195 protein-coding genes and 4 tRNA genes (1 of these 199 cut by a window edge) are annotated in these 203,790 nt (G+C 32.1%); 82 read left to right on the top strand and 117 right to left on the bottom strand.

All coding sequences use genetic code 11. The annotated features are described in order from the left end of the window. Positions 1-525: 525 nt before the first annotated feature. From mgtE to Q4Q40_RS16150, 9 genes are all read right to left on the bottom strand, one after another. A complete protein-coding gene (gene mgtE, locus Q4Q40_RS16190; RefSeq protein ID WP_303302965.1) occupies positions 526-1,902 on the bottom strand; it encodes a magnesium transporter in 1,377 nt (458 codons plus the stop codon). A 10-nt stretch (positions 1,903-1,912) separates the two neighbouring features. Further along, entirely contained in the window at positions 1,913-2,707 is a 795-nt protein-coding gene (rsmA, locus tag Q4Q40_RS16185) for a 16S rRNA (adenine(1518)-N(6)/adenine(1519)-N(6))-dimethyltransferase RsmA (protein WP_303302952.1), read from the bottom strand. Between the two features lie 97 nt (positions 2,708-2,804). Further along, positions 2,805-3,128, bottom strand: a complete 324-nt coding sequence (locus Q4Q40_RS16180) for a DUF4286 family protein (RefSeq protein ID WP_303302951.1) — start codon at positions 3,126-3,128, stop codon at positions 2,805-2,807. A gap of 47 nt (positions 3,129-3,175) precedes the next feature. After that, entirely contained in the window at positions 3,176-3,682 is a 507-nt protein-coding gene (locus Q4Q40_RS16175) for a GNAT family N-acetyltransferase (protein ID WP_303302950.1), read from the bottom strand. Positions 3,683-3,689: 7 nt separating this feature from the next. Next, positions 3,690-5,465 carry a tetratricopeptide repeat protein gene (locus tag Q4Q40_RS16170; protein WP_303302949.1) on the bottom strand — a complete coding sequence of 592 codons (1,776 nt, stop codon included), beginning with the start codon at positions 5,463-5,465 and terminating at the stop codon, positions 3,690-3,692. Positions 5,466-5,959: 494 nt separating this feature from the next. Beyond that, positions 5,960-7,231 carry a serine--tRNA ligase gene (gene serS / locus Q4Q40_RS16165; RefSeq protein WP_303302948.1) on the bottom strand — a complete coding sequence of 424 codons (1,272 nt, stop codon included), beginning with the start codon at positions 7,229-7,231 and terminating at the stop codon, positions 5,960-5,962. 44 nt (positions 7,232-7,275) lie between these two features. Next, positions 7,276-8,592 carry an HTTM domain-containing protein gene (locus Q4Q40_RS16160; protein WP_303302947.1) on the bottom strand — a complete coding sequence of 439 codons (1,317 nt, stop codon included), beginning with the start codon at positions 8,590-8,592 and terminating at the stop codon, positions 7,276-7,278. A gap of 157 nt (positions 8,593-8,749) precedes the next feature. Further along, positions 8,750-8,854 carry a hypothetical protein gene (locus Q4Q40_RS16155; RefSeq protein ID WP_303302946.1) on the bottom strand — a complete coding sequence of 35 codons (105 nt, stop codon included), beginning with the start codon at positions 8,852-8,854 and terminating at the stop codon, positions 8,750-8,752. A gap of 65 nt (positions 8,855-8,919) precedes the next feature. After that, on the bottom strand, positions 8,920-9,414 hold the full coding sequence (locus Q4Q40_RS16150; protein ID WP_303302945.1) for a hypothetical protein: 495 nt from the start codon (positions 9,412-9,414) through the stop codon (positions 8,920-8,922). Between the two features lie 126 nt (positions 9,415-9,540). On the opposite strand from Q4Q40_RS16150, the gene Q4Q40_RS16145 reads away from it, so the two are divergent. Beyond that, a complete protein-coding gene (locus Q4Q40_RS16145; protein ID WP_303302944.1) occupies positions 9,541-11,472 on the top strand; it encodes a reprolysin-like metallopeptidase in 1,932 nt (643 codons plus the stop codon). Positions 11,473-11,515: 43 nt separating this feature from the next. Here Q4Q40_RS16145 and Q4Q40_RS16140 read toward each other — a convergent pair whose 3' ends face one another. The 3 genes from Q4Q40_RS16140 to Q4Q40_RS16130 form a co-directional block, all read right to left on the bottom strand. Then, positions 11,516-11,665, bottom strand: coding sequence for a hypothetical protein (locus Q4Q40_RS16140; RefSeq protein WP_303302943.1), 150 nt, complete (start codon positions 11,663-11,665; stop codon positions 11,516-11,518). Between the two features lie 43 nt (positions 11,666-11,708). Continuing rightward, positions 11,709-11,900 (bottom strand): hypothetical protein, encoded by a 192-nt coding sequence (locus Q4Q40_RS16135; RefSeq protein ID WP_303302942.1) that lies wholly within the window; start codon positions 11,898-11,900, stop codon positions 11,709-11,711. 563 nt (positions 11,901-12,463) lie between these two features. Then, positions 12,464-12,661: a hypothetical protein gene (locus Q4Q40_RS16130; protein ID WP_303302941.1), complete on the bottom strand. Its 198-nt coding sequence runs from the start codon at positions 12,659-12,661 to the stop codon at positions 12,464-12,466. A 166-nt stretch (positions 12,662-12,827) separates the two neighbouring features. Between Q4Q40_RS16130 and Q4Q40_RS16125 the strand changes: the two genes are divergently transcribed. The 5 genes from Q4Q40_RS16125 to Q4Q40_RS16105 all read left to right on the top strand — a co-directional run bounded on the left by Q4Q40_RS16125 (position 12,828) and on the right by Q4Q40_RS16105 (position 16,774). Beyond that, on the top strand, positions 12,828-13,754 hold the full coding sequence (locus Q4Q40_RS16125) for a hypothetical protein (RefSeq protein ID WP_303302940.1): 927 nt from the start codon (positions 12,828-12,830) through the stop codon (positions 13,752-13,754). 274 nt (positions 13,755-14,028) lie between these two features. Beyond that, positions 14,029-14,433: an RNA polymerase sigma factor gene (locus Q4Q40_RS16120; protein ID WP_303302939.1), complete on the top strand. Its 405-nt coding sequence runs from the start codon at positions 14,029-14,031 to the stop codon at positions 14,431-14,433. Between the two features lie 256 nt (positions 14,434-14,689). Then, positions 14,690-15,145, top strand: coding sequence for a MauE/DoxX family redox-associated membrane protein (locus Q4Q40_RS16115; RefSeq protein WP_303302938.1), 456 nt, complete (start codon positions 14,690-14,692; stop codon positions 15,143-15,145). 89 nt (positions 15,146-15,234) lie between these two features. Further along, positions 15,235-15,489 (top strand): hypothetical protein, encoded by a 255-nt coding sequence (locus tag Q4Q40_RS16110; RefSeq protein WP_303302937.1) that lies wholly within the window; start codon positions 15,235-15,237, stop codon positions 15,487-15,489. Between the two features lie 160 nt (positions 15,490-15,649). Continuing rightward, entirely contained in the window at positions 15,650-16,774 is a 1,125-nt protein-coding gene (locus tag Q4Q40_RS16105) for a GEVED domain-containing protein (RefSeq protein WP_303302935.1), read from the top strand. Positions 16,775-16,844: 70 nt separating this feature from the next. On the opposite strand, the gene Q4Q40_RS16100 is transcribed toward Q4Q40_RS16105, so the two are convergent. Then, a complete protein-coding gene (locus tag Q4Q40_RS16100) occupies positions 16,845-17,783 on the bottom strand; it encodes a bifunctional riboflavin kinase/FAD synthetase (protein WP_303302934.1) in 939 nt (312 codons plus the stop codon). 81 nt (positions 17,784-17,864) lie between these two features. Here Q4Q40_RS16100 and Q4Q40_RS16095 point away from each other — a divergent pair, with 81 nt between their 5' ends. Next, the gene (locus Q4Q40_RS16095; protein WP_303302933.1) at positions 17,865-21,350 is read left to right on the top strand and encodes a zinc-dependent metalloprotease; all 3,486 of its coding nucleotides are present in this window, start codon (positions 17,865-17,867) and stop codon (positions 21,348-21,350) included. Between the two features lie 146 nt (positions 21,351-21,496). Here Q4Q40_RS16095 and pth read toward each other — a convergent pair whose 3' ends face one another. From pth to Q4Q40_RS16080, 3 genes are all read right to left on the bottom strand, one after another. After that, positions 21,497-22,123, bottom strand: a complete 627-nt coding sequence (pth, locus tag Q4Q40_RS16090; RefSeq protein WP_303302932.1) for an aminoacyl-tRNA hydrolase — start codon at positions 22,121-22,123, stop codon at positions 21,497-21,499. Between the two features lie 77 nt (positions 22,124-22,200). Next, complete coding sequence (locus Q4Q40_RS16085) at positions 22,201-22,839, bottom strand: 50S ribosomal protein L25/general stress protein Ctc (RefSeq protein WP_303302931.1); 639 nt, start codon at positions 22,837-22,839, stop codon at positions 22,201-22,203. 60 nt (positions 22,840-22,899) lie between these two features. Then, the gene (locus Q4Q40_RS16080; protein WP_303302930.1) at positions 22,900-23,841 is read right to left on the bottom strand and encodes a ribose-phosphate pyrophosphokinase; all 942 of its coding nucleotides are present in this window, start codon (positions 23,839-23,841) and stop codon (positions 22,900-22,902) included. A gap of 260 nt (positions 23,842-24,101) precedes the next feature. On the opposite strand from Q4Q40_RS16080, the gene Q4Q40_RS16075 reads away from it, so the two are divergent. Both Q4Q40_RS16075 and Q4Q40_RS16070 read left to right on the top strand, forming a co-directional pair. Beyond that, positions 24,102-24,293, top strand: a complete 192-nt coding sequence (locus Q4Q40_RS16075; RefSeq protein WP_303302929.1) for a GIY-YIG nuclease family protein — start codon at positions 24,102-24,104, stop codon at positions 24,291-24,293. Between the two features lie 27 nt (positions 24,294-24,320). Further along, a tRNA-Leu gene (locus tag Q4Q40_RS16070) sits at positions 24,321-24,405 on the top strand. A 72-nt stretch (positions 24,406-24,477) separates the two neighbouring features. Here the strand turns inward: Q4Q40_RS16070 and Q4Q40_RS16065 are convergent. Continuing rightward, a complete protein-coding gene (locus tag Q4Q40_RS16065) occupies positions 24,478-24,759 on the bottom strand; it encodes a hypothetical protein (RefSeq protein ID WP_303302928.1) in 282 nt (93 codons plus the stop codon). A 4-nt stretch (positions 24,760-24,763) separates the two neighbouring features. Here Q4Q40_RS16065 and Q4Q40_RS16060 point away from each other — a divergent pair, with 4 nt between their 5' ends. After that, positions 24,764-25,573 carry an endonuclease/exonuclease/phosphatase family protein gene (locus Q4Q40_RS16060; protein WP_303302926.1) on the top strand — a complete coding sequence of 270 codons (810 nt, stop codon included), beginning with the start codon at positions 24,764-24,766 and terminating at the stop codon, positions 25,571-25,573. 33 nt (positions 25,574-25,606) lie between these two features. On the opposite strand, the gene Q4Q40_RS16055 is transcribed toward Q4Q40_RS16060, so the two are convergent. The 13 genes from Q4Q40_RS16055 to Q4Q40_RS15995 all read right to left on the bottom strand — a co-directional run bounded on the left by Q4Q40_RS16055 (position 25,607) and on the right by Q4Q40_RS15995 (position 34,022). Further along, positions 25,607-26,122 (bottom strand): DUF4236 domain-containing protein, encoded by a 516-nt coding sequence (locus Q4Q40_RS16055; protein ID WP_303302925.1) that lies wholly within the window; start codon positions 26,120-26,122, stop codon positions 25,607-25,609. A gap of 2 nt (positions 26,123-26,124) precedes the next feature. Continuing rightward, positions 26,125-27,051, bottom strand: coding sequence for a hypothetical protein (locus Q4Q40_RS16050; RefSeq protein WP_303302924.1), 927 nt, complete (start codon positions 27,049-27,051; stop codon positions 26,125-26,127). Between the two features lies 1 nt (position 27,052). After that, positions 27,053-28,348 carry a coiled-coil domain-containing protein gene (locus Q4Q40_RS16045; protein WP_303302923.1) on the bottom strand — a complete coding sequence of 432 codons (1,296 nt, stop codon included), beginning with the start codon at positions 28,346-28,348 and terminating at the stop codon, positions 27,053-27,055. Between the two features lie 2 nt (positions 28,349-28,350). Continuing rightward, positions 28,351-28,758, bottom strand: coding sequence for a hypothetical protein (locus Q4Q40_RS16040; RefSeq protein WP_303302922.1), 408 nt, complete (start codon positions 28,756-28,758; stop codon positions 28,351-28,353). Positions 28,759-28,769: 11 nt separating this feature from the next. Next, entirely contained in the window at positions 28,770-29,138 is a 369-nt protein-coding gene (locus Q4Q40_RS16035; protein ID WP_303302921.1) for a DUF6804 family protein, read from the bottom strand. A gap of 9 nt (positions 29,139-29,147) precedes the next feature. Continuing rightward, positions 29,148-29,489, bottom strand: a complete 342-nt coding sequence (locus tag Q4Q40_RS16030) for a YegP family protein (protein ID WP_303302920.1) — start codon at positions 29,487-29,489, stop codon at positions 29,148-29,150. A gap of 133 nt (positions 29,490-29,622) precedes the next feature. Further along, positions 29,623-30,291 (bottom strand): hypothetical protein, encoded by a 669-nt coding sequence (locus tag Q4Q40_RS16025; RefSeq protein ID WP_303302919.1) that lies wholly within the window; start codon positions 30,289-30,291, stop codon positions 29,623-29,625. After that, positions 30,284-30,580, bottom strand: a complete 297-nt coding sequence (gene yidD / locus Q4Q40_RS16020; protein WP_303302918.1) for a membrane protein insertion efficiency factor YidD — start codon at positions 30,578-30,580, stop codon at positions 30,284-30,286. The genes Q4Q40_RS16025 and yidD overlap by 8 nt, the downstream gene beginning before the upstream one ends. A 1-nt stretch (position 30,581) precedes the next feature. After that, positions 30,582-30,812: a hypothetical protein gene (locus Q4Q40_RS16015; protein ID WP_303302917.1), complete on the bottom strand. Its 231-nt coding sequence runs from the start codon at positions 30,810-30,812 to the stop codon at positions 30,582-30,584. Positions 30,813-30,831: 19 nt separating this feature from the next. Continuing rightward, the gene (locus tag Q4Q40_RS16010; protein WP_303302916.1) at positions 30,832-31,059 is read right to left on the bottom strand and encodes a hypothetical protein; all 228 of its coding nucleotides are present in this window, start codon (positions 31,057-31,059) and stop codon (positions 30,832-30,834) included. Positions 31,060-31,173: 114 nt separating this feature from the next. Beyond that, entirely contained in the window at positions 31,174-31,839 is a 666-nt protein-coding gene (locus Q4Q40_RS16005) for a response regulator transcription factor (protein WP_303302915.1), read from the bottom strand. A 12-nt stretch (positions 31,840-31,851) separates the two neighbouring features. Beyond that, a complete protein-coding gene (locus Q4Q40_RS16000; RefSeq protein WP_303302914.1) occupies positions 31,852-33,792 on the bottom strand; it encodes a tetratricopeptide repeat-containing sensor histidine kinase in 1,941 nt (646 codons plus the stop codon). A gap of 74 nt (positions 33,793-33,866) precedes the next feature. Beyond that, positions 33,867-34,022, bottom strand: a complete 156-nt coding sequence (locus Q4Q40_RS15995) for a hypothetical protein (RefSeq protein ID WP_303302913.1) — start codon at positions 34,020-34,022, stop codon at positions 33,867-33,869. Between the two features lie 351 nt (positions 34,023-34,373). Between Q4Q40_RS15995 and Q4Q40_RS15990 the strand changes: the two genes are divergently transcribed. Continuing rightward, entirely contained in the window at positions 34,374-35,306 is a 933-nt protein-coding gene (locus tag Q4Q40_RS15990; RefSeq protein ID WP_303302912.1) for a hypothetical protein, read from the top strand. Between the two features lie 623 nt (positions 35,307-35,929). On the opposite strand, the gene nagB is transcribed toward Q4Q40_RS15990, so the two are convergent. Together nagB and Q4Q40_RS15980 are read right to left on the bottom strand one after the other, a co-directional pair. Beyond that, a complete protein-coding gene (nagB, locus tag Q4Q40_RS15985; protein WP_303301696.1) occupies positions 35,930-37,858 on the bottom strand; it encodes a glucosamine-6-phosphate deaminase in 1,929 nt (642 codons plus the stop codon). Between the two features lie 46 nt (positions 37,859-37,904). Continuing rightward, positions 37,905-39,233 carry a sugar MFS transporter gene (locus Q4Q40_RS15980; protein ID WP_303302911.1) on the bottom strand — a complete coding sequence of 443 codons (1,329 nt, stop codon included), beginning with the start codon at positions 39,231-39,233 and terminating at the stop codon, positions 37,905-37,907. Positions 39,234-40,042: 809 nt separating this feature from the next. On the opposite strand from Q4Q40_RS15980, the gene Q4Q40_RS15975 reads away from it, so the two are divergent. Continuing rightward, positions 40,043-40,210, top strand: a complete 168-nt coding sequence (locus Q4Q40_RS15975; RefSeq protein WP_303302910.1) for a hypothetical protein — start codon at positions 40,043-40,045, stop codon at positions 40,208-40,210. 272 nt (positions 40,211-40,482) lie between these two features. On the opposite strand, the gene Q4Q40_RS15970 is transcribed toward Q4Q40_RS15975, so the two are convergent. Then, complete coding sequence (locus Q4Q40_RS15970) at positions 40,483-41,586, bottom strand: SUMF1/EgtB/PvdO family nonheme iron enzyme (RefSeq protein WP_303302909.1); 1,104 nt, start codon at positions 41,584-41,586, stop codon at positions 40,483-40,485. Positions 41,587-41,741: 155 nt separating this feature from the next. On the opposite strand from Q4Q40_RS15970, the gene Q4Q40_RS15965 reads away from it, so the two are divergent. From Q4Q40_RS15965 to nadD, 3 genes are read left to right on the top strand one after another with little or no spacing between them, the layout of a single operon-like run. Then, positions 41,742-42,599 carry a YicC/YloC family endoribonuclease gene (locus Q4Q40_RS15965; RefSeq protein ID WP_303302908.1) on the top strand — a complete coding sequence of 286 codons (858 nt, stop codon included), beginning with the start codon at positions 41,742-41,744 and terminating at the stop codon, positions 42,597-42,599. Positions 42,600-42,658: 59 nt separating this feature from the next. Then, positions 42,659-43,249 (top strand): guanylate kinase, encoded by a 591-nt coding sequence (gene gmk / locus Q4Q40_RS15960; RefSeq protein WP_303302907.1) that lies wholly within the window; start codon positions 42,659-42,661, stop codon positions 43,247-43,249. A gap of 10 nt (positions 43,250-43,259) precedes the next feature. Beyond that, a complete protein-coding gene (gene nadD, locus Q4Q40_RS15955) occupies positions 43,260-43,838 on the top strand; it encodes a nicotinate (nicotinamide) nucleotide adenylyltransferase (RefSeq protein ID WP_303302906.1) in 579 nt (192 codons plus the stop codon). Between the two features lie 135 nt (positions 43,839-43,973). On the opposite strand, the gene lysM is transcribed toward nadD, so the two are convergent. Together lysM and Q4Q40_RS15945 are read right to left on the bottom strand one after the other, a co-directional pair. Further along, positions 43,974-44,459: a peptidoglycan-binding protein LysM gene (gene lysM / locus Q4Q40_RS15950; RefSeq protein WP_303302905.1), complete on the bottom strand. Its 486-nt coding sequence runs from the start codon at positions 44,457-44,459 to the stop codon at positions 43,974-43,976. A gap of 266 nt (positions 44,460-44,725) precedes the next feature. Continuing rightward, complete coding sequence (locus Q4Q40_RS15945) at positions 44,726-45,664, bottom strand: nicotinic acid mononucleotide adenyltransferase (protein WP_303302904.1); 939 nt, start codon at positions 45,662-45,664, stop codon at positions 44,726-44,728. Between the two features lie 130 nt (positions 45,665-45,794). Here Q4Q40_RS15945 and Q4Q40_RS15940 point away from each other — a divergent pair, with 130 nt between their 5' ends. Continuing rightward, complete coding sequence (locus Q4Q40_RS15940; protein WP_303302903.1) at positions 45,795-46,796, top strand: NAD(P)H-dependent glycerol-3-phosphate dehydrogenase; 1,002 nt, start codon at positions 45,795-45,797, stop codon at positions 46,794-46,796. 238 nt (positions 46,797-47,034) lie between these two features. Here the strand turns inward: Q4Q40_RS15940 and Q4Q40_RS15935 are convergent, their stop codons facing one another. The 3 genes from Q4Q40_RS15935 to Q4Q40_RS15925 form a co-directional block, all read right to left on the bottom strand. After that, positions 47,035-47,430, bottom strand: coding sequence for a hypothetical protein (locus Q4Q40_RS15935; RefSeq protein WP_303302902.1), 396 nt, complete (start codon positions 47,428-47,430; stop codon positions 47,035-47,037). A 2-nt stretch (positions 47,431-47,432) separates the two neighbouring features. Beyond that, positions 47,433-48,452, bottom strand: a complete 1,020-nt coding sequence (pheS, locus tag Q4Q40_RS15930; RefSeq protein WP_303302901.1) for a phenylalanine--tRNA ligase subunit alpha — start codon at positions 48,450-48,452, stop codon at positions 47,433-47,435. A 214-nt stretch (positions 48,453-48,666) separates the two neighbouring features. Further along, positions 48,667-49,023 (bottom strand): hypothetical protein, encoded by a 357-nt coding sequence (locus tag Q4Q40_RS15925; RefSeq protein ID WP_303302900.1) that lies wholly within the window; start codon positions 49,021-49,023, stop codon positions 48,667-48,669. A 74-nt stretch (positions 49,024-49,097) separates the two neighbouring features. Between Q4Q40_RS15925 and Q4Q40_RS15920 the strand changes: the two genes are divergently transcribed. After that, positions 49,098-49,610, top strand: coding sequence for a CvpA family protein (locus Q4Q40_RS15920; protein WP_303302899.1), 513 nt, complete (start codon positions 49,098-49,100; stop codon positions 49,608-49,610). A gap of 41 nt (positions 49,611-49,651) precedes the next feature. On the opposite strand, the gene Q4Q40_RS15915 is transcribed toward Q4Q40_RS15920, so the two are convergent. From Q4Q40_RS15915 to Q4Q40_RS15835, 17 genes are all read right to left on the bottom strand, one after another. Continuing rightward, a complete protein-coding gene (locus tag Q4Q40_RS15915) occupies positions 49,652-51,514 on the bottom strand; it encodes a SulP family inorganic anion transporter (RefSeq protein WP_303302898.1) in 1,863 nt (620 codons plus the stop codon). Between the two features lie 98 nt (positions 51,515-51,612). Next, positions 51,613-52,281, bottom strand: coding sequence for a DUF2490 domain-containing protein (locus tag Q4Q40_RS15910; RefSeq protein ID WP_303302897.1), 669 nt, complete (start codon positions 52,279-52,281; stop codon positions 51,613-51,615). 26 nt (positions 52,282-52,307) lie between these two features. Then, positions 52,308-52,937, bottom strand: coding sequence for a carbonic anhydrase family protein (locus Q4Q40_RS15905; RefSeq protein ID WP_303302896.1), 630 nt, complete (start codon positions 52,935-52,937; stop codon positions 52,308-52,310). A gap of 31 nt (positions 52,938-52,968) precedes the next feature. Then, complete coding sequence (locus tag Q4Q40_RS15900) at positions 52,969-53,796, bottom strand: universal stress protein (RefSeq protein ID WP_303302895.1); 828 nt, start codon at positions 53,794-53,796, stop codon at positions 52,969-52,971. 10 nt (positions 53,797-53,806) lie between these two features. Continuing rightward, a complete protein-coding gene (locus Q4Q40_RS15895) occupies positions 53,807-55,387 on the bottom strand; it encodes a SulP family inorganic anion transporter (protein WP_303302894.1) in 1,581 nt (526 codons plus the stop codon). Between the two features lie 93 nt (positions 55,388-55,480). Beyond that, entirely contained in the window at positions 55,481-55,783 is a 303-nt protein-coding gene (locus Q4Q40_RS15890) for a hypothetical protein (protein WP_303302893.1), read from the bottom strand. Positions 55,784-55,835: 52 nt separating this feature from the next. Beyond that, a complete protein-coding gene (locus tag Q4Q40_RS15885) occupies positions 55,836-56,594 on the bottom strand; it encodes an SH3 domain-containing protein (protein ID WP_303302892.1) in 759 nt (252 codons plus the stop codon). 1 nt (position 56,595) lies between these two features. Continuing rightward, positions 56,596-58,365 (bottom strand): BatD family protein, encoded by a 1,770-nt coding sequence (locus Q4Q40_RS15880; RefSeq protein ID WP_303302891.1) that lies wholly within the window; start codon positions 58,363-58,365, stop codon positions 56,596-56,598. A 19-nt stretch (positions 58,366-58,384) separates the two neighbouring features. Continuing rightward, positions 58,385-58,552, bottom strand: coding sequence for a hypothetical protein (locus Q4Q40_RS15875; RefSeq protein WP_303302890.1), 168 nt, complete (start codon positions 58,550-58,552; stop codon positions 58,385-58,387). Between the two features lie 53 nt (positions 58,553-58,605). After that, positions 58,606-59,454: a tetratricopeptide repeat protein gene (locus Q4Q40_RS15870; protein ID WP_303302889.1), complete on the bottom strand. Its 849-nt coding sequence runs from the start codon at positions 59,452-59,454 to the stop codon at positions 58,606-58,608. Further along, positions 59,451-60,059 carry a peroxiredoxin-like family protein gene (locus tag Q4Q40_RS15865; RefSeq protein ID WP_303302887.1) on the bottom strand — a complete coding sequence of 203 codons (609 nt, stop codon included), beginning with the start codon at positions 60,057-60,059 and terminating at the stop codon, positions 59,451-59,453. The genes Q4Q40_RS15870 and Q4Q40_RS15865 overlap by 4 nt, the downstream gene beginning before the upstream one ends. 105 nt (positions 60,060-60,164) lie before the next feature. Continuing rightward, on the bottom strand, positions 60,165-61,202 hold the full coding sequence (locus tag Q4Q40_RS15860) for a VWA domain-containing protein (protein ID WP_303302886.1): 1,038 nt from the start codon (positions 61,200-61,202) through the stop codon (positions 60,165-60,167). Between the two features lie 51 nt (positions 61,203-61,253). Beyond that, positions 61,254-62,261, bottom strand: coding sequence for a vWA domain-containing protein (locus tag Q4Q40_RS15855; RefSeq protein ID WP_303302885.1), 1,008 nt, complete (start codon positions 62,259-62,261; stop codon positions 61,254-61,256). After that, the gene (locus Q4Q40_RS15850; RefSeq protein WP_303302884.1) at positions 62,261-63,922 is read right to left on the bottom strand and encodes a BatD family protein; all 1,662 of its coding nucleotides are present in this window, start codon (positions 63,920-63,922) and stop codon (positions 62,261-62,263) included. The genes Q4Q40_RS15855 and Q4Q40_RS15850 overlap by 1 nt, the downstream gene beginning before the upstream one ends. A 14-nt stretch (positions 63,923-63,936) precedes the next feature. Next, a complete protein-coding gene (locus Q4Q40_RS15845; protein WP_303302883.1) occupies positions 63,937-64,803 on the bottom strand; it encodes a DUF58 domain-containing protein in 867 nt (288 codons plus the stop codon). 74 nt (positions 64,804-64,877) lie between these two features. Beyond that, entirely contained in the window at positions 64,878-65,879 is a 1,002-nt protein-coding gene (locus tag Q4Q40_RS15840) for an AAA family ATPase (RefSeq protein WP_303302882.1), read from the bottom strand. Positions 65,880-66,110: 231 nt separating this feature from the next. After that, positions 66,111-66,944, bottom strand: a complete 834-nt coding sequence (locus tag Q4Q40_RS15835) for a DUF4382 domain-containing protein (RefSeq protein WP_303302881.1) — start codon at positions 66,942-66,944, stop codon at positions 66,111-66,113. Positions 66,945-67,197: 253 nt separating this feature from the next. On the opposite strand from Q4Q40_RS15835, the gene Q4Q40_RS15830 reads away from it, so the two are divergent. Further along, the gene (locus Q4Q40_RS15830) at positions 67,198-67,950 is read left to right on the top strand and encodes an SDR family NAD(P)-dependent oxidoreductase (protein ID WP_303302964.1); all 753 of its coding nucleotides are present in this window, start codon (positions 67,198-67,200) and stop codon (positions 67,948-67,950) included. Between the two features lie 42 nt (positions 67,951-67,992). After that, a complete protein-coding gene (locus Q4Q40_RS15825) occupies positions 67,993-69,126 on the top strand; it encodes an ATP-binding protein (protein ID WP_303302880.1) in 1,134 nt (377 codons plus the stop codon). A 138-nt stretch (positions 69,127-69,264) separates the two neighbouring features. On the opposite strand, the gene Q4Q40_RS15820 is transcribed toward Q4Q40_RS15825, so the two are convergent. The 3 genes from Q4Q40_RS15820 to amaB all read right to left on the bottom strand — a co-directional run bounded on the left by Q4Q40_RS15820 (position 69,265) and on the right by amaB (position 73,740). Then, the gene (locus Q4Q40_RS15820; RefSeq protein WP_303302879.1) at positions 69,265-70,455 is read right to left on the bottom strand and encodes a DUF1501 domain-containing protein; all 1,191 of its coding nucleotides are present in this window, start codon (positions 70,453-70,455) and stop codon (positions 69,265-69,267) included. 2 nt (positions 70,456-70,457) lie between these two features. Then, positions 70,458-71,831: a DUF1800 domain-containing protein gene (locus Q4Q40_RS15815; RefSeq protein WP_303302878.1), complete on the bottom strand. Its 1,374-nt coding sequence runs from the start codon at positions 71,829-71,831 to the stop codon at positions 70,458-70,460. Positions 71,832-72,186: 355 nt separating this feature from the next. Beyond that, on the bottom strand, positions 72,187-73,740 hold the full coding sequence (gene amaB / locus Q4Q40_RS15810; RefSeq protein ID WP_303302877.1) for an L-piperidine-6-carboxylate dehydrogenase: 1,554 nt from the start codon (positions 73,738-73,740) through the stop codon (positions 72,187-72,189). Between the two features lie 123 nt (positions 73,741-73,863). Here amaB and Q4Q40_RS15805 point away from each other — a divergent pair, with 123 nt between their 5' ends. Further along, positions 73,864-74,976, top strand: a complete 1,113-nt coding sequence (locus tag Q4Q40_RS15805) for an isoaspartyl peptidase/L-asparaginase family protein (protein WP_303302876.1) — start codon at positions 73,864-73,866, stop codon at positions 74,974-74,976. 34 nt (positions 74,977-75,010) lie between these two features. On the opposite strand, the gene Q4Q40_RS15800 is transcribed toward Q4Q40_RS15805, so the two are convergent. Then, positions 75,011-75,484 carry a CAP domain-containing protein gene (locus Q4Q40_RS15800; protein WP_303302875.1) on the bottom strand — a complete coding sequence of 158 codons (474 nt, stop codon included), beginning with the start codon at positions 75,482-75,484 and terminating at the stop codon, positions 75,011-75,013. 192 nt (positions 75,485-75,676) lie between these two features. Between Q4Q40_RS15800 and Q4Q40_RS15795 the strand changes: the two genes are divergently transcribed. The 6 genes from Q4Q40_RS15795 (at position 75,677) to Q4Q40_RS15770 (ending at position 86,593) form a co-directional block, all read left to right on the top strand. Next, positions 75,677-81,229 carry an alpha-2-macroglobulin family protein gene (locus tag Q4Q40_RS15795; RefSeq protein ID WP_303302873.1) on the top strand — a complete coding sequence of 1,851 codons (5,553 nt, stop codon included), beginning with the start codon at positions 75,677-75,679 and terminating at the stop codon, positions 81,227-81,229. 209 nt (positions 81,230-81,438) lie between these two features. Further along, a complete protein-coding gene (locus Q4Q40_RS15790) occupies positions 81,439-82,170 on the top strand; it encodes a YqjF family protein (RefSeq protein WP_303302872.1) in 732 nt (243 codons plus the stop codon). Between the two features lie 212 nt (positions 82,171-82,382). Further along, positions 82,383-84,734 carry a penicillin-binding protein 1C gene (gene pbpC / locus Q4Q40_RS15785; protein ID WP_303302871.1) on the top strand — a complete coding sequence of 784 codons (2,352 nt, stop codon included), beginning with the start codon at positions 82,383-82,385 and terminating at the stop codon, positions 84,732-84,734. A 109-nt stretch (positions 84,735-84,843) separates the two neighbouring features. Then, positions 84,844-85,440: a hypothetical protein gene (locus tag Q4Q40_RS15780; protein ID WP_303302870.1), complete on the top strand. Its 597-nt coding sequence runs from the start codon at positions 84,844-84,846 to the stop codon at positions 85,438-85,440. A gap of 24 nt (positions 85,441-85,464) precedes the next feature. Then, positions 85,465-86,061, top strand: a complete 597-nt coding sequence (locus Q4Q40_RS15775; protein WP_303302868.1) for an RNA polymerase sigma factor — start codon at positions 85,465-85,467, stop codon at positions 86,059-86,061. Positions 86,062-86,065: 4 nt separating this feature from the next. Next, entirely contained in the window at positions 86,066-86,593 is a 528-nt protein-coding gene (locus Q4Q40_RS15770) for a hypothetical protein (RefSeq protein ID WP_303302867.1), read from the top strand. Between the two features lie 31 nt (positions 86,594-86,624). Here Q4Q40_RS15770 and Q4Q40_RS15765 read toward each other — a convergent pair whose 3' ends face one another. The 3 genes from Q4Q40_RS15765 to Q4Q40_RS15755 are packed head-to-tail and all read right to left on the bottom strand — an operon-like array spanning position 86,625 to position 88,530. Beyond that, positions 86,625-87,497 carry an endonuclease/exonuclease/phosphatase family protein gene (locus Q4Q40_RS15765; protein WP_303302866.1) on the bottom strand — a complete coding sequence of 291 codons (873 nt, stop codon included), beginning with the start codon at positions 87,495-87,497 and terminating at the stop codon, positions 86,625-86,627. After that, positions 87,497-88,042, bottom strand: a complete 546-nt coding sequence (locus tag Q4Q40_RS15760) for a YciI family protein (protein WP_303302865.1) — start codon at positions 88,040-88,042, stop codon at positions 87,497-87,499. Before Q4Q40_RS15760 ends, Q4Q40_RS15765 begins: the two co-directional genes overlap by 1 nt. 17 nt (positions 88,043-88,059) lie before the next feature. Further along, positions 88,060-88,530 carry a CYTH domain-containing protein gene (locus tag Q4Q40_RS15755; RefSeq protein ID WP_303302863.1) on the bottom strand — a complete coding sequence of 157 codons (471 nt, stop codon included), beginning with the start codon at positions 88,528-88,530 and terminating at the stop codon, positions 88,060-88,062. 90 nt (positions 88,531-88,620) lie between these two features. On the opposite strand from Q4Q40_RS15755, the gene dinB reads away from it, so the two are divergent. The 6 genes from dinB (at position 88,621) to Q4Q40_RS15725 (ending at position 93,476) form a co-directional block, all read left to right on the top strand. Further along, the gene (gene dinB, locus Q4Q40_RS15750; RefSeq protein WP_303302862.1) at positions 88,621-89,718 is read left to right on the top strand and encodes a DNA polymerase IV; all 1,098 of its coding nucleotides are present in this window, start codon (positions 88,621-88,623) and stop codon (positions 89,716-89,718) included. A 136-nt stretch (positions 89,719-89,854) separates the two neighbouring features. Next, positions 89,855-90,421, top strand: coding sequence for an RNA polymerase sigma factor (locus tag Q4Q40_RS15745; RefSeq protein WP_303302861.1), 567 nt, complete (start codon positions 89,855-89,857; stop codon positions 90,419-90,421). An 8-nt stretch (positions 90,422-90,429) separates the two neighbouring features. Next, complete coding sequence (locus Q4Q40_RS15740) at positions 90,430-90,897, top strand: hypothetical protein (RefSeq protein ID WP_303302860.1); 468 nt, start codon at positions 90,430-90,432, stop codon at positions 90,895-90,897. Between the two features lie 28 nt (positions 90,898-90,925). Next, positions 90,926-91,810 carry a hypothetical protein gene (locus Q4Q40_RS15735; RefSeq protein ID WP_303302859.1) on the top strand — a complete coding sequence of 295 codons (885 nt, stop codon included), beginning with the start codon at positions 90,926-90,928 and terminating at the stop codon, positions 91,808-91,810. Between the two features lie 172 nt (positions 91,811-91,982). Continuing rightward, the gene (locus tag Q4Q40_RS15730; protein ID WP_303302858.1) at positions 91,983-92,438 is read left to right on the top strand and encodes a hypothetical protein; all 456 of its coding nucleotides are present in this window, start codon (positions 91,983-91,985) and stop codon (positions 92,436-92,438) included. Between the two features lie 165 nt (positions 92,439-92,603). Further along, entirely contained in the window at positions 92,604-93,476 is an 873-nt protein-coding gene (locus Q4Q40_RS15725; protein WP_303302857.1) for a hypothetical protein, read from the top strand. Positions 93,477-93,562: 86 nt separating this feature from the next. Here Q4Q40_RS15725 and pyk read toward each other — a convergent pair whose 3' ends face one another. The 5 genes from pyk to Q4Q40_RS15700 all read right to left on the bottom strand — a co-directional run bounded on the left by pyk (position 93,563) and on the right by Q4Q40_RS15700 (position 97,945). After that, positions 93,563-95,005: a pyruvate kinase gene (pyk, locus tag Q4Q40_RS15720; RefSeq protein WP_303302856.1), complete on the bottom strand. Its 1,443-nt coding sequence runs from the start codon at positions 95,003-95,005 to the stop codon at positions 93,563-93,565. Continuing rightward, positions 95,005-95,490, bottom strand: coding sequence for an IPExxxVDY family protein (locus Q4Q40_RS15715; RefSeq protein ID WP_303302855.1), 486 nt, complete (start codon positions 95,488-95,490; stop codon positions 95,005-95,007). Before Q4Q40_RS15715 ends, pyk begins: the two co-directional genes overlap by 1 nt. A 120-nt stretch (positions 95,491-95,610) precedes the next feature. Then, on the bottom strand, positions 95,611-96,351 hold the full coding sequence (gene rnc / locus Q4Q40_RS15710) for a ribonuclease III (protein WP_303302854.1): 741 nt from the start codon (positions 96,349-96,351) through the stop codon (positions 95,611-95,613). Positions 96,352-96,449: 98 nt separating this feature from the next. Continuing rightward, complete coding sequence (gene fabF, locus Q4Q40_RS15705) at positions 96,450-97,700, bottom strand: beta-ketoacyl-ACP synthase II (protein ID WP_303302852.1); 1,251 nt, start codon at positions 97,698-97,700, stop codon at positions 96,450-96,452. Between the two features lie 11 nt (positions 97,701-97,711). Further along, on the bottom strand, positions 97,712-97,945 hold the full coding sequence (locus Q4Q40_RS15700; RefSeq protein WP_008269813.1) for an acyl carrier protein: 234 nt from the start codon (positions 97,943-97,945) through the stop codon (positions 97,712-97,714). A 274-nt stretch (positions 97,946-98,219) separates the two neighbouring features. Between Q4Q40_RS15700 and purN the strand changes: the two genes are divergently transcribed. Both purN and Q4Q40_RS15690 read left to right on the top strand, forming a co-directional pair. Further along, positions 98,220-98,786 (top strand): phosphoribosylglycinamide formyltransferase, encoded by a 567-nt coding sequence (gene purN, locus Q4Q40_RS15695; protein ID WP_303302851.1) that lies wholly within the window; start codon positions 98,220-98,222, stop codon positions 98,784-98,786. After that, positions 98,779-99,417 (top strand): ribonuclease H1 domain-containing protein, encoded by a 639-nt coding sequence (locus Q4Q40_RS15690; protein ID WP_303302850.1) that lies wholly within the window; start codon positions 98,779-98,781, stop codon positions 99,415-99,417. The genes purN and Q4Q40_RS15690 overlap by 8 nt, the downstream gene beginning before the upstream one ends. A gap of 2 nt (positions 99,418-99,419) precedes the next feature. Here Q4Q40_RS15690 and Q4Q40_RS15685 read toward each other — a convergent pair whose 3' ends face one another. Together Q4Q40_RS15685 and Q4Q40_RS15680 are read right to left on the bottom strand one after the other, a co-directional pair. Further along, the gene (locus tag Q4Q40_RS15685; RefSeq protein WP_303302849.1) at positions 99,420-100,169 is read right to left on the bottom strand and encodes a LytR/AlgR family response regulator transcription factor; all 750 of its coding nucleotides are present in this window, start codon (positions 100,167-100,169) and stop codon (positions 99,420-99,422) included. Beyond that, positions 100,169-101,590, bottom strand: coding sequence for a sensor histidine kinase (locus Q4Q40_RS15680; protein WP_303302848.1), 1,422 nt, complete (start codon positions 101,588-101,590; stop codon positions 100,169-100,171). Before Q4Q40_RS15680 ends, Q4Q40_RS15685 begins: the two co-directional genes overlap by 1 nt. 202 nt (positions 101,591-101,792) lie before the next feature. On the opposite strand from Q4Q40_RS15680, the gene Q4Q40_RS15675 reads away from it, so the two are divergent. After that, entirely contained in the window at positions 101,793-102,719 is a 927-nt protein-coding gene (locus tag Q4Q40_RS15675) for a PfkB family carbohydrate kinase (RefSeq protein ID WP_303302847.1), read from the top strand. A gap of 98 nt (positions 102,720-102,817) precedes the next feature. Further along, positions 102,818-104,716, top strand: a complete 1,899-nt coding sequence (locus Q4Q40_RS15670) for an amidophosphoribosyltransferase (RefSeq protein WP_303302846.1) — start codon at positions 102,818-102,820, stop codon at positions 104,714-104,716. 1,076 nt (positions 104,717-105,792) lie between these two features. On the opposite strand, the gene Q4Q40_RS15665 is transcribed toward Q4Q40_RS15670, so the two are convergent. Beyond that, positions 105,793-106,401: a superoxide dismutase gene (locus Q4Q40_RS15665; protein WP_303302845.1), complete on the bottom strand. Its 609-nt coding sequence runs from the start codon at positions 106,399-106,401 to the stop codon at positions 105,793-105,795. Positions 106,402-106,527: 126 nt separating this feature from the next. Here Q4Q40_RS15665 and Q4Q40_RS15660 point away from each other — a divergent pair, with 126 nt between their 5' ends. The 4 genes from Q4Q40_RS15660 to Q4Q40_RS15645 all read left to right on the top strand — a co-directional run bounded on the left by Q4Q40_RS15660 (position 106,528) and on the right by Q4Q40_RS15645 (position 115,281). Beyond that, a complete protein-coding gene (locus Q4Q40_RS15660; RefSeq protein ID WP_303302844.1) occupies positions 106,528-109,659 on the top strand; it encodes a UvrD-helicase domain-containing protein in 3,132 nt (1,043 codons plus the stop codon). A gap of 544 nt (positions 109,660-110,203) precedes the next feature. Further along, positions 110,204-111,580, top strand: coding sequence for an OmpA family protein (locus Q4Q40_RS15655; RefSeq protein WP_303302843.1), 1,377 nt, complete (start codon positions 110,204-110,206; stop codon positions 111,578-111,580). Positions 111,581-111,673: 93 nt separating this feature from the next. After that, positions 111,674-114,433: a PD-(D/E)XK nuclease family protein gene (locus tag Q4Q40_RS15650; RefSeq protein ID WP_303302842.1), complete on the top strand. Its 2,760-nt coding sequence runs from the start codon at positions 111,674-111,676 to the stop codon at positions 114,431-114,433. Between the two features lie 2 nt (positions 114,434-114,435). Continuing rightward, positions 114,436-115,281: an alpha/beta hydrolase family protein gene (locus Q4Q40_RS15645; protein WP_303302841.1), complete on the top strand. Its 846-nt coding sequence runs from the start codon at positions 114,436-114,438 to the stop codon at positions 115,279-115,281. 302 nt (positions 115,282-115,583) lie between these two features. Here the strand turns inward: Q4Q40_RS15645 and Q4Q40_RS15640 are convergent, their stop codons facing one another. The 5 genes from Q4Q40_RS15640 to Q4Q40_RS15620 form a co-directional block, all read right to left on the bottom strand. After that, positions 115,584-116,966 carry a TlpA family protein disulfide reductase gene (locus Q4Q40_RS15640; RefSeq protein ID WP_303302840.1) on the bottom strand — a complete coding sequence of 461 codons (1,383 nt, stop codon included), beginning with the start codon at positions 116,964-116,966 and terminating at the stop codon, positions 115,584-115,586. 285 nt (positions 116,967-117,251) lie between these two features. Beyond that, positions 117,252-118,331, bottom strand: coding sequence for a DUF4465 domain-containing protein (locus Q4Q40_RS15635; RefSeq protein ID WP_303302839.1), 1,080 nt, complete (start codon positions 118,329-118,331; stop codon positions 117,252-117,254). A gap of 15 nt (positions 118,332-118,346) precedes the next feature. Next, positions 118,347-119,849, bottom strand: a complete 1,503-nt coding sequence (locus tag Q4Q40_RS15630) for a RagB/SusD family nutrient uptake outer membrane protein (protein ID WP_303302838.1) — start codon at positions 119,847-119,849, stop codon at positions 118,347-118,349. Between the two features lie 11 nt (positions 119,850-119,860). Then, positions 119,861-123,208: a SusC/RagA family TonB-linked outer membrane protein gene (locus Q4Q40_RS15625; protein WP_303302837.1), complete on the bottom strand. Its 3,348-nt coding sequence runs from the start codon at positions 123,206-123,208 to the stop codon at positions 119,861-119,863. A gap of 263 nt (positions 123,209-123,471) precedes the next feature. Then, positions 123,472-124,623, bottom strand: coding sequence for a FecR family protein (locus tag Q4Q40_RS15620; RefSeq protein WP_303302836.1), 1,152 nt, complete (start codon positions 124,621-124,623; stop codon positions 123,472-123,474). Positions 124,624-124,839: 216 nt separating this feature from the next. On the opposite strand from Q4Q40_RS15620, the gene Q4Q40_RS15615 reads away from it, so the two are divergent. Continuing rightward, a complete protein-coding gene (locus Q4Q40_RS15615; RefSeq protein ID WP_303302835.1) occupies positions 124,840-125,442 on the top strand; it encodes an RNA polymerase sigma factor in 603 nt (200 codons plus the stop codon). A gap of 315 nt (positions 125,443-125,757) precedes the next feature. Here Q4Q40_RS15615 and Q4Q40_RS15610 read toward each other — a convergent pair whose 3' ends face one another. The 10 genes from Q4Q40_RS15610 to Q4Q40_RS15565 form a co-directional block, all read right to left on the bottom strand. Beyond that, positions 125,758-127,152 (bottom strand): TlpA family protein disulfide reductase, encoded by a 1,395-nt coding sequence (locus tag Q4Q40_RS15610; RefSeq protein ID WP_303302833.1) that lies wholly within the window; start codon positions 127,150-127,152, stop codon positions 125,758-125,760. Positions 127,153-127,188: 36 nt separating this feature from the next. Further along, positions 127,189-128,586, bottom strand: a complete 1,398-nt coding sequence (locus Q4Q40_RS15605) for a redoxin family protein (RefSeq protein ID WP_303302831.1) — start codon at positions 128,584-128,586, stop codon at positions 127,189-127,191. 423 nt (positions 128,587-129,009) lie between these two features. Next, a complete protein-coding gene (locus tag Q4Q40_RS15600) occupies positions 129,010-129,963 on the bottom strand; it encodes a DUF4465 domain-containing protein (RefSeq protein ID WP_303302830.1) in 954 nt (317 codons plus the stop codon). Positions 129,964-129,983: 20 nt separating this feature from the next. Beyond that, positions 129,984-131,477, bottom strand: a complete 1,494-nt coding sequence (locus tag Q4Q40_RS15595) for a RagB/SusD family nutrient uptake outer membrane protein (protein WP_303302829.1) — start codon at positions 131,475-131,477, stop codon at positions 129,984-129,986. Positions 131,478-131,495: 18 nt separating this feature from the next. Then, a complete protein-coding gene (locus tag Q4Q40_RS15590) occupies positions 131,496-135,002 on the bottom strand; it encodes a SusC/RagA family TonB-linked outer membrane protein (protein WP_303302828.1) in 3,507 nt (1,168 codons plus the stop codon). A gap of 87 nt (positions 135,003-135,089) precedes the next feature. Continuing rightward, positions 135,090-136,253: a FecR family protein gene (locus Q4Q40_RS15585; protein WP_303302827.1), complete on the bottom strand. Its 1,164-nt coding sequence runs from the start codon at positions 136,251-136,253 to the stop codon at positions 135,090-135,092. 72 nt (positions 136,254-136,325) lie between these two features. Continuing rightward, positions 136,326-136,925, bottom strand: coding sequence for an RNA polymerase sigma-70 factor (locus Q4Q40_RS15580; RefSeq protein WP_303302826.1), 600 nt, complete (start codon positions 136,923-136,925; stop codon positions 136,326-136,328). A gap of 324 nt (positions 136,926-137,249) precedes the next feature. Beyond that, entirely contained in the window at positions 137,250-138,368 is a 1,119-nt protein-coding gene (locus Q4Q40_RS15575) for a Fic family protein (RefSeq protein WP_303302825.1), read from the bottom strand. A 99-nt stretch (positions 138,369-138,467) separates the two neighbouring features. Further along, on the bottom strand, positions 138,468-138,623 hold the full coding sequence (locus tag Q4Q40_RS15570) for a hypothetical protein (RefSeq protein ID WP_303302824.1): 156 nt from the start codon (positions 138,621-138,623) through the stop codon (positions 138,468-138,470). A 3-nt stretch (positions 138,624-138,626) separates the two neighbouring features. Continuing rightward, a complete protein-coding gene (locus tag Q4Q40_RS15565) occupies positions 138,627-138,761 on the bottom strand; it encodes a hypothetical protein (RefSeq protein ID WP_303302823.1) in 135 nt (44 codons plus the stop codon). Between the two features lie 461 nt (positions 138,762-139,222). Here Q4Q40_RS15565 and Q4Q40_RS15560 point away from each other — a divergent pair, with 461 nt between their 5' ends. Beyond that, complete coding sequence (locus Q4Q40_RS15560; RefSeq protein WP_303302822.1) at positions 139,223-140,539, top strand: tyrosine-type recombinase/integrase; 1,317 nt, start codon at positions 139,223-139,225, stop codon at positions 140,537-140,539. Between the two features lie 74 nt (positions 140,540-140,613). Here Q4Q40_RS15560 and Q4Q40_RS15555 read toward each other — a convergent pair whose 3' ends face one another. Then, positions 140,614-142,086 (bottom strand): hypothetical protein, encoded by a 1,473-nt coding sequence (locus Q4Q40_RS15555; RefSeq protein ID WP_303302821.1) that lies wholly within the window; start codon positions 142,084-142,086, stop codon positions 140,614-140,616. 240 nt (positions 142,087-142,326) lie between these two features. On the opposite strand from Q4Q40_RS15555, the gene Q4Q40_RS15550 reads away from it, so the two are divergent. Continuing rightward, positions 142,327-143,214, top strand: a complete 888-nt coding sequence (locus Q4Q40_RS15550) for an ATP-binding protein (protein WP_303302820.1) — start codon at positions 142,327-142,329, stop codon at positions 143,212-143,214. Positions 143,215-143,316: 102 nt separating this feature from the next. Continuing rightward, a complete protein-coding gene (locus Q4Q40_RS15545; RefSeq protein ID WP_303302819.1) occupies positions 143,317-143,601 on the top strand; it encodes an STAS-like domain-containing protein in 285 nt (94 codons plus the stop codon). On the opposite strand, the gene Q4Q40_RS15540 is transcribed toward Q4Q40_RS15545, so the two are convergent. Next, on the bottom strand, positions 143,588-143,854 hold the full coding sequence (locus Q4Q40_RS15540; protein WP_303302818.1) for a helix-turn-helix domain-containing protein: 267 nt from the start codon (positions 143,852-143,854) through the stop codon (positions 143,588-143,590). The genes Q4Q40_RS15545 and Q4Q40_RS15540 overlap by 14 nt on opposite strands. A 195-nt stretch (positions 143,855-144,049) precedes the next feature. On the opposite strand from Q4Q40_RS15540, the gene Q4Q40_RS15535 reads away from it, so the two are divergent. From Q4Q40_RS15535 to Q4Q40_RS15525, 3 genes are all read left to right on the top strand, one after another. Beyond that, complete coding sequence (locus Q4Q40_RS15535) at positions 144,050-144,325, top strand: helix-turn-helix transcriptional regulator (RefSeq protein WP_303302817.1); 276 nt, start codon at positions 144,050-144,052, stop codon at positions 144,323-144,325. 65 nt (positions 144,326-144,390) lie between these two features. After that, positions 144,391-144,642: a hypothetical protein gene (locus tag Q4Q40_RS15530; RefSeq protein ID WP_303302816.1), complete on the top strand. Its 252-nt coding sequence runs from the start codon at positions 144,391-144,393 to the stop codon at positions 144,640-144,642. 279 nt (positions 144,643-144,921) lie between these two features. Then, positions 144,922-146,211 carry a DUF6538 domain-containing protein gene (locus Q4Q40_RS15525; RefSeq protein WP_303302814.1) on the top strand — a complete coding sequence of 430 codons (1,290 nt, stop codon included), beginning with the start codon at positions 144,922-144,924 and terminating at the stop codon, positions 146,209-146,211. A 451-nt stretch (positions 146,212-146,662) separates the two neighbouring features. On the opposite strand, the gene Q4Q40_RS15520 is transcribed toward Q4Q40_RS15525, so the two are convergent. Beyond that, positions 146,663-146,860, bottom strand: coding sequence for a hypothetical protein (locus Q4Q40_RS15520; RefSeq protein ID WP_303302813.1), 198 nt, complete (start codon positions 146,858-146,860; stop codon positions 146,663-146,665). 173 nt (positions 146,861-147,033) lie between these two features. After that, positions 147,034-147,228, bottom strand: a complete 195-nt coding sequence (locus tag Q4Q40_RS15515) for a hypothetical protein (RefSeq protein WP_303302812.1) — start codon at positions 147,226-147,228, stop codon at positions 147,034-147,036. Between the two features lie 162 nt (positions 147,229-147,390). Here Q4Q40_RS15515 and Q4Q40_RS15510 point away from each other — a divergent pair, with 162 nt between their 5' ends. Further along, positions 147,391-148,029: a helix-turn-helix domain-containing protein gene (locus tag Q4Q40_RS15510; protein WP_303302811.1), complete on the top strand. Its 639-nt coding sequence runs from the start codon at positions 147,391-147,393 to the stop codon at positions 148,027-148,029. Positions 148,030-148,031: 2 nt separating this feature from the next. Beyond that, positions 148,032-148,730 carry a hypothetical protein gene (locus tag Q4Q40_RS15505; RefSeq protein WP_303302810.1) on the top strand — a complete coding sequence of 233 codons (699 nt, stop codon included), beginning with the start codon at positions 148,032-148,034 and terminating at the stop codon, positions 148,728-148,730. Positions 148,731-149,670: 940 nt separating this feature from the next. Here the strand turns inward: Q4Q40_RS15505 and Q4Q40_RS15500 are convergent. Together Q4Q40_RS15500 and mobF are read right to left on the bottom strand one after the other, a co-directional pair. Next, positions 149,671-150,090 (bottom strand): hypothetical protein, encoded by a 420-nt coding sequence (locus tag Q4Q40_RS15500; protein WP_303302809.1) that lies wholly within the window; start codon positions 150,088-150,090, stop codon positions 149,671-149,673. A gap of 159 nt (positions 150,091-150,249) precedes the next feature. Further along, on the bottom strand, positions 150,250-152,964 hold the full coding sequence (mobF, locus tag Q4Q40_RS15495; protein WP_303302808.1) for a MobF family relaxase: 2,715 nt from the start codon (positions 152,962-152,964) through the stop codon (positions 150,250-150,252). Positions 152,965-153,064: 100 nt separating this feature from the next. Between mobF and Q4Q40_RS15490 the strand changes: the two genes are divergently transcribed. The 5 genes from Q4Q40_RS15490 to Q4Q40_RS15470 all read left to right on the top strand — a co-directional run bounded on the left by Q4Q40_RS15490 (position 153,065) and on the right by Q4Q40_RS15470 (position 158,055). Then, positions 153,065-153,694, top strand: a complete 630-nt coding sequence (locus Q4Q40_RS15490) for a hypothetical protein (protein ID WP_303302807.1) — start codon at positions 153,065-153,067, stop codon at positions 153,692-153,694. Between the two features lie 160 nt (positions 153,695-153,854). Further along, positions 153,855-154,478 carry an N-6 DNA methylase gene (locus tag Q4Q40_RS15485; protein ID WP_303302806.1) on the top strand — a complete coding sequence of 208 codons (624 nt, stop codon included), beginning with the start codon at positions 153,855-153,857 and terminating at the stop codon, positions 154,476-154,478. Between the two features lie 200 nt (positions 154,479-154,678). Continuing rightward, positions 154,679-155,425, top strand: a complete 747-nt coding sequence (locus Q4Q40_RS15480) for a hypothetical protein (protein ID WP_303302804.1) — start codon at positions 154,679-154,681, stop codon at positions 155,423-155,425. 258 nt (positions 155,426-155,683) lie between these two features. Then, entirely contained in the window at positions 155,684-157,099 is a 1,416-nt protein-coding gene (locus tag Q4Q40_RS15475) for a type IV secretory system conjugative DNA transfer family protein (protein WP_303302803.1), read from the top strand. Continuing rightward, the gene (locus tag Q4Q40_RS15470) at positions 157,096-158,055 is read left to right on the top strand and encodes a hypothetical protein (protein WP_303302802.1); all 960 of its coding nucleotides are present in this window, start codon (positions 157,096-157,098) and stop codon (positions 158,053-158,055) included. The genes Q4Q40_RS15475 and Q4Q40_RS15470 overlap by 4 nt, the downstream gene beginning before the upstream one ends. Here the strand turns inward: Q4Q40_RS15470 and Q4Q40_RS15465 are convergent, their stop codons facing one another. Continuing rightward, a complete protein-coding gene (locus Q4Q40_RS15465; protein ID WP_303302801.1) occupies positions 158,056-158,370 on the bottom strand; it encodes a hypothetical protein in 315 nt (104 codons plus the stop codon). A 47-nt stretch (positions 158,371-158,417) separates the two neighbouring features. Between Q4Q40_RS15465 and Q4Q40_RS15460 the strand changes: the two genes are divergently transcribed. Further along, positions 158,418-159,053 (top strand): hypothetical protein, encoded by a 636-nt coding sequence (locus tag Q4Q40_RS15460; RefSeq protein ID WP_303302800.1) that lies wholly within the window; start codon positions 158,418-158,420, stop codon positions 159,051-159,053. A gap of 96 nt (positions 159,054-159,149) precedes the next feature. Here Q4Q40_RS15460 and Q4Q40_RS15455 read toward each other — a convergent pair whose 3' ends face one another. After that, the gene (locus Q4Q40_RS15455) at positions 159,150-160,232 is read right to left on the bottom strand and encodes a hypothetical protein (RefSeq protein ID WP_303302799.1); all 1,083 of its coding nucleotides are present in this window, start codon (positions 160,230-160,232) and stop codon (positions 159,150-159,152) included. Between the two features lie 118 nt (positions 160,233-160,350). Between Q4Q40_RS15455 and Q4Q40_RS15450 the strand changes: the two genes are divergently transcribed. Further along, positions 160,351-160,590 (top strand): helix-turn-helix domain-containing protein, encoded by a 240-nt coding sequence (locus Q4Q40_RS15450; RefSeq protein WP_303302798.1) that lies wholly within the window; start codon positions 160,351-160,353, stop codon positions 160,588-160,590. Here Q4Q40_RS15450 and Q4Q40_RS15445 read toward each other — a convergent pair. After that, positions 160,587-161,048, bottom strand: a complete 462-nt coding sequence (locus tag Q4Q40_RS15445; RefSeq protein ID WP_303302797.1) for a JAB domain-containing protein — start codon at positions 161,046-161,048, stop codon at positions 160,587-160,589. The two genes, Q4Q40_RS15450 and Q4Q40_RS15445, sit on opposite strands and share 4 nt — an antisense overlap. A gap of 93 nt (positions 161,049-161,141) precedes the next feature. Here Q4Q40_RS15445 and Q4Q40_RS15440 point away from each other — a divergent pair, with 93 nt between their 5' ends. Beyond that, on the top strand, positions 161,142-161,579 hold the full coding sequence (locus Q4Q40_RS15440; protein ID WP_303302796.1) for a hypothetical protein: 438 nt from the start codon (positions 161,142-161,144) through the stop codon (positions 161,577-161,579). On the opposite strand, the gene Q4Q40_RS15435 is transcribed toward Q4Q40_RS15440, so the two are convergent. The 3 genes from Q4Q40_RS15435 to Q4Q40_RS15425 are packed head-to-tail and all read right to left on the bottom strand — an operon-like array spanning position 161,569 to position 162,290. Continuing rightward, entirely contained in the window at positions 161,569-161,700 is a 132-nt protein-coding gene (locus Q4Q40_RS15435) for a hypothetical protein (protein ID WP_303302795.1), read from the bottom strand. The two genes, Q4Q40_RS15440 and Q4Q40_RS15435, sit on opposite strands and share 11 nt — an antisense overlap. Before the next feature lie 12 nt (positions 161,701-161,712). Beyond that, complete coding sequence (locus tag Q4Q40_RS15430; protein ID WP_303302794.1) at positions 161,713-162,018, bottom strand: hypothetical protein; 306 nt, start codon at positions 162,016-162,018, stop codon at positions 161,713-161,715. 2 nt (positions 162,019-162,020) lie between these two features. Continuing rightward, positions 162,021-162,290 carry a helix-turn-helix domain-containing protein gene (locus tag Q4Q40_RS15425; protein WP_303302793.1) on the bottom strand — a complete coding sequence of 90 codons (270 nt, stop codon included), beginning with the start codon at positions 162,288-162,290 and terminating at the stop codon, positions 162,021-162,023. Between the two features lie 209 nt (positions 162,291-162,499). Between Q4Q40_RS15425 and Q4Q40_RS15420 the strand changes: the two genes are divergently transcribed. Next, positions 162,500-163,636, top strand: coding sequence for a DUF3800 domain-containing protein (locus Q4Q40_RS15420; RefSeq protein ID WP_303302792.1), 1,137 nt, complete (start codon positions 162,500-162,502; stop codon positions 163,634-163,636). Between the two features lie 141 nt (positions 163,637-163,777). Here Q4Q40_RS15420 and Q4Q40_RS15415 read toward each other — a convergent pair. Further along, a tRNA-Ala gene (locus Q4Q40_RS15415) sits at positions 163,778-163,851 on the bottom strand. A gap of 245 nt (positions 163,852-164,096) precedes the next feature. Here Q4Q40_RS15415 and Q4Q40_RS15410 point away from each other — a divergent pair. The 4 genes from Q4Q40_RS15410 (at position 164,097) to Q4Q40_RS15395 (ending at position 167,300) form a co-directional block, all read left to right on the top strand. Continuing rightward, the gene (locus Q4Q40_RS15410; protein WP_303302791.1) at positions 164,097-165,005 is read left to right on the top strand and encodes a hypothetical protein; all 909 of its coding nucleotides are present in this window, start codon (positions 164,097-164,099) and stop codon (positions 165,003-165,005) included. A 73-nt stretch (positions 165,006-165,078) separates the two neighbouring features. Beyond that, on the top strand, positions 165,079-165,957 hold the full coding sequence (locus tag Q4Q40_RS15405; protein WP_303302790.1) for a PDDEXK family nuclease: 879 nt from the start codon (positions 165,079-165,081) through the stop codon (positions 165,955-165,957). A gap of 27 nt (positions 165,958-165,984) precedes the next feature. Then, positions 165,985-166,785 carry a hypothetical protein gene (locus Q4Q40_RS15400; RefSeq protein WP_303302789.1) on the top strand — a complete coding sequence of 267 codons (801 nt, stop codon included), beginning with the start codon at positions 165,985-165,987 and terminating at the stop codon, positions 166,783-166,785. After that, a complete protein-coding gene (locus Q4Q40_RS15395) occupies positions 166,782-167,300 on the top strand; it encodes a hypothetical protein (protein ID WP_303302788.1) in 519 nt (172 codons plus the stop codon). Before Q4Q40_RS15400 ends, Q4Q40_RS15395 begins: the two co-directional genes overlap by 4 nt. A 407-nt stretch (positions 167,301-167,707) precedes the next feature. Here Q4Q40_RS15395 and Q4Q40_RS15390 read toward each other — a convergent pair whose 3' ends face one another. Then, a complete protein-coding gene (locus Q4Q40_RS15390; protein ID WP_303302787.1) occupies positions 167,708-168,502 on the bottom strand; it encodes a universal stress protein in 795 nt (264 codons plus the stop codon). A gap of 60 nt (positions 168,503-168,562) precedes the next feature. Between Q4Q40_RS15390 and Q4Q40_RS15385 the strand changes: the two genes are divergently transcribed. The 5 genes from Q4Q40_RS15385 to Q4Q40_RS15365 all read left to right on the top strand — a co-directional run bounded on the left by Q4Q40_RS15385 (position 168,563) and on the right by Q4Q40_RS15365 (position 172,159). Next, positions 168,563-169,063 (top strand): GNAT family N-acetyltransferase, encoded by a 501-nt coding sequence (locus Q4Q40_RS15385; RefSeq protein ID WP_303302786.1) that lies wholly within the window; start codon positions 168,563-168,565, stop codon positions 169,061-169,063. After that, positions 169,060-170,394: an MATE family efflux transporter gene (locus tag Q4Q40_RS15380; protein WP_303302785.1), complete on the top strand. Its 1,335-nt coding sequence runs from the start codon at positions 169,060-169,062 to the stop codon at positions 170,392-170,394. Before Q4Q40_RS15385 ends, Q4Q40_RS15380 begins: the two co-directional genes overlap by 4 nt. Before the next feature lie 2 nt (positions 170,395-170,396). Next, positions 170,397-170,591 carry a hypothetical protein gene (locus tag Q4Q40_RS15375; RefSeq protein WP_303302966.1) on the top strand — a complete coding sequence of 65 codons (195 nt, stop codon included), beginning with the start codon at positions 170,397-170,399 and terminating at the stop codon, positions 170,589-170,591. A 107-nt stretch (positions 170,592-170,698) separates the two neighbouring features. Further along, complete coding sequence (locus tag Q4Q40_RS15370; protein WP_303302784.1) at positions 170,699-171,151, top strand: 6-pyruvoyl trahydropterin synthase family protein; 453 nt, start codon at positions 170,699-170,701, stop codon at positions 171,149-171,151. Between the two features lie 255 nt (positions 171,152-171,406). Continuing rightward, the gene (locus Q4Q40_RS15365) at positions 171,407-172,159 is read left to right on the top strand and encodes a UDP-2,3-diacylglucosamine diphosphatase (RefSeq protein WP_303302962.1); all 753 of its coding nucleotides are present in this window, start codon (positions 171,407-171,409) and stop codon (positions 172,157-172,159) included. Here the strand turns inward: Q4Q40_RS15365 and Q4Q40_RS15360 are convergent. From Q4Q40_RS15360 to Q4Q40_RS15340, 5 genes are all read right to left on the bottom strand, one after another. After that, positions 172,156-172,911, bottom strand: a complete 756-nt coding sequence (locus Q4Q40_RS15360; protein ID WP_303302783.1) for a hypothetical protein — start codon at positions 172,909-172,911, stop codon at positions 172,156-172,158. The genes Q4Q40_RS15365 and Q4Q40_RS15360 overlap by 4 nt on opposite strands. Before the next feature lie 31 nt (positions 172,912-172,942). After that, positions 172,943-174,208 (bottom strand): MFS transporter, encoded by a 1,266-nt coding sequence (locus tag Q4Q40_RS15355; RefSeq protein WP_303302782.1) that lies wholly within the window; start codon positions 174,206-174,208, stop codon positions 172,943-172,945. A 6-nt stretch (positions 174,209-174,214) separates the two neighbouring features. Then, the gene (locus tag Q4Q40_RS15350) at positions 174,215-175,345 is read right to left on the bottom strand and encodes a Fic family protein (protein WP_303302781.1); all 1,131 of its coding nucleotides are present in this window, start codon (positions 175,343-175,345) and stop codon (positions 174,215-174,217) included. A 127-nt stretch (positions 175,346-175,472) separates the two neighbouring features. Continuing rightward, the gene (recJ, locus tag Q4Q40_RS15345) at positions 175,473-177,164 is read right to left on the bottom strand and encodes a single-stranded-DNA-specific exonuclease RecJ (RefSeq protein ID WP_303302780.1); all 1,692 of its coding nucleotides are present in this window, start codon (positions 177,162-177,164) and stop codon (positions 175,473-175,475) included. A gap of 45 nt (positions 177,165-177,209) precedes the next feature. Then, a complete protein-coding gene (locus tag Q4Q40_RS15340; protein ID WP_303302779.1) occupies positions 177,210-177,638 on the bottom strand; it encodes an OsmC family protein in 429 nt (142 codons plus the stop codon). Positions 177,639-177,698: 60 nt separating this feature from the next. Between Q4Q40_RS15340 and Q4Q40_RS15335 the strand changes: the two genes are divergently transcribed. After that, entirely contained in the window at positions 177,699-178,289 is a 591-nt protein-coding gene (locus tag Q4Q40_RS15335; RefSeq protein ID WP_303302778.1) for a carboxymuconolactone decarboxylase family protein, read from the top strand. A 70-nt stretch (positions 178,290-178,359) separates the two neighbouring features. Further along, positions 178,360-179,142 (top strand): toxin-antitoxin system YwqK family antitoxin, encoded by a 783-nt coding sequence (locus tag Q4Q40_RS15330; RefSeq protein ID WP_303302777.1) that lies wholly within the window; start codon positions 178,360-178,362, stop codon positions 179,140-179,142. A gap of 67 nt (positions 179,143-179,209) precedes the next feature. Here Q4Q40_RS15330 and Q4Q40_RS15325 read toward each other — a convergent pair whose 3' ends face one another. Genes Q4Q40_RS15325 through Q4Q40_RS15305 form a run of 5 tightly spaced genes read right to left on the bottom strand, consistent with a single transcriptional unit; the run spans position 179,210 to position 181,933 of the window. Further along, positions 179,210-179,779, bottom strand: coding sequence for a uracil-DNA glycosylase family protein (locus Q4Q40_RS15325; RefSeq protein WP_303302776.1), 570 nt, complete (start codon positions 179,777-179,779; stop codon positions 179,210-179,212). Positions 179,780-179,791: 12 nt separating this feature from the next. Then, positions 179,792-180,136, bottom strand: coding sequence for a HopJ type III effector protein (locus Q4Q40_RS15320; RefSeq protein ID WP_303302775.1), 345 nt, complete (start codon positions 180,134-180,136; stop codon positions 179,792-179,794). 5 nt (positions 180,137-180,141) lie between these two features. Continuing rightward, complete coding sequence (gene rsmI, locus Q4Q40_RS15315) at positions 180,142-180,813, bottom strand: 16S rRNA (cytidine(1402)-2'-O)-methyltransferase (protein WP_303302774.1); 672 nt, start codon at positions 180,811-180,813, stop codon at positions 180,142-180,144. Continuing rightward, complete coding sequence (locus Q4Q40_RS15310) at positions 180,813-181,169, bottom strand: DoxX family protein (protein WP_303302772.1); 357 nt, start codon at positions 181,167-181,169, stop codon at positions 180,813-180,815. The genes rsmI and Q4Q40_RS15310 overlap by 1 nt, the downstream gene beginning before the upstream one ends. A 20-nt stretch (positions 181,170-181,189) precedes the next feature. Next, positions 181,190-181,933 (bottom strand): DUF8457 domain-containing protein, encoded by a 744-nt coding sequence (locus Q4Q40_RS15305; protein ID WP_303302771.1) that lies wholly within the window; start codon positions 181,931-181,933, stop codon positions 181,190-181,192. Positions 181,934-182,036: 103 nt separating this feature from the next. Between Q4Q40_RS15305 and Q4Q40_RS15300 the strand changes: the two genes are divergently transcribed. The 7 genes from Q4Q40_RS15300 (at position 182,037) to Q4Q40_RS15270 (ending at position 189,117) form a co-directional block, all read left to right on the top strand. Further along, positions 182,037-182,690 (top strand): thymidine kinase, encoded by a 654-nt coding sequence (locus Q4Q40_RS15300; RefSeq protein ID WP_303302770.1) that lies wholly within the window; start codon positions 182,037-182,039, stop codon positions 182,688-182,690. Then, positions 182,683-183,792, top strand: a complete 1,110-nt coding sequence (gene alr / locus Q4Q40_RS15295) for an alanine racemase (RefSeq protein WP_303302769.1) — start codon at positions 182,683-182,685, stop codon at positions 183,790-183,792. Before Q4Q40_RS15300 ends, alr begins: the two co-directional genes overlap by 8 nt. A gap of 76 nt (positions 183,793-183,868) precedes the next feature. Then, a complete protein-coding gene (gene mscL, locus Q4Q40_RS15290; RefSeq protein WP_303302768.1) occupies positions 183,869-184,270 on the top strand; it encodes a large-conductance mechanosensitive channel protein MscL in 402 nt (133 codons plus the stop codon). 138 nt (positions 184,271-184,408) lie between these two features. Continuing rightward, the gene (locus Q4Q40_RS15285) at positions 184,409-185,398 is read left to right on the top strand and encodes an aspartate-semialdehyde dehydrogenase (RefSeq protein WP_303302767.1); all 990 of its coding nucleotides are present in this window, start codon (positions 184,409-184,411) and stop codon (positions 185,396-185,398) included. Between the two features lie 85 nt (positions 185,399-185,483). Further along, positions 185,484-187,625, top strand: coding sequence for a prolyl oligopeptidase family serine peptidase (locus Q4Q40_RS15280; protein ID WP_303302961.1), 2,142 nt, complete (start codon positions 185,484-185,486; stop codon positions 187,623-187,625). 180 nt (positions 187,626-187,805) lie between these two features. Further along, positions 187,806-188,717, top strand: coding sequence for an ABC transporter ATP-binding protein (locus Q4Q40_RS15275; RefSeq protein WP_303302766.1), 912 nt, complete (start codon positions 187,806-187,808; stop codon positions 188,715-188,717). Positions 188,718-188,820: 103 nt separating this feature from the next. Next, positions 188,821-189,117, top strand: coding sequence for a S26 family signal peptidase (locus Q4Q40_RS15270; RefSeq protein ID WP_303302765.1), 297 nt, complete (start codon positions 188,821-188,823; stop codon positions 189,115-189,117). 25 nt (positions 189,118-189,142) lie between these two features. Here the strand turns inward: Q4Q40_RS15270 and Q4Q40_RS24095 are convergent, their stop codons facing one another. Then, on the bottom strand, positions 189,143-190,864 hold the full coding sequence (locus tag Q4Q40_RS24095; RefSeq protein WP_345027310.1) for a WYL domain-containing protein: 1,722 nt from the start codon (positions 190,862-190,864) through the stop codon (positions 189,143-189,145). 4 nt (positions 190,865-190,868) lie between these two features. Continuing rightward, positions 190,869-193,172, bottom strand: a complete 2,304-nt coding sequence (locus tag Q4Q40_RS15255) for a CAP domain-containing protein (protein ID WP_303302764.1) — start codon at positions 193,170-193,172, stop codon at positions 190,869-190,871. 84 nt (positions 193,173-193,256) lie between these two features. On the opposite strand from Q4Q40_RS15255, the gene Q4Q40_RS15250 reads away from it, so the two are divergent. The 6 genes from Q4Q40_RS15250 (at position 193,257) to Q4Q40_RS15225 (ending at position 198,379) form a co-directional block, all read left to right on the top strand. Continuing rightward, complete coding sequence (locus Q4Q40_RS15250; protein ID WP_303302763.1) at positions 193,257-193,835, top strand: hypothetical protein; 579 nt, start codon at positions 193,257-193,259, stop codon at positions 193,833-193,835. A 383-nt stretch (positions 193,836-194,218) separates the two neighbouring features. After that, positions 194,219-194,755, top strand: a complete 537-nt coding sequence (locus tag Q4Q40_RS15245) for a tetratricopeptide repeat protein (protein WP_303302762.1) — start codon at positions 194,219-194,221, stop codon at positions 194,753-194,755. A gap of 149 nt (positions 194,756-194,904) precedes the next feature. Further along, positions 194,905-194,987: transfer RNA gene (locus tag Q4Q40_RS15240), tRNA-Tyr, on the top strand. Between the two features lie 162 nt (positions 194,988-195,149). Further along, positions 195,150-195,217: transfer RNA gene (locus Q4Q40_RS15235), tRNA-OTHER, on the top strand. 558 nt (positions 195,218-195,775) lie between these two features. Continuing rightward, a complete protein-coding gene (locus tag Q4Q40_RS15230; protein ID WP_303302761.1) occupies positions 195,776-196,876 on the top strand; it encodes a slipin family protein in 1,101 nt (366 codons plus the stop codon). A gap of 105 nt (positions 196,877-196,981) precedes the next feature. Continuing rightward, positions 196,982-198,379 (top strand): RtcB family protein, encoded by a 1,398-nt coding sequence (locus Q4Q40_RS15225; protein ID WP_303302760.1) that lies wholly within the window; start codon positions 196,982-196,984, stop codon positions 198,377-198,379. 336 nt (positions 198,380-198,715) lie between these two features. On the opposite strand, the gene Q4Q40_RS15220 is transcribed toward Q4Q40_RS15225, so the two are convergent. From Q4Q40_RS15220 to Q4Q40_RS15195, 6 genes are all read right to left on the bottom strand, one after another. Then, the gene (locus Q4Q40_RS15220; protein WP_303302759.1) at positions 198,716-199,177 is read right to left on the bottom strand and encodes a GreA/GreB family elongation factor; all 462 of its coding nucleotides are present in this window, start codon (positions 199,175-199,177) and stop codon (positions 198,716-198,718) included. Further along, positions 199,155-199,865 (bottom strand): monofunctional biosynthetic peptidoglycan transglycosylase, encoded by a 711-nt coding sequence (mtgA, locus tag Q4Q40_RS15215; protein WP_303302758.1) that lies wholly within the window; start codon positions 199,863-199,865, stop codon positions 199,155-199,157. Before mtgA ends, Q4Q40_RS15220 begins: the two co-directional genes overlap by 23 nt. Before the next feature lie 30 nt (positions 199,866-199,895). Further along, positions 199,896-201,011: an NAD(P)/FAD-dependent oxidoreductase gene (locus Q4Q40_RS15210; protein ID WP_303302757.1), complete on the bottom strand. Its 1,116-nt coding sequence runs from the start codon at positions 201,009-201,011 to the stop codon at positions 199,896-199,898. Positions 201,012-201,154: 143 nt separating this feature from the next. Then, positions 201,155-202,507: an acetyl-CoA carboxylase biotin carboxylase subunit gene (gene accC / locus Q4Q40_RS15205; protein ID WP_303302756.1), complete on the bottom strand. Its 1,353-nt coding sequence runs from the start codon at positions 202,505-202,507 to the stop codon at positions 201,155-201,157. A gap of 86 nt (positions 202,508-202,593) precedes the next feature. Continuing rightward, positions 202,594-203,073 (bottom strand): acetyl-CoA carboxylase biotin carboxyl carrier protein, encoded by a 480-nt coding sequence (accB, locus tag Q4Q40_RS15200; protein WP_303302755.1) that lies wholly within the window; start codon positions 203,071-203,073, stop codon positions 202,594-202,596. A 22-nt stretch (positions 203,074-203,095) separates the two neighbouring features. Next, positions 203,096-203,790, bottom strand: partial view of a beta-ketoacyl-ACP synthase III gene (locus tag Q4Q40_RS15195; protein WP_303302754.1) — the 3' portion only. It continues 307 nt past the right edge of the window; 695 of the gene's 1,002 nt are visible here — the last part of the coding sequence; its start codon lies off the right edge, out of view; its stop codon occupies positions 203,096-203,098.

The raw sequence follows: 203,790 nt of genomic DNA, 5'->3' as shown, positions 1-203,790 counted from the left end.
CTTAGAACCAAGAAAAAAGACTCATTTTCAGTTAGCTTAAAGCATAATAATTTATCAAGGATGATTCTAAAAAAACTAATAATGAGATTACTTTGCGTCTTAGCGTCTTTGCGAGACCAATACGTCAAAAAACCCAAGACCGCTTCACTCTTAGAACCAAGAAAAAAGACTCATTTTCAGTTAGCTTAAAGCATAATAATTTATTAAGGACGATTCTAAAAAACTAATAATGAGATTACTTTGCGTCTTAGCGTCTTTGCGAGACCAATACATCAAAAGACTCAGACCACTTAGCAACTAGAACAAAAAAAGAAGTCTTTTTAGTTACCTCAAAGCATAATAACTATTAATTCGCCAAACTAATTCCAAAAAAACTAATCATACTTCTCTGTCTATTATTAAATAAATCAAGTACCAAATAATCCTTAAAATTGAATAGATCACCAGACTTCACAATAATGCAAAAGGCTGAAACGAAAAGCAAACATGACAATCCAGAAACTATTTCACAAACAGCGTATAACTTTAACCAAAAAAGGCTATTATTAATTCGGCTATCCAAAAATAAAGAAGAATTCCTAAAATATCATTGCTGGTAGTTATAAACGGTCCTGTAGCTATGGCGGGGTCTACTCCGCGTTTATTTAAAAACAAAGGAACAAAAGTTCCTATTAAACCTGCAACTATAATCACCATTACTAATGAAACCGATATTGCTATAGCTTTGTCTAGTTCTCCTTTGTAAAACCAAACAAATAAAAATAAAAAAATAGCCAGTATAATACCATTTAATGCTGCTAAAAGCATTTCTTTTATTAGCCTACCGTTAACACTCCCTCTAACATCGTCGTTAGCAAGCCCTTGTACAATAATCGCGCTAGATTGTACACCAACATTACCAGCCATAGCTGCAATTAAAGGTGTAAAAAAGAAAAGGATGGCTTTTTCTTTAAATGAATCCTGAAACCCTTCCATAATTAAAAAGGCACCTACACCACCTACTAGTCCTAAAAATAGCCATGGTAATCGTGCTCTTGTAAGTTCTAAAATACTATCATCGGCTTCTACATCTCCAGTAATACCCGCTGCTAATTGATAATCTTTTTCTGCTTCTTCTTTTAAAACATCTACAATATCATCAATGGTTATTCTCCCTAATAAAATTTGGTTTTCATCAACTACTGGGATGGCTTCTAAATCGTACTTAGCCATCACTTTAGCAACATCTTCAACATCATCATCAACGCCAACAAAATCTACATTAGAGATATAAATATCAGCAATTTTCTGGTCGCTTTTGGCAACAATAAGATCTTTTAAAGATAAGCGTCCAATTAATTTTTCTTGCTTATCCACCACATATATGGAGTGTACTCTAGTAACTTCTTTGGCTTGTCCTCTAATACGTCGTAAACAACCTGCAACTGTCCAGGTTTCATAAACTTTTACAAGCTCTTTTGCCATGAGTCCACCTGCAGTATCCTCGTCATAAGTTATAAGTTCTGTAATTTCCGCCTTGTGTTCCTCATCTTCAATTTTCGAAATAACTTCTTGTTGACGCTCTTCTGGAAGTTCCAATATAATATCTGCAGCATCATCGGTATCTAATTCCTCAACTTCTTCGGCAATCTCTTTGGCTGAAAGATTTTTTAATACCTTTTCTCGATTGTCTTCATCGATTTCCATCAAGACATCTGAAGTTGTCTCAGAATCCAATAATTTAATAACGTAGATAGCCTCTTCTAGACTTATTTCATCTAAAATTTCGGCAATATCTGCGTAATGAAAGTCTTTTAAAAGATTTTGTAATGCCTTATCATCATTTTTTTCGATGAGGCCTTCAACCCGATTAATTAAATCTTCCGTTAATTCAAATTGTATGTTTTCTAATTCTTCAGACAAATGCTTGAATTTATGTGTCCTTTTCAATTAGCTGGGTGAGTTCTATAAACTCCTGAACTGCTAATTGTTCTGGACGTTTGTCAAATATAACATTTGCTTTTAAATTATCTGATAAATCAAATGTTTTTAAACTATTACGAAGTGTTTTTCTGCGTTGTTGAAACGCTGTTTTTACGACTCTAAAGAATAAAGCATCATCACATGGTAATGCATAATTTTTTTTTCTAATGAGTCGCAATACGCCCGATTCTACTTTTGGTGGCGGATTAAAAACATCTGGTGGCACCGTAAATAAATATTCTGCATCATAATACGCTTGGGTTAAAACCGATAAAATTCCATACACTTTACTACCTGCTTTAGAACAAATACGCTGCGCTACTTCTTTTTGAAACATCCCAGAAAATTCAGGAATTTGATCACGCATTTCTAAAGTTTTAAAAACTATTTGGGTAGATATATTGTATGGAAAATTCCCTATAATAGCGAACGGCTCTTGATTAAAAACATCATTTAAATCGTACTTTAAGAAATCTTTTTCTATGATTCTTGGAGCTAAATTTAAGTAGTTTGCCTGTAAATATTCTACCGATTCTGTATCTATTTCTATCACATAGGTTGTGATATCTTTTTTTAATAAATACTTAGTTAACACGCCCATACCTGGACCTATCTCTAAAACATTTTTATAGTCTTTTAAGGCAAGTGTATCGGCTATTTTTTCCGCAACAGTTTCATCATTTAAAAAATGCTGTCCTAAATATTTTTTTGCTTTTACTTGATGTCGGTTGGAGTTATTAGCCACAGGTGGTATCTTTTAAATGCTAAAATAAAGTTTATATATGAATTCTTGCCTTTGCAGGAATGACAAAAGCTATTTAGTTTCTGGTTGGAAACAGACACTATTTAAATTCCACCTTATATTCATCAATGATCTCAAGTTCTGTTCTAAAGGCTAACATCTTATCTGCGAATCTTTTTTGCCCATCATTCCTTAATTTTTCGGCATCTTCTCTATAGTAAGCATCTAAAGCTTCTCGCGAATATGATCTATATTGAATAGAATATGTTAAACCGCCCATGTCTTCTTCTACCAAAACCCTGGTTAATGTTGCTTTTTCAAATTTACCAGTAGCTAATACTTGAGGGATATGTTCTTTTATCCATGTTAACCATTCGTCATGAATACTTTCATCTATGTTTGCTGTTACGTTGTAAATTATCATTTTAGTCTGTTTACGGATTCCTGTCTTCGCAGGAATGATAAATTTATTTATAAACTTTTTGCAAATAACAGAAGTTCTTTTTCATCTTCAAAAGGTTTTACCTTTTTTTCAAAGATTAATCCTAATTTTTCTAATAGTTTAATAGAATTTAAATTTGTTGGAGATGCAATGGCAACAACTTTTTTTAGGTGAAATTGTTCTTTAGCTATTTTTAAAACAGCAATAGAAGACTCATATCCAAATCCTTTACCTTCGTATTCAGGAAGAAAAGCAAAACCTATATCTACATCATCCAATCCTTCTCTTTTTACCAATCCACAAGAACCTATAGGTTTGTTGTTTTCTTCTTTTAGTAGAAGTTTATAAAATCCAAAGCCTAAAGTATCATAACTTTTAAAATGATTGTTTTTTATATAGGCTTCTGCATCGTTGATTGTTTTTACATTTCTATCGCCAATATATTTTAACCAATTTGGGGTATTTACTAGTTCCTTAAAAAAAGAGGCATCTTTTAAAGTGAATTTTTTAACTAAAAGTCTATTTGTTTCAACCATCACGGTTTTAATTTATAGCATCGCCCCGCAAAGATCTATAGCGTTTTCTAGCATTTACAAAATAAATACTATCGGCATGATTAAAGATAATTAGCTCGTATAAAGCTTTTGCTTTTTCTGGCATATTCAATTGTTTTTCATAAATCCCAGCTAAATTAAAATAGGTATCATCTATTAAAATACCATCACTATAATTGGCAATAATAGCATTATAATTAGCTGCTGCTTTTTCATATTGCTTTTTAATTTCAAATAATTGTGCTTGTTTATATAAAGCTTGCGCTACTATTGGTTCGGTTTTATGTTCGTTTAAAACCTTATTTAATAAGGTTATAGATGCTTCATTTTTATTTTGAAAAGCAAGTAAGTCTGCTTTGGCGTAAAGTTTTAAAGCTGTTTGCAGAGAGTCTTCATATTTATTATCAGAAATAAGTAATTTTAAATCAAGAGCATCATTGGCAATAAGTTGAGAGGTTGAAGCTTTTAAAATTTTAAGCTGTGCCTCTGCCCATTTAAAATCGCCCTTATAATAACTTGCTTTTGCTACTTTGTAACGGGCTTCTTGTGAAATAGTACTGTTTTTTAAATTACGCTGAATTTGTGTATAATAAATTAAAGCTTGATTAAACTTTTCTTGTAATACTAGAATATCTCCTAACTCTAATTTCACTTCTGCTTTCTGTAATTGGGAAAGTGGTAATTTTAATGTCTTTTCTAAAAATGTTGTTGCTTTATTGGTTTCATTCATATAAAATGCCAAAAAATGAGCATATGCTATTTGCAGTTTTAAGGTCTGCGAAAAGGATCCAAACTCATTAAATAGCTCTAAATATTTAGTGTTAATAATAGAGTAATCCTCTTTTAAACTTTCTTTTGTCTCTAATCGAAGTAAATTATAATGTGCTTCTAATATGGTTTTTGAGTCTTGTGCGATTTCAATGATGTACGCAAAAATTTCTTTAGCAACTTCATTTTCGTTCTCATTATAAGCTATTAATGCTAACTCCTCTATTTTATTTAAGTTCTCTGGCTTTCTATTAAAAATTGCTTTTTCTTGAATGAATGCTTTTTTAAAATCCTTTTGTTGAATAAACAGCCAACTCAACATGTCATTCCAGAGCAAATTAGGCTCTTGTTGATTTTTTTTGAGTAAAATTTTTCGAAATAATATATTGTTTTCACTGTCGCTATTTTCACTTATAAAATCGTTAATAGCTCGTTTAACATTGCTTAAACTAACAGGATTAAATTCTGCAAAATGAATATAACTAGTAAACATTTTTTCTATGTCTCCCTGCTCTCCATATATTTTAGCTAATTGTAGATTAAAATTAAAATCTGGATTTAGCACCATAGCCTTTTCATAAGATATAGCTGCTTCGTTTAAAAGTGTATGACTTTGAAAACTCCTAGCAACAGAAAACACATTACTAGCCCTAATATCTATACAGGCAATAGCTTTGTTGTAATTAATTGTTGCGTTTTCTAAATCCTTTTTTAGTTGATAGTTATAACCCAATTCTACTAAAAAAGCAGGAGAAGAATTAGCTTTTTCTAGTAATTTTAACAGAAACGTTTCAGCTTCATCATATTGTTCTAATTGTTGATATGTGTTTACAATCAGACTAACATAATTAATACTGGAGGACCTGGCATATAACTTTTTATATTCATGCAGTGCCTTTTGAAAGTCTCCTTTTTTAAAATATTCTTTCGCAAGAATATCGTTTTGAGAAAACACCGTTGTACTTATTAGTATGAATAAAATATGAATAAATCTCATATCGTAAATATAAGAAATGTAACATCTAGATATTATAATATTAACGAATTTTTAAAATTACAAAGCGAAAAAAAATGCCCGAATAAAAATTCGGGCACTAACCAACCAAAATAAATATTTACATTAACAACCGTTAATATTAAAAACGATGTAATATATGATTGGGGACAGCTTTTATAAATGAAACTAAATCTCTATTTATTCACGACTGCGGTAACTTCATTTTCAGGTTTTGAAATCTCGAAATCTGAAAATAAAACTTTGCTTGCGAAAAAGATTAGTGTAATTAAAATTACAATGCGTTTAAGATTTTTCATTGTTAGCGTAGGTTTGGTTAATTTGGTCTAGCTAACATCTAAAATATATACCGTATCTCAAAAATAATTAAAACAAAATCGTTAAACGACATGCGGAATTTGCGTTTAATCGATTAAAAAAGTAAAATCCCACGTAAATGTAGGATTTTACATTCAAAAAATATGGTTTAAGTTTTTCTAATCAATAATATTAAATCCCGTATAAGCTTGAAGTACTTCTGGTATTACAATGCCGTCTTTAGTTTGATAGTTTTCTAAAATTCCAGCAAGCACTCTAGGCAAAGCTAACGAACTACCATTTAATGTATGTGCTAATTCGTTTTTACCATCACTATTTTTAAAACGTAATTTTAATCGGTTGGCCTGAAAGGTCTCAAAATTAGATATCGAAGAGATTTCCAACCATCTATCTTGTGCTGTAGAAAACACTTCAAAATCGTATGTTAATGCCGATGCAAAAGAAGTATCTCCACCACATAAACGTAAAATTCTGTATGGTAATTTTAATTCTTTTAAAATATCTTTTACATGGTTAATCATCCCATCTAAAGCATCGTATGATTTACTTGGATGTTCAACACGAATAATTTCAACTTTATCAAATTGATGCAATCTATTCAAACCTCTTACATGTGCGCCATAACTTCCTGCTTCACGACGAAAACATGGTGTATAACCTGTAATACTAATAGGCAGCTCACTTTCGTTTAAAACTACATCTCTAAAAATATTGGTTCCTGGCACCTCTGCTGTTGGTATTAAATACAAATTGTCTCCAGTAACATGATACATTTGCCCTTCTTTATCTGGCAACTGTCCTGTACCAAAAGCGGAAGCTTCGTTTACTAAATGAGGCAATTGATATTCGGTGTATCCTGCAGCCGTATTTTTATCTAAAAAATAAGCAATTAATGCACGTTGTAGTCTCGCTCCTTTACCTTTATAAACTGGAAACCCAGCTCCTGTAATTTTGTTTCCAAGTTCGAAATCTATAATATCGTACTTCTTTGCAAGTTCCCAATGTGGTAATGCACCTTCATGTAAAACAGGAACGTCTCCTTCTTTAAAAACTTCTTCATTATCCAAATCAGAATTACCACGAGGTACAAGTTCATTTGGTACATTAGGAATTTTATAAAGTAATTCGCTTAACGCATCAGACTTATTATTAAGTGTTTCTGCAAGTTCTTTTGACTTTTCTTTAAGTTGGCTTGTTTTTTCTTTTAAAAGATTTGCTTTTTGAGCTTCTCCAGATTTGAACAGGTTCCCTATTTCTTTAGACAATGCATTAGATTCTGCCAAAGTATTATCTAATTCTGTTTGGATACGCTTTCTATCTTCATCAAAGGAGATAACATCATGAATCATTTGAGTAGCATCTATATTTCTTTTTGCTAATCGTTCAATCACTAATTCTTTGTTTTCTCTAATAAAAGGGACTTGTAACATATCTTGAAAATTTAAGGGACAAATTTAGGAAATTACGAAGATATTCAATCCTCTTTTGAAGGTAAAATCCAATTGTTATGTTTAAATGTATGCCATTCTACATTTGCCAAATCTACATCTGGATTTATTAATGTTTTATATGGTTTTCCATTTACACTTATTTTACAGTCAACATAAACCGCTATGTCTTGACCATTATCTTTAAACTTTTGTTTTAAATATTGTGCAAATTGCCAAATAACATCTGGTTTTGTACTTGCAGAACGTTTCTGCTTCCTGCTCAAATAATCATTTAAATTAACGATACTCTTTTTACCTGAGTCTTTATCTTTAATTCTATAGGTTGTTTTACTACTTTTCGATCTAAGCATCATACGCCACGAAAGTCTATGCCCTTCTTCTGTCCAAAGTACATTATCTTCTATAAAATGATGTCTTAGTGGTAACCCTATTTGAATCAAAAAATAAATAGAAAACAGTATTAATAATGGCGTTTTCAATTTTGGAATTATTACCTCTTCAGCATTATAAAAAGGTTTCTTTTTTAAAAATAACTTTCGAATCTGTTCTGGCTCAAAAAAGAACAATGAGAAGGCTAATGATAAGTAAGGAAAAATACCAATTTGAAATACAATCGAATTAAACAAATGGAAGAAGATAGAGGCCATAAAAGCATATTTTCTAGTTGGTTTGAATAATAATAACGGAACAATTAAACCATCAAACAGTATCCCTCCATAAGCTAATATATAATGCACCCATTTTAGTTGAAGGATACTCCCAATTAAAATGTAGTTTGCCTTTCCTTTCATAAATAGCTCCATAACACTAGCATCTAACCAATCTGGATATAGTTTTGCAATGGATGCATAAGTGTAAACAATAAAAAGGTGTAGTATAATAACCAAACGACACCAATTGGGCATTGAATAACTTTTTAAGTTAGGGTTTAATTTCACATCTACAGAAGCGTATTTGTGCGCTGGAAGAAATACCATAAGACTACTTATAAGCATCAATAAATAATAGTGATTATTATAAGACGATTTCTGCATTAAATAAGTTGCTGTCCACATTAAAGCAAAACTTATTATACTCAACCTATATTTATAGCCAACCATAACGAATAATGCAAATATGCCCATAATGGCGTAGTAGAAATACATAGCATTTCCTGGGAGTGGCTGTAACCATTCAAATCCAATAAACGAAAAAGTAAATTCTGGCGTTACAAAAACACGTTTTACCCAACCTGTAAAAATAGCTCCAACAGATTCTAAAAAACAAAGAAGTCCGAAAATAATTCGAAAAACAATTAATGCTGAATTATCAATATTTTTAAACAGCCATTTATTTAACATAATAAGTTGTGATATAGGTAAGTGTCATTTGTTTATCTTTTTTTAATTGCATTTAGTTTTTCTACTAAAATTTGATATTAGAATCTTTTTGCAATACTATTCGCAGATGCGAAAAAAAGTAAGTATTACAGATTGTGAGCCTTCCTCTTTTTCTCTATTAATTAAGCGTTTTATTATTTTTTTGATGTCCTGTATGAAAACCGTCAAAAGTACCAATGGTAACAACGGTTTGTTTTTCTGGTAAGGTCTTTAAATTACGCATTGTTTTCAAGCTTTAAGTTTTATACAAACTTAGGTATAATGTCACTCAAAACAAACTTAAAACATTTATAGTAAAGTAAAAGTATGGTTTATTTCATTTATAATTTGCGGAACTTCTATGATTTTAAAATTTAAACTAAGTTGAAAATTTTTATCGCCTATCTTAGTTACCGATAGCTTACCATGATTAATCTTATAGTACCCAGTTTGCCCTTTGCAATAACACCATCGTGCAAAAAAGAGTTTTCTACCTTTTAAATCTGTGGTTTCACCTTCAAGATTATTGGTATCTAATTCAATGAAGATTTCTTCTCTATAGCCACTATCTGCATAATTAGTATTTCCTTGCTTTTTGTATTCAAACTTTAATACAAAATGATTGCCATCTACAACTTCTGTATAAACACTTCCTAAATTATCAGTTTTAGTTAATAGCGCTTTGTTTTTAAGAATTTCAAAAGAACAGGTGCCATCTTCTGGACATGCCATATTAATCACTTCCGCTACTGTTGTTGATGCTAATTCACCTTTTGTTTTACATGAAACTAAACAAATTATCAAACAAAACATATACAAATACCCCATAAACAAATATATGTTATTTTAAAATGATAGCTAATTTTTTGCAATTGATACTTTAACAGAGTACTTTTATCAAGCCCATTAAAATCTAACCTTATTATTGTTATGAGACTTCTTTCCACAAAAAACAATTTATGCCTACTTCTGTCTTTACTTATTTTAACAACACTTTCTGCCCAAGAGAACCAAGAAATTTGGTCTAAGGTTTCTAAAAAAGACGCGGTTGTTGGAAAAAAAATGTTAAGAAAAACCGAACCTACAAAATCTGTTTACTATCAATTAGATTTAAATAAATTAAAAAGCACTTTAAATCGTGTTTCAAAGAACGCTACTAATGAAAAAACCTCTATAGAGGTTATCCAATTCCCTAATAGTGAAGGTGGTTTTGATAATTTTAAAATACAAGAATCTTCAATTTTAGAGCCTGATTATCAAGAAAAGCATCCTGAAATACGAACTTACATTGGTCAAAACACTAAAACCCCTTCATCTATAATTAGTTTTAGTATAACCCCACAAGGATTGCATGCCATGACATTGTCTTCAAAAACAGGCACCCAATTTATTGACCCATATTCTCAAAACGATACATACATAGTTTATAACAAAGGAGATCTTCCTGCTTTGAAAAAAGGATTTCAATGCTTTGTGCCAGATGATATCATAGTTGATAGAGAAATAAATAAAAGTTCTAAATCCTTTAAAAATGCTAACGATAGTAAATTAAGAACGTTTAGGCTAGCATTAGCTTCTACCATTGAATATTCTGAATTTCATTGGATGGCAGCAGGCTTAACGGCAGGAGATACTGAAGCCGATAAGAAAACAGCTGTATTAGCTGCTATGGTAGTAACTATAAATCGTGTTAACACCATTTATCAAAGAGATTTAGCCCTTAAATTAATTTTAGTAGATAATACGGATATCATTTTTATTGATTCTGATAACTTTACGAATAATAATGCCAATGACTTAATTGACGAAAGTCAAGTAGAAATAGACAATGCAATTATGACTGCTAATTATGACATCGGTCATACATTTAGTACAGGCGGTGGTGGATTAGCATCATTAAATTCGTCTTGTGTTGCTTCTAGAAAAGCTAAAGGTATTACTGGATTACCATCACCTGTCGGAGATGCTTACGACATTGATTATGTTGCTCATGAGTTAGGACATCAATTTGGCGCACCACATACTTTTAATGGGGATGCTGGTGATTGTGGAGGAAACAGAACTGCAAGTAATGCTTACGAACCTGGTAGTGGAACAACAATAATGGCTTATGCTGGCATTTGTTCACCACAAAATATTCAAAATCAAAGTGATGCTTATTTTCATCAAAAGAGTATTCAAATGATTTGGGATAATATTACTACAGGTTCTAGTACATGCGGAGCAGAATCTACATTAACAAATAATGCTCCAATTGCTATTGCAGGACCTGATTATACTATTCCAATTTCTACGGCATACAAACTTGTAGGAAGTTCAACTGATCCAGACGGTACTTTAGGACACACTTACACATGGGAACAATACGATCTTGGACCAGCTGGTATTCCTAATGAAGCAAATACTTCAGGGCCTTTGGTTCGCTCAATTGAAGGCACAACAAACCCAACTAGAAATATTCCAGAATTTTCAAGTTATGTTGCCGCAGGTGGAGGCTCAACAACTTGGGAAAAAATACCATCAGTTAATAGAACAATGACTTTTGCTTTAACTGTAAGAGATAATGATGTTATTGGGACAAACGGTGGCGGACAAACCGATGTTGACTTTGTAGATATAATTGTAAATAGTACAGATCCCTTTGCTGTTGTAAATCCCCTTTCATGGACTCAAGGTTCTACTCAAAATATTGAATGGGTAGTTGGTCAATCAGCAGATGTTGGTACTATCAATTGTCAAAGTGTAAGTATAAAACTATCAACTGATGGTGGAGTTACATTCCCTACTATAATCACTTCAAACGGTATCTATAAACTTAATGGGCGAAGCCATAAAACCTCAAAAAATAAGGAAAAAATTTGATTTTTGAAAAATAAAGAATTTTATAATTTAGGTGAAAAACGGACTACTTTTTTTTCTTTTTTGTTAATCTTGGGTTTGGGGTATTAACAGCCGCTAACATTGCAGTCATAAAAGGTTTATTTTCTAATATAAAATCGGGTACGGGTTTTTTTGTTTTTGAAGTATCTTTTTTTGGTTTATTTTCTTTTGCCATTTGTTATAATTAAGATATATAACAAAAATACAAAATTTTAATTTTAATGACGTCTTATTCTTTTTCGTCTTGCTTTTTCTTTAACTATTGGTAAAAAATAATATAATTCCGCTTTTAAGCCTAAAGCAATGTTAAACGATTTAATGTTATTGTTTTGTTTAATTTCGATGTTGTTTGCTTTGGCTGTTAGCGATACAAATAAGCAAACGATAAATAAAATATTTGTTTTTTTCATGGCTATATATATTTACACCTCATAAAGATAGTATTTTCTTACAAATGAAATTAAAAAATGTTAATTTTATGAAAGGCGTTAACTTATAAAACAACCTTTGTTTACATACGGGTAGTATAAAAGTTTAGCTTTTCGGTAAAGTGTAAGAAAAATCTATTTTATATAAAAAAAACATGAAATTTTTGCGTATAGTTTATTCTTTTTTATAGATTAGCCAAAACAAAAGTTTATTCTTTCTTTAATGTGAGATATTACTTTAATTTGAAGGTTTGTAATTTGCCATTATTATTGTCAAAATTTGGGGGAAGGGTAACACTTAGTAGGTTAATGGTTATCCTTACTTAGAGCTGATTTTTAGCAAAAATTAACCAACCAAAAAAAGGTGCTTACTATTAAGTGCCTTTTTTTAATTAATAGTGTAAATAAAACAATATATATAGTTATTTGATTTAGTCTCAACAACGTAAATATATTGTATCTCTCATTTAATTATTTAATAAATAATAACCCCGTTCAGTAATTGAACGGGGTTATTTAATTAAGTTAGAGTAGATTTAACCTTTTTATTGGCTAAACATTTTTTTTCGTTTTTTACCTTTGAGGGCTAAATAATTTTTGTTTTTAATAGATTCTAAAATTATGCCCGTTGCTATTAACTTGCAACGCTCCTCATTTTTAATGTACTGATTTGCGTATTCAATTAATTCGTTGTAAAAATCTTTATAATTTTGAGCAAATTTTTTTATTTCTAATCTTATCAAAAAACGTGTTTTTTTAGCAATATATATCAAAATAATATAACTATTTAGTGTAAATATTTATTAATCCGTTTGAGACAATTAAAAATCCTTTTGAGACAATTAGTAAAATAATATAATGCCACCCACTACATTAGTTTTTTTGTTATTACTTTAAACATTATTAAAGATGAAAAAACTAACATTATACTTTACATTATTATTAACTTTTAATTCTTTTGCGCAAATAGAAATAAAAAAACGTATTTATGAGATTAATGGAAGTAATAAGCAATACAGTACAGAAATTTTTACTTTCGATAAAAAAGGTAGGTTAATAATAAAAAATGACTTTTATTTTTACGGTACAAGAATTACGACTTATGAATATAATAAACGTGGTTATATAGTCTCTAAAAAGCGATACAAAACTCAACAAAATTATGAAAAAAAACAAATTTTGTTTCGCTGGGATTATGCATATAATGACAAATCTCAAATTGAAAGTATAAATGGCAGTCTTAGTAAATGTAATTATTTTTATGATGAAAACAATCGACTTTATAAGTATGAACGAATTATGCATAGAGATTCATCAAAAACGATATATAGATTAAAATACAATTCAAAAAATGAACTAATTGAAAAAAGCTATGAAGGCAATTGGAAAAAGATTTTTACCAAAAGGAATGATACACTAATTACACATGATTATTTATTTGATTTTCCTAAAAATAACGATACAACTAAAACTATATTGAAAGAAGTGTTTAAAAATTCTAAAATAGTTTATCGTTATGAATTTGATTTTCCAAAAACAACTATTGAAAATTATAACTATGCCAAAAATGGGCAATTAGTTTCAGAAATTACGACCAGATTAAACAACAAAAAAGAAAATCAATATAAAAGTAAATACACCTACTTTAATAAAAGCGGAATTATAAAGGGTGTTAATGAGTTTGCGTTATTTGAAGATATGCGGGTTTTAGAGTATAAAATAAAATTTGAAATAATAAATGGTAGTAATATAAATATTTTAAGTAAAAAAGTTAAAAACAAAATAAATCAAGAATTAACAGGTGTAAATAGGGCTACGAACGATTTTTTTTATTAAGGACAACTTTTGAAATTAGAGTTAATCCAGAAACTATGCTTGAGTTAAGAAAAAATCAATCAAGAATTAATTAAAAACTGGCTATAAATTACATATAACCAGTTTTTTGCAAAAGCAAACTAAATAAAATGCCTATATATTTAAGAATTTATATTAATTGGGATAACTAATAATAGACATTATACATTTGATATTTTAATTTAATAACAATAAAAATACAAATAGGGTAGGTTATTTTGATGTTTTATTTTATATTGTATTAAAAACATACAATATGTGTAAAAAAGAAGATAAAATTTACAGTTCCCTTACGGATTATGCAAAACTATTTGATAGTTTATATGCTCAATTATGTATCTCGGCTTATAACAAACATATTAACGATTTAGAAGTATGTAAAGAATTAGTGCAAGAAGTATTTATTGAAGCTTATGAAAGTGGTACTAGCTTTGATAGTGAAAACCTAGCCAGTACTTTTTTATATAAAAAGGTTGACGAAAAATGCAAGGTATATTTAAAGGCTAATAATATAGAGGTAAAAGAGGTAATTGTAAAAGACTTAAATCCGAATAATGTTGTAAGTAATGTGCTAAAATCAATGAAAAATAAACAACTAGCAAAGGAGATTGAATTTAGTATTGGCGATTATTCCACGAAAAAGAATGATATAAAGAATTAATCCTTTATAGATAAGTATTTAGCCTTTAAAACTAATTTTTACTTATTATATTTGGTGTATTAAGAAGTATCGATTTTAAAAAATATTTCTTAATGTAGATATTTCAAGATGAGTAGGTGTGTTATTTTATATAGCACACCTTTTTTTATTTAAAATATTGATAATTAATTATTTAATCCCTGTGGGGCAATTAATCATCCTTTTCGGACAACTTTAGTTTGGTAACTTTGGAGTAATCAAAAATTAATGATGTAACATGGAAATTAAAGCAAAAACAAAAAAAATCATTTTAGAAATCATTTGTTTTTTACTCGTTCTATTATTTTTCTACGCAGCTTTAAGCAAACTATTTGCTTTTAGCGATTTTCAAAAACAATTAGCAGGTAGCCCCATTGTTAAAGATTATTCTTATTTAGTGGCTTGGAGCATACCGACGATAGAAATTTTAATTTCTCTTATGATTATAATACCAAAATTTAGGATGCTTGGTTTATTTGCGTTTTTTTCCCTTATGGTTATGTTTACAACCTATTTAATTTTGGTTTTAAACTTCGTAGATAAAAAAGACATACCATGTGCTTGCGGTGGGGTGATAAGTAATTTAGGTTGGCGTAACCATATTTATTTTAACTTATTTTTCATTGGTATTGCTGTTATTGGGATTATCATTTTTAATGCACAAAAAAGAAAACAAATTTTATCAATGGGATAAAATTATACAATATCATTGCGCTATGATTATTATAGGTGGAATCCGAAAAACCTCTAAAGAGTAGGAATAAATATTTAATACTTTATATTATGAAATCTATTTTTTTTAAAACATTGTCCGCATTAGCATTAACTCTTGTTTTAGTTTCTTTTACTTCTATTCCTGATACTATGGGGTGGGTTGTAACACCAACAGGTACAGAACAAGTAACAATTTCTGATGATTGTGATACAACTAAGCCTATCCCTTGTTTATATAATGGACTATATCAATTATTTGAAACTAAAGAACAGGCTGAGGCTATTCCTTTTGGTTCTAAAGGAGGATTTTTAAACAAGGATTAATTTTTTGTAAAAATTCAATCGTAAAGGTGTTCAATTTTGGACACCTTTTTTTATTAGTAAAATCTAATTAAATTTTAATTAATTACTTTTGTCCCACCAACTTTAGAGATACCCTTCAAACACCCCTAACGATGGCTCTTTTTCTTATACCGTCCCTGCAATGGCAGATACAACAGATGCCAGAATATTAATTGAGGCAGTAGATAATATTTTTTATGATGTTTCAGACTTTAATTTTTCTATATCGGCTGATCCAGATTTCTTTATAGTAAATGAGATTTTAACTCCAATCAATTGTGGAGAAACTACTGCTATATATAATTTTGATTATGTAGTAGCTAATGGGTTTTCTGACAATACAATATTTAGTGCTTCAGGGATTCCTGGTAGTGGAACCGTTGCTTTTTCACCAACAAACCTAAGCACATCTGGGCCTGTTACCATGACTATTAGTAATTTAGAAGGAGTTGCTCAAGACAACTATAATATTACCGTAACAGGAACAGTAACATCACCTCCTAAAACTAAAAATAAAATTTTTGATTTCTCTTTCTTTAATGATATATGTACTTCTGTAGCTAATACAGAATTTGAAACCAGTACAACCTTAGTTCAATTTAATACCATTAATCAAGCTTCGGCAAAACCTTCAGGTTATTCAAACTATAGTTCTTCTCCAACTAATGTAAACAGAGATAGTTCTTATGATTTAACAGTAAGAGCAAATACTGATCCTGATGATGGTGCTTATACTACTAACACTATGGTTTGGATAGATTGGAACCAAAATTGCAGTTTTGATACTGGTGAAGACTATGATTTAGGTGACGCCTTTAATGTGGCTGATGGAGAAACAGGAAATTCCCCACTTGCCATCACCATACCAAATAATGCTGTTTTAGGAACTACTGTAATGCGTGTATCCACTAAATATAAAGATGATGGTTTACCAAGCTCTTGCGAAAATAGTTTTGATGGTGAAGTTGAAGATTATTCACTTAACATTATGCCAATACTTTCAGTTGAAGAATTTGGTTTTGAAAATTTTGTAGTTTATCCTAATCCAAATAAAGGGGAGTTTACTATTAAATTAAACACTGCTTTATCAAGTAAAATTAAAGTTGAACTAATTGATTTAAGAGGTCGCGTTATTGATAGCAATATTTATGATGACGGTGGTGACTTTAAAGAAACAATAAGTTTAAAAGAGGTACAATCTGGTATGTACATTTTAAATGTTAGTGATGGTTTGCGACAATCGACTAAAAAAATTATAATAGAATAAATAAAAAAGGAATCCGAAAATAATTCGAAAAACAATTCATGCCGAATTATCAATATTTTTAAACAGCCATCTATTTAGCATAATGAGTTGCGATATAGGTAAGTGCCATTTGTTTATCTTTTTTTAATTGTATTTTTAAAGCCTCGACAGATTCAAATTTTTCTTCATCCCGAATACGATTTAACAATTCTATTTGAATGGTTTTATCATAAATATCGGTATCAAAATTAAAAAAATGAACTTCAATAGTCTCCTTTTTACCATTAACTGTTGGGTTCATACCAATATTCATCATACCAAAAACAGCTATTTTATCTATTAATGATTTAACAATATAGGCTCCTTGCTTGGGTATTAATTTATAATCTTCTTCTATTTGAATGTTAGCTGTTGGAAAATTTAATTGTCTCCCTAAACCTTTCCCTTTTGTAACCATTCCTGATAACATAAAATTATAACCTAAAAAGGAATTTGCTTTAGTTATATCTCCATCAACCAAAGCATGTCTAATCTTTGTGGAGCTAACAGCTACATCATTTATGTCTTGTGCCGAAATTTCTTCAACTTCAAATCCATAAACCTCTCCAAACTTTTTTAAATCGTCGATATTTGCTTTTCTGTTTCTTCCAAATCTATGATCGTAGCCAATAATTACCTTTTTTGCGTTTAGCTTATCAACAAGAATTTCCTTAACAAAATCTTCAGATCTAAGTCTTGAAAATTCTTTTGTAAACTTTTTAATTATTAACAGGTCTAATTCTAAAGAATCTAAAATATGGCGACGTTCATCAATAGTATTTATCAATTTTATACCCGAATCTTTTTGAAGTACCATACGTGGATGAGGAAAAAAAGTAAGAATTACAGATTTTAAATGCTCCCTTTTACCAATATCAACTAAATGTTTTATTATTTTTTTATGACCTATATGCACCCCATCAAAAGTTCCAATTGTAACCACTGTAGGTTCCTCAGATCTATATATATCAATGTTCTTTACCTTGCCCATTTAACGAGTAAAAATTGTTAAATTAATTTAAAAAAGTTAGATTTGTTATATTACGTTTAATGAAAATGCCCTAAATTTTTTATGAAAACAAAACTACATTATGTTTTATCAATAGCAATATTTTTGTTTGCATTTTCGAGTGTTGCGCAAAATTCTTCTTGGAAAAAGGTTGAAATCATTAAAAACTCTGACAAATTATCTAAACTTCATTTAGATAAAAGTAAAGTCAACGTTTTCGAACTTGACCTCTCTTTATTTAAAAACACTACTGTTTCTGCAACATTAAGAGGTCAAAATAAAAAAAGCAATACCATTATTAGTATTCCAGGTCACCAAGGAGAATTAGAATCATTTACCATCTATGAAGCTCCTGTTTTTGCTCCAGAACTTGCAGCTAAATACCCAAATATTAAATCCTATATTGGGGTAAGTCGAGATAATTCAGGCACCCGATTACGAATGAGTGTTTCACCTAAAGGTGTGCAAACCATGATTTCGTATATTGATAAGCCCACAGTTTTCATGCAACCCCTCTCTAAAAACTCTAACCAATATATAGTATATAATAGAGAAGACAAAAACAGTCTTACAAGTAAATTTGAATGTAAAACGATTGATAAATTAAATGAAACATTCAATAAAGACAGTGATAATTCTAAAAGTAAAATTAATGAAGGCGGGGCTAACAATCAAACACTTCAAAAATTTAGAATAGCGATTTCAACGACTTCGGAATATACAGCTTATCATGATAGCGGAGATCCTATTTCTGATGCTTTAGAAGCAATTAATGCATCTTTAACCAGAGTTAATGAGATTTTTGAAACTGATATGGCTATTACTTTTGAGCTTATTGCCAATAATGATTTATTAATTTATAATGATGCAGCTACAGATCCATATTCTAATGCCAATGCTGGTACCGATGAGGGTAATTTCAACAATACCAATGGATGGAGTTTACAACTTCAAAATACGTTAACCAGTGTTATTGGTAATAATGCTTACGATATAGGTCATTTATTCGGAGCTAGCGGCGGCGGCGGAAATGCAGGCTGTATTGGGTGTGTTTGTGAAAACCCTTCTGGCGGATCATCTCATGGTAAAGGAAGCGCCTATACATCTCCTAGCAATAATATACCTGAAGGAGATACTTTTGATATAGATTTTGTCGTTCATGAAATTGGACATCAAATGGGAGCAAATCACACCTGGGCTTTCGATACTGAAGGTACTGGTGTTAACTCAGAACCTGGAAGCGGTACAACAATTATGGCATATGCTGGTATTGAAGGCGCAAATAATGTAGAGTTACATAGTGACGATTACTTTCACTACCATAGTATTAAGCAAGTACTAGACAATCTAAGTACTAAAAGCTGCCAAACAACCGAAGCTATTTCCAACAATCCACCAAGTGCAGATGCTGGAAATAATTATAATATTCCTAAAGGAACCGCTTATGTTTTAAAAGGTTCTGCTACAGATTTGGACGGAGCAGATAATTTAACCTATTGTTGGGAACAAATCGATAGTGGCGTTTCCAGCTATCTTAATTTTGGCCCCACTTTAACTTCTGCTCCCATGAACAGATCCTTACCTCCTTCCAACGATCCAGACAGGTATATACCTAAATTTAGTAGTGTTTTAGCAGGAAATACAACCCAAACCAACCCTACTTTAGGAAGTGATTGGGAAACAGTTTCAACTGTAGCCAGAACTTTAAATTGGGCATTAACTGTTAGAGATAGGTCTATAGCTTCTTCAACAGGCGGACAAAGTAGTTATGACACTATGCAAATCACCGTAGAAGATGTAACACCTTTTACTGTAACCAATCCTACTTCTTGGGTACAAGGTTCTAATCAAACTATTGAATGGGAAGTAGGGCAAACAACTAATGGCACTATAAATTGTCAAAATGTAAATATTCTATTATCTACTGATGGTGGATTAACGTTTCCAATCACAATTGCATCAAACACGCTCAACAATGGTTCTTTTATTTATACAGTTCCTGCAATATCCGATACAGCTAACGCCAGAATATTAGTTGAAGCCGCAGATAATATTTTTTATGATGTTTCTGATTTCAATTTTTCGATTTCTTCCGACCCCGATTTTTTTATAGTTGAAGAGACTTTAGATCCGATTAATTGTCAAGAAACTACTGCTGTATTTCATTTTAACTATGTTGCAGCAAATGGTTTTTCAGAAAACACCGTTTTTAGTGCTTCTGGAAATCCAGGAAGCTCTACAATTGATTTCTCTCCAACAAGTTTAAATACTTCTGGTAGTGTTACCATGACCATTAATAATTTAGATGGTGTTGCCCAAGATAACTATTCTTTAATAATTACAGGAACTTCAACATCCATTACAAAAAACAAGAATGTAACGTTACCTTTTTTCAATAGCATCTGTTCATCTGCTGGAGACACAAAATATCAAACTAGCACCACTCTAGTGCAGTTTAATGCTATTAACAACACCTCTGCAAAACCTTCTGGTTACTCAGATTACACCTCAATCATTACAGATATAAATAGAAACGTCCCTTATGATTTAGTTGTAAATGTTAATACTGATGATAATTATACTACTTTTACTAAAGTTTGGATAGATTGGAATCAAAATTGTAGTTTTGATGATGTTGGAGAAGAATATAATTTAGGTAATGCTACTAATGTTACTAATGGAATAACATCGCTTTCGCCACTCTTAATCACTGTCCCTATTGATGCTGTTTTTGGTAATACTATTATGAGGGTTTCAACCAAATTCGGTACATTCCCAACGTCTTGTGAAAATGGCTTTGATGGTGAAGTTGAAGATTATACACTCAACATATTATCATCAGATTTCGTATATAATACCTCCATAACGCTTGTTCAATTTAATACTATTAATCAAGCTTCTGAAAAACCTTCTGATTATTCCGATTACTCATCTATCTCTACAGAAATTAATAGAGATAACACTTATGATTTAACTGCAAATGTTACTACTAATGGTAATTTCACTACAGCAACAAAAGTATGGATTGATTGGAATCAAAATTCCAGTTTTGACGATATTGGTGAAGCATATGAGTTAGGTAATGCTACCAACGTTACAAATGGAGCAACTAATAATTCACCTCTTTCTATTAGTGTTCCTATAGACGCTGTTTTAGGAAATACTATTATGAGAATCTCTACCAGATATATAGGAAACAGGGGAGAACAAGAGCCCATGTCTTCTCAAAATGGTTTTGATGGAGAAGTAGAAGATTACACGCTTACAATATTACCTACCAATGCTATTGAAGAGTCTGGTTTTAGCAACTTAATAGTATATCCTAACCAAAACAATGGAAAATTTAATGTTAAACTAAACGGTTCTTTATCTAGAGATATTACTACCGAAATTTTTAATACAAGAGGTCAATCTATTTATAAAAACATATTTGAAGGTACTGGTGATTTCAACGAAAGTATAGAATTAAATAATGTGCCATCTGGCATCTATATTTTAAGGGTATCCGATGGTATTCGAAAATCAACAAAAAAGGTAGTTATAGACTAAGTAAGGACTGTCTATTATATTGTTAAGTTTATTTCAAGGTGCTTTCCTAAACGGCAGTCAGGGGTGTCAATCTGTTTAATTTTAGTTTAAGATGATTGGCTTCACTTAGTTCATAATATACTTTTGATTAATCTTTCAAGTCCGTTTTACTTCCCATTAAAAGTATTCATCGTAATATTCATTCCTGCTAAAACAAAAGATTTTATAAGTTCAATCGATTTATCTAAACGCTCTCCAAGCTTGTCTGACTCTTCTTGGCTCCATTCCCCTAAAACATAATCAACCTGCCTACCTTTGCTAAAAGCATCACTAATTCCAAATCTAAAACGATTGTATTTAGTTGTATTTAATTTTTCTTGAGTATCCTTTAATCCATTATGTCCGCCATCACTCCCTTTAGCTTTCAATCGAAGGCTTCCAAAAGGCAGGTTTAAATCATCTGTAATAATTAATAAGTTTTCCAAAGGAATTTTTTCTTTTGTTAACCAATACAATATGGCTTTCCCACTTAAATTCATATAAGTATTTGGCTTTAAAAAAATAAAGGTTCTCCCTTTTAATTTATACGTAGTAATAGCCCCTAGTTTTTGAGTTTCGAACGTTAATGCTTCTTTATTTGCAAAATAGTCTAATATTTTAAATCCTATATTATGGCGTGTATTTGCGTATTTCTCTCCTATATTTCCTAAACCAACTATTAAATATTTTTTCATTACATCTTGTTCTATTATTACTTTTTTTCTCTTAAATAGTTTGAATAAAAACCGATACATACATCTTATCTTTCTGTAAAAATAAAAAAGCATCCTGAATTATTCAGGATGCTTTTAATATTTAGTTAAGAATATGTTTATTCTTGAGCTGCTGGCGCTTCTGCCCCTTCTGCTGCTGGTGCTTCTGCTCCTTCTACTGCTTCTTCATCATCGTCTTCTTCTTCAACCGCTACTCTAGAAGTTCTAACTTGACATACTACTGTATTATCTGTATGCAAGAAAGTATACTTTTCAGTTAATAAATCTGCTACTGTTACTTTATCTCCAATTTTTAAAGGAGTAATGTCTATCTCAATAAAATCTGGCAAGTTTGCTGGAAGTGCTTTAATACGTAATTTTCTGTTGTTTCTTCTTAAAACACCACCGTTTTTAACACCTCTTGAGTTTCCTACAAGTTGAACTGGAATATTTAAAGCAATTTCTTTGTCTTCAAATAACTGATAAAAATCTATGTGTAAAATTTTATCTGTAACTGGGTGAAATTGAATATCCTGAAGTACTGCACCTAAAGTTTCTCCATTATCTAATTTAATCACAACTGTATGCGCATTTGGTGTGTATACAAGTTTAGAGAATGCTAATTCTGCTGCTGCGAAATGAACTGGCTTATCTCCTCCGTATAATACGCAAGGAACCTGACCAGCATTACGTAAGGCTTTTGTCGCTTTTTTGCCTACGCTTTCTCTTTGAGATCCGTTGATTGTAATTGATTTCATTTTCTATTTATATATTAATTAATAATTATTCTTATCTAACACTCCTCTTTTTGGGAGTGATTACATGACAAATTGTGAACTGATAGATTGGTTGTTGTGAACTTTATCCATAACCTCTGCAAATAAATCTGCACAACTTAAAACTTTTATTTTATCACTCTTTTGTGATATAGGGATAGAGTCTGTTACTATTAGTTCTTCTAATTTTGAGCTTTCTAAATTCTTATAAGCTTTTCCTGATAAAATCGGGTGTGTACAAATAGCTCTAACACTTAATGCACCACGTTCCATCATTAAATCTGCTGCTTTTGTTAATGTACCAGCTGTATCAACCATATCATCTACCAATACGACATTTTTTCCAGTAACATCTCCAATCAATTCCATATGCGAAATTATATTCGCCTTAGCACGTTGCTTGTAACAAATAACGACATCGCTCTTTAATGCTTTAGAATAAGCATAAGCTCTTTTAGAACCACCCATATCTGGAGAAGCAATTGTTAAATTGTTTAAATTCAAACTTTTCAAATATGGTAGAAAAATAGTAGATGCAAATAAATGATCTACTGGTTTTTCAAAAAACCCTTGTATTTGATCTGCATGTAAATCCATCGTAATAATACGAGTAGCTCCAGCCGCTTCTAACATTTTAGCAACTAATTTTGCTGCAATTGGTACACGAGGTTTATCTTTTCTATCTTGTCTTGCCCATCCAAAATATGGTAATACCGCAGTAATATGTCTTGCTGAAGCACGCTTTGCTGCGTCTATCATTAATAACATTTCCATCAAATTTTCAGGACCTGGGTTAGTGGAACCAATAATAAAAATTCTAGTTCCACGAATAGACTCTTCATAGGATGGCTGAAACTCTCCATCACTATAGGTAGATGTTATTACTTTACCCAAATCTGCCCCAAACGACTTCGCTATTTTTTCGCCAAGAATCTTACTTTGTGTGCACGCAAAAATTTTAGCTTCGGTATTTATAATTGGCATAGATAACTAGTTGTTTTGCAGCACTAAACTGCACCTTATTTTAAACGAGGTGCAAATTTATACATTTATTTTAACCTAAAGAATATATTGACTGGTATTTTTATGATTAATCCCGAAAAAATATATATTTTTGCTATTCGAAATGCTCAAGTGGCGGAATTGGTAGACCTGTCTGCCGACAGGCAGGCGCGCTTAAATTTTGAAAGATGTATTATGTTTATGCTATTTCAAGCTTGTCAAGGAATTATATTTATGTAGGAATGACAATTAATATTCCTGATAGATTACAAAGACATAATCAAGGTCGTGAGAAAACAACTAGAGCATATCGTCCTTTTAAGCTAGTATATTCTGAAACAATTGATACTAGATTTGAAGCTAGAAAAAGGGAGAAATATTGGAAATCAGGAATTGGAAAAGAAAAGCTCCGTATAATTAGAGATAATTTGTAATTTTGAATTGTCTTTTAGTTTATTAATGCTCAAGTGGCGGAATTGGTAGACGCGCTGGATTCAAAATCCAGTTCTTTCGAGAGTGTGGGTTCGATTCCCACCTTGAGTACCAAAAAAGGCTTCAACAAAAATGTTGAAGCCTTTTGTATTTCACAGGTACAACATAGGTAAAACAAAGTGGTATTTAATTTGTTTGATTATTTCGTATGGTTTCTATGATTTCTGTTTGGTAGCCCATAGCATCTATCGTTATAGTGCAATTATCTATAGAAATACTATTTAGTAATTTTGGGATTGCCTTTATCTCATTCGATTTATCCTCGGTCTTTATTTGACCTAAATACACCCCTTGTTCACTAGCAAGAGCTCTTATTATATGAGGAGAAATAATACAATACTTTTTCGTTTTACGAATTTCTGTAATAAAAGGAGCTTTATTTTTATCTATTTTAGAGCCTAAAACCAAACCGATGCTTAAAAAACTACTCGTAATACCTTTTTTGTTTTTTTCTTTAAATATATTTTCTCAGTCAGAAAGTATTACTTTGATATCATGGAATATACAAGATTTTGGAAAAACTAAAAGTAGTGAGGAATTAGATGAGATTGCAGAAATTGTTAGGTATGTTGATATCATAGCGATACAAGAAGTTGTTGCTGGATATGGTGGAGCTCAAGCTGTTGCTAAACTTACTGATATTTTAAACCGAAAAGGGTATACATGGGATTATGCAATAAGTAACCCAACAAACAGCTCGAAATATGTTACAGAGCGCTACGCCTTTATTTGGAAAAACAAGCATATTAAAATAAAAAACAGAGGCCGGTTAATTACCGAATTGGATGCAGTAATAGACAGGGAACCCTTCCTTTTAGATTTTTATATAAATAAAAAGAAATTCTCCATTGTTAATTTTCATTCTAGGCCTTTTAATAAGAATCCAGAAAGTGAAATTAAAGCTTTAACTACTTTTATAAGTGATTTTATTGGAAGACCATTAATTATAGCTGGAGATTTCAACGTAAATGAAACGAAACCCGTATTTGACGATTTTAAGAATATAGGATTTACTCCTGCTGTTAATAATCAAAAAACAACCTTGAAAAAAGTTTGTAAACAAAATAAATATTTAAATCATTCTATTGATAATATCTTTTCATCCAAAGAAATTGATAAAATAGAAAGTAAGGTTATCGATTTTGTGAAGTTTTGCGAAAACTTAGAAAAAGCGAGAAAATTATCGGATCATTTACCTGTTTTTTTAAAATTTTCTATTTGATAACTTTTTTACTTTTCCATAGAGTTTAATTTCTCATTCGCACTTACACCCTGTTCCAACAATCCATTTACAACAAGGATCTGCCTCACATGGAGATTTGTTTTTTCCCGAGCAACCACAGTTAGATGTCGTAGCGCAATTTTTCACACTATTTCCAGGTTCTTCACAGGCAATACCATCGTTATCCCTGTCTAAATCGTTTCGGCATTCTGGATCTGCTTCATAAGCTGCTTGAGCAGAAGCTTGAGAGGTATAATCTGCACAATTGGTATCTCTACAAGGGCTAGGACTGTTAACATTTTCGCTGGAAGAACAAGAAAATATTAGGACAAGAAGTATCCAAGGAATCAAAGCAAATATGCATCCTGCGTTTTTAGCTTTAGAGAAATTTTTACGATAAGATATACCAGGGATTCCTGTACGAATGGAATAACCTTTTGTGCTTATACTTCCTCGTTTTGTTCTGTAACTTGGAGTAATACTAGATTTACTAATGTTTATACCAAAGTTTTTGCCTAGTTTTACTCTTTTATTGAATCTAAATGACATAGTTATTTGTTTAGAATAAAATTGAAAATGATCTTTTCTATATTAGACGGTAAGTCTGAATTTTTAATTTTTGGTTTTTTTACTCCCATAGATTTAAGCCAATTATACCAATAGGCTTCAATAATATCTTGAGCATAGGGATGTTTTGAATTTTGATTTTCAATACCAATAACGAGTACTTCTAAATCATTTAAACCGTTATTAGCAGGGATAAAACCCATATTACGTTTTTCCATGATTTCTTTCCAATTGGGTGTATTTAGTCCCAGTTTTGACAGGTGTCGAGGAGTTAAGTAGGATGTCTGGTTTTTATCATTTCTTAAGGATTTTTTGTGGTACATATAACCATCGGTAAGGATAACCAATATGTTTCTGCGACAACTTTCTATACAATAATCCTTTACATGGTCTTTAAAAAAACGCCAAGTGTCCGAACCAGGGTAACCTCTTTTTTTAGATGATGATCTTGCTAGGTTATAAATTAAAGATGGATTGTTTTCATAAAGATGAATCGTTTTAGGTATCCATTCTTTTTTAGAAACTCCTTTGACATATGAAATTTTTAACTGATCTGATATTTGATTTATTTTACGGTCTGTAGGGGTTGGTTCAAAAAAAACCTCCATTTTATCATAAAGCAACCCTAGTTTTTTGCTTTTAATATGAATGTTGAATGCTTTTGCTAAAGATAGAATATAAGCTGAATCTTTAACTTGTTGGTTTGGTAAGTCAATTCTATCGGAAAGATCTAAGAGAATACTAATATTTAGGTTTTCTTGCTTTCGCTTCATCAAAAAATCAGAGCAATCATTTTTAGTTTGTGTTTTTTGGTATTTATCAGAGATATGGTCTTTAGACTTTTCTTTTTTATCATGGGCACATGACATAAAGAAAAACAATAAGCAACTAGTAAAGACTACTTTTTTCATTTTACAAGGTTTTTGTGAATACGGTGTTTTGATAGTCTTTTCGAACGCCTACAGCATCAAGATGAAGTTTATTTACATCGATACAAGCTGTAATCAAGTTGTCCTTTTCTGACTTTGCAATTGGTAATTGTTCTCCTATAAAAGTTAACCAGCCCTGTAAATATTCAGAGGCATATAACTTGTATTCTGCAGTTGGAATAATAGTACCGTCTATAATACTTTGTAACTCCTGAATTCTACCATTTGCGGCCGAAATTTTTTCTTTTATAGTTCTAATCAGAGACTTTAATTCATCTATTTTGACTGTATTGTCGTGTATTTGTTCTTGATGAATTTCAATTTGTTCATAACGTTTACGAATCGCATTTTTTACTTTGTCTTTTTCTTTATTCTCTTCCATTACAAAATCGAAAATAAAGCCCCAAATAAGGTAGGCTATAAACCCTAAAAAGATAATTAACCAGAACTCTTGACTCTGCATAGCTTCAGAGAACCCAAATGAGGCATTTTCATCGACCACGTTTAGTTCCCATAGTTTTTTCTCCACAAAAAAGGCAAGTAAAACATCAAAAGCTAAGGTTGCTAAAACGACACCAGCAAGTTTAAAATAGGATATTAGTTTTTTCTTCTGATAAAACATATGGATGAGGTATCCTAGCCCTATAAAAATAAATGGAGCAAATATAACAGTTGCTAAGGCTTGAAATCCATCTTCTGCGGCTAATAAAATGGCATTGGGTACATACCACCGCAGATCGTCATAAGTAAATTGTTTTTCCATGGCAGAATAAACAACAGAAGCGTAAAACATAAATAGATAGACGGTTATGGGGATTAAGACAATGAGGCCAATCCAAAATTTAGCAGAGGCACCTTTTTTTGCAGGAACTCCATATACTTCAGGGTTTAAGGGCAGGTCTGTCATCTCAAACCTTAATTCTTTTATACTGTCTTTTATGTCTTGATTCTTATCTTCTTTTTGTTTAATATTTTCATTTGCATTATCAATGGCTACTTGAAATCCTTTAATTTCTGACTCTTTAGCACGTTGTTCTTGAAAATAAGGTCGTTTTAATTCTTCTTGCTTATGATTCAATTCTTTTTCCTCATTCTCGAATTTAGCATATACAGCATCCAAACAAATACCAAGTGTTTGGGAATTCCCCATGTTTCTGGAACTATGACGAAATCCTGTTTCGTGATATGTTCGTTTTCTTACTTCTTGTGAAACCTCCTCATCGTTTGTTTTTGATAAGGGTTCTTTAGGCTTTAATTGTATTAAGTTTTTGAATCCCATAATTAGTTTTTTAGTTCAATTAAAATGTCTTGCTTGTTTTTATTGGCCTTAACTGCATCTATGAGATGGTTTGCTAATGGTTTTATGTTTTCATCTATAAATCCAAAAAGTTTTATATATTTTTCTAAAGCCATTTGTTCGTCTTCAGTTACAACGCCGTCTGCCCATATCATAATAGCAAAATCACATAAGAATATGAGTTTCTCATTAATATCTTCAGGAATAAGATTATTGGTGTCTAGCGGATGTAATAAGATCTCATCCAAATACTCTTTAGAAACCCCACGTTCTTCTGCAAATTCGTATAACATTTTAATTTCTAAAGTGCTAAATTCACCGTCAGAAAGTGCAATTTGATATAATCTTAAAAAATGACTTTTTAGAACTGCTGATATTTTTGTTTTTTCCATAATAAGTTAATTTAAAGGATTCGATCACGTTGGTATTTTTTCTCCTCTTTTTTTTGAATTATGACCTTTTCTATTTTGGGTTTATTTATAATAATTTCTATAAGAAATAGTAGACCAGTTATTATATCCAGAGGCATCCATAAAACTTTTTTATAGAGGTAAATGGGGAAAATAGGATTGAATAAGATGGCAACAATCAGAAATAACAATACCCAATAGGTAGTTATATTTTTAATAATGACTAAAACAGCACCAATAGAAACGACTGTGCGTAGTAGCCAGTAATATTCTCTTGGTGCTTTTAGTACTGCCATAAAAAGTAGTATTGCACAAATAATAGATGTAATCCGTACTGTATTATGGAAAGTTTTAGTGCTCATTTGAGATTTTTAAGCAATGGTTAAATCATAAGTTTCTGCAATAGGCGCATTTGTCTTTACTGATGCAATGCCATGATCTCTGGCTTGTGTAGAATTATACATTTCGCTTTTACCTATAGTTTCTCCATTTGTGGCTTTTAGAACAAAAAAGCATTTGCCATTTGTAGCAACCTTTCTTTCATAATTACTATCTTCTGGTGCATGCACTTTTACCGAAGTAATACCTGATTTACAACTTTGCTTTGAGGCATACATTTGACTCGTCAAAATAACTTCTCCATTTCCTGCTTTTAGGTTAAAATAGAATTTGTCGTTAGTGCTATTTTCAATTTCGAATTTTGGTTGTCCCATTATTATATGTTTAAATTATTAATACGTCAAATCTAAACCCACTAGAAGACAAATCCTTACAGATATCTGTAAAGCAAAAAAGAATGATATACATCATCCTTTTTTGCTTTCATATTAATTTTTTAAGATTAGGTTAAATACTATCCCATATAAGGGTAATTTCATCACATGCATAATTTATAATTTTCCTTCTTCTTTTAAAAGATTTTGGAGCGTAATAGATGGAACGATTAAATACATCTATACTTAAACAAAAATCAAGATGAGAAACCTCTTTTTTAGAATTTATCACAACTTTTTCTTCAATAGCTTTATGAATTAGAGTAGAAACATTTTTTTGCATTTCTTCAGTTAACTTATTATGCTTAGATATGTGGATTTTTATACCACCAATAACCTTTTTCTTTCTATAAACTCCATCTATAATTAGTTCAGGGTTTACATTTATTTGAAGTTTACTTTCTACTAGGTTAATTTTTTTCTTTGGTTTTGATATCTTAAAATCTAAGAGATGTTCTGGAAATTTTATCTCTAAAAAAGATTCTAAGGCTTCTATCGAAGTTTTTCTATCATTTTTCTCAAAATCTGTAGAGCATGTTTTTCTTCTTAATTTGTCAATTGCGTTATCAATTATATCAACATCATAACCTGATTTAATATAATTTATCATTGCCTCTTTTGCCGCTTTATACCTAGTAATCATAAATTCAACAGGCTCTTTTTGATCTTCGATTATTCTTCTGCGCCTTAATGCATCTGACCCTAAATATTCTGATAATTTATTAACGGATATTTTATTCATTTAAATTTATTTTTATTAATCTTTTCGCAATATCTTTTTCATCAATAATTTGATGATTGGGTAATATCATTTGAAATTTATTATCGATTGGGTTTTTAAAAATCTCAAATCCATGCCTGCAGTTTTCGTATCGAAACCTAAAAGCTTTTAGTCCTCTCCATAAACCGTTTTCTGAAGTTTCTTTAAAAACATAGTTAGAACAGGATTTTCTAAATATGCACTTTTTCCGTTTTGATTTTGGGATTATAAGCCAATAGGCTTTAATTATTATTAAAAGAATAATTTTCATTTTATTTTTGAAAAACGATCATTTGTCTTGTTGTTGTATATCCTGGTTTAGCTCCTAAACCAAAACATCCAGAATCAGGGTTTACAAAAGTTGATACGCTCTCTAAGCGAATATATTTCCAACCTTTACTTATATTGTCATTAATAATTGTCTCTAATTGTTCTGCAACATCACTAGATTTCCCTTTGTTTTGTTCTATTGATGCTATAAAAGGTATTACTTTGTATTCCATAATTATAAAATTTGATGTATTAACTAATCTTTCTTGAATATTTAAATTTTGTGTAAGTATTTATGTAGCCATTTAATCCTTTTCCTTTAATTGCTAAAGATTTCATTGTTTCAATATGATTATTCCCAGCACTTTCATAGGTATATTCATAAATTGAATTTGTAGAAAATGTTATAGTTATTCTATCGCTTCCTATTTCGTAAGAATACACCCCTGATCCTCCGTTTAAATTTCCGTATCTAGACATTATTTTAAGTTTTAAATTAATACTACTACAAAGCTAAGTTCATAAAACAACACCCCCTTACAGATATGTGTAAGGGGGTGAAATTATTAAAATGAAAATGTTTAATTTACATATCTAAATCAATCCATCTCTGGTAAGTATAGCAATAAGCTGTGTAGAATTTTTGGCACCAAAATCATCAAATAATTTACTTACTCTTTTATCGATAGTACTTTCGCTATTTGGTGTGATATTATTTTGTTTAAATTTTTCTGCAATTTCTTTTTTACTTAAACCATTTGCTAATTCTGTTAAAATTGAGATGTCGAACTCATCCAATTCTATGATATGTTGGTTTGAAGCCATATTTATTTGTGGAGATAAGTAGATGTTATTCTGGTAAACCTCAAGTATAGCAGTTGTTAATTCATTTAAACTATGCCGCCCTTTACAAACATAACCATCAATGTGTTGTTCTTTAAAAAGAGACTTTACTTTTGATGGGTTCTCTTCCATAGAATTTACAATAATTTTTATGGACGGCTGTATGGCTTTTACAGCCTTTATAAGGTCTACACCCGAGGTTAGTTTTCGGTCTATATGATTCTCTTTAAATAAAAGGTCAGTAATCAATAATTCAAAAGGCGCTCCATTAGCTTGCGCTACTTTAACTCTGTTAAAGGCTTTGTCACAGTAGAGTTCTTCTTGTAATTCATGGATATTCAGTTTATTTGATAATGCACTCACAATACCAGCATTTGTATCTTGAAAATCTTCTGCAATCAAAACTTTTTTAAACATAATAGAAGCTTTTTAATTTGGGGTTTTAATTTCGGCTTTAAACCCTTTTCCTTTATCAGTTTCAAATATAATTGTTCCTCCAATAGCTTGAATACGCTTTTCTGTATTCCGAAGTCCGTTTTTATTGCGCATGGCCATTTTTGAAGCACCTTTACCGTTATCTGAATAATTAATCTGTAAGCCATCGAATAATGTCTTAAACGCAATTTTGACTGCTGTAGCATTACTGTGTTTTAACATGTTTAGCATTAATTCTCTCAAGACTTTATACAAAACGATTTTAGATAAATCATTTATGGTAGACCAGTCTATAGATTTACTTCCAGTAGTATACAATTTAATCTGTGTTGAAGTATATAGACTAAGCATGTCAAAGAGTTCGTTTTTATAGTTAACGCCAGTTTCAACTTCGTTTATTTCTCTCGAAAAATCGCGACTTTGATGATAAAGTTCATCTAGTGTATCAAGCAATTTAGACTTGTCTGAATCATTTTGAACCAGAAGCATAGAATGGTTTATTTTGGCACCAAAATCGTCATGTAGTTTTCTAGATAATTCAGCTTCTGTACTATATATAGTTTCTAGTTTTTCTAATTCATTTTGTTGTTTTAAAATCTTTGCACGTCTTTTAAAAAAATAAATAGCAAAAGCTATAGTTATACAGGCAAGTATAAAAGCAGACAAATAAATTATTTTGGTCTGACGCTCTTTCGTATATGCCAAATCTTTCTCTGCTTTTTCTTTTTGCAAGCGTAGAATAGATTCTTGTTTTTGCTTGTCATCATATTTATACTTGGCGAACTGCGTTTTTACTTTTAGTTCTTGAGCATAAAGACTGTCTTGTAATATGGTATAACGATCACGTAGCTCTACATTTTTGGGATAGAGTTTTATTAAAAATTTAACGACATCCTTTTCGGCTTTTGGCATTTTTAAATCTTTTGATAAACGAATAACAGAATCAAAATATGCTGAAGCTTTCATTCTATTGTTCTTAGAATAAAATTCTCCTAAATGGGTGTAACTGGCTATTTGTCCGCGCTTATCATTGTTTTTTATTCTTATGTTTAGTGCTTCTAAGAGAGTTTTTTCTGTTTCATTTTGACCAGAAAGCCATTTGACATAAGCTAAATTGTCTATTATTCTTGCGTATTTTTTTTCATTATTTAATACTACCGAATCTTTAACGATACTTTCTAGAATTGAAATAGCGCTTTTATATTGTTTATTATCTGTGTATGTCGCTGCTAAATTGTTTTTATAGGCTAGTTTGTCTTTTTTAGATAATATGATTTTTATAGCTTTTTTATAGAAATTTATGGCATCATTATAATTAAGAAGTTTTCTGTGATTAGTAGCTAAAGTATTATATGATGAAGCTATGTGTTTGATGTCTTTTTTTGGGTGTAAATATTGTAAAGCTTCAGTTATAGTTTCCTTGCTTCCAAAAAAATCGCTTTGGTTTTGTTGTATAAGGCTCATACTTATTAGCCGTTTTCCAACTTGGCTACTATCATTAATATTTAAAAAGTGAGTTTTAGATATGTTATAATGATAAAAGGAACTATCTGAAAGATTAGTTATTTCGTCGTAGTAATACCCTAATAAATAATTTGATTTTCCTAAATAAGATTGATTGTTAATTCTTTTTGCATATTTTCTTAAATTTTTACTGTATAGAAAAAGACTATCATATTCTTTTGAAGATAGGTGTATGACTCCTTTTAAATATAGTATTTTCAGGAATAAGGTATCTCTTCCTCCTTTTTTAACTAAACTAAAAGATTTATTAATAGCTTCATATCTTTCTTGCAGGGAGTTGTTTTTGTTTTTGGCAATTTTATAATAATCATTAATATCTGTATTACCATTATCAATGGTTTTTGAATTTATTTTAGTATTATCACAACATAAAAATAAAAAGACAATAGAAAATATTAAAATTTTACTCATCGTAATAAATTTTCTATAAATCTAATAAAAAAAGACTGTCTTTTTGAGACAGTCTTTTTCATAATTAAAAATTGTTAATCATCTTCAGGAGATGGTTTTACTTGCTCATCATCCCCTTCTGTAGCATGAGTATCATAAAGATCATCCGTTTCAGAAATAGATTCACCTGTGCAAGAAAATAAAGACGTACTTAAAACTAGTGCCATTAAGGCTATGGTTACTTTTTTCATAATTTAAAAATTTTGGAATTAAACAAAGGAGTGGCTGTCTGGGATTTTCCCAGATTTGTTTTTGTTAATCAACCACTCGTGAGTGTTTGGAGTACTCCGTTGTTTTTTTGAGAAGTAAAATTGTAATGCAGTAGTTTGTAACTACTTCTCAATGCGTTAATTACTAACCACATTACAGATTTTCGTAACAACTAGTTTTGTACATTTGTTATGTTAGCAATGCATAACAAGAACCAGCCGATAGGGCAAAATTACTTGAGATTAAAAGCAGTCGCTATAGATGATTCCAGATATTCCAATAGTTCTTAAGAATTCCATGAGAATTCCAATAATTCTAACCAAATCATTGAAATGAAGACATCTGAAACTTATAAAAAGGAGATATTAGAAAAGTACAATAGAGATAAAGGAGGAGAAATGAGTGGTTATTTAGCAGAGCCTACTCGAAAAAAAATTAGAGAAGCATGCTTATGGTTGTTAAATAGAAGAAAAGAAAAAAACGATGAATATATTTTAAATCAGTTTTTTCAATTTAAAGAAGGAGAAAATAAAGAATCCCATATAAAAAAGTTAAAAGGGTATAAAGCAGATAAATTTGTTCCTGTTATACAATACCTAAAAGGAATTACTCGTGATACTAGTTCTGAAAATTTAGAATTGATAAGTTGGCTGATTGATTTTCAGCCTAGACCATTACAGGTATATCGAAAATCTGAAAATTTAATCTCTGAAGAAAAGTCTAATACTAGAAATGGGGAAGAAAGTGTTGATATACTAAGTATAGAAGATCTAAATAAAGAAAACGAAGAGGTAAAATCTGGGAAAGAAGACCTGAATACAAAAGAAAAGAAACGTAAATGGATTATAACTTTTTCAATTAGTATTGCTCTTACAGTAATTCTTATGGTTGCGAAAAGTGGAATGTTTGATGAATCAATAGTACAAACAGAAAATAAATGTATGGTATGGGTGAAAAATCAGTACGAAAAAGTCTCTTGTAACTTAACTTTACATAAAAAATACAGTACAAAAATTGAACCTTACGATTCTAAATTAATTGCAAATTTTAAGAAGGTAGAAGTGACTATGAAGACAGATTTCTTTGCAGAAGGAACCAATAAGCCTTTAATATGGTATACTAAAAATAAAGATGGTAAAATAGAATATTTTACGAGTCCTGGTCTTCACCCTATTACTGGTAAAACACTTGATGAAATAACGCCGTATATCATCCAAAAATATGTGCCTCTACATTCTGGAAATATAAATTCTTTTGCTGATTGAGCTAGTTTTTTAAGATTGTATCTTTGTGTTAAATCTTAACACAAATGAGTGATTAAAATTATTGTAGACACTGTGATTTTTTGAATATATGAGCCTTTTAAAGACATCAACCTTATATAAATATCAATAAGTCTGTTGCCTAATATTTCTTTAGCTTTTCTTTGGTTTTTAACATAGGTGGAGTTGGAACAAAATTGGCAAAAAAAAGGAAAGAATATTTAAATCAAATGCAGTGATTTGCATTTAAATGGAGGTAAATTATGTTAAAATTTTTATGAAAAGAGGCGAATTCTGTGTCAGTGAATTTTTCACCCTCTGAAAACGTCTATAAACCTTCATAATTTCAAATTTCAGCTAGTTTCACCTTGATTACTAAAAAGGCTTCAACAAAAATGTTGAAGCCTTTTTTAGTATCAAATATAATTTTAAGAATCAAGTGATAATTATGCATAAATTAGGATTAAACCTAAATAGGTAAAAATAATATCTCTGACTTCCCTAAACTGGGTTCTCGACTCTTTTTTTAAAATAGATTTTAGTTAGAGGACTACAGTGATGCTAAATAACTACAAAAAACACCACTTAGTAGTCCCAACTAAACAAACTAAACTAAAAACAATTTTTTAATATTCCCACCTCACAAAGGCTTCCATAGCGGCGTAGTGAGACAAGCCTAATTCATGGTATAAATGGGCTGTTTCTCTGTTTCTGTCTTCTGCTCGCTGCCAAAACTCTCTGCTATCTGTTCCCTGGAATACCACACCATCTTTTTGAGATTGATGCTTGAAAATACCTTTTCGTTTTTCTAATACTTGGTCAGGCCCCATAGGAACAGCCATTTCAATCTCATCAATGCCCCATTCTTGCCATGCTCCTCTGTACAACCAAACCCAACAGTCTTTCATAAACTTTTTAGGTTTTAGTTGTTTTACGGCTTCAAAAACGGCATCTAAGCATACTTTGTGTGTCCCATGGGGGTCTGCCAAATCACCAGCTGCATATATTTGATGTGGTTTGATTTGCTCAATAAGATTCATCGTTATTTCGATATCTTCTTCACCTAAAGGCTTTTTCTCTATAGCTCCTGTTTCATAAAATGGCAGTTCCATAAAATGAATCTGGGCATCTGGAATACCAATAAAATAAGAGGTAGATTGGGCTTCTCCTTTTCTAATTAATCCTTTGATATAGCGAACTTCTGGAATATCTATTTCGCTGGCTTTTTTGTTTTTAAGAAATGTTTCTGCTTTTTTGTAGATCGTTTCTGCTTCTGCGCTTTCTATTCCAAATTTGGCATTATAATCGCATACAAAACTAGCGAAACGCAAGGCTTCATCATCTGCTACGGCTATGTTTCCTGAGGTTTGGTATCCTATGTGTACTTCGTGTCCTTGTTCATGTAAGCGTTTAAATGTACCTCCCATACTTATGATATCATCATCTGGGTGCGGACTAAAAATAAGCACGCGTTTTTTTGCGGGTTCGGCACGCTCTGGGCGTTTAGCATCATCGGCATTGGGCTTACCTCCTGGCCATCCTGTTATCGTATTTTGTAGTTTGTTGAATATTTTTATGTTTATATCGTAAGCTGGGCCTGAATCTGCCAATAAATCACTCATACCGTTTTCTATATAATCGGCATCGGTGAGCATTAGAATAGGTTTTTTTAAATGAAGTGCTAAGCCTAATACTGCTTTTCTTATAAGTTTGTCTGTCCAGGTAATTTTTTCGACTAACCAAGGTGTATTTATACGGGTTAGTTTTGAGGATGCTTCTTTGTCTAATACAAAGGTGGCGTTATTATGTTCTTGTAAAAACGAGGCGGGTACCAGGTTGGTTACGGTGCCTTCAACGGATTCTTTTGTTATATGGGATTTGCTTTCGCCCCAAGCCATAAGGATTACTCTTTTGGCTTCCATAATCTTTTTGACTCCCAAAGTAATGGCTGTTCTTGGGGTATTGTTTAAGCCTGAAAAATCACCACTGGCAGCAACTCTGGTTATATGGTCTAACGCTACTAATCGGGTTTTTGAGTTTTGTAAGGAGCCTGATTCGTTAAATCCTATATGACCATTGCCTCCAATACCTAATATTTGTAAATCGATACCGCCGTAAGCTTCTATTTTTGATTCGTATTGGCTGCAATATTCTGAAATAGCATCTTTGGATAAGGTGCCATCTGGAATATGGTAATTCTCTGGTAATATATCTACGTGGTTAAAGAGTAATTCTTTCATAAAACGCACATAACTATTTATAGAATCGGGTTCCATAGGATAGTATTCATCTAGATTGAAGGCTATCACATTTTTAAAACTCAATCCTTCTTCTTTATGTAAGCGTACTAATTCGGCATATAAACCTTTAGGGGAGGAGCCTGTGGCTAAACCTAATATACAGGGTTGTTTTTGGGCTTGTTTTACCTTTATTAAATCTGCTATTTCTTTAGCTACTGCTTTGGAAGCGCTAGTGGAGTTTTCAAAAACAATGGTTCCTACGTTTTCAAACCTTTTTTCAAAATCTGTAGATTTGTCTATACTACTCTGTAACATGGCGTTTTTGTTTATTTCTTAATTATAGATAGTTTCTTTTATTTATTTATTTTCTTGTCCAACTTTTATACTTATGTCCTCGTATTGCAAAAAACAAGATCAATGCATAGCAAGGAATTAATATCCAATAACTATGGGTAGAGGCTGTTGCTAAGGCATCTACTTCGTTGATACCACTAGTTATAAGGGCTTCTTTATTGTCATCTACCATTCTACCATATAATGGTGGGATTATCGCGCCTCCTGAGATAGCCATAATTAATAAGGCGGAGCCTGTTTTTGTGAACTTGCCTAATCCTTTCAGGGTTAATGGCCATACTGCTGGCCAAACCAAAGCATTGGAAATTCCCAGTGCTGCCACAAATAAAATGGAGGTAAACCCTGTGGTACATAGGATGCAAATGCTATAGATGACTCCTAAGGTGGCACTGATTTTAAGTGCGGTGCCTTGCGTTAAGTATTTGGGGATTAAAATAACACCTAGCCCATAGGTGCATACCATGGCTAATAATGTGAGGGTTGTAAAAAACTTAGCATCTGTAGCAGGAAAGCCTAATGAAATACCGTATGCGATAATAGTATCGCCTGCTATAACTTCTGCTCCTACATAAACGAATAGGGTTAGTACGCCCAACCATAAATGGGGGAATTGAAAAATACTGGTTTTTGTAGTCGTGCCATCTTTTGTGTCTTCTACTTCGGCGGCTTCTACATGAGGTAATGGGGCTTTTCTAATTAATACTCCTAATATAAATAAAATGATAGCCATCACTAGATAGGGTGTAAAAACACTATCTGCCATCGTATCTAAAAGATGGCCTTTTTCTTCTATTGAGGCACTACTTAGTTTATCTTTTACTTCGTCTATTCCTGATAATAATAAGGCTCCAAATATTAAAGAGCCTAAAGCTCCTGCTACTTTGTTTGCTATGCCCATAATAGCAATACGTTTGGCGCCACTTTCTATGGGTCCTAAAATGGTTATGTATGGGTTTGCTGCTGTTTGCAATATGGTCATACCGATGCCTTGAATAAAAATACCTGATAAAAATACCCAGTAGGTTCTTGCTTCGGCTGCAGGGATAAAAACTAAAGCTCCAATGCCCATAATTATTAAGCCTAAAGACATGCCTTTTTTATAGCCTATTTTATTTAAAATATAGGAAGCTGGCAGGGCCATCACTACAAATGAGATATAGGAAGCCGAGGCTACCAAATATGATTGGGCATCGGTTAACTCATTAATGGTTTTCATAAAGGGGATTAGTGCTCCATTTATCCAGGTGACAAATCCGAAAATGAAAAATAAGCCTGCTATTATTAGTATGGGTGTTAAATTATTCTTCGGTGATGCTATATTTTGTGATGCTGTCATAAAAGGTTGATTTATAAGATGATTTTTTAAATTAAATAGCGCTTTACCTAGCTTATAGTACTAACTATATTTTAATGATTACCTCTACTTCTCTTTTAAGATTTTATAATAATATTTCATTATGAAATTAAAAGGTCTGTAGTAAAGAATTGTCCAAAAAATCAAACGTTCTGTATAAACTAAATTTGGTTGTCCATCGTTTCATAAACTTGTTAGTTAAATAGTTATTGAATTCGTTTTAACTTTCTGAAATACACTGCAATGTGTAGAGCTAAATAATTCTTTATTTCATGTTTTCATTAGATTTTGGTCGATAAAATTATTATTTCTTTAAGGTTTTAATAAAGAATTTCGACCAACAACTTCGATGCTTCGACTAATAATTCCAATGACTGATTTTTTGATTTTTCAGAAATAAATACGATTAAAAAATATTTATGCCAGATAAACAGCAATATTGGTAAGTAATTATTTATTGAAGGATAACCCGTATTCTTATTTTTTTGGAGTAAGAAATACTTTTTTAAGAATAAGGTCTAACAATTCTTTGGGATGGACTTCCAATGCTTTAACTAGAGTGAGCTGTTTACACCACCTTTTTATTACATTAATGCTTTCTTTAGAAACGCTATATCTTGCGGCTAATGCATCATTTATGGAAATAAAGTATTTATTATTTTAGTCTTATTAATGCGGATATAGACAATTGTCTATACACATTATGTGTTAGTCGTTACACGGGTTACCATTATAACACAAAAGGTTTACCAAACGTAACACCTAAGCTAAACTCGTGGACATTATCAAAAATGGATGATATCAAAGAAAAATCTAAATTTGACAACATGATTTATGTAGTTATTAATAATAAAACGGAATTTTTAGGAGCAGGTACTGCAATTGAAACTTTAAAAATTGTTAAAGGTAGTTTACCTAATAATATAACACCAGCAATAAAAGGAACAACAGAAGGTTGATAACTAACGCCAACGTGTATTATTAAACAAATAAAATGCTTCCCTTTGCTAGCATTGACGTTTTTTATAAACACTTAATTTATAATCGTCTATCATTCAGAGCACAGCAAAGAATCTTTAGAGATTAATTATAAAGATTCTTCAGTCGTACCTCCTTCTGAATGACACCCCAATTACGTCATTTCATCCGCTTGCTAAAATTTTAGCAGATGTCTCTGGATGACAAAGTTTATCGCTTTTTAGACTTTTTAAATTTACTTATAGTTATCTTTCTATTTTTCAAGTAACTTATCTGGGCTTACTACGGTTCGGAAACCAACATGTTCTGCCGAAGAGTCTAAGCTTGTACCCATTCTCGAAGATATTCTATAACTCGCACAATACGAATCACTACATAAAAAAGAACCGCCTTTTATTACTTTTTCTTGTATATAGGGATTATTAGGGTTGTATCCTTTACTAGCTCCTTTTGGATTTATAGTAGGCGTATTTGTCTTTGCAAGCGTTTCATAGTAGTTTATATCATACCAATCGGCTGTAAACTCCCAAACATTACCTGCCATATCATAAAGACCAAAATCGTTTGGGGGATACGATTTTACAATAGCTGTTCTTTCAAAACCGTCTTCTAAAGTATTGTTTACAGGAAATTCCCCTTCCCAGCTGTTAGCTCTTTGCGACAACTGAGACCTATCATCTCCCCATAAATAAGTCACATTATCCCTATTGCCTCTAGCAGCATATTCCCATTCTGCTTCTGTTGGTAAACGCCTACCAACCCATTTGCAATAAGCCAGAGCATCCTCATAACTAACATGCACAACTGGATGATTTTCTTTACCTTCTAAATTACTTTTAGGATCACTAGGGTGTTTCCAATTAACACCAATAGCCCATTGCCACCATTGCGAAAAATCATATAAATTAGGCACCGAAGATTTTGTTTTTTTAAACAATAGAGATCCTGGTTGTAATATACTATCATGAGGTTTTAAGGTGCCTTCGGGAAGTTGTTTTTTCATTTCCTCCCAATCAATTTCTCGTTCTGCAACCGTAATATATTCCGTTTCTTCAACAAACTTTAAAAATTGTGCATTCGTTACTTCTGTTATATCCATAAAGAACCCATCTACAGTTACAGCATGTTGTGGCTTTTCATGATTCATAGCCATTTTGTCTTGTGGAACCGCTCCTTGTAAAAAAGATCCTGAAGGAATCCACACCATACCTTCTGGGGGATTATTAATAATGCTATCATTTACCTGATTTGTAAATGCTTCTTCAGTTTTAGCATCTGTTTCGGTTTTTTGTTTCTTACATCCAAAAAAAACTAAAATACTAATGATTGCAATACATGTAACCGTTCTATTCTTCATCAAAATCATTTTTTAAAAAGTAACTTATTCACACAAAAGTATCTATTAATTATTTGAAAAACCTCATATTAATACAAAGTATTTTTTACACAATTTATTATCAGTTTTCTATCCTTTAGGTTTTAATTACCTTTGCAGAACTTAATACATGCATTATGATATATTCAATGACAGGTTACGGAAAATCTGTATTGCAATTACCCACAAAAAAAATAACCATAGAGCTTAAGTCTCTTAATAGTAAAAATTTAGATTTAAATGCAAGAATGCCTAGTATTTATAGAGAAAAAGAATTGTCTATTCGAAAGATTCTTGCAGCAAAATTAGAACGGGGGAAAGTTGATTTCTCAATTTATGTTGAAACTACCGCAGAAGACACATCTACACAAATAAACACACCTGTTGTAAAACAATATATCGAGCAATTAAAACATGTTGTAGATGGCGATGCTATTGAGCTTCTTAAAATGGCTGTGCGTTTTCCTGATGCTTTAAATACGGTTCGCGAGGAAATTGATGATAATGAATGGAAAATTATTGAAGCACAAATTAATACTGCAGTAGACGACTTAATCTGTCATAGATTAGATGAAGGAAAAGTACTTGAACAGGATTTTAATAATCGGGTAAAAACTATTGAGACTATTCTCGAACAGGTTATTGCTATGGATCCTGAACGTGTTGAAGGCGTTCGTGAACGTTTACTTAAAGGTGTTGAAGAACTAAAAGAGAAATATGATGAAAACCGCTTTGAACAAGAATTGGTCTATTATATTGAAAAGTTTGATATTACCGAAGAAAAAGTACGCTTAAAAAACCATTTAGATTACTTTTCAGAATGTATCAACTCTAAAGACTCTAACGGTAAAAAACTTGGATTTATAGGTCAGGAAATGGGACGAGAAATAAATACCATTGGCTCTAAAAGTAATTATGCACCTATGCAACAATTGGTGGTTCAAATGAAAGACGAACTAGAAAAAATTAAAGAACAATTATTAAACGTACTTTAGTTGGTTTGTGGTATTCAGTAATAATGTGCAGCAAATTTAATAACATATTCAAGTAGTAAGTGACGAAACAAAAGACAAAAAACAAAGGTAAACTCATCGTATTTTCTGCGCCTTCTGGTTCTGGAAAAACAACCATTGTAAAGCACCTGTTAGGTCTTGAAGATCTAAATTTAGAATTTTCAATCTCGGCAACCTCACGAGAAAAGCGAGGTGAAGAAATAGATGCAAAAGATTATTATTTTTTATCTGCTAACGATTTTAAGTCTAAAATTAAAAATGACGCATTTTTAGAATGGGAAGAAGTATATCGCGATAACTTTTATGGTACTTTAAAAACGGAAGTGGAGCGTATTTGGGCCATGGGAAAACATGTTATTTTTGATATTGATGTATCTGGTGGCTTGCGTATAAAACGAAAATTTCCAGAGCAAACACTCGCTATTTTTGTAAAACCACCGAGTATTGACGAGCTAAAAATTAGATTAAAAAAACGTAAAACAGAAAGTGAAGATAAAATAAATATGCGGGTTGCAAAAGCTTCGGCTGAACTAGCAACGGCACCTTTATTTGATGTTATTGTTATAAACGACAATTTAGATAGCGCTCTTAAAAATGCTCATAAATTAGTTAGTGATTTCGTAAACTCTTAAAAATATTAAAATGAAAGTTGGGTTATTTTTTGGTTCTTTTAATCCCATTCATATTGGTCATTTAGTTATTGCCAATCATTTAGCAGAATATAGCGATTTAGACCAAGTTTGGTTTGTAGTAACCCCTCATAATCCATTTAAAAAGAAAAGTAGCTTATTAGATAATTACCAACGTTTAGAAATGGTGTATCGTGCTACTAAAGATTATACAAAACTTAAACCAAGCGATATAGAATTTAACTTACCACAGCCTAACTATACCATTAATACGCTTGTTTATTTACAAGAAAAATACCCAGATCATGCGTTTTCTTTAATTATGGGTGAGGACAACTTAAAGAGTTTTCATAAATGGAAAAACTATGAGTTAATCCTTGAAAATCATCATATTTATGTATACCCTCGCATTTCTAAAAATAAGATAGAAACGCAATTTGATGGTCATAAAAAAATACACTATATCGATGCTCCAATTATGGAACTTTCTTCAACACTAATACGTAACGCTATTAAAACAGGCAAAAACGTAAAGCCGATGCTTCCAGAATTTGTATGGGAGTACTTGGATGAGATGAATTTTTATAAATAGCATTATTAAGTAACATTTGAAACTCTTAAACTCTCTAAAAAACAACCTCATTTTCCTATCGAGCTCAGGTTTAAACAAAAAAAAGCCAGCTTAAAAATAAACTGGCTTTACAAACAATGTGCTAATAAATAAATCCTAGTCTAAGACTGGAATGCGTAATAATTGTCCTGGATAAATTTTATCTGGATGCGTAAGCATTGGTTTATTTGCTTCAAAAATAATGGGATATTTCATAGCATCATTATAAAATCCTTTTGCGATTTCCCCTAAAGTATCACCACTTACTACCGTGTGAAATTGGGCTATAGGTGCTACATGTTCTACTATCATCTGGTCATCAACAATGGCAATCCCGTTAGAGTTCCCAACAATTAAAACTACTTTTTCTTTGGTAGCCTGATCGTAAGCCAATCCAGAAATCATAGCAACGTCGCCATCAATAAAAATATCTAATTTTTCTACTTTTAATTCAAAATCTTTGATTATTTCTTTAAGTCTATTTACCGCTGCCTTTTCTAATCTAAGTTCTTCTGCGGCTACTTCGGCTGCATCGTCTGGATCTGCATTACCAATTCCAAATATCTCAGCCCCAGCCTTTTTAATGAATGAAAATAATCCCATTATATGTCTACGTTTTTTTTAAGGTTATATTTTTTAGACACTAAAAGAATTATATCGTCACATATTTTATGATTTTCTTAAATGAACTCACCTTGCCTTTTTATTTTTAATCGAAGAAGAGTTGAAAATTTGTTCAGATTAAGCGCTTTTAGAAAGGCATAGCATCTGCGCTTAATTAAATAGTATGGAGAATTCTATAAAAAGAAGAAACCGCTCAAAGATTAACTCTTTAAACGGTTTCTAAACTAAATAACCAACCAAAATTTTTATTTAACCCGAGTATTTTCCCTTGGGTTTTCTACTTTATCTTTTCTATACTTACGCTTCTTATCAAGCGAAATGTTTGTTTTTCCTTTTTTTGTATCTGATGTTTTTAGGTATTGTATATACCCCCTGCCTTCAAACTCATAAACTGTTTCAGATGATGGGTGAAACAACTCTATCTTCTCGTCATTTATAACGCTCAATTCGAAGTATTCATTGTTGAAGAAATCATAATCTAATGTTAAAGTTTTCAAGTACATATCTCCGTTAACATCTCCAACACCATATATTCCTGAATAATGCCATGTAAGATTATTTACTGCTGTACCATTGTCATCTTGTGAGCTTTCAAATGTAGAATCATTTCCTCCAGATAAAAATTGTAAATAGTTTTCATTATCAAATTCATTTATAGCTCCAAAAGAACTTGTATACGTCTTTTCCCAAGCTTCATATTCTTGTAAGAAATAATGAATGTTATCATAGAAAACAAAATCATAATCAAAATTGCTACGTTGATAGCCTTCTAGAAAATAAGAAGTGTCATTATTAGGATTGTAAAGCTCTAAAGTATTACTATCTATTTGAAAAACATCAAAAGTTTCGAATCCATCAATATCATGAGTAACATCTAAGATCATATTGTAAGCATCATATGTTCCTACATCGATACCAAAACCGTTACCGCTATCTCCTAATCCAACGATATTGTTATTTGCATATATAACACCATTTCTAAAAGATATCGTAAATGCTATTTGTAAAAAAGGTGTTTCTCCAAATCCTTTTGTTCTATTAATATCAACATACCATAATTCATGCGAGTTTAATAATTCATTTATTGAAATTATTGGTTCGTCATCAATATTTACTTCTGTATAGCATGATGTAAACAATGTTGCTGTTAAAGCAAAGCTAAAAAGTAATTTTACTGTCTTCATAATCAAACATTTTCTAGTTTATATTTTTAGTATTTTCAAAACACGTGCCAAAAAAGAATTTCTTAATCTTTTCTTGACTTAGCAATGATTATTATTTTGTGTATTTTTGAACCATAAATGAATGTTATTTATGGATAAACCTTTAAAATATGCGGTCTTTGGAGCAGGAAGCTGGGCTACTGCTATTGTAAAAATGCTTTGCGAAAATTTAAATGAAGTTGGTTGGTATATGCGAAGTGTTTACACTAAAGAACATTTATTAAAAGAGCAACACAATCCTAATTATTTAAGTTCTGTTGAGTTTCATTTAGAGCAACTAAAAATTAGCAACGATATTAATGAAATAGCTGCTTATGCCGATGTTTTAATTTTTGTAATTCCTTCTGCCTTTATTCATGCAGAGTTAGAAAAACTAAATATTGATATTTCTAATAAAACAATTGTATCTGCTATTAAAGGCATTATGCCCGAAACAGGGCTTTTAGTTGGTGAGCATTTTCATAATGTTTATAATATCCCTTATGATAATATTGCGGTTATAGCTGGTCCTTGTCATGCCGAAGAAGTCGCTTTAGAACGATTGTCTTACCTAACAATTTCATGTTCAGACCTCAAAAAAGCAAAAGTAATAGCTAACAAATTTTCTAGCGATTATATAAAAACTAAAACTAATGATGATATTATAGGCGTAGAATATGCTGTTATGTTAAAAAACATATATGCTATTGCTGCGGGAATTGCACATGGTTTAGGTTATGGTGATAATTTCCAAAGTGTCCTAATGAGTAATGCCATTCGCGAAATGAAACGTTTTATTAAAAAAATGCATAAAATGAAACGTAACATTAATAACTCTGCTTATCTGGGAGATTTATTAGTAACTGGTTATTCGGTCTTTTCTAGAAATCGCATGTTTGGCAATATGATTGGTAAAGGTTATACTGTAAAATCGGCTCAAATGGAAATGAATATGGTAGCCGAAGGCTATTATGCTACAAAAAGCGCCCATTTACTTAATCTTAAAAATGCTAAAAAGACACAACTCCCAATTATTAATGCGGTTTATCAAATTTTATATGAAGGTAAAAACCCTAAAAAAGTATTTAAAAAACTAACCGATAAGTTGAATTGAGGATTCGATTCCAATAAAAAATTCTTGAAACTGACTATCCCTGAGGCAAGCCATAGGGGTATTTCGCCAGTTTCATTTTGCCTTTATAGAGGCAAAAATCGAATTTTGTTATTTTGCCTCACCCAGAACTGCAAAAAAAGGCAGTTCTGACCTCTCCAAAGGAGATGTTAATTGGAAACCCCGACCCAAGGGTCGAAGAATTTTTAGATTAAAAACGGAAAGGTCTAGGATTAAGAATTTATTTCACCAAAACACCCTTTACTTGCATCAAAGGTATAGGCTGTAACGCTTTTAAATTAATCGTATTTTTTCTAAATAAGTATGTTTTATCAAACATCGTATTGCCCTCAAAAAAAGAGACTTTAAAGGTGTTATTGATAGCGAACAATTCCTCTTGCATCAATTCTATTTTTGCGTAGCTTTTTTTTGGAAGCTTATCCAGCTTTTTTCTAAATATAGATGTTTTTTTATCATCAGAATAACCACTGGTAACAATAAGGATCATATCTAGATCCACATCTTTATCGTTTATTATATAGGCATTCCAATCTTGTGTCTTGTAAACATCATTATATTCGTTTACAACAGCCACATAAACATCTCTAACTTCTGGAATTTGAATGTCTTTTTTCAACGTTATAAAGCACTCTTAAATTGTTCTAGAAACCTAACATCATTCTCACTTAATAAACGAATATCGCCTATTTGGTGTAGTAACATTGCAATACGGTCTATACCAACTCCAAAAGCAAACCCTGAATATTCTGTTGGGTCTATTTTACAGTTTTCTAAAACATTAGGATCTACCATGCCACAACCTCCAATTTCTAACCAACCAGTTCCTTTTGTTATTTTATAGTCGGTTTCAGTTTCCAATCCCCAATACACATCTATTTCTGCACTTGGTTCTGTAAATGGGAAGTACGACGGTCTTAAACGTATTTTACTTTTTCCAAACATCTCGGTAGTAAAGTGTTGAAGTGTTTGTTTTAAATCTGCAAAGCTTACATCTTTATCTATATATAAACCTTCTACTTGATGAAAAAAGCAGTGCGAACGTGCCGAAATGGCTTCGTTTCTATAAACTCTACCTGGTGAGATAGTACGAATTGGAGGCGCGTTATTTTCCATATAACGTACTTGTACAGAACTTGTATGTGTACGCAATAAAATGTCTGGATTTGTTTGAATAAAAAACGTATCCTGCATATCACGTGCTGGATGATATTCTGGTAAGTTTAAGGCTGTAAAATTATGCCAATCATCTTCTATTTCTGGACCTTCACTAACATTAAAACCTATACGAGAAAAAATGTCGGTAATTTGATTTTTAACAATCGAAACAGGGTGACGCGCCCCAATTAGGACGGGTTCTCCTGGTCTTGATAAATCACCATAGATGCCTTTTACCTCTTCTTTACTTTCCAGCTCTTCTTTTAAAGCATTTACCTTATCTTCAGCTGTTTTTTTAAGCTTATTAATAGTTTGACCAAATTCTTTTTTCTGATCGTTAGCTACATTTTTAAACTCAGCAAAAAAATCATTTAACAACCCTTTTCTACCTAAATATTTTATACGAAATGTTTCTACTTCTTCTTTAGATTGGGTTTTAAAGGCTTCTGCTTCGGCAATGTGTTCTTTTATCTTATCTATCATGATATTCAACATTGTGCTGAATTTATTTCAGCTTCTAAATGACGGCAAATTTAATCAATTTTGTTAGAATTGTCCTAGTGATGGAGTAATTGTTCAAGCTCTTTATAATTCGAATTCTCTCTTAAAGTCTCTCTTAAGTAAATCTGAATGTTAGGGATTTTAAAAATATAAAAAAGCCTTTTGAGCGCACAAAGTAAAGAGTCATTATCGAAAACTAGCTAATATATTCAGTCTCTATAAAATAATTGACTATGGCTTCTTTCATTAAAATACTTTGTTCACCCGCTTTTAAATGAGGAAGTGCTTCAAGCGTTTTATAATGTGGCCATCCTTCGTTATCTACAAAATCGAGTTCGTAATACCCATAAGGCGTCAATAATTTGCAGATAGCAATGTGCATGAGGTCTAATTTTTGGTCTTTTTTAAAGCTTTTATCTAGTTGCCCGAGTTCTTGCACACCTATTAAATAGATAATAGCATCAAGATCTAAAATGTCTCCATCTGCAAATTGATCGGATAGTTTATTAACTATCAGTTGCCAGCGTTTTTTTAATTGTTCATCTCTAGACATAATAATTTGAAAGTAGCAAAGTTAATAAACCTATGTGGGACTATTATTTTATATTTGTTTAAATTCTAATAATCATGAGTATTATAGACATTGTTTTAGGAGCTTTGATTTTGTTTGGTCTTGTTCGTGGTTTTATGAAAGGACTTTTTGTTGAAATAGCTTCTTTAGTTGCTTTAATTGCTGGTGTTTATGGCGCCATCCATTTCAGCAATTTTGCTGGTGAGTTTTTAGAAAGCAAAGTAGATTGGGATGAGAAAACTATTAACATCGTTGCTTTTGCAATAACCTTTGTTATAATCGTTTTAGCCATTGCATTAGCAGGAAAAGCACTAACCAAATTAGCAAATTTTGCTGCTCTTGGTATTATAAACAAACTTCTTGGGGGTGTTTTTGGAGGGCTTAAAATTGCACTGATTTTAAGTGTAATTTTAATTGTTTTTGATAAAATGAATAATGCGATTCCGTTTGCTGAAGAGAAAAATTTAGAAGCTTCTGTACTTTATAACCCAGTAAAATCTTTAGTGCCAATGATTCTTCCGAGTATCTTAACCGATGAAGAAGAGGATGCTACAGATAATGAAGTATAAAAACCTGAGTTCGACGCAAGAAAAATGAGATTAATACATTTCTAATATTTATTTTTCACATTTGCTTTAATCCAATCCATACAGTGTTCGAAATCCTCGAACAAATGCTCTTTTGGAATTAAATCTGGAATAATATCAATACGTTCCATCATATATTTTGGCTGTTTTAGCAAGCCGACAAACAGTACTTCAATATCTTTTTTGCTTAATTCCTGAAGCATATCTTCCATAGCATATAGTCCAGATTGGTCCATATATTGCATACGTCCTAATCTTAAAACTACCGTTTCAGCAGTATCTGGAATTTGGGCTGTTAATTGCTGAAAATCGCTTGTTGACCCAAAAAACAAAGGCCCCTTAAGATGTTTTATAAATACTTCTTCTTTTAAATTATCAGGAAAACCAATCTCATCTGCCCAGGCTTCTTCTTTAAGAGGTTTCACATCCGAGCGTTCTGCGGTTAGATCTCCTATCTTCTTCATAAACATTAAAGATGCAATAACTAGTCCAATACCCACAGCGTAAATTAAATCCCAAAATGTTGAAAGCAGTAATACAACAATCATTATTAATACTTCTGAACTTAATCTGAGAGGTCCAAATTTAATATCTCTTGGTAAACTTGGTATGGCTTTTAAACCTTTATAATCCATAACACCAATGCCTACAGTAATTAAAATTCCTGCTAAAACAGCAGCGGGGATTTTTGATGCTATCGGTCCAAGAGCTAATAATATTATTAACAGTAAAATACCCGCAATCATTCCTGAAAGTTTGGTTTTTCCTCCAGAAGTAATATTAACGACTGTTCTTATGGTAGCTCCAGCGCCTGGAATACCACCAAAGATAGCTGCTATACTGTTACCTATACCTTGGCCTACTAATTCTTTATTTGGCTTATGTTTGGTCTTAGTCATATTATCTGCCACAACACTTGTTAATAAAGAGTCAATAGCACCTAATAAGGCTAATGTAAGAGCAGTAAACACATAAGGCGTTATACTATTGAGACTAAAACTTGTAAAAATCTCTAGATTGGGAATAGGGAACCCGCTAGGAATTTCTTCAATAGGTCTATAATCTAAACCAAAACCAACAGCTATACCAGACATTATTAGTAGTGCTACTAAAGTACTCGGAAGTGCTTTTGTAATGCGTTTAAATCCATAAATTATAAATATAGTTCCTAGTGCTAGTGCCAATTCTAACCAATTAATATTTTGTAAAGCTCTAGGTAATATTCTTAATATACCAAAAGCGTTTTTCCCTTCATTCTTTGCCAGCGTTTGAGATTCTCTTAAAATATCTTCTTGCGAAATAGCTTGGGATCTAGAAATAGTTTCTTTAAAATCCTCTAACACTAGAATTCCTTCTCCTTTTTCTTCTTCGATAATATTTTTAAGGATAACGTTTTCTGCTTGCGGTTTAAACGTGCTTACAAATTCTGCATCTTCTTTAGGGTAATACCCTATTGAGGGTAATATTTGTGTTAATAAAATAATAACACCAATAGCCGTCATAAAACCAGAAACAACTGGATACGGAATATATCTAATGTATTTACCCAAACCCAATGCACCTAGACCAACTTGCATTAAACCAGCTAATAAAAAGACCGTTAAAATTACTGGCAAAGCCTTAGTTACATCTCCATCGTTTGTAGCTATAATCCCTGCTATTACGACCATACTTACAGCTGTCATTGGCGCTGTAGGTCCAGAAATTTGCGTATTAGTTCCTCCAAAAAGAGCTGCAAAAAAGCTAATAAATATAGCTCCATATAATCCTGCTGTTGGACCTAAACCTGATGACACTCCAAAAGCTAATGCTAATGGAAGCGCAACAATCCCTGCAGTTATGCCACCAAAAGCATCTCCTTTTATGTTTGAAAACAAATTTTTCATAATTTATATTAAAATTTTTAGAATTACCAAGTTAATTCATCTTCACCCAATAAAAAAACCAATACTTAAAGTATGTTTCTTTTTAACTATTAGTTAACTTAAAATGTAACAAAAGTTACAATATTAAGTTGATCTCTACTACTGGTTTCAAAAAACTGATTCATATAACCAGCTTCTAACCTTATGTTATTATTGATATTATAACCAATACCTCCGTATACTCTATTCCTATCAAAAATAGATGTCTTAGTATTTAAGAATATTTCATTGTATGCAGAAAAATAATATTTACTGCTTTTATCTTCTTTATTACACAAAGGAATATTTAGCCCTAAAAAATAACGAAAACGTAGCTTAAAATCATCTTCAACAAAACGTTGTTCAAACCTGTAACGATGATTCAATTTTACGCGTCCTATATTTTGTTTTGATGTAAACTGCTGAAATAACCGATGCTCATTAACAGAAACCTTATCATCTGTATTTCCTATATAATTTTCTGAAGCTATATACCCATACCCTAATAATACATTATTCTTATTTTCATTGAATGTATAGCCTAAACCTGTTCTTAAAAGCAATTGTTCAAGATCTCCAATGGCATTATAATTTCTGTATTGGACCTCATTATGAATATTCCACTTTGAGTTTAGTTTCTTATTACCAATATATATTAACCAATTACCAAGATTACTATCTTGACCTTGCATAAATATGGGCAGCATCAATGCCATGATTAATGCTGCCATACTTACTTTTTTTTTCATATTATTATTTTTCATCAATAAGCGATTTACTCATAGAATGATACGAGTCCTGAATGAATATCATACATAGCCCCAACAATCATAATCTCACCGTTATTCTGCATTTCGGCTAATACATCGCTTTCCTTCATAATTCTTTCAATAGTTAACTCGACATTCTTCTTAGAGACATTATCTACAAATTCCAAGTTTTTTGAATTTCTCAAACTTGTATCGTTAGGATCGGAAACAGCTTTTACTGCTGGTGTGATCTTTTCAATAAGCTTTGTTAAATTACCCATTTTAGCATCATCGCAAGCACCTTTTATGGCTCCACAACTCGTATGCCCTAATACAACTATTAGTTTGGTTCCAGCTAATTTACACGCGAATTCCATGCTCCCTAATATATCTTCGTTCACAAAATTTCCCGCTATTCTTACGCTAAAAATATCACCTAAGCCTTGATCGAAAACTAATTCGGCCGATACTCTGGAGTCTATACAACTTAAAATGGTCGCAAAAGGAAACTGTCCGTCGCTAGTATCGTTTACCTGTTCTAGCAAATTTCTATTAGCTTTTAAGTTCTTTTGAAACCTCTTATTTCCTTCTTTTAAATATTCCAATGACTTCTGTGGTGTCATTGTTGCTTGTGTTTCTCTTGTATGTGCTTTCATAATCTTTTAATTAAATTTATATATTGCAAAATTATTTTACTAATAGTTTTTGTTCTCCCGTAACTAGAAACGAAACATTGAGTTTACCTATAAATGTTTTAATATCTGATGTCGATGACTTTTCGTTTTTTACGGTGTTTTTCCTTTCTCTATTTACACATAACAAGTTAATATCATTTTTCGATACATAATTAGAAAGATTATCAATGGTATTATCACTTGCTTCAAATACGTATTCGATCGTTTTTTTGTTAATATGCTTATTCGTTTTTGAAATTGTATTTGAATCGTCTTTACCAATTTTAAACAATTTCAAAGGCTTTTGGGTATGATTTGTCAAGTCTTCAATAAATTCTAAATTAAATGATTCTTCATCCCCGTTCAGTACGCCAAGCGATATTTCTTTATTTGGTTCTAATACATTATTATTATCTGCCATCATTATTACACCATTATGTTCTTTAAGAATAAAACTTGTAATATCATAACCCATAAAATCAAGTGGTTTAGACTTTTTCTTACCTATAACAATTATATCGGGTTTATTAAGTTTAATGTATTTACGCACTTCATCTTTTACATTTCCATAAGTAAACGAATAATTTATGTTTACGTCACAATCTTTTGCAATAGGGTTTATCAAATTTTGTATTTTCTTTTCAATTGCAAAATGTTCTTTATTTATAGTACGAATTGCTGATAATTGATTTTCTTTTTCTATTACATCTGTAGGTTTTTTAACATGAAAAAATTGTATATCTCCATTTATCATTTTAGCTAAACTTACTGTGCTTTTTAATGTAGCATTTGTCGATTTTTTCAAATCTGAAAGCATTAATATTTTATATTTATTTTTCATATTTTTAGATTTAAGTTGATTTTGGTCTCAATTTAAAAAACTCAATAAAGCTCGATGGGTTTTCAACACTACCCCGCTCTGAAATCAATTTAATATCAATATCTCTTTCATTAGCTTTAAACGCAAAATCTTCTAAAATTTCAATAATATCATTATCTAAATATCTTGTTTTTCTAACATCTAATTCTAAAAAGGTATCTCTTGGTAAACTATCTAATTCTTTAAGAATAGCCCCTTTATTAAAAAATGTAACCTCTTCGGCAAATGTCATTTTTATTTTATGCTTTCCATTACTATTATCTTCAATATGTAGAAAATGTGAGTTTTGATAACTTTTTATAAGTATAACTATAATACCTACACTTAATCCAAGCCCTATTCCGTATAAAAGATCTATAAATACGATACCTAAAACAGTCACCGTAAATGGAATGGATTGTTTCCATCCTAAATTATACATTTTTTTAAACAATGAAGGTTTAGCCAATTTATATCCAACAACTAATAGTATGGCTGCCAGAACAGATAGCGGAATCATATTCAATAACTTAGGAATTAAAATAACCGAAATTATTAAGAAAAGTCCATGAATAATTGCAGACATTTTTGACACACCGCCTGATTGAATGTTTGCTGAACTACGTACAATTACTTGCGTTATTGGCAAACCACCAACCATTCCAGAAATAATATTACCTGTGCCTTGAGCTAACAATTCTCTATTAGTAGGCGTTACATTTTTGTTAGGATCTAATTTATCGGTTGCCTCTACACACAATAAGGTTTCTAAACTTGCTACTAAAGCAATTGTAAATGCAATAATCCATACATCTGGATTAGTAATAACACTAAAATTAGGAAAACTGAATTGACCAAAAAATGATGAGGCATCTTCAGGAACAGGAACATTCACTAAATGTGATTGTGCTATTGCTAAAACTTCATTTGACTTTGTAACTGCAAAGAAGATAATCCCAACCATAACAGCTACTAGTGGTCCCTGTATTAACTGAAACACTTTCCCTTTTTTAGATAATACTTTATCCCAAAGTATTAAAATGGCTAATCCTATTACACCAATTAACGTAGAACCTAATTTTATATGGTTGATAGTACCTATTAATTCTGAAAAAGTCCCTTTACTATCTAATTTAAAGAAGAGTAAGTCACCTTCGGGATTGGCATCATAGCCAAAAAAGTGAGGTATCTGTTTTAAAATAATAATAATCCCAATACCAGTTAACATTCCTTTAATTACAGAAGAAGGAAAATAATATCCAATAATTCCAGCTTTTAAAATCCCGAATAACAATTGAATAACACCTCCTAATACTACAGCCACTAAAAAGTTTTCATAGCTCCCTAAGGTTGCTATGGCTGCTAAAACAATAGCTGCTAATCCCGCAGCTGGGCCACTAACTCCAATTTTCGAACCACTTAAGGTTCCAACAATAACACCCCCAATAATACCTGCGATTACTCCTGAGAAAAGTGGGGCTCCACTTGCTAATGCAATACCTAAACATAACGGTAATGCAACAAAAAATACGACTATACTCGCTGGTAAGTCATTTTTAATAGTTTTAAACATATTATAAATAAAAATATACTCCTTGCTTTGATAAAAGCTAAAGAGTGATTAATCTAATCAAAAAGGCTTTTAAAAGCCTACTAAATCTGTATATTATAATATGTGTGATTCCGGGGGTGGTGAGATAAGATTTAAATGAGGTTTAGGGTAGTTTTTGAAGTAATACTCTAAATTATTTTTTGCTTCATTTGAATCGAAGTCTAGTTCATTAATATTGAATTCAAAAAATAAAACCTCTTTATCTTTGTTTTTTTCTCCACCTTTTTCTTCTTCTTCAGACGAAGAAAAAAAGAAAGAGATATCAATAGAATCGTCTACAATAGTAATAATGGTCGGTGTTGTTAAAAACACCATGAAAATTATTGAAAAGCATATAGAAATTATATTTCTAGACATTCTATTAAAAAATTTGAAAAACAAAGATATATTATTATTTGTTAAAGAAAAATTAAATATCATTCAACAATTTAATATCTTCTGAGTTCACCCAGCCCATTTTACCATCAGAAAGCTTAATTTTTTTCCAATCATTATAAGTTTCTAATACTTGTATTTTAGTCCCTTCATGCAATCTAAATGATTCCTCACTTCTTGGGTTTGGATCGCTTTTTACTTTGCTTTCTTGTGCAAACACAATAGCAGGATTATCTTTTTTATCTAAATTGTACTTATGAAAAGCAAATGCAAGTGAGATACATAATAAAACTAATGATGCTATACTTCCCATAAACGTTAATCGCTTGTTTAATGTTGAATAGGCAAAATAATAAATGAGAAATAAAACTACAAAACAAAACACCAAGCCAATAGCCATACGAGCCCAATTATCGAAACTCATCGTGTTAGTGATATTTTTTATAAGTTTAGAAAGTCCCGCTTCAGGAATAACATCAACAGCATCTATTGTCATGTTTTGAGCAAATGACAAATTGTTTTTAATATCCGCATCATCAGGCGCTAATTGTAACGCTTTTTCATAAAAATAAATACTTGGTGCAATGCTATTTAATTTGTAGTGTGCATTTGCTAAATTAAAATACAAATCGGCCGAGTGATTCTTAGTATCTAAAATAACTTTATAATTATCTATAGCTTCGGCATATTTCCCTTCATTATACAAGGCGTTGGCCTTTTCAAACAATGCCTGATTTTGAGAAAAAGCCGTTAAGCTTAACAAAAACGATACTATGTAAAAAACTTTTTTCATCTTAACGTGCTTGTTTATCGATTAAAGAAATTGTTTTTGCTGCCTTATCATAATCTTCTTGCATCGTAACAACATCTATTGGTGTATATCTTGCTAGTTCGCAATTTTCTACAATAGCGATAAAGTCTTTTAGAGTCTTATCATCAACGTGTTTTTCTTTTAGTAAACTATTAACTTTATCTTTACTTAAATCGTTTGTTTCAATATGTAATCTTGCTTTTAAATAGTTATGTAATGCTTTCTCTAAAGCAATATAAAAGGCTTCTTTTTTACCGAGTGATTTTTTAGCATTACTCAGGTATTTCTTTGCTAATTTATCTGCCTTTCTAATTCTATTTCCATATACATCGGCATCTCTATTTGCTTTTTTATTCCGAACAACTATGGCTAAAGGAATTGCTAAAAAGGGCAGTAATAACAAACTCCAAAATAAATTTGTTTTAAAGAAATGAACCGATTTTGTACTAATAAAACTTGTTTTGGTTTTTATAAAAGCAAATTGATCGTTGTTTAAAACAACCCGTTGTTTCCCATTGTTTACAGCATTTCCGTCGGAAGTTCCACTAGCGTTATTTGTAGGTCCATTTAAAACATCTATTATAATTTCATCGGACGATAATCGTTTATAACTTTCTGTTTTTAAATCGAAATATGAAAAAGAAATACTAGGAATTGGATACTTCCCTTTGTATTGTGGCACAACGGTATAACTATCTGAAACGGTTCCTCTCATTCCTGATAGATTTGTTTTTACCTCTTCTTTATGTTCTGGCTCGTAAACCTCTAAAGAGCTTGGTAATGAGATTTTTGGTAACTTAAAAAGCTTTAAATTCCCGTTACCTTTAACGGCTACTTTTATTTGAAACGACTCAGACGCATCTAATACTTTTTTAGAGGTTACTACATCTAGTTTAAAATTGCCAACAGCTCCTGCAAAATCCACTGGTTTACCTGCCTCTGGCAATGGTTTAACTTGAATTGTTTTATTGCCCGCAGAAACCGTTTTATTAACACGTGTCATTAAACGACTTCCAAAAATATCTCGCCTATTAGAAGGCACACGTAAAACAATATCTAAACTTAGCGGTTCTATATTTAGCTTTCCTGTTTTTTGAGGGTATAATACTGCTTTTCGCAAAACCAAAAAACGATAGTCTTTACCATTAAAAGTCCCATTTTGAACTTTTTGTCCTTGGGTATTAATATTCTGACTCCAAAAATCATTATATCTAGGACTATCGATCTCATTCCAATTATCGACTGCTATGGTAGGTGATACATATAGTTTGTAAACAACGGTTATTGCCTCGTTTAAATAAGGGTTGCTTTTTGAGACCTCAGCAACCAAATGAATATTCTCCGATGCTATAGAACTTACATCATTCGGATCATTGGGTTTATCTACTGCAGCTGTAACTTGAATATTTATGGGTAATGTCTTGTAAATTTCACCTCCAATTGAAATGGTTGCTTGTTTAATAGTAAAATTACCGCGTTTTTTTGGTGTTAAAAAATAACTATAGGTCTTCTTATAGGTTCTTACACCATTAATCCATGAGTTGCTTACAGATTGTGTTGGCCCTACTACGTTAAAATTTGAAAAATTTGGAGGGTCGAAATTATCCCCGTCCTTATTCATTTCAAAGTCAACGCGCAAACGTTCATTAATCCCCAACTTTTGTTTACTTACTTTCGCTTCAAATTTAACTTGCGCAGAAGCTATACTTGCTGTAAGTATTAATAATATTGATATGTGTTTAATGAGTTTCATAATGATTAACGAACAACGATTAGCGATTTTTGATATTTGAATTATTACTTTTCGATGTTTTAATGCTAGTAACAAAAATAGATATTAATTGGTTGTTTTCGTCTAAAGCCTTATCCATTTCAACTTGATTTCCACTAAATAGGTTAGCTTTATTTATTATTCTCTCTTCAGGGTCATTTGTTTTCATTAATACGTCTCTTATTAATTCAAAACTCGTTAATCAAATTTAATTTCTTTGGGTTACCAGTCTTTTTCAGTTTTTATTTTTACCCCTTTTTCTTTTGCTTCATTCATTTTCTCTTGAACTTTTTGTTCTTGATTATTCATGGCTTCCAATAAATTCTTTATTTGTTGTGGCGACATCTGTCCTGGTTGTGGTTTAGGCTTTTGCTGTTCTTTCTTTTTATCATCGCCCTCTTTACCTTTATCTTCTTTTTCGTCTTTAGGCTTTCCTTTATCATCTTTTTCATCTTCACCTTCTTTTTTCTCCTCATCGCCTTCGTCCTTTTTATCCTCTTTATCGTCGCCTTCCTTATCTTTTTTGTCTTCGTTCTCTTTCTTATCTTGATCGTCCTTATTCTCGTCTTTGTTCTTATCGTCTTTATTTTCGTCTTCTTGATCTTTTTGTTCTTCTGCACAAACCTTTGCTATCCCTAAATTGTAACGTGTCTCATTATCTGTAGGGTTATTTCTCAAAGCATTTTTAAAGGCTTCAACAGCTTCTTTACATTTTTTATTTTGCATTAAAATATTACCAATGTTATGATAAGCTTTATGCTTTTCTAACTTTGAAGTAGTTGCTTTTGCTGCTTGTTCATGGCGGTAAAGAGCTTCTTCATAATTCCCTTTTTGGTAATAAGCATTTCCTAGATTGTAAACTCCAGCCATGGAATTTGGTTGCTTAGAAATAGCTTGCCTGTATGCCATTTCTCCAGAAACAAAATCATCATTTTCAGTAATTAAATTATTCCCTTCATATATATAACTATTCGCTTTTTTTAAAGCCAACAATTCTTCTTTATCCTGCTTTTCCTGTGAAAAAGATAAAGACACAAATAATACTAACGTAATTAATAATACTTGTTTCATCTGCCTAATTTTTCTTTTAATTGCTTTAATATTTCTAATAACATATTAGAACTTATTCTTTGTTTATAGTTAGGACTGATATACTCAAAGAGTATAGTGCCTTCTGTATCTACAACAAATACCGATGGAACAGGTAGGAAACCTGAATTAAGCCCTCCTGAAAATTTGTTAAGCTTATCGGCATAACGTTCGGGAGCTTTAAAGGCGATCCCTATAGCTTTTATTAGTTCTCCATTTCCATCTGAAAAAAGTTTGTATGTAAGGTTTCCTTTTTCTTTAGAGGCTTTTAATTTTTCGGGAGAATCTGGACTAAAACCAATTATCTGGTATCCAAGTGCATTAATCTCATCCTCAATTTCACCAACAGCAGAAAGATGTCTGTTGCAATACGGACACCACCCACCCCTATAAAAAAGCAAAACCGAAGGTTGTTCCTTTAATATTTTTTCTAAAGGCACGTTATTCCCTTCTATTGAAGTCACACTTACATTAGGAACTTTTTCGCTTATTAATAACGGAGAAATATCAGTGTCTTTTTCAACAACTTGAGCCATACAAGGAAATACTGTTGTACATAAAAGCATTAATATTGTAAAAATCTTCATTTTCATTTTTTTATTTATTGAGACACTTTAACTTGTATCTAGTACAATATTGTTTATTCTAATTTCTAAGATATAAAACCTTCTCTTTTATCTTCGTTAAAAAATTTATAAATTCTCATTAAATAAATTCAACTTCTTTAACCAAGCTGTTTTACGCTCCAATAGGAAAACATCTAAAAGCAAAAAGAATATACCAAATCCTAAAAACCATTGAAATTGATCTTTAAAATCGGCAAATTGTTTTGCTTCAAATTCTGTTTTATCCATGCTATTTAGAATCTCACGAATATTTTCTACAACATTATCTGTGTTTTTTCCATTTATATAAGCACCATTGGCCTCTTCTGCAATAGCTTTAAGAGTTTCTTCGTTTAATCTCGTGATAACTGTTTCTCCTTGATTATCTTTTTTATAATTTAATACAATGCCATTTCGCTTTTCTGGAATGGGACCTCCTTTTATATCACCCACACCTATAGTAAATATTCGTATCCCTTCTTCATTAGCCTCTTCTGCTATGGCTATAGCCTCTTCACTATGATCTTCTCCATCCGAGATAATAACAAGCACACGATTGGTTTGTTCTTCATCATCAAAATATGTTTTTGCCAGCTTAATAGCTTCATTTATGGCAGTTCCTTGTGATGATAACATATCGGTATTCATGCTTTGTAAAAACATTTTAGCCGATGCATAATCTGTTGTTATGGGTAATTGCGGAAATGCTTTTCCTGCATAAGCTATAATACCAACACGATCGCTCGCTAGGTTATTAATAATTTGTGTAACGAGTTGTTTCGATTTGTCTAATCTATTTGGAGCAATATCTTCTGCCAACATACTTTTAGATACGTCGACTGCAAAAACAATATCAACACCTTCTCTTTTAACTGTTTCTAATTTTGTGCCTATTTTAGGGTTTACCAATGCGATTGCTAAACATGCAAAAGCCAAACTTAAAACAACTACTTTTAAAATTGATTTAAACAATGAGGTATTTGGGCTTAATCTTTTAAGTGATTTTTTATCAGCAAACTTATTTTGTGCTTTGTATTTCCAAAACTGAAGCACCAAAAAGAATAGGATTATTACTGGAATAACACCTAATACCCAAAACCATATTTTCTCTTCTAATTGATACATTTTCTTCTAAATTCCAATATTTAAACTTTAAACTCCAAAACTTAATGTCTTTTAAACAAAACTTCTAAAAACCGTAAAACGCAATAACAATTCTATGAGGAGTAATAATCCTGCTAATAATACTAGCGAACGGTATTTCTCTTCGTAATTATAAAATTTAAATTCCTCTATTTCTGTTTTTTCTAGCTTGTTAATTTCATCATAGATCTCTTCTAGCTTTCTATTATTGGTTGCTCTAAAATATTTACCTCCTGTAACATTGGCAATTTCTTTAAGTAATACCTCGTCAATTTCTACTTGAATACGTGCGTACTGGAAATCACCTGTTCTCTGATCTATTGCTACTGGAGATAAAGCCATTCCATTAGTTCCTAAACCAATTGTGTATGTTTTTATATCATATTCAACCGCTAATTCGCTGGCAATTTTAGGGTCTATAAACCCAGAATTGTTAACACCATCGGTTAATAGGATAATTACTTTACTTGTTGCTTTGCTATCCTTTAATCGGTTTACCGATGTTGCTAAGCCCATCCCTATAGCTGTTCCTCCTTCTATAATATTATTATACCTTATATCCTTTAAAGATCTTAGTACAATAGCCTTATCGCTTGTAATTGGCGTTTTTGTATAACTCTCTCCTGCATATTCCACCAAGCCAATTCTATCATTAGGTCTGCCTTTAATAAACTCTGCTGCTACTTTTTTTAATGCTTCTAATCTATTTGGTGATAAATCTTTGGCTAACATACTCGCAGAAACATCTATGGCCATAACAATGTCTATCCCTCTTGTGGTCTTTGTTTTTGTTGAGACATCTACCGTTTGAGGTCTTGCTAATCCTGCAATTAATAAAGTCAATGCTAACAAACGCAAAGCAAACAATAGGTGCTTTAATTTTGGCAACCAGGAATTAGTAAGCTTAAAACCTTTTAAACTTGATATTTTAAGTTCTGCTGTTTGTTTTTTATTCTTAAAAACATACCACAGTATAGCTAATGGAAGTGCTAATAACAACCAAAAAAATTCTTTATTTAAAAATTCGATTCCCTCAAACATTATTCTTCTGCCTTTTTAAGTTCTACTGAATTTAAAATTCGCTCAACTATTTGATCTGCATAAACATCATTTTGCTTCCAAAAAAGGAGTACTTGTTGTACAACATTTTCTGATGCAAATGCTAAAACAACATACTTCCCTTTTTCAACTTTGTCTGAGTTAGGTACAGACATTTCCAAAGGCCCATGAACTTTTAGTCCTTCAGCGCCATTTGGAGTTACAAACTCATCTTTCTTTGTTATGATGTTTTGCGCACCTGCAGCTTCAAGAGTTTTCAAATTCCCATCTATAGACTTTTCTAAATCTATTTTATTTTCACCTAAATTCTTATACTTAGAGGTAGCAACTACAATATTAAATTCACCTATTAAACTACCATACCCAAACATGGTAATATCAATCTGTTGCGCTTGTTCTTCCGACAAACCAGAATCCATTCTTTTCAATACTTTTGGTGTTGAAATGGTTATTGGAGGAATACCGTACTCACTAGTTATCCATTCGCCTTCTAAAAGCTCAATACTTTCATGTCCTATAATAGTATCCTTTACATAACTAAAACCGTATTTCATTGAAAAGCCCACTAAAGTTGCTAGTAGCAAAAACACACTAATGCCTACGGTTATAATGATTTTTTTTCGCGTTTTTTTACGTTCTAACGCTTCTCTATATTCTTCGTCTAAAAGCTTCTCTTCTTCTGTCGCTTCTGGCAACACTTCTTTTACATGATCTATTTCACTATCAATCGTATTTCTATCTAATTCTGCTAAAGCAACATCTGGAGCAGACTTTGCAAATTTTACTAAATCAGCTCGTTTTAAAATACTTTCAATATTTTTAATGGTTTCCTGACTTAAATCAATTTGATTCCCTTCTTTAAGTAATCGAAGTCTACTTACAAGTTCATCGGTGGTACTTTCTAAAGAATGATCATACACCTTTTCATCTAAATATTTCCTGATGATCCCTGTTAATTCTGAATAATACTCTTTTAATTCTGAGGATTCTAAATAATGACTTTTATCTAACTTTTTAAGGGCTAATTTAGCTCTATCATATGGTGGAAGCAATGCTATTTCTTCCTCTTCTGTTAATGGTTTTTTTCTCCATATAAACCAAAACAATAAAAAGGCTACAACACCAATTATTAATAGTGTAAGTAATAGATATTTCCACCAATTACTTGAAGGTTTTTTCACTTCAATAAAAGGCTTAATACCATACAATCCTTGTTTAACAGTGTCTACTACTATATTATTAACCTCAACTTTTAAAGAATCGGTAAAAAAGGTTTTGTCTCCAATAATTATTTTTTGTCTCGGAATGGTATAGTGTCCTGAATCAAATTGTGTTAATCCATATTTCTTAATAAGGTTATACTTATCGCTGCTTTTTACAGTATCTATTTCGTAAGATTCGATCATTTCTAAAGGCGAAAACGTTTGCCCTTCTGGAAAAACAACCAGACTAGTTGTATCTGTTTCTACTTGAATATGGTAAGTAATTTGTTCTCCTATTTTTATAGATGTAGAATCGATTGCAGAAGTAACTTGACCAAAAGAGAAAAAAGAATATAGACCAAAGAATATAGACCAAACGACCTTATATGGAAGACCACAGGTTATAGTTTTTTTATTCGTAAATCGTAAATCTCTCATCATAAATCCTAAATTATTTATCCTCTTCTTTTAAAATACCCTAGAAGTTTTTTTACATAGCTTTCATCAACACGACAATCAATAGCCCCTGCACCAGATTTTTTAAAACTCTCTTTATAATAAGTTACTTTTTCTTGATAGAATTTACCATAATTAAGTCTTACCTTTTTTGATGACGTATTTACTAACATTAATTCTCCTGTTTCTTCATCTTGCATTTGTACCATCCCTAAGTTTGGTATGCTTTCTTCATGCTTATCGTAAACTCGTATTCCTGTAACATCATGTTTTCCTGAAACAATTTTCATTGTTTGATGATAATCGTCTACAATAAAATCGGATAACACAAACACAATGGCTTTTTTCTTCATCACGTTTTGCATGAACTTTAAAGCTTCTACTAAATTCGTTTGCTTACTTTCTGGCTTAAACTCTATGAGTTCTCGAATAATACGAAGTACATGCGAACGTCCTTTTTTAGGTGGAATGTAAAGTTCTACTTTATCAGCAAATAAGATAAGCCCTATTTTATCATTGTTTTGGGTTGCCGAAAAAGCCAGTGTTGCTGCTATTTCTGTAACCACTTCGTTTTTAAACTGCTGTTCTGTACCAAACAACTCGGAACCAGATATATCTACCATAAGCATCATGGTAAGCTCTCGCTCTTCTTCAAAAACTTTTATATAAGGTTCGCTATAACGTGCTGTAACGTTCCAATCTATATTTCGAACGTCATCACCAAATTGATACTGGCGCACTTCACTAAAAGTCATACCGCGTCCTTTGAAGGTTGAATGATATTCGCCTCCAAATATATGATCAGACAAACGGCGTGTCTTAATCTCTATTTTTCGTACTTTTTTTAGTAATTCTTTAGTATCCATTTTTTGATTTACGATAGTAGATTTTTGATTTACGATTTCCTAAATCGTCATTCGTTATTCTAAAATCTAAAATTCTATGGTACTTCTATTTCGTTTACAATTTTGTTAATGATGTCTACAGAAGTCACATTTTCAGCTTCAGCTTCGTAGGTAATCCCTATTCTATGTCTTAATACATCGTAAACAACAGCACGAACATCTTCAGGAATTACGTAGCCTCTACGTTTGATAAAGGCATAACATTTAGCTGCAGTTGCTAAATTGATACTTCCACGTGGCGATGCTCCAAAAGAAATAAGAGGTTTTAAATCTGCAAGTTTATATTTTTCTGGATATCGCGTTGCGAATATGATATCCAAAATGTATTTTTCAATTTTCTCATCCATGTACACTTCTCGAACAACCTCTTGAGCTTTTATTATTTGAGAAACAGAAACCACAGGGTTTACTTTATCCCAAGCGCCTTTAAGATTTGCTCTCATAATCATTTGCTCTTCATCAATTTTTGGATAATCGATAACCGTTTTTAACATAAAACGGTCTACTTGAGCTTCTGGTAACTGATATGTTCCTTCCTGCTCTACTGGATTTTGCGTTGCCATCACTAAAAATGGCTTATCTAATACAAAAGTTTCATCTCCAATAGTTACTTGTTTTTCCTGCATAGCTTCAAGTAAAGCCGATTGTACTTTAGCAGGTGCTCTATTAATCTCATCTGCTAACACGAAATTAGCGAATATAGGTCCTTTTTTTATTGAGAAATCATTAAGCTTCATGTTATAAATTAATGTACCTGTTACATCTGCAGGTAATAAATCTGGCGTAAATTGTATTCTACTAAAGCTCCCGTCTACTGCCTGTGCCAAAGTATTTATTGCTAAAGTTTTTGCTAACCCCGGAACACCTTCAAGTAATATATGTCCTCGACCTAATAATCCAATAAGTAAGCGTTCAACCATATATTTTTGGCCAACAATTACTTTATTCATTTCTAGCATCAGTAAATCAACAAAAGCACTTTCTTTTTCAATTTTTTCGTTAATTGTCTTAATATCAATTGTACCTGTTTCTTGCATCTTCTTTATTTTTTAAAGCTCGAATATAATAAGCTTATTTGAGCCATGCAAATTGTTAAAATTTTTCTTTTTATCCTGTTAATAATTGGTTAAAATATTTAAGAAACTTCGTTAATAATTGCTTAAAAACAAAAAGAGTAGTTTCTTTCGAAACTACTCTTTTTGTTTTTACTTTTTTTTATTAATCTGTTACAGTAAACCTATATGTTTCAACAGGTTTTAATACTAAATCTATAGAACAGGTTGAAGCACTGTAACCTGTCCATTAACCACTTCTATATTAGAGATCGTTGTTACTTTATATTTAGAATTTGAATCTACTGGTGTTAGTACAACCTCGTACGTTCCTGTTGGAACTCCCCAAAGCGCAAAATAGCCTACAAAATTAGTATATGCAGATATAATTTCGTCATCATCTGTTTCTGGTGTTCCCTTAGTATCTTTTACAGAAACTATGGTTGGTTCGTCTGCAGGAGACACAGCGCCTTCTATAATTCCAGAACTTACCTCTGTCATGGATCTCATTATCGGACTTAAACTAATATTTCCTGGTTTTCCTGAAAACACAACCGATTTATCAACATTGAGATCTAAAACAAAATCATAAGTAAAACCTGCTTCTATTAATGCATCTAACTTTAATTTTAAACCAGACCGTTGCGCCATTGTTGTTTTTAAATCAAGTGTCTCATCTATATCAAAACCATTCTTAAAAACAATGGTATTATTATCTCCTAACACCAGTTTAATTTGTTTTAGGTTTCCAGCAGGAATAGCAGATTTATTTACTAAAACTTTATTAGTCCCTTTAGTAAGATTAAGCGAGTTTAAGGTCTTTGCATTTAAATCAAGTGGTATCCATTCACTTTTATCGTCATTCATTTTAACCATAACATCAACCACATCAACATTTACTGCTTCAAAATTTCCAGATTCATCTACTAATTTAATAGTAATGGTTGGTGCTGGTAAATTTTCTTTATTCGATTCCGAATTATTACATCCAAAAAGAGAAATAAACACTATAGAAAGCAGGGGTAATTTTAACTTATTTATAATTCTCATAAATATCTGGTTTTGAAGCTAAAGTTTGTCTCTATGAACTAAAACTATACTTAAATAGTTTACATTTTAGAAATGCAAGTTAAAAACTACCATTCCTATCACCTGTAACAAACTAACAGCCAAGGATTAATTATAATTTCAAAACAATTATACAATTTTAAACCAGTTTTAAGTATTTTTATACGTGAATTGCTAAAAAAGACATATAAACTGTAAAAAACACGAAAAAATGTCTTTTAATTATATTGATAAAATGAAAAAAACAGCCCTAATTACAGGAGCAACAAGTGGTATTGGTGAAGCAACTGCTTATGAATTTGCAAAACATGGTATTAATTTAGTATTATGCGGAAGGCGCTTAGGACGCCTGAACACAATAAAAAAAGCCCTAGAACGATTAACTGATGTTCATATTTTAAACTTTGATGTGCGCGATAAAGAAAAAGCACTTCAAGCCATTGAATCACTCCCTAACGCTTTTAATAATATTGATATTTTAATAAATAATGCTGGTAATGCACATGGTTTAGACACTATAAATGAAGGAAATATTGATGACTGGGATGCTATGATGGATATTAATGTGAAAGGATTGCTATATGTAAGTAAAGCTGTTATTCCACAAATGACTGTTCGTCAATCGGGACACATTATTAATATTGGTTCTTCGGCAGGCAAGGAGGTTTACCCAAAAGGAAATGTGTACTGCGCTAGTAAGCATGCCGTTTTAGCCATTACAGAAGGTATGCGTATAGATTTAAATCCATTTGGAATCAAAGTAGGAGCTGTAAACCCTGGATTGGTAGAAACCGAATTCTCACAGGTTCGTTTTAAAGGTGATAAAGTTGCCGACTCCGTTTACAAAGGGTTTAAAGCTTTACAGGCTAAAGATATTGCAGAGATTATTTATTTTGTTATTTCACGTCCTGCACATGTAAATATTGCAGACCTATTGGTATTTCCTACTGCTCAAGCTAGCAGTACGGTTGTTAAAAAGGATTTATAAACTAAAATTCATGAGATTCCTGCCTTCGCATGAATGACAGATATGATTAATAAACGCCTTCTCATAAAACATCTCTTAGCTCATAATGACGAGAACAGTTTTTATGATAAAAAGCGAAAAGTAAATATTAGTCATAAGGAAGGAAAAGCTAAATTCTTAAAACATATCTGTGCACTCTCTAACAGCAATCCAAAAAACAACTCTTATATCGTTATTGGTGTTGAAGATGAAGATAATGATATTATTGGTGTCGATTTTTTTGATGACAGTAAAATACAAAACCTTATTAACGCCTATTTAAGTCACCCTCCAATAGTACAATATGAAAACATTCCATTTCCACACCTTCCTGATAACAAAGTTATCGGCTTAGTAACTATTAGACCTACTGGTAAAATTACATCTCTTAGAAAAAACATTTGGAAATACTACGGTGGCTCTGTGTTTTTTAGAGATGGCAGTATGAGTATGCCCAAGGTATTTGATATCGAAATAAAAGATGTTAATTCTAAAATTGTTGAGGCCATTGAGAATAATGCACAAAACAATATAGAACATACATTAAATGGTGTTTTCGATTTTATGAATACACGTAAAGACTACAATGCGCAATATAAAGTTTTTAAAGAGTACTTTGTAGTATGTTGGGCAGGACAAAAAAAGGTTGTAAAGAACAAAGTTTTCTTTTCCAGAGTGGATATCGAGTTGATAAACGAACAGGTGCGTTTATTCTTTTCTGCCTTAGATGAAGTTTCTATTTCATTTGATGATGATAGTTTTAAGATCATTGAATACGTAGATCTTGGTCTTCAAAATTCTAATAAATATTATCAATTGGAAGAAACAACCATTCGTTTCGAAAACAATGCAAGCTACACGATTGATACAAAGCTATTATTTGAGCCTCCTCAATTTGATAAAAAAGCACTACACCACATTTATAACACCAATAATGCTATTTTAGAAAAACTTAAAAAGAAACTTACGCTCACAAAAAGAGAAGAAATAGATTTAAAAAATTTACCTGGAACTTACCTTATATGTTTCCTTAATTCATTTCAGGACGCCATTAATAAGCTTAATGAGGCAAAACCTTATTTAAAAACCCATAGTAATGAGCTATATAATCTTTACAAAGAATCCCTTCGTATTTTAAGAAAAGTCAAATACAGTTAACATTTGTTAATAAATTTGACCTACAAATTTTTTATACGCATGAAAAATGGTTAGCTTTGCAGTGCTATTAATCACTTTTGAATAAAACCTTGTTTCTCCCGAAAAAATTCGGCATTGAAGCAAGGTTTTTTTTTATGCTTAAATAAAATCTAGTTGATTAAACGATTTATTCAAAACAACCTTATCATTTACTTCCAGCCATTTATTTAAAACGGTGGCATAAATGGTTCTAAAATCTATTTCGAATTTTAAATCGCCATTATCATCTAAATTGCTTAAACTAGATACATCATTATAAAATCCTTGTTTTTTTAGCTGGTCTCCTATAATAAAAACATTATTAGCTGCACCATGATCGGTTCCCATACCTGCATTTTGTTTTACCCGTCTGCCAAATTCAGAAAAGGTTAAAATTAGAGTGTCTTTAAAAGTATTATTTTCTTTTAAATCACTAACAAACGCTTCTATACTATTAGCATAAACACCTAATAGTCTGTTTTGTGTGTTTTTTTGGTTTGCATGTGTATCAAATCCGCCTAAAGAGGCATAAAACACTTTTGTTTGCAAGCCCGAATTAATAAACTGCGCGGTTGTTTTTAACTGATTTCCAAATTGATTTTTCGGGTAACCGTCCTTAGCCGAAACGGTTTTACTTGTTTCATAAATATATTTGGCTGAAGACTCTGCCGATATCATAGATTTATATAAGTATCCTAAATTGTGTTCACTAAGGTGGACGTCGTTTTGATGTTTCAATACGTTTTTAAAATAAGGGTCTCTGGACATGTTATACAAAACTTTTGGATTTTGTGTAGCGATTCCATTAAATTTATTTCCTTTTAAGGCAATAGATAAACTTTCGTTTAATTCAATAGCATGATACGGATGTTTAGCAGAATGGTCTAAATAACGACCAATCCAACCCTCTTGTAAATACTCATTAGAGCCACTTGCTGTATGCCAAATGTCCATCGATCTAAAATGAGACCTAACAGGGTTAGGATACCCTACACCATTAATAATAGAAAGATTTCCATTATCGTATAAACGTTTTAGAGGCAATAAACTCGGGTGCAACCCTATGTCGTCATTAAGTTTTATAACATCGGTTTTTGATAACGCTATGGTTGGACGTTCTTTATAATAGATATCGTTTCTATAAGGTATAACCGTATTTAAACCATCATTCCCTCCAGACAATTGAATAATAACTAAACGTTTATAACCTAAGCTACTACTGGCAACTTCTTCAAAAGCTTTTACAAAACTTGGCACAAAGAACAAACTACTTGCCAATGTTGAATTCTTTAAAAATTTTCTTCTGTCCATAACTAACACATTTGATATTCTGGCAACGACATTAACTGAATACAATAATCTCGTTTAGCCCCTTTTTTCAATGACTGTAAATAATCTTCCGTTTTAGAATTAATATGACATTGTAGTAAATGGTTTTCCAATGCTTCTAAAGACACTTCTTTAAAATTCGTATTAAAAACATTCCAATTAGCCTCCACTTTAAATCGGTTATTTTTATTTCTATTTTTAGAGGACATAGCCATCATACTATCAGAGTCATCCGCTTCAATTTTAGAAATATAAGCATTGTTCAATAGTACGGAAGGCAATTTTAGCCGAAACATAATCGTATTACTGTCTATCCAACTTCTTCCGCCTTTCCAGCCCGCTACATTGGGTGGGTTTAACAATGTTTGCCCTAATACTTTTTGAATATATAGCAATTGTCTTGAGTTTTTAAATTGAACGGGGACAATACCATTTATACCAACTAAAAACTCAATAGGAGATTTAATTTTTGTTCCTATATTTTCATCATCATAAAACCAATCGGAAAGAAATAAATGCCGCATCAGTTTTTCAATATTATAATTAGGGTAAAAAACACCTACCATTTCATCTATATGCTCTTTACGAACAACATCACTCACAAAATATTTGTATATTTTTTCACAAATATATCTGGCACATTGTTCTTTTTCTAAAATGATATCGATAATAGCTTCGCCATCAAAATTCCCTGTTTTACCAAAAAATGTTTTATTACCAGTGTCATGCAGAGCTTTTCTTAAAACAAATTCTCCTTTAAAATTATGATTATACCCTGTAAAAGCACGGGCACTTTCTTTAATATCCTGTTCTGTATAATTGCCAACGCCTAAAGTGAATAATTCCATAAGTTCTCTGGCAAAATTTTCATTAGGCTTTTGCTTTCTGTTTTGTTTCGTATTTAAATACTTTGTCATGGCTGCTTCTTTTGAAATAGCCTTTACAAAATCTCTAAAATTGCCTAAAGCATGCTTACGTAATGTGTTATTAAACTGTTGAATAAATAAAATATTATTGTCTTCGCATACAAAATGGTTCGCCCAAAATAAGGTCATTTTTTCACGTAGCAGTTCGTCTGTATTTGCTAATCTGCCTATCCATGCAACATTTAATTCAATCCTCTTTTTTCGACTAATTTCTTGAAATTTCTTTCTGTTTTCTTTTGTAAAATCAGATCTGCTGGCAAACAAAGCATTAATTTCGGAAGTATCTACTTTTAGAGGTGTAACACTTTTTGAAGCTTTAAAAAGATGCTCAACAATTTCTATTTTACTATTTTTTGATAAAGTATTAAGTGGGGCTGGCAAAATACCAAAACCTGTACGCCAATATAAATGCTGAATATGTTTATGTTTCATAATTGAAAACTTTAATAATCTATTGAAGTATACTAAATAGACTTTTAAAAAGCAAAAAGGTTTAAAATTAGAAACTTAGAACCACCATAAACATTTTTATTGAGCTCAAAATACGGTTAAATCCAGGCACTTTAGTGCATGTCGATTTCAGATTCTAAAAACTTTTGACATGAATTTTCACAAAGCAAGCTTTCAATCTGCCAAAGTAAATCTATGGGTTTCCCAATAATACTTTAGTTTACAACATTTCACACGAAAAAGCCCAAACGGATTTTAAAAACCTGTCTGGGCTGAATTAAAATATTTATTTTTTATTAATAGTTCACTTTAAAGTGAAGCTGAAAGTAAGAGCGCATTACAAATCAAACTTAATTCCTTGCGCCAAAGGCAATTCAGCTGTGTAATTAATCGTATTTGTTTGACGTCTCATATATACTTTCCAAGCATCAGAACCAGATTCACGACCACCTCCTGTTTCTTTTTCGCCACCAAAAGCACCACCAATCTCGGCTCCAGAGGTTCCTATATTTACATTAGCAATACCACAATCTGAACCAGCAACAGACAAGAAACGTTCTGCTTCTCTTAAGTTATTAGTCATAATCGCAGAACTTAACCCTTGTGCTACCTCATTTTGAATAGCAATGGCGTTTTCAACTTCACCCGAATATTTTAATAAATATAAAACAGGCGCAAAGGTTTCATGCTGAACAATTTTAAAGTGAGATTTTGCTTCAGCAATAGCAGGTCTTACATAACATCCACTTTCGTAACCTTCACCAGAGAGCACACCCCCTTCAACAACAATATTCCCTCCTTCTTCTACAACTTGAGTCAGTGCATTATTATACATAGTTACTGCATCCGTATCAATTAACGGTCCTACATGATTATTTTCATCTAACGGGTTCCCAATACGTAATTGTTTATACGCATCAACCACCGCATTTTTAACCTGATCGTAAATGCTTTCATGGATAATTAAACGTCGTGTCGAAGTACAACGCTGCCCCGCAGTACCCACAGCTCCAAAAACAGCTCCAATAACAGTCATTTTAATATCGGCATCTGGAGTTACAATAATGGCATTATTACCACCTAACTCTAACAAACTTTTCCCTAAACGCGCTGCCACTTCCTGTGCTACAATTTTACCCATTCTGGTAGAACCTGTAGCAGAAATTAATGGTATACGAGCATCTTTCGTCATAAACTCACCCACTTCATAATTGCCATTAATTAAATTACAAATACCTTCTGGCAAGTTATTTTCTTTAAAAACCTCAGCTGCGATATTCTGGCAAGCAACACCACACATAGGTGTTTTTTCAGAAGGTTTCCAAACACAAACATCTCCACAAATCCAAGCCAAAGCAGTATTCCATGCCCAAACAGCCACTGGAAAATTGAATGCAGATATAATCCCAACCACACCTAATGGGTGATATTGCTCGTACATTCTATGCCCTGGACGTTCCGAATGCATTGTTAAACCATGAAGCTGGCGGGATAGCCCTACTGCAAAATCACAGATATCAATCATTTCTTGAACTTCACCCAGCCCCTCTTGGTAAGATTTACCCATTTCATAGGAAACCAATTTACCTAAAGCTTCTTTCTTTTCTCTTAGTTTTTCACCAAACTGACGTACAATTTCGCCGCGCTGTGGTGCAGGCATGGTTCTCCAGGTTTTAAAAGCACTTGTTGCTCTGTCCATAACCACCTCATAATCTTCCTTAGTGGTTGTTTTTACCTTACCAATAAGTTGACCATCTACAGGAGAAAAAGATTCTATAATATCGCCATTGGAAAAACTATTTGAACCTGTTGAAGTACCTTCGTTTACACCTTCTACACCTAAAGTTTTAAGTGCTTTATCTATTCCAAAATCAGTTGTTATTGCTTGCATTGATTATTGAATTATTATTTATAATAAAATTATCTTGCGAATATAGCAATAAAAACTCTCTTTTATCCAAATTTGGTAATGATAAAACTGCTAACTTTAATGCGTTAATCAATTTTAATTTTCATGAAAAAATCTATCTACATTTTAATAATTACTTTATTGTTCTTTAGCTGTAAAGAGAAAGGTAAATTAATAGACTCTAATCCTCAAGAGAATTATCAATACAACACTGAAATAGAGTCAAATACAAATAAAACAGCCCCTTTAAATAATGAAAAAACAAATGAGTTTTCAATAATAATCCATGGAGGTGCTGGTACTATTTTAAGAAAAAACATGTCTCCAGAAAAAGAAGCAGCTTACAAAGCTACTCTAGAAGAAGCTATTAAAGTTGGTTATAATATTTTAAAAAATGGTGGGTCCAGTCTTGATGCAGTACAAAAAACAATCAATATCATGGAAGATTCCCCTTTATTTAATGCTGGTAAAGGTGCCGTTTTTACCAATACAGGTACTAACGAACATGACGCTTCTATTATGGACGGGAAATCCTTAGATGCTGGAGCATCAGCAGGAACAACCATTGTAAAAAATCCCATAAATTTAGCCAGAGCAGTTATGAGCAATTCACCTCACGTTATGCTATCAGGAAAAGGCGCTAATACCTTTGCAAAAGAGCAAGGTTTACAAATTGTAGAATCTAATTATTTCTATACTGAAAAACGTTATAAATCACTTGAAAAAATAAAAGAAGCTGAGAAACTTGAATTAGAGAACAGTGATAAAATGGCTTTCTATGATGAAACTATTAAGAACTCCAAATTTGGTACCGTTGGCTGCGCGGCACTTGATAAAAACGGCAATTTAGCTGCTGGAACCTCAACAGGAGGCATGACCAATAAACGCTGGGGGCGTATTGGAGACTCTCCTATTATTGGAGCAGGCACTTACGCAAATAACAATACCTGCGCAGTCTCTAGTACAGGATGGGGAGAATATTTTATTCGTGCTATGGTAGCTCACGATATTTCTGCACTTATGGAGTATAAAAACCTATCTCTGCAAGAAGCTGCTAAAGAAGTTATTCAAAATAAACTAACAACATTAGGAGGTACTGGAGGCATTGTTGCAATCGATAAAAATGGGAATATGGTTGCAGAATTTAATACTGCGGGTATGTACCGAGCAACAATGAACGATACAGGGGAATTATCCATTGGTATCTATAAAAATTAATAATATATCAGTCAGTCTGAGACATCTGCTAAAATTATTTTTTTAGAAAAATTTGCGTGTAATAATAATATCCTTCATTGTTTTGAATAGCACTAATACCTATATGTGTAAAATCACCTTCTATATTGTCTCTGTGTCCTTTGCTATCTAACCAAGCTGTCATAACATCCTCCGCAGATTTTTGTTTAGCTGCTACATTTTCACCCACACCTTTAGCATTTTCCTCATCAAACAACCTATCTGCTCGATCATCAAAATTTTCATGGCTGATCTCTCCTTGACTAATCATGAATATATTGTGTTCTTCAGCTAAATCTTCCGCCAAAGTATTAGTCTCTAAAACTTGTTTCCCTATACTTAATCTATGTTCGTTTACTAATTGAAGTATATTAGTTGTTATTTCCATTTCGACATCGGTAGTCGAATCGTCTTTCGAACACGCTGTGTTGCAAGTTAATATGGTAAAAAAGGCTAATGCAAGTCCTGCTTTTAATAATATTTTTTTCATGAATTATGTGATTTGAGGCTTTTAAATATACGTTTTATTTAACTTTATGGTTTACTTAGCTACTTAAAATCTTATAATTAATTTAACATATAACAAAAATCTAAAGAATAAAATTCGAACGTAAATTAGTTTAACAAGAAACAACCTACACTTTCTTTTTGAGTTCATTTTTCATCTAAAAACCTCTACCCTATGCTATTAAAAAAATTATTCACTTTTGTAGTACTTATTGTTTTAGCAACATCCTGTAAAAAGAAAGTCGTTGAAACTGATAACCTTTTTAAATTTAAAGATTACATAAGTTATACCTCATCTGGTTTAACATCGGTGATGAGTCCCATTGAAATAAATTTAACCGAAGATGTTGAAGGCTGGGAAATGGGTCAGGAAATTACAGATCGTATCGTTTCTATAAGCCCACATGTGCAAGGAAAGTTAGTAGTAGCCAATAAGCATGCTTTATTGTTTACTCCAGATGAACCACTTCAATCATCTACAGAATACGCTGTTACAGTGAAGCTATCTGAAATTTATAAAGACCTTCCTAAAGATTTTAACACCTATACTTTTCAGTTTAAAACCATACCCCCTAGCTTTAATATTACAACCAATAATCTTCAATCTTATAGTAAAAAATGGCAGTATTTAGAGGGCGTTATTAAATCAGCAGATATCATTTCTTTAGAAAAGGCCGAGCAATTAGTGAAAGCCTCTCAAAACGGAAACAACTTAAATATTGTCTTTAATGAAGCTAATGAAAAAAGCAACATTTTCGATTTTAAAATAGATAGTATTAATCGTTTAATTGATGATAGTCATATTCTTGTTTCTTGGGATGGAAAGTCCATTGATGCCGCTAACGAAGGGGAAAACGAAATAATTATTCCTGGAATAAATAACTTTACAATTACCAAAACAGATGTTATTCAATCACCAGAACAGCATCTATTGATTAATTTCTCAGATCCCCTAAAAAAACAACAAAACTTTGATGGCTTAATAACACTTCAAAACGTAAAGAAACCAAAATATGTAGTTGATGGCAATGTACTAAAAGTATACCCAGATACTAAATTGGTAGGTAATATTAATGTTAATGTCTTTCAAGGCATTAAAAATATAGATGGTTTAAAACTTAAAAAACCTTTTTCTGAAATTATTGCTTTTGAAGCATTAAAACCACAAGTACGTTTAATTAGTAATGGTAGTATTTTACCAAATTCAGAAGCATTAAAATTCAATTTCGAAGCCGTTAACTTGAGTGCTGTTGATGTTAGAGTTATTAAAATTTTCGAAGATAATATTCTTCAATTTTTGCAAGACAATAACATGAATAGTAATAACAGCCATGAAATTAGAAAAGTGGGACGTCGGATTGCAAAAAAAACAATTCCATTAGTCTCAGAAACTGAAAACACAGGAAAATGGAAAGCGTACAGCATTGATTTATCAAAGTTTTTTAAAGCCGATCCAGGTGCTATTTATCGTGTAGAAGTTAGCTTTAACAAAAACCATTCATTGTATGATTGCGATGCTGTTGTAAAAGTGAATACTAATGAAGATAGTGATGAATATTATGAAGACGATTACAGCAACGAAACGATTGAAGATGAAGAATTAAAAGAGGAGGCCTATTGGAATAATCTAAACTACAGATACCGAAACTACTCGTATAACTGGCGTGAACGAGAAAACCCTTGTCATGATGCCTATTATAGTGAAAACCGTATTGTATCTCAAAACCTAATTGCTTCAAATTTGGGAGTCATTGCAAAACAAGGAACTAATAACTCATATTACTTTGCAGTTACTAATATTTTAAACACCAACCCAGAGGCAAATGCAACGGTAACACTTTATAATTTTCAACAACAAAAATTAGAAGAAACAACTACAGATAATGAAGGTTTAGTAACCATTGATGCTGAAAAACATGCATCATTTGCTATTGTTTCTAAAGGAAATAACGTTAGCTACATAAAACTTCATCATGGCAATTCATTATCACTAAGTAAATTTGATGTTTCTGGAAATAGATTACAACGCGGACTTAAAGGATATATTTATGGTGAACGTGGTGTTTGGCGACCTGGAGACACATTACACTTAGCATTCATGTTAAACGACCAAGCTAATAACCTTCCTAAAAAGCATCCTGTTAAACTAGAAATTACAGATCCTAATGGAAAATTAGTTTATAAAAAAGTTACTACAGATAATATTGATAACTTTTTCAAATTCACAGTTCCAACATCTTCAGAAGATAAAACAGGAAGCTATAATGCTAAAGTTTCTGTTGGTGGGGCAGTATTTCAAAAAGGCTTAAAAATTGAAACGGTAAAACCTAACCGATTAAAAATTAAAATTGATTTTGAAAACGATATTCTTACAAGTACAGCTCCTTTAAAAGGAGATTTAGAAGTAAAATGGCTTCATGGTGCTCCAGGAAAAAACTTAAATGCCGAAATAAAAGCAAAATTCAGCACCTCTTATACTAGCTTTAAGAATTATAAGAAATATACGTTTAACGACCCCACACGTAAATTTAATACTGAAGAAATTAATATTTTTAAGGGGAAAGTAAACGAGGAAGGCATCGCTAAAATCACTAATAAAATTGCAGTTGGTAAAAATGCTCCTGGCATGTTAAATGTTCAGTTTTTAGTACGTGCTTTCGAAAATGGTGGTGATTTCTCATTAGATGCCTTCACAAAACAGTATGCACCTTACAAGTCTTTTGTTGGTTTACGTTCTCCTAAAGGAAATGCCTATGGTTCTTATTTTACAGATGAAAACCAAAGCTTTGATGTAGTGGTGGTAGACCCAAAAGGCAGGCCTATAAAACGAAACAACCTAGAGGTTAAAGTCTATAAAATTGAATGGCGTTGGTGGTGGAATTCGTCTTACGATAATCTATCAAGTTATGTTTCCAGCAACTACCACAGACCTTATTTAAACTCTAAAATAAATACCGATGCTAACGGAAAAGCAACACTAAACATAAAGATTCCAGATGGCGAACGCGGACGCTACCTAATAAGAATCACAGACCCTGTAAGTGGTCATGCCACAGGAAGAACTGCCTATTTTTATAAAAACTGGTGGCAAAACTCATCTTCTAGTGATAAAGGTGCTGCAAAAATGCTTGTTTTCTCAGCAGATAAAGAAACCTATAATGTAGGCGAAACAGCTAAAGTAACTTTTCAATCGGGCAGTGAAGGTCGTGCATTGGTAAGTATTGAAAACGGCACAGAAGTATTAGATTATAAATGGGTAAAAACAGCACCAGGGGAAACCGTAGTTGACATTCCTGTTACTTCTGAAATGGCACCTAATGTATTTATCAATATTTCACTATTACAACCACATGCTATTTCTGCTAACGATTTACCAATTCGTTTGTTTGGAGTCATTCCTATGATGGTAGAGGATCCGAATACCAAACTAGAACCTGAATTAAAAATGCCCAATACCTTACGTCCCGAGCAAGAATTTAAAGTAACCGTTTCAGAAAAAAACAAAAAAGCCATGACTTATACCATCGCTATGGTAGAAGAAGGTTTGTTAGATTTAACACGTTTTAAAACACCAAATGCATGGAATTCTTTTTATGCTCGTGAAGCTTTAGGCGTAAAAACCTGGGATGTTTTTGATGACGTTATTGGTGCTTATTCTGGTAGTATAGATCAAGTTTTTGCCATAGGTGGTGATGGCAGTGCTGCTGGTGGAAAAAACAAAAAAGCAAACCGCTTTAAACCTGTGGTTACTTATTTAGGTCCATTCACTTTAGATGCTGGTGATAGTAAAACGCATAAAATAAAAATGCCAAATTACATTGGTGCCGTAAGAACGATGGTGGTTGCTGGAAATAATACCACCGAAGCTTATGGAAGTACAGATAAGTCTGTAGAAGTGAAAAAACCTTTAATGGTATTAGCATCGCTTCCGCGGAAATTAAGCCCTGGAGAAAAAGTAACACTCCCAGTAACTGTTTTTGCTATGGAGTCTAAAGTTAAGAATGTAAAAATTAGCTTAAAACTTAGTCATGGTATTTCCATTGTTGGAAACAAATCAAAGACACTTAGTTTTCCTAAACCAGATGAGCAAATGACGTACTTTGAATTGGATGTTAGTAAAGCTAAAGGTATTAATACTGTAGAGGTTATTGCCACTGGAAACGGTGAAAAATCAACTTATAAAGTAGAACTTGATGTTATTAATCCAAATCCTATTACATCAAAACCAATAGATCAGATTTTAGAAGCAAAAGCATCAGCGTCTATTGCATTCTCAACATTTGGAGTTTACGGAACAAATTCAGCAACTCTGGAATTTTCAACAATGCCTCCAATGGATTTCTCACGCAGATTGCAATACTTAATTCAGTACCCACATGGATGCGTGGAACAAACAACATCAAGCGTATTTCCGCAGTTGTTTTTAAACGATATTTTCGATTTAACACACGATAAAAAGCAACGTATTAAGAATAATATTGAGAACGGCATCAAACGTTTAGGTCATTTTCAAAGACCAAATGGAGGTTTAAGCTATTGGATGGGTGAAAATAACACCAACGACTGGGGCTCCAGTTATGCTGGTCATTTCATGCTAGAAGCCGAAAAGAAAGGTTTTGTTTTACCTCTTACATTTAAAAGCAATTGGATTAAATACCAACAACAAGCAGCAAGAAATTGGAGACCAAGTTACAAATCGTATAATTCTGATTTAGCGCAAGCTTATAGACTGTATACGCTAGCCTTAGCTGGACAAGCAGATTTAGCAGCTATGAATAGACTACGTGAATTTAGTGATATATCAAACGAAGCCAAATGGCGATTAGCGGCAGCTTATGCCTTGGCAGGACAAAAAGAAGCCAGTGAGTCTATTTCGAAATTAGCAAATATTAATTTTAAACCCATTCGCTATAACTATTATACTTATGGTTCGGTAGACAGGAATCGTGCGATGGCATTAGAAACAATGGTGCTTACTAAAAACCCACAAAGACGCGAATTATCTCAATATATTGCTAAAGACTTATCAAGTAATCGCTGGATGAGTACGCAAACGACTGCTTATAGTTTATTAGCTATTGCAAAAATGGTAAACGCCAATGGCGGAAAAGCTCTTAACGTAAACTATACCGTAAATGGAAAAACAGCAACCATAAATTCTAAAAGTGCGATTGCACAACGTGAATTAAAGGTTATTGATGGAGAAAACGCTTTATCTTTCACGAATAATAAAGATAACATCGTTTATGTGCGTGTTTTAAATTCTGGAAAATTACCATTAGGTCAAGAATTAGCAGAACAACGTGGTTTGAGTGTAACCTATTCATATAAAGATTTAAAAGGAAATAGAATTAACATCACCGAGCTACAACAAGGACAAGACTTTGTGGCAACTGTAAAAGTTAGTAATCTTAAAAATGAAGCTATTAACGATGTGGCATTAACGCAAATATTTCCATCGGGTTGGGAAATTGTAAATACACGTTTTACCGATTTTGGAAATACTACAACCAGCCAAGCCAGATTCACAGACATTAGAGATGATCGTGTTAATTTCTATTTCGATTTACAACGAAAAGGAAGACAACAGAGTACCAAAACCTTTAATGTTATGCTAAACGCATCCTATTTGGGTACTTACTATTTACCTGGAGTTCAAGCAGAAGCCATGTATGATAATGAGTATTTAGTGAGGACAAAAGGAAAATGGGTTACTGTTGGCAAGTAATAAAAGGTATTAAAACTAGCTAAAAACTCCTTCCCTTGTTTTAGGGAAGGTGGATTTGATTTCAATAAAAGAAATCAAAGACAGAAGGGGCTATACACAAACTCAAAACCTATCATTTACCAGAAATTCAAGCAAAAAACGCCTTTTAATAACTTGGGTTTTAAATATATTATCAATAAGCTATATTAGTAAAAATAAGATTTTGAATCATGGAATCATCAGAAATACTAAAGCACAATTCACATAGGTCGTTTAAATATCCTAACCATTCTTGGAAATTCTACCAGGAATGGAATAAAGCGGTATTTCTACATTGGGAAGTAGCCCCTGAACTAGTCAGCCCTTTCCTTCCAAAAGGCATAAATCTAGATATTATTAACGGAAAAACGTGGGTGAGCCTCGTGGCTTTCGACATGAATAATATTGGTATTAGAAACCTTCCTAAAGTGCCTTATATTTCAGATTTTCATGAGATAAATATTAGAGTTTATATTACATGTAATAACAAACCAAGTGTTTACTTTTTAAGTATGGAAGGCAGCAAACAATCCTCTTGCAAGGTTTTAAAAACTGTCTCTAAATTCCCATATCAGTATTCAAGAATGAATAGAGATGATACTAGCTATATATCAAAAAACAAGATATTTAATGATTCTTTTAATATTGAATACAGCACAGAGAATACTCATATTGAAAAAGACGAAACCGATTTATGGCTAACCGAACGCTATGCCGTTTTTCAAGACTATAAAAATCATATTATTGAATACGATGTACATCATATAGAATGGCCCATGCAATCTATTAGCGTCAACAAACTAAATTTAAACTATCCTAGATTTAGCCATTTAATAAATAATCAACCTAATAAAATACATTACTCTAGCGGTGTGCAAGTGTTAACATGGGATAAAAGGAAACGACCAATAAGTGACTTTTAATTAAAAAACATGAAAAGACCACCTCGTCTTCAGATTTTTGAGAAATCTGAAGCCACTCCTCCTTTAAAAGGAGGAGAATTGAATAAAAATTAATTAATCGAACTAAAATTAAAATTGAAGTTAGAAATACAACTCCTTCCCTTAAAAGGGAAGGTGGATTTGATTTCATTAAAGAAATCAGAGACGGAAGGGGCAAAACACAGAAAAGGTAAATGCATAAAATAACAACCTACATAAAGCATCATAAAATTAAATCGCTAACACTAGCGGTATTATTGATTGCTTATTATTTCTGTTTACCAAAACAACTTTTTAAAGATCCAACAACAACAGTTATTACAAGTTCAAATAATAAACTATTGGGAGCTCAAATTGCCAAAGATGGTCAATGGCGATTTCCTAAAAACGATAGTATTCCAGAAAAATTTAAAACATGCATCATTCAATTCGAAGATGAATATTTTTATAAACACCCTGGTTTTAATCCCATATCGATCTTCAAAGCCTTAAGAGATAATGCAAAATCTGGTGCAGTAAAACGAGGTGGAAGTACCATTACCCAACAAGTCATTCGGTTATCTAGAAAGGGTCGATCCAGAACTTACTTCGAAAAAATTAAAGAAATTATTCTTGCAACCCGATTAGAATGTCGTGAGTCGAAAAACGAAATACTATCCTATTATAGTAGTCATGCGCCTTTTGGGGGAAACGTTGTTGGGTTAGATGCTGCTTCATGGCGTTATTTTAACAGAGACGCCAACCAATTATCTTGGGCAGAAAGCGCTACACTCGCTGTTTTGCCTAATGCTCCTAGTTTAATTTATCCAGGAAAAAACCAGGAACGATTATTAAAAAAACGTGATCGTCTTTTAAAAAAACTCTTAGAAAATAATATTATAGATTCATTAACCTATCAACTATCTATTGCCGAAGGCTTGCCTCAAAAACCTTATCCCCTGCCACAAATAGCTCCTCATTTATTACAAAGAGTAGCTCAAACCCATTACGGAAAACGAATAAAGACAACCATTGATACAAAACTCCAGCAACGTATAAATTATATTATAAAAACTCACTACAGTCAATTAAGTCAGAATGAAATTCACAATGCTTCGGTATTGGTTTTAGATGTAAAAACCAGGCAGGTTTTGGCTTATATAGGCAATACCCCAACAGATAAAGCACATCAAAAAGATGTTGATATTATTGATAAACCAAGAAGTACAGGGAGTATTTTAAAACCTTTTTTATACGCTGCAATGTTAGATGCTGGAGATTTATTACCTAATACATTGGTAGCCGATGTACCTACACAATTTGGTAGTTACAACCCAGAAAACTATAATAAATCCTATGACGGGGCAGTGCATGCAAGCAGAGCCTTATCTCGATCACTAAACGTTCCTGCTGTAAGAATGCTTCAAGAATTTGGCTTAGATCGATTTCATCATTATTTAAAAGCATTACAATTAAAAGATTTAAAATACAATGCAAATCATTATGGATTATCACTTATTTTAGGAGGAGCTGAAAGTAATCTGTGGGATTTATGTAAAAGCTATGCGGCACTCTCTTCCACTTTAAATCATTTTTCTGAAACTTCTGGCGAGTACTTTTCAAATGAGTTTTGCGAACCCACTTTCTTTGCATCTGATAAAATCGATTTTGGCAATAAAACTAATGACAAAACACTTTTTGATGCAGCTTCTATTTATTTAACTTATGAAAGTTTAAAAGAAGTAAACAGACCAGAAAGCGATGAAAGCTGGGCGTTTTTTGATAGCTCTAAAGAAATCGCATGGAAAACAGGCACCAGTTTTGGATTTCGAGATGCTTGGGCTATTGGCACTACTAAAGATTATGTTGTTGGGGTTTGGGTTGGCAATGCGGATGGGGAAGGACGACCTGGTTTAGTTGGTGTGCAAACAGCAGCTCCTATTCTGTTTGATGTGTTTGACATATTACCAAATAGCGACTGGTTTCCAATACCCTTTGACGAAATGCAAGAGATAGACATTTGTAAACAAAGCGGATATAGGGCCTCTCAAAATTGCAATACTATTGAACAAAAATTTGTTCAAGTAAGTGGTTTAAAAACAGGATCATGCCCCTATCACGTATTAATCCATGTGGATCGCAATGAATCGTTTCAAGTGAATTCCTCTTGCGAGGATTTAAGTAATATAACCCACAAATCCTGGTTTGTACTGCCGCCTTTAATGGCTTATTATTACAAAACTAAAAATCCTTTTTATAAACCACTTCCTAAGTTTAGAAGCGACTGTTTAGGACAGCAAACCATTTCGATGGCATTTATCTATCCCAAAGAAAACAACGCCATTTTTTTACCGAAAAATTTTGACGGTAAAACCAATGATCTTGTTTTAAAAATAGCGCACTCCAAACCCGAAAGCACCTTATTTTGGTATCTTGATAATACTTTTATTGGAAGCACTAAAGATATTCATGATATGGGAATCATACCTACACAAGGAGACCATACGATTACTGTAGTGGATGAATTTGGCAATGATGCAAAACGAAAGATTACAATTTCTGAATAATGTCGTCTCTTCTAGAAACTAAGTTTCTTTTAGTAAAAAAATGTTTTTTTTTGAACCTTTTATAAAATGAAGTGTATACTATAATAAACAATCATTAAACATTTTAAAAATGAAGAAAATAATATCAAAATCATTTCTAACAACTAGTATAATACTAGGCTTAACCTTACTGTCTTTTACAGGAATTAAAGAACAAACCATCAAAGGTTGGCTTTTAGCAGGAAGCAAACCAGATTCGTATGAAATCGGAGTAGTAAAAAACAAAGAAAGAGGTACCAATGTTGCTTTTATGAAATCTATTGATTCTGAAATAAATGGATTTGGTACGATTATGCAAAATTTTGAGCCTGGAAAGTTTTTAGATAAAAAGGTAAAACTTACTTGCTATATCAAATCTAAAAACATAAAAAAATGGGCAGGAATGTGGCTGAGAATTGACGGAGTGGGGAAAAAAAGTTTAGGCTTTGATAACATGCAAAATAGACCTATCAAAGGAACAACAGACTGGACTAAATATGAAATAATCCTTAAGGTCCCTAAAGAAGCTACCAACATAGCATACGGTGTTTTAACTTCGGGAACAGGAGAAGTATTGATTGATGATTTTAAATTTGAAATAGTCAGTGACGATCATAAAAATACTGGACATCAGGGCTCAATACGATTAACGAAGCCTACTAATGTTGATTTTGAAGAATCATTTTAATTATTTTTAAAACAGATCACTATATTGGATTTTCAATTTGGAATTAATTATAATAACAAATCTGATGAAGAATTGATGGTCTTTATAATTAAAGGAAAAGAAAAAGCTTTTAATGAACTCTATGAGAGATATTCAAAAAGGCTGTTTCTTTTCTTTTATCAAAAACTCTATCAAAACAATGATAAAGCCCAAGATTTATTACAGGATTTATTTTTGAAAGTAATTGAAAAGGCAGAAGCATTTGATCATACTAAGAATTTTTCTGTATGGATATATAGTATTGCCTATAATATGTGTAAAAATGAATATAGAAACAATAGTATAAAAGCAGACAAGACCATAAGTTTAGATCTTGAAAATGTAAATAAAAAAACAGTTCCTGCCACTATAATAAATATTGAGAACAACCACTCTTTATTCAAAAAATGTTTAGATATTGAACTAGAAAAGTTAAATAAAAAACATAGCTTAGCATTTACTTTAAGACATCAAGACAATTTGTCTATTAAAGAAATTAGTGACATTATGGAATGCTCAGAAGGGACAGTAAAATCGAGATTATTTTATGCTTCAAAAAAACTAGCGGTAACATTAAAAAAGTTTAATTCGGACAAATATTAAAGTTATGAAGTTAACCATAGAAGAACTATTATTAAAAAAGAATTTTTCAAACCTCTCATTTGAAGAAAAACAATTTGTTCTATCCAAAATATCAGATACCGAGTATAGTGAGCTTCGTTTTCTTTTAACTAATTCTAAAGAATCTTTTAAAAGAGATTTTGAAGCATTAAAAGTAAATGATTCAACAAAAGAAAAACTATCAATAGCTTTCAAGAAAAAATATATAAAAGAAAAAATACAACCTGTTCATGTGATTTTTTGGAACAATTATAAAAATATTATAAAACCAGTACTTTCTCTGGGTGTTATTATGATTCCTGTGATGCTAACAATAAATAACACGTTAAAAAACAACGCCTTACTATCTGATATAAATAATGTAACAACCTTTCTAAATGAAAAAAAGGAATTTTTAAAAATTAATAATAAGCATTCTTCAGATTTAATAGATAGTAACAAATTTTATAAAGACTCTATTCTTGAAATGAATAATTACCTTCGTATAAACACAGAAGGCTTGTATCTGAATTAATAAAAAAAGAAGTATTTTTATTTCGAATTAATTACTTTCTGATAAACGTTTTTACCATACTATGGTCGGATTTAAAGGTGTTTATTTTTTTCGCTTTAAGAATTTTTAAATCTTTCGATACCCAAATGTGATCGAGTGAAAGCAAAGGAATATTCCAAAACCAAGTCTCTCTAAACCCGTTCCCTTTTTCAGTAAATGCATGATTAAACCTCTTTTTAACATTATCTAAATATTTAGACTCATAAGGCACATTAAAATCTCCTAAAACAACCGTGTTTTTTGTTTGCGTAATAGACTTATCAACAAACTCTAAACCCCATGCTCTGGGAACATCAAGACTTGCTGATACATCCACCGCATAGAAGTTAATCCCTTGTGTCTTAAAATTTATAAGTGTTGTACTTAATTTTGAAGATAATACGTCTAATATTTCAATAGGTTGTGTAGAAAATACTCCTATTTCTTCAGTTTTATGCTTATAAAAGTAATATTCAGGATATTCTAATATCATATCTTGTAGTAATTCACCGTGGTATTCAACTAAAACTACAACATCTGGAATGTTTTCGGTCTCTTCAAATACATCTTCAAATTCTCTATAGTGAGATGCATTCCAAAAAACAATTTCTAAGTCTGTTTCCTTAATATCATCTGCAATATGGATTTTAAAACTTCTTCCTAACCAGACAATTAATAAAATCCCTGCTAATGTTAGATGATACTTTCTTTTTTTTATAAAAATAGAAAGTATTAAAACGATAAGGATAATTATAGGTATAGGGAACGTATAAAAGTATAAAGACGCCTGAAAACCACTTTCTTTTATAACAAAATGAATAATCAATAATGCTACAATTATTATAGCATTACTAACACGAAATAGGAGCCTTAAAAGTTTTAACATTACCGTAAAGGAAACCCTTTTCCTGCCCACCACGGGTGTATTTCAATTTCTAATCGTCCTGCTTTTACCATGGGATCTGCATTTGCTAAACTATCTGCCATTTTTAATGAGGGTACATTATAAATAGTAACCCCGCGGATATCTCCCTCATCATCAAAAGGTCCAGAAATATCTGCATATCCTAACTCATACATTTTGGTTAAATGTGCTAAATGTTCTTTTTGTAAAAAGGCTGTTTCCTCTTCATTTTGCACTCTAATAGGTCCTGTTTTTAAAAATGCCATAAAATATTGCTGCATTAAAATAGTGTCTTGAGTCTTTTCATCAACATAATCAAAAACCTTGAAGCCCTTTGCTATAAGCTCTTCTTTAACCTGTTTTGCTGATTTTTTAATGGGTTCTTGAACAACATCTATTACTGAATCTACTTTTTCTTCTATTACTTCAGATACCTTTTCATCAATATCAGACATAGATGCTTTTACGTCTTCTTTACATGAGAAAAATATACATGCAAAAAGTATTGGTATTATTAAATTTTTCATAATGATAACTTTTTAAGTTAGAGCCAAGTTTTATATGATTGTTTACTTAATTGCGAATTGTAATATTTTATATCTCCTGTTACTTCTTCTCCCAGCCAGAAAGGTTTTTCAAAAGCCTCATTTTCATTTTCTAATTCAACTTCTGCAACAACTAAACCTTTATTGTCGCCAAAAAATTCATCTACTTCAAAAATATGATTTTTAATCTTTACTTCATAACGAATCTTATCAATAACTCCTAATTCGCAAATATTCAATAATGATTCTGCTTCCTCTTTAGATATTTCTTTTTCCCATTCAAATCTTGAGAGTCCGTCTTGTGATGATTGTCCTTTAACTGTTATATATCCTATATCTCCTTTCAATCTAACACGAACTGTCCTTTTTTTATGGGTGTTTAAAAACCCTTGAATAATTCTGGTACTCTTAAATGCTTCATCTTTATAGGCATTTGATGTCACTAAAAATTTACGTTCTATTTCTATCATTTATTATCTAATTCAAATTAATACGCCTCTTAAAATTCAATAATTACAAGAGGCCATAATAAAAAGACATTTAATGCCTAAATTTACAGTATGTCTGGCGATTTACCAATACGAAAAATTATTCATGTGGATATGGATGCGTTTTATGCTTCTGTTGCTCAAATGGATAATCCTGATCTTAAAGGTAAACCTATTGCTGTTGGAGGCGGTGGAAAACGAGGTGTTGTTAGTGCTGCTAGCTATGAAGCTAGAAAGTTTGGTGTAAAAAGTGCCATGGCTGGAAATTTAGCTGCAAAATTGTGCCCCGAACTCATTTTTGTAAAAGCAAATTTTGAACGCTATTCGGAAATCTCTAAAAAAGTTAAGAGTATCTTTTATGATTATACAGATCTAGTGGAGCCACTTTCTTTAGATGAAGCTTATTTAGATGTTACCGAAAACAAAAAAGGAAACCCAAGCGCTTCTTTAATTGCTAAAGAAATTCGTGAGCGTATTTTTAAAGAAGTTGGTTTAACGGCTTCGGCTGGCATTTCTATTAATAAATTTATTGCCAAAGTTGCAAGTGACTACAACAAACCTAACGGACAAAAAACAGTAAACCCAGAAGAGGCTATTGAATTTTTAGAAAAATTAGATATTCGAAAATTTTACGGGGTTGGTAAAGTCACTGCCGAAAAAATGTATCAAAAAGGCATTTTCACAGGTTTGGATTTAAAAGGAAAATCGCTAGAATATCTTGATAAAAACTTTGGCAAGTCTGGACGCTATTATTACTATCTGGTTAGAGGCATTCATAATAGCGAGGTAAAACCTAATCGCATAAGAAAATCATTAGCTGCCGAGCGTACATTTAGTAAAAACTTATCAAGTGAGGTTTTTATGTTCGAAAAACTTGAACACATTGCTGAAGAGGTTTCGCGACGTTTAAAGAAAAGTAAAGTTGCAGGAAAAACAGTAACATTAAAAATAAAATATAGCGATTTCACATTACAAACTAGAAGTAAAACATTGCACTATTTTATAAGTGACATGAGTATTATTTTAGAAACTGCTAAAGATTTGTTATATCAAGAAAAACTGAGTAATTCAGTACGTTTATTGGGTATTTCAATGTCAAACTTAAATACAGAAGCTAAGAAAAAACCTGAACAAAAAAGCGTGAGTGTTCAGTTAAAATTCGAGTTTTAAACAGTTATTATAAAAGTTAAAAACACTTCAAATTAAAACAATTTATAAACTATTTTCGTTTTTAAAGGTCTAACTAAAAATGCTATTGTTTAACCTGTATTTACTACAAATACATTAGTCCTTATTAATCAAATCTTTGATCGACGAGTCTATTTTTTTAAACGAATTAACAAGTAATAAGCATAAAGAAAAAGCATTTTCAAAATTGCTCGATCTTTATCAAGAGCGCTTATATTGGCATATTCGTAAACTAGTAATTACACATGAAAATGCAAACGATGTACTTCAAAATACGTTTTTAAGAATTTACAAAAGCTTACCTAATTTTAAACAAAAAAGCTCTTTACATACTTGGATGTATAAAATTGCATATAATGAATCCCTTCGTTTTATAGAAAAAAACAAGAAAAGACAAAACGTTTCAATTGACGATATTAATAATACATATCTGGAAAATTTAGCAAGTGATACTTTTTTTGATAGTAATGATATGCAATTAAGGCTACACCGTATTTTATCTGAACTTCCTAAAAAACAAAGGCAAATATTTCAAATGAAATATTTTGATGATTTAAAATTTAGAGAAATAGCCGATATTTTGGGAATAAAAGAAGGCACTTTAAAATCTTCTTATTACAATTCGGTTAAGCACATTGAAAAAAATATACTCTCTGTTGAACTTTTCACAAAAAAACAGGTCTAAAATAAACGATGGGAACAAAAAACAATAACATAACTCCTGAAAAACAACCAAACAATCAAAATTTGTTTGATAAAAACATACGAGAATTGCATAGTAATGAATTAGGGCTAGGCATTCCAGAAAATTATTTCTCTAAATCTAAACAGGAGATCCTATCTAAAGTTTTAGATAAAAAAGAAAAAGAGAAACCAATTTTCTTTTTAAGAAAATCATTTGTTTGGTATGCTGCGGCATCAATTATATTATTGATTGCTATAACATTAATTAAACCAAATCGCGGTCTGCAAATTAATGATATTCAAACAATTGTTTTGGATACTATTAAACAGTTAGATCCAGAAAAAATCACCGATAAAACCAATGTATTATCAGAAAGTGATATTTTAATTACATCTCTTTTTATAGAAGAAAATAACATTGACGAATTTATAGACAACTATGTTTTAGAAGAAGCTTTATTTGATGAAGCTTTATAACACTAATTAATTTAAAACCTCTTATATTATGAAAAAGAACAAATTTAATATAGCTTTTGCTATAGTAACAATTACTTTAGGCCTTTTTTCTTGTACCGATGACACCTCCCAAAATCAAAGTACTAGTGCCGTAGAACTTGTTACACTTGAAGCCTCTGTTGAGGAAGTAGAATCGGTAGTAGATACTTACAGTTTGTACGCATTAAGTTCTCTGGAGTTTGAATCTACAACAGATGTTACAGGTAAAACCAGCTCTGGAAAAACGAAGCTAGGAAAAGGCTGTAAAGATAGATCTGGTTTTTTTCCTGACTGTGCTGTATTTGAAGAAGTAACCGAAGGTGATGTTACAACAACTACCATATCTTTTCCAGATGATTGTGAAGATCGTAACGGAGACATTATATCTGGAACCATTACTATTGTAAAGTCCACCTTAGATACAGACAAAAGTCGTACAATTACATTTGATGTTTTTACAGTTAACGGCTATGTTACAAATGGAACAAAAACTCATGAATATACTGCTGAAAACGAAAATGGCAATCCACAAATAGAAGGTTCTGTTAATATAACAATAGAAACTGATGAAGGCACTATAACAAAGGCAGGAACACGCTTAGTAGAAGTAACAGCTGGAAGCGACACAGATACTCATAAGGATGATGAAAAAACGATTACTGGATCATATTCATTTACAGATGCTGAAGAAAACACAAAAACTGTTGAAATAACAACAGCATTAATTAAACCAGCAGCATGTAAGTATATTGCAGAAGGTATTAAAGAATATACAGAAGCTGGCGAAACATCTATTTTAGATTATGGTGATGGTACTTGCGATAACTTAGCTACGCTAACAGAAGCTGACGAGACAGTTACAGAAATTGAATTAAAGAGAAAAAGAAAACGCTAAAACATTCTGTTTCGTTTGAAATAAAAAATTCAAGAATTTTGTATTTTACCGTACCCAGAACTGCCAAAAAAGGCAATCCTGATAGCTTCAAAGGAGAGATGTAATAGGAAACCCTGCCTTTGCCAACAGGCAGGCCCAACCCAAGGGGTTGGAGAATTTTTAGATTAAAGACATGAAATTTGTAAAAAAAATTAAATTACTAATGCTCGGTATATTCATAAGCATCATGGGTTTAGGGGCTCAAGAAGACATTCTTAAAGAGAGTTTAACTACAGAGCAAAACAAACTTATGGAAGAGCAACGTACTTTAATTAAAACAAATAGAAACGCTTTTAAATCTAGTCTAACAGCTGAACAGTTAGCTATTTTAGAAAATGTAACCCTTTCAAAACAAGAAAGACGTGAGGCATTAATAAAAACTTTTACTGAAGACCAAAAGTTTTTATTAGAAGAAAATAAAGCTAAAGTAAATAGGCTAAAGGAACAATTTAGGGCAACACTTACTACAGAACAACGGCAGCAAATACGTACTAGGTCGAAAAATCGAAGAGGAGAAGACAGGAATGAATTGCGCGAATCTGTAAAAAGCGATAGAATGAAAAAAAGAAAACAAAAAGATAATGGTTGATTAATAGCTTTTTACTTCTTAAATATATCTTTAGTTTTCTAGAATAAGTGGTTGAATGCATTCAACCACTTTTCTGCGTTATATACATATTTAATAAAATATGTATATAATTTTGACACCAACAAACATGTTAAATACGTAATTAAGATTTATAAAAAATACTAAATGGAAAAAGTCTTCATGACATTTTTAATATTATCAAGTGGTTTATCTGCATATTCACAAGAAAAACCGAATTCTAACGAAGACGAAGAAATCGATGAGATTATTGATAGTTTGTTGGATGATGAGGGTATTTTAGATGAACTGATAGATGTTAATTTTCAATTTTTATATGTATCTGTTAATTACAATAGCGATACCTATTTTTCTGGAAGAGATATTGGCATTAATCAATACAATTTAAGACCACAAATTACCTATATGCATTCTAAAGGTTTTGTGGCTAGTGCCTCAGGAGTATATTATAATGAGTTTGTTCCAAAATGGGATTACACAGCCCTAACACTTGGGTATGGTAAAAATATAGGTAAGAAAAAATTGCTTAGATTATACACTTCTTATTCAAGATATATTTATTCAAGTGGTGTAGATAACCCTTTCGAAAACACATTAACCTTAGGGGCTGGTATTAAAAACAAACAACGCACTATAGGTACACAGCTTTCTTGTACTTATTTATTTGGAAGAGATGATTCGTTTCAAATTTCATCAACAAGTTACGCGTCGCTTAAATTATTTAAAACAAAAAGAAGTAGCTTAAAATTAAGACCAGAGCTAAATATGGTTATTGGGAAACAAACCTTCGAATTAGGACAAATTTATATACAAAATGGCGTCGTAACTACTGAGTATTTAGAAAACGATGCCTTTGGTTTAATCAATACTCAAATTAATTTTCCATTAGAGTTTAGTACGAATGCTTTTGACTTCGAACTTGGGTATAATATAAATTTACCTTCAGCTATAGGTACTGAATCTAACTTAAACACTACAGGGTTTTTTAATTTTTCTGTAGCATATATGTTTGATTTGTAACTTTATATTATAACTTATATAAAACATTGCCCCTATTTAGCTTTTCTAAATAGGGGCAATGTTTAAATATTTAAATACTGAATTTATTAAAAATTACAAGAATCTATTTCGGTAACACGCAACGTGTTTACCATCCCTCTATCTTTAATTGGCATTGCCGCTAAACTAATAAGCATATCACCTTCTTCTAAATAGCCTTTTTTACATGCAATCGCGTTTACATCTTCAATAGTTTCATCTGTGCTTACGAATTTATCGTAGTAAAAAGCACGAACGCCCCAAAGTAAACTAAGGCGTGTTAAAATACGTTTATTAGAAGTAAAAACTAAAATATGACATGATGGTCTCCATGCTGAAATTTGAAATGCTGTATATCCACTATTTGTTAATGTTGAAATAGCTTTTGCATTTATTTCATTTGCCATGTTGGCAGCATGGTAACAAATAGATTTTGTTATATAACGGTTCGTACGAATATGTGGTGGTAATTGTGGTACTTTAATTAGATTTGAATCCTCTACACTTTTAAGGATATCAGACATTTGCTTTATAACTTCTACAGGGTAACTACCAACCGATGTTTCGCCAGATAACATAACGGCATCAGCGCCATCCATAACTGAATTTGCAACATCGTTTACCTCTGCTCTTGTTGGTGTTAAACTAGAAATCATAGTCTCCATCATTTGGGTTGCTATAATTACTGGAATTCTTGCTTTTTTAGCACGTAATACTAATTGTTTTTGAATAAGCGGTACTTCCTCTGCAGGAACCTCAACACCTAAATCACCACGGGCTACCATAATACCATCGCAATGTGTTACAATCTTATCGATATTTTCTACAGCTTCAGGTTTTTCAATCTTAGCTATAATAGGTATTTTATGTTCACTATGCTTATTTATTAAATCACGTAACTGCATTAAATCTTCTGCATGGCGAACAAACGATAAAGCAATCCAATCTACATCTAGGCTAATTGCAAAAATAGCATCTTCAATATCTTTTTCGGTTAAAGCAGGTTGTGAAATATCTGTATTAGGAAGATTCACCCCTTTTTTAGATTTAAGCGGGCCACCTTGAATAACACGAGCAACAACTTCGCTCTTTTTATCTGTTGAAACAACTTCAAACATTAATTTCCCATCATCTAAAAGGATACGTTCCCCTGGTTTAGCATCTTGAGGAAACCTTTCATAGGTCATATAAACGCGCTCTTTTGTGCCTTCAAAACGCTCTCCTGTAGCAAATGTAATTTCATCACCAGGATTCACAACAACTTCCTCTTTCATAACACCAACACGAAGTTTAGGGCCTTGTAAATCTGCTAAAACCGCAGCAGTAAAACCGAATTCTTCATTTAAATCTCGTATCATTTTAATACGTTCGGTTACATCTTTATAATCGGCATGAGAAAAGTTTATTCTAAATACATTAACGCCTTCTTCAAGCATTCCTTTTAGAACTTCTTTTGTACTTGTAGCAGGTCCTAATGTTGCTACTATTTTCGTTTTCTTTGTTGTTGACATTAGCTAAAAATTAAATTGTCTTTGGATTTTAATTGATTGATATCAATATTGTAAGCTGTGGCAATTTGAGGTGCTTTTAATACATTATTTAGAATATATTTTTCTTTACTAGAATCGATTTCGTTATCTATTTTTAAAAAATAATTAACCGTTTTATATTCTGGTATTAAATATGCTGTCCTCGTTATTTTTTCTTCAGAATCAAATAATGACTCATTCCTTCTTTGCCTATAATCTTCTGTTTTACAAACATTGGAAACTAAATTCCAAATAGTTTGTTGTTTATTATCTTCCCATTCAAAAATTGAGTAAGTTGATTTTTTATTTTGATAATCTAAATCTAGTGGCTTTCTAACTAGGCTTATTCCTAAATGTTTATTTAAAAGATACGCTAAACGATAATCTTCGAGTGTACAGTGAATTGCTATTAAAGTATATAAATCTTCTTCAAAAACATTATCCAGAATAAGCTTGTGTACAGCCATAACTTATATTAATCGCTGTAAATATAGTCTATAAAACGTTCAATTGAAAAACGTTTAACCTAATCTTAATAACAAAATAAGCGAAAACGTTGTAGTATTCCCTTTTATCTAAAATACATTTTAAAGCATTTTAGATATCTTATTTTGAAATGCAAAAAAAGCACGTTTAGAAGCTTTCTCTTCTGCTTTTTTCTTTGATGTTGCTCGTGCTTTCGCAACAATTTTTTGATCTATAGATAATTTTACCGAAAAATGCCGAACATCATCATTACCTGTATCTTCATAAACATTATAGTTAAATGTTTTCTTCTCTTTTTGACACCATTCAATAAGTAAGCTTTTATAACTAATAACTTTACCTTCTAAGGTTTCTATATCTACATAGGGAATAATAACACGTTTGTATATAAACTTTTCACAAAACTTATAGCCTCTATCAAGAAAAATAGCACCGATTAAAGCTTCAAAAATATTGCCGTGAATATTGTCTCCAAACTGTCCTGGAGGAATTTTACTCTCTACTAAGTCTATTAAGTGTAAGTCTCTGCCTAATTCGTTTAAATGCTCTCTACTTACAATTTTAGAGCGCATTTTAGTTAAATACCCTTCATCGCCGCTAGGTACTTGTAAATATAAATGTGATGCAATTACAGCACTTAATGTAGCATCTCCCAAAAACTCTAGCCGTTCATAATTAATAGCATTCCCTTTACTATCTCTTATATTCATTGAACGATGGGTAAATGCTGTTTTGTAGAACTTAATATGTTTAGCTTTAAACCCAAGAATTTTAGTTAATTGCATAAAAAAATTCCCGTTGCGTTTAAAACGGGAATTTAATATGTTACGAATGTTTTTCATCTGATTTTTAATATATTATTTTAATGTCAGATGTAATAAACCATGTTTCATTTTACTGTAAAATTTAATTTATCATTATGGTTTATTTCATTCGGGATTTAATCTATTTTCTTGAATACTACACAAGCGTTGTGTCCGCCAAATCCAAATGTATTACTCATAGCTACTTTAACGTCACGCTTTTGAGCCTTGTTTAAGGTTAAATTTAATTCAGGATCAATTTTTTCATCTACTGTAGTATGGTTAATTGTTGGAGGTACAAGACCATTTTCCATTGCCAATATAACCGAAATAGCTTCAATAGCGCCCGCAGCACCCAATAAGTGCCCGGTCATTGATTTTGTTGAATTAATATTTATATTCTTAGCATGATCTCCAAAAACTTTAGAAATAGCTTTAAGTTCGGCCACATCCCCTAAAGGTGTAGAAGTTCCATGAGTATTTATATGGTCTACATCTTCTGGTTTTAGTCCTGCATTTTCTAAACAGTTCTTCATGACCTCAACAACACCAATACCTTCTGGATGCGGAGCTGTCATGTGATATGCATCAGATGACAATCCTCCTCCTGCAACCTCAGCATATATTTTTGCTCCTCTTGCCTTGGCATGTTCATACTCTTCTAAAATTAAAGCACCTGCTCCTTCTCCTAAAACAAAACCATCTCTGGTTCCATCAAATGGTCTTGAAGCTGTTTCTGGGCTTTCATTTCTAGTGGATAGTGCATGCATAGCATTAAAACCTCCCATTCCAGCAATAGTAACCGCTGCTTCACTTCCTCCTGTAACGACTACATCACAATACCCTAAACGTATAGAGTTTAAAGCATCGAACATAGCATTTGCAGAAGAAGCACATGCAGAAACTGTTGTGTAATTTGGCCCCATAAATCCATGTTTTATGGAAATGTTGGCCGGTGCAATATCTGCGATCATTTTCGGAATAAAGAATGGATTAAACCTTGGAGTTCCATCGCCTTCGGCAAAGTTTAAAACTTCTTGCTGAAAGGTTTCTAAACCTCCAATTCCTGCTCCCCATATAACACCTACTCGCAACTTATTTATCTCATCTAGATTTAATTTAGCGTCTGCAATAGCCTCATCTGAAGCTACCATAGCATATTGCGCAAATTTATCCATCTTACGAGCCTCTTTTCTATCAAGAAAATCGGTTGCATTAAAACCTTTTAATTCGCAAGCGAACTTCGTTTTAAATTTCTCGGTGTCATAATATGTTATAGGCGCAGCACCGCTTTTACCACTAATAAGTCCTTCCCAAAAATCTTCTTTGGTGTTACCTATAGGTGTTAAAGCCCCTAATCCTGTGACTACAACTCGCTTTAGTTCCATAAAGTGTATTCTTATTTTGCCTCTTCTATATAAGAAATAGCTTGACCAACTGTAGCAATGTTTTCAGCTTGATCGTCCGGTATTTGAATATCAAATTCTTTTTCGAATTCCATTATTAATTCAACAGTATCCAATGAGTCCGCTCCTAAATCGTTTGTGAAGCTTGCTTCCGTTACAACTTCGTTCTCATCAACTCCCAATTTGTCTACGATAATCGCTTTTACTCTTGATGCAATGTCTGACATAATATTTTAATTTTAAATTTTAATTAGTTGGCAAAAATAAAAAACTTTATTTTTAAAACACATCTTTAATAAAAAAATGTGTTTGTAATTTACTAAAATTAGTTTTAAGTATTTATATTTTACCTTCAAATTGTTAATAATTATTCTTTTTTTTGTTCGAATAATTTAACATTACAATCTGAAAATGAAATGAGCTTGAACAATTTTGCTGAACATTCTTTGAATTTGATCTACCAATTACGTCTAACATTAATTTAAAAATATAAACCAATAGATGAAACGTATTGTAATTTTTGCGTCCGGAAGTGGTACTAATGCTGAAAATCTAATTAAGTTTTTTCACAACAGCGATAATGCATCTGTTATTCAGGTTCTTACAAACAATCCCCATGCCAAAGTTTTAGACCGCGCTAAAAAGCTAAAAGTAAGTGCGCTTTCTTTTAATAACATCGCGCTTACAAAAACAAACGACGTATTAAATATTTTAAAGGCATCTCAACCAGATTTAATTGTTCTGGCAGGGTTTTTATGGAAATTCCCCGAGTCTATTTTGGAAAGGTTTCCTAATAAAGTAATTAATGTCCATCCAGCTTTATTGCCAAAATACGGAGGTAAAGGCATGTATGGTATGAATGTACACAAAGCTGTAGTAGCTAATAATGAAGTTGAAACTGGCATTACTATTCATTATGTGAATGAAAATTATGACGAAGGTGCCATTATTTTTCAAGCAACATGTGATGTTAATACTTCTGATACAGCTGAAGATGTTGCTACAAAAATTCATGAATTAGAAATGGAACATTTTCCTAAAGTGGTCGAAAAACTATTAAATGTCTAAAAAAAAGAAATATTACACTGTTTGGAAAGGGCACCACATTGGTGTTTTTGAATCTTGGAAGGATTGCAAAGCACAAATTAAAGATTTTCAAGGTGCCCAATATAAATCGTTTTTAACATTTGAAGCTGCAAAAAAAGCTTTAAAAGGGAACTATAAAGATTATATTGGAAAATCTTCAAAATTTAAAAGTGAGCTCTCGAAAGAACAATTAAATAAAATAGGGCAACCCAACTACAACTCTATTTCGGTTGATGCTGCTTCAAGCGGAAATCCAGGGAAGATGGAATATCGTGGTGTTGATACTAAAACAAAAAAGCAACTTTTTATCCAAGGTCCTTTTAAAGAAGGAACGAATAACATTGGAGAGTTTTTAGCTATTGTTCATGGTTTAGCTTTTCTTAAAAAAAACAATAGTGATCGTATTTTATATACAGATTCTAAAACAGCTATGAGTTGGGTAAAAAAGAAAAAATGTAATACTAAATTAGAACAAAACAGTAAAAACAAAGCCCTTTTTGAATTGATCGACAGGGCTATCGACTGGTTAAAAAACAACACTTACAAAACTGTTATTGTAAAATGGGAAACCAAAGCTTGGGGTGAAATTCCTGCAGATTTTGGAAGAAAATAGTATTATGCTCCGCCGTCGATCCATTTTTTAAAATCCTTTACACGCTCTCTACTTACAATAATCTCACATTCATTATAAGAACTTAAAACTAACCTTAATCTACTATTAGAATATGAAACAATATTTTTAATGGCATTTATGTTAACAATAAACTTCCTGCTAATTTGAAAAAAAACAGCAGGATTTAATTCACTTTCAAGATCTATTAATGCTGAATTTAGAATATAATTAAATTCATTTGAACGTAAATATGTAATATTATTTGAACTAAAAAAACATTCAACAGCATCTACATCAATCAGTTTTATTTTTTTTCCGAGTTTAACCGCAAACTTATTTTTAAATACAGAGATATTATATTCTTGAACAGCTTCTTTTAAAACCAATAGCTCACTTTCATTCTTACTAAAAACTGTTGCTTTTTTAATAGCTTTTTTTAATTGTTCTTTATTAATTGGCTTTAGCAAATAGGACACACTATTATAATCGAATGCTTTTATACTATATTCACTAAAAGCGGTAGTAAATACTATAACACTTTTTATTTCTACGTGTTTAAAAATTTCGAAACACAAACCGTCTGAAAGATGAACATCAAGAAACAAAATATCCGGATGTTTGTTTTCTTTAAACCATTTGATAGTAGATTTTACTGAGACCAAATTTGCTAAGATCTCATAATTATAATCAGATAACATACGCTGCAACCTCCTACTTGACAACAACTCGTCTTCTATAATCACAACTTTCATTAGTTTTCTATTTTTAATAAAGGTAATTTAATGGTATAATACTGTTCATCATTAATTATCATCACTTTTTCATCCGTAAAAAAGGCGTATCTATTTATAATATTCTTTAATCCTGTTTGTTTTCCTTTTCCAACATCTTCTTTTGGGTTTTTATTGTTTTTAACAACTAAATAATCTCCCTCAATAACCATCTCAATACATATATAAGATTCCATGCTTATCTCATTATGCTTGATTACATTTTCAAACACTTGCTGTAATGCCATTGGTAATATATAATATTCAGAAAAATCCTCTGTTCTGTCTGTAAAGGTCATAGCGTTCTCAAATCTTACTTGTAATAACTCTAGGTACTCTTTAGCAAATACTAACTCGTCTTTCAACAATACCAAATCTTGATTTTCTTGATTTAAAAAATACCTGTAAACATGAGATAGTTTCTCTGAAAATTGAATGGCTCTTTCTTGATCTTCTTCTATTAATCCGGTTAACACACTAATATTATTAAACAAAAAATGAGGACTTAGTTGTGCTTTTAATTGTCGATATTTTAGAGAAGCTGTAACTCCTATTTGTTTTAAGTTTTGTTTTTGTTTTTTGTTTTCTTTAAAAATAAAATAAGAATGAATGGTTAACGTAATAAACAAGAAATACGAACCCTCCATAATTACAGATCGAATATAAAAAACTAAAGAAAAAGAAGGAAAATATTTCGATAAATCGAAAGCAAATGGTCTTAAAAGAACATAAAACAACAAAGGCAGTAATAGGATATTAATTAAATAAGCCAAAACAACTACGACCCTCTTATTGTATTTAAATCTTATTACCAGAAACATAAATACTGCTGCACAAACTCCACTAATTGTAACAGATAACATATAATTTATTGGTAACGAATATCCTTTCAAAACACTAACAATTAAAACATACAAAACACTAATGATCAACCATATAAACATGCTAGTTGTTACAGATAAGCTAATATTTTTATTGGTTCTTTTTCTATCATTCTTATTAACTATCAAATAATAGATCAATGAGCTAAAAACTAATAAAATTATTGCTGTTATTCCATTAAACAAACTTCCTTTATTCCAAAAGGGAATCGGAGTATGATCAGTTTTATAGAATGTAATTGTTAAATAAAATATTATATAGATCGCTATAAACGATAAGCATGCAGGTTTTATAATTGTTTTGATTATTCTTCTCAACTCTTTATACTCATTCATTTTAAAATAATAAATTGAAAAAAAGCAAGGGAAAAAAATTAAGGATAATGATAGCGGAGCTACTTCTTTATAAATATCTAAAACCCTTTCTATTCCATTAAATAAAATGGAAATAATAAACCCAATCGCGTTTACCATAACACTAACAATACTTGCATATTTAAATGCTTTTAAAAACTTGCTCATAATTTTTATTTCTAAATTATTACTTGAACCCGCATTATGCTGGTTGAACAAAAATGAGTAATCAATATCTACTATAAAAAGGAAAGTTAGTGAATTGTTGATCTATAATAGTGAGTTGTTAAAAGTTACATTTTTCTCAAAAAAAATATTCTTGAATTCGTGCTTAAAAGACTTATCTTTGCAGAAAATTATCAGGTTTTTTATGAGTAAATTAGTAATAGTAGGCTCAGTCGCATTTGATGCTATTGAAACGCCTTTCGGTAAAACCGATAAAATCCTAGGTGGCGCCGCTACTTATATTGGTTTATCTGCTTCACAATTTAATGTAGACTCTGCAATAGTATCTATTACTGGTGGAGACTTTCCTCAAGAGTATTTAGATTTATTATTAAATAAAGGCATAGACCTTTCAGGAATTGAAATAGTTAAAGAGGGGAAAACGTTTTTTTGGAGTGGTCGTTACCATAACGATATGAATTCTCGTGACACACTAGTTACAGAATTAAACACACTTGCCGATTTCAACCCTATAGTTCCGGAAAACTACCGCGATGCCGAAATTGTTATGCTAGGAAATTTACATCCTTTAGTACAACAAAGTGTTTTAGACCAAATGACAACAAAACCTAAATTAGTAGTTTTAGATACTATGAATTTTTGGATGGACTGCGCTTTGGAAGATTTGCATAACGTTATTAAAAATGTAGATATCATTACCATAAATGATGAAGAGGCAAGACAATTAACAGGAGAGTATTCTTTGGTTGTTGCAGCTAGAAAGATTCATAATATGGGGCCTAAATATGTTGTTATTAAAAAAGGAGAGCACGGCGCTTTATTATTTCATAATGATAATGTGTTTTATGCTCCTGCTTTACCTTTAGAAGAAGTTTTTGATCCAACAGGTGCAGGAGATACGTTTGCTGGAGGTTTTGCTGGATACATTGCAAAAACGGGTGATACTTCTTTTGAGAATATGAAAAACGCTGTTATCTATGGTTCTACCTTAGCATCATTTTGTGTAGAGCGATTTGGAACAGAGCGTATACAGGATTTATCAAAGGAAGAAGTTCATCAGCGATTGTTACAATTTAAGGAACTAACGCAGTTTGAAATAAAATTAACATAATACGAACGCGCTCTAAAATAGAGCGCGTTTTTAAATTAAGAATTTATCATTTCTTCACCTCAAAGAGCGTGTCGAATTAAAAGCGAAAAAAAGCACATATGAGTGATGCCTTAAAACATGAATGTGGAATAGCAGTTATAAGACTTTTAAAACCACTGGAATATTATAAAGAAAAATACGGAAGTGCATTTTATGGTGTAAACAAAATGTATCTAATGATGGAGAAACAACACAATCGTGGTCAAGATGGTGCTGGTTTTGCAAGTATTAAGTTAGATACAAAACCAGGGGAACGCTATATAAGTAGAGTCCGTTCTATTGCACAGCAGCCTATTCAAGATATTTTTGGTAAGATAAACGAAAGAATAAACAACGAATTAACTGCTCACCCTGAATACGCTAACAATGTCGCTTTACAAAAACAACATATCCCATATATTGGAGAGGTATTATTAGGCCATGTTCGTTATGGTACTTTTGGTAAAAACAGCGTAGAAAGCGTGCATCCTTTTTTAAGGCAAAACAACTGGATGCATAGAAATTTAATAATGGCAGGAAACTTTAACATGACAAACGTTAAAGAGCTTTTTGCTAATCTTCTTGAATTAGGGCAGCATCCAAAAGAATATACCGACACCATAACTATTATGGAAAAAATTGGTCACTTTTTAGATGATGCCGTAAGCAAAATATACAAAGATCTAAAAAAAGAAGGCTATAATAAGAGAGAGGCTTCGCCGCTTATTGCAGAACGACTTAAAGTTGCTAAAATACTAAAACGTGCTGCAAAAAACTGGGACGGTGGTTACGCTATGGCAGGACTTATTGGTCATGGCGATTCTTTTGTTTTAAGAGACCCAGCAGGTATTCGCCCAGCATATTATTATAAAGACGATGAAATTGTTGTTGTTGCATCAGAACGACCTGTAATTCAAACCGTTTTTAATGTAAACTTTAAAGACGTAAAAGAATTAGATCCAGGACAAGCTATTATTATTAAAAAATCTGGAGAAGTACGCTTTAAACAAATATTAGAGCCCTTAGAAAGAAAATCTTGTTCATTTGAACGTATCTACTTTTCTAGAGGTAGTGATGCTGAAATATATCAAGAACGTAAAATGCTTGGTAAGTTATTGATGCCAAAAGTGCTTGAGGCTATTGATAATGATACTAGGAATACTGTTTTCTCTTATATCCCAAACACAGCAGAAACATCATTTTTTGGAATGATCGAAACTGCCGAAGCTTATATAAACCAGAAGAAAACCCGCACCATTTTAAACGGACAACGTTCTTTATCTGCCGAAAAGGTAACCGAAATCTTATCGGAGCATACTCGAATTGAAAAAATTGCTATAAAGGATGTTAAACTTAGAACGTTTATTACTGAAGATAGTAGTCGTGACGACTTAGTGGCTCACGTTTACGATGTTACTTATGGTGTAATAAAACCTGAAGACAATTTAGTTATTATTGACGACAGTATAGTTAGAGGAACCACATTAAAGATGAGTATTTTAAAAATGCTTGATCGTTTAAATCCTAAAAAAATTATTGTGGTGTCTTCTGCGCCACAAATTCGATATCCGGATTGTTATGGTATAGATATGGCTAATCTTGAAAGCTTAGTTGCTTTTAGAGCTGCTTTAGACTTACTAAAGGATGCAAACAAATATCATATTGTAGAAGACGTATACAAAAAGTGTATTGGGCAAAAAGATTTAGATGATAAGCATGTACAAAATTTTGTAAAAGAGATTTATGATCCTTTTACTGATGAAGAAATCTCAGATAAAATTTCTAAACTATTAAGTGATAAAAGTATTAAAGCTGAAGTTAAAATTATTTTTCAACCAGTCGAAAATTTGCATAAAGCATGCCCTGGTCATTTAGGTGATTGGTATTTTACAGGAAATTATCCTACTCCAGGAGGGAATAGAGTTGTAAATAGAGCATTTATTAACTTTTATGAAGGCAATAATGAACGCGCTTATTAGTTTTAAATTGTAAATATTTTCTGCTTAATCTGCACAAAAATGCACTTAATCTAAAAAATACGCAGTTTATCTAAAAAATAATCGGAATACCTAAAATACATATAACTTGGTCTCACCATAACATAAGTAGGTTAAGTTCATGGTAGATTTGGGGCAAAAAAAGGTGAACATCTGTTCGCCTTTTTTTATGCAATTTAGTTTCTTTTCTGAACCCGTTTCAAAAAATTATTTCTTATCTCTTTTCACTTAATAACAGCTTTAAAAAATCGTTTAATCCAATATATCAGCCGTTTAACTAAAATATTCTATCAATTCTATATAAGCTATATATATTTGACTCACCATAACATAAGTAGGTTAAGTTCATGGTAGATTTGGGGCAAAAAAAGGTGAACATCTGTTCACCTTTTTTTATACAATTTAGTTTCTTTTCTGAACGCGTTTCATCTGAATTCATTTCAAAAAATTATTTTTTTATCTCTTTTTTCTTAATAATGTTTTCCCAAAATCGTTTAAGCCAATATATCAGCCGTTTAACTAAAATATTTTATCAATCTCTACAAGATATATATATTTGTCTCACCATAACATAAGTAGGTTAAGTTCATGGTAGATTTGGGGCAAAAAGGTGAACATTCGTTCACCTTTTTCATTTTTATATCTTATTATTATTTTACCATTTACTCATTTTCGTTTACCACAGTACACAATCATTGTTTCAGACCATCTATCTGTTTCAAACCTTAGTTATAAGCTATCTATCTTATATATAGAAATAAACTAGGAGCGCCAAGAGAGTGCCTTCTTTTCAATCTAGCCTTTTAATCAATTCAATATCTGTGTCCAAACTGGTAATTTAAAGATGTGTATTGTCCAATGGAGAATTATTTGTTCCCATATTGTAATTGTAAATAAAACGTGCGTTATTAAGTAAAATAGATTCTAAGTGCAGTCAGATAAATGATGATACAGTAAACTATTTGAATGTTAAGGCGTGAAGCTTTAATTTAAAGCACAAAAAAAAACGCCTGGTAAATACCAGGCGTTTTTATAAAATAATTTTTTATGATAACTCTTTATTTTGCTTCAGCGTAACGTCTTTCAACCTCATTCCAATTAATAACACTAAAAAAGGCATTAATATAATCTGGACGTCTGTTTTGATAGTTTAAATAATAAGCGTGCTCCCAAACATCAATACCTAAAATAGGGGTGCCTCCACAACTAACTCCTGGCATTAATGGATTGTCTTGATTTGGCGTAGAACAAACTTCTACTTTACCTCCTTTATGTACACACAACCAAGCCCAACCTGAACCAAAACGTGTTCCTGCAGCTTTAGAAAAAGCAGCTTTAAAATCATCAACAGAACCATAAGCAGCTTCTATAGCATCTTTTAATTCTCCAGATAAATATCCTTTTCCTTCTGGGTTCATTACTTCCCAAAATAATGAGTGATTGTAAAAACCGCCACCATTATTTCTCACAGCACCATTATTCATATCCAAATTCCCAAGTATATCTTCAATAGATTTTCCTTCTAAATCTGTTCCAGCAATGGCATTATTTAAATTGTTTGTATATCCTTGATGGTGTTTAGAATGATGTATCTCCATAGTACGAGCATCAATATGAGGTTCTAATGCATCATACGCATATGCTAATTTCGGTAATTCGAAAGCCATAGTTTTTTGTTTTAAAAATATTAATATTTAATTTCTCCCAAATTTACATATAAAACAGTTCAATTAAAAATAATAAATAGTTATGAAACCATTGATAGTTTTTATATTGTATCCAAATTATAGTTCATGAATAAAAACCATTCTTTCACTATTTATAATGCTTCTGCTGGTAGCGGAAAAACCTATACACTCGTAAAAGAATATTTAAAAATCTTGTTTCAATCTAACAATTCAGAGCACTTTAAACGCATTTTAGCTATTACGTTTACAAATAAAGCTGTTGCTGAAATGAAAGACCGGATTATTGAAACGCTCAAACAATTTTCTAACAAAACCATATTAAAAGAACAAGATAGTATGTTTAACGCTATTTGTAAAGAGCTACAAATGGATCCAAATGTACTTCATGATAAATCGGGGAAACTATTAAACACCATTATACATAACTATGCGGCATTTGATATTTCGACTATTGATGGCTTTACACATAAACTCATTAGAACCTTCGCTTACGATTTAAAGTTGCCTTTAAATTTTGAAGTCGAATTGGATCAAGATGCTTTATTAAGCGAAGCCGTTAATAGTTTAATTGAAAAAGCTGGAACAGACGCTGAACTTACTAAAATCCTTATTGATTTTGCTATTGAAAAAGCAGATGATGACAAAAGTTGGGATGTCTCCTTTGATTTTAATAAAATAGCCAAACTATTGATTAATGAAAATGATATTCCTTTTATTGAAACATTGAAGGATAAAACTTTAGATGATTTTAAAGTACTTAAAACACAATTAAAAAAAGATCTTACTGCCTTAGAAACTGGTATTATTGAAAAAGCACAAAATATATTAACTTTAATAGAAGAGGCTGGTTTAGAGTTTAACGATTTTTCTGGAAGCTATTTACCTAAGCATCTTAAAAACTTAACAGACAAAAGGTTTGATCTAAATTTTGAGGCCAAATGGCAAGAAGATATAGAAACTAAAACATTATACCCCAAACGCGTTACCGATGCTATAGCTTCTATAATAGAACAAATTCAACCGCAAATAGCTGCTAGCTTCTATGAAACCAAACACATGGTTTTTCATCTTAAATTCTTAAAGGCTTTTTATAGAAATATAACACCCCTATCTGTTTTAAACGCTATTAATAATGAATTAAAAGCGCTTAAGGAAGACCAGAATAAGATGCTTATTTCTGAATTCAATACCATTATTAGTAAGGAAATAAGAAATCAACCTACGCCTTTTATTTACGAACGTATTGGCGAAAAGTTTAATCATTATTTTATAGATGAATTTCAGGACACATCTGTAATGCAATGGGAAAATTTAATCCCTCTTTTAGGAAATTCGTTATCTACCGAAACAGGAAATACGATGTTGGTTGGTGATGCCAAACAAGCCATTTACCGTTGGCGTGGTGGTAAAGCTGAACAATTTATTGGATTGTTTAATGATGATAATCCGTTTCATATTAAAAAACACGTCGAAAATCTTCCAACAAATTATAGGAGTTTTAAAGACATTGTAAATTTTAATAACGGCTTTTTTAATTACCTATCAAATCAAGTTTTTAGTAAAAAAGACTATAAAGAACTTTATGAAAATGCACATCAAAACATTTGTTTAGAGGATACAGGTTATGTTGAATTATCTTTTTTAGATATTGACGGAGATGATGATAGAGATGAACTGTTTTCTACAAATGTTTTAAAAACCATTAATACGTGTTTAAAAAATGGTTTTAGATTAGAAGATATTTGTATTCTGGTGCGCAAGAAAAAAGAAGGCGTCGCCATTGCAAATTATTTAAGTCAACATCATATTTCTATAATTTCTTCCGAAACTTTATTAATCAATAATTCAACCGATGTTGGTTTTATAAATAATATTCTAGCACTTTTAATACAGCCAAAAAATAATGAAATAAAAATCGAGGTTCTTAATTACCTTTCCTCACTTTTTAATAGTAATGATAAACATGAATTCTTTTCAAAACACATAAATTTATCGGTATTCGATCTATTCAAAAGTTTTGAAGCGTTCAATATATTTATAGATAGTGATTTATTATTACAACTTCCGCTTTATGATTTAGCAGAAACTATCGTGAGAGATTTTAATTTAGTTACATCTTCCAACGCTTACATACAATTTTACTTAGATATTATTTTAGATTTTTCACAAAAAAAAGGATCTGATATATCTGGGTTTCTGGAATATTTTGATAAGAAAAAAGAAAGCTTAAGTATAGTATCTCCTAAAGGACAAAATGCTGTTCAAATAATGACTATCCATAAATCTAAAGGTTTGGAGTTTCCTGTGGTTATTTTTCCGTATGCCGATTTAGATATTTATAGAGAACTAGAACCAAAAGAATGGTTTGAGGTAGATAAAGAAAAGTTCGCTGGATTTACACACACCTTGTTAAATTATAATAAAGATTTTGAGAATTACGGAGAAGAAGGGCAACGAATCTATAATAACCATCAATCTGAACAAGAATTAGATAATATCAATTTACTATATGTAACCTTAACGCGTGCTGTTGAACAATTGTATATCATTTCAAAAAAAGACATCTCTTCTAAAGGAGTCCCTAACAATAAAAGGTATTCGGGTTTATTTATAAATTATCTGCAACATTTGGATCTTTGGAACGATTCGCAATCAATATACAGTTTTGGTCATTCTATAAGAACTAGTGAAAGTGCCACAGTTACAAAAGAAGCTCATATTCAACAAGCGTTTATTTCGACAGCAAAAGAAACTCATAATATAAAGGTTATAACTAAATCTGGAATGCTTTGGGATACGAATCAACAAGAGGCTATTGAAAAAGGAAACCTTATTCATAATATGATGTCTCAAATTAAAACAAAAGATGATATTAATTCTGTTATAAGTGATTTTATAAATGCTTCATTAATTACAAAAGAGCAAAGCACCGAATTAAAGCAAATAATAACTAAAATTATTGGGCACCCGAAACTCGAAAACTATTATAGCTCAATGGACACCATATATAATGAAAGAGATATTATTACTAAAGAAGGCATTATTTTAAGACCAGATAGGTTGGTTATAAACTCTAAAAAAGAGGCCGTAATTATCGATTATAAAACGGGCGTTGAAGATAAAAAACACTGGCAACAACTACAATCGTATCAGGATGTTTTAGAAGACATGGAAATAACAGTTAAAAAGAAGATTCTTATCTATATTAATGATGATATTAAAATAAAAGAGGTGTAAAAAACGATATAGTAGTGTTTGTAAATAGCACTGGGTTTTATAGACCACGAATGTCCTATTTACTATAGTGTTGTTGACAGTAGTTTTAATTTAATTAGAAATTCGATACCCAATTCATTTAAACAATTTCTTATAGACAAATTAAACAATATTCACTTTAAAACTAACAATTTCACAATGCACAACTGTTAAAAACATCATTTTTTTACGCGAAAAATCATAAAAAAATGCATTATCCAATCTCAAACCAAGGTAAATATACTTTTATAAGAAGGTATTTATTCCTATCTGGTTCTTTTTCATATAGTTTCAAAAAAAAAGCAAGAATACAAGTACAACTTTAAAATTCTTATATAAAGCTGCATTTAGACTAGGCTATTATTACGTTTACAAAATAGAGAACGTTTTAAACATTATCCAAAATCGTTCAGAACAATCTAGAAACAAACGAAATGTCTCATTTTTTTATATATTTGTCTTTGTTAATAAATTTTAACAACTTACTTTTGTTTACAATTAACACTTAAAAATTAAACTTTTAAATATGAAAAATCTTAGCAGATTATTGTTCGCTATGTTGCTTGTACTTGTTTGTAGCAACGCTAATGCGCAAGACAAAGACAACCCATGGTTAATTAACATTGGGACAAACGCAGTTGATGCTTATCCCTCTGGTGATGGCGCCCCTTTTAGTGAAACTATCTTCAGCAAATACGTTGACGTAGATAACTGGAACATTTTGCCTTCTCTATCAACTATCTCTGTATCTAAATATATAGGTGATGGTTTTTCTTTTGGAGTTACTGGTTCTTTAAACAAAATAGAAAACTGGGGAGAAGATGCCAATGGCGATGCTCTTAGTGTAGACGATTTATCTTACTATGCTGCTGATGGTACTATTAAATATAGTATTGGTGAAGCACTAGACTGGAAAACGTTAGAGCCTTATTTAGGTGTTGGTGGTGGTTACACTTGGATAGATGAAGTTGGTGCTGGAACTTTAAATGGAACTTTAGGTCTTAACCTTTGGTTTAACGAAAACATTGGTTTAACTGTACAGTCTTCGTATAAACATGCATTTGAAGATTATTTAGACACACATTTCCAACACTCTATTGGTATTTCTATCAAATTTGGTGGATCTGATACTGATGGTGATGGTATTTATGACAAAAATGATGCTTGTCCAGATGTTGCTGGTTTAGAAGCTTTCAATGGTTGTCCTGATACTGATAATGATGGTATAGAAGACAGTAAAGATTCTTGCCCTAACGAAGCTGGTTTAGCTGAACTTAACGGATGTCCTGATTCTGATGGCGATGGTATCGCAGACAAAGATGATAAATGTCCTACAGTTGCTGGATTAAAAGCCTTAGCTGGTTGTCCAGATGCTGACGGTGATGGTGTAACAGATGCTCAGGATAAATGTCCTAATACTGCAGGTCCTGCTGCTAACAATGGTTGCCCTTGGCCAGATACTGATGGTGACGGTGTTTTAGATAAAGATGATAAATGTCCAGACGTTGTAGGTAGTGTTGCTAACAATGGTTGTCCTGAAGTAACTGAAGAAGTTCAAAAAACTTTAAATGAGTATGCTAAAACAATCTTATTTGATACTGGAAGATCTACTATTAAAACACAATCTGAAAGTGTTTTAAAAGATATCATTAGTATTTTAAATGAATATAGCACTGCAACATTTACTGTTGAAGGACATACAGATAGCAGTGGTAGAGCTACTACTAACCAAAAATTATCTGAGTCTAGAGCTAATGCTGTAAAAGACTATTTAGTTAGTCATGGAATTGATACTTCAAGATTATCTGCTGTTGGTTATGGAGAGGATAAACCAATCGATTCTAACAAAACTAGAAAAGGTAGAGCTAACAACAGAAGAGTTGAGATCAACTTAGTAAAATAAAAAACTATCAATTAGTTTTTAAAATAAGTTTTATAAAAACGCTTCGGATATCCGAAGCGTTTTTTATTTTTATATAATACCAATTAAACTTAAATGACAACTTTTATTTTTGATGTTCTAAAAGATTTACAAAATAAAAATGAAGGTCTTTCCGAATTAACCTTTATTCTACCAAGTAAAAGGGCTGGACTGTTTCTAAAGCATCAACTCTCTAAAGTTGCTAAACAAACGATCTTTTCTCCCAACATAATAAGTATTGAAGAGTTTGTAGAAGCCTTATCTCTTCTTAAAAACATTTCGAATACAGAGCTTCTTTTTGAGTTTTATAACACTTACATTAAATTAACTAACAGTAAAGAAGCAGACTCTTTTGAATCATTCTCAAAATGGGCTCAAATATTACTTCAAGACTTTAATGAGGTAGATAGATACCTTATCCCTCAAAAAAATATCTTCGATTATTTAGGAGCTATCCAAGATTTAAATCACTGGTCTTTGGACGACAACAAAACAGATTTTGTTAAAAACTATTTGTCCTTTTGGAAAAAACTTCATAATTACTATATCCAATTTACCGAACAACTTATAAATAAAAAAATAGGTTATCAAGGTTTAATTTATAGAGAAGCTACCAAAAATTTAAAATCTTATATTGAAAATAACCCCAAAAAACAACATGTTTTTTTAGGGTTTAATGCTTTAAATACTTCCGAAGAAACCATCATACAAGAATTACTTCAAAACAACTTAGCAAAAACATATTGGGATATTGACAACCTTTTTATAAGCAATCAAAAACATGATGCGGCTTTGTTTACAAGGCAACATAAAAATAATTGGGGCTTTTTTAAGAACAATCCTTTTAACTGGATAACAACAAATTATTCCAAAGAAAAAAATGTTTCAGCTTTTGGTATTCCAAAAAATATTGGTCAAGCAAAATACATTGGTACACTTTTAAATAATCTACAAAAAGACAATCTATCATTACAGAATACAGCTGTTGTTTTGGGTGATGAAAATTTACTTATTCCAGTATTAAATTCACTCCCTCCAACTATTGAAGCGTTGAATATAACAATGGGATTCCCTTTAAAATCGATCCCTATAGCTTCGCTTTTCGAATCCTTGTTTCATTTACATAAAACGCCATCATATACATATTACTATAAAGACATTATTAACATTATATCGCATCAATTTATAAGACCCTTATTCTATATTGAAAATGTTGATTATGCAACAAAAATAATTGAGACCATCAATGCTAATAATTTAGTCTATTTAACCGCAGAACGCTTAAAACAACTGGCGGATAATTCTAATAAAGTTATTGACATATTGTTTTCAAATTGGGATAAAACAGTCGATACTGCCTTAAAAAATTGCTCTCAATTAATATTGCATATCAAAAATTATTTAGACGATAAAAAAGCTTCTAATTTATTGTCGTTAGAATACCTATTTCGTTTTAACGAGCTATTTAATGAATTATCTCGCTTAAATACAGAATACCATCATATTAAAGATGTTTCAACACTATATAGCGTTTATAAAGAATTGTTAAGCTCAGAAACTCTCGATTTCCAAGGAGAGCCTTTACAAGGTCTCCAAATTATGGGTATGTTAGAATCTCGTGTTTTAGACTTCGAAACGGTTATTATATCATCTGTAAACGAAGGGGTGCTTCCTTCTGGAAAAACTAATAACTCATTTATTCCTTTTGATGTTAAAGTAGAAAACAATTTACCTACTTATAAAGAGAAGGATGCTGTTTATACCTATCACTTTTATAGGCTCTTGCAACGTGCTAAAAATGTTTACATCCTTTACAATACCGAATCCGATGTTTTAACGGGCGGCGAGAAAAGTAGGTTTATAACCCAATTAGAACTAGAGGGTGTGCATCGTATAAATCATCAAATTATAGCGCCTCAAGTTCCCATAATTCAAACATCACTTAACGTTGTAGAAAAAACGACTCCTGTTTTAAATGCCTTAAAAACGGTTGCAGAAAAAGGGTTTTCGCCATCATCATTAACGAATTATATAAGAAACCCTATTGATTTTTATTATCAGAAAGTATTAAAGATAAAAGAGTATAATAATGTAGAGGAAACTGTCGCTGCTAATACTTTAGGAACTGTTGTACACAATACACTAGAAGATTTTTACAAACCACTAACAGGCTCCTTTATATCTGTAGAGGTTATTAATGATCTAAAAAATAAGATTATAAAAACTGTTACGCATCATTTTACAGATGTTTATAAGGAAGGCGATATTACTAAAGGCAAAAACTTAATAATTTTTGAAATTGCAAAACGTTATGTCTCAAACTTTTTAGACTTAGAGATTGAAGATTTAAAAGCTGGTAATCAAATAAAAATAATAGCTATTGAAACTAATAATGATGTTGTTATCGACATTCCTGAATTAGATTTTCCCGTTACTATTACGGGTAAGGTAGATAGGGTTGATGAGTTTAATGGTATTACTAGGATTGTAGATTATAAAACGGGGAGAGTAGAACAAAATAGTGTTGAAATTGTAGATTGGACAACGATTACTATAGATTACTCTAAATACAGTAAAAGTTTTCAAGTACTTACCTATGCCTATATGATGCATATATCTAATAAAATTCAGCTTCCAGTTGAAGCTGGTATTATATCGTTTAAAAATTTAAGTAAAGGGTTTTTAAAATTCTCTAAAAAAGACAAAGCTGGCACGTACGCAAAAAAAGATGCTTTGATTACTCAAGAAACTCTTGATAATTTTAGCAGGGAACTAATACAGCTCATTTTAGATATTTGCAACCCTAATATTCCATTCACTGAAAAAGAGGTTTAACTATGATTATAAAAAAAGATACTGTTATTGATGGTAAACATGGAAAATCAATTTTAATTGATGCTACATATACTTCAAATAATACTAATAAGCCTATTATTATATTTTGTCATGGTTACAAAGGCTTTAAAGATTGGGGAGCATGGCATCTAATGGCTAATACTTTTGCTGAAGCTGGGTTTTGTTTTATAAAGTTTAATTTTTCACATAATGGAGGCACTATGGAACAACCTATAGATTTTCCAGATCTGGAAGCTTTTGGTAATAATAATTACACAAAAGAATTAGACGATTTAGAATCTGTGATCGATTGGGTATTTAATAATGATGTTATAAAGGATATTGGAAACACAAATAATATTAGTTTAATTGGTCATAGCCGTGGTGGTGGTATTGTTACAATAAAAGCAGAAGAAGACACTCGCATTAGAAGCATTATAAGTTTAGCTGGTGTTTGTGATTTTGGTAAAAGAACCGCAACTACAGGCGATTTAGAATCTTGGAAAAAAGACGGTGTAAAATATGTTCTTAATGGCAGAACTAAGCAACAAATGCCTCATTTTTATCAATTTTACGAAGATTTTGTAAAAAACGAAGCCCGCTTAACCATTAAAAGGGCTGTATCTAATTTAAATGTTCCTCATCTAATTATTCATGGTAATGCAGATACTAGTGTTTTTATGGATGAAGCCGAAAAGCTCCACAATTGGAACCCAAATAGTAAACTCGAAATCATAGAAGGTGCTAATCATGTTTTTGGAGCTTCGCATCCTTGGGATAAAAAGGAGCTAACTAAACACTTAAAAGAAGCCATAAATGCGATACTTTTATTTTTAGACAAGCTTTAAAAGCAAGACAAACCAAATTATTTAAAGGAACCGCTTTGGCTCAATGAAATACCAAAGCGATCCTTCTCACTAAAACAATCAAGTAAAATTAAGCTGGTTCTACTTAATTAAATTTTTATATACCGTTTTTTCAACCAAGTGTAATACGTTTCAACATCTGGATTATACACTATAGAGGCTAATAAAAAATTCTTGAATTTTGTTTATTTTACCTCACCCAAAACTGCAAAAAAAGCAGTTCTGATGACTCCAAAGAATCAATATAATTAGAAACCCCGATCTAAGGTTGGAGAATTTTTAGATTAAATATTAAGTTCATTAAATAAAGTGATCAAATCTGGATTTGAAGGTCGTGGCGCATTCCATGATACAATGTTTCCTTTTGGATCTAATAAGATGAAACGTGGTATGCTGTTAATTTTATAGCTTTTAATAAAGTCTGTATTCCAATCCTTATCTGCAAGTAATTGAACTCCTCCTAATTCTTTATCTGTTATCATTTTACTCCAAGCAGCTCGTTTTTTTTCTACGTCGATAGAAATGCTTACAAACTCTATGTTCTTACCATGATATTGTTTTTCAACTTTTTTAAGGGAAGGCACCTCTGCTAAACATGGTCCGCACCAGGTTGCCCAAACATCAATATATACATATTTTCCTCTAAAATCACTTAAAGAACTTGTTCCTCCTGAGTTATTAACATAATTGGTAAAAACAGGAGAAGGCTCTCCTCTAGAAAGTTTCTTTAAGGCCTCATACTTGTCTGTGATACTTTTATCATTTTCTATTGAAGTAGAAACAGATAGGAAGGTATTATAATACGCATCCATATTATCTGTATAAGCTATGTCATATTCTGATGCTGATCTTAATAAATCATTTTTTATATGACCATTAGGTATAGCTCCAAATACTTTAAGCTTAGCTAAGTACCTGTCAATGCCTTCTCTGTCTGCTAATTCATCTGCTTTCAGTTCGAAATATTCCTCAACCAATTCATCATACCAACCTCTATGTTTATAAGCTTCTTCGTTAACGTAATCGACTCCTTCTAATGGTTTAAGGAAATCCTTTGAAACTCTAAAATTTGGTTCATTAATATTATGTCCGTGTCTATATTGGTATCTAATTAAAGATAAAAGATGATAATTAATCAATTCCTGACGCTCAAATTGAGCAAAATCTTTAGGAATACCTGGAAAGCTATCTAAATATTTTATAAGATTTTCTTTAATCATAGTAGCTTTAGCACTAAAATCTGATTCGTTCAAATTATTATATTCTTCAAAATCTCCTCTTAAGCGTTTGATGCGACTATCTTTAGTCAATAAAAATTTAGAGGCATTAGGAGATGTTCCAGTTAATACTGAGGTATTTCTCATATCTTTACCATTTGTCTTGAGGTTATATTCTCCTCCATTAGTAAAGTAAATATCAATCCTGTTCATTCCTAAACCACTAAATCTGTATGTACCTGTTCCAGAGAATATGGTATCGCAAAAAAAGGATCCATCTGCTGTTGTTTTAACAGTAAATCGGCCTTTACCATCTTTATGAACTAATCTAAATTCTTTTAATGGAGCATCAGAAATGGTTCCAGAAAACAAAATATAATCTTTTGGGGAATTTGATTGACAAGATCCTAAGAACAACGTTGAAAGTAAAATAATTACAGTATTTTTCATGAATGTTTTTTATTAAAATAATTAATGTATAAAGTTTGTTAAATATTGAAGGCGGTAATTCGTCTAAATTAAATAGCTATCAAGCTATTTAAAAAAGAGGCTGTCTAAAACGTAAAACTAATAGTCATATGAAGCACTTTGACTGTACTGAAAACAGGCTTTGTCAAAATATATCAACTTGCTGATAATCAATAAATAAGTTTCGACGCCTTCAACCTAAAAAAATCAACAATCTAGATTTTTAGACAGCCTCTTCGTTTTTAAAATAGCTATAAAATCATCTTTTTATTGAAGTCGAATACCATCTAAACAAAACAGAGGAGGGTAAACCATGTTTCCTAAAACATCCACATAAGAAGACGACATTTTAAATAATACTTTATCTACATCTCCTAAAGAAGTTAAATCTACTTTTCTCCAATCATTTAAAATAAAATCGTATTCAGGGTTTACAGGATCAACACCTTCTAATACGGCTAAATAAATTTCTACGGTTCCTGTAGTCGTTCCTCCTAAAGACCCTTCAATAATCAATTTTACATAGCCCGTATTTATAGCATCTGCTGCAGCAGTATAAGCAGCATCATAAGCAGCTTGTACCTCATCTGCTGTGAGTGGAGGTAGAACAGCAAGGGCAAGAGCTTCTGCAGCTTCTCCTGCAACTACGCCCGCTTCATTTTTAGCTAGGTTTTGTTTACCTTCTAATCTTATAGTATTAAGAGTTCCATCAACTCCAGGAAGTGTAAATACACCATAACGACTAACATCTGGATTTTCTATTCCAGGGTTACTTCTCTTTTCTCCATTAATTAAATAGGCTTGGGTAACTGGATCTAAATCTTCAGAAAGTATAGATCCATATCTAGCTAAAAGATAATTGTAAGACGTGTTTGCTACTAGTACATGTTCTACAATGCCAGGTTCTGATAATGTAAAATAGGCATTATCTTCATTTGTATTTCCCACAAGATAATTTTCTGTTCTATTTACTGCATTTGTGAAAACACTAAAAGCTGTTGTATTTATAGATTCTTGTACTTCATCTGGTGTAAGTCCTCCTGCTGGGGCAAAATCTGGGCTCAGATCCCAAGGATAGGAACGAAAATTTTTATTGGATAAAGCAAACCCACTATAATTTCCACTACCCGAATTAGATGTGTTAACAGTAATCACTCCAGATTTATCATCACCAACAACAAAAGGAGCATTAGGGATTTCATAAGAAAATCGATCTAATGGTAATTCGTTAAACGTAATATCGTTTGGATAAGGTATTCTAAGATCTAACTTATCTTCGCAAGCACTAAACAAGACTAAACCAATTATGGCAGTTATGGTGCCTATATATTTTTGAGTAAATTTCATATAATACAATTTAAATTATTCTAAATCAGGATTTTGAATCATTAATTTATTTGTTTCCATCTCTTCACTTGGAATAGGGTAACACAATCGGTTGAACTCTATTGTCATTTCCTTCAAATTTTCTGCCCAGAGTTGTCCTGCTCCATCTTTAAATCGTACAGAAGCAAAAAACTCACTCCCATTTTCCAAGAACGTTTCTAAAAAATATTCTTTAAAGATAAGATCCATCAATTCTTGTTTTGTTGTAGGGTTTAAAGGTGTAGGAAATACTGGATTTGTTCTTTTAGAACGCATTTCGTTAATGGGTGCAATTGCATCTGCAACAGTAGCACCAGTTCTTGCTAACAATTCTGCTTTTAAAATGTACAATTCTGGATATCTAAAAAAATAGGTGTTGTATTTATTATCTGGCGGAGTCTGCCTCAATCCTGCATATTCACCAAATCTTGTTACTTTAGTAAAAGCATATCTTTCTATTATATCCCAAGAATAAGAATCTCTAGACACACCTGTAACAATATCCCAACGCGGATCTGCTTGAAACCAATCGGCTCCACGTCTTAGCCCTGCAGTAGGTAGTATGCCAGGATCGAGAGGCAACCTGGTTGAATAGTTATGAAGAATTCTCTGCCTATACCAAGAATCGCTGTCTCTATAGTTAGTATCTCCGTTTCCTTCTAAATAACCAGAAAATAGGTTTTCTTCAGAATCCCACGAATCTTTATAAACCTGAGCTAAGTCTCCTTGCATAGAAAAACCTGGAATACTAGAATTTAAGACTTCATTTACCAAAGTAAGAGCTTCGTCAAGACCAGTTGTTTTATCGTCAAACCCTGCTCTATAAAGCATTATTTTAGCTTTTAAAACTTTAGCAAACTCTTTAGAAACGTGCCTATTAGTACTAAAGTTTCCTAAATTAGCAATAGCATAATCAAGATCTTCATATATTTTTTTATAACTTTCTCCTACGTTAAGTCTTGGTTTTTGAAGATTTGTTACGGTAGCTAGTTCATCACGATATAATATACCATAAGCGTCGCTATCGTCACTAGCCCACCAATGTCCATAAACCCAGAAAACATAAGCATGTGCCATCGCTCTTAAGCATCTAGCTTCAGCAATTAAAGCAATTTTTTCTTCCTCATCTAATTTCACTTCACTGAGTTTGGAAATACCACTTATAGCAAAATTTGCAGCATTTATGGTTTCGTAATACCCTAGCCATTTATATTGTACAGAAGGGCTATTATTTGATTGTGTGGTGGTCATATTAAAATCACCATTAGACCAGTCAACAAATCCAGCTTTAGATGCTAAAGCACCATAAAGCCCTCCAGAAAAATTAGACCCTTGTGTTATAAATGGATAGATTCCATTAACAGCAGCTCGAGCCTTAACCTTGTCTGTTATTGCATTTTTCTCATTTAACTCATAATCTGGTGTTAAATCCAAATTATCAGCGCAAGAGCATACTCCAAAGATTAGAGCCATTAACGCTATATAAAATAATTTTTTCATACCTAATATTTTTATTTAAGTTTAAATTTAATTCCAAGACTATAAATTTGTGCAGAAGGATAAGTACTATCATCTTCTCCCGCTCCAGAATCAACATCTGTATAACTAGACCCTCCTCCATCTGGTCTAAACCCTGGATATTTTGTAATCGTTAATAAATTTGTAGCTTGGAAATTAATCTCAATTCCATTAAGTGTTGAGTTCTTAAAAATTTGATTGGGAAGTTTATAACTAATATTCAATGCATTTAAGCGAACATAAGATGCATTGTGTAAATAAAAATCAGAAAACAATCCATTACCGCCAATTCCGTCTGGGGTTATTCTTGGAAAGACTGCTTCATATGGATTTTTTACAATAGTACTTTGTCCTCCAATTAGATTACTTTGATTATAATCTCCAAAACCGCTGTTAGCATCGTCCCTAGGTAAATTCCAAAGTCTTTTGTGCCCATAGGCATAAGTAAAGGTTGTATTAACTCTAAAACCTTTATATATATAAGTTAAACCAAATCCTCCATAGCCTTTAGGGATTGAAGTTCCTAAATGTACACGATCATCGTCGCTGGTAATTTCTCCATCTCCATTTTGGTCAATATAGATAAGATCTCCTGTTGTTTCTGTATCAACGTTGAAAGGCTCTGGACTTCCCGAAGAACTTGAGTTGTTTCTCATTGCGTAAGCATCCTCAGCATTTACATAAAATCGTCCAGCTGTTTGGAATCCATACCATTCGCCTATTTTGTCCCCTGCATTCACCACCATAAGTGGGTTATAACTTCCTGGGAAAATTAGTTGATCTAAATTTCCATTAATTTTTAATATTTTCGAAGCATTGGTGGCGAAATTAAAATCAAAAGTCATCCGATGCTCCTTAGAGCGAATGATATCATATTTAAAATTAAATTCAAAACCTTTAGCTTCCATTGAGGCTACATTAGAGCTAATGTCTCTCGCAGCAGAACTCCAGGGGATATCCTCATCGTAAATTAACTTATCACTTTTCTTTTGGTATATCCCAACCGAACCAGCGACACGATCATCGAATAATCCAAAATCTGCACCTAAATCAAACATTTGAGTCTCTTCCCATTGTAATTCAGGATTTCCAAGTGAACTTGGGAAAATCGCAGGGCTATCATTATAAGTTGTAGCATCAACTCTGGTTATCCAATCAAAATTTCCAAGGTTTTGAGAGCCTGTTAAGCCTATGGATGCTCTTAACTTTAAATAAGAAACATATTTTTTAATTTTTTTAGATTGCATAAAATTTTCCCCAGTAACTAACCATGCTGCAGCTCCAGAAGGGAAGGTTCCCCATTTTCTGTCCTCTCCAAAACGTGATGAACCATCTCGACGAATAGTACCTGAAATAATATAACGATCGTCAAATTTATAATGTAAACGTGAAAATTGCGAAACTAACGCGTTACTTGTTTTAGACTCATCTATACTGCTTATCGATGCCTGAGATCCAAAATTATTGAGAATATCATCATCAGGAAAATTATATGCACTCATATAATAACTCCCCCTAACGTTACTCTCTAAAGTGTAACCTGTTAAAACCTTAATATCATGTTTGTCCTTTATAAGTGACGCATAAGTCAAGGTGTTTTCGATGGCATCACGGGAAGATTTTCCATTACTCCAGATTCTTTCTCCATCTTCTTCCTGGTAACTTCCTCTTCGGGTATATCGTAATCTTTCAGAGTCTGCATAAGTATTTGAAAAGGCACTTCTCCATTTTAGATTTTTAAAAATTTTCATTTCTAAAAAGGCGGTTCCAGAAAAGTTAATTCCCTTTCCAGCATTGGTATTTGCTAAAGCAGTATGAGGGTTTTCAATATAGTAACCTGGAACAAATATAGTACCATCATCGTTATACTCCTTGAAGTCTGGACGTACTCCTTTTAAAGTAAATAGTAAACCATCTTTATCGCTAGTTGTACGTGTACTACCATTTAAGTTTAGTCCAAATTTAATATTGTCATTAACACTTGTCTCAAAATTAATACGCCCAGTGTAGCGCTTACTTTCTCCAGTGATAACAATACCTTCTGTATCTTGATGGTTGAATGATACAAAATAAGTAGTTCGTTCTGATCCGCCACGAACGGAGAAGTTATAGTCCACATTTACAGGATTCTGTGTAACGATATCTTGCCACTTGGTATTGGCACCATAAAAGGCATTTGGAAGATTCTTCAAATCAGACGCATCATATTCACTAGTGTTCAAATTCCAGAAGGCCTGTTCGTCTAAATATTGCGAAGAAAAATATTGAAACCCCTCAGAAAGAACACCTTCCTTATTAGCAGCTGTGACAAAGTCAATGTATTGGGGTGCATCAAAATATTCGAACGAATTAAAGTCAGAAACCGTAAGTGAAACATTCGTTGATACCTCAAATATAGGCTTCGTATTTGGTGACCCTCTTTTGGTAGTAACAATTACGACACCATGTGCAGCTCTTGAACCATAGACAGCTGTTGCAGAAGCATCCTTTAAAACGTCTATACTTTGAACATCCTGCAGGTTTAAATTATATAATGTATTTTCTATATTACCAGAAGTTGTCGAGGAAGCTTGTGCTACACCATCAATAACCCATAAAGGTTGATTGTCTCCATTTAGTGATGAAGCACCTCGAATAATGACACTTATTGGTGATGTTGGTGACGCAGATTGAATTTGAACATTTACTCCTGCAGCTTTGCCTTGCAATAAACTTTCAACACTTGCCCCCATAGGAGCATCATCAATCTCTTTAGCACTAATTCTAGAAATGACTCCTGTAGCATCTCTCACCGTAGACGTTCCATATCCTATAACAACAACCTCATCAAGTCCAGAAAAGTCAGGTTTCATTTGTACATCAATTGTTGTCTTAGATCCAATAACAATTTCTTGTTTTTTATACCCTAAAGATGAGAACACTAATACATTAGTCACATCTGCGACCACTATGGTATAATTACCATCAAAATCTGTAGCTACCCCCCTTCGAGTCCCCTTAACCAGAATTGTTGTGCCTGCCAATGGTATACCATTTTCATCTGTGATCGTACCAGACACTTGTCTTTGTTGACCAATAGCCTTTGGCTTTATTACTATATTATTGTTTGCAGATAATATTATATTAAATTTTGCCGTACCAATACTTTGGTTAAGTAACTTATCTATCTTAACAGCACCTTTTTTAAGCTGTATTTTAGGATTTTTTTCAAATAAGCCCACTGGATAGATAAAGTTGTACTCCGTTTGATTCATGATTATTTTGAATACCTCATCAACAGATACAAGTTTATCGGCATCAATAGTGACTCGATTTTGAGCCAAACTTATTTCTGTATTCAAACTAAAAACTATTGTACTTAGTAAAAAAATGAATGTTCTCATGATCATCAACAGCACCCGTTTTCTAAAAAAAGAACAGGGCCTAATTAATTTAATTTCCATAAATTTGTTTTGTTATTAGTTGGTTAAACATTTAATTAATTGGTAATACACAAGGGAATGGCGTTTTATACTTTTTGCGAGGTCTAAACGATGTTCCCTTTCTTTTTTAATGATATAGTTTTATGTCATAAATTTTAGTATTGGTTAATTATTTTACAGTTTTATTTAAGTGTTATTGTTTTATTATTGATCTCGAAGTTATTAATGACTCCGAAATTTTTAATATTATTTAGTATCTCTTCAATATCTTGATTTTTGCTTAATACTCCTTCGAAGCGAATTTCTTCGAGGTCTTTATTATTAAAGATTACTTCTACATCATACCAACGAGACAGTATTTTCATAATTTCCTTTAATGTTTTTTGCTGTAGTATAAACTTGCCATTAATCCATGCTATTTCTGCATTTACTTCTACATTTGATACTGATATTGTATTCCTTACTATGTTTACTTTAGATTGTTGACTTGGTGCTAATATTTGATTAGTAATTTTAGTACTTACAGCCACTTTTCCCTCTACCAAGGTGGTGTAAATATTAGTTTCATCTTTATAGGCTTTGATATTAAACTCTGTACCTAGTACTTGTACTTCTTGCTTTTGATGGTACACTTTGAAGTCTGCTCCATTATGATTAGTACTTGATGATACATCGAAATAGGCCTCACCATACACAAGTTCTACTTGTCTGGTTTCACCAGTGCTAAATGCTACGGGGTATTTTAATTGAGATTCAGAATTTAACCAAACATCTGTTCCATCGGCTAATATAATATGGTATTGCCCTCCTCTTGGGATTGTTAGATAGTTGTGGGCAATGTCTTTACTAGCCCCTTTTTCATATACAATCTCCTCACCATTGCTCGTCGCGTTAGGGGTTTGGAAGGAAGTTCCTTTAACCAAAGTTATCTCCTCGCCATTTTCCAAGGTTAAAATTGCTTTGTCTGTTCCTACTTGAATCGTATTATTTATGATGATTGGTTCTGTAAACTGCGATCCGCTTTCTTTATTTAAAAATACAGTAAGTGCTACAACAAGTAATACTGATGCTGCAACTGCATATTTCATAACTGTTTTTATCTTTCTTCTAAAGAATACATTTTTTTCTTGTTTTATATGGAGCATGATTTTTTCCTCTGCTTTTTGTATATCATAAGTTTTTAGCTCCTTTTCTATAGCAGCATTCATTTTTATATAATCCGAAAAAAGCTGTTCGTTTTCAGGGTTTTGAATCCAATTTTCTAAAAATTCTAATTCTTCCTTTGTCGTATTAAAAGTATCGTTAGAAAGAAATTTAATAATTATGGGGGGCATTTTAATCATGTCTTTTTAATCATGTCTTTTTAATCATTTGATTACATTTTAATCAAAAAACAGTATAAAGTTGTATTATTTTTTAATTAGGCTGTACATACTGTTTTAAGCTGCTTTTTTAAGCCTTATCACTTTACTAATACAAAATCTACCCCACTATACCCCCAAAAAAATAAAAAAAATTATATGTTTACATAAAATTAATTTGATTTACCCTTGAAAAAAGAGTTCTCTACACATCTTAAATTAATTAAACATCTTAAAAAAGGCGATGAACTTGCTTACACCTATCTTGTAAAAACTTATTTTAAGGTTTTATGTGATTATGCTTTTGGGCTTTCGAGAGATCATTTTGTAGCGGAAGATCTCGTTCAAAATGTACTGATAAGGTTCTGGGAAAAACGTAAAAAATTAAAATCTGATACTTCTATTAAAAGTTTTCTCTATAAATCAGTCTACAATGAGTTTATAAATTTATACCGAAAAGAAGTTTCTACAGATAAGTTAAGAAAAAAATATTTTATGACTATAAAACCTCTTTATGAAGAAGGTGATATAGAATTAGATCGTTTAGTGGTTTTAGTAAAACATGCGATAGAGCAATTACCTCCTAGATGCAAAGAAATTTTTTTATTAAGCAAAAAGGAAGGGTTAACCTATGTTGAAATAGCAGATTATCTTAATATTTCTCAAAAAACGGTTGAAAATCAAATGGGGATAGCTTTTACTATAATTAGAAAAAAAGCGAGAGAAAAGATGCATACCATCCTATTTCTTCTTTTTGGCTCAAATAGAAAGCTTAAAAGTGTATTGAATTAGGGTTTTAAAATATTAGTAATACATCGATTTCCCCTGTTTTTTATGGAGCATAGCAAAACGAATATTTGCCAAAGTAATCTATAAACCAGTGTTTATAGCTTGTAAAGCTATTCTGTTTTTCATATTTTTTTTAAGTTTTTAAACTAAGGGTGACCGCATAACTAAAAAAGGAATTTAAAAGGGCTATTTAAAAAAATAACCCTTCCCTTTAGCTCACTCAAATAATTAATTTAATAAAGGGTATAAGTTTATCATTTATGTTCCTTATGTAGTTGAAGCTTAAAATAATTGATTACTCCTTATCAAAAAGACATACTAAATATTAAGTTGATTAAATAAAACGATCAAATCTGGATCTGAAGGTTTTGTAGCATTGCTTGATACAATCTTTCCCTCTGGATCGATTATTATAAAACGTGGTATGCTATTAATTTCATAGGCTGCAATAAAGTCACTATTAAAATCTTTATCTGCAATCAATTGAACTCCGCTAAACTCTTCATCCGTTACCATTTTTCTCCAAGCATCCCGTTTTTCTTTACTGTCGATGGAAATACTTACAAATTCTATGTTTTTTCCATGGTATTTTTTTTCGACTTCTTGAAGGAAGGGCACCTCTTTTAAACATGGTCCACACCATGTTGCCCAAATATCAATATATATGTACTTCCCTTTAAAATCACTTAAAGAAGTTGTTCCTCCTGCATGATTGACATAATTCTCAAAAATCGGTGAAGTTGCCCCAGCACTGAGTCTTTTTAGACCCTTATACTTTTTGGTCATTATTTCGTTATTCTCTTTTGAAGTGGAAACAGTCATGTAAGCATTATAATACTCATCTATATTATCTGTATAACCTATGTGATACGGGGCTGCTGACATTAATAAATTATTTTTTATATGGTCATTAGGGATGGCTCCATATACTTTCAACACATCAAAGTATCTTTCTTTTCCTGCTGCTACTGATGTTTCTGCTGCTGAATCAGCTTTCTTTTCATAGTGCTTAAGAACCAATCTACGGTAAGAACCTATAAGTTTATAGAGCGCCTCATTATGAAAATCTACATCTTCAAATTGCTTGGCAAAATCTGCTGAAACTTTAAAATTAGATTGTTTAGTATATCTTCGGTGAAAATCCTCATAGTAAGTTAAATTTAAAAGGCTGTAGTAATGCAACTCCTTACGCTCTCTTTCAACAAATTCTTCAGGAATATTCGGAAAGCTATCTAAATAGCTAACATAACCTTCATAAAGCATTTCTTGCTTAGCAATAAAATCTGATTCGTTTAATGAATAAAATTCAGAATGACTTCCTCTTAGCTTATCCATGTTATCTTTTTTAGACAATAAATAATTAGAAGCATCAGAATTAGGCCCAGTTAATTTTGCGGTGTTTCTGAATTCCTCCACAATAGCCGTCAAATTATATTCGGCTCCATTAATTAAATATAATTCTGCAGAATTTCTACCACCATCACCAAAAGTGTAATATCCTGTTCCAGTGGTTATGGTATCGGAAGAGAAGGTGCCATCTTCTGCTAGTTTAATAATAGTGAGATCGGCTCCACTCTTTCTTTTATATAGTCTAAACTCTTTTTCTGGGGCACCTGAAATGGTACCAGTAAGCAAAATATAATCTTTCTTTGGGGTTGACTGACAAGACACTAAAAACAATGCTGAAAGTAAAATTATTACAGTATTTTTCATGAATATTTTTATTAAAATAATAATGTATAAAATTTGTTAAATATTAAGTTCTTTAAATAAAACGATCAAATCTGGATCTGAAGGTCGTGGGGCATCCTTTGATATAATGTTTCCATCTGGATCGATTAATATAAAACGTGGAATCCTAGTAATATCATAGGCTAACATAAAGTCACTATTAAAATCTTTATCTGCAATTAATTGAATTCCGCCTAACTCTTTGTCTGTTACCATTTTTCTCCAGGCATCACGTTTTTTTTCTTTATCAATAGAAATACTTACAAACTCTATATTTTTTCTATGGTATTGTTTTTCGACTTTCTGAAGGAAGGGAACCTCTCTTAAACAAGGTCCACACCAGGTTGCCCATACATCAATATATACGTATTTTCCTTTAAAATCGCTTAAAGAAGATGTTCCATCTGCATGATTGACATAATTTTCAAAAGTTGGTGAAGGTTGCCCTTTACTAAGTCTTTTTAGGGCTTCATACTTTTTGGTAATGATTTCGTTATTTTCTTCTGAAGTGGAAACAGCCATATAAGCATTATAATACTCGTCTAAATGATCTGTATAACTTATGTGACGGTTGCCTGTTATCATTAATAAATCATTTTTTATATACTCATTAGGAATGGCTCCATATACTTTTAGTGTAGGTAAGTAACTTTCATTTCCTGCTTTTTCTGCTTCTTGTTCTGCTAAAAAAGCTTTTGCTCCAAAGTGTGAAGAGACCATCTCTTTATAATAAGAACCTCTAAGTTTATAGAGTTCTTCGTTAGTATAATCTACGTCTTCAAGTTTTTTGAGAAAATCTGATGAAACTTTAAAATCACTTTTCCCAGTATATTCTGGGTGTAATTGCATATATTTATTTAAAACATCAAGGTTATGGTAATACAATTCCTTGCGTTCTTTTTCAACAAATTCTTTAGGAAGATTTGGAAAGCTATCCAGATAGATAACATAAAGTTCATTAAGTCTTTTTTGTTCTGCAACAAAATCGGATTCATTTAATTCATAAAATTCATAATGATTATCCAATAGGCTGTAAATATGGTGGGTTTTAGATAATAAATAATTGGAAGCATCAGGATCTGTTCCAGTCAACTTTGCGGATCTGTCGATTTTTCTTGAAACCCCCGTCAAATTATATTTTCCTCCATTAGTTAAATAAAGGTACGCTTTATGTTCACCATTAGTAAAAACATAACGTCCTGTTCCAGTGGTTATGGTATCAGAGGAAAAGGAACCATCTTCTGCTAGTGTAATAATAGTGCGGAGATCTGTTTCACTATCTATTTTAATTAGTTCATATTCTTTTTTTAAAGCTTTTGAAATAGTTCCAGTAAGCAATATATAATCTTTAGATGGGGGTGACTCACAAGACGCCAAAAACAACATTAAAAGTAAAATTATTACAGTATTTTTCATGAATAGTTTTTATTAAAATAATAATGCATAAAGTTTGTTAAATATTGAAGTAATAATTTAAAGAAGGTATATAAGCTCATCAATACTTTTATTTTGTATTCGTCATATAGTATGGCTTAAAAGAAGTGGTTTCCCCTATCAAAGACATGTTAAATATTAAGTTCTTTACACGCCAATATCCATAGAGATAAAACAGATAATAAAATTATTTTTTCCATTTGTTTTTAATAATAAATGTTCTGGATATTGTTTTAATATATTTTATGAACTACCATTTCTAAAAAAGTAAACATCTGATCACATGAAAACCAACTACATAAGTTTATAGGTAATTTTAGTTATTGTTTACAGGGTGAATAATTAAACTCACCCTGTAAACAATATGTAACTAAGCAACTTAACTATTTATTAATCTATCCATTGTTATTGTTGAATACGGATACCGTCTAAGCAAAATGTTGGAGGGTAAATCATATCGCCAGATCCATCAACATAGGATGATGACATTCTAAACAATACACGATCTACTTGTCCTAAAGAAGTTAAATCTATAGGGACCCAATCATTTAAAACAAAATCAAAATTGGGGTTTTCTGGATCTCCTCCAGGTGTTGTTGCTAAATAGGCATCTACAGTTCCAGTAACGTTTCCATTTAAGGAGCCTTCTATCTCCAATTTAACAAAGGCGCCATCTACATTATCTACTATCGAATGTGAAAATAAACTTATTGCTTCAACCCCTCCTGGAGCTGGCAGGAAAAATCTTCCTCCCCGGTCTTCGTTCGGGATATTTGGATTGAATATTGGCCCCCCATTAATATCAAATATTTCTGCATCAAAATCCAAAAAATCACCAGAAAATACTGATCCAAATTCTGTCAATAAATAATTATAGGTTGTATTTGATACAAGAATATGCTCAATCACCGCAGGTTGATTAAGTGTAAAAAAAGCATCTTCTGCAACCGCATTTCCAATCAAATAAGTTTCAGTTCTATTTGTTCTATTTGTATATACGCTAAATGCTGTTGAGTCGATAGCTTGCTGTTGTTCTGTTGCCGATAGCCCTCCAGCAGGTTCATAATCTGGACTTAAACTCCAAGGGTACGACCTCCAATTTCTATTTGATAAGGCAAATCCGCTAAAAGATGTTCCTCCTGTACTGACTACATTAACCGTTATAGTACGAGATGCATTTTCACCTGCTGTAAACGGAGCAGTTGGAATTTCTGAACTAAATCTTTCTAATTCGATTTCATTAAAGTTGATGTCATCAGGAAAAGGGATTCTGATTTCATCATCATCGTCACAAGAAACTATTCCTACGAATGCTATCAATGCGACAAAAATTGCTTTTATATATTGTATAAATTTCATATTCTGTTCTTATGTTGTTATTATTCTAAGTCTTCGTTTTGTATCATTAACTGGTTCCCGAATATTTCAGCATTAGGAATAGGGTAAGGAATACTATTAATTACCAAGGGAATACCAGCACTAGCTTTTATTGTTTCAATCCAGGGGTCACCATTTGGAGCGTCAAATCTTAACGCTGCATAAAACTCATTACCGTTTTCAAGAAATGTCTCAAAGATGTACTCAAAAAAGATAGCATCCATTAATTCTTGTTGAGTAGTCGGATTTAGACTTGGCAATACTGGATTCGTTCTAATAGATCGCATGGTATTTATTGGCGCTATTGCTTCTGCAATAGAAGCTCCTGTTCTAGCCAATAATTCTGATCTCATGATATACAATTCTGGAAATCTAAAATAGTAGGTATTAAATTTTAAATCGAACTGTCCTATTGTCGGAGAAAAACGAGTAAGTTTAATCCATGTATATGTTTCAAAAAATGACTCTCCAGTAACTATAGACCATCTTGGATCTGCTCTAAACAAGTCATCTCCAAAGCGCAAACCTGCTGTTAATTCGTCTGCTGGGATGGGATCGAACGGATTTATTTCCTGTCCAAAACGTACAGGAATTTCGAATTCATACTCAAAAGGAATATCATCACTAGTCTCACCATCACCGTCTAAGAAACCTACGAATAAATTCTCTTCAGAATCCCAAGAATCTTGATACACCTCGGCAAGGTCTTCTTGCATAGCAAAACCAGCTGGAGGATTATTTAAAACATCATTTACTAAAGCAAGTGATTCGTTTAATTGATCTATATTATCATTAAACCCACCTCGTCTAAGCAATGCTTTTGCCTTAATGATCTTGGCAAATTCTTTGGAAAGAAACCTATTATCAGTAAAATTATTTAAATGCATTATGGCAAAGTCTAAATCTTCAAAAATTTTCGCATAACTTTCGCCAACATTAAGTCTTGCTTGTTCTAGATTATCAAGGTCAGCTACTTCTTCACGATATAAAACACCATAGGGATTTATATCATCATCAGAAAACCAATGCCCAAAGTTCCAAAAAATATTCATATGAGCCCAAGCACGCCAGCATCTTGCTTCGGCTAATAGTGCATTATATTCCTCTACACCATCAAATACATCAGACCCTAAATCTGTAATTCCTTTTATAGCGAAATTTGCTGCATTTACGATTCCGTAAAAATCTATCCAATAGAACTCTCCCACTGATGTTGGATTAGTTTGTGTAGACGACATTTCAAAGTCTCCCTCATTCCAGTCTATAAAACCAGACTGTGATGCTTTGGAAGTATAGTGTCCTGCGCTCCATCCTCCAGAAGCATCCTCTCTAACAGCGTAAATTCCATTCACCGCTGTTCGTGCTTCTGTAGGAGTAGTAATTGTATTACCTTCAGTCAGAATAAAATCTGGTTCTCTGTCTAGAAAGTTATCAGAAGAACAGGAACTCGCTCCAAAGACTAAGGTTATTAAAGCTGTATAAATTATATTTTTCATATTTATCGTAGTTTTTTATTATAAAGTGACTCTAATACCAAGATTATACCCCTGCGTCTGTGGAAAAGTACTAGCATCAACACCAAGTCCAGTTCCTAATTGGGTACTAGTAAAGTTTCCTTGTGGATCTATCCCTGGATAATTTGTAATAGTAAATAGGTTTGTTCCTTGTAGGGTGATATCAATACCTGAAATTGTACTATTTTTAAAAACTTTTTTCGGTAGTGAATACCCGATAGATACCTGACTTAAACGCAGATACGAAGCATCAAACAAATACGCATCAGAAAATAACGAATTTACTGAGCTAAATAAGGTTATCCTTGGAAACTGAGCATCTCGTACATCTACTACTCCAGCACTCTGACCTACAATACTATTAGATTGATTTTCAAACGCAACACCTCCACCAGATCTAAAAGCATCTTCCCATAGCCTTTTATGACCATATGCATAAACAAAAGTGGCATTGATTCTGAGACCTTTATGGGTATACCCAAAACCAAAACCTCCAAATCCATCGGGCGTTGCTGACCCTATATTTACGCGATCTTCATCTGTAATCTCACCATCACCATTTTGATCTATATAAATTATATCACCTTTAGTTTCTTCTCCTCTACTATTTCGAATTAATCCTACGCCTCCATCTTCAGTTCTAGGTCTAAAAGAAGCAGCATCTTCAGCTGAATCGAAAAACCTTCCGGCTGTTTGAAACCCCCACCACTCATCGACTGCACCACCTTCAACCAATCTCTGAAAAGGCTCAGAGAAATCTGGAAAAAATAGTTCATTAGTAGTTCCATTAATTTTTGTGACTTTAGTGTCATTGGTAGCCCAATTAAAGTTAAAGGTTAAATGATGATTTTTTGTACGAATAATATCATAATTTAAGGAGATTTCGTAACCGTCATTATCTAATGAACCGATGTTAGTAGGCACTTCAGTAAAAGAAGAACTTGTAGCTATATTTGTAGTAAAAAGAGCTTCCCTACTTTGTTTTTTATATTTTCCAAGAGTTCCAGATACACGACCATTAAATAATGAAAAATCAATCCCCAAATCTAATAGGTCTGTCTCTTCCCACTGTAAGTTTCTATTCCCTATAGAATTTGGTATTAAACCAGGAGCTCCATTATAAGTAGTACCTGCAAATGTAGAAAGGTGATCAAAATTCCCTATATCTTGTCCTCCAGTTCTACCAAAAGATGCTCTTAACTTTAAAAAAGGCACATATTTTTGCATTTTATCTGACTGCATAAATTTTTCGCCAGAAACTACCCATGCTATTGCTCCAGAAGGGAAATACCCCCAACGTCTGTTGGCTCCAAAACGAGAAGAACCATCGCGACGAATTGTACCAGAGACTATATAACGCTTATCGAATTGGTACTGCCCTCTTGCAAACTGAGAAATTAAAGCATTATCCGATTCACTTTCGTTTATAAAATCGATAAAAGAGGCAGATCCAAAACCATCTAGAACCTCATTATCAGGAAAACCATTTCCTTGTATATTTAATTGATATCTATTACTTCGCTCAAAAGTATATCCTAATAAACCCGTTACATCGTGTTTTTCATTAAATATTTTTTTATAGTTTAATGTGTTTTCCCATATGTTTGAAGATGTTGTGCTTAAGTTCGTTTGTTTCAAACCTTCTTCCTCAACTTGAAGACTTCCTCTTTTTTTAAAAGCAACACTTTCGGTATCGACGTAATTGTTGGAAAATGCTGTTCTAAATAGGAAGTCTTTTAAAAACCTGGCTTCTAAATAAGCTGTCCCCTGAAAAATCACATTTTCACTTAAATTATCGTTCTCCAAATCCAATAAAGGATTTTGTGTAAATCCGTCATTTCCTAGAAATAAAGTGCCATCAGGATTATATGCTTGGAAATCTGGACGCGTTGTTTTTAGATTATTTATTGATGCATCCTTATTATCGGCTTCTCTAGTTGAGCCGCTTAAATTCAACCCAAATTTTAAGTTTTTACTAAATTTAGTGTCAAAATTAATTCGACCACTATATCTTTCACTAAACCCAGTTTTAACGACACCTTCAGTTTTATTATAACTAAAAGATGTGAAATAAGATGTATTCTCTGAACCTCCTCTCGCAGAGAAAGAATGAGTTGTTGTAATAGGAGATTGTGTTAAAAGATCTAACCAATTAGAAACTTGACTTTCCGTATTAAATGCATCAGGTAGTAAAGCAAAAGTAGATTGTCCATCAAATTCACTTGTATTTAGCTCAAAAAAAGCAGATCTATCTAGGATGAAACGGCTAAAACCAGGATTACCTCTGGCTAAAACATCTTCATTCGACACATTTGTTAAAAAATCGACATATTCGTCTCTCTCCAAATAATCAAAATCATTCCAATCAGCAACTGAAATGCCAACGTTGGTTGATATTTCAAAAACAGGCTTACTATTATAGGAACCTTTTTTTGTTGTTACAAGAACGACTCCGTTTGTTGCTCTAGATCCATATATTGCAGTAGCTGATGCATCTTTTAAAATATCAATACTTTGTATATCATCTAAATTTAGATTATAGAAGATGTTATTGGCATCACCCTCAAGTAGACCAAAAATGTTACCGTCATCAGATTGGGCATATTGTGGAACACCGTCGATAACCCACAATGGTTGATTAGTACCACTAAGTGAAGACCCGCCACGTATAATAACACTTATAGGAGAGGTTGGCGATGCCGACTGAATCTGTACATTAACTCCCGCAGCCTTACCTTGTATTAAACTTTCTGCAGTAGCCCCCAATGGTGCAGTTTTTATTGCTCCTGCGCTTATACTAGAAATTGTACCCGTTACATCTCTTACTTTAGAAGTTCCATACCCTATTACCACAACTTCATCAAGCCCAGAAAAATCTGGAATCAAGGTCACATCTATATCGGTTCTAGAATCAACAACAATTTCTTGGGTTTTGAATCCTAGGTAACTAAAGATTAAAACAGTGCTTTTTACATCTCCATCTCTTAGATTAAGCGAATATTTACCATCAAAATCTGTTGAGGTTCCTGTTTTTGCTCCTTTTATAATAACATTCACACCTGGTAACGGTTCTCCTTTATCACTAACCACGGTTCCTCTAATAAGGTGTTGTATAGTTTGCGGAATGGTGTTCTGTATGGGAACCTTTATTTTAATCACAATAGTTTTATCTGCCGAAAAACTATAGACAAACTCTTCTTGTGGCAAGGTTTTTTCTAAAAGCTTGTTTGCTTTAATCGTTCCCTTTTTCAATAAAACTTTAGGATAGTTTTCAAATAAATCAGACCTGTAAATGAAGGTATAATTCGTTTGATCCTTTATTATTTTAAATACCTTATCAATAGTAACCCATTGGTCTTGATTGATAATTACTTTTTCTTGAGAGAACGACGGTTTGGGTGCTAAACTGAAAACCGTAGTGCATAATAACAAAATAATTATTCTCATAATCATAAAGGGTAACCGCTTTCCAGGAATGGAACGGAGTTTAATTAATTTAATTTTCATAAATTTGTATTGGTTAGTTAAACATTAATTAATCAATTTATAATGGGATATTACTGGCTGTGAGATGTTAAGTTTTATCCCTTTTTATTACTCTATTATTAAATTTCTATTGTTAAAAGTATAAGTCATATTATTAGTGTTTCGAATGATTTCTAGTATTTTTAGTATGGATTGCTGTTTATTCAAAACACCTGTAAATTCAATGTTTTTCATTTCATTATTAGTAATAATAATATCGACATCATACCAACGAGATAAAACTTTCATAATATCTTTTAGTGGTTTATTAGTAAAGCTAAACATACCCTTTCGCCAAGATATTTCATCCTCTACGTCAATAGGGTATATATCAAAATCTCCTGTGTTTTGGGATAATTTCGACTGCTGGCCTGGGCTTAGTAATTTTTCATAGCTTTTATTACTTAGTGAAACACTACCTTCAACTAAGGTGGTAAAAACCTCTGTTTCGTCTCGATAAGCTTTTACATTGAATGCCGTTCCTAAAACCGTGATATTTTGTTTATCTGTTTTTAAGGTAAATGCATCTCCATGATGCTCATTGCTTTTGGTAACCTTAAAATACGCTTCTCCATAAACTAACTCTACCTCTCTTGGTTTCCCTTCAATAAAACTTACTGGATACTTTAGCTTTGAATCTGAGTTTAACCAAATTTCAGTGCCATCGGATAGAAAGACATGATATTGCCCCCCTCTAGGTATTGTTAAATAATTGTATAAAACTTCCGTTTTTTTAGAGCTAGGTGCTTTATAAACTAACTCCACCCCATTACTCTCTAAATTATCTGAATTATAATGCTGCCCTTTTTCTAAAGCTATTACAGTACCATCTTCTAAAGTTAGCGTTGCTTTATCGGTACCTATTTTAATATTATTCTTTACAATTATAGGAGGCTCATTAAATTTATTTGATTGGCTATTTCTGTTTAAGTAGTAAGTAACAGTAAGCAAAATTAAAAGAGACGCAGCTATGCTATATTTGAAACTTTTTCTCCCAATAAACGATATAAGTTTAATTGGTTTTTTATTTGAATTGTTGCTTATTTCTAATTTAACTTTATTGAAAATATTTTTTTCAACATCTTCCTTATTAGAAAATTCTTCTGGCCAACTACTAATTTTTTGATTGTTTACAAAAAAAGAGAACAACTTGTTTCTTCCTTGCTTAGTGATTGAGCCATCAATAAGTTTATGTATTAGTTTTAAAAGAAGCTTTTTATTTTTATTTCTCATCGTTTAAATTATGACACTTATATATGTGTCGATAAAATAAAAGACCACACCTGCTTGAGAAGCAGTTTTTTTTTAATTATTCTTCATTTTAATTATAAAAAAGACAAATTCTAAACTTAAAGATATACCTATTGATCCTCTAAGAATACTTAAAGCTTTTGTTATATGTCCTTCGACCGTTCGTTTTGAAATATGTAACTTATCTGCTATTTCTTTATTCGTTAACCCTTGTTCTCTACTTAGCTTAAATACAGTTTTACATTTTACGGGAAGTTTTTCTATAACCGAATCAACATGTTGGATTAGCTCTTCATATAGTAATTTTGTTTCTGGTGTGAAACACTGAGTTTTTTCACTAAAATCATCTAATAATTCAACCTTAATTAACTTTTTATTCTTTCTAAAAAAATCATAAACTTTATAGATCGTACTTGTGTATAGATAGCTTTTAAGTGACGTATTTATAAAAAGATTATCCCTTTTATTCCATAAATTAACAAAAATATCTTGAACGATATCTTCGCAAACCGCTTTATCTTGAACCAAATTATAAGCAGCTAAATACATCATTTGCCAATACTTTTTATAAATTAATGAAAGCGCTTCATCATTCCCTTGATGAAGCAACTCAATCAATTCTTTATTATTATTGATAATAGTATTAGATATCATAATTATAAATTTTATATCTTAAAAAAGATATACATTAGGTCAATATTAAAATTAAACCTGACAATAAAAGTAATTTTTTTTTATATAAAACACACGAAAATTAAAAATTGTTTCAAAAAAAAATGATATTACATGCTAATTGTTGTGAATTATTTAAAAAAACATTTGCAAATTAAATAATACCATACATAGTAAAGTTTGTATTACGATCATCTACTTTGACTTTTCGTTTATAAGTCAGTTCAATTTCGGAGATTTAAAAAGGTTTATTTTTGTTATGGAAGGAACATGACAGAAGGTTTATTAACTTCGTACTGTCTGAAACTACACTCTTTTTATATTAAGAAAATACCGAGTGTTTTTTAATTGACCTGTTTTAATTAACATGCCTTTGTCGACCAAATCTTTTAAATCACGAGTAGCTGTAGAAGCTGATGTTTTTGCAATCCTCGTATAATTTTCAGCACTCAATCCACCTATAAACCCTGTATGTCCCGCATCAAACAAACGCTTGATTACTTTTAATTGCCGTTCATTCATAAGGGTTGAAAAGCGATCAAAAAACTTGGCTTTTTCAATCAGAAAATCAATTAGTTTAAGTGTATCTTCCTGAGCATCTAATATGGTTTGACCAAAGTAAATCAACCAATCCGTAATATCACAAGATTTATTATTCGCTTCTAAGGATTCATAATAGGCTTTTTTATTCGCCTCAATTGTTTTTGATAGAGAAATAAGTGCAGGTTGCCCCATGCTTTTTGAAATAGATTTTTCTGCCACAGCACGACCAATTCTACCATTCCCATCTTCAAAAGGATGAACACAAACAAAATAAAGATGGGCTACCCCTGCACGTACCAAAGGCAACATTGATTTTTCTTCACTCTCATGTGTTTTATTAAACCAAGAAATAAACTGTTCCATTTCTTCGTTCATCCTACTAGATGGTGGAGCTTCAAAATGAACTGTTGGCTTATCCAATCTGCCCGATATAACTTGCATCGCATCTTCATGCGTTCTGTACCTGCCAATATCAGATAGGTCACGCCTACCATTAGTCAACATTTCATGCCAATTAAAAAGTTGTTTATCAGAAAGAGGTTTGTCGTGATTGCGGTATAAATCGACCATCATTTCTGAAATGCCATACTCTGCAGGCGGCACTTTTCGTTTATCGATACTTAATCCTAGATTGTTTTTAATCGACGATTGAATGCTATCTCTGTCGAGATATTCTCCTTCAATTTCAGAAGTTTTAAGCGCTTCATTAGATAAGATTTCAACAAGAAGATTATCCTTCTCACTATCACTCACATGTTTAAAAGCTCCAAATACAATCCCATTATTTTGAGAAAACTTGTATTCCAGGTCTTTAAGAACATCCTCATCATAAGAAAAATGAGGCCATTCTTTTTGTTGCCAGTTCCATATTTTACGTGCCATGGGCTATAAATCTTTTTTTTATAGCTCAAATATAAACATATTTCGAGCTATAAATCCAATCTTTTCGGCTCAAAAGGTGGCTTTTCACAAAAGAAAAGGCTATAAATCTATATCCTTGTCTTCTTTGTCAGGTGTTAAATCGATATAGGAATTATCAATACTACCCATATCAAAAGGAGGGATAATGTCTCTTTCTTGGGTCTTTTCCTTTTCTAAAGCAATCTCTTTTTGAAATTGCTCCATACCCTCTTTCATGGGTTATATACGATTATTTCCTGCATTAATACCCTGTAAAGCAGCGGGTTTTAATCCTAACTCTTTTGCGATTTCATAGCCTTGATTAAAGGCTTCGATGTTAATGTATTCTTCACTTGCTTTTGTATCTTCATTCATAACTTAAAAAGGTCTACGGGAATGTTTCTCTAAGAAAGCTTCAATTGAATCCGCATCATAAAGAATTACCTTTTTTCGAGGTTGAGAAAAATCAATATCGTCCTTATCTCTTAATTCTTGTAAGGTTGTTTTGAGAAATAAAAAATACTGCCAGCTACAAAGAACTGAATCAAAAAGTACGTTTTTTCAAAAAACTCAAACTTATTCATTTAAAAAAAGGCACGCTATAAACAAAAAAAGACAATCACAAATTAATGTAACTGTCTGACTTTTAAGTGGAGAAGATCGGATTCGAACCGACGACCTCTTGACTGCCAGTCAATTTTTTTCGAAGTCATACAAATTCATCTGATTTAAAACCCTTGATTTACAAGTGTTTTAGTATATTTGACATCATATTAATTCATATTAAACAGAAAAAAGCACGCCGAAAGCACGCCGATTTAAAATCCTCATTATTTATGGCTACTATTAAGATAACCCTTGATAAACGGGCTGATCACACAACCAAAGATAAAAAATTCCCACTTGTTCTTCGTATCGGGCACGACAGAAAAACACGTGATATTCCATTTAACCTCCATCTAAAGGAAAGTCAGTATGATTTTTCCACAGGTAAAATTACAGGCATTTTAAATGCAACACGCCATACAAAACGAACTCGTAAAACCTTTTCTGATGTCGATTTATGGATTGATGAAAACGAGGGGGAAATAAAAAATTGGGAAATGGCACGTTTAAAATCTGAAATAGAGCAACACTTTTTTAAAAAATCTCCATCCAGAACGATCTTAAATTATGGAGGGGTCTATCTTAATCGCCTGCGTATGGAGGGACGATTTTCTACGGTTGATTCTTATGAGAGTGCTTTAAAGACTCTTGTTAAATATAGGAGGCATTTAAAGGGTTTGGAAAATAAACCAATCAAAACCCTATATGAAATCAAAGACAATAAGATGCTTCCACTAGACGAGTTCAATGACTTTGATATGGAGATTAAAGCGATTGATTATAGTTTTGTCCGAAATTTTAAAGCCTATTTAATTAATCGAACTCAATCTAAGAATACACCGAATATCTACTTACGAAGCATACAGGCTATTATGAATGATGCTGCCAGATCATTTCAGGATTTAAGCAATCACAAACCATTATCAAAGATTAAAAAACAAAGTTTTGAAAACGCACCAGCTCCCATTACGATAGAAGATATCAACACAATCCGAAACCTTGAATTAGAGCCTAATACACCCATCTGGCACACCCGTAACTATCTATTATTCATGTTCAATAATATGGGGATGAATCATTTTGATATGGCGGTGATAAAACGATTTCAATTTGAGGATGATCGTATTAAATATTTTCGCAAAAAAACGCATTATGAGGGAGATTACTTTAGCGTTCTACAAAGTGATGAAGCTCTAGAAATCATCAAATATTATTTAAACGATCAGGAGGATAACGATTACTTATTTCCAATCATACCTAACTCAACGACCCCTGAACGTTTACACAGGGTCAATAAGGATAAAGTAAAACTATTCAATAAATATGCGTCAAGAATTGCAGAATTGGTAGGTATAGACAAAAAAATAACCACTTATACCATTCGTGATACATGGACAAATATCGGCTTGGATATGGGGATTGATATTCGTAAAATATCATCGGGGCTTGGTCATTCAAGTGTGCAAGTCACAGAAAAACACTATGGCAAAAGCGTGTCGACAAAAATACTTGATGAAATCAATGCCAAGATTACGCAGGAATCTTAATAGCTTATACTTTAAAAGGTTAGAGATTCAAAATGTGATCATATTTATTGTATGTAAATAAGTATTAGATTAATTTATCTTTTAACCCTGTTCGTTAAGTTATATGATAGAGAAAGAAATAGAGACGGCTTCAACACCTTTTCAACAACGTTGTTTAAATCAAAACCCGTCTCAACATATTCAACTCCCACCTCAAATTCATCACTTTTAAGCCTGTCAACACTAAGATAGCTTACTCCTCCACTAAATACTATTTTTTGCGATTTACCCCAAATTAGAGATCCCCCTAAATAAAAACTAAGATCAACATCCTCAACACCCTGAAAACCAGCTCCAATCCCAAACATTCCACCAAAAGAAGTGTTCTTTTTGGGCCTTCCGTGAAAATGCATCATAGCAGCTAAACCAGGGCTTATCGAGTTATTGTTTTCTCTTTGTCTAAGTGTCACAAACCCTTCATTTTCACTTGACTCATAAAAAAACTTTTCATCTCTAGATGATTCTCCAAAAGAAAATATAGGCCCAACGCTAAAATCTACTTTTAGACCTCCATGGACGTTCACATCAAAATCAATGACTTTAGTATTCTTGTATGCCCCAAGTTCACTAGTTCTGGTGGGTTCAGCTGTGATTACATAATTAATCAAATCGTTTTGGGCTTGTATTGCTGGAGATGTGATTCTAAAATTCTTTTCATTCAACAATTCTGTATAAAGAAAATTCACTTCACTATAAAGGAGTAATACTTTCTCTTCATCTAATGTATTGTGTGCATTTTCCAGTTCCTCAAAAGTTGATTTTAATTCTGAAAGCAAAGGAGTGTCTTCAACTAATTTCTCAACTTCTTTATATTCCTTTTTTAAATCAATGAATTCATTTTGAAGATTTTTATGTGACTCCTTTGGGTTACTAGGTTTTAATTTATTTTTAATAATATTATTTTCGATTTCTTCACCATTAATGTCAGTTCTCGCTAGATTAACCAATTTAACTTTTATAATTTTTAACTCTAAAACCTCTCTCGAAACTTTTCTTATACCATCTAAAAATTTATCAGCTTTCTCTAAAAACTTTTCTGCTTTTTCTTGCAGTTCTTTTCGTTTCACATCTAGCTCTAACTTCTGTAATTCATTGGGGTTCGCTCCATAAAACTTGAGCGATAAAAAATTAGAAAAACCCTTTAAGTTTTCTTCTAAATTTGGTCGTAATTCGGACAATTTATCTTCAGCATCTTTTGTTGCTTCATCAACATTATCTGTTTGAGAAGTTGCGTTAAGTTCGTCCGAAGAGAGCCTAAATAGAGTTTGGAGTTCGGTAGGAATGGGAGTTTCCAATTCAATGTTATTCCCTTCTATGGTAACTTTATACAGAAACCTATTAATATTTTTAACTCTGAATATATGGAATTCACCATGTTTTACAGGAGTCAATAGCTTACCGTTAATTATTGATTTTTCCTGTTCTTCCCAATCTATTTCAATTATTTGACTCCAAATCGTTTGAGTAGATATTATAAAAAAAAGAGTGAAAAGTTCTTTTAGCCTCATATTGAATACTTTTAAATTAATAAAAAGTGGAATTCTCTATCCCAAATAGACGCTAAATATAGTAAGAAAATACCTTGTTTTTTAAATTTATAGTAATTCTTTAAAAATTATGACTTATGGGTGTCTATTTCTAGACAGCTTTAACTGCATTTATTTCTGTCTGTTAATGAATAAATTACGATAAAACATTTACAAATTTTAAGATTTTCTATTAGTTTTGGTGTCTCTTATAATTTTTATATGTCAAAGCTAACCGTTAATGTACCTTTACGGGCCAATCCTATAAGATGGATTGAGTTCGTTAATAGAACCCGCTCTATAGATCTTAGTGATAAAGATATATTGGAGTTTAACTTAAGAACTTCAGCCTTTATTAAGCCAGCAGAATTAGTTTTAATAGCATGTTTAATTGAAGAATTAAAATTAAAGTATGAAATCACAGTTACTTTTGTTAATGGTTCGTTTGGGTTAAATAGTCATTTAGATAATATCAAGTTTAAAAGGTATTGGGATCATAATTTTAATAGAGATAATTATACAGATTGTAATAACTATTCCACACTCGGACTTTGGAAAATATCTCAAAATATAATTGACGTTTACGGTAGAGTGGCTCAATCCTATTTTAGGAAAGCGTATCTACCAGATAAAGATTTACTTATGTTGTCTTCCAATTTAGTGGAAGTGTTTAATAATGTATTTAATCATTCGCATTCATTGATTAGTGGTTATGTGCTAACTCAGTTTTTCCCTCAATTATGCAGTATAAAATTTTCTGTTTGTGATTTTGGTGTTGGAATCCCGCATTCGGTTAACAAGTTTTTATCTTCTAAAGGTGGTGATACATTGGATGATTGTTCTGCTATTATTAAATCCCTAGAAAGAGGTTTTAGTATTAGGTCAATACCTCAAAATGCAGGTTTTGGGTTAAGTAACGTGTTAGATTTTACCGAAAATTGCAACGGGACTTTAACAATAATTTCTAATCAAGGGTTCGTTCAAAAAAGTGCGGGAGAGGATTTTTTCAGATCAAATTTGGATTATTTTCATGGAACTTTAATTCAAGTAGAAATTGATACTAATTGCTTAGATGAATTTGATACAGATGATGAAGTTTATGAGTTTTAAAACAAAATAAACTGAGCAATAACTCAATAAAAAGGGGTTAAAAGCGTTAAAAAATAGGTAAAAGATAAATTATACGTACATTTGTACTATATTCTTGAACTCATGAAAACAATTAACATTTTAAATATCACTCAAAAGACATCATCAAATAGTGATGGTGATATCTTATATTCTTATTTGAGTGACAATGCTGTTTCTGATCAAGTGATAATTGAACTTAATGGTTCATTGAATCTTTCATCTTCTTTCCTCAACTCTTCGGTTGGTAAATTTATTGATGTTTTTGGCTTGGATACTTTTAAGCAAAACGTGAAACTAAAAACCAATAAAAATACGTTTAGTTTGATAAGTAAGTATGTTCAGGCTTACAGTGTTATTCACGGTTAATTTCATCATCATATACTGTTGTTTTATCAAGAGTTGTCAGTTTGCAACCCAAAGCGTCAGCCCAGCAATATAAGTGATAGGCTAGAGGTGTTCTTATACCATTTTCCCATTTAGTCACTAAAAAGTCAGCCATACCGAGTTTGTGATTGAGGTCTTGCTGAGATATACCCAATTCAATTCGTTTATTTCTTAATTGAGATACAACCTCCTTTAAAAAATCATCACGAGTTTTTGAGGGGTAATCAAAACGCATATTCACCATCTATTTTCTCCGTTGTTTTTTTGGTTTTTTAAAACCACGGAGCGATAAATCGTATGCACACAAAAAGCATTATCAGTGCATTTTTCACATACCTAAGTGTTTCTTATATAAAGGTTTTATGTGCATAGCGTTTTTTTGAATAATTGCCTAAGTCCGTTCTCTATTGTTCACAAACAAAAGGAAATAATGATGGTTAAAACAATCGACAATAATGGTGTTATTTTGATAGACCCAGATCAAGAAAAAGAGGTTTTGATAGGACTGATGTTAGAGGTAAATGCCTTTGCCTCTATCAAAACAACAGAGATTTTAACAACTCTCGATAAAACAACCCAATACCGACTACGTAAAGCAGGGAAGTTTCCTAAACTCCATTCTCTGAACCATCAAGGGCGTAGGAAAGCGTATAAGATACAGGACTTGAAAAACTGGATTGAAAATCCTGAAAACTACAAACATTAATTACTAAAAATAAAGATTAAGCACTCTCGGTCTTTGAGAGTGCTTTTTTATTTTGAGGAGAAAGAATGAAAGCCATCGAAGAACAACGAATAAAAATACAATTAGAGAAGATATTATATCTTAAAAAAGAAAACCTTGTTGATACAGATATAACCCTTAAACTACTTATCCAGTGTAGAAATATTATGGCTAAGATTATAAAAGAACATGGAAACGAATTTTTGCCAATATTTATTCGGATAGAAAAAGAAATTGAACAGAAAAAAAAGGACAATCATTTTAAAAATAAGGCTTTACAAATAGCAGAAAATGTTTAATACTCACCGTGTACTGGTAATCATTATTTGTCACCGAATTTGTGACCGTAAAAGTTACCGTAGGTTTTGAAGAGTGATTTTTTAATATTTCTTTTCAACAGGTTAGCTAAGGCGATGATTTTTTATAAAATCCCATCCTCTCCTCCAGCTATATGCTAGTTTTATGTGCATAACCTTTTGAAAAAAATCGCTTTATTAAAATCGTGACCTTGTCTTTAGAATTCATAAGGCAAATTTGTCACCGTTTTTGTAACCGATAATGTAACCAAGAGGTTTGCCATGAAATATCTTATCTCTCGAAATGGATGGTATTATTATTCCCGTCATGTTCCATTGTATCTAAAAAGGTTTGATGTTAGAGAGAAAGTCCGTATTGCTCTTAATACCAAATGCCCGAAGACAGCCATAAAGAAAAGTGTTGTCGTTAATGATGAAGTTGAAAGCTATTGGGAAAGGTTAGCAAAAACCAATTCTTTCCATTCAGATCAAGACTTTAAAAACTTGGTCTTAGCGTCGAAGCTGTTGGGGTTTCGATATATCCCATCAATGAAACTGGCAGAAGCCGAGATCAAAGAGATTATATCACGTATTCTATTTACAGATAAAGCAAACCATAACAATCTGGTGACAAATGCACTTTTAGGAAAAGAAGAACCTAAGAAACTAATTATATCAAAAGCTTTAGAAAAATTCTGGGAATACTCTAAACCTCGCTTGCTCAATAAAAATCATGATCAAAAGCGCAAATGGAAAAACCCACGGACTAAAGCGGTTAATAATTTTATCAAAACTGTCGGCGACAAAAATATAGGTGAGCTTGTTAATTTGGACATGCTAAAATTACGTGATTGGTGGTTGATGCGTATTCAAAATCAAGATATGAAGCCAGAAACAGCCAATAAGGATTTTACACATTTACGAGGTGTTATAAAAACAGTGAGCACACATGAACAGCTCGACATTGATATTGACGCCATTTTTAAAGATATTTATCTTCCAAAAGGTAACACTAATACACGCCTGCCTTTTGAAAATGATTTTATAGTCGATAAGCTATTAAATGATGATAAGTTAAATGGAATTGAAGAAGAAGCAAAATATATTCTTTATGCTTTGGCTGATACAGGGGCTAGACCTCAAGAACTACTTAATTTAGATGGAGAAAAAGATATTATTCTTGATGCGCCAATTCCATATATCCATATAAGACCAAGAAAAGGATATTCTTTAAAAACCAGAGTGAGTGAGCGTAGATTGCCTCTGATTGGTTATGCTTTAAAAGCATTTAGAAAATACCCTAAAGGTTTTATAAAATATCAAGGAAGATCAGATCAGTTTTCTACTTATATAAACAGTTTTCTACTTGAAAAAGAATTGAGACCTACACTAGATCATACGCTCTATTCTTTACGCCATAGCTTTCAAGATAGGTTAACCGCAAAGGAAATCCCTGACCGTATTCAATGCCAACTCATGGGGCATTCATTTAAGGCAAAAGGACGAATGCGATATGGTTTAGGTGCTAGTTTAGAGCATTTATATTCTGTGATGAAAAGAATTAGGCTATAATTAAAGTAAATACTAAATAGGTTTTTATTTTGATGTCATGTTGATTTTACGTCTTTTATGCGATTTTTTGTATATTTGACTACTCGCAACTTATGGAAGTTTATTTATTCATATCATCCCTAATAGCTCTAATCGCTTCGATATTGAGTATCTATGCAACACTTAAAAATGATACGGCTTTGTTCGAAATACCCAAAAGGGTATTTAAAAAAAACATTTTTTTTTGCATACATAAAAATGAATTATTTTTAAAATAAACAAGTGCTTTTTTTTATTTTTTAACAAAATTTTAACTTTATCAAAATAGGCACTACTTTTAATTTATAAATACGGATTGAGGTATCCGAAAACACCTCAATCCCTTTGATAATATTGTTCTCTTTAAGAGCCAATCTTTCTGTTACGGTTGTCTTGTCACAATTATTCACTCGACGCTGTTTAGCGAATTTCTTTAATGCCTTCCAATGGGCAACAACCTTCGTTTCCGCATAGCAGTTTCGATTTCATCAGTGGCAATTTTAAGATGACGTGCAGATCGTTTAAGATGCGGGTCTAAATCCACTTCCTCATCAAAATCCTCTGCAGCTTCTAAGGCTTTATCTAAAGGGGTTTCATTATTAAAATCGTCATCGTTGTTATCTGTCATCATCTTCTCTCTTTCTTATTAAAGTTAAGGGGGGAAACGGAGGTATGGCTGAGTGATTAAGCCATTAAAAACCAGCACATACCTCACATCCCAAATTCAAAACGAGCGTATTCGTTCGTAATCAAGAGGAAAATCTTGGAATTACGCCAATTTTGAAATTTATAAGTAAAAGCTATTTATGCAGATTTTTGACGACAATCCCGACGTTCAAATCGTTCTAATACATCTAACGCCTTGAAAGGGTCACTTTCCTTTTCAAGAATACGCTCGATAGCATAGAATGGATTAAACTCATCATTTTGATTGACTTTGAAAGCCAATGTTTGTTGGGGTGTCATAGTTCTTTCCTCACAAAAGTAGTCTTTACACATACCCGTTAAGTAAATATTTCGGGTAACACAATTTCGAGATTACTGATTCGTATTCCATATGTCAAGAAGAAAATACCTATAATAGTTATTTAAATTATCTATGATCTCCTTTTGATGGTAATTTACTTTACTTTTTGTATTTGTATGTGATATAAAATTCTCATGATTAAGCCGAATCAAATAAAAGCCGCACGTGCAATGTGCGGTTGGTCACGTAGTGATCTTTCAGAGCATTCTGGTATCCATGATGCCACCATTAAAGCCATTGAAAATGGGGAAGTTGATAACCCTCGCTCAAACACACTTGACCCTATAATTGAAGCCTTTGGTCGCAAAGGCGTTGAGTTTATTGATGGTGGCGTTAGAGAAAAGAAAGATAAAATCCGTATTCTAGAAGGTAAAGATAAATACCTAAGACTTATGGATGAAATTTACAGAGTATTGAAAGATAGCTCAAACAAAGAAGTTTTAGTTTCTCACGCTGATCAGCGTCGCTCTACAGAGCCTGTAATCGAAGCTCAAAAGAGAATGATGAAAGCAGGCATTCGGATAAAATTTACAGTCTGCGAAGGCGATAAATATCTTCTATACCCACTAGAGAACTATAGATATATCCCAAAAAAAGATTTTTTAAACTCAGCCATTATTGTTTATGGAGATTACGTTTCCATTTCAGTTGGAGAAAACACAACCAAAATTACAATCATCCATGATGAAACTATTGCCGAAGTCTTTAGACGACAGTTTAAAACCCTCTGGAATATATACAAAGAGCCAACAGAAGCTTTATTGGAGAAATAATAATGAAAAAATACAAAGCACGTGTTTCAAAACATATCCTAGATAGTCATGAAGGATATACATGCCTGTACGGCATCAGTATTGGCAACCCAAACCAGTCTGACGAAAAACTGAAAGCCACAATTGATTTTATCAATGATAATTTCAGTGAATGCATTATTGGACTGTCAGATACACTACAAATTCCTAATCACATTGCCAATGGATTAACCAGAGAAGAAGCAAGAGAAAAAAGTATTATCAATCGCAATATGTGGATTGACAGAAATGAGCATATTATAAAAAAACTAAAAATCAAATATACTATCCAACTCTGGGATGAAACCATGTCCCTGCCTTGTAAACATGGTGATTTATTTGACTTATTCAATAAAATGTATGAGAAAGACTTACGATTCAAGTGCGTTATTGATTCCGATGTAAAGCAGTTTGTTGACAGAAACCCTAGCTTGATTGGCAAAGAATATCTTAGCCGTGAATTTTTATTCACAGAGCTTGATGGTTATTCTCGTGTCGGACAAACAGGTAAATATATCAAAATATACCCTTCAAGTCCCTTAAAATCGTTTTCAACCATACAAGACGGTAAATTTGATTGGGCTATGTACGGTATGAACAACATACGCTCATCACGTATTTACTTTGATAGAGTAGCGCAAAATAATAATCAATCATGTTACAAACATAAAATAGCATTGTGAGATGAAATTGATTATCACATAATGATTTGCATAAGTTTTGCTTACATTTGGTTCCTCAACTTATGGAGTTTTTTGTGTTTATATCGTCTTTGATTGGTTTTGTGGTATTGTGAGTATTTATTCGGTGTTTAAAAATGACACGCCTTTGTTTGTGCTATTCTGGAATAAAAAAAACCTATTTTTTCACAAATCTTGACAAGTATTTACAGTACTAAACAAGACGACAGAGTTTCAATAGATTTGATGATTGATTAAAACATCTTCGGATAATTGATCATATGCTACTTGATTTTCTAGTAAAGATTAATATTGTACCTTTGCATGGAAATACAAAAGAAGAGCCTTCAACATATCTCTTTACAAAGCCTGTACGCTAAAATCCGAGATATGGAGAAGGCTCGCTCACATCACTTACGTATACTTTTTTTATTTTCGCGTTTCCCACATTTTTCACACTTTTTACGTTTAATAAATAGCATATAAAATGTTAGTCCTGCAAAAATAACTAGCATGACGCCAGTAATCGTTTGAACGAAATTTAAATCTACTCTCATCATAAAATAAAATTTGAATTAATTACTGTTAAAATCTTACTGTTCTTGTAAGTGACGCAAGAATTTCATTTCAGCTTAATCTACAAATACCATTCTATGGGGTAAAATCATAAATTTCTTTTGGAAGAGTTAAATTGGCTTCAAAAGAATTTAATCCTCTTCCTAATTACTACAACTCGCTTACGAATTGATGATACAAGTTTAAAAAATATATTTTTAATTAGCAATTATTTGGACATCCAAATAATTATCATAATGACAAATAAAACACATAAAAACATAATATATTTGAATAATTAACATTAAATACATGTATTTATTGAGAATATTTCAAAATAACAACACCTTCTTCTATTGAAACAAGTGAAAAATATCTCAAAAAATCGCTATAAATCATTCTCTTCTTTTTTCCACATGATTTTGATGTTGGTGATGAAGGGAGAATTTTCACTGATAGCGTTTAAATATCTCTGGTCGTGAGCTTTGAGGTTTATTAAGGTAAGTGTTGTGAGATGGTTGTAGATATCGTCGAGGCAGAAGCCATTGATTGTGATAAGATGCGTGGCGAAGACAATTTTAATCACCCGATTATTGTTTTCTTTTGTGTTACTGTCTTTTCCGAGCCATGCCGTTAACATATGAGAATAAAGAAAACATTGTCGTGTCCCATCTAAAAGACAAAAATCGATAGTGCGAGTATCACCTGTTTCGAAAACTGTTAGGGCGTTTGGGTCTTTCTGTGCTTGCTTTTTTTCTTCTCCATTTTTGGCAATTTGCAAGCTTTTAAATTGGTAATCTTTCTTCATTACTGATGCTTTTTAAATTAACTTAAAAGAGGGTTGGTTATTGATTTCACTATTGGGGTTTCATCAATACCAACCCGCATATCTCCTTTATATTGACACGCAAGCAGGGAATTGATTGCACTGTTTGTGTTGTTCCATCAATTCCTGCCTGCTTGTTTTTTATATTTCTGGCTCGTAATCGATGTCGATGGTTTTAGGAGGTTCTGGAATTTTGTTTGGTTCTTTTTCTATCTCCACAGTTTTGTTAAAATCAAAATTGACTTTTTTTAGTTCCGTTGCGCCTTGCCTGTCACCACTTCGTTGAATATAGGTAAGCAATTCTTCCTTATCATCGGTATAGATTGAGACATTTTCACGCCCCCGTGATGCGGACACATAAAATTGTTTCTCATTAGAGGCTAAAAAAGTGGTCGCAGGCTGTGAGAGTATAACTTTATCAACCGTTTTTCCTTGCGAACTATACGACGTTATCGCATAGGCATATTCAAAATTGCCATGATCTTTATTCAAGATAAATTCAGTGTTTCTATGGGCAGATTCCTTAACCGTCTTAATATGCCCTTCTTTGGTAAACCCAGTGACTTTTAAAATTGTTTTACTCTCAAGGCGTTTCCCTTGTTCATCAAAGCCATTTTTATTGACAATGCGTATTTCATCGCCCTTGCTTAAATGAGTTTCTTTTGCGCTATAGAGATCATAATCCTTTGCCTTATGGGTGGGCAGGATATGATCTCTTCCTTGACGGTCTGTGATAATAACATGTTTGTTTTTTACTTCTTTGACTGCTAAAGCCGAGCCTTTTTTGATACCACCATTTGATGAGGGTAGGTTTTGACGGGCTTGGATTATCTGCCTCTTTTTATAAAAACGACTATCCAGTTTTTGAGCAATGGTGAGGTGATGATTTTCGTAAACAGTAAAATTCTTTTCTCGTTTACCGATAAGTTTGCTCTGCCTTAGCCCCTCTCGAATATCATTATTAATTTTTTTCATTTGTTCACGGGTAGGCGTTACCACGATAGCAGACTTTTTTTCTTGTCGTGTGGTCAAATAATCCTCGACAAGTTTTTTAGATATTTCGGTGGGATTAATTTCTTGAATTGACCCCATTTTATTCAAGATCGAAAAACCTGTTTTGATATTTCCCTGATTGATTTCTTTAACCGCAGTTTTATAATCCTCGTTTTTTTGCCGATAAATTGTTTCCATCGAGACTTGAGGAATTTTGCCAACATCACGAAGTAAGCGCATCGCATCCCCTCGCAAAATAGCAGGATGTTGTCTTGGGTCTCCTAATACAATTATTCGAGCATTTTGTTTATTAGCTATTTCTTGAACACGAGCCATATCTTGTGTTCCCAACATACCAGCCTCATCAATAATAAGGGCTTGTCCATAAAGTTGATCTTGCAGTTTTTTATCAATTAATAACCTTGCGATAGTATCTGCATTTTTAAAACCTTCGCCTCGAAGAACGTCACGGGAAGCTTCGGCTGTGGGTGCAAAAAGAAAGGCTTGTTTGCCTGCTTTTTCTATCTCTGGAACAAGTGTTTTTAAAAGTGTTGTTTTTCCTGTTCCTGCACCGCCTCGTATCATCGTCACACGATCTTGTGAGGTCATCACATGGCTCATCACCAAACGCTGTTCTTCATTGAGGTGTTTAAATTTTGTAACGTCAAAGTCGTGTTTTAGAGGTCGAAGCTTGCCAACTCCGTCACGGGCAAACTCTATCATCCGCCTTTCTTCTGCATGGACGAGCTTGGTTGTGCAGAGGCGTTGACTACCCACTTGAATTTTAAAAACTTCGTCGTTGTTCTCTAATGCGCTATCAATTTGATCGAGGGTAATATTGTTATTATCAACAGCGTGTTTATAGCCTTCGGCTAATATTTGACGATCTCGCATCACAGATTTTCGAGTGAATACATTGTCTATGGCAAAATCAATGGATTGGGTTGCCGTATGTGTTTTATCAGTTGTCTTTACTTCTTCTGGAGTTTTTCCATTAATGCCAACCTCAATCAAACTATCATGCCATGTCTCACGCAATTCTGGCATTGTTCTGTTTTTCTGTTTCTTCGCCCGTGTTTTTGCTCCAAGCTTATCAAGTTCTTTAGGGTTAGTAATACCTTTTTCTTTAGCGACTTGTCCGATATGGTTTGTCCGTTTAGAGAAAAAATCAATTGCCTCTTGCGGAATGACTGCGACCTCAAAAGCGTTTTTGGTTTTTCTTATCTCATACCCCAAATGGGATAGTTTATCGGCGAGGCGTTTATCTTTTCGAGCTTGATAATATGGCATATCCCGTTTGATATTATGAAACTGACCTGCTTTGAATTTATCTTCTACCTCGTCATAGGTCACATTAAACGTGAAGCAGTGACAATGGAGATGTGGATCTGGCGGATGACCATCGACAGGGCGCGCCGTTTGGTGGATGAAACTTGCCCAGATGAGTTCTGGAGCATCACGGTCATCATATTGCTTTTGCACACGGACACGGGTTTGCATATCAGCTTCCATTTCGATCATTGTTTCATGAACGCTTTCTTCAAAGGCTTTGAGCACTCGTTCGTCACCACCTAACGCATGAAGGATAGATACTGATTTTGGACAATGGAAACTAATATCATACCCGACCCGTCTGTTTTCAACGGTACGGGGTGTTAAAGAACCACCGTCTTTCGGATTAATATTATCGCATAGTTTATCGAAAGTTTCAGTATCTGCAACCTTGCTCTCCAACCCTAATCGCTTAGCAATCTTGCCGTTGAAAACCCCGTTCATCTCTTGGTCTTCGATATAATAATCTGCTTTAGACAAAGCATCACGGAAATAGTTCTTTGCCTGACTTACCGTCTGGCTTTGAAACATACGTATCATAAATTCTCTGCTGTGAAAAATTCAAAACTTCATTTAACCCCACTGAAGAGCAGTTTGGGTATTCACATAAATTTTTGTTAGAGAGCAAGGTTTGACAAATCTAAGTAATAATTTTCACACATTTATTTTGTGTGATGTTTTGTGTGCATATTCCCGCTTCCTTTCTTTGAGTTATGACGGATTAAGTCTGCCATTCCCTTATGGCACAAACGCTCCTTTTTTCTCTCCACTTGCCCGCACCAAAAACCGTGTGGTTCCGAGAAAAAAGAGATGCTTCCTTGTGCCTGATCGCTCTGGCATCAACTTAAACCGTCAAACAAAAAGGAGATTTGACATGACACAACAAAAAAATAAAACACCAAAAAAAGGTAATAAACCAACGCATTCTCTTTTTGTCAAGAGTGACCAATTCGGCAATTCTATCAATATGCGGTTTTCTGCCATTTGGAATAATCCTGAAAAGGGGTATATGAGTTTAAGCCCTGAAAAATTACAACTTTGGGAAAACCCAAATGCTAAAGATGGTGAGCCACGTTTTCAGCTTTTTCTAAAGACTAAAATCTACGGTCAAGATGCTTGTGTTCAATTTGGTAAAATTATCAAGGAAGATACCGAACATTGCTTTGAGGTCAATCTTGGCGATTTAGTGATTTTTGAGAATAAGCCTCGTGAAGCTGTTCAGCCCAAGAAATCTGTAACTGCTGTAACACCTAAACCATAACCTAAAGGGAGCTTCGGCTCCCTTTTTTCTTTTATTCAAAAGGAGAATAGAAATAGCCGATACTGTTCAACAAAAAGATCATTATAAAGATTTTACCAATAATATAGAGATTTTAAGCCGTCAATATGAACGCAATCGTATTTTCGATGATTTTCTCACGATGTCAATTTGTGCTTATCATCAAGCTAATATTCAATCACAGCTTCGAGTAAAAGATGAAGACAATGAGAAACACTATTTAGAAACTATAAAAGGGTATGACAAAGAGAGCATCAATACTTTTCCAAAGCTTTTAGGCTTCCTACAAATGAAGATTTATGATAATCCTTATTCAGATCTATTAGGAGAATATTTTACCGAGCATATTACACGCGGTCAAAATGGACAATATTTTACACCTGAACATATTTGCGAATTAATGAGCCAATTAAATAATGCATCAAACCAAAAAGGTAAACGTGTTCTTGATCCTGCTTGTGGGTCTGGTCGCTTTCTTTTAAAATTTGCAAAGCATAGCCCTGATAATTTTTTCTATGGAGCGGATATTAGTTCCACCTGTGCAAAAATGTCCGTTCTTAATTTCTTTCTTAATGGGTTGAGAGGTGAGGTTGCATGGATGAATACGTTATCTATGGAATGGTTTGGAGGCTGGCACATCAATATGAATGGATTAGGGATTGTCTCAATAGAAAAAGAACAATCTTTAATCTGGTCAAAACCTTCTTTCTCTAAAAAACCCGAAAACAAACCATCGACTAAAGGAAATCAATTGACATTGTTCTAACCCAAAAACATTGCATAGGGTTTGTTCGATAGATGTTGGGGCTTTTGGTTCGTGCTATGGACTATGGTCTGTGCGCTTTTACCTAATGGTAAACGTTTATAAGAGCCTGACCATCTTTAAATAATATATTTCCACCTCCATAGAAGTGAGAAAATCTATATAAATATTATATTTATGAGGTATTTCTATTTGTAAATCATATGAAAAACAAAAAATTAACCACTATTATCTATATAATCTTAGGCACTATAACGGGTCTTCTTATATCATGGAAGAGCACTAGTATTTATTTAATAATGTTATTTGTCGTGCTTCCTATTTGTGGAGGTTTAATTACCTATAAGTATTTTTCGCATAGAAAAATGTTTTGGTATTTAATTTCGGCATTCTCTATAGGCGACATTGTAGGGCTTTTGATACTTACCGAACTTCTGGAAGAATTCTTCGTAATTAGTTGGGATGATGATTTATTGCTTACTATACTTGGGATTATATTTATTATTTCAAAGTTATTGTTATTTGTTTTAATTAGTTATTTCTTGCTAAGAGTGTCTGGATTAATATCATCAAAAGCTAAAACAAAATTTACGAATAAAGAGGAAGAAGAGAAGCTAAAAATTAATGTAACTGAAAATACGAATTCTGAATTAGATCGTTTAATATCAAATATAGAAGATCAATCAGGTCAAATCCAAAATATTCTAAAGTCTTTAAAAAAAGAAGCTGAAAATAAAAATGAAGAAATAAAGAGATTAAAACTTGCAGAAATAGAGCTAAAAAAAAGAGTTTCAGATTATGAAGAGCTAAGTAGTTTTTCTGAAGAAAAATTAGAAATAATAAGTAAACAATTAAACAAAGATAAGTACAAAGACTATGTAATGGGTTTTGTTATAGGTTGTGCTTCAAGTTTTATTATGACCTTAATAATTAAAAAGTTAGGGTTGTAAGTAAAATATTTCTCTATTTATTAAGTATACTAATTTATCAATAAACTAAGGATTAAGATTGACACCATACAGTGCATATATAGACCAACTTTTCAGTGCATTTTTTCATCAGACATCTCCCCTAAGCAGTGCTTTAGGTTTTTTTGAAAAGTCAACCCTAATCAAAAACATATTTCAAAAAATAAGTATTTTCCTATATTCAAAAATTACTTTATATTTGGCTAATTCCCTCTCTAAGAATGTTTAAGCTTAACAACTGTGTTAGACATTCCTCTTATCGATTGGCAAGTCGGTTATCCCTTTACAGTACGTGACGCCTGTGAAGGTGTTCTCATTATGGGTGGATTAGGTAGTGGTAAAACTTCTGGCTCGGGGGCGCTCCTAGCAAAAAAATATTTAGAATTAGGCTTTGGTGGATTGGTACTGACTGCCAAAGAAGATGAGTTAGACCTTTGGAAATCCTATTGCAAAAAACATGGTCGTGAAGATGACCTTGTTATTATTGGACATGGCTCTGACCAGTATTTTAACTTCCTTGATTATGAGAGTAGTCGCCCTGATAAAGGCACTGGCATTACGCACAATATCGCCGACACACTTAAAACGGTTATTAAGGCAGGTGCAAATGATGGTCAGGAATCCGATAAAGCTTTTTGGGATGCTTCGCTCCAACAATTGCTTGTTAATGCGGTAGACTTATGTCTCTTAACAAGTGATAATATTCGGTTTAAAGATATTTATAAGATCATTCAAACTGCTCCTAAAAGTAAGAATGAATTAGCAAGCGAAAAATGGCGTAAGGATTCATATTGCTTTTTGATGATGGAACATGCCGCCCGTCATCTCAACAAACACCCTAAAACAGAAAAAACAGACAGTCTTGCGAGACGTTTACACATCATTGAAGACTTCTTTTACGGCAATTGGTTGTACCTCTCTGAGAAGACCAGAAGTATTGTTGAACAAATGTTTTTTGGCTTTGGGGATCGATTTATGCGTGACCCGCTTTATTCTTTGTTCAATACAAAAACCACCGTGACTCCAGAAGACACAATTAAGGGCAAAATTATCATCGTTAATCTACCCTATTTGATTTTTGAAAACACAGGTAGAGATGGTCAGATTTTGTTTAAATATATTTGGCAACGTGCCATGCAAAGACGGCAAATCAAAGACAAAAGTCGACCGACTTTTTTATGGGTTGATGAAGCACATTATTTTCTCCATGACCATGACATTGACCATCAATCAACGGCGCGAAGTTATCGCGCTTGCACGGTGTACCTGACGCAAAATCTGCCCAATTATACCCTGCATGCGGGTGGCGGCGAAAAGGGCATGTATCGTTTTAAAGCCTTAGCAGGGAATTTAGGTACTAAATTTTTTCATGCTAATTCTGATGTGGAAACCAATGAGTATGCCGCTGATCTTGTTGGAAAAGAATTAAAATGGATGGGGAGTGAAGGTCAATCTATGGGCGATAGTGCTAGCTTTAATGAAGGTAGTTCTCAAAGTCTATTACACATTATTCAACCATCAAAATTTGCACAACAAAAAACAGGTGGACAACTTAATGGCTATGACATTGAGGTCGTCGTTCACAGACAAGGCATACCATTTACAAGTACAAAAAAAAATCACGCATTACTAATTATAAATCAGAAAAAGATATGAGCACAGAAAGTAAGTATTATGAATACAACCCCGAAAAAAGAAATATTTTTATTGAAACTCACAAGGGAAGACAAAACCATGCAGGAGATTTTATTTTTGGTTTTTTTATGATGTTTGCCTCGCATGCATCTGCCATTGTCGAAGTCTTTTTAAGAAAACGCTTTGGAGAAAGATATATAACTTTCTCTCAATCTATCACATTATTTTTTGTATTGAATTTTGGATATGCCTATTTGGATGATATATTTAGGTTTAGATTAGATGGAGACACTTATTCGATATTTATATTTTCCACTGTGTTTTTGGTTTTTTCAATTCGACATCGTATGGAAGTTTCCAAATATGGAACAGCTTATGATTTTAAACGTTTCAGCCTTTCTGATGGTGAAACCGCAAATTTTTGGTCGAGGGTTATCGGTAAAAAGTTTTTAGGAATAAAAATTTCCTCATATCATGTTCATACGCTTTTAGAACCTGCAATTCCTGTAATCATAGGAATTCCATTACTACCTTTGGAATTTACACGACCAATAGGTGTACTATTAATTATATGCGGCATTATCTTCGGCATTAGAAATTTTAGCAAAGCACAAAAAGGACGTAATTGGGTTTTAGATAATATTGACAAAAAAATAACCAATGAAATGAAATACGATGTTTTTATCGGTCGCAAACCGAAACAAGAAACCAAAGGTGTTTACCTACCCATTGATTTACCCGAAGATGAAGGATTGAGAAAATCTCTCTACAATATGGTTGAAGATAGTTTTTCAGGAACAAACGACCTTTGGGAAAATGATTCCTTAGATGATGACAGCTCTGACAATGGTAGCGAAAGCAGTGACGGGTTTGCTAAAGAAAGTGGTGGTGTTGGTAATGGTTTTCAATCTGATAACCATAGCACCCAAAGCAACGGAGAAACGAAAAATGATAGTGGAGGCGCAGGGAATGGGTAATTAGCGCGTATAATTCTCTGCTTCTTTCCTATCAAATAGATGCCTCTGTTCAGGGACTGCTCGAAGAATATTTAATTTTATATTGTTGCAAAAAGTCTCTACATGAACTTGGAATTTCTTCTCTTCTAGTTTACCTGTTTTAAAACGCTTAAGAGACTTTCGTAAAGAAAGTTCAGGTAAACAAGAGGCGTTTAAACTAGGCTCAAATCCAAGTTGTTCACAAACGATTTGGCGAGTTTCATCGGCATAATCCAAATTTTCTGTTTTATATTCTTCGTAGAATGTAGGACATAAAGAGTCGAATTTTATAGCCATATCAAAGCGCCTTTCATTTGTTACAACTGTAACACAAAAATATCTTTATGACAAGAGAAAACAAGTGGGAACAATTAGATGACCTTAGAAATGTTGCACTAGGAGATAGTGACACAGGAAATCTTGTTAAAGAAAAAAGGGAGATAATAGATAAGCTTAATCATAATAGACCAGACAGGTCTTATTCTTTAGAACCCTCTCCGAAACCAAAAGGAGATATTGAAATCCCAAAGAATAAAAAAGAAGGAAAAGAAGGAAAAGACTCTTATCAAGACCATATCAATAAAACCCGCGATGATTACGACCAAAAAATTTATGAGACCATTAAACAAAATTTTGAATCTCATGAGTTTGACGAATATATAGAACAGCTTGATGAACTCAACAAAACAGAAATAGGTATCTTGATGGAAAACGACGGTGCTAATAAATTACTCGACTACCAAGAAGAAAAACAACAGGAACTGGATAAAACAAATTCTGATAAAGAACCAATTCAAGAAATAGATGTTGAACAATCAATGAAATTGAGCAATGAACAACGGGATGAAATCATTGAGCATGGTTCATATATTGATCTTGATGATGACTCTAAAAACAAAGATATAGACAGAAATAAAACGGAAAAAGAACTATCCGACTTTCAAAAAAACTCAAAAGATATATCCGATGACTTTGAATAACAAAAAAACGCGCGTTTAATCGCACGTTTTTCGACTAATTCAATGGGAGTTTTACAGCTACCAATCGTTCATCTTCCCCCAATCATAATATATCAATTATTGAGTAAAATAAGTCCACCAAACGGAATCTCTACTTACCCCATCGCCATCAAAAAGTTTTAATTCGTTCGTATTTAGCTCTACTAATACGTCCCAAAAAAGGTCACCATCACCAGATTCTCTTTCAGAATCAGACGTAACAGTTCCATCTTCTTTTAAAGTGCGCCTATGCTCGATTAATACCAAGCGTTTTGTTGTCGCTTGATAAGACCAAACGCCACGATTTTCATGGGTTTTTACGACTTTGCCACTTACCTGTTCGCATGTTTCACTCGATGCACTACGGTCAAACTTATCGTCAATTCTATCGTTCTTATAGCCATATGTTCCATCAATATTTAAGGTTAATGTATTTTTGTCCTGTATTGAAACACCGCTCAAGGTTATTCTTTCCCCCGTATCACAATCAAAACTTGAATAATATTTTATGAGTGTATCTCCAATTTTAAATGTTTCTGTACCACCCATATCTGAAATATAAAAATTTTGACGACTAGCAAAAGACCATGTTTTAGCTAACTCAGCATTTCCTCCTAAAACCCCGACTTCTACACAAACCCTTTGCGGCGCACTAATGTTCTGTTCAGCATCATAGACGCTAATAGTGTAGCAAAATATAGCAGATGAAATATTTTCATTAAAATCAATATCAAGTGTATATTTCTTGTTGAGAGTTACTTCATTTTTGGTATTACTGCGAGACGTTTTTCCAAGAAGGTTTTCTCTAATGTTAACATCAAAATAACCAGAGGCGAGTGAGCCATCATTATGCTCAAATTGAATATAGGCGCCAATTATTGGTTCTTCCGTTTCTAAAGAAATGTCAAACCCCTCAACAGGTAAAGCAAATTGGTTTTGTTTTAATAATTCTAAAGATATGTTGCCATTAGGCGTTGGCAGCTTATCTTTTATATAGTCGCTACCCACAATGATTACATTTTCAGACACCATATTGGGGTCTAATAAATCACCAATCGGGTTCATGTTGGTTTCTGGATTGTCGTCTTTTGAACATGACACCGATAACAAAAATATTAGGGCAATGAATAAAAATTTGTAGTTGAATAATAGCGTTTTCATTGTTTGTTTGTTTTTAAGTTAGTAATTTTTTGTAGGAGCAAATATACAAAAAATAACCACTTATAAATGGTATCTTTAAAATGGTAACAAATAAGTGGATTTAAAGCTTAATTTGTTCATGGCAAAAAAGAACTTACATAGCAAAGACATACTCCAAAAACTGGGGAACAGGTTAAGAGAATTACGGATAGAAAAAGGATACTCAAACTATGAGCAGTTCGCCTTTGATAATGAAATCCCAAGATCACAATATGGACGCTACGAAAAAGGGTCAGATTTAAGAATAACTAGTTTACTGAAAGTTCTTGAGGCATTAGACATTAGCCTTACCGATTTCTTTTCTGAGGGATTTGATTAGATGATTAAATTTGTATCAGAAAACGACACATAGCTTTCGTCGGTAACGATAATGTGATCGAGGACTTTTAAATCTAAGTAGCGTCCACCCTGCACAAGTTTTTCAGTTATTGCTTTATCTGCACGGCTATGTTTTGTGGCTCCCGACGGATGGTTATGTCCTAAAATAATGGCACAGACACGAGCCTTGAGAGCAGAGGCAAAAACAAGTTTAGGGTCAACGACTGTTCCCGACACACCGCCTTTAGAAATCGGCACAATTCCCATACAGCGATTATTGCGATCAAGAAGCATGATCTTAAATTCTTCAGCCAGATTAATTGTCAAGTCATCCCAATTTTCACGAAATACCTTATACGCATCCCAAGATGATGAAATCTTTGGACGGTCATCGGCTCTGACTTTTCGTTTATAAGTGAGTTCAATTTCAGAAATTTTATAAAGGTCAATTTTTGTCATGCAAGGAGCATGACAGATTTTTTTTGAAAAGGTATTCACGCAAAACAAACAACCTTTATATAATTTATTTATATTCAGGCAAATAATTAAAACATGGAAGATTTAAAAGAACGTAGGCGACTTTCTTATGAAGGTTTATTTTATAGTATTCAAAGAATTGACTTGCTTACGATATCGATTAGCGGAGCTGGTACTTATGTTTGTTTGGAAACGTTCAAATACCTGAAAGAAAATCCAGTAAATTATCCTGTCTTTATAAAGATTGCTGGAGCATCATTTATTCTCGCAATAATTTTCAATTTTATTAGCCAAATATTTGGTCGTAAATCAAACGAACAAGATTACTTAATGTGTGATACCGAAATCAAAGCAGGAAAAAAAATCACCAAAAAGGATAAGTGTAAGATTGAAATGTATGATAAAAAAGCGGCAACCTATGCTACTTACACAGATAATTTTACACTCGTGAGCCTTATTCTAATGTTTTTAGGGTTATTAACCCTCCTCGTTTTCTTTCTATTTATTTTTTAGGCGGTCTTGGATTACCTCTAGTTGGTGGAGAAGGATTATGCTTAGGGGTTGGAGTTGGAGAATCCCTTCTTAGTGGAATGCTTGGTTTTGGAGGTTGTGTTGGTTTAGTTGGTTGTTTCATCTTTTTCTTATTTTAAATATCCATATCAAGACCTTTGTCTTTATCCTCTTTGTCAGGCGTTAGATCAATATAATTATTATCTATACTATCCATGTCAAAAGGAGGGATAATATCTTTATTCTGTGTTTTTGCTTTTTCTAAAGCAACTTCTTTGTGATATTGCTCCATCCCCTCTTTCATAGATTGCATACGGTTATTTCCTGCATTAATTCCGTTGAGTGCATCGGGTTTTAATCCCAATTCTTTTGCAACTTCATAACCTTGATTAAAGGCTTCAATATCAATATATTCTTCACTTACTTTTGTTTTATCATCCATAATTAGTAGGGTTTACGTGAATGCTTTTCTAAATACGTTTCGATTGAATCTGCATCGTAAAGAATAACTTTTTTACGAGGTTGAGAAAAACCAATATCGCCATTATCTCTTAATTCTTGTAAGGTTGTTTTTGATTTAATATTTAAGCGTGACATAGCCTCTTGGTCACTAATCCATTTACGAGGCTTATCCCCATATTTATTTCCTATATGCTCCAAAACCTTATCAAAGAGAGCGTAAAAAGCTTCTTCTTGTAAGCAAACAACTTCCATATATAATAATTAGACTACGAATATCGTAAATTTCTCAAAACAATCAATCATTCTAAAAAATTTATAAACATCTGGATGTCAGAAACTAATATTCAGTTTTTATGCTAATGACTGCTTGTTAATATGTAAGAATTATTACCTTAGCATGTAATATATAATTAATGTTAACTACATGTTTTCGTTGTGCTTAATTAAAAAAACTTCCGAATATGAATCATATTACAGCCTTTGCAGATGAATCTGGAAATAATTCTTTCCAATTTTCAACTCAAGGAAGTCACTTTATAGTTGCGACTGTAATTTGTAATTCTGACAAAGTAATCGAACTTGAAAAATCAGTAGATGAAATACGTCAAAAACATAATTTTCAAACTGGAGAAATAAAATCTAGTGGAATTTCAAAACATCATAAAAGAAGAATAAGAGTTTTATCAGATATCGTAAAATTAGACTTATCTATTTATGCAGTTATTGTAGACAAGAGAAAATTAAAAGGAAAAGGATTTAGCTATAAAAAATCCTTTTATAAATATTTAAATAACCTTTTATATAAAGAATTATTTAGAACTTTCCCTCAATTAGAATTGTATGTAGATGAACATGGCGGAAATGACTATATGTTAGAGTTCAAATCTTATGTGAATAAACATCATCAAAAAACCTTGTTTTCTGGTTCTCAATTTGGAATTGAAAATAGCAAGCAAAGTAATTTAATTCAGATAGCCGATTTAATTGCTGGAACATTAGGCTACATTTATGATGAAACCAAGATTTCAGAATATAGTGAAGAATTTAAAACAATCATAAAACCAATAGTTAGCGATTTAAACTTCTTTCCTAAAGATTATAATTTCAAAGATTTTGTTGAGTCAAATACGGACGACATTTTTAATCCATTAATTGCTGAAGTCAGCCATTTAAGAATAAACGATTTCATTGAAAAAGAAAGCGGGAATAACCAACAAAAAATTGACCAAATTAACTTTTTGAAATTATTACTATTGTATCAACGAGTTTATTATAAATCAAGATACATTTCAACAAAAGAGATATTTAATCACCTTAATCAAAGTAGAGATAAACCTTTAAAGGAAGAATATTTCAGGTCAAAAGTTGTTGGGAATTTAAGAGACAATGGAATTTTAATTTCATCAAGCCCTAAAGGTTATAAAATACCAACTTCTGAAAAAGATTTATATTCTTTTATTAAACACGGAAATAGAATTATTCTACCAATGGCTAATCGAATAAATCAAATGCGGAAGGCAATAAAATTAGCATCTGGAAATAAATGGGATTTATTGGACAATCCAAACTTTAAAGAACTGAAAGAAATGTTAAAATAACTATACCCAACAAAGAACTGAATTAAAAAAGCAGATTTCCCTCAGAAATTTTAAACTTATCCGTTTTAAAAAAGGCACGCCAAAAGCACGCCGAAATAAAAAAAGACAATTACAAATTCATGTAACTGTCTGATTATTAAGTGGAGAAGATCGGATTCGAACCGACGACCTCTTGACTGCCAGTCAAGCGCTCTAGCCAACTGAGCTACATCCCCTTTGCCTTTATTTACAGTGCTTGCAAGAGTTTACAAACATTTTATAACGTTTAGGTTATATTGCATTTACCTGCATTTGGATACAAATGTATGCATTTAGTTGCAAAAACCCTCCACTAAAACCCATCACCTTTTTATTTATTATTTTCAATATTAGATAATTTATTATGATAACATCATTGTAGGACTTATCTTTAAAAAGTGTAAAATAGACATCCTTTATGGTATTTGTAAAAACAAACTAAATGCAATTAACAATTTCACTTCACCACATTAAGATTTTTGACTTTGAGCCTAACTGGTTTGATTGGCTGACACTTTCACTAATCATAGCAAGTATTTTAAGTGCTTATTTAATTTCAGAATCAGTTTATAAAAGAGAACAAAAGAATATAAAGAAAGAAAATCAAGAACTAGAAAATTCTGAAAATCTTTTATTAAAAAATAATCTATTATCAATTCAAAAGCCAATTGAAAAACAAATAAAAAGTCTTGAAGAATATATGCAAAAGAAGGATTTCAGACTTTCTTTTTATTCAGATATTCAAGTGAATTTTCTTCAATTTATAAGCGTCAAAGACATTTATAAAAAATATGGTTTTGATAATACAGAAAATACAAAGACTATAAATAGCCTTATGACAAACCTCTATTCCTTATATGACTTTAGAGACTCGTTAAGGAGTGAAGTTAGAACTTATATTAAAAAATATAATTATCACGAGCAAAAATTTTATAAATATCGGGGATTATTATACACCAAGTATTTTGAGCTTTGCAATTTAAGAGCGGAAAATATTATTAATGAGAGTGGAATTAAAAAATTCAGTTTTAACCCCAACGACAAGTTTATGGCTGAATATACTCAATTACGATTTAAAACATTTAATGACAATGAAATTATAGATAATAATGGATTAAAAAACAGAAACTTACTAGCAGAGCGATTTGTTAAACCTCTTATTGATATATCAGCAAAATACATTCCAGAAGATTATAACGCAATAGAGACTAATGATATTGCCAATCAAGTTCTTTCCGCTTTTGATGATATGGAATACGTAACTAGCAAACATATGAATGCTATTAAGGGACATATTGAGTCGTTAGAAAGTGTTAGTAGTAAGATTAAAAAATTTGAAGAATTAGATTAACCTACGTTGGCAAGAGCTAAGTTAAAATGGCCATAAACTGTAATCATATTTTAGGAGAAATAAATTAAACAAAATGGAGAAAACAAAACTCTGGAAAGTTGATAATAATAAATTAGTAGAAATAAATTCAAACAATTTAGACTACGAAGACAGAATTCATAAGTGGATAGAAAATGATATTTCAATTGTGCTTCCAGATGCCATTCTAATTGGTTCTAAAATTAAAACCGACCATGGTAAGGAAATTGATTTACTAGCAATAGATGAAAATGGAGATTTAATAGTTTTAGAACTAAAAAGAGGTCTAACTACAAGAAAAGTAACAGCACAAGCTTTAGACTATGCTTCTTGGATTAATACTCTTGATGAAGATGCAATTAATGACATACTCACAAAAAATGGAATAGATAAATCCGTATCTGAATTAATGTCTGAAAAATTTGATGACTATGAAGAGGACATAGAAATTAACGAAAATCAGAAAATTTACATTGTTGGTTCTTCAATAGATTTAATTACAGAAAGAATATGTAAATATCTTGCTAGCAACGGACTTCAAATTAATGTTTTGACATTTAACTATTTTCAAGATGAAGATAGTGAGTTCATTGCAAGAAACTTTCTTGTTACAGAATCGGATTCACCTAAAGATACTGGTAAGAAAAGAAAAGGTAGATACATTACCAAGCTTTTTCAAGAAGAGAAAATTAAAGTTGGACAAAAAGTAAATTACATTCCTTTGAACGAAAAGAGTATTGAAAAAATAGCTACTATTTATAGAAAAGGTAGTAAGTGTTTAAAATTGGATGATACAGGTGAAACATATTCGTTTAGTGGATTACGTAAAAAACTAATCTTAGATAATGGACTTGATTTAAACCCTCACTTCCCATATTGGCAATGGACTGAATGGCTGCTAATTGAGAATAACACTAAATTATCGGATTTATAAAATGTAAACCATTAGCTAATATTGGAGATGAAAGAAAAAATTAAATACATTGAATTATTAATAGAGAAAAAAAAAGATTTCTTTGGAGGTCTACATGATATCTATATCCATAGTATATTAAATACAATCGATTTAAATCAACTAATTACGTTTTATCTAAAAAAAGAAGATTCAGAACTAAAAAAATCCATAGAATCAAATATTATAAAACGTTTAGAAATCGTTGATAAACCAGAACTACAATATGAAAAATTATTATTAAGATTAAAAAATGCTAATTATCACACCAGACAAAGAATAAAAAATTTACAATTTTCTCTTCTAAATAGATTATCTAAAAATCATTATCAAGATTTTTTTAACACCTATTTTTATTCTAAATATTATTACGAAAACACAATTGCATTATCGATTTGTGATAAAATTTGGAGTGATGATTTAAAGCAAAAACTATTAGATAAATTTTTGGAGAAGAGACAAAGTCCCTACTTAGCCACTCTTTTAGAGAATGGAAAAATTGATTACATAATTCCATATTTAGAAAAGTTGTTATCTCACGATTTGGAAAACTATTTAAAAATGAAAATCATTAATATGGTTTCTCCAAAGCATTTTAATAATCTAGCTTTTTTAAAAGAACGAGAACCTGAGAAATATTTTTATGCTATGAGCCTGTCAAAAAAGAAATTTTCTCTAGAAGAAATAACTCTTTGCTTCAATGAAATTGATTCAAGCATAAAACATTTTGGATTAATGAGTTTGGGTAGATTAAAACAATGGGGACTATTAAAAATCGAATTAAACAAAACATTAATTAATGTAAAATGAAGCAAATACTAGCCATTTTAATGATAACTACTTCTTTTTCGGCTTTAGCTCAATCTAAAGACAAAACCAAAATAACTTGCACCAAAAATGGTTGCGAAGGATTTTATAAAGGACCTGAATTTATTGACGGCTCAGATATAGCCCATCAATTTTCAAATAAAATGTCAAGTGCAGTTGGTGATAAACTAAAAGAACTTTATAAAAAAGGTGAATACTCTAAAGTAGATTTTTCAAATATTACTATGACTACCAAAGGCATGGGGTCTGGTACTGTAATTTACAAATTATCAATCCCGTTTATATCTGTTAAAGAAACATGTGATGCCTATACCTCATTTGACCATGTTGGTGGATGGAATCATAAACCTGCTTTATCTAGAAGAAAAGCAGAACTAAGTAAAGTTTTAATGGAAGGAGAGTCTTTAGATATAAGTGATTTAAAAACTACGCCTGAAGGACTACAAGAATATTGGATTCAATGGAAAAATAAAATGACACAATCTAATTGTAACTAAACCATTCCAAAAGAAAAAGCATTGTAAAACTGAATTCGTGTGAATTCGCGAAACCTGCCAGCTAGATGCACCCACAAATATTGGAGCAGAAATAGCTTTTTATAAAGTTTTAAAGGCTCAAAAATAATCGCTAAGAGCAGACCTTAGGGTGAGCTAAGGCATAAAATCTGACTCATCGGCAACGAAAATCACACAAGTTGACGGACTCGATTTTCATACTTATGAATTTACGATATACAACCCTAAAGGGGATGTTATTTTAAACCAATTAATGTATAGCCGACTAATGAAGAACAACTTAGACTTTAGAGTAAGCATAAATTACAATAACGAATCAGACAAAAAAGAAATGCTTAGTTCTTAGGCTCAATTCAAAGTTTAAAAAGTAAATACAATCCGTATAATAATTATTTTAACCCTCTTAAAACTAAAACAGGTATTAAACTAGAGAAATCTTTTTTCAAAATAACATTCTTTTCCCATTTTTTAATAAAAAACCCTCTTTTACGCCTAACCACACAAAGCATATCTGGATTATAAGATTGTAAATGCTGTAATACCCCTTGAAAAGTAGTAGCATTTTCTGTTTTGGTGATATTATGTACCGTATCTAATAACTTTTTATCCACAACAAAATCGCCCTCATTATAATAAGGTGTTTTTACCAATAACATATTTATTGTAGCCTTAAAATTGTTTTTAAAACTTAATAACGGATTTAATGCATCATTCTTTTTTATTATCGCAGACTTAACAGCAAATAAGATATTCTTTAATGGTTTAAACACGTACCCTTCAGGCACAATTAATGCAGGTATCTCTGTTTGCTTAATAATTTTTCCAGAGGTTTTACCTAAAAACACTTCTTTTCTAATAGAATTAGTTCTAGGCTCAACCAAAATTAAATCAATATCGGCTTTTCTACTTGCTAGTTCAAGAGTGTCAATCAGTTTTCCTTTTAAAGTCTTTATAACAACCTCAACATTTTTAGTATCAATTTTAGAAACTAAATCTTTTAAAAAAGCTTTACTTTCTCGTTCAATTATATCATCTATTTTAATCATGGTTCCTGCTTTGGTATATACATTATATACCTGTACAATAAAAAGTCTTGCCCCAAAAGTCTCAGCAAAATCTACAGCATATTGCAAGTGGCTTAAAGCATTTTTAGATGATCCAACAGGAACTAAAATATTCTTCATAATAAATAGTGGTTTACTGACTAAATTTTTAACGATATTTATGCAAAAATAAACATTTAAATGATTCGTAAAGGAACACGTTCCGATATTAGTAATATTATAGAAATTACCAAAGCCTGTGCTGTAAATATGATACAGCAAAATATTCATCAATGGAATGAATATTACCCAAATAAAGAAGCTTTTTTAAAAGATGCAGAACGTAGCGAATTATACATTTTAGAAATAAAGAATGTTATAATGGGTTGTATAACCATTTCTACTTTTATGGATGAGGAATATATTCCAATATCCTGGTTAACAGAAAACACAAACAACATTTATATTCATAGGCTAGCAATACATCCAACACATCAAGGAAAAGGATATGCACAAAAACTAATGGATTTTGCAGAAACATTTGCTCTAAAAAGCAACTGTATTTCGGTAAGATTAGATACCTTTTCTCAAAATAGTAGAAATCAAAAATTTTATGAACATCGCGGATATAAACGTTTAGGAAACATTTATTTCCCTAAGCAAAGCAAACACCCTTTTTATTGTTACGAATTAATACTGTGAGTACAAACATTAACCTAAAACATATAAACAAATTAGCCATACCAGCACTAATTTCTGGTATATCAGAGCCCATTCTATCATTAACCGATGCTGCCATAGTTGGGAACATAGACCTAAATGCCACCGAATCTCTAGCAGCAGTTGGTATTGTTACTACCTTTTTATCTATGCTAATTTGGGTATTAGGACAAACACGAAGTGCTATATCATCTATCGTATCGCAATATGTTGGAGCCAATCAACTCGATAAAATAAAAAACCTACCAGCACAAGCTATTTTCATTATAACATCTTTAAGTGTTTTTATTATAATAAGCACCTATCCTTTTGCCCAAAACATTTTTAAACTATACAATGCCACAGACCTAATTTTAGAATATAGTGTTGATTATTATAAAATCCGTGTTTTCGGATTTCCATTCACCTTATTCACCATAGCTGTTTTTGGTGCTTTTCGAGGATTACAAAACACCTATTACCCTATGATTATTGCCATTATAGGAGCCTTAGTTAATATTATATTAGACTTTATTCTAGTGTATGGTATTTCAAATTATATTCCTGCTATGAATATAAAAGGAGCAGCCTATGCCAGCGTTATTGCACAATTAATAATGGCTATTCTTTCTACGTATTATTTGCTTAAAAAAACCTCGATACCTTTAAAAATAAGCTTTCCTTTTAATAAAGAAATCAATCGCTTTGCATTAATGATTTTTAATCTTTTTGTTAGAACCATTGCACTAAACGTCACCCTCTATTACGCCAGTGCCTTTGCTACAAGTTATGGCGCAGCATATATAGCAGCCTATACCATTGCCATTAACTTGTGGTTTCTTGGAGCCTTTATAGTAGATGGTTATTCCAGTGCAGGAAATATACTTTCTGGTAAATTGTTAGGAGCAAAACAATATAAAACACTTATACACCTAAGTAATACACTAATTAAATACGGCATAATTATCGGAATCACAATAGCCATTGCAGGTGGTTTACTATACTACCCTTTAGGAACCATATTCACTAACGATCCCGAAGTTCTCAAAGAGTTTTACAACGTATTTTGGATCGTTTTAGCCATGCAACCTTTATGTGCATTAGCATTTATTTTCGATGGCATCTTTAAAGGCTTGGGCAGAATGAAAATTTTGCGAAATATCTTATTAACAGCGACGTTTTTAGTCTTTATCCCTATTTTATTTTGGTTAGACTATCTCGGTTATAAACTATATGCCATTTTTATAGCATTAACATTTTGGATTCTTGCCAGAGGCTTCCCACTAATTATAAAATTCAGGAAAATATTTATTCCTCTTGCTCAAAACAATTAACTTTGCCATACAGTATAAAAACAAGTATGCTATTACTAACGCCCTTTCTTCAACAAATTAATATAGAAGATAAAATACAAAACGCTCCCGATAAAGGCTACGAAATAGGCGTTTTTATTGGTTCAATGTTACCATTTGTTGTCCTCGTGTTGCTTGCATATTCAATTTATAGATATAATAAAAAGAAGAACCAATAAAGAATAATTATGGATATCATGTCATTTATAAGCGGAAACGGGTTATTTCTGTTACTAGCTTTAGTTTTAATAATTGTTTACCTAGTAAATAGAAGAAAAAGAAGATAATGAGCAACATTCGCATCACAAAGCAATTTTCTTTCGAAACAGGTCACGCTCTTTACGGGTACGACGGTAAGTGTAAAAACGTACATGGTCACAGTTATAAACTATCTGTAACCGTTATAGGAAGCCCTATTACAGACCATACCAATGTCAAATTCGGGATGGTTATCGACTTTGGAGATCTAAAAAAAATCGTAAAAGAAGAAATAGTTAACGTATTCGATCATGCTACTGTATTTAATAAAAACACCCCACACGTAGAACTAGCCAGAGAGCTTGAAAATAGAGGACACAATGTATTGTTAGTAGATTACCAACCCACTAGTGAAATGATGGTTATCGATTTTTCAAAAAAAATAAAAAAACGTTTGCCAAAACACATTTCATTACACTCTTTAAAACTTCAAGAAACCGATACTTCCTTTGCAGAATGGTATGCTTCCGATAATAATTAGGGCGTTCCCTTTCAGGTCGGGTTTTCACAAGTCGCTCTCTGCGAGGAGCTCCAACAATTGCTCAATCCCTAACGCACTAATCCGCAATGGGATGTGTTCAGCCTTCAGAGTTTGTACTAATTTGTGTCAAAAAAACTTAAAATCAACAAACCAATATCAATTGAAATTTAAAACTTATTAATAATGAGATTCCTACTGGAGTTTGTTTTGAGCTAGACGAAAGGCAGGAATTTATATTATATTTACAGCATGCAAATTCAAATTCCAAAAGGAAAAAAAATATACTTTGCCTCCGATAATCATTTAGGAGCTCCAACCAGAGAAGCATCGCTTCCTCGCGAAAAAAAGTTTGTTGCTTGGTTAGACGAAGTAAAGCAAGATGCGGCGGCTATTTTTCTTCTAGGTGATTTATTCGACTTTTGGATGGACTATAAAAAAGTAGTTCCAAAAGGTTTTACAAGAACACTAGGTAAACTAGCCGAGATCTCAGATTCGGGCATTCCAATTTATTACTTTGTGGGCAATCATGATTTATGGATGAATGGCTATTTTGAAGAAGAACTCAATATTCCTGTGTACCACAAACCAAAAGAATTCACCTTTAATAATAAAACATTCTTTATTGGTCATGGAGATGGTTTAGGTCCTGGAGATAAAGGTTACAAACGCATGAAAAAGGTATTTACAAATTCATTTTGTAAATGGTTATTCAGATGGTTACACCCAGACTTAGGGGTTAAAATGGCACAATATTTATCAGTAAAAAACAAATTCATTTCTGGCGATGAAGACGCCCAATTTTTAGGAGAAGACAATGAGTGGTTGGTACAATATTGTAAACGAAAGTTAGAAGACAAACACCACGATTATTTTGTATTTGGACATCGTCATTTACCACTAAATATAGATCTTAAAGACAACTCTAAATACATCAATCTAGGCGATTGGATAAGTTATTACACTTATGGTGTTTTTGATGGTGAAAATTTTGACTTGAAGGAATATTAGTTTAAAAGATCAAATTTTTCTCCAGTAATTGACTCAACTAATTTAGTAAATGATTCAAGAGAAATTAATTTAGATAAAACTTCATCTCCAAACTTTCCTTTTATAATTTCTATCAAGTTCTTTTTATTTAACTTTTTTACCAATTTTTCTAGGTCTTCAAAATGGCTATCCAGTATTTGACCTGTAAAATCCAATTTAAGCTCAATTCTTTCTAATGAATTTCTTAAAATACTTATATTTTCAATTATTATTTCTTGTTGGTCAAAAGAAAAATAATCTTCATCGCTGAAAACTTTGCTTTCTTTCAAATACCACTCAAATAATTCTGTAAATGGCTTAAAAAAATATGTGATAAAATCTACCTTAAAATCATGATAATCGCCTCCTCTTTTATAATAATTCCAATCTCTAACTAAATCAATATAATCATTTGAATACTTATTCGAATGATTATATCTTTCTAGAATTGTAAAAAAACCGAAAGCTCCTTGTAGTTCTCTAGACACTAATTTCTCTTTTACCTCTCTTTGTCCTTTTGGAGAATTAATACAATCATCAGAGAATAGTTTAACTTTTAAATCTTTAAAATCTGTTGACAATCTCTCTAATATTCTAGAAGAAATTTCTTGATCTAAAAGAAAGAAAAAAAACTGATTCATTTTTAATGTTAAATCACTAAAATCACAATACTCAATATCAAGAGAGTAATCTTTAAACTTATCTAAAAGTTCATATGAATTTAGTTGTCTCATAAATTTCAGTAATTAGATTAATCTCAAATATTTATTCTTTCTCATGCGCCTCAATATCTTTAGTTAGATCTAACTTTCTAAACGATGGCGATACCAGTCCAGTAGTTACAACAGTTATCAATGTCATCGTGCCTCCAAAAACAACAGCTACAACAGCTCCCATATATTTTGCCGTTATACCACTCTCAAAAGCACCCAACTCGTTAGAAGACCCTACAAACATAGAATTTACAGAAGAAACACGCCCACGCATATGATCTGGTGTTTTAATCTGCAAAATGGTTTGTCTAATTACCATAGAAACGCCATCTGTCATCCCACTAAAGAATAATGCCAGTAGCGAAACCCAGAAAATAGATGACAACCCAAAGACTATAATACAAACCCCAAAACCAAAAATAGCAGCTAGTAATTTCATACCAGCATTTTTACTTATTGGTATATATGCTGTTACTAACATGGTTAAAAAAGCGCCAACAGCAGGAGCTGCACGAAGTACTCCAAAGCCTTCACTTCCCACTTCTAAAATATCTTGAGCAAAAACAGGGAGTAAGGCAATAGCACCGCCAAATAAGACAGCCACCATATCTAAAGTCATCGCGCCTAAAATAGCTTTCGTTTTAAATACAAATCGCACCCCTTCCTTAAGGCTTTGTATTACAGGCTCTCCTATTTTAGGATTTAAAATAGGTTTTCGCTTTATCTGAAACAAAATAATTAAAGACAATAAAACTAACCCAAAAACAATGCAAAGCGACCAATGCACACCTATCCACCCAATAGAAAGCCCTCCAAATGCAGGCCCTAAAACACCAGCCATTTGCCAGGTAGAACTATTCCAGGTAGCAGCATTAGGGTATATTTTTTTAGGAACAATTAAAGCCACTAAAGAAAAAATAGTTGGTCCGAAAAAAGAACGTAAAAAACCTCCAAAAAATACTAGTCCATAAATAGAGTAAAGTATCGTTCTGGTTGCCCAACCTTCAACAATGGTATCCCAGGTTAATAAAAATAGCCCTAAACTAATTAACGAAAACGCGGCAATACATAAGGCTAAAAGGTTTCGTTTTTCTTTCTGGTCTACAATATGTCCCGCAAATAAAGCCATGGTAAATGCTGGAATTATTTCCATTAAACCAATAATTCCAAGAGAAAGAGGGTCTTTAGTTAGGCTATAAACCTGCCATTCAATCACAATAAATTGCATAGACCATCCGAATACCAATACAAAACGGACTAATAAAAAAATATTAAACTCTTTAATTCGTAAGGCTGCATAGGGGTCTTTTTTCGCCATTAAAATTTAATTTTTATTAGTAAACAAATCTAAATAGTCGCTAAATGCATAAAGACGGCCTCGTTCAGCACCAGTTACTTCATCAATAATCTTTAAAAACTCTAAATCTCTTAAAAGCTTATAAGCAGATGCAGGAGATTTATCTATTACTACAGCTACAGTCGCTGCATTTATTATAGGTTTAGTATATAAATAATCTATTAATAATTTTGCATCTGTACTTCTACCTTTTAGTGTCTTGATTTTTTCATCAATAATTTTTTGAAGTTGTAAAATCCCATCAAAGGTTTTAACACCTTTTTGCGCTGTTTCTATAATTCCTGTTAAAAAAAACTTAAGCCACTGTGATAAATCGTTATGAGTTCTAACACGCATCAAATTATCATAATAAAGCATCCTATTTCTTTCAAAAAAATCAGATAAATATAGAATAGGTTGTTTCAAAATACCTTTACTAACTAAATATAAGGTTATTAATAATCTACCAACCCTTCCATTACCATCTAAAAAAGGATGAATAGTTTCAAATTGATAATGAATAATTGCTATTTTAAGTAAATCTGGTAAATGATTTAATTTATTATTTGCGAATTTCTCAATATCAGACATTAAATCATTTATTGAATTATAATTTGGAGGCACAAAAACAGCATCGTCAATAGAAGCTCCTCCAATCCAATTTTGGCTCGTTCTATATGCTCCAGGTAATTTATTCTCTCCTCTTACTCCTTGCAAAAGAATCTTATGTGTCTGTTTTATTAACCTTGAAGAAAAAGGCAGTGTATGTAACATCTTAACTGCCTCATTCATAGCTGAAATGTAATTTTGTACTTCTTCCCAATCATCTCTTTTCTCGTAAGCTACATCTTCCTTACTTAAAAAAGCATCTTCCATATTAGTTTGGGTACCCTCAATTTTAGATGATTGAGTTGCCTCTTTTGCTATATGCATACTTACATATAAATCTAAATTGACGTATTCCGAGTACATATCTAATCTTCCCAAATGTCTATCTGCTTTACTTAATAAAGCAAATATCTGCATGTCCGTTATTTCCCAATCTTTATGTATTAGATTAGGTTCAAAACTTTTATAATAACCCTGATTTATATTTCTTCCCGATTGAAAACTATTCATATAAAATTAAAATAACTATGGTCTTTACTTTACAAAAATAGATAAAACTAAAATAACTACGGATTTTATTTTATTTTTATGTTAAAAACTAAAACAATAACACTATTGTTTTAGTTTTTAACAATAATCACTCCTTAATATCCCTTAACTTAAGTTGTAACGACACATTACCTTGCCACTCATTTTCATCTACAGAATAAACAGCTCTAAATGGTTTTTTGTTTGAAATCAAATCAAACTTATCTCCCATACTAAAACCAATACAAACAATATTACTAGCATCGGGTTGTGTAGCTGTTAATCTTAAATGTGTTTTATCTGCACCCACACACTTACCATAACCTGTATCTGTTAAATTTTCAGTCATAAAAACAGGTGTCATATTATTAGGACCAAAAGGTGCAAATTGTTTTAAAACGCGATAGAATTTTGGCGTAATATGATTCAAATTAATTTCAATATCTGCTTTTATCTCAGGAATTAATAAGTTTTTATCGATCGTTCTGGAAACCACATCTTCAAAAGCTTGCTTAAACGCTTCATAATTTTCTTCTTTCAAAGTTAATCCTGCAGCATATTTATGTCCACCAAATTGCTCAATATGCTCACTACATTCGCCTAAAGCATTATAGATATCAAAATCTTTAACAGAACGCGCCGAAGCAGCTAATTTATCGCCACTTTTAGTAAAGACTAAAGTTGGTCTATAATACGTTTCTGTTAATCTAGAAGCCACAATACCAATAACGCCTTTATGCCAAGTTTTATCGTAAATAACAGTAGTAAAACGTTTCTGTTCTTCCTGTTCTTCAATTTGCTTAAGAGCTTCTTCTGTAATTCGTTTATCTGTTTCACGTCTGTCTAGGTTATAATCATTAATCTCAGAAGCATATTTCTCTGCCAAGTCCTCATCCTCCTCTGCTAACAAAGTTACTGCATAATTACCATGCTTCATACGTCCAGCAGCATTTATTCTGGGAGCTACAATAAAAACGACATCAGTAATAGTTAATTCCGTTTTTTCGACTTGATTTAAAATTGCTTTAATCCCTGGTCGTGGTTTGGTATTAATTACCAGAAGTCCGAAATAAGCCAATACTCTATTTTCTCCATTTATAGGAACAATATCGGCACCAATAGCAGTAGCTACTAAATCTAAATATTCCGTTAAGTCATCTACTGTTTTCCCTTCTTTTAGTGCTAATGCTTGTATCAATTTAAACCCTACGCCACAACCACACAACTCCTTAAACGGATATTCGCAATCTTCTCGTTTAGGATCTAAAACAGCTGCCGCTTTAGGAATCTCTTTTCCTGGTCTATGATGATCACAAATAATAAAATCAATCCCTTTCTCTTTAGCAAATGCTACTTTTTCTATAGCTTTAATACCACAATCTAAAGCTATAATAAGTGTAAAGTCATTTTCTAAAGCAAAATTGATTCCTTTATATGATATCCCATAACCCTCATCGTATCTGTTCGGAATATAGGTATGAACTAAACCATATCGTGTTTTTAAATATGTAGACATTAAAGCAACAGAAGTTGTACCATCTACATCATAATCACCATAAACTAAAATATTCTCGCTATTAACAATGGCTTTTTCAATGCGGGCAACAGCTTTATCCATATCTTTCATTAAGTATGGATCGTGCAAGTCGTCTAAGCTTGGTCTAAAAAAAGCTTTAGCTTGCTCATACGTTTCAATACCACGTTGTAATAACAATGTTGCTAATACCGAATCTACTTGGAGAGCTTTTTGTAATGCTTCTATTTTAGAGGGGGCTGGTTTGGGTTTTAATGTCCAACGCATGGATTAATTGAAATTTTATATTTTAAAAGTTAGAACTTGATTCCTTTAATCCTTATTTTTATAAAAATGAGTTTCTATAGTTAATTCTGAAAATTGTCGAAACATTTCCATAACACCACAATATTTTTCAATAGATAAATCAACCGCTTTTTGAAGTTTTTTTTCATTTAAATCGGATCCATAAAAATGAAAATGCATGGTTACTTTATCATAATATTTTGGATGCTCTTCGGTAAGGTTTGCTTCTGTATCTATTTTAAAATCATCTACTTCTAATTTCATTTTTTTAATTAGAGAAGCCACATCCAAACCAGAACAACCAGCTAAAGCAGATAACATTAAAGCTTTAGGACGATATCCTTCACTTTTACCACCATTTTCTTCACCCGCATCAATAAACAAATTATGCCCTGAGGGATTAGTACTCTCAAACTTCATGTCTCCTAACCATGTTGTTGTAATATGATTTGTCATTTTTTATTAAATTATTTTTTGTTTCTTGTAATTTCAAAAATACTACTAAAAAATATAAATATGCCTTTAGTAACACCTTTATCTGCTAATCATGATTCTGAGACCAAAGAACTTGCAGAATTCTTTAATGAAACTTTGGGTTTTTGTCCAAACTCGGTGCTTACCATGCAACATCGCCCAGCCATTAGTAAAGCATTTATAAACCTAAACAAGGCCGTTATGGCTAACGAGGGACGCGTAAGCTCTGCTTTAAAAAGAATGATTGCCTGGGTAAGCAGCAACGCAACAGGTTGCAGATACTGTCAAGCACATGCTATTCGTGCAGCCGAACGCTATGGTGCAGAGCAAGAACAATTAGATAATATATGGGAATATCGTACACATCCTGCTTTTAATGAAGCAGAACGTGCTGCTTTAGATTTCTCTTTACTAGCCTCTCAAATACCAAATGGTGTAGACGATACTATTAAAAAACGCCTACATGAATATTGGAATGATGGCGAAATTGTAGAAATGCTTGGTGTTATTTCTCTATTCGGATATTTAAACCGTTGGAACGATTCTATGGGCACTTCTATTGAGGATGGTGCCGTTGAAAGTGGTGTAAAATATCTTGAAAAACATGGTTGGGAAAAAGGGAAGCATAAATAATTTTAAACTAAATCCTTGGTGGTTAGATAATTATTCCTTATGTTAGCGGCAACTATTATAACCCAAAATTATGAATTTACCTACAACAACCGCTCGCGTGCTACTGTTTTGCGCGCTTTTCAGTCTTTTTAATTGTAATAATAAAACAAGTAAAGACCCATCAGAACCCAATTACATTCCAAGAAACTGGTACTTTGTAGACTCTTACAACGGTGTAAAAGTTTATAGAGATAACATTTCTAGAGAACCCTTAGACGGTTATTTTATCGTTGGAGATGAAATGACAAAATGGGAAGAATTCCATATTAAAGAAGGTCTTTTATATGGAAAATACGTTTTCTACCACCAGAATGGAAAAAAATTCATGCATTCCAACTACAGTAAAGGAAAACTTCATGGAGAAGAAAGAACATATTTCCCTAACGGAAAGTTGAAAAAAGTAAGCAATTACACAAACGGCATTCTTAATGGAAAAGTTACATGTTATTTTGAAAATGGCAAAGTGCTTTCTGAATCTGAAATGAAGGATGACAAACCTGTAACATCTTTAACTTACAACGATTCTGGGGACATCGAATCTAAAATGTTTATTAAAGATGGAAGAAATATAACACAATCTCTTAAAAACGGTAAAGTGTTTAAAGAACAAATAACATCTAATTACGACAATTTTGAAGGCGTAAAATTTTATAATGATGATAGCAGTATGAAAATTTATCTACAAATGGTAGATGAAGGAAAAGATACTTACTTAGTTGAACTAAATGAAGAAGGAAAAGAAATAAAACGTATTAATTTTGCTACAGATCCTAGAGAGATCTCAAAATACAAAGAATACATAAGTAGCCTTTAAAATATTAACCCGTTTTATTAAAAAATTTAAACCTCACCTTATGGTGGGGTTTTTTGTTTACACAAAGTTAAATCAGGTATTTTACTCTTTCTTGTAACCCTGGTAACACCTCAACATCAAACCACGGGTTCTTTGTTAACCAAAACCGATTTCTAGGTGATGGGTGAGGTAACGGCAAATATTTAGGTAAATAGTCTTTGTAGTTTGCTACCGTTTCGGTTAATGTTTTCTTTGCTTCTTTTTTTAAATAATATTTCTGAGAATACATCCCTATTAAAATAACCAATTCTATATTTGATAGCTTATTTAATAACAGCTCGTGCCATTGCGGAGCACATTCTGGTCGTGGCGGTAAATCGCCTGTTTTGCCCTTTCCTGGGTAACAAAACCCCATAGGAATTAAAGCTATTTTGGTATCATCATAAAATTGTTTGTCTGTAACCCCCAACCATTTTCGTAATTGTCTACCACTCGGATCGTCCCAAGGCACTCCTGTTTTATGAACACGTGTTCCAGGAGCTTGTCCAATAATAACAATTTTAGCATCAGGATGTGCACTTACAATAGGACGAGGTCCCAAGGGCAAATGTTCCGAACATATGTCACATTGCCTTATATCGTAAAGTAAATCGTCCATCAAAATAAGTTGTTATTTTTCACTTAATGCTTCCTCACTAAAAGAAAGGCCTTCAAAACCTGTTTTCATAAAGTTTCTAATGTTTTGGTGACCTGTTCCATCGGGATCTTTCAATACCTCATTAAAATAAAACGAACCAAAACACGCCAAAGTTTCTTCTTTTGTTAATCCCTGCTTTTTTGCAAAAGCAAACAATTTACAAGAACCAGAGTTCTCTCCGCTTTTATTTTGTAACATGCCATTTGTAAACGCTACTGGAGAAAAATTATAGTTGGATTCTATAACATCCATCGTTTCAGAGAATTCGATGGCTTCTGGTGAATTTTTAAGTTTATTTTTAAATGCTTCTATAATCATTAATCTTATTTCTTTCCACCAACAACAATTACAATTTCGCCTTTTGGTGGTTTATTAGTATAATATTCTAAAACTTCTTTAGCGGTTCCTCTAATAGTTTCTTCGTAAAGTTTTGTAAGCTCTCTGGATACTGATACCTGTCTATCCGCTCCAAAATACTCACAAAAATGCCCAAGTGTTTTTATTAATTTATGTGGACTTTCATAAAAAATAATGGTTCTCTTTTCTTCTGCCAATAATAACAAGCGCGTTTGTCGTCCCTTTTTAACAGGTAAAAAACCTTCAAATACAAACTTATCATTAGGCAATCCAGAATTGACCAAAGCGGGCACAAAAGCTGTTGCCCCAGGAAGACAATCTACTTCAATATTATTTTCTATACAGGCTCGGGTTAGCAAAAACCCTGGATCTGAAATGGCAGGTGTTCCCGCATCACTAATCAATGCTATAGCTGTGCCACCTTTTAATTTCTGAATAACACTTGCAACAGTCTTATGCTCATTATGCATATGGTGCGATTGCATATGCGTTGTAATTTCGAAATGTTTTAAAAGCTTTCCAGAAGTTCGCGTGTCTTCAGCAAGAATGAGATCGACTTCTTTTAAAGTTTCAATGGCTCTAAAAGTAATATCCTTTAAGTTCCCTATAGGTGTTGGTACAATATAAAGCTTACTCATTAATCTCTAATTTGTTTTCCTAAAAAATAAGATGGAAAAATTAGTAGCAATCCATAAAGAGAAAAGCCTACAATGCCATCTCCTGCATAATAATGTGCTGCCGTTGCCAATACCAAATCAAAGAAAAAACCAGCATAAGCCCATTCTGTTAGCCAAGTACTTTTTCGCCATAAAATCATAGCTATACCCAAAACTTTTAATATAGCTAAAGGAATCACCACATAGGTTGGGTAATTAAGGTTTTCAAAAAAACCTTTAACCATTTCTGTACTTGTAAAATACATAGAGGCAGAATATCCCATTAACAAACACAAGAGCACGGTGCTTATCCAATATAAAATTTTGTTTATTTTCATCAGACTATGGTCGAGAGTTTTTATTGAAACTTACTTTCAATAATTTGCATAAATCGCGTTTCGATTTCTTCTTTATCAACCCAATTATTATAATCGGGCTTTATAATGTCTTCTATTAAATGCTTCGCATCACTAAAAGTAACCGACGTATTTAACTGAGATATCACACGATCATAATCTTCATTTTTACCATCAAATAAATGCTTTATAAACGCAATTTTATCATTAAGTCCAATGTTAAATCCTCCCGTTTTTAATATGTCATTCAACGTTTTTTTATCATCTCCTTTTCCTTTCTGCGCCTTAGAAACAGGTTCAAAAACTGGTGTTTCTTTATACCCTTCTGTAATCTCTTCTAAATCATCTTTATGATAATCTTGTTTAGGAATGGCCTCTTCAAAAAGAGTATCAACTTCTTGAGTTTCATGAGGCATTTGCGCCACCATATCTTTAATTTTTTCCATAACAGGCTCCATAATATCATCCTCTTCAACTTCATCAAGATTGATATAAATTTTGTCCTCTATTTCAACGGTATCACTAACCTTATTGTTAAATGCCTTATCTAACATACCAAAAAAGGATGAGTCGCTCCCAATTATTGGTATATCATCTTCAAAATTCTCATTTGCAAACTTTAACACCGATAATTTTTCGTAAAGAGCTGACACTTCTGCATGCATTTTAACAACATCTTCTTTTCCTTTTAATTTAAGAATTCTATGTGCTATACTAATGAGTTCCGACTCTATCTTCCTCTTCATTATTTATAATTTTTAAATTATTGCTATTTTGGCTTTTGATTTTTAATAAATTTGCGCCACCTTTATACAAATAATTGCTTTGTTTTAGTGCTAAAATTACGAAATGTTTCTTGAAAATACAGTAAATCATAAAGAACAATTTGGATGGATTGAAGTTATCTGTGGATCGATGTTCTCTGGAAAAACGGAAGAATTAATCCGCAGACTTAAGCGTGCGCAATTTGCAAGGCAAAAAGTAGAGATTTTTAAACCTACTGTCGATGTACGCTACAATGAAGAAATGGTTGTATCTCATGATGCTAACGAAATTCGCTCCACACCTGTCCCTGCCGCGGCTAACATACCAATTTTGGCTGATGGTTGCGATGTTATTGGTATTGATGAAGCTCAATTTTTTGATGACGAAATTATCCGGGTTTGTAACGACCTAGCAAATAAAGGCATTCGGGTTATTGTTGCTGGACTTGATATGGACTTTAAGGGAAATCCTTTCGGACCTATGCCTTTTTTAATGGCAACGGCCGATTATGTTACAAAAGTGCATGCAGTATGTACTAGAACTGGCAATTTAGCACAATACAGTTATCGTAAAGCTAAAAGTGATAATTTAGTCCTTATTGGTGAAGTCGATGAATATGAACCCTTAAGTAGAGCCGCTTATTACAAAGCCATGATGCGAGATAAAGTTAGAAACATGAAGGTAAAAGACGCCGAAGAAGTGACTCCTAAACCAAACCAACAAAGTCCTAATGCTTAAAACGCAAGAAACTGTACTTGAAATTGATTTAAAAGCACTTAAACATAATTTTGAGCATCTAAAATCGAAACTCCAAAACAATACCAAGTTTTTAGCCGTTGTTAAGGCCTTTGGATACGGAAGTGATTCCTGCGAGATAGGAAACTACCTAGAAGCATTAGGAGTCGATTATTTTGCTGTAGCATACACACAAGAAGGCATTGCATTACGTAAAGCAGGTATTACAAAACCTATTTTAGTATTACATCCGCAAGCTGTAAATTTAAAAGCATTGATAACGCATTCCTTAGAGCCTAGTTTATATAATGCGAAAATTTTAAAGGAATTTATTAAAATAGCCACCGCAGAAAAACAAAACGACTATCCTGTTCATATAAAATTCAATACGGGCTTAAACAGACTTGGTTTTGAGTACAATGACATCGATTATATCGTTTCAGAAATAGAAAAAACAGACACTTTAAAAGTGACATCTATCTTTTCCCATATAGCTGCTAGTGAAGATCTAGATGAAAAAGAATTCACTTTACATCAAATTGCAAACTTTAATACTATTTCTAAAAAGATAATTGAGAAACTAGATTACAAACCTATGCTTCACATGTGCAATACTTCGGGTATATTAAATTATCCTGATGCACATTTTGATATGGTTAGAAGTGGTATTGGTCTTTATGGGTTTGGGAATTCTGAAAAAGAGAATAAAAACTTAACGCCTATTGCCACTTTAAAAACAGTAATTTCTCAAATTCATAACATCGAAAAAGGAGAATCTGTTGGCTACAATAGAGCCTTTAAATCTAACTCGTTTTTAAAAACAGCGACACTCCCTATTGGTCATGCAGATGGTATTGGCAGACAATATGGCAATGGAAAAGGTTTCGTGACTATACACGGGAAACAAGCTCCTATTGTTGGTAATGTTTGTATGGATATGATTATGGTTAATATTACCAACATAGATTGTAAAGAAGGTGACGAAGTCATTATTTTTGACCAAAACAATACCACAGCTGAACACTTAGCAGAAACTACGAATACTATTTCTTACGAACTTATAACATCTATTTCTCAAAGAGTTAAGCGTATTTTATTGAAATAAGATATTTAACAAATGTTAACTTTTAAGCTTTTTTTTACTTATTTTAGTCATTAATTAACCAAAAACACTAAAAATTATGCTTAAAGAGTTTAAAGATTTTGCCATGAAAGGCAATTTAGTCGACATTGCTGTCGGTTTTGTAATGGGTGCCGCTTTTAATAAAGTAGTTGCTTCATTTACAGGAGGCATTGTATCCCCATTAATTGGTTTAATTTTTAATGCAGATTTCAAAGATCTAAAATATGTACTTAAGGAAGGAATCGCCAATGCAGATGGCGTTATAGAAGGCGAAGTATCTTTACTTTGGGGCGCTTTCTTAACTAATGTGATCGACTTTATTATTGTGGCATTTGTTATGTTCATGATTGTAAAAGGCGTTAACAAAATGAAGAAGAAAGAAGAGGAAGCACCAGCTCCACCAGCAGGACCATCACAAGAAGATTTACTTGCAGAAATAAGAGATTTGCTTAAAAAATAACTGTTTGTTAAATAAATAACATCGTGTTATTTGTTGTTAAAAAGACCTCATTTTTAAAAAATGAGGTCTTTTTTTAGATTTTAAAATGGAATTAATACTTAATTTTGTTTTCTAAGAAATTTATTAAATATTAAAAAAATGAAAATAGCTGTTGTTGGAGCCACTGGTATGGTTGGCGAAGTGATGCTTAAGGTATTAGAAGAACGTAATTTTCCTGTTACAGAATTATTACTTGTTGCGTCCGAGCGTTCGGTTGGAAAAAAATTAACCTATAAGAATAACGAATATACCATAATCGGTTTAGCAGATGCTGTTGCAGCAAAGCCTCAAATTGCTATTTTTTCTGCAGGTGGGGACACCTCTATAGAATGGGCTCCTAAATTTGCAGAAGTTGGCACTACAGTAGTTGATAATTCTTCAGCTTGGAGAATGGATCCTTCTAAAAAATTAGTAGTTCCAGAAATAAATGCTCACGAGTTAACTAAAGAAGATAAAATTATCGCAAACCCTAATTGCTCTACCATACAAATGGTTATGGCATTAGCACCGTTGCATAAAAAATATAAAATGAAACGTGTTATCGTTTCTACATACCAATCTGTTTCTGGTACAGGTGTAAAAGCTGTAAAACAATTAGAAAACGAAATAGCTGGAGTTGAAGGCGAAATGGCTTATCCTTATCCTATTGGAAGAAATGCATTACCGCATTGTGATGTGTTTTTAGAAAACGGATATACTAAAGAGGAAATGAAGTTAGCCCGAGAACCACAAAAGATATTTAACGACAAAACATTTTCTGTAACTGCGACTGCGGTTCGTATTCCTACTGCAGGAGGACATTCAGAATCTGTAAATGTAGAGTTTGAAAGTGATTTTGATTTAGCTGATGTCCGTAAAATGCTTCATGAAACACCTGGAGTTATAGTACAGGATAACACAGACACGAACACTTATCCAATGCCTATTTATGCACATAATAAAGATGAGGTATTTGTAGGTAGAATTCGTAGAGACGAAACACAACCAAACACACTAAACATGTGGATAGTTGCAGATAACTTACGTAAAGGTGCCGCAACAAATACCATTCAAATAGCTGAATATTTGGTTGAAAATAATTTAGTGTAGACCTTAATTGTTCTAGACTAATCTAAGCTTCTGTTTTTACAGAGGCTTTTTTGTTTATTTTTGACATATCTAAAATTTACTAACCATAAATAGACTAATAGTCAGCCTTTTATCTCTAACCGTTTTAATTGCTAGTAAAAAAGACATTGCTGTGAACTATCCTGAAACAAAAACTATTGATACCATAGATACTTATTTTGGTGTTGAAGTAAAAGATCCATATCGTTGGTTAGAAGACGATAGAAGTAAAGAAACTGAAGCTTGGGTGAAAACTCAAAACAAATCAACCTATAGTTATTTAGATAACATCCCATTTAGAAAAGACCTTAAAGAACGTCTTTCCAGTTTATGGAATTACGAAAAAATAAGTGCTCCTTTTGTAGAAGGTGATTACACTTACTTTTATAAAAATGATGGTCTACAAAATCAATACGTTTTATATAGAAAAAAGGGGAATGGTCCATCTGAAACCTTTTTAGATCCTAATACTTTTTCTGAAGACGGTACAGTATCATTAGATACCGCAAGCTTTTCTAAAGACGGAAGTATCTTAGCGTATGCTATTTCTGAAGGAGGTAGCGACTGGAGAAAGATTCATATCATGAATACCGAAACTAAAGAAATCATAGAAGATACCTTAATAGATGTCAAATTCACACAAATATCATGGTATAAAAACGAAGGCTTTTACTATTCTAGCTATGATAAACCTGAAGGTAGTGAGCTTTCAGCGAAAACAGATCAACACAAGGTATACTATCATAAATTAGGAACATCTCAAAAAGAGGATGTCTTAATTTTTGGAGGCACCCAAGAAGAAAAACACCGTTACATATATGCTAACGTAACCGAAGATGATACCTATTTAGTTATTACACCTCGTGTCTCCACCTCTGGAAACAAATTGTATATAAAAGATCTTTCTGTTCCTAATAGTAAATTAATTCCGGTTTTAGACCATACAGATAGTGATACTTATATTATTGAAAATGAAGGCAGCAAACTATTTATCGTTACAAATCTTGATGCGCCAAATAAAAAGATAGTCACCGTAGATGTCTCTAATCCTACTCCAGAAAATTGGGTGGATTTTATACCAGAAACGAATCATGTTTTAATCCCATCAAAAGGTGGTGGTTTCTTTTTTACCGAATATATGGTTGACGCTATTTCTAAAGTAATGCAATATGATTATAACGGGAAGTTAATTAGAGATATCAAATTACCTGGTGTTGGAAGCGTAAATGGTTTTGGCTGCAAAAAAGAAGAAAAAACAAGCTATTATTCTTTTACAAACTACAACACACCTTCTAGTATTTATAAATTGAATATTGAAACAGGTAAATCTGAATTGTATTGGAAGCCATCTATAGAATTTAATAGCAATGCTTATGAAAGTAAGCAAGTTTTCTACACATCAAAAGACGGCACCAAAGTCCCTATGATCATTACGCATAAAAAAGGCATTGAGTTACATGGTAAAAATCCGACCATACTTTATGGTTACGGCGGATTCAATATTAGTTTAAATCCTTCGTTTAGCATTACCAATGCGGTTTGGATGGAGCAAGGTGGTATTTTAGCAGTTCCGAATCTTAGAGGTGGCGGTGAATACGGTAAAGCATGGCATGATGCAGGAACTCAACTAAAAAAACAAAATGTATTTGACGACTTTATTGCCGCAGGGGAATATCTAATCGAAAATAAGTATACCACTTCTAATTATTTAGCAATAAGAGGAGGCTCTAACGGCGGTTTATTAGTTGGAGTAATTATGACGCAACGTCCAGATTTAGCTAAAGTAGCTTTGCCTGCTGTTGGCGTATTAGACATGCTACGATACCACACCTTTACTGCTGGAGCAGGTTGGGCTTATGATTATGGAACGGCAGAACAAAATAAAGAGATGTTCGAATACCTAAAAGGATATTCTCCAGTACACAATGTAAAAGCTGGCATACAATACCCCGCAACATTAGTAACTACTAGCGACCATGATGACCGTGTTGTACCTGCACACAGTTTTAAGTTTGCTGCCGAATTACAAAGCAAGCAAACAGGAAATAACCCAACATTAATACGTATTGAAACTGATGCTGGTCATGGAGCTGGAACACCCGTTAGTAAAATTATTGAGCAATATGCCGATATTTATGGTTTTACATTATATAATATGGGTTTTGAAGTGTTACCAAATAATAGGGAAAGAAAAAGATTAATATTATAAACCTTCATTTAAAAGGAAGGGGTTTAAAAAGTGGCATCCAGAATAAAATGAAGAATCCATTTAAACTCGAATGTCTAAATATTAATATGTTCCCATTTTTAGATCGTCCTCAAAAGGATAATCTATAGACTTTTTAGACACCCTCTTTTTTTATACTATTTTTGCAGCTTACAATTACAAATGCTCGAAGTAAAAAACATTTATTTTAATTACAATAAAACTGTCGTTTTAAAAGACATAAATTTCACTGTAAAAACAGGTGATCATGTTTCTATAATTGGTGAAAGTGGCTCAGGAAAAAGCACCCTTTTAAAATTACTTTATGGTACTTACGATTTAGACCAGGGTCACATTTTTTGGAAAGACTCTGAAATCTTAGGGCCAAAACACAATCTTATCATTGGTCCAGAATTCATGAAGTATGTGGCTCAGGAATTCGACCTAATGCCTTTTATTACTGTTGCTGAAAATATTGGTGCTTTCCTATCTAATTTCTATCCTGAAGAAAAACAAGAACGCATCAACGAACTATTAGATGTTGTTGAATTAAAGCCTTTCGCTAAAACGAAAGTTAAAGAATTAAGCGGTGGACAAAAACAACGTGTTGCTTTAGCTAGAGCCATTGCAAAACAACCTGAAATAATTTTACTTGACGAACCTTTTAGTCATATCGATAATTTTAAAAAGCAATCTTTACGTAGAAACTTATTTAAATACTTAAAAGAAAAAAACATTACCTGTATTGTTGCGACTCATGATAAAGATGATGTATTGTCGTATTCCGATAACATGATCGTATTACACGACACTAAAATTATAGCAAATAACACGCCTCAACAGTTATATGAAAATCCAGAAAACAAATTGATAGCTTCCTTCTTTGGTGAGTTTAATGAATTAAAATCGAATGGCATTGTTTATGCCCACCAATTAAAAGTAGTTGATACATCTGATTTAAAAGCGATTGTAAAACAATCTTACTACAAGGGAAATTACTATTTAATTGAAGCTGATTCGAACGGAGAAACTGTATTTTTTGAGCATGATATTGCGCTTCAAAAAGGAAAAGCTATCTTTTTAAATCGAGTTTGATAATTTATATATCTTTGCACTAGTTCATTGAAAAGTTCTTTTGATAAATTTTGAAGGCTATGTATGGCAATAATGCGATACATAACATTTAAAATTAAATATTATGAATTGGAAAATTCAAAAACTACAAAATGGGGAAACCATTATTTCAAAAGAACCTGGTAATTCTATGTTACCTCTACTAAAATCTAAACAACCTGTTAAACTTCAACCGATTCAATGGAAAGATTGCAAAACAGGAGATATTGTTTACTGTAAAGTTAGAGGCAATTGCTTTACACATCTTGTGAAAGGAAAAAACAACAAGCGTGGTTTATTAATTGGTAATAATCACGGAAGAATTAACGGATGGACTAAAAATGTTTATGGAAAAGTAATAGAGATATTACCAATGTCGTAGACATTATCTAATAAATAAAAAACACTCACAATATTTCTTTTTCAGCATACTGTAATCCGTTAGGTAACTCAATTGAGGAAAATTCTAAATGTAAAACACGACGTCTTTTTTGAACTGTAGTTTCAGACGATGCATGTAGCAATAATGGTTTTAATAATTGAACACCTCCCGATGACACTTCGCTTACAAAAGGAATAGAATTCGAACTAATTAATGTAATCTCTTCATCTTTCAATCGTTTATTATGCGAACCAGGAATCACCCTTAATGCACCATTTTTAACCGTTGTATCATCTAAGTGAATACGCATTGAAAAGGTGTTTTTTGAAATTGCTTCTGGAGGACAAACACTAATCACTCCTTTTTTATTGGTCCAGGAGGCAAAATCTTTGGTTTCTATTTTCTCCGTAACATTAATAGGTACGTCCTGATGCCAAGTCACATACCAATTATCTTTGGGTGACTTGTCAAAATAAACAGCCTTCGTCAAAAACACATCCTTATCAATTGATTTTATAAGCTTCTTGAAATTTCTGTTGAATAATAACTCTTTCAATTCAGGCATCTTTTTAAGCACTTCCCGCATCCCAAAAGCTTGCTCGTCATGAGCTTTAATATAATTATCTAATCTCGTTTTTAGTTTTCTAATATCTCGCTTAGAATACACATGATTTAATATCCCAAAACCTTTATACTCTAGACGTTTTGCAATAGTCCGCATGTTTTTATCATTAATTTCCGTTTCGTAAGCATCAACAGCATCACATAACCGCTCTTTAATATGCCGTTTTAAACGTTCGGGAGCAATAACTTTTACCCCTTCTCCTAATCCTAAAATCTCTTTTTCTAATTCAAAATTCAATTGAACCTCTAAAGAAATAGTCACTCCATAATTATCTCGACTCACTTCTTTTTGCGAATGATGAAACGGTTTTGTGAGTACATACGGTGCCTGTTTATGGTTTATATAAAGCAAAACCGTTTCGGGTTCTAAACCAGGGCTTACCGAAACACCAATTGCGTTTTTATAATACGTTTCAGAATTAAAATCGGAGTCAAAAACAAATGGTTCCTCACTTTTTTTAATGGATACAATGCGATCTAAAGCTAAATTCATTAAGCCTTCATTTTTTTTGCGTTGTCCAATTACAAACCATCGATTTCTAAATTCTTTCAACAAATAGGGATAATAAGTAAACGTGCTTTCTTGCCGTGCTTTAAATGACTGATATGTGATTTCTATAGCTTCCTTTTTAAGTATGAATTGGTAGAGTTCATCCAAAAATCTTAAGCCTTTTAAGTTGTCATTTTTTTCAAAGTCTATTAATGATTTCTCTTGTGTTTTTTGAGTATAAACATGATCTTCTAATTTTTGAACCATACTTCCCAATTCGGTAAAATGAGAAAAACCCTGAAACTGTTTTAAAAACGACACGGCTTCAGATAATTTGGTTAAATCCTGATTAGAAATAGGGCTATTCGTAATGCTATAATTATCGTCTTCATACTTATAAAACTTCCTGTCGTAAACTACAATGGGGGCATTATACCCTAACTTATCACTACGCATCATTTGGATGTCTAACTGCACGGTACGTTTACTTACATCTATATCTTTTCCTTCGTATTCGTAAAGCGCATCAGAAACAGCTTCAATCAGGTCATTAAGCGTCCATTTTCTAAAGCCATTTTGAAGACATTTATCTATGGTTTTATAGCGAATTAATGCGTTTTTATTGACTGCCATAATATTAGTTGTTACAAGCCTTACAATATAAATTTTTCACACCTTCATATCTCAAGTTTTGAAAATCCTTATCAATCCATTCACACCACTTTTTCCGATTAAATTTTATAGCTAGCTTATGAACATCTAACAATTCTTCCAATCCAGATTCAGAATTTTCAAGCACATAAGTTTTAGCTAAAAGAAATGAAGCTTCTTCGTTTAAGGTTTTATCATTAAATCGATACATTAACAATTCAACCGTTAAGTAATAAGCGCTCCACTTATTAAAAAATAGGCATAAATCTATATCATCTTGGATTGTTGAAGATACTTCCCTAAAATAATCTGTAATGAATTCAAATGATTCATGAATCTTTGGACTAAAATTAATTTGTCCATAATATTCTATGCTTGCCATATGAAAATTTAAAAATAGAGGATTCACCGTTTCCTCAGATTTATACTTTTCAAATAATAATTCCACCTTTTTTGGGTGCATTACCTTAGAAAAATCTTCTAAACTACTATCCCAAGACCAAAGTAACTGCCTACTTGTTATTGCATATAAGTTTAAAAGGTTTTGCTGCGCCTCTAAAGAAAGTTGTTCTGGTTGCGATAACCAATTTCTAACAAATAACACAACATTATCTAAGTTATAATTATTTACTTCCTTTAATAATAAAGCTGAAACATTCTGAACCAATTCCTTTTTGTCAAACAGTTTATCAATTATAAATTCTTCATTAAAAAAAACATCATTCTCTTCTCTATTATACATTTCAAACAGTACTCTGTTTGCTAAATCGTAATTTTTTGTAAGCAATGCATCTGTTAAATTATAAAAAAGAAAATTAGGATCAGTCTCAAGCCATTCCCCATATTCATACAAAATAGCTTTAGACTTTCTTTGTAAGTTTAGCGAATTTTCCCAAAAAGGATCAAGATTATTTTTAATGTATTGTTTTATCTCTTCTTTATCATCTCCCAAATGCTCTTCTAACCCCAAGAGCTCGATTTGATATTGACATAACTCCCAGTTTTCCTTTGCCTGGATATCAAAAGGAACCTCATTCGTTATCTTATTTTTTAATAAGTTTTTTATGAATCGTGCTCGCTCAGTATGTAATATAGAATTAGTGTTAGTGTTTCCATCAATAGATGTAAAACTTTTTATATCTATGGCAAATAATTTCTTTGAATCGAGATTTATTTCAGGCTCCTCTACAGGGGTTTTTCGTCCTGTTTTAAAATCAAAAATGATATCCCTAATACCATTAACCCCTTTTAATTTCAGGGTAACTTCAGGCTTTTTAATAAGAGGTTCAATATGCCTTAAATCATACCTTTTACTTGGTATAGATGTCGGAACATTATAACTACATTTCTTCCCATCTTTTATTAGAATAAGGTTTGGGCTTAGATCTTTACCTCTCATATGCTCAGGAATTACACCTAAAAAAGTTACAAATCTTTTTTTATTCTCAGCAAGATTATGAGGAAGCAAACTATCTCTATAAACAGGACTTAACATGACACCATCGTAAATAGGAGAGACGTCTAGTTTATTATCTCCATAGCAAACTAACTGTTCTCGTTCTACTAAATCTATAGCAATCCCATCATTAGGGTTTTCTATTATCTCTTCAACAATTTCTTTACTATGAAATTTTAAATATATGCCTCCAAATTCAATCGTTATAGCATTACCCATATTAACCATAGAATTGCCTTTATCTGCCATGAAATATTTACATGAGTTATCACTTTTCTTTATTCCAAATGCATTTTCAGATAATTGCCCTGAAATTATTACGCCTTTTTTTCCAAACACTTGAGCAGCAAAAATGCGTTTGGATTTCGAATTATATGTAAACCCAAAATCGCCATATTTATAATCATCTAAAATCATATTAGCATAATGTCCTGGAGAATTTTTCCAGGAACGAAACATATCAAAAGCTAGTTTTTCCAAGGCCTTTGAATTTAATGACAACCTTACTGGTTTAGTGTATAATATATTTTCTCCAACTGTTGAAAATTGTCTGCTAAAATGAGAAACACGATCTTTTACTCTTATAAACTTTGTCCCTACTTGAACATGTGTTAAAGAATTTATTTCTGCAATATAATCCGATTGAAGTTTTGCTGCTTTAGCTAAATCAGCATCTCGTTTTAATGGTAATTTTCCCAGTTTTATTCTCAAATTATTTACATGAGCTGCTAATAAATCGGATAATTTCTCATGATTAAAATCTGATTTTTGTGCATTCAAAAAAGAAAAAAATAACATAAATATTAGTACACCAAATAATTTCTGTTTCTTCATGAAAATGTTTTAAAATTAAAGGTAAAAATTATTACGCAAAAAGACTGCGTACCAACATGAAATATTTGTTTAAAAGACAAAATAATGGAAGTGCTAAAACTTAAAATATTCGATGTATTAATTGAAAAGATAACTGTTTCAGAATTTGAAAACTGGTTGTATAATTCAGAAGAAATTATTGAAAACCTCAATAGTAATCCATACTATTTTGATCTAATTTCAATCAATTACAAAAACGAAGAATGGTTAAAACAACTAAACAATCTAATTAAAGAAAAATACAGTGAAGATTATCTTATAATTTTAAAAATAGAAAAAGGATGTTTACAAATATGTCAATCAAAAACACCATACCAAGTCTATCAAATTCTATCCGAATTAATAAGGGATTTTGATTATGACACAAACTTTGACATTCTTTGGAAATTTTATTCTCTTTATAAGTATTATGAGTCATTTGAAGGCAGTATGTTTAACAAATATTCTTTTGAAAAAGAAGCTAAATTTTACTCAGAGCAAGTGCTTCGTATTTCAAAAAATTGTAAAGATTATGAAGAAATAAAACAGGTTTTATCGCGAGATTTAATTCCATTTAGGGAGCCTGTTTTTAACCAAACAAGAACCTTAAAACAAAAAATTCTTGCATTTTTCAAAATAAATTAATACTTCGTATTAAGGGGGCATTTTTTTAGAAAATAAAAAAATAAATTTTGAAAAGTCAAAAATAAATCTAAATCTTTGCATCGCAATAAAGCAAAAAAATAAGTTTAACTAAAAATCGAAGCTATGTGTTTATTCATCTCATATCAAGACAATCCAGAAGGGATACCGCCTTTTGTGATGCTTCGTGATTATCGTTAGATAAACTTTTCAAATTATAAATGAAAAATCCGAAGCAACTTAAAAACTGCTTCGGATTTTTTGTTTTCAGTCATTAGCAACTCTGCTAAGCAATTTCCAAAACAGTTTTCAATTATAAATGTCGAGTCTAGATTCTTAAAACAGAATTATGACTTCACTAAAAACAAATTATTAAAATAAAAACAATGGGCACTCATTTGTTAAACAACTATGTACTAAAAGCCATAGATGCTTTTCCATACGATTTAGAAGAAACAGTAGAAAATTTAAACTACGCTTTATCATACGAATCTAATAATGCTTATGCCCTTTTCTTAATGGGAAGATTACAAGCTGAAAAAATTGAAGATTACGAAACAGCCAAGTTATATTTTGCTGAAGCTTTAGCATCAAAAATGGATTTTCAGAAAGTATACCCAAGATACATTCAAACCTTATTATGGAATGACGATTTGGATGAGGCTCAAAAATTAATAGACTTTGCATTAACCGTAAAAGGTATAGATAAAGGTTCTATTTGGGATAAACAAGGACAACTTTTTGAAATAAAACAAGCATACAAAAAAGCTATAAAAGCATATAAAACAGCAAAAACATTTGGTTATAACGATTCATTTATAGACTACATTAATGATGAAATTAGTAGAATAAAAAGCAAGTTAAAACCAAAGAAAAAGAAAAGCACCTCTAAAAAAAAGAAGCGCAAGAAGAAAAAAAAGTAAAATAAATTTTACTACGCAGAAACATTGCGCAATTGTGTAAAATATTTGCAAAGTAATCATAAAGAAGTCTATTTAAACAAGATTTCAAAGTAGTGCTCCACCAGACACGGATGCTGGTGGAGCTTAGTAAAAAAGTTCTTTAAACAACTGGAAATATTGAGCAATTGGCTGGCTCGCCTGACTGTAAATCAGGTCTTTTATAAGCATGTAGGTTCGAGTCCTACTATTTCCACATCAAGCGAGTCTTGTTAGGTGTTTCGGTACAACACCATTGTATAAATCCTTACTATTTAGTATGAGGTTTTTATATTCAACTTGACTTGAAGGCTTCGGTTATTTGCCAAATAATAACCACCACTCTATCGGTCGTGGGTTCGAATCCCACTCTCATTAATTTGAGATAGTTCAGTCAGGTTAGAACAATAGATTTCGAAAGTGTAGGTTCGAATCCTACTCACGCAAATGCGTGATGGCGAAATTGGTAGACGCGCTGTATTTAGGTTACAGTTTGAAATGGACTCAAAATCCATCTTTATAAAGAAGGTCACTTTTAAAAATAGACCACCAAGTGAGTCGCACTCTAAACGGCAAAAACAAAGTGAAATGAAACTGGCAAAAAGCAACCTGTTGTTTATGCAGTCCAGAAAACACCTTGAGATACAGTAGTATTAAAAGTTATTTTGTATTTCCTTTTTAAAGATTTATTTATTAAAAAAGACTTGTGAGATCACATATCAAAACTAATAAATCATCAATAGAAACGATTTATAAAACACTTAAAAATCGCTTGTATTTCCGTCGTTAGAAAGATGGTTTTCTTTTGCTTTGTTTTAATTAAGAATAGCCATTCTCAAAAAAAAGAGAATTCTATTATAAGTGTTTAATCGTTCTGAAAAAAAAGAAAACATCAGAGCAAAAATTTAGAAGTCATGAACCATCCATAATCAAAAGTTAATGGTTAGTTCATCGCATCAAATGGATGTACCATTTGACAATTGTTTAACAATAAAAATGAAACAAATGAAAAGAGTAAGAATTCATGCAGGAAATGTAGGTTTAGTTTTTAAAAATGGTGATTACCAACGTGTCATCACTCAAGGAAAACACTGGTTAAGGTTTAGTGAACGTCTGAGCACGTATGCTTTAAATATGCCTTTTCACGCGCCAAAAGCATTAGAAGTCTTACTTAAAGATGAGGCTTTGGCAACAATCTTAACCCTTGTTGAGGTAAAGGATAATGAAATTGTTTTAGTCTATGAAAACAACAATTTTAAAAATGTGTTAACAGCTGGTCGATACACCTATTGGAACACCTTAATCGATTACAAATTCGTTACTGCCGATTTAAGCAAAATTAGCATTACTGAGGCTATTAAAAAAAACTTGTATAGCAAAGCTGAATTAGCAAAATATATTCGGGTATTTGAGGTGGCAGCTTATGAAAAAGCGATAATGATTGTTGATGATGAGTTCGTTAAAATCTTAGAACATGGTACATACCATTTCTGGCGAAACGATCAAACCATTAAAATAGCCAAAGCAGATATGCGTCAACTACAATTAGAAATTGCTGGTCAGGAATTGTTGACTAAAGATAAAGCAACTGTTCGAATTAATTTTTATGCGCAATACAAAGTTACAGATATTGAAACAGCTTTGATGCGAAACAAAGATTACGAAAAGCAATTGTATATTACATTGCAATTGGCATTGCGGGCATTTATAGGTGCTTATACATTAGATGAATTGTTAGAGCAAAAAGAAACCATTGCCGAAGCAGTTTTAAAAGATGTCAAAGGGCAAGCATCTAAATTAGGTGTTAATGTATTGCATGCTGGTATGCGAGATGTGATCTTACCTGGTGATATGAAAGACATTATGAACCAAGTATTGATCGCTCATAAAAAAGCACAAGCTAATGTGGTAACAAGACGAGAAGAAACAGCTTCTACAAGGAGTTTGTTGAATACCGCAAAATTAATGGAAGACAACACCATGTTGTTCAAATTAAAAGAGATGGAATATGTTGAGAAAATCGCTGATAAAATTGGTGAAATCACCGTTGCTGGTAATGGCAATGTTATTGAACAATTAAAAGATATTTTCTCTGTAAATAAGTAAAATAACATCCAAGGTTTTTAGAACCTTGGATGTTTAATAAAACAAGCTACGCAAAAACACTACGTAATACATTATAATATTTGTAATGTCATTAAAATAAAAGTTATGTCAATACATACAAAAGTAACAGGAAACGATTTAATACAATTAGGATTTAGACAAGGAAAATGGATGAAAAAAGCCATTAAACATATTAATACAAACAAATTAAACAAAACAGATATGGTCATTTATTTAGACCAATTTAAATCGCCAGATCCTATCGAATTGCATAAAACATCCATGACGTTTTTCACAAATATTAAAGCAGAAAACGAATTGGAAGAAGACAATGTTTCAAAAGTCATCAATTCGATGGAAACATTAATGAAAACACCGACATTAGTAACTGGTGCTATTATGCCCGATGCTTGCCCCGCAGGTTCAGATGGAACGATTCCTGTTGGTGGTGTTGCAGTAGCAAAAAATGCGATTCACCCAGGTATGCATAGCGCAGACATCTGTTGCTCGGTGATGCTTACCGATTTTGGTAAAGCGAATCCTAAAGACATTTTAGATGCAGCACATGCCAACACACATTTTGGTCCTGGAGGAAGAGACAGAGATACGCAATTTAGATTCCCAAAGGAATTATTAGATGCTTTTGAATCTAATTACTTCTTAAATGATGGGAATATGATTCAAATCGCTCGTTCTCATCTGGGAACGCAAGGTGATGGTAATCATTTCTTATTTGTTGGAACCTCTAAAAAGACAGGAAATACGATGTTGGTAACCCACCATGGATCTAGAGGTCCAGGAGCAAGACTGTACACCAAGGGTATGAAAATAGCCGAACGTTTTAGAAAAGAACTATCACCTGAAACGATGAAACAAAATGCATGGATTCCTTTTAAAACTGAAGAAGGACAGACTTATTGGGATGCCTTGCAAATTATTAGAGATTGGACTAAAGTGAACCACGAAGTGATTCATAATTCGGTTGCTGACACTTTAAAAATTGATATTGAAAACAGATATTGGAATGAGCATAACTTTGTATTTAAAGATGGTGATTTATTTTACCACGCCAAAGGAGCAACACCTCTAGATGCTAAGTTTATGCCAGATATTACTGGGCCGAGATTGATTCCTTTAAACATGTCTGAACCTGTTTTAATTGTTGAAGGCGCTACCACCAAAACTAATTTAGGTTTTGCACCACATGGCGCTGGTAGAAATGTGAGTAGAACACAACATAGAAAAAGTAAAACAGGAACTATTATGCAAATTTTTAAAGAAGAGACTAAAGGTTTAGATGTTAGATTCTTCTCTAAAGAAATTGATATTACCGAATTGCCTAGTGCTTACAAAAACGCCAAAGCAGTTAGAAATCAAATGGATGAATACGGTTTAGGAACCGTTATTGACGAGGTGATGCCCTACGGTTGTATTATGGCTGGAGATTGGCAGAAGAATGCTCCTTGGAAAATTAGGAGAGAGAAACGAAATAGGAACAAGTAAATATTTAATTTATGCAAATCAAAAAAGGAACACTGTATTAAGTTATAACAAATAACTTAATACAAAATGAAATCTTACAGCAACAAGAAATTTTATAATTTCAAAGAAGCTCATAGAAGAAAAAAGAGAACCAGAAGCACACAAAGATGGTGGAAATCTGGAAGTTCAGATTATCTAAAATTTAAAAGACAGGGTTATAGAACTAAAAGTAAAAAAATCCTTAAAAAAATAATAAATCATCAAGAATTGGAGTTTCCTTTATATAAAAGAACACTGTGGTGGGACTCTTAATTTATCAGAAGAAAAGTGAGCAAATGAAAATTAACTCACTTTTTTCTATAACACTTCTTTAATACTGAACTTTTGCCCCCTAAAAAGAACCTCATCACCAACCATTTTCCCTATCAGCAATTGCCCAATAGGCGTACTAGGAGAAACCGCATAAAATGTAACTCCATCTACAGTTAATTCCCCAGCACTAATAGCAATAAAATAATTAGATTGAGAAGTATAAACAATACTTCCTAAACCTACCGTTTTAAAAACTTTAGTAACATCTATTTTAGAAAGGATTTCTTTAATCTTTTGAATTTCTGCTAATTGATTTCCTGCTTTTTCACGCTCTAATTGTAACATAGCACGTCCCGTTTCATGCTTGTCGCCCGCACTGCTTTTTGTTTCTGAAGTTAATGAAATTTGAATCTCGTTTATGGTGTTTTGTATGGTTTGAAATCTACCATTTACAACATCTAAACATTGTGAATACAGACCTTCTTTAATTTTTAACGGTTTTTCCATCTTTATTAACATATTCTAGTGGTCCAAAATAATCCATTTGTTTTATAATCCAAGCCTTTCTGACTTGAATATAATTTGATGCTGGGTTTGCCTTATAGACCCTCGGATTTGGTAAAACGGACGCAATAGCAGCTGCTTCTAATGGTGATAATTTATCCGCTGACTTTTTAAACCAATATTGAGACGCTGCTTCGGCGCCATAAATACCATGCCCCATTTCTATACTGTTTAAATAGACTTCGATAATACGTTCTTTAGTCCATATCGACTCTATTAAAAAAGTAAAATAAACTTCTAAGCCTTTACGAAACCAACTTCGTTCTGGCCATAAAAAAACATTCTTTGCCGTTTGCTGACTTATGGTACTCGCTCCTTTTAACTTTTTCCCTTCTTTATTATTCTTATAAGCTTTTTCAATGGCTTTTATATCAAATCCATTGTGGTTTAAAAAGTTTTGATCTTCACTACAAATAACTGCTAATTGTAAGTTCTTAGAAATGGCATCAATTGAAACCCAATCGTGTTTCCAAAATGTTTCTTTTTCAACATCCGATTTTTCAAAATGTCGTATTATCATAAGAGGGGTTATAGGAACAGGAACCCATTTATAAAGAAAAACAAAGCCTATAGATAATATAAAGAGCCACAGTACGATTTTAAATAGGAATTTGAAAAAACGTTTTATCAACTTGAATATTTTACTTTTTAAGATTTCTACTTATACAGAGATTAAATCTGCTAATTCCTTACCAACTAAACTTCCAATAGCAATCCCCATGCCTCCTAAACGAACGCCACAAAACACATGATCTGATACTTGTTTTACAATTGCCTTTTTCTGATTGCCTAACCCCATAATACCACTCCACCTATGATCAATTTCAAAACTGGTTTCTGGAAAAATAATCATTTTCAAAAGTTCTTCCAATTTATTTTGGATTAAAACTGTTTGATTAAATACCATGGTTTCTTCTCCTTTAAAATCAAGATGCCTACCACCTCCTAGTAATATTCTATTATCAATATTTCTAAAATAGTAATATCCTTTATCTAAATGAAATGTACCTTTTATATGAAGGTCTTTAATAGGTTTTGTAATTAGTACTTGAGCACGAGCTGGTTTTACTTTTTCATCTAATAATTGCGATGCAAAACCATTTGTAGCAACTAATAAGTTAGACGTTGAAAACTTAAATTTATCAGTCTTTATTTTTACTGCATTCATGTCTTCTGAAAAACTTTCAACAGTAATATTATTGAGAATTTTTATTCCTTTTTTTTGTACCAACTGCGTTAATGACATCATCATGCTTCCTGTATCAATTTGGCCTTCAAATTGATTGAAAATATATTGATTCTTTATATTCTGGAATTTAAAACTATTAGGATTTGCGCTGAATACTTTATCTTTAAATATGGGTTGAAGTAACTTATTGATATATGCTTTTTTTGAAAGGCATTCCTCTAATAAATCATCTTCTTTTGCAAATAACTCATACCCCCCATACTCTTTATAGTTAATCGTTTTATCTCCTAAAGTTTTACGTAACAATTGCAACCCAATCACTCGTTTCTTCACAAGCTCTACAACTTCTGCTTCGGTATGTGACTTTAAATCATCAAGAATTTCACTCAAGCTGCCAAAACAGGCAAATCCAGCATTTTTAGTACTTGCTCCTTGGGGTAAAATACCTTTTTCTAATATCAAAATATTGGCTTTAGGAAAATATTCTTTTAAGTTTAAAGCACAATTTAAACCAACAATACCACTACCCACAATGGTAAAATCTACGTTAGTTAACCAGCTTTTTATTTCCCAATATGATAAGTTCATCTTACGAAGTTACAGCTTTCGTATCAAGAATAGAAATCTTAAATACTCCATATAACATGAAAAATGTATAGTCGTACTGTCTTTTTTTGACAAAATGAACACCATAAAAAAACTCCGAAATTGCTTTCGGAGTTTAATATGATTTATTCTTCTATTTCTTTTTCTATTACAAAGTCTTCCATAAACTTAGTAGTATAATTACCCGCTAGATAATCGGGATGATCCATAAGTTGCCTGTGGAATGGAATCGTCGTTTTAATACCTTCTATTACAAACTCATCTAAAGCGCGTTTCATTTTATTAATCGCTTCCTCTCTTGTTTGCGCTGTTGTAATCAACTTAGCAATCATAGAGTCATAATTTGGCGGTATCGCATACCCAGCGTAAACATGTGTATCTAAACGTACTCCATGACCTCCTGGAGCATGTAAAGTAGTTATAACTCCTGGTGATGGGCGGAATCCATTAAATGGATCTTCTGCATTAATACGACATTCTATAGAGTGTAATTTAGGCGTATAATTTTTTCCTGAAATCGGCACTCCTGCGGCTACCAAAATTTGCTCACGAATCAAATCGAAATCTATTACTTGTTCGGTAATAGGGTGTTCTACTTGAATACGTGTATTCATTTCCATAAAATAGAAATTACGATGCTTATCTACCAAAAACTCTATGGTTCCAGCCCCTTCATATTTTATGTATTCTGATGCTTTAACAGCAGCAATTCCCATGTCATCACGAAGTTCATTCGTCATAAAAGGAGAAGGTGTTTCTTCTGTTAGTTTTTGGTGACGTCGTTGTATTGAACAGTCTCTTTCTGATAAGTGACATGCTTTACCTCTAGAATCCCCAACTATTTGAATTTCGATATGTCTTGGCTCTTCAATGAGCTTTTCCATATACATATCATCATTGCCAAATGCAGCTTTACTTTCTTGTCTTGCTGAATCCCAGGCATCTTTTAAATCTTCTGCTTTCCATACGGCACGCATACCTTTACCACCACCACCTGCAGATGCTTTTAACATAACGGGATATCCCGTTTCTTCAGCAATTTTTTCACAGACTTCAAACGTTTCTATAATGCCATCACTTCCTGGAACACACGGTACGCCTGCAGCTTTCATGGTCTCCTTAGCATTGGCTTTGTCGCCCATTCTATCAATCATCTCTGGCGAAGCACCAATAAACTTTATGCCATGTTCATCACAGATTTTTGAAAACTTAGCATTTTCTGACAAAAAGCCATACCCTGGATGAATAGCATCAGCATTAGTAATTTCTGCTGCTGCTATAACATTAGACATTTTTAAATAAGATTCACTACTTGCTGGTGGGCCTATACAAACAGCTTCATCTGCAAATTTAACATGCAAACTTTCTTCATCTGCAGTTGAGTAAACAGCTACTGTTTTAATTCCCATCTCTTTACAGGTTCTAATAACACGTAATGCTATTTCCCCTCTATTGGCTATCAATATTTTTTTGAACATAACTTGTTGAATTAAAAATTACAAATTCCAATCGCCAAATTCCAAATATTGGATTTCGAGATTTGTATATTGGAATTTTTAATAGGTTATGATGGGTCTACTAAAAATAATGGTTGATCAAATTCGACAGGTGAAGCGTCGTCAACTAATACTTTAACTATCTTTCCTGAAACTTCAGATTCAATTTCATTAAAAAGTTTCATGGCTTCAATAACACAAAGCACGTCTCCTTCTGCAATAGTTTGTCCAACCTCAACAAATAATGGTTTATCTGGTGATGGTTTTCTGTAAAAAGTACCAATGATTGGTGATTTAATTGTAATGTATTTCGAATCTTCAGTTGCTACAGGTTCGCTAGTTTTCTTGGCTGCTTCTGCTGCTACTGGTTGCGCAGCAATTGGAGCTGCTTGAGGTATATGAGTCGCAGGAACTTGATGTACTATCGTTGTATCCGACTCTGATCCTGTTTTAATGGTGATTTTAATATCATCCATCTCTAATTTAACCTCACTTGCACCAGATTTGGCAACAAACTTAATTAAGTTTTGAATCTCTTTTATATCCATAATTTTGCTAATTAGTTCGTGGTTAGTTTACCTTATTATACGCCCATTTTAAATAAATAGACCCCCAATTAAATCCGCCTCCAAAAGCGGCAAATATTATATTATCTCCTTTTTTAAGTTTCGATTCGTAATCGTTTAAAAGTAATGGTAAAGTTGCAGATGTTGTATTCCCATATTTTTCTATGTTCATCATAACCTTTTCCTCTTCTAATTCTATACGTTGTGCTGTAGCATCAATAATTCGCTTATTCGCTTGATGTGCTGCTAACCATGAAACATTATCCTTAGTTAGATTATTACGTTCTAGTATTTTAACAGTAGCATCTGCCATATTAAATACCGCATTTTTAAATACCGTTCTTCCTTCTTGAAAAGCATATTGCCCACCTTCTTCCATAGATTCTGGTGTTAATGGAAAAGAAGATCCTCCATAAGTGGCTTGTAGAAATTCTCTACCAGTACCATCACTTCTTAAATATTCATCTTGAAGTCCTAAATTCTCCTCATTAGGCTCAAACAAAACAGCTCCCGCTCCATCACCAAAAATGATACAAGTCGCTCTGTCTTTATAATTAATAATAGAAGACATTTTATCTGCTCCTATTAATAATACGTTTTTATACCTCCCAGATTCTATATAACTTGAGGCTACAGACATACCAAACAAAAAACTAGAACATGCCGCGTCCATATCGAACGAAAAGGCATTAACAGCTC

Source organism: Flavivirga jejuensis (assembly GCF_030540765.1).
GTDB lineage: Bacteria > Bacteroidota > Bacteroidia > Flavobacteriales > Flavobacteriaceae > Flavivirga > Flavivirga jejuensis.
Note: the sequence above shows the minus strand (reverse complement) of the source record. Positions and strands in the feature narration are given on the sequence as shown.

What these genes read in the sequence shown, in the direction of transcription:
- Q4Q40_RS16180 (WP_303302951.1), bottom strand. Translation starts at nt 3,128, where the DNA reads ATGATAATTTACAACGTAACAGCAAACATAGATGAAAGTATTCATGAC.
- Q4Q40_RS16175 (WP_303302950.1), bottom strand. Translation starts at nt 3,682, where the DNA reads ATGGTTGAAACAAATAGACTTTTAGTTAAAAAATTCACTTTAAAAGAT.
- Q4Q40_RS16170 (WP_303302949.1), bottom strand. Translation starts at nt 5,465, where the DNA reads ATGAGATTTATTCATATTTTATTCATACTAATAAGTACAACGGTGTTT.
- serS (WP_303302948.1), bottom strand. Translation starts at nt 7,231, where the DNA reads ATGTTACAAGTCCCTTTTATTAGAGAAAACAAAGAATTAGTGATTGAA.
- Q4Q40_RS16160 (WP_303302947.1), bottom strand. Translation starts at nt 8,592, where the DNA reads ATGTTAAATAAATGGCTGTTTAAAAATATTGATAATTCAGCATTAATT.
- Q4Q40_RS16155 (WP_303302946.1), bottom strand. Translation starts at nt 8,854, where the DNA reads ATGCGTAATTTAAAGACCTTACCAGAAAAACAAACCGTTGTTACCATT.
- Q4Q40_RS16145 (WP_303302944.1), top strand. Translation starts at nt 9,541, where the DNA reads ATGAGACTTCTTTCCACAAAAAACAATTTATGCCTACTTCTGTCTTTA.
- Q4Q40_RS16140 (WP_303302943.1), bottom strand. Translation starts at nt 11,665, where the DNA reads ATGGCAAAAGAAAATAAACCAAAAAAAGATACTTCAAAAACAAAAAAA.
- Q4Q40_RS16135 (WP_303302942.1), bottom strand. Translation starts at nt 11,900, where the DNA reads ATGAAAAAAACAAATATTTTATTTATCGTTTGCTTATTTGTATCGCTA.
- Q4Q40_RS16125 (WP_303302940.1), top strand. Translation starts at nt 12,828, where the DNA reads ATGAAAAAACTAACATTATACTTTACATTATTATTAACTTTTAATTCT.
- Q4Q40_RS16120 (WP_303302939.1), top strand. Translation starts at nt 14,029, where the DNA reads ATGTGTAAAAAAGAAGATAAAATTTACAGTTCCCTTACGGATTATGCA.
- Q4Q40_RS16115 (WP_303302938.1), top strand. Translation starts at nt 14,690, where the DNA reads ATGGAAATTAAAGCAAAAACAAAAAAAATCATTTTAGAAATCATTTGT.
- Q4Q40_RS16110 (WP_303302937.1), top strand. Translation starts at nt 15,235, where the DNA reads ATGAAATCTATTTTTTTTAAAACATTGTCCGCATTAGCATTAACTCTT.
- Q4Q40_RS16105 (WP_303302935.1), top strand. Translation starts at nt 15,650, where the DNA reads ATGGCAGATACAACAGATGCCAGAATATTAATTGAGGCAGTAGATAAT.
- Q4Q40_RS16100 (WP_303302934.1), bottom strand. Translation starts at nt 17,783, where the DNA reads ATGGGCAAGGTAAAGAACATTGATATATATAGATCTGAGGAACCTACA.
- Q4Q40_RS16095 (WP_303302933.1), top strand. Translation starts at nt 17,865, where the DNA reads ATGAAAACAAAACTACATTATGTTTTATCAATAGCAATATTTTTGTTT.
- pth (WP_303302932.1), bottom strand. Translation starts at nt 22,123, where the DNA reads ATGTATCGGTTTTTATTCAAACTATTTAAGAGAAAAAAAGTAATAATA.
- Q4Q40_RS16085 (WP_303302931.1), bottom strand. Translation starts at nt 22,839, where the DNA reads ATGAAATCAATTACAATCAACGGATCTCAAAGAGAAAGCGTAGGCAAA.
- Q4Q40_RS16080 (WP_303302930.1), bottom strand. Translation starts at nt 23,841, where the DNA reads ATGCCAATTATAAATACCGAAGCTAAAATTTTTGCGTGCACACAAAGT.
- Q4Q40_RS16075 (WP_303302929.1), top strand. Translation starts at nt 24,102, where the DNA reads ATGACAATTAATATTCCTGATAGATTACAAAGACATAATCAAGGTCGT.
- Q4Q40_RS16060 (WP_303302926.1), top strand. Translation starts at nt 24,764, where the DNA reads ATGCTTAAAAAACTACTCGTAATACCTTTTTTGTTTTTTTCTTTAAAT.
- Q4Q40_RS16055 (WP_303302925.1), bottom strand. Translation starts at nt 26,122, where the DNA reads ATGTCATTTAGATTCAATAAAAGAGTAAAACTAGGCAAAAACTTTGGT.
- Q4Q40_RS16050 (WP_303302924.1), bottom strand. Translation starts at nt 27,051, where the DNA reads ATGAAAAAAGTAGTCTTTACTAGTTGCTTATTGTTTTTCTTTATGTCA.
- Q4Q40_RS16045 (WP_303302923.1), bottom strand. Translation starts at nt 28,348, where the DNA reads ATGGGATTCAAAAACTTAATACAATTAAAGCCTAAAGAACCCTTATCA.
- Q4Q40_RS16040 (WP_303302922.1), bottom strand. Translation starts at nt 28,758, where the DNA reads ATGGAAAAAACAAAAATATCAGCAGTTCTAAAAAGTCATTTTTTAAGA.
- Q4Q40_RS16035 (WP_303302921.1), bottom strand. Translation starts at nt 29,138, where the DNA reads ATGAGCACTAAAACTTTCCATAATACAGTACGGATTACATCTATTATT.
- Q4Q40_RS16030 (WP_303302920.1), bottom strand. Translation starts at nt 29,489, where the DNA reads ATGGGACAACCAAAATTCGAAATTGAAAATAGCACTAACGACAAATTC.
- Q4Q40_RS16025 (WP_303302919.1), bottom strand. Translation starts at nt 30,291, where the DNA reads ATGAATAAAATATCCGTTAATAAATTATCAGAATATTTAGGGTCAGAT.
- yidD (WP_303302918.1), bottom strand. Translation starts at nt 30,580, where the DNA reads ATGAAAATTATTCTTTTAATAATAATTAAAGCCTATTGGCTTATAATC.
- Q4Q40_RS16015 (WP_303302917.1), bottom strand. Translation starts at nt 30,812, where the DNA reads ATGGAATACAAAGTAATACCTTTTATAGCATCAATAGAACAAAACAAA.
- Q4Q40_RS16010 (WP_303302916.1), bottom strand. Translation starts at nt 31,059, where the DNA reads ATGTCTAGATACGGAAATTTAAACGGAGGATCAGGGGTGTATTCTTAC.
- Q4Q40_RS16005 (WP_303302915.1), bottom strand. Translation starts at nt 31,839, where the DNA reads ATGTTTAAAAAAGTTTTGATTGCAGAAGATTTTCAAGATACAAATGCT.
- Q4Q40_RS16000 (WP_303302914.1), bottom strand. Translation starts at nt 33,792, where the DNA reads ATGAGTAAAATTTTAATATTTTCTATTGTCTTTTTATTTTTATGTTGT.
- Q4Q40_RS15995 (WP_303302913.1), bottom strand. Translation starts at nt 34,022, where the DNA reads ATGAAAAAAGTAACCATAGCCTTAATGGCACTAGTTTTAAGTACGTCT.
- Q4Q40_RS15990 (WP_303302912.1), top strand. Translation starts at nt 34,374, where the DNA reads ATGAAGACATCTGAAACTTATAAAAAGGAGATATTAGAAAAGTACAAT.
- nagB (WP_303301696.1), bottom strand. Translation starts at nt 37,858, where the DNA reads ATGTTACAGAGTAGTATAGACAAATCTACAGATTTTGAAAAAAGGTTT.
- Q4Q40_RS15980 (WP_303302911.1), bottom strand. Translation starts at nt 39,233, where the DNA reads ATGACAGCATCACAAAATATAGCATCACCGAAGAATAATTTAACACCC.
- Q4Q40_RS15975 (WP_303302910.1), top strand. Translation starts at nt 40,043, where the DNA reads ATGGATGATATCAAAGAAAAATCTAAATTTGACAACATGATTTATGTA.
- Q4Q40_RS15970 (WP_303302909.1), bottom strand. Translation starts at nt 41,586, where the DNA reads ATGAAGAATAGAACGGTTACATGTATTGCAATCATTAGTATTTTAGTT.
- Q4Q40_RS15965 (WP_303302908.1), top strand. Translation starts at nt 41,742, where the DNA reads ATGATATATTCAATGACAGGTTACGGAAAATCTGTATTGCAATTACCC.
- nadD (WP_303302906.1), top strand. Translation starts at nt 43,260, where the DNA reads ATGAAAGTTGGGTTATTTTTTGGTTCTTTTAATCCCATTCATATTGGT.
- lysM (WP_303302905.1), bottom strand. Translation starts at nt 44,459, where the DNA reads ATGGGATTATTTTCATTCATTAAAAAGGCTGGGGCTGAGATATTTGGA.
- Q4Q40_RS15945 (WP_303302904.1), bottom strand. Translation starts at nt 45,664, where the DNA reads ATGAAGACAGTAAAATTACTTTTTAGCTTTGCTTTAACAGCAACATTG.
- Q4Q40_RS15940 (WP_303302903.1), top strand. Translation starts at nt 45,795, where the DNA reads ATGGATAAACCTTTAAAATATGCGGTCTTTGGAGCAGGAAGCTGGGCT.
- pheS (WP_303302901.1), bottom strand. Translation starts at nt 48,452, where the DNA reads ATGATAGATAAGATAAAAGAACACATTGCCGAAGCAGAAGCCTTTAAA.
- Q4Q40_RS15925 (WP_303302900.1), bottom strand. Translation starts at nt 49,023, where the DNA reads ATGTCTAGAGATGAACAATTAAAAAAACGCTGGCAACTGATAGTTAAT.
- Q4Q40_RS15920 (WP_303302899.1), top strand. Translation starts at nt 49,098, where the DNA reads ATGAGTATTATAGACATTGTTTTAGGAGCTTTGATTTTGTTTGGTCTT.
- Q4Q40_RS15915 (WP_303302898.1), bottom strand. Translation starts at nt 51,514, where the DNA reads ATGAAAAATTTGTTTTCAAACATAAAAGGAGATGCTTTTGGTGGCATA.
- Q4Q40_RS15910 (WP_303302897.1), bottom strand. Translation starts at nt 52,281, where the DNA reads ATGAAAAAAAAAGTAAGTATGGCAGCATTAATCATGGCATTGATGCTG.
- Q4Q40_RS15905 (WP_303302896.1), bottom strand. Translation starts at nt 52,937, where the DNA reads ATGAAAGCACATACAAGAGAAACACAAGCAACAATGACACCACAGAAG.
- Q4Q40_RS15900 (WP_303302895.1), bottom strand. Translation starts at nt 53,796, where the DNA reads ATGAAAAATAAATATAAAATATTAATGCTTTCAGATTTGAAAAAATCG.
- Q4Q40_RS15895 (WP_303302894.1), bottom strand. Translation starts at nt 55,387, where the DNA reads ATGTTTAAAACTATTAAAAATGACTTACCAGCGAGTATAGTCGTATTT.
- Q4Q40_RS15890 (WP_303302893.1), bottom strand. Translation starts at nt 55,783, where the DNA reads ATGTCTAGAAATATAATTTCTATATGCTTTTCAATAATTTTCATGGTG.
- Q4Q40_RS15885 (WP_303302892.1), bottom strand. Translation starts at nt 56,594, where the DNA reads ATGAAAAAAGTTTTTTACATAGTATCGTTTTTGTTAAGCTTAACGGCT.
- Q4Q40_RS15880 (WP_303302891.1), bottom strand. Translation starts at nt 58,365, where the DNA reads ATGAAACTCATTAAACACATATCAATATTATTAATACTTACAGCAAGT.
- Q4Q40_RS15875 (WP_303302890.1), bottom strand. Translation starts at nt 58,552, where the DNA reads ATGAAAACAAATGACCCTGAAGAGAGAATAATAAATAAAGCTAACCTA.
- Q4Q40_RS15870 (WP_303302889.1), bottom strand. Translation starts at nt 59,454, where the DNA reads ATGAAACAAGTATTATTAATTACGTTAGTATTATTTGTGTCTTTATCT.
- Q4Q40_RS15865 (WP_303302887.1), bottom strand. Translation starts at nt 60,059, where the DNA reads ATGAAGATTTTTACAATATTAATGCTTTTATGTACAACAGTATTTCCT.
- Q4Q40_RS15860 (WP_303302886.1), bottom strand. Translation starts at nt 61,202, where the DNA reads ATGTATCAATTAGAAGAGAAAATATGGTTTTGGGTATTAGGTGTTATT.
- Q4Q40_RS15855 (WP_303302885.1), bottom strand. Translation starts at nt 62,261, where the DNA reads ATGTTTGAGGGAATCGAATTTTTAAATAAAGAATTTTTTTGGTTGTTA.
- Q4Q40_RS15850 (WP_303302884.1), bottom strand. Translation starts at nt 63,922, where the DNA reads ATGATGAGAGATTTACGATTTACGAATAAAAAAACTATAACCTGTGGT.
- Q4Q40_RS15845 (WP_303302883.1), bottom strand. Translation starts at nt 64,803, where the DNA reads ATGGATACTAAAGAATTACTAAAAAAAGTACGAAAAATAGAGATTAAG.
- Q4Q40_RS15840 (WP_303302882.1), bottom strand. Translation starts at nt 65,879, where the DNA reads ATGCAAGAAACAGGTACAATTGATATTAAGACAATTAACGAAAAAATT.
- Q4Q40_RS15835 (WP_303302881.1), bottom strand. Translation starts at nt 66,944, where the DNA reads ATGAGAATTATAAATAAGTTAAAATTACCCCTGCTTTCTATAGTGTTT.
- Q4Q40_RS15830 (WP_303302964.1), top strand. Translation starts at nt 67,198, where the DNA reads ATGAAAAAAACAGCCCTAATTACAGGAGCAACAAGTGGTATTGGTGAA.
- Q4Q40_RS15825 (WP_303302880.1), top strand. Translation starts at nt 67,993, where the DNA reads ATGATTAATAAACGCCTTCTCATAAAACATCTCTTAGCTCATAATGAC.
- Q4Q40_RS15820 (WP_303302879.1), bottom strand. Translation starts at nt 70,455, where the DNA reads ATGGACAGAAGAAAATTTTTAAAGAATTCAACATTGGCAAGTAGTTTG.
- Q4Q40_RS15815 (WP_303302878.1), bottom strand. Translation starts at nt 71,831, where the DNA reads ATGAAACATAAACATATTCAGCATTTATATTGGCGTACAGGTTTTGGT.
- amaB (WP_303302877.1), bottom strand. Translation starts at nt 73,740, where the DNA reads ATGCAAGCAATAACAACTGATTTTGGAATAGATAAAGCACTTAAAACT.
- Q4Q40_RS15805 (WP_303302876.1), top strand. Translation starts at nt 73,864, where the DNA reads ATGAAAAAATCTATCTACATTTTAATAATTACTTTATTGTTCTTTAGC.
- Q4Q40_RS15800 (WP_303302875.1), bottom strand. Translation starts at nt 75,484, where the DNA reads ATGAAAAAAATATTATTAAAAGCAGGACTTGCATTAGCCTTTTTTACC.
- Q4Q40_RS15795 (WP_303302873.1), top strand. Translation starts at nt 75,677, where the DNA reads ATGCTATTAAAAAAATTATTCACTTTTGTAGTACTTATTGTTTTAGCA.
- Q4Q40_RS15790 (WP_303302872.1), top strand. Translation starts at nt 81,439, where the DNA reads ATGGAATCATCAGAAATACTAAAGCACAATTCACATAGGTCGTTTAAA.
- pbpC (WP_303302871.1), top strand. Translation starts at nt 82,383, where the DNA reads ATGCATAAAATAACAACCTACATAAAGCATCATAAAATTAAATCGCTA.
- Q4Q40_RS15780 (WP_303302870.1), top strand. Translation starts at nt 84,844, where the DNA reads ATGAAGAAAATAATATCAAAATCATTTCTAACAACTAGTATAATACTA.
- Q4Q40_RS15770 (WP_303302867.1), top strand. Translation starts at nt 86,066, where the DNA reads ATGAAGTTAACCATAGAAGAACTATTATTAAAAAAGAATTTTTCAAAC.
- Q4Q40_RS15765 (WP_303302866.1), bottom strand. Translation starts at nt 87,497, where the DNA reads ATGTTAAAACTTTTAAGGCTCCTATTTCGTGTTAGTAATGCTATAATA.
- Q4Q40_RS15760 (WP_303302865.1), bottom strand. Translation starts at nt 88,042, where the DNA reads ATGAAAAATTTAATAATACCAATACTTTTTGCATGTATATTTTTCTCA.
- Q4Q40_RS15755 (WP_303302863.1), bottom strand. Translation starts at nt 88,530, where the DNA reads ATGATAGAAATAGAACGTAAATTTTTAGTGACATCAAATGCCTATAAA.
- dinB (WP_303302862.1), top strand. Translation starts at nt 88,621, where the DNA reads ATGTCTGGCGATTTACCAATACGAAAAATTATTCATGTGGATATGGAT.
- Q4Q40_RS15740 (WP_303302860.1), top strand. Translation starts at nt 90,430, where the DNA reads ATGGGAACAAAAAACAATAACATAACTCCTGAAAAACAACCAAACAAT.
- Q4Q40_RS15735 (WP_303302859.1), top strand. Translation starts at nt 90,926, where the DNA reads ATGAAAAAGAACAAATTTAATATAGCTTTTGCTATAGTAACAATTACT.
- Q4Q40_RS15730 (WP_303302858.1), top strand. Translation starts at nt 91,983, where the DNA reads ATGAAATTTGTAAAAAAAATTAAATTACTAATGCTCGGTATATTCATA.
- Q4Q40_RS15725 (WP_303302857.1), top strand. Translation starts at nt 92,604, where the DNA reads ATGGAAAAAGTCTTCATGACATTTTTAATATTATCAAGTGGTTTATCT.
- pyk (WP_303302856.1), bottom strand. Translation starts at nt 95,005, where the DNA reads ATGTCAACAACAAAGAAAACGAAAATAGTAGCAACATTAGGACCTGCT.
- Q4Q40_RS15715 (WP_303302855.1), bottom strand. Translation starts at nt 95,490, where the DNA reads ATGGCTGTACACAAGCTTATTCTGGATAATGTTTTTGAAGAAGATTTA.
- rnc (WP_303302854.1), bottom strand. Translation starts at nt 96,351, where the DNA reads ATGAAAAACATTCGTAACATATTAAATTCCCGTTTTAAACGCAACGGG.
- fabF (WP_303302852.1), bottom strand. Translation starts at nt 97,700, where the DNA reads ATGGAACTAAAGCGAGTTGTAGTCACAGGATTAGGGGCTTTAACACCT.
- Q4Q40_RS15700 (WP_008269813.1), bottom strand. Translation starts at nt 97,945, where the DNA reads ATGTCAGACATTGCATCAAGAGTAAAAGCGATTATCGTAGACAAATTG.
- purN (WP_303302851.1), top strand. Translation starts at nt 98,220, where the DNA reads ATGAAACGTATTGTAATTTTTGCGTCCGGAAGTGGTACTAATGCTGAA.
- Q4Q40_RS15690 (WP_303302850.1), top strand. Translation starts at nt 98,779, where the DNA reads ATGTCTAAAAAAAAGAAATATTACACTGTTTGGAAAGGGCACCACATT.
- Q4Q40_RS15685 (WP_303302849.1), bottom strand. Translation starts at nt 100,169, where the DNA reads ATGAAAGTTGTGATTATAGAAGACGAGTTGTTGTCAAGTAGGAGGTTG.
- Q4Q40_RS15680 (WP_303302848.1), bottom strand. Translation starts at nt 101,590, where the DNA reads ATGAGCAAGTTTTTAAAAGCATTTAAATATGCAAGTATTGTTAGTGTT.
- Q4Q40_RS15675 (WP_303302847.1), top strand. Translation starts at nt 101,793, where the DNA reads ATGAGTAAATTAGTAATAGTAGGCTCAGTCGCATTTGATGCTATTGAA.
- Q4Q40_RS15670 (WP_303302846.1), top strand. Translation starts at nt 102,818, where the DNA reads ATGAGTGATGCCTTAAAACATGAATGTGGAATAGCAGTTATAAGACTT.
- Q4Q40_RS15665 (WP_303302845.1), bottom strand. Translation starts at nt 106,401, where the DNA reads ATGGCTTTCGAATTACCGAAATTAGCATATGCGTATGATGCATTAGAA.
- Q4Q40_RS15660 (WP_303302844.1), top strand. Translation starts at nt 106,528, where the DNA reads ATGAATAAAAACCATTCTTTCACTATTTATAATGCTTCTGCTGGTAGC.
- Q4Q40_RS15655 (WP_303302843.1), top strand. Translation starts at nt 110,204, where the DNA reads ATGAAAAATCTTAGCAGATTATTGTTCGCTATGTTGCTTGTACTTGTT.
- Q4Q40_RS15650 (WP_303302842.1), top strand. Translation starts at nt 111,674, where the DNA reads ATGACAACTTTTATTTTTGATGTTCTAAAAGATTTACAAAATAAAAAT.
- Q4Q40_RS15645 (WP_303302841.1), top strand. Translation starts at nt 114,436, where the DNA reads ATGATTATAAAAAAAGATACTGTTATTGATGGTAAACATGGAAAATCA.
- Q4Q40_RS15640 (WP_303302840.1), bottom strand. Translation starts at nt 116,966, where the DNA reads ATGAAAAATACTGTAATTATTTTACTTTCAACGTTGTTCTTAGGATCT.
- Q4Q40_RS15635 (WP_303302839.1), bottom strand. Translation starts at nt 118,331, where the DNA reads ATGAAATTTACTCAAAAATATATAGGCACCATAACTGCCATAATTGGT.
- Q4Q40_RS15630 (WP_303302838.1), bottom strand. Translation starts at nt 119,849, where the DNA reads ATGAAAAAATTATTTTATATAGCGTTAATGGCTCTAATCTTTGGAGTA.
- Q4Q40_RS15620 (WP_303302836.1), bottom strand. Translation starts at nt 124,623, where the DNA reads ATGCCCCCCATAATTATTAAATTTCTTTCTAACGATACTTTTAATACG.
- Q4Q40_RS15610 (WP_303302833.1), bottom strand. Translation starts at nt 127,152, where the DNA reads ATGAAAAATACTGTAATAATTTTACTTTCAGCATTGTTTTTAGTGTCT.
- Q4Q40_RS15605 (WP_303302831.1), bottom strand. Translation starts at nt 128,586, where the DNA reads ATGAAAAATACTGTAATAATTTTACTTTTAATGTTGTTTTTGGCGTCT.
- Q4Q40_RS15600 (WP_303302830.1), bottom strand. Translation starts at nt 129,963, where the DNA reads ATGAAATTTATACAATATATAAAAGCAATTTTTGTCGCATTGATAGCA.
- Q4Q40_RS15595 (WP_303302829.1), bottom strand. Translation starts at nt 131,477, where the DNA reads ATGAAAAATATAATTTATACAGCTTTAATAACCTTAGTCTTTGGAGCG.
- Q4Q40_RS15590 (WP_303302828.1), bottom strand. Translation starts at nt 135,002, where the DNA reads ATGAAAATTAAATTAATTAAACTCCGTTCCATTCCTGGAAAGCGGTTA.
- Q4Q40_RS15585 (WP_303302827.1), bottom strand. Translation starts at nt 136,253, where the DNA reads ATGAGAAATAAAAATAAAAAGCTTCTTTTAAAACTAATACATAAACTT.
- Q4Q40_RS15580 (WP_303302826.1), bottom strand. Translation starts at nt 136,925, where the DNA reads ATGATATCTAATACTATTATCAATAATAATAAAGAATTGATTGAGTTG.
- Q4Q40_RS15575 (WP_303302825.1), bottom strand. Translation starts at nt 138,368, where the DNA reads ATGGCACGTAAAATATGGAACTGGCAACAAAAAGAATGGCCTCATTTT.
- Q4Q40_RS15570 (WP_303302824.1), bottom strand. Translation starts at nt 138,623, where the DNA reads ATGAAAGAGGGTATGGAGCAATTTCAAAAAGAGATTGCTTTAGAAAAG.
- Q4Q40_RS15565 (WP_303302823.1), bottom strand. Translation starts at nt 138,761, where the DNA reads ATGAATGAAGATACAAAAGCAAGTGAAGAATACATTAACATCGAAGCC.
- Q4Q40_RS15560 (WP_303302822.1), top strand. Translation starts at nt 139,223, where the DNA reads ATGGCTACTATTAAGATAACCCTTGATAAACGGGCTGATCACACAACC.
- Q4Q40_RS15555 (WP_303302821.1), bottom strand. Translation starts at nt 142,086, where the DNA reads ATGAGGCTAAAAGAACTTTTCACTCTTTTTTTTATAATATCTACTCAA.
- Q4Q40_RS15550 (WP_303302820.1), top strand. Translation starts at nt 142,327, where the DNA reads ATGTCAAAGCTAACCGTTAATGTACCTTTACGGGCCAATCCTATAAGA.
- Q4Q40_RS15545 (WP_303302819.1), top strand. Translation starts at nt 143,317, where the DNA reads ATGAAAACAATTAACATTTTAAATATCACTCAAAAGACATCATCAAAT.
- Q4Q40_RS15540 (WP_303302818.1), bottom strand. Translation starts at nt 143,854, where the DNA reads ATGCGTTTTGATTACCCCTCAAAAACTCGTGATGATTTTTTAAAGGAG.
- Q4Q40_RS15535 (WP_303302817.1), top strand. Translation starts at nt 144,050, where the DNA reads ATGATGGTTAAAACAATCGACAATAATGGTGTTATTTTGATAGACCCA.
- Q4Q40_RS15530 (WP_303302816.1), top strand. Translation starts at nt 144,391, where the DNA reads ATGAAAGCCATCGAAGAACAACGAATAAAAATACAATTAGAGAAGATA.
- Q4Q40_RS15525 (WP_303302814.1), top strand. Translation starts at nt 144,922, where the DNA reads ATGAAATATCTTATCTCTCGAAATGGATGGTATTATTATTCCCGTCAT.
- Q4Q40_RS15520 (WP_303302813.1), bottom strand. Translation starts at nt 146,860, where the DNA reads ATGATGACAGATAACAACGATGACGATTTTAATAATGAAACCCCTTTA.
- Q4Q40_RS15515 (WP_303302812.1), bottom strand. Translation starts at nt 147,228, where the DNA reads ATGTGTAAAGACTACTTTTGTGAGGAAAGAACTATGACACCCCAACAA.
- Q4Q40_RS15510 (WP_303302811.1), top strand. Translation starts at nt 147,391, where the DNA reads ATGATTAAGCCGAATCAAATAAAAGCCGCACGTGCAATGTGCGGTTGG.
- Q4Q40_RS15505 (WP_303302810.1), top strand. Translation starts at nt 148,032, where the DNA reads ATGAAAAAATACAAAGCACGTGTTTCAAAACATATCCTAGATAGTCAT.
- Q4Q40_RS15500 (WP_303302809.1), bottom strand. Translation starts at nt 150,090, where the DNA reads ATGAAGAAAGATTACCAATTTAAAAGCTTGCAAATTGCCAAAAATGGA.
- mobF (WP_303302808.1), bottom strand. Translation starts at nt 152,964, where the DNA reads ATGTTTCAAAGCCAGACGGTAAGTCAGGCAAAGAACTATTTCCGTGAT.
- Q4Q40_RS15485 (WP_303302806.1), top strand. Translation starts at nt 153,855, where the DNA reads ATGTCAATTTGTGCTTATCATCAAGCTAATATTCAATCACAGCTTCGA.
- Q4Q40_RS15480 (WP_303302804.1), top strand. Translation starts at nt 154,679, where the DNA reads ATGAAAAACAAAAAATTAACCACTATTATCTATATAATCTTAGGCACT.
- Q4Q40_RS15470 (WP_303302802.1), top strand. Translation starts at nt 157,096, where the DNA reads ATGAGCACAGAAAGTAAGTATTATGAATACAACCCCGAAAAAAGAAAT.
- Q4Q40_RS15465 (WP_303302801.1), bottom strand. Translation starts at nt 158,370, where the DNA reads ATGGCTATAAAATTCGACTCTTTATGTCCTACATTCTACGAAGAATAT.
- Q4Q40_RS15460 (WP_303302800.1), top strand. Translation starts at nt 158,418, where the DNA reads ATGACAAGAGAAAACAAGTGGGAACAATTAGATGACCTTAGAAATGTT.
- Q4Q40_RS15455 (WP_303302799.1), bottom strand. Translation starts at nt 160,232, where the DNA reads ATGAAAACGCTATTATTCAACTACAAATTTTTATTCATTGCCCTAATA.
- Q4Q40_RS15450 (WP_303302798.1), top strand. Translation starts at nt 160,351, where the DNA reads ATGGCAAAAAAGAACTTACATAGCAAAGACATACTCCAAAAACTGGGG.
- Q4Q40_RS15445 (WP_303302797.1), bottom strand. Translation starts at nt 161,048, where the DNA reads ATGACAAAAATTGACCTTTATAAAATTTCTGAAATTGAACTCACTTAT.
- Q4Q40_RS15440 (WP_303302796.1), top strand. Translation starts at nt 161,142, where the DNA reads ATGGAAGATTTAAAAGAACGTAGGCGACTTTCTTATGAAGGTTTATTT.
- Q4Q40_RS15435 (WP_303302795.1), bottom strand. Translation starts at nt 161,700, where the DNA reads ATGAAACAACCAACTAAACCAACACAACCTCCAAAACCAAGCATTCCA.
- Q4Q40_RS15430 (WP_303302794.1), bottom strand. Translation starts at nt 162,018, where the DNA reads ATGGATGATAAAACAAAAGTAAGTGAAGAATATATTGATATTGAAGCC.
- Q4Q40_RS15425 (WP_303302793.1), bottom strand. Translation starts at nt 162,290, where the DNA reads ATGGAAGTTGTTTGCTTACAAGAAGAAGCTTTTTACGCTCTCTTTGAT.
- Q4Q40_RS15420 (WP_303302792.1), top strand. Translation starts at nt 162,500, where the DNA reads ATGAATCATATTACAGCCTTTGCAGATGAATCTGGAAATAATTCTTTC.
- Q4Q40_RS15410 (WP_303302791.1), top strand. Translation starts at nt 164,097, where the DNA reads ATGCAATTAACAATTTCACTTCACCACATTAAGATTTTTGACTTTGAG.
- Q4Q40_RS15405 (WP_303302790.1), top strand. Translation starts at nt 165,079, where the DNA reads ATGGAGAAAACAAAACTCTGGAAAGTTGATAATAATAAATTAGTAGAA.
- Q4Q40_RS15400 (WP_303302789.1), top strand. Translation starts at nt 165,985, where the DNA reads ATGAAAGAAAAAATTAAATACATTGAATTATTAATAGAGAAAAAAAAA.
- Q4Q40_RS15395 (WP_303302788.1), top strand. Translation starts at nt 166,782, where the DNA reads ATGAAGCAAATACTAGCCATTTTAATGATAACTACTTCTTTTTCGGCT.
- Q4Q40_RS15390 (WP_303302787.1), bottom strand. Translation starts at nt 168,502, where the DNA reads ATGAAGAATATTTTAGTTCCTGTTGGATCATCTAAAAATGCTTTAAGC.
- Q4Q40_RS15385 (WP_303302786.1), top strand. Translation starts at nt 168,563, where the DNA reads ATGATTCGTAAAGGAACACGTTCCGATATTAGTAATATTATAGAAATT.
- Q4Q40_RS15370 (WP_303302784.1), top strand. Translation starts at nt 170,699, where the DNA reads ATGAGCAACATTCGCATCACAAAGCAATTTTCTTTCGAAACAGGTCAC.
- Q4Q40_RS15360 (WP_303302783.1), bottom strand. Translation starts at nt 172,911, where the DNA reads ATGAGACAACTAAATTCATATGAACTTTTAGATAAGTTTAAAGATTAC.
- Q4Q40_RS15355 (WP_303302782.1), bottom strand. Translation starts at nt 174,208, where the DNA reads ATGGCGAAAAAAGACCCCTATGCAGCCTTACGAATTAAAGAGTTTAAT.
- Q4Q40_RS15350 (WP_303302781.1), bottom strand. Translation starts at nt 175,345, where the DNA reads ATGAATAGTTTTCAATCGGGAAGAAATATAAATCAGGGTTATTATAAA.
- recJ (WP_303302780.1), bottom strand. Translation starts at nt 177,164, where the DNA reads ATGCGTTGGACATTAAAACCCAAACCAGCCCCCTCTAAAATAGAAGCA.
- Q4Q40_RS15340 (WP_303302779.1), bottom strand. Translation starts at nt 177,638, where the DNA reads ATGACAAATCATATTACAACAACATGGTTAGGAGACATGAAGTTTGAG.
- Q4Q40_RS15335 (WP_303302778.1), top strand. Translation starts at nt 177,699, where the DNA reads ATGCCTTTAGTAACACCTTTATCTGCTAATCATGATTCTGAGACCAAA.
- Q4Q40_RS15330 (WP_303302777.1), top strand. Translation starts at nt 178,360, where the DNA reads ATGAATTTACCTACAACAACCGCTCGCGTGCTACTGTTTTGCGCGCTT.
- Q4Q40_RS15325 (WP_303302776.1), bottom strand. Translation starts at nt 179,779, where the DNA reads ATGGACGATTTACTTTACGATATAAGGCAATGTGACATATGTTCGGAA.
- Q4Q40_RS15320 (WP_303302775.1), bottom strand. Translation starts at nt 180,136, where the DNA reads ATGATTATAGAAGCATTTAAAAATAAACTTAAAAATTCACCAGAAGCC.
- rsmI (WP_303302774.1), bottom strand. Translation starts at nt 180,813, where the DNA reads ATGAGTAAGCTTTATATTGTACCAACACCTATAGGGAACTTAAAGGAT.
- Q4Q40_RS15310 (WP_303302772.1), bottom strand. Translation starts at nt 181,169, where the DNA reads ATGAAAATAAACAAAATTTTATATTGGATAAGCACCGTGCTCTTGTGT.
- Q4Q40_RS15305 (WP_303302771.1), bottom strand. Translation starts at nt 181,933, where the DNA reads ATGAAGAGGAAGATAGAGTCGGAACTCATTAGTATAGCACATAGAATT.
- Q4Q40_RS15300 (WP_303302770.1), top strand. Translation starts at nt 182,037, where the DNA reads ATGTTTCTTGAAAATACAGTAAATCATAAAGAACAATTTGGATGGATT.
- alr (WP_303302769.1), top strand. Translation starts at nt 182,683, where the DNA reads ATGCTTAAAACGCAAGAAACTGTACTTGAAATTGATTTAAAAGCACTT.
- mscL (WP_303302768.1), top strand. Translation starts at nt 183,869, where the DNA reads ATGCTTAAAGAGTTTAAAGATTTTGCCATGAAAGGCAATTTAGTCGAC.
- Q4Q40_RS15285 (WP_303302767.1), top strand. Translation starts at nt 184,409, where the DNA reads ATGAAAATAGCTGTTGTTGGAGCCACTGGTATGGTTGGCGAAGTGATG.
- Q4Q40_RS15275 (WP_303302766.1), top strand. Translation starts at nt 187,806, where the DNA reads ATGCTCGAAGTAAAAAACATTTATTTTAATTACAATAAAACTGTCGTT.
- Q4Q40_RS15270 (WP_303302765.1), top strand. Translation starts at nt 188,821, where the DNA reads ATGAATTGGAAAATTCAAAAACTACAAAATGGGGAAACCATTATTTCA.
- Q4Q40_RS24095 (WP_345027310.1), bottom strand. Translation starts at nt 190,864, where the DNA reads ATGGCAGTCAATAAAAACGCATTAATTCGCTATAAAACCATAGATAAA.
- Q4Q40_RS15255 (WP_303302764.1), bottom strand. Translation starts at nt 193,172, where the DNA reads ATGAAGAAACAGAAATTATTTGGTGTACTAATATTTATGTTATTTTTT.
- Q4Q40_RS15250 (WP_303302763.1), top strand. Translation starts at nt 193,257, where the DNA reads ATGGAAGTGCTAAAACTTAAAATATTCGATGTATTAATTGAAAAGATA.
- Q4Q40_RS15245 (WP_303302762.1), top strand. Translation starts at nt 194,219, where the DNA reads ATGGGCACTCATTTGTTAAACAACTATGTACTAAAAGCCATAGATGCT.
- Q4Q40_RS15230 (WP_303302761.1), top strand. Translation starts at nt 195,776, where the DNA reads ATGAAAAGAGTAAGAATTCATGCAGGAAATGTAGGTTTAGTTTTTAAA.
- Q4Q40_RS15225 (WP_303302760.1), top strand. Translation starts at nt 196,982, where the DNA reads ATGTCAATACATACAAAAGTAACAGGAAACGATTTAATACAATTAGGA.
- Q4Q40_RS15220 (WP_303302759.1), bottom strand. Translation starts at nt 199,177, where the DNA reads ATGGAAAAACCGTTAAAAATTAAAGAAGGTCTGTATTCACAATGTTTA.
- Q4Q40_RS15210 (WP_303302757.1), bottom strand. Translation starts at nt 201,011, where the DNA reads ATGAACTTATCATATTGGGAAATAAAAAGCTGGTTAACTAACGTAGAT.
- accC (WP_303302756.1), bottom strand. Translation starts at nt 202,507, where the DNA reads ATGTTCAAAAAAATATTGATAGCCAATAGAGGGGAAATAGCATTACGT.
- accB (WP_303302755.1), bottom strand. Translation starts at nt 203,073, where the DNA reads ATGGATATAAAAGAGATTCAAAACTTAATTAAGTTTGTTGCCAAATCT.